The organism is Mesorhizobium sp. M0001 (assembly GCF_040324255.1).
Lineage (GTDB): Bacteria > Pseudomonadota > Alphaproteobacteria > Rhizobiales > Rhizobiaceae > Mesorhizobium.
Genome location: NZ_JAMYVS010000002.1, coordinates 761,104 through 979,812 on the forward strand (window position 1 = coordinate 761,104; position 218,709 = coordinate 979,812).

Below are 218,709 nucleotides of genomic sequence, written 5' to 3' on the forward strand. Positions count from 1 at the left end.
AGTGCGGCGTATTCCAGCGCGCCGGCGAACAGCAGCGAGACGATCAGCAGCACCACCCACTGCCGAACCGGACGCATGCGCGCCATGCGTTCGACGGCCGGTTGGTCTGGCGAAGAGTCCATGTTTGGGTCTTAGACCTGGAAGAGAAAAATGCGAACGCTGTCTCGGACGAAATTCACGACCCCGACCCCGCGTTGGGATGTCACTCGTTCTTGATGGCGGGCAGGCCGAAACCGCCGGCCGGATGGGTCTCGACCTGGAATTCGAAGCCGGCGATGATCGGCCGGGCCTTGGCGATCGCTGCCTGGACCTCCGGCAGCTGCAGCGAAGCCTTGTGGCTTGCGGCGTCGGTCCACACTTCGGTCACCCAGATCGCGTCGGCATCGGCCGGGTCGCGGGCGATGACATAACTCAGGCAACCCGGCATGGCGCCGGTCGAGGCGAGCAGCACATCCATGATCGCGTCGCGCTGGCCGCGCGACGCCCGCATCTTTCCGATCAATCCGTACATTGCCTCTCCCCTTCTTCCAACCTCAGCAAACGTGCGCACGACATGCATGGTTGCGAGACGCAGTATGCAATTGCCGGCTCACGGCATCAACTGGCCACCGTTCACCTCGATCACCTGGCCGGTGATGTAACCACTCAGGAGATCGGAGGATAGGAAGAGATAGGCGCCGACGCAGTCTTCGGCCGTGCCGGCACGCCCTTGAGGAATGGTGGCGACCATGCCCTTCATCTGCTCGTCGGTGGAATAGCGCTCATGGAAGGGTGTCGCGATGGTGCCCGGCGCCACCGCGTTGACGCGGATGCCGAAGCCGATCAGTTCCTTGGCCATGCCGCGCGTCACATTGGAGACAAAGGCCTTGGCCGAACCGTACAGCCCGGCGCCGCCGCCAGCGCCATTGCGCGCCGCGATCGACGAGGTGTTGACGATGAAGCCGCCCTGCTTCTTCAGCCATGGCATCGCCTTGCGCGAGGCCGTCAGCACCGAGCGGGCGTTGAGGTCCATCACCGCGTCGTAGTGCGCCTCGGTCTGCTCCGCATAAGGTACGCGGCCGAGCATGCCGCCGGCATTGTTGATCAGCCCGTCGAGCCGCCCGAATGTTTCGGCGCTCTCCTCGACTACCCGCTCGACATCGGCTGCCTGTGAGAAGTCGCCCTGTGTCAGGAACACCTCACCGCCGCTGTCGCGGATGTTTTTGGCCAGCGTTTCTGCGGCCTCCCGGCTCGAATTGTAGTGCAGGGCGACCCGGCATTTCTGGGCGGCGTAGGCCAGTGCAAGGGCGGCACCGATGCCGGTCGAAGCGCCGGTGACCAGCACCGCCTTGCCGGCAAGATCGGGGATGACGAGGGTGGTCGCGGTCATGAGCACTTTCCTTCGGGCTGTTTGGCCACCCTTCGTAGGCTCTCATGGCCTTCACGTTCAAGCCCGTGGCGGCTCAGGGCCGGAGATAGGCGTAGCCCTGGCGCTGCAGTTCGGCGAGCTTGACGACGCCGCCCTTGTCGGCGGCGTGGAAGCCCTCGAGCAGGTCGGCAAGCGTGATCTCCATGCCTTGCATGGTGTTGCCGCAGGCATGCGGCTCAAGGCCCTGCTGGACAAGGCCGGCAAAGCGTCCCGAGATCGCCGCCGATATGCCTTTCGACTTGAAGCCGGCGAGGGCCGGACCATGCACGACCAACACGATGTCGACATTGCCGCCGGTGCCTTCATAGTGGTTCTTGATGTTGCCGAGCACGAAGTTGACCTTATCGAGGTCGCTGAGGTGATAGGCGACCTTCGGTCTGTCTTCAGCGGCGGCGGCCCGGCTCAGCCCGAACAGGCCGGCGGCACCGGCAAGGCTGGCCCGGAACATGTCGCGTCGACGCATGGCATCCTCTCGGCTTGGCGCTCCCCGCAAATTGCGTGGCTGCGGCCATGATACTAGCATAAATTCACGTTACGTCCTGTCGATGCGAGGAGGGGGTCACATGGCGTTCAGGAAGTGGAAGGTTGTTGCCAGCGCTGGATTTGGCGCCGTGCTGCTCGGCGCGTTTGAGGGTTTTGCCGGCGATGCGCTTAAATTACCCGAACTCAGCCCGAATGGCGTCGATGCGTGTTTCGGCCGCGTCTATGATGCGGCGCACCTCAAGGCGCATCCAAAGCAGAAGGTGGCGCGGATCTTCTTCCTCTATGGCCATGATCCGGTGAGCCATCCGAACGAGGAGCCGATGGCAAACGCCGACACCTCCTACAACGGTTTTCTCACCACCATGGTGCGCGGCGCCAAGGCGCCGCAATGGGCCGGCGGCTGGTGCAATCACGAGTCCGAGGACGGCAAGTCAGGTCCGATCCGCTGCGGCATGGACTGCGACCGCACCATGGCGTCGCTGAAGCTCGACGACAAAGGCCGCCTGATCCTCACCGATGTCTCGTCCGATCTCTATCTCGACGCCGGATCGGAGGACGAACTGGGCGAAGCCGAATATGACCGGCAGGCGCTGGGCTCGGAGGACGATAATTTCCGTCTCGACCCGATGCCGGCCGCAACCTGCCAGGCTGAATTCGCCAAGATCGACCCGATCGATCCGGCGCTTGGGGCTCCCTTGCGCGAGCGACTGAAACCGGACCAACCCTTCTGCTTCGGGCGAGACTACGATGCCGCGCATCTCTCCTCGCATCCCGACCAGGTGACGCAGTCGATCCGGGTCTTCCGCGGGCCGGTCGAACTCGCCTCCTTTGCCTCAGGCGATGTCGCCAACTGGCCCGACGGCTCCGATGTCGCCGTCTCGGTGACCACCAGGAAGAACGGGACGAAGGTCACGCAGACCTATTCCTGCCAGGGTGAAGCGGATCAATGGCGCTGCGCGGCCAGTTCGAAGATGAGCAACTTTTCCTGCGATATCGCGCAAAAGGAAATCTTCCTCAAGCGCGGCGCCAACGGCACCCTGATGCTGGCCAACCCCAATAGCAGCCTGGCGATTGTCGATCTGTGCTCGGCGGATGGCAAGACCAAGTCCGATGACAAGGTCTACCGTTTGGAGGCTATGCCGCAGACGGCCTGCACTCGTTGAGTTCGATCTTGTCTATGACGCTACCATGGTATATATCTTTGCTATATCTCATTTGAGGATAGCACATGGACAAGGCAAAGGTGTTCTGGTCAGGCCGGTCACAAGCTGTGCGCTTGCCTAAGGAGTTTCGGTTCGAGGCAGACGAGGTTTCGATCCGTCGTCATGGGCAAACTGTCATCTTGGAGCCGCTTGCGCAGGATTGGGCATGGCTCGACCAGGTCATCGGACCGGTTGACGACGATTTCGTCCAGGGAGCGCTGGAGCGTCAGGATGGTCAGGATCGACCTGCTTTGGATGACCTCTTTAAGTGACCTACCTGCTCGACACCAATGCCGTCATAGCGATCATCGCGGGCGACGAGGGTCTGCTGGCTTTGCTCAAACGGCATGCACCACAAGACTTTGCTCTCTCGGCGGTCGTTTTGCATGAGCTGTACTACGGCGCTGAAAAGAGCCAGCGAAAGGTCCAAAATCTGGCGCGCATCGAAGCTTTGCAGTTCCCGGTACTTGAATTCGACCGAGACGACGCGAGACATGCCGGCGAGATTCGTGCTGGGCTTGCGGCACTGGGAACCCCGATTGGTCCCTACGATGCGCTGATTGGCGGGCAGGCACGTGCTCGGGACCTCACGCTGATAACCCGCAATATCCGGGAATTCGAGCGGATCAAAGATCTCACTATCGAAACGTGGTAACTCGCCTCACGCGAACGGCACCGCCGTCGTGCCTTTCGGCAGCTTCGCCTCGTCGTCCGGCTCGACATGGATGGTGACGCGCACCGAGGGGATTTCGGCCTTCAGCGCGTCCTCGATGCGGTCGCAAATGACGTGGCTGGCGCCGACCGTCATGTCGGCGTCGACGACCAGGTGGAACTCGATGAAGGTGGCGCGGCCGGCGATGCGGGTCTTGAGGTCATGAACCTCCAGCGCGCCCTTGCAATTGGCCGAGATGATGTCGCGAATGTGGATGTGTTCGGTCGTGTCCACTGCGCGGTCCATCAGCCCGTTCATCGACGAGCCGATGACGTGCCAGCCCTGCCACAGGATGTTGAGCGCGACGATGACGGCAAGCGCCGGATCAAGGATCTGCCAACCGGTCAGGATAGCGCCGACGAGGCCGCCGAAGACGCCGACCGAGGTCACGACGTCGGTCATGATGTGCCGGCCGTCGGCGACCAGCGCCGGTGATTTTGCGCTGCGCCCGGCGCGGATCAGCGTCCAGGCCCAGAAGGCGTTGATGACGGTGGCGACGCCGTTGATCGCCAAGCCCTCCCAGGGTTGTTCGAGCGGGGTCGGCGTCTGCCAGGAGCGCCAGACCTCGTTGAGGATCAAAAGCGCGGCGAGCACGATCAGCACGCCTTCCAGCACCGCCGAAAAATACTCGGCCTTGTGGTGGCCGAACGGATGGTCCTGGTCGGCCGGCTTGTAGCTGACCAGGACCGCCCAATAGGCGGCGGCCGAGGCTATGACGTTGACGATCGATTCCAATGCGTCCGAATAGAGCGCAACGGAGCCGGTGACGTACCAGGCGGCAAGCTTGAGCGCGAGCACCACGCAGGCGATGACAATCGACCAGAAGGCAAGGCTGGCGATCCTTTGCCTGGCCGCTGCCTTCGCTGCGATCGCCGCCATGTTGTCCGTTGCCGCCATCTTTTCTAAGCGGCCTTTTCCTTGGCCTTGCGCGGCAGATGCGCAACGATGTTTTCGATGATGCGCATGCCGGCATTGTGGCCGAGCGTCATGATCGATTCCGGATGGAACTGGACGGCGGCGATCGGCTCCTTGCGGTGTTCGAAGGCCATGATGATGCCATCCTCGGTCTCGGCGGTGACGATGAAATCGTCGGGCAGCCGCACCGGATCGGCAAAGATCGAGTGGTAGCGGCCGACGGTCACTTCCTTGGGCAGGCCGGAGAAGATGATTCCGGGCTTGGAGACGCGGATGCGCGACGGCTTGCCGTGCATCGGCACGTGCAACTGCCTGAGTTCGCCGCCATAGGCCTCGGCCAGCGCCTGCAGGCCAAGGCAGACGCCGAAGATCGGCAGGTCGCGGGCGCGGGCGTTCTTGATGGTCGCGGCGCAGTCGAAATCCTTCGGCGTGCCCGGTCCGGGCGACAGCACGACGAGATCGGGCTTCAGCCGTTCGAAGACTTCTTCCGGCACCGGCGAACGCACGGTCGAGACATTGGCACCGGTCTGGCGGAAATAGTTGGCCAGTGTGTGGACAAAGGAGTCTTCGTGGTCGACGAGCAGGATGTTGACGCCGTCGCCGACGCGCGCGGTGGTGCGTTCGGCGCCTGCGGCATTGCCCAATTTGGCGTCGCGAATGGCGGAGAGCATGGCGGATGCCTTCAGTTCGGTTTCGGCTTCTTCTTCCTCGGGGATGCTGTCGAAGAGCAACGTGGCGCCTGCTCGCACCTCGGCAATGCCGTCCTTGATGCGGATGGTGCGGAGCGTCAGGCCGGTGTTCATGTCGCCGTTGAAATTGACCATGCCGATGGCGCCGCCATACCAGGCACGCGGGCTCTTTTCGTTCTGCTCGATGAAGCGCATCGCCCACAGTTTCGGCGCACCGGTGACGGTGACCGCCCAGGCATGCGACAGGAAGGCGTCGAAGGCATCCATGCCTTCGCGCAGGCGCCCTTCGATGTGATCGACGGTGTGGATCAGGCGTGAATACATCTCGATCTGGCGGCGGCCGATGACGCGCACCGAGCCCGGATCGCAGACCCTGGACTTGTCGTTGCGGTCGACGTCCGAGCACATGGTCAGCTCGGATTCATCCTTCTTGGAATTGAGCAGCTTCAGGATCTGCTCGCTGTCGGAAATGGCGTCATCGCCGCGCTTGATGGTGCCGGAGATCGGGCAGGTCTCGACGCGGCGGCCGTTGACGCGCACGAACATTTCGGGCGAGGCGCCGATCAGATACTCGTTTTCGCCGAGATTGATGAAGAAGGAATAGGGCGACGGGTTGATCGACTTCAGCTTGCGCGAGATTTCGGAAGGCTGCGTCTCGCAGCGTTCGTAGAACATCTGCCCGGGCACGACCTCGAACAGGTCGCCGCGCTTGAAACTGTCCATCGCCTTGCGCACCAGATTGGCGTATTCGCCAGGCTCATGGTCGCCGCGCGGCGGGATGCGGTCGGCGGTCTTGAACGGTTCGGCGATTTCGTCGCGCGGCAGCCCCCCGGTTGAAAAACCGTCGCCGGAATAGTCGTAGCGGTCGGTCCAGGCCTTGGTCGAATAATGGTCGACGACCAGGATCTCGTCAGGCAGGAACAGCACGAGATCGCGCTGGCTCTGTTTGCGCTCGAGCTTGTAGTCGACCGGATCGAACTGGAAGGCGAGGTCGTAACCGAAGGCGCCGTAAAGGCCGAGATTGGCGTCTTCATCGGTCTTGAACAGAGCGGTGATGGCGCGCAGCACAGTAAACACAGAGGGGACGCGGCTGCGCTCTTCCTCGGTGAAGACGCGGCCGGGCTTGGCGACATCGAGGCGGATCAGCTTTTTCGAGGTTTCAGCAATCGTCACCTCGGCAACGCCGGCCAGCGTCTTGCCGATCACCGGCAGCAGCACTTCGCCACGGCCATTCAGCGCCTCGATGCGCATGGCGCGGCCACGCGCGGAAATCACCAGCGGCGGATCGATGATGGCCGTATCCCAGCGTGTGTAGCGGCCCGGATATTCGTAATTCGAGGAAAACACCGCACCACGGCGCGAGTTCAAGCCATCGACATAGGCATCGATCGCACCGGCGTAAGGCTTGTCGTGGCGTTCGCGGGTGATGGTGACACCACCTGCGGTCACGAAGCTTTCCGCGCCGTTTTCCAGAGCCTTCATCGTCATTGCCGTCTCCATATGGCTTGTTGGGGCAACGGACCCGGGAATGGCTTTGAAAAAACAAATGGCCGCCCGGACATTCCGTTGCGGCCACCCTCTATTTTCACGCGCACGCGTTCGAACAGGCCGCTGTCAGCGAGCCCACCACCAAATGGTCTTGATCGAGCGCATGTTCATGGGCGAAATCCATAGCGGCGAAAAGCCGGATGCGCAACAGGTTTGAAAGGCCTGTTTGTGGCCGCCGCTTCTGCAGCCCATGGCACATCGCCAAGGCTTGGGGTCCTGCCTAGACTGTTCGTCCAACATCGGAAAGACGGGAAGACAGCAATGACCGAGCAGATCGAGCGCGCACGCACGTTCCATGCCCTTCATGTCAAGGGCAACCCGATCGTTCTCTACAATGCCTGGGATCCGGGCTCGGCCAAGATCGTCGAGAGGGCGGGCGCCAAGGCGATCGCCACCGGAAGCTGGCCGGTCGCGGCTGCTTTTGGTTATGCCGATGGCGAGAAAATTCCGCTGGAGCTAGCGCTGGACAACATCAGGCGCATCGTGGCGGCAGTCGACCTGCCGGTGACCATGGACCTCGAAGGCGGCTACGGCGTCGAGCCGGAGACTGTCGCCCAGACGGTGACACGTGCCCTGCAGGCCGGCGCCATCGGTTTCAATTTCGAGGACCAGATCGTCGGCGGCGCTGGTCTGCACGACATCGCGGTACAGGTGAAGCGGATCGAGGCGGCAGCGGCGGCGGTGAAGGCTTCCGGCATTCCCGCCTACATCAACGCCCGTACCGACATTTTCCTCAAGGCCAAGCCGGATGCGCATGACAGCGTGCTGCTCGACCAGGCCATCGAGCGGGCGCACGCTTATGAAAAGGCAGGAGCTAGCGGCTTCTTTGCGCCGGGGCTCGGCGACGAGGGTCTGATCGAGGCGCTGTGCAAGGCCACCGTGCTGCCGGTCAACATCATCGCGCTGGCGCATGTGCCGCCGCGCCAGCGCCTGGCCGAGCTTGGTGTCGCCCGTGTCAGCCACGGCCCGGTGCCGTACCGGCAGATGGCCGAATGGCTCGAGGCCAAAGCGCGGCTGGCGATTTCGGGTTAGCTCAGTCCTCCAGCGTGCCTGACCTCGCGTCGGCGCTCTTCTTGTCGCCGACCAGCTTCAAGAGATCCTCGCCGGCGCGGATGATGCGGCGCGAGCGGCGGGTCAGGATGACGCCGTCCTGCGGTGCCAGCACCTCGGTGCGGCCGCCGGCCTCGCCCGGTGTGTGGACGATGGTGGCGAGGCGCGCGCCCTTCGCGACGCGGTCACCGGGCCTGACGTCGTAGAGGATGGCGCCGGCCCGGGGCGCCGGCATCATGTCGATATTTTCGAGCGGCGCGACGAGGCCCTTGAACGGGCCGGGTTCGGGAAGGGCGGCGTCGGCGATCACGCCGCGCGCCGCCAGCAGCCGGTAGAGGCCTTCGGCATCGGAACTTGCCAGCGCGCCGTCGACATCCAGCATGCCACGGTATTCAACCGTGGTGGCAACGCGGCGGTCGAGCTTCGCCACGTTGGCGGGGACGTTCTGGTAGGGCATGATCGTGGCGCCCTCGAAGGTGCCGTCGGTGTCCTCGCTCCACAACACCACGGCGTCGATACCCATTGCGGCGGCGCAATCGGCCATCGCCGGCCACAGGCTGGCGTGGACGTAGAGATAGGCAAGGCCCTCGTCGTCGCAATGCAGGTCGAGCACGATGTCGTGGCCGAGCGACAGCTGCACCAGACGGGTCTTCAATCGCTGGTCGGGGGTGCCAAGCGTGGTGTCGGGCAAAAGCTTGGCGTCCGGTGCTGCGAGCAACGGAAAGCCGCGGTTGAAATTGTTGCGGGTGCCGAGATGAAAGCGGCCCTGGTGCTCGCCGAAATGATATTGCGCGCGGCCGATCGGATTGGCCCAGGGCACGACCGTGATGCTGCCCTTGATGCGGCCTTCGGCTTCGGCCTTGTTCAGCGCCGGCATCAGCGCGTCGATGGCGACGACACCAGGCAGTTCACCGGCGTGGAGTGCTGCCTGGAGATAGGCCGAAGGTGCTGCCTTGTCGGCGCCGGCGAAGCGGAACACCGGGAATTCGTAGGAAACGCCTTCGGTATCGCCGGCGATGCGTTCGATCGATTTCTGCATGGGATGCCTCCAGGATAAGAGGCAGAACACATGCACTTTTGCCGAAGGGCTGTCGATTGGTCCAGTTCGCGCCGCCATGGGCGCAATGGAATTATTCGGCGGCGGCCGGAACCGTCGTTATCGGCGCCGATCCTTCGAGCGCCTGCGAGACAACGGCTACGCTGACCGCCAGCAGGGCCAGCACCGCGCCGGCCAGCGGCAAATGAGCATAGGAAACGCCGGCCGACAGAGCCACGCCGCCGATCCAGGCGCCGCTGGCATTGCCGATATTGAATGCGCCCTGGTTGAGCGTGGCGGCGAGGTTCGGCCCTTCCGAAGCCGCTTCGACGACGCGGATCTGCAGCGGCGGCACGACGACGAAGATCAGCAGTCCCCACAAGAAGACGACGCCGATGGCGACGCTGGCGATAGCGCCGAACTGCGTGAAGCCGACAAACAGAACTGCCATCAAAAGCAGCGTGCCGATGACCGTCGGCATCAATTTCCAGTCGGCCAGCCGGCCGCCGATGATGTTGCCTATGGTCATGCCGGCGCCGAACAGTAGCAGGACCCAGGTGACCGCGGAGGTCGACAGGCCGGAGACATCGGTAAGGTAGGGCTTGATGTAGGTGAAGACGGCAAACAGGCTGGCCGAGGCCAGCGAGGCGATCAGCATGGCGAGCCAGACTTGCAGCTTGCCCAGCACGCGCAGTTCACTGCGCAGGCCGCCGCCGCTCGGTTCGGCGACATTGGATGGCACCAGCCAGGCGATGGCCGCAACAGAGATCAGGCCGATGCCAACGACGGCAAAGAAGGTGGAGCGCCAGCCGAAGGCTTCGCCAAGCGCCGTGCCGGCGGGAACGCCGAGAATATTGGAGAGCGTCAATCCCGCGAACATCATCGCCATGGCGCTGGCGCGCTTGTTGCGCGGCACCAGGCTGGCGGCAACGACCGAGCCGATGCCGAAGAAGGCGCCATGGCCGAAGGCGGTGAAAACGCGAGCGGCCATCAGGAGCCAGTAATTGGGCGCGATGGCGCAGAGCAGATTGCCGACGACGAACATCGCCGTCAGCGCGACCAGGACCGGCTTGCGCGGCAAATGCGCGGTGGCCATGGCGACGATGGGTGCGCCGAAGACGACGCCCAGCGCATAGCCGGTGACCAGCAGGCCGGCCGAGGGGATCGACACGCCGAGATCGGCCGCAACCTCCGGCAACAGGCCCATGATGACGAATTCGGTGGTGCCGATGCAGAAGGACGCAATGGCAAGCGCAAGGATCGGCAAAGGCATGGAAAATCCAGACTGAATCGGTTCAATTCAGACTGAACGAGAAGCCTTGCCGCGCGCAATGCACATTGCTGCAACGCACCAATGCAGAAAGCGCTGAGCTTGACGCGGGGCTATGTCAGGCGAGCGGCTTCAGCTCCTGGGCGATGGTTGGCAACAGCTCCGAGACGTTGGGGTGGATATGCACGGCGCGCGCCAGCGTATCGACCGGCGCCTTGGCGTACATCAGGTCGAGCACGCAGTGCACCGCCTCGTCGCCGCCGGGGCCGAGCACGGAGCAGCCGAGGATTTGCCTGGTGTCGGCATCGACCAGGATTTTCATGAAACCTTGCGTCTCGCCCTTTTCGATGGCGCGGCCGACGCGGGTCATTGGCCGCTGGCCGACCAGCGCCTTGCGCCCGGATTTCTTCACCGCCGCCTCGGTCATGCCGCAGCGGCCGAGCGGCGGATCGATGTAGAGCGCATAGGCCTCGATGCGGTCGCTGACCTTGCGCGGATCGTCGTCGAGCAGATTGGCGGCGACGATCTCATAATCGTTGTAGGAGGTGTGGGTGAAGGCGCCCTTGCCGTTGCAGTCGCCCATTGCCCAGATGCCGGGCACGCTGGTGCGCAGCTGGTCGTCGACGGTGACGAAGCCGCGCAGATCGACCGCGACGCCGGCCTTATCGAGGCCGAGATCGTCGGTGTTGGGGGTGCGGCCGAGTGCCAGAAGCACATGCGAGCCGACCGCCGGCGGCTTGCCGGATGAGAAGGTCACGGCGATCTCCTTGCCCTGTCTGGCAAAGCGGATGTCGTCGGCGCCGACATGGACTTCTATGGCTTCGTTTTCGAAGATCGACAGGATGGCCGCCGACACGTCCTCGTCCTCGCGGCCGGTCAGGCGCGAACTCTTCTCGATGACGGTGACTTCAGAGCCGAAGCGGCGAAACATCTGCGCGAATTCAAGAGAGATGTAGCTGCCGCCGACGACGATGAGATGGCGAGGCAAAACGTCGAGGTCCATCATCGAGGAGTTGGTGAGGTAGTCGACGTCGTTGACGCCGGGCAGGTCGGGCACCGAGGCGCGGCCGCCGGTGTTGAGGAAGATCTTTTCGGCGGTCAGAAGGTCGCCGCCGACACGCACGGTGTTGGCGGATTCGAAGCGGGCATGGCCGCGATAAAGCGTGCAGCCCTTCATGCCGGCGATCCACGTCTCCAGATTGCTGCGGGAGTCGTTTGTGACCTTGTCCTTGCGCGCCTTGATCCTCTTGTAGTCCACGCCGACAGGGCCTGAGAACGTCACGCCGTAGTCCGCGGCACGCCGCGCCAGATGCGCGGCATAGGCGCTGGCGACCATGGTCTTGGTCGGCATGCAGCCGGTGTTGACGCAGGTGCCGCCGACCAGCTTGCGCTCGATCAACGCAACGCTCATGCCGGCTGACGTGAGCCGGCCGGCGAGAGGAGGGCCGGCCTGTCCGGCGCCGATGATGATGGCGTCGTATGTCTTGGCGTCTGAGGCTTGGGCAGTCATACCACCGCCGCCACGATCAGCAGGCCGCCGATGATCGCCACCGCGTCCTCGATGAGGGCGGCAGGCAAATCCTTGCCGAAGGCGGCGGCCAACCGGCCGCGCGCTTCGGCGCCGCCATAGGTGCCGATGACAGCACCGATGGCGCCGGCAATCAGGCCGCCAATGGTGGAACCGGCAGTGGCGCCGATCACCGCGCCGCTGAAGGCGCCAAGCAGGATGCGGGCGCCGAATTGCTGCGGCACCTTGCGGCTCGGCGTCGAGGGCAGCTGGTCGGTGACCAGTTCGACGATGGCGAGGATGGTGAAGATACCGACGGCGGCCCAATGGCCCATGAAACTTGCCCAGGTGCCGGCCACCGGCAGCCATCCGAGATAGGCGCCCCAGGCGATCGCGCCCGGCGCGGTCATGGCGCGAAGACCGGCAATGACGCCGATCAGAAGTGCAAGCAAATAGAGCATGTCGATCCCCTCGAAAGCAGGCCCGGGACTGGCCCACGAGGCAAGCTAGCATAGGTCCTGCGTTTGACGAGAGTAGGCGATGGTGCTTCTTCCATCAGTGAGCATTGTACTTTGGTAACCAGTCGAACACGACGAAGGGACGGAGTCGCTGTGATGGCCGGAAGCGAACGCACAAGGATGATTGCAGGCGAATGGTACACCTGCATCGACGACGAACTGGAGGCGCTCCGCGTGATCGCGCGAGATGCGGTGTTCGAGCACAACGCGCTGCCGCCCCAGCAACGCGGCAATATCGGCCCGACGCTATTGGCGCTGCTCGGCAGCGCGGGCGCAGGCTCCCGGATCGAGGCGCCGTTCCACTGCGCCTACGGTTTCAACATCCATCTCGGCGACGGCGCCTTCCTCAATGCCGGCTGCACCATCCTCGACCCCGCGCCGGTGCGTATCGGCAGGCGGACGCTTCTCGGCCCCAATGTGCAGATCTACTGCGCCGAGCACCACAAGGAGGCCGCGGGCCGTCAGGCGGGACTGGAGATTGCCCGGCCGGTCACCATCGGCAATGACGCCTGGATCGGCGGCAGCGCCATCATCCTCGGCGGCATCAGCATCGGCGATGGCGCCATAGTCGGCGCCGGCGCGGTGGTGACGCGCGACGTCCCTGACAACACCACGGTGGTCGGCAATCCGGCGCGGGCGGTCAAGCGGGGCTGAACTCGTCGTGGGCGGTCAGTATGAAGCCGTGCGTGCCATGCGCTCGTCCGGACCGGCTCGCCGCGAGAATTCACGCCGGTATTGGGCCGGTGACGTCTTGAGCCGTGCGGCGAAATGCTGGCGCAGCGAGGTGGCGCTGCCGAAGCCGGCTTCGAAGGCCACCATGTCCATCGATTTTTCCGTCGCCTCCAGCAGCCGTTGCGCCAGTTCGGTGCGTTGGCCGGCCAACCATTCGCCAAAGCTGGTGCCGATCGATTTCTGGAAACGGCGGGTGAAAGTGCGCCGGGTCAGGCCCGCGGCCTCCGCGACGCGGTCGAGGTTGTGCGTTTGTCCGAGCGTTGCCCGCACCGTGTCCAGCGCCAGGGTGAAGCGGTCGGTGGCCGGGGTTTTCGCCAGCGGGCGCTCGATGAACTGCGCCTGCCCACCCTGCCGGTGCGGCGACAGCACGATGTGCCTTGCCAGCCGCAGCGCTACCTCTGCGCCATAGCGCGCGCGCACAATGTGCAGGCAGCAGTCGAGCCCGGCGGCGACGCCGGCCGAGGTGACGATGTCGCCGTCGTCGACATAGAGCACGTCGGCGTCGACTTCGATGTCCGGGTACAATGCCTGCAACCGGTCGGTGGAGGCCCAATGTGTCGTCGCACGCCGGCCCGCAAGCAGCCCGGCGGCGGCAATGGCGAAGGTGCCGAGACAGAGGCCGACGATCAGCGCACCGCGCCGGTGCGCGTGGGTGAGCGCTGCCAGGAGCGGCGGCGGAAGTGGGGCCTCGAGATCCTTCCAGCTCGGAACGATGACGATGTCGGCATCGTCGAATGCGGAAAGGCCATACGGCACCGCGATGGTCAGCCCGGCATCGGTGTGGATCGCTCCATCGTCGAGCGCGCAGACGCGAAAGTCGAAACGCGGCAGGCCAAGCTTGGTGCGGTCGGTGCCGAACACCACGCACGGCACGGAGAGGTGGAACGGGCTGATGCCGTCAAAGGCGAGAACGGCAATGATCGGGTCGGCCATGCGTGTTTCCAGCAAGCGAAAAGCGGATTGTCCCAATTCTTTCGACTGATGTCAATCGGGCCACTTTTGGCAGTCGGGCGATTCGCCTATTTCCTGTCCCATTCAAGCTCGAAGGAGAACACCATGTCCGCCAATATCACGCCGCGCCGCGCACTCATCGTTATCGATGTCCAGAATGATTATGATGGCGGCAACCTCGCCATCCAGTGTCCGCCGTTCCGCGACAGCGTCGTCAATGTCGCGCGCGCTATGGATGCCGCCGCTGCGGCCGGCGTGAAGGTGGTGGTCGTCAAGCAGATGGCGCCCGAGACCTCGCCAGTCTTCGCCAAGGGCAGCCATGGCGGCGAACTGCATCCCGAGATCGCCCGGCGAAGCCGCGACCACTATGTCGAGAAGTCACTGCCTAGCGCCTTTGCCGGCACCGACCTCGAGGCGTGGCTGCGCGCCAATACCATCGATACGATAACGGTGATCGGCTACATGACGCATAATTGCGACCTGTCGAGCATCATCCACGCCGCGCATGTCGGCTTTGCGGTCGAGTTCCTGTCCGACGCCACCGGTTCGCTGCCTTACGCCAACAGCGCCGGCTACGCCTCGGCCGAGGAGATCCACCGCGTGGTGTCCATCATCCTGCAGTCGCGCTTTGCGGCCGTGCTCAAGACCGCCGAATGGATCGATTGCCTGAAGACCGGTGCTTTGCCCGAACGCGACACGCCCTATGCGTCCAACCAGCGCGCGCTGGCGCGCAACGCTGCATAGGCAAATTGCCGCGAAGGAACAGGGGCGCCGCAGTCTGCGGCGCCCCTTGGCGTTCCTGATCACGAACACCGGGGCGTGGCCTCGTTTGGAAGTCTTTTCGGCTGGGCCCATTCACTTTCGGGATGATGAGCCGGCTAAACGCAAGAAACTCAGATCGGGCTCTATCTCAGGATGGGGAACTGGAGAACAGAGTGAAGTCTTTCACAGACGAAGGCCTCTCTCCGAGGAACGGTATATCTGGATCAAGGGGTGGGACGGGGTAGACTTCCCCGGGAGAAACAAGTGAAAGCGCGAATTGCACGAACTACAGTCGTTCTCGCCTTGGCTGGTGCCGCGGCACTCTTGCCATGGCCCGCTTTCGCCCAGGTCCCTTCGCACGCGCCGGGGACGATCTGCTTCACTCAATCCTTCTGGTGCTGGGCGCAGCCGCCCGGCCCGCCCGGATATCCGTGCGGGTGCCCGTCGCAATACGGCTATGTGCCGGGCTATCTAGGGTAGTCGTCAGGCGGGGGGATTTCACGATGACGACGACACCGGCCGACCCTCTCGTTTCTGGACTCATCGCGGACGCCAAGCTGGTCGCCAACTACGGCCGCTACGGTGTGTTCAAGGACAGTTCCCTGTTTGCGGCCATCGGCAATGCCGAAAAGCTCGACGATGCGACGGCCAGCCAGCCTGAGGTCGTCAATCTTCAGACGGTTTTCAACGATTGTTCCGGCACCGTGCCATTTGCCACCCTGGCGGCACTGCGATCGGGCTGGTCGCCCGGTGACATGTCGCGCAAGACCGCGCTGGCGACGTACTTTCTCGTGGCTCTTTCCGTGCTTTTCATGGTTGTAACCGGAAGATTGACGTACATTTACAACAAGGGAGTCGCGATAAACTCCGAACTCATAGAAATCGACAACAATGATTTCAGCGCACGGTTCGGACAGGCGATACGCCAGGTTTGGGCGACGAAGAAACAACTGAGCTCGGCATCGTCCGAGCAGGCTTCGACCACGGATCTGACGCTTCTGAAGGACGCCTATTACAATTCGGAAGATAGCCTTCACGCTCTCGACCAGCGCTTTTCCTCCCTGGTGAGAAGAGCGCAAGGGTTCATGACTGAGGACGCGCAATTCCCGATCTGGGGAATGCAATGGATGTACTGCAAATTTTATTCAACCTCCACGGCAGATGGCGTAGCGGCGGGCCAGGCTCAGTATTCCCAGCAAGGTGCCATAGACCAGTTCTGTGACCAGCCGCTGGGGGTGAGTAAATCCACGCCTCCAGACAAGCTCAAGGAGCTCCCCAATCAGCCGGATGCCTATTGCGCGCAGATAAACACCGAAAAGAAAAACCCGAACAATCTTGAAGGTACGTCTTCGGAAAAAGTGACGGACGTGAATGCCGATTTCGACGAGGCAACGCGCAGCCTGCAGTGCGACGGAGTGATCACGATCGCGCCGAACTCGATCTACACGCTGACCGCGCAGATAAAGACGCTGGACGAGGTTCTCAGCCCATATGCCTTGTGGATACTCCCGGCCTTCTACGGCGCGCTCGGAGCCATCATGTTTCACATGCGGATGATCCTCAATCCGCTGCTGCCCAATCCACCGCTGTCGCGGCTGATCCACAGGATCGCACTGGGGGCGCTGGCCGGCATGGTGCTTGCCTGGTTTGTAGCACCGGGCACCAAGCTTGGAGAGGAGGCTTCGGGAATAGGCTTCAGCCTCTTCACCTTCTCCTTCCTGTTTGGGTTCAGTCTGGATATCTTCTTCACCATTCTCGACCAGTTCGTCAGCATGTCGGTCGCCGGGATCAAGAAGTTCGGGTCCTCGACAGTGGCGTGAGAAGCCCGGCAAGCAAAAGGGCGCCGCATGGCTGCGGCGCCCTTGGTTGTCGAGACAAATCTCAGAACAGGCCTTCGATCTGGCCGGCCTCGTTGAGGAAGATTTTTTCCGAGGACGGCGCCTTGGGCAGGCCGGGCATGGTCATGACCTCGCCGCAGATGACGACGACGAAGCCGGCGCCCGCCGAAAGCCTGACCTCGCGCACCGGCACGGTGTGCCCGGTCGGCGCGCCGCGCAGGTTCGGGTCGGTCGAGAAGGAATATTGGGTCTTGGCCATGCAGACCGGCAGGTGCCCGTAGCCGGCCTGCTCCCAGGCATGCAGCTGGTCGCGCACCGACTTGTCGGCGATCGCCTCGTCGCCGCGATAGATGCGCTGGACGATGGTGTTGATCTTCTCGAACAGCGGCATTGCGTCGGGATAGAGCGGCGCGAACTGCGAGGCGCCGGATTCGGCGATCTCGACGACCTTGCGCGCCAACTCCTCAATGCCGGCAGAGCCATTGGCCCAATGCTTGCACAGGATCGCCTCGGCGCCGAGCGAGGCGACGAAATCCTTCATCGCCTGGATTTCCACCTCGGTATCGGTGGTGAAATGATTGATCGCCACGATCGCAGGCACGCCGAACTGTTTCACATTCTCGATGTGGCGGCCCAGATTGAGGCAGCCCTTCTTGACTGCCTCGATGTTTTCCTTGCCGAGGTCTTCCTTCTTGACGCCGCCATTCATCTTCATGGCGCGCACGGTGGCGACGATGACGGCAGCCGCCGGCTTCAAACCCGCCTTGCGGCACTTGATGTCGAAGAATTTTTCGGCTCCGAGGTCGGCGCCGAAGCCGGCTTCGGTGACGACGTAGTCGGCGAGCTTCAGCGCCGTGGTGGTGGCGACCACCGAGTTGCAGCCATGCGCGATGTTGGCGAACGGGCCGCCATGCACGAAGGCAGGGTTGTTCTCCAGCGTCTGCACCAGGTTTGGCTGCATGGCGTCCTTCAGCAGCACCGCCATGGCGCCGTCGGCCTTGAGGTCGCGGGCATAGACCGGCGTCTTGTCGCGGCGGTAGGCGACGATGATGTCGCCGAGGCGCTTTTCCAGATCCTTGAGGTCGGTGGACAGGCACAGGATAGCCATCACTTCAGAGGCGACGGTGATGTCGAAGCCTGCCTCGCGCGGATAACCGTTGGCGACGCCGCCGAGCGAGCAGATGATTTCGCGCAGCGCCCGGTCGTTCATGTCCATGACGCGGCGCCAGGCGACGCGGCGGGTGTCGATGCCGAGCTCATTGCCCCAGTAGATGTGGTTGTCGATCAGCGCCGACAGAAGATTGTGCGCCGTGGTGATGGCGTGGAAGTCGCCGGTGAAGTGGAGGTTCATGTCCTCCATCGGCACGACCTGCGCGTAGCCGCCGCCGGCGGCACCGCCCTTGACGCCGAAATTCGGGCCGAGCGAAGCCTCGCGGATGCAGACGATCGCCTTCTTGCCGATGCGGTTGAGGCCATCACCGAGGCCGACGGTGGTGGTCGTCTTGCCTTCGCCGGCCGGCGTCGGGTTGATGGCGGTGACGAGGATCAGCTTGCCGTCCTTGTTGCCCTTCACCGATTTGATGAATTCGGCCGAAATCTTCGCCTTGTCGTGGCCGTAGGGCAAAAGGTGCTCGGTCGGGATGCCGATCTTGGCGCCGATCTCCTGGATCTGCTTTTTCTTGGCGCCGCGCGCGATCTCGATGTCGGACTTCACTTCGGCCATGACGGCTTTCCTTCGGATTGGACGGTGGAGGGGACGGGTTTGATCTCACTCGCAGGCATGTTGAACCAGGGCGCGGGCATGTTCTAACCCTGTCGCTCCCGCGGCGTCAACTTGCATGCAACTATGTTTCCTATGAAGAAAGTGTCTCCGCGGCCGGCCGACCTGTCGCCGGTTCTTCCTGGCTCCGTTGCCGCGCCGTATAGAAGCCAGAGGACGCGACGTTCCGCCGTCTCAAAACAGCCGCCCAATGCACGGAATGCGACAGAGGCGACGGCGCAAATTCGCCATCGCTCGCCGGGAAAGCTGTGGACGCTACTGAGTCAGGACGTTGCTGATCTCGACCATGTTGGAGCGCACGCGAAGCACGTAGAAACCCATCGTCGTCAGGTGCGTCGGCATGATCCAGCCATCCTCGCGGCCATTGGCGATGATGAAGGGCTGGATGCGCAGGGCCGAGACGAATTGCGCATCCATCGTGTCCCACAGATTGCCGAGATGCTTTTCCTTGATGACGTCCTCGAAGTCGGCCTGGGCGCCCTTCATCAGGCCGTAATAGGCATAGAGCTGGCCATAGGCGAACCAGAAGCGGTCGTCGGCGCGGAAGTCGAACCAGCCATTGTTATGGTTTTCGGCGCGCTCCTTGAGGATCGCGGAGGTGGAACCGATGTCGGAGGAGATGCGGTCGATATACTGCTTCAGATTGTCGGCGCGGGCATCGAACGTCGCCTGGCAGCTGCCGAGGCGGGCGTTGAAGGAGCGTAGCTTGGTGACGGCATCGCGATAATAGCTCGGCGTCGGCGTCTTGGGGCCGAACGGGTTGAGGCCGAAATACCAGGTCTCCTCGTCGAACTGCAGATTGCCGCGCGCATCCTGCAGGTCGCCGTCGATCTGCGATGTGGTGCGAACACGGCCGAGATTGTCGGCAAGCTCGGTGGCGGTACGCCGCACCGCCTGGTTGATGCCGCGCTGGAACGAGGCCTTGTTGTCCATGAACGGCGTGTTGTCCCAGTCGATGCCGAACAGGCCGAGTTTGTAGAGGATCATCGACGAGATCCAGGCATTCTGGTTGACGTTGAAGTCCGTCAGGTCGGCCGCCACCTGGGCGATGCCCGAATTGCCGCAGGTCTTGGCGGTGTCGGTGCCGGCGCCGGCGGCGACCTGTTCGCCGGCGGAAATGTTGCGGTTCTCGAAGGTGTATTTGTCGACGTAGTTGGGATCGAACTTGTTCCACCACTGGGTGGCGTAGAAGAAATTGGCGTAGAGGCCGATCAATACCAGAAGCGCGAGGCCGACCACAGCCTTCAGGATCCAGCCGCGCTGCGTATACCAGCGCCCAGCCCAGAGGAACGGCCACAGGATCGCGCCGATGACGAGGCCGATGCCGCGGCCGATCCATTGGAAGATGCGGGTGAAGAAATTCACGATCGGATCAAGCATGGCTCTCGTTCACCCCTCAGTCAGTCAGGCCGTAAAGGCGCGTGCGAAACGCCACTTTGTCTTTCAAATATGTGGTTTTCAGAACGTCCACAACATGCGACCGCCAGGCGTCGCTGTAGCCGTCATAGTCCTTGTAGAAGCCCGGCTTGTTGAAGACGTAACGCGAGACAAAGTCCTGCGGCACGAAATCCGAGATCAGCTGGTTGGTCAGCCAGGCGTCGGGATGGTCGGGCTTGCCACGCACGACCAGGAAGCGCTGTTGCGGAAACACATCCTCGATCTTGAGATGGCCGAGCTGGGCGATCTCACGCTTGGCGGCGTTGAGAAAGGGGAAATTGCCGTCCTTGGTGATCAGATCGGCATGGCCATGGATCCAGGTCTGCAGCCAGACCTTGTCGACCTCGGTCAAATTGCGGTTCGGCTCTGTGTCGCGGATGAGAGAGCGCACCACCATCTCGGCGCGATGCTCGAGATAGCCCGAGCTTTCGACCCATGACGCGCGCGGCAATTCGATGCGGCCGGTGCTGGCCAGGAACTTGAACACCTTGTCGGCATCGTTGATCGAGAGATAGCTGACCTGCCAGGGCCGCGAACGGCGAAAGCCGGGGGCGGCCGGGTCGCCGATGACGGTGGTCATATCAGGATCGACGAAGACGTAGACGCCGCCGAAATGGCTGGTCCAGTAGGCGTTGTGGCGGAAGATCACCTGGTCGGGCACCAGCGCATTCTCACGGATATCGCCGCAGACCTTCGCCAGCTCCACCATACGGCTCAGCATGGTGTTGTCGCGCCAGGCATCGGGCTCCTGCTTCAGCCGGTCGACCAGCTTGCCGAGTTCGGCGGCCTTGCCCAGCACGTCCTCGGCCGAAAGCACCCGGAACTCGACCTGGCTGATCGACAGCAGATCCTCGATGTCGTTGACCAGGGGAACGGAATCCTCGATCTCGCCGTAGATGACATCCTTGATGGTCAGCGCATCGATGGCGCGCTGGTTCTTGGACATGAACTCGAACATCAGCTGCGAGGTGTTGGAAAAGGCGGTGTGCACCACCGGCAGATCGATCTGCGAAGGCGTCAGGATGATGAAGCGGCGGTTGACCTCATTGGGGTCGAGATAATCGTAATCGCCGCATTCCTCGGCCACTTCGGGCGAGAAGCCGGTGCGGTCGATCTGGAAGCTCTTCAGCTTGGTGGGCTTGAGGCCGAAGGCAACAAGCGCCCTGTTGTAGCGCTGGATGAGGTGCGACTCGTCGACGGTGAGCAAGCGGCCGTAGATCAGCTCATTGTCGCGGAGAAGGTCGGGTTTTTTGGCGTGGCTCATGCAGAACGTTCCGAGCGGCGTTGCCTGTTGTGGCGAAGCGCCAACGCTGACGCCTCCCTCTCCCCGTTCTTCACGGGGAGAGGGTAAGGGTGAGGGGCAGCGCTAGCATTCAAGGACATGTCTCCCCATGGCCTTTGGCGGCAATAAATCGAAGATCATTGGTCCGGATGTCCCGATCGAGGCGCTGTTCGATAGCTGCCAGTATGGTCGGAGCGATCTCTGGTCCACGCATGCGCCGCCCCTCACCCTTGCCCTCGCCGCGTGAAGGACGGGGAGAGGGGGGCGTCAGCGTTAGCGCCAAGCCTTTCAGCACCCGCGGGCAGCGAAGGAAGTTCACGCATTCCAGAGCCCCTTCTTCTTCATCTCCTCCATCTCGCGCCCCGCCCGTTCGCGCAGGCGTGCGTCGCGCAGCAGCTTCTCCACCGCGGCGTCGTCGGATTTGTCGGAATAGCGGAACTCCGAGTCGGCGTAGCGGTTGATCTCCTGCATGACCATGTCCATCGAGAACGGCCCCCGCAGTTCCTCGATCATGGCCTTCTTTTCGTCGTAGCCCTTGTGCATGAAGACTTCCGGCTTCTCGAACCAGTCGTCGGGCAGCTCGATGTCCATGGCGCGCATCTTGATGGCGTCGGTGACGTTCTTGATGGCTCGGCCGGTGAAGCGCGGCTCGGCATCCTTGATCAGGTGCAGATAAGTGCCGATGTCGGCCATCGATTTCGGCGCGCCATTCTCCTTCATGTAGCGCTCATAGACCTTCATCAGCCCGTCTTCCTGAGGCTTCTCGTGCTCCTCATAGGCTTCGGTCACCGCGCGCTGGATCTCCTGCGCGGCGTAGAGCTTGTGGTCGCCGAGTGGGATCTTGTGGTTCTTGCCGGCAAGCAGGACGAAGATGTCGATATAGTCGTCGCGGCTCTGTGGGCCGTCGACCAGCCAGCGGGCCCCGGCGCGCTGGCGCAGCGCATCGTCGACATTTTCGGGATAGTTGGAAAACATGCCGAACGAGCAATTGCCGCGCACCACCGTGCCGGCGCCGGCAAAGGCGTCCATCAAGACGCCGGTGATTTCCTGTTGGCCGGCCGAGGCGCGGTCGTCGGAGCGGCGGGCCGCCACCTGGTCGATGTCGTCGACGGTGCCGAAACCGATGACGCGTGGGTTCAAGACATTGTTGATGAACTGGCGGCAATTCTGGCCGGATTTGCCCTGGTAGGACGAGATCTGGTCGACGCCGAAATTCTCATAGGCGAAGGGATAGCCGGCAACCTGACAATAATTGTTGACGAGGCCGGCGATCATCTGGATCAGCGTCGTCTTGCCGGTGCCCGGCGCGCCGTCGCCGATGAAGGTGAAGAGGAAGCCCCCGAGTTCGACGAACGGGTTCAGCTCGCGCTCGAAATCGTAGGCCATCAGCATCTTGGCGAGCTTGACCGACTGGTATTTGGCAATGTGGTTGCCGACGACCTCTTCCGGCTTCTTGAAGGTCATCACCAGCGGCTTGGAGCGCTTGCCGGGCGCGACGTCGAAGCCGTCGAGGGTGAAATCGTCGGCGTCGATGCGGATATGGGCGTTCTCGAACGGGCCGATGCCGTCGAAGCGGCCTTTACGGGCCAAGAGCCCGTCAATGGCAACACGGGCGAAAGCACGCGCCCGGGTCGTCAGGTCGCCATCGTCCTTCGACCCGGTGATCGCCTTGTCCAACCCAGCCACGATCGACTTCACCGCGTCCTGCGGCGTGTCGAACAGGAAGTCGGGTTCGGGGATATCGTTGGGCGCCTCGCCATCGCTGTCGATCAGCTGGAACAGATAGGAGGCAAGGCTGAAGGCCGAAACGTAAGCAGAGGCTGACAGAAGCTTCTTGAAGGTCGCGGCTTCATCGCCTTCGAGCGGTGCGCGGGTGTTCTTGGCCTGCAGGCTTTCAAGGTCGGAGCCTTCGGCGAAGACATCGGAAATGGCGAGCGCAATCGCCAGGCCGCGGCGGGCGCGAAACAAAAGCGTGTGCTGCGGGATGCTCATCAACTGGTCGTCGGGATGGATCGCGGCGACGGTCTTGGTAAGCTCGACCTCGCGGGTACGGCGCACCGAGCCGACCGAGACTGTCGAGACGAAGCGGCGATTGGTGCCGGCAAGCGCGGTGCCGGATTCGCGTGAAGGATCCTCCAGCACGACGACGCGAGTGATGAAGCTTTGCGCGGTTGCGCGGTGCTTTTCGATAGCCGCTTCCGGAATGGTGGTCAGGCCGGTGTCCATGAAGGATGCTCCGCGATGTGACGGTCAGACATCTGAAATCACCTGCCCATTTGACAGGATGTGAACCTTGTAGCCGGAAAAGATCTTTTGAGCTTCGCCGGCGGCGTAGAGTGCTTGATAGGCTTCGTGCGAGATCAGGGCGTGGTTCTCGTAGCTCGACACACCCTGGCGCGCGGCTTCGAGATCGTCGGTGTTGATAAAGAATTCCTGCGTGGTCTTCTCGCTCGAAAACAGGCCCTTGCGGCCGGGTTTCTCGCCCTTGGAGTAGACCTCCTGGATGGTCCAGGTGAGCAGCCAGGCATTTTCCGGTTTGCGCACCTTGGCCAGCACCTCGGTCACGGTCGAATTGTTGTCCGTAATGCCTGCGGAATAAAAGGGGCCGAGCACGACGCGGCGCAGCTGCTTAGGGTGCAGCGGCTCGAAATCCTTGTCGAGATTGACCGCAATCGTTGCGGGCGAAAGCGTGTAGGCGGAATTCTTCTCGGTGAAATCGTCGAAGCGATGGGCGAGTTCGGGGTTGAGCAGGCCGTCCACCGGCAGCGGGATGTCGACCCGTTCATTGAGCTTGCCGCTGCTGTCAACGAGCTGCCGGATCATGCTTTCGGAGGAATCCTCCACCGTCACCATGTAGACCAGCGGCAGGTTGGCGCTGCCGTCGAAGCTCGCCCAGTGCACGAGGTAATAGGGGCGCCCGGTCTTTGGATTGACCGAGACCTTGGCCGTCTGCGCCAGCGAGAACGGGCCAAAAGTCTGTTCGCTCTTGACGTCCTCGAGATAGAGCCGCTCGGCCATCGACTTCTGCAGCGCTTCGGGGAATTCCTTGTGGCGCAGGATGAAGTCGGCCATTTCCTCGCGCAATTCGCCGGCCAGCGGAATGTTGGCCAGCCGCGCCTCGGCCTGGCGGCGGTCGTTTTCCAGTTCGAGCAGGTTCTGGAAGACGGGATAGCCGCTGTCGGCGCGCGAAATGCGGAACGTGTCCATGAAGCCGAGCCGGTTGCGCCAGCAGGAAAACGATTTGTCCAGCCGGGCAATGTATTCGGCGACAATCTTGGCGACGATGCCGTGCCGGTAAAGCGGCGAGCGGTCGTCGCGCATGAACACTTCGAGGCCGCTGAGTGCCGCCGTGATGGCGGAAAAATAGCGCGCCGCCGCTTCGTTTTCGGGAGTCATGCCGGTGTGCCCGCGTGCAGCCGCTCCTTACGACTGCACGTAGTTGGCCGAATTGTGCTTCTTCATCACGTCGTCGAAACGGCGGGCGAAGGCGTCGTCGGCGAGCTTCTTGCGGCGCTGGATGTCGGAGCTGGCGACCATGTTCTTCTCGTGCATTTCGAGAAGATCGCCGATGTGCTTTTGCGAGGCGGCGCCAATGCCGGCCATGGTCTCTTCGGCGGTGTTGTCAACCTGGCTGCCCAGCGTGTTGATCTTGTGGGCGACATCCTGCTGGGCGGCGGTCTTCAAGGAATCTTCCAGTGCCTTGTAGAGCACGATGCGCTGCTCGGTATCGATGGTCAGCTTGTTGATAAGCGTCGACTGGGCTGCGATCTGATTGTTAAGCGAATCGACGAAGGTCTGGAACATCGAGGTGTAGCGTTCCAGCGTCTGGCTCTCGGCCAGAAGCTCCTGCTCCTTGGCTTGCTTTTCATTGTATTCGGTCGCCAGTTTCGAGCGCTCGCCCTCAAGCTGCGTGCGCTCCTTCTGACTGGTAGAAGCGGCGATCTTGTTTTCGATGTCGAGCAGCAGCGGATTGACCTCCTCGATGCGCTTCTGCACCGCCTCGAGGTTGGTCATGGTGACCTTGCGGCGCTCGATCACCTGCGACAGGCTGTTTTCCGAGGTCTTGTAGCGCTGGTCGAGGACCTCTTTCTGCGCTTTCAGGATGCCGACGATGGTGTCGGACTTGACCAGAAGCTCCTGCAGATTGCCGGCCAGCGACATGTTGCGGACGCGGTCGGTGCGCATGCGCTGCTTGCGTTGCGCCGAGAAGACACCGACGAAGCTTTCCCAGCCGGTGTAGTTCTTCATGCTCTCGAATTCAGTGCCGAAGACGTTGGTGGCGTCTTCCAGCCCGATGATCAGGTCGGCGATGTTGCCTTCCATCACCTTCTGCTGCTTCAGCACGTCCTCGATGCGGGCATTCTCGATGTCGAAATTGGCGTCTCCGATCTTCTTGTCGGCGGTGGCCAGCGTATCAAGCACGGTGCCGGACTGCTCGATCTTGGAGCGCATGTCCTGCACGACCTGCCTGGTCTTGGCAATTTCGGCATCGAAATTCTGCAATGTCGCCATAGGGGCCTCCCGCTTCGGCTTCCGGTCGCTGGCTGCGAACAGCGGCGAATATATGTGGGGTATCAGGGGATTGAAAGACGCAAGACAAGACCCGCCCCGAAAACAAAAACATACGCGGGCGTCTTGAAAGGCAATGAAGGCGGGGTCATGGCGTGATTAACCAGCCGGCCAAGTGTCGTTCAACCGTCATTGAACTTTGGCGTCTGCGAAGCAGTCGATCTCGGACAGTGTAGGTGTCCCGAATTCGATAGAGGGCCCAATGAGTTGCAAGCGCGAGATCACGCTACGCATCGCGCCGTTCAAGGCTTCGGATCGGCCTTCAGATAGGCGATGACGTTGGCGATGTCCTCGTCGCTGCTCAGGCCGGAGAAGCCCATCCTGTTGCCGGGTACTTTCAGCTTGGGAGCGCCAAGATAGGCTTTGAGGTTGGCTTCGTCCCAGACCAGGCCGGCCGCGCCGGCGTCCTTCATGGCCTGCGAATAGTTGAAATTCTGGGCGGTGCCGGCGGTGCGGCCGACGATACCGAGGAGATGCGGGCCGACCTTGTCGCGGTCGCTTGCCGCCTCGTGACAGGCCATGCAGCGGTAGAACACTTTCTTGCCAAGTGCTGCATCGCCGTCGGCCAGCGCGGCGAGGATACCGGCCAAGTAAATGACAAGGGCTGATGAAATGGCTCGAAGCATGGCGGTTCCCGGCTGGCTCTGGCTGAGGGCAAAATAGGCTGCAGGCCTTAACAAACGCCGTATGCCGGTGGATAGCAGCCGGGCTCAATCCGTGCGCGGGATCGCCGCGACCGCCTGCTTGACCTGCTTTTCAATCGCCGCCGACGAATGATTGTCGCGCACGAAAGCGCGGCCGATCTCCGCCATCTCGGCGGCCGCTTGCGGGCGTGTCGCGAGATCGATGATTTTCAATGCCAACTTGCCGGCATCGTCGCTGGACAGGAAATGCCTGCCCGCCTGCAGGCCAAGCCCTTCGACGGCCTTTTCGGTAGCGGCGACGACAAGGCCCGCCGCCATCGCCTCCAGCACCTTGATGCGGGTTCCGCCGCCGAAGTGCAGCGGGATCGGCGCATAGCCGGCGCGGCCAAGCAATTCCGGCAGATGCGGCGGGTTCTCGATCAACCGCAGACCATGCCTGGTGCATAGACCGCGCACGACATCGCGCGGGTTTCTGCCGGCGACGGTGATCGACCAGGGCCGGCCGGAGGCGGCGAGGCGCGGCGCCATCGCGCGGCCGATCTGCTTGACGGCATCGATGTTGGGGAAATAGCCGAGATGGCCTATGAAACACAGGCTGAGTTCACTGAAGCGCTCGGCAGCAATCGGCAGGGAAAGCACGCTCTCGTCTGGAATGGGGTTGGCGACGAACCTGACGTCGTTGACGGGGCCGAGAGCGGACAGAAGCGCTTCGTCGGCCCGCGAACAAACCCAGACCTGGTCGGCCAGGGCAGCCGCACACCTGTCGGCTTCGCGCGCCTCTGCCTTCCTTCGCCTGTTTTGGCGCCAGTCTCGAATTTGCTGCCACAGCGTCAGGCCGGCGATCCGGTCGGACACCGTCCGGGAATCAATGTTGTGCTGGTCAAGGACGGTGCGCGCGCGATGCTTCGGCGCCAGCGTCAGCAGCTGCGAAAGCACGATCTCCTCGATTACCACGAGATCGGGCGCGAATTCCCTCCAGATGGCGTCGGCTTCGGCCAGCTCGTCGTCCGGCATCATATGCACGGTCGGGTGCGGGCCGCGCCTGCCCCACGGCGCCCTGCCGCGCGCTGCCTCGATGATCCGGTGACGGATGTTCGGCGGTGTGGAGGGTGCCGGGGCGCCAGTCAGGCTTACCGTCAGGACCTCGCCCATCGATGCCAGGGCGCGTGCATTGGCGGCGTTCCGGATCTCTCCGCCGGAGACCGGCGGAAACGGGCAATCGACTGTGAACTGCAGAATTTTCATGTTGTCCCGGCCGTTCAGCCTCTGGTGAAGCCAATGAAATCGTCGGGCGCGGCGCGGCCCATTTCCTCTTCCCAGTGGCGGCGGCACAGCGAGATATAGACGTCCTTGCCGATCGCCACCTGTTCGCCTTGTCTGGCCACCTTGCCGTCAGCGCCGAGACGCACGACCATCGTCGCCTTGCGGCCGCAGCGGCAGATGGTGCGCACTTCGCGCAGATCGTCTGCGATGGCGAGAAGCGCTCGCGAACCGGAAAACAGATTGCCCTGGAAATCGGTGCGCAGGCCGTAGCACATCACCGGGATGTTCAGGCGGTCGGCGATACGGGCGAGCTGCCAGACCTGCTCTTCCTCGAGAAATTGCGCCTCGTCGACAAAGATGCAATGCACCGTCGTATGTTCGTGATGCTCGGCGACGCGAGCGTAGAGATCGTCGCCGTCGCGGAACATCTCGGCCTCCGTCTCCAGGCCGATGCGCGACGAGATCAGCCCGGTGTCGCCCTTTCTGTAGTGGCCGGCGACGAACAGCATCGTCGTCATACCACGTTCGCGATAATTGTAGGACGCCTGCAGCAGCATTGTCGTTTTGCCGGCATTCATCGTCGCATAGTGGAAGTAGAGCTTGGCCATGCCGTCCTTTTAAGCCGAGTTGGCGCGGCGCGGGGAGAGGGCACCGCTGCATTTGATGGGAAAAGCCGTCTGCAATCGAAAAAGCGGCGGGCGTGTCGCTGTTTGGCCAGTCCGCGCCGTTGATCGTGATTGTCTTAGCGCTTGAAACCACACCAGAATGGTGTTTGGCTGACGAAACAAGGCGGGCAGAGAAACCGTAACTACGCTTCGCCAAAGAATCACAATGGGAGACTGCCAATGTCGCGTATGAACACCTTCGTCGCCGGCCTCGGCCTGGCGACTTTTCTGTCCACGAGCGCTGCACTTGCCGGCGATCCGGAGAGCTGCAAGGCGGTGCGCCTTTCCGATGTCGGCTGGACCGACATCCAGGCAACCACCGGCGTCGCTTCGGTGCTGCTCACCGCGCTCGGCTACGAGCCGCAGACGATCCAGCTATCGGTACCGGTGACCATGGCGTCGCTGAAAAACAAGGATCTCGACGTCTTCCTCGGCAACTGGATGCCGTCGATGACCAACGACATCAAGGACTACACCGCCGATGGTTCGGTCGAGACGATCGGCACCAACCTGACCGGCGCCGGCTACGGCATCGTCGTACCGACCTATGTCGCGGAGGCCGGCGTCAAGTCGCTGACCGACATCGGCAAGTTCAAGGACAAGTTCAACGGCAAGATTTACGGCATCGAGGCGGGCAATGACGGCAACCGCATCATCCTCGACATGATCAAGAACCCGAAGGACAATCTCGAAGGCTTCGAGCTGGTCGAGTCCTCGGAAGCCGGCATGCTGACGCAGGCCGAGCAGTCGATCAAGAACAATGAGTGGATCGCGTTCCTCGGCTGGACGCCGCATCCGGTGATGGGCGCCATGAAGCTCACCTATCTCGACGGCATGGGCGACAGCGGCTTCGGCGCCGCCACCGTCTACACCAATGTGCGCAAGGGCTACACCACCGAATGCCCGAATGCCGGCAAGTTCATCGCCAACCTGAAATTCAACCTGGACATGGAAGGCGAGATGATGGACGCGATCCTGAAGGGCGGCGACGCCAACACGGTCGCAGCCGACTGGCTGAAGAAGCACCCTGACGCGGTTGCGCCGTGGATTGCCGGCGTCACCACCTTCGATGGCGGCGATGCGGCAGCGGCGGTCAAGACCGCGCTCGGAAGCTGAGCCGACTGAATTCGGCAAAGCCGAACCAGGAAGGGCAGCCAATCTAGAAAAGGCTGCCCTTCTTCATATCCTGTGAGAAGATGACCTAACGACAGCGGAGGCCGGAAGCAGGCGGTCTCTCGCATGAGAGGGGCGATATGGATCCGATTTCGAAATTCATGGTCGATCACAAGATACCGATCGGCGCCTGGGGAAAGGCGTTCTTCGGTTTCCTCACCGACAATTTCGACACCGTGTTCAGGGCCTTCTCGAATGGCCTCAATTTCCTGCTCGACGGGCTGGTCGGCATCCTTTTGATGGTGCCGCCGGTGCTGCTGGCGCTGATCATCGCCATCATCGCCTGGCTGCTGCAGCGCTCTCGGCCGCTGGCCATAGGCGTCTTTCTCGGCCTGATCTTCATCATCAACCAGAATCTCTGGAAGCAGACGGTGCAGACGCTGGTGCTGGTCGTGGCCGCCGCCGCCATGGCGATGGCCATCGGCGTGCCGCTCGGTATCTGGGCCGCGCACAAGCCGAAGGTCTACCGCATCATGCTGCCGGTGCTCGACCTGATGCAGACGCTGCCGACCTTCGTCTACCTGATCCCGGTCCTGACCCTGTTCGGTCTCGGCAACGCGCCCGGCCTCATCGTCACCATCATCTTCGTCATCCCGACCGCGGTCCGGCTCACCCATCTCGGCGTCGTCTCGGTGCCGAAGTCGATCATCGAGGCCGGCGAGGCGTTCGGCGCCACCAAGCAGCAGCTGCTGTGGAAGGTCGAATTGCCCTCAGCGCTGCCGACCATCATGGCCGGGCTGACGCAATCGATCATGCTGTCGCTGTCGATGGTGGTGTTTGCAGCACTGATCGGCGCCGGCGGCCTCGGCACTGAAATCAACCGCGCGCTCGGCTCGCGCCGCATCGATCTCGGGCTGGAGGCGGGCCTGGCGATTGTCGTACTCGCCATCGTGCTCGACCGGATGACGCGTATCGGCGTTGGAGGCAAGAAATGACCGTCGCCGTCGATTTCAAAAATGTCGATATCGTCTTCGGGTCCGACCAGGCCGGTTCGCTGGCGCTGATCGACGGCGGCGCCACGCGCGCCGAAATCCTCGAAAAGACCGGCAATGTGCTGGGTTGCGCCGGCGCCAGCCTGACCGTGCATGAGGGCGAAATCTCGGTGCTGATGGGCCTGTCCGGCTCCGGCAAGTCGACGCTGCTGCGGGCGGTCAACCGGCTCAACGTGGTGTCGCGCGGCCAGGTGCTGGTCAAGGACGGCGACAATATCGTCGATGTCGTGACCTGCGATCAGGCGACGCTGCGGCGGCTGCGGCAGAAGCAGGTGGCGATGGTGTTCCAGCAGTTCGGCCTGCTGCCTTGGCGTACGGTGGAGGAGAATGTCGGCCTCGGCCTCGAACTCGCCGGCGTGCCGGAGCAAGAGCGCAAGGAGCGCGTGCAACGCCAGCTGAAACTGGTCAATCTCGACCAGTGGTCGAAGAAATACGCGCATGAGCTGTCCGGCGGCATGCAGCAGCGCGTCGGCCTGGCCCGTGCCTTCGCCACCGAGGCGCCGATCCTGCTGATGGACGAGCCGTTCTCGGCGCTCGATCCGCTGATCCGCACCAAGCTGCAGGACGAATTGCTGCAGCTGCAGGCGGAGCTGAAGAAGACCATCATCTTCGTCAGCCATGATCTGGAAGAGGCGCTGAAGATCGGCACCCACATCACCATCATGGAGGGCGGTCGCATCGTGCAGACCGGGGCGCCGGAAGACATCGTGCTCAAGCCCGCCAATGACTATGTCCGCGACTTCATCGCCAATGTGAATCCGTTGTCGGTGCTGACCGCCTGGAACGTCATGCGCGACAGCCGCGACCTCGAGCACGGCGATAATGGCTGGGTGTGGCTCGACCGGCGCAAGACGACGCGCTTTAAGATCGACGAGCACGGGCTGGTGGCGGCGGCGGAACGCGACGGCAAACCGGCGGTATGGGTTTCATGCGCCGATGTCGAGGCGCAGCCGGAGGAGACGGCGCAGGTGTTCTGGGCCAACCCCGGCACGTCGCTGAAGACGGTGATGCTGGCCATGCACCGCTCGCAGACGGCACCCGTGGCGCTGTTCGACGACCAGTCGCGCTTTGTCGGCGCGATCGGGATACGCGATGTGCTGAGCGCGGTGTTGCGGCGTTAAGCCAGACCGATGCGCGTGGCGCCGAGCTTGAACAGGGCTGTGGCATCCCGGTCGAAGCGGAAGGTGTCGATTAAGTCGTCGGCTCGGTAATCCGGAAGCGTCTTGCGGATGGCGGCGGCGAAGTTTTTCGCCTCGTCCAGCCGCCCAGCCAACGCCAGGCAGTGGGCGGCGATCGACAGGATGATGACATGTGCGTTGGGGCGGGCGGCCGCCTTCAGCGCCCATTCGGCCGCCTCGTCGAACTGGCCGAGGCGGACATGCGCCATGGCGCGTGCGCCCAGCATGCCGAACAGCATCGGGTCGAACGGCGACAGATGGCGCGAATGATCCGACGATCCGATCGCCGCGTGCGGGTCGCCCGACTGCGAATGCACGAAGGACAGCGCATAGTGGCCAAGCGCGAAGTTCGGGCTGAGGTCGACGGCTCTTTGCAGTTCGAGCACGGACGCGTCACCCTCGCCGCGCAGCCACAGCGCCCGGCCCATCGCCCAGTGCGCGGCGGGATTATGATCGTCGACCAAAAGGCTCTGGCCGGCCGCCTCAAAGGCAAGCACGCTGTCCTGGTCGCGGTCGCCCCAGCGCTGGAAGGCGCTCTGCCAATGGGTGAAGGAGAGGCCGGCATAGGCGCGGGTGAAGGTCGGATCCTGCCTGACAGCAATGTCGAAGAAATGCCGTGCGAGGTCGTTCTCGCTGCGGGTGAAGCGATACATGTGCCAGAGTCCTCGATGGTAGGCCTCCCAGGCATTGAGCGAATTGGGCGCCTTCAGCATGGCGCGGTTGCGCTCGACCATCTCTATCTCGGATGAGATAGAGGCCACGATGCTGTTGCCGATATCGTCGAGGACAATGAAGATGTCCTCGGCCTTGCGCTCGAAGGTCTCGGCCCAGACGATCCTGGCCGTGCGAACCTCGACAAGCTCGACAGTGACGATCAGGCGACCCGTCGCGCTGCGCACCGTGCCGGTGGCGACATAGTCGACATTCAGCCTTCGGCCGGCATCTTCCGGCGCGATGTTCCTTTCCGCCAGGGCAAAGACCGAGCCCCGGGCGATGACAAAGAAGTCCCTGAGCTTGGCGAGGCGGGTAATGATGTCGTGGGTCAAGCCATCGGCCAGCCCGCCACGGACGCCGCTACCGGCGTCTTCGGCAAATGGCGTTACGGCCAGCGAAGCCTTGTGCGGCGTCGCGGCTTCTGAACCGGCAGGCATGACTGACGCCTGGTTCGGCCCGGGCGGAGCTGCCGGTTGTGCCGGCAAAATCGCGCAGGGCCGTTCGCTGCGGATGGACAGCCACGCCTCGCGCACCGGGCCGAAATCCAGCTCTTCCGACTGGAACAACTGCGCCGCAGCGGCAAGATGGTCTTCGCAGGCGCCGAACTGGCCGCGCCGCGCCAGCCTCACCAGGAGTGCGACATGGGCGCTGCTGTCGAACGGGGTCAATTCCAGCCATTTTTCGAGATGGGCGGAGACGTCTTCGGAATCGGCCGGCAGCGTCTTGACCAGATGTTCCAGTATAGCAGCTTGGCAGGAACCGAAACGGCGGCGCTGCGCGGTCAGCCAGCTGTTGAAGAGAGGGCTGCGGTCGATCTCCAGCCCTTCGAGGAAGTCGCCGACGAACAGGTCGGAGAGCAACTGCAGTCGCGTCGGCTCGAGCGTTTCGATGCCTGCGGCAGCCGCCGCCGCGACATCCAGAACGTCGACTGAGATGCCGTCGAGATCGAGCGCGATCGTATCGCCCGATGTTTCGATCCTGCGGCGGCCCGGTTCGTCGAGCGCGGCCCGCAGCTTGCTCAGGCACCAGCGCAGCTCACCCCTGGGATCATTTGGAACATCCCACAGCAACTCGCAGAGCTTGCCACGTCCGACCGGATGGGGCGCCAGCGCCAGATAGCCCAGCAGCGCGCGCAGCTTGCGCGATGCCGGCAAGACCACCGGGACGCCGTCGCGCGCAATTGTCGGCGGCCCAAACAGGCGCACGACAACACCTTGATGGCTGCTCGCCAGGCTCGATTCCACGCCAGATACCACGCCTGCTCCCACGCTGACCTGCCGGCCCCTGCTTTACCACCGAGCACGACAAAGTGCACCCGGCTCGCAAAATTTGTGCGCCGAATGTGGTGTTTACCACACTGCCGCACGTCAAGGACCTGTAGTGCGGCAAGGTGTCGAAATCTCGCCGCCCAAACCGCCGGTGTGTAACCGGCCCGTGAGCAAGAACCAGGAGTCTACCATGTTGCATCAGCAGAAAATCAGAACCACGGCCGGCCGCGGCCGCCTGTTCGACAGCATTCTCGACACCATCGGCGACACGCCGGTCATCCGCGTCAATAATCTCGGACCGGCGCACGCCACCATCTACGTCAAGGCCGAGTTCTTCAATCCGGCGGCGTCGGTGAAGGACCGGCTGGCGCTCAACATCATCGAGGAAGGTGAACGCACCGGCGCGCTCAAGCCTGGACAGACCATTGTCGAGGCGACCAGCGGCAACACCGGCATCGGTCTTGCCATGGTCTGTGCGCAGAAGGGCTACAAGCTGGTGGTGACGATGGCCGACAGTTTCTCGGTCGAGCGCCGCAAGCTGATGCGGATGCTGGGCGCCAAGGTGGTGCTGACGCCGCGCGCCGAGAAAGGCTTCGGCATGTACAAGAAGGCGGCGGAACTGGCCGAAGCCAATGGCTGGTTCCTGGCCCGCCAGTTCGAGACCAAGGCCAACGCCGACATTCATGAAGCTACCACGGGACGCGAGATCGTCAACGATTTCGCCGGCTCGCGGCTCGACTATTTCGTCACCGGCTACGGCACCGGCGGCACCGTCGCCGGCGTGGCGCGGGTGCTGCGCCGCGAGCGGCCTGAGACCCGGATCATGCTCACCGAACCGGCCAACGCGCAGCTTGTCGGCAGCGGCAAGCCGCAGATGCGTGGCGCCGGCGGAGCGCCGGCCGCCAGCCATCCGGCTTTCGAACCGCACCCGATCCAGGGCTGGACGCCGGATTTCATCCCGCACGTCCTGCAGGAGGCCATCGATGGCAACTTCTATGACGAGGTGATGCCGATCGCCGGGCCGGAGGGCATGAAATGGGCCAAGGCGCTGGCGCAGCAGGAAGGCATCTTCACCGGCATTTCCGGCGGTTCGGCTTTTGCCGTGGCGCGCCAGATCGCCGGCACGGCGCCGGCCGGATCGGTGATCCTGTGCATGCTTCCCGATACCGGTGAACGCTACATGACCACGCCTTTGTTCGACGGCATCGAGGCCGAGATGAATGCGGAAGAGCTTGCTCTCTCGCGCTCGACGCCCGGTTGTCAGTTCCCGGCATGATGACGCGGGAGCAAATTGCATGGACGCGATGCCTGGACACTCGGCTACCAGTACCGAGGAAACGCTTGACCCCTCGGACTGGGCCGATGTGCAAAGCCTGTCGCATCGGATCGTTGACGATGCCGTCGCTTACCTGCGCGATGTCAGGCAACGGCCGGTGTGGCAGGAGATGCCTGGAGATGTGAGGGATTTCTTCACCGCCTCGCTGCCGCAATCGCCGACCCCGCTTGCCGACATCTATGGCGATGTCGTGGACAAGGTGATGCCCTATCCGATGGGCAACATCCATCCGCGCTTCTGGTCCTGGTATATGGGGTCGAGCAATTTTACCGGCGCGATCGGCGATTTCCTGGCGGCAATCCAGGGCTCCAATCTCGGCGGCGGCAACCATGCCGCCGCCCTGATGGACGGCCAGGTGGTCGACTGGTGCAAGCAGATGATGGGCATGCCGGCTTCGGCCAGCGGCACGCTGGTCAGCGGCGGCTCGATGGCCAACATCATCGGGCTCACCGTGGCGCGCAACACCAAGGCCGGCATCGGCGTGCGCGAGCACGGCGTTGCCGCCATCGAAAAGCCGTTGCGTTTCTATGGCTCGGACCAGGTCCATTCCTGTCACCGCAAGGGGATGGAAGCGCTCGGTCTCGGCAACAAGGCGCTGCGCCGCATTGCCAGCGACGCCGGCCTGCGCATCGACATTGAAGGTTTGAGGACTGCGATATCGGAAGATCGCGCGGCCGGGTTCAAGCCGGCCTGCATCATCGGCAACGCCGGCACTGTCAACACCGGCGCCATCGACGATCTGCAGGCGCTGGCCAAGCTGGCGCATGAGGAGGACCTCTGGTTCCATGTCGACGGCTGCATCGGCGCGCTGATCGCGATCGCGCCTGAGAATGCACATCGCGTCGCCGGCATCGAATGGGCCGATTCCATCGCGCTCGATCCGCACAAATGGCTGCATGCGCCTTTCGAGGCAGGCTGCGCGCTGGTGCGGGATGCCTCGGCGCATCGCAAGACCTTCGCGGTGACGCCGGAATATCTGGAGTCGACACCGCGCGGCCTCGCCTCCGGCCAATGGCTGCACGATTACGGCCTGCAGACGTCACGCGGCTTCAAGGCACTCAAAGTGTGGATGGCATTGCGAGAACACGGCGTCGAAAAATTCGGCCGCCTGATCGACCAGAACATTGCGCAGGGGCAGTATCTCTCAGGGCTGATCGCGGCCGAACCAGCGCTCGAACTGACGGCGCCGACCAGCATCAACATCGTCTGCTTCCGCTATCGCGCGGATGGTCTCGATGGCGAGCGCGCGAAAGCGCTCAACACCGAGATCATGCTGAGGCTTCAGGAAGACGGAACCGCCGCCATTTCCGATACCACGGTGCAAGGCCGGCATTGCCTCAGGGTGGCGATCAACAACCACCGGACCCGGCGCGAGGATCTCGACCTTCTCGTCGCCGAAACGGTCCGCCTGGGCAACGAGATCGCTTCTGCCTGACCGGCCATGGGGTAGAGCAAGCGGCTCTCAGCCGCTGGCGGCCTCCTGGAAATCGCCCTTCGTCACGGGGAACGCCAGGCCGGGAAGGTAAAATGTGATCGGCCGGATTTCGTAGACTGCCGAGGGATTCACGCGGCGCAAGTCGCGCGCGGCTGCAATCGCCGCCTCCTGCGTGGCGCAGTCGAGGACATAAAGACCCAGCAATTGTTCCTTGGTCTCGGCAAACGGCCCGTCGATGACGATGCCTTCGCCCGGACCGCGCAGCGTCACGGCGTCGGCGGTCGCGCCCAGTCTTGCCGCCGGCCCGAGCTTGCCTTCGCGGGTCAGCCTGGCGTTGACTTCGAGCAGGTCGTGCATCAGCGCCGCATCCTGCTGCGGCGTCAGGGACTGGATGGTCTGTTCGACGTGATAGGCCAGGATGGCGTAAAACATGCGGCGATCTCCTCCTGTTCGAGCGGCTGCACTATTGCAAGGTTGGGTTGGCTGATCCACCCCCGGTGCCCATCGAGACGCTAGTCTGCTGCCTCATGCCGCCAGCGGCAGGCTGAGCTCCGTCAGCAGGCCGCCGCAGGGACGGTTGGACAGGTTGACATCGCCGCCGGCGGCACGCGCAATGTTGCGGGCAATGGTCAGGCCGAGGCCGAGACCGCCGGTCTGGCGGTTGCGCGATTGCTCCAGCCGCACGAAGGAACCGAACACCTGGTCGAGCTGCGCCTGCGGTATGCCCGGCCCCTCGTCGCGGATGACCAGCGTGACCGTGCCGTCCGACTGCCGCAGGCTGACATGGGCTTTCTTGCCGTAGGTCACGGCATTCTGGACCAGATTGTTGACGCAGCGCTTCAGCGCCACCGGTCGCGCGATGCAGATCATGCCACGCGGCCTGGCGCCGTCATGGTCGAACGTGACGTCCTCGAAACTGTCGGCGATCGATTCCACCAGCGACCAGAAATCGATCCGCTCGCTCTTCTCCTCGGTGACTTCGAAGGTGGCGAAGTCGATGACGGAGCTGGCGATGCTCTCGATGTCGGCGAGGTCGTGGGCCAGCGCCTCGCGCGCGGTCGATCTGCGCAACAGTTCGAGGCGCAGCCGCATGCGGGTCAGCGGCGTGCGCAGATCGTGGGCGAGCGCGGCGGCCAGATGTTCGCGGTCCTCGACATAGTCGCGCAGCCGGACCTGCATGGCGTTGACGGCTTTGGCCGCGGCGCGGATTTCGCGGCTGCCGGTCTCGGCGATCGGCGGGCTCTTCAGATCCGTGCCGATCCGGTTGACCGCGGTTTCCATCATCCGATAGGGCGCCGTCAGCCGGCGCAGCGACCAGATCGACATGATCACCACCAGGGCCGCGATCAGCGAATAGAGCGGCAGGCTGTCGAAGCTCAATATCGGTCCGACCGGCGTGTTGGGCTCGGTGAAATTCAGCCATTGGCCGTCGGCGAAGCGGACAGAGGCCGTCAGCTTGTCGCTTTGGGCGAAGCTGGCCGCCAGCGATAACAGGTCACGCTCCACCGCGCCCACATCCTTGGTCACGGCCACACCGCCAGGCGCGTTGGCTGCCTGGGTTGCCGGATCGCGCCGGACGCGGGCGTCGGTGATGCCGAATTTCGACAGCCGCCCGACCAGGATGTCCTCGAGTTCGGCCAGTTCGTCGTCGCCGGCGATCGACGAGGTGACCGCGGGCGTGTCCGAAACGGTGAGCGCATAGGTGGCGTTGAACAGACCGGAGGCCGTCAGCTTGCGCTGCTCCGGCGTGTCGTCATGCATCAGCTGCACCAGCGAATAGGCGCGGTCGTTAAGCCGGTAGAGATCGACCTCGTCATTGGCGACGGCACGATCGCGCGAGACGATGTAGAGCGTGGCGACCTGGCTGATCAGCAGGCCGGCAATGACGATGAGCAAAACCCAGACCGGCAGGGTTTGCGGCAGGAAACGTCTCATTCGGAGGTGGTCTCGGGCAGGAACTGGTAGCCGCCGCTGCGCACAGTCAGGATCAGTTTCGGCGTCTTGGGGTCGTCTTCCATCTTGCGCCTGAGACGGCTGACCAGGATGTCGATGCTGCGGTCGAAGGAATAGTCGCTGTCACCGCCGGAAAGCTCGATGAGCTGGTCACGGGTGAGGACGCGCTGCGCGCTTTTGACGAAGGTCTGCAACAGGTTGAACTCCGCCATCGTCAGTTCGACCCTGACGTCGCCCGGCGCCATCAGCCGGCGGCGCGAGCAGTCCATCGTCCAGCCGGCAAAATGATAGATCTGCTTGGTGGTGGCCCGCTTCGGCTCGGCAGCACCATTGCGCCTCAAAACGGCGCGGATACGGGCCAGCAGCTCGCGCGGATCGAAGGGTTTGGGCACATAATCGTCGGCGCCCATTTCCAGGCCGACGACGCGGTCGGTGGTCTCGGTGACCGCCGTCAGCATGATGATCGGCGTCGAGTAGCTGGCGCGCAGGTCGCGGCAGAGCTCCAGCCCGCTCTTTCCCGGCAGCATCACATCAAGCACGATCAGGTCTACCTGCGTGCGGCGCAGTATGTCTTCCATCTCGACGCCGTCGGCGGCAACCGTGGTGCGCAGGCCGCGCTTCTGGAAGAATTCCTGAAGCAGGTCGCGAATGCCCTTGTCGTCGTCGACGATCAGTATGTGCGCATCGGATTTCACGGCGATCCTGTCATTGCTGGCGGCCGGTCGGCGGCTGCCTTCTGAGTCTGCTTCTGTGGCGTCACCCACACGATAGAATTCTGGCCACATGTTGGCCAGCGGCGATGATCGCCCGCAAAGCCGATTTGCCAGAAACAATTCAGAAACAAAATTCTATAGTCCGGAAAAACTCCCGAAAAAAATCAAGGGCATAAAGGGTGCCGTGGCGGTCAGGACATCGGCTGCGACGCGAAGTCTCCGGAGTAACGGACATCACCAATGCACAGGTTCACGATCAGCTTGATGGGTGCGCTGCTCAGCATTCCGCTCGTCACAGCCGCGGTCGGAGCCACAACCGCAAAGGTGACGCCGATCACAAGGAGCGAGCGCTGCATCGATCTCAATCGCCAGGTAGACGAAGCCCTTGAAACCCATGCCGCGGCAACGCAGGTCACCGCGGCGAAAGCACTGCAAAGAAAGGGAAACCGGTTCTGCGCCAACAAGAAACAGGCACAGGGTATCCGGATGCTCGCGAACGCTTTGAAGCTGCTTGGAGTGACACCGATCGACCCGGTTCAGTGACACTCGAAACACGACCCGCACAAAGAAGGAAATGAAGCCATGAAAAAGTCCATCCTCTCCGCCACCGGTCTCGCCGTCGCTCTCGCTTTCGCAATGCCGGCTCTGGGCAATGCCGCTGCCACCACGACCGCTGCTCCGGCTGCTTCCACGACCACCGCTCCGGCGACCACGACCGCCAAGCCCCCGGTGAAGAAGGTCGTCGCCAAGAAGCCCGTCAAGAAGCACAAGAAGGCGAAGAAGGTCGTCAAGACGGACGCCCCGAAGGCCTGATCCAGACAGCCAACAGGCTTGTCTGTAACAAGGCCGCTCCAGCACCCCCCCGGCTGGAGCGGCCTTGTCGTGTGAGCATGATTACCCGTTGATGGGTGCCGGCCACCCAGGACTTTAACCCGTTTGCAATGCCGGTCCGGTAGGATAGCCCGCATGAAGAAGCGGCTTTCATCCATTCTGCGCTCGATGGCCATCGGCGGCCTTGTGGCCTCGGCAATGGTCAGGGTGCTGATCCAGTTCACCGCCAGCCCGGTGCCCGATCCGGTGAGCGGGCGCACAGAGCCGTCGCTGTTTGCACCGGCAATCTCCAGCAGCTGGCAATACATCACACCATGGCAAAGCCTGCTGCTTACCGTGATCACCGGCGCGGCGCTGGCCTGCTTCTTCGGCTGGCTCGCGGTCGCCTGGGTCGAATACAAGGCGGCCGGATCAAGGCCGGATGCGGCATCCAGCGCACGGCAATTCCAGGCTCGTCGCGTCGCCAATCGCCAGGGCCGTTGAACCGCAGCATACACTTCCTAAATTTGTGAACGGCAGCACTTCCGGGAAGCCGGTTTGGCGCGCCGATCAAAATGGACGACGGCTTTCCCCCATGACAAAGTGAGAGCGACCCCTCGCGCGATACCGGTTCCCGATGCCTGAAATCAGTTCCAAACCCCGCACCAAGACCAAGCCGCGGACCGAGCGGCCGAAGCTCTACAAGGTCATCCTCATCAATGACGATTTTACGCCGCGCGAATTCGTGGTGACGGTGCTGAAGGGCGAGTTCAAGCTCAGCGAAGACCAGGCTAACCGGGTGATGATCACCGCGCACCGGCTCGGCGTTTGCGTCGTTGCCGTCTTCACCAGGGATGTCGCCGAGACCAAGGCGACACGGGCCGTCGACGCGGCCAAGGCCAAGGGGTACCCGCTGCTGTTTACGACGGAGCCGGAGGAGTAGGTTGAGCGTCTTTCTCCCCGTATAGTGACGGGGAGAAGGGATCCTTACCTTCCCTCTCTGTACCACATCGCGCCCATGGCCAGCAGCAGCAGGCAAAGGCCGAGGAAGCCGCCGAACAGGGGTACGCGCGAGACGGCTTTGAGCACGCTGTCGTCGGTGCTGCGCAGGCCGATCCAGTCTGCGCCCGAGGCCGCACCGGAGGCGCGGACCGGGACGATGGAGGGCAGGGTGACGCTGCCGGTGAGCTGGCCAAGGGTGGAGGAGGCCGCCAGCCGGCGCACGCTGCCGCCGGTGGCCTCAGTCGGAGCCTTCAACCGGTCCTCGGTAGAGACGACGTCGGAGAATTCCGGCGCGTTGACCGGGCCGACATGGGCGAGTGCGGTCAGGTCACCATTGCCGATCTGGTAGAGGCCGATCTCCTTGGTCTCGATGCTGCCCAGGAAAACGCCGGGTTCGGACTTCTCCAGCTTGATGATCAGCGCCTTGCCCGAAGGGGTGATCACCTGCGCCGGGCCGGGATCGTCGCTCATCGTCTGGCGGCGGATTTCCAGCATCATGCCGCGGCCGTCGGCGGTCAGCCGCTCTTCCTCGAGTTCAGGTTCCTTCATCAGCCAGTGGGCGATGCGGCGGTAAAGCTGGACATGCGGCCCGCCACCCTCGAAGCCGCGCGCCCATAGCCAGCCCTGATCGGACAGAAGCATGCCGACGCGGCCTTCGCCCTTATGATCGAGCAGAAGCAGCGGGCGGTTGTCGGCGCCCTTCATCACCACTTCGCCTTCGGGGTTCTGCACGCCGATGGTGCGGAACCAGCGGCTCCAGCGCGGCGGCTCGGTCGCCGAGCCGTCGAGGCCGCGCGTCACCGGATGGCGCTGGCCGAGATCGGTGAGGCGCGGATAGAAGGCCTTGTCGATGACTTCGCCGGTCGGCATTGCCGGCAGCGACGACATTAGCGGGGTGCGGGCGATCGAGGAGTCGCCGGCATATTCCGGCCCGGCGGCGATCAGCAGCGCGCCGCCCTTTTCGACGTATTCGGAGATGTAGTCGTAATAGAGGATCGGCAGCACGTCGCGGTGCTGGTAGCGGTCGAAGATGATGAGATCGAAATCCTTGATCTTCTCGACGAACAACTCGCGGGTCGGGAAGGCGATCAGCGACAGTTCGTTGATCGGCGTGCCGTCCTGCTTTTCCGGCGGCCGCAGAATGGTGAAATGGACGAGATCGACCGAGGCGTCGGATTTCAGCAGATTGCGCCACGTGCGCTCGCCGGCATGCGGTTCGCCGGAAACCAAAAGCACGCGCAAGTTCTCGCGGATGCCGTCGATCAGCGCGATGGCGCGGTTGTTGGCGTCGGTCAGTTCGCCCGGCTCGCGGTCAATAGAGAGTTCGACGATGTTGCGGCCGGCGCCGGGGATGGTCACCTGCAGCGGCATCGCCTGGCCGATGGTCGCTTCTTCGACCGCGACCTGCTCTCCATTGACCGAGACGCGGACATCGACCGGGCCGGTTTCGCCGTCGGTGGCGATGACGCGGTAGGTCATGTCGAGCGGCTTGCCGACGAGGCCGAAGCGTGGCGCGTTCTCGAAGCGGATGCGGCGGTCCTTCTCGTGCTCGTTGCCGGTGATCAGCGCGTGCAGCGGCGCATTGAAGTCGGGGGCGGCCGGTGCGTCATGCACCTCGCCATCGGTGATCATGATGGCGCCACCGATGCGCGAGGGCGGCACGTCGCGGAAAGCGCCTTCAAGCGCTGCAAAAAGCTTGGTCTCGGTGCGCTCGTCGGCGGCTTCCGACTTGCCGGCCTCGACGACGCGGACGTCGAACTGCTTGAAGCGGCCAAGGCGCTGCTGCAAACCGGCAAGCGCTTCGTCGGTCTGTTTGGTCCGGTCGCCGATATCCTGGCTCTGGCTGCGGTCGACGATGACGGCAACGACGCTCTTCAGCGCCTCGCGCTCCTCATCGAGGAAGACCGGATTGAGGAGTGCTGCGCCCAGCGCAATCAGCGCCGCGAAGCGGAAGATCGCGCCGCGCTGGCGAAACCACAAGCCGACAGCCGCCAGCACCAGCAGCGGTGCGAGCACCAAAGCCAGCAAGGGCCAGGACAGCAGCGGTTCGAAGGAAATCGACCAGTTCATAGGCTTACTGCCCCAGCCGTTCGAGCAGGATCGGCACGTGCACCTGGTCGGATTTGTAGTTGCCGGTCAGCATGTACATCATGATGTTGACGCCGGCGCGCAGCGCATAGATGCGCTGCATCGGATCCGATGGCACGGTCGGCAAAAGCGGGTCACCATTCTCGTCGACGGCCCAGGCGCCGGCAAAATCATTGGCGGTGATCAGGATCGGCGAGACGCCGTCGCCGACGCGTACCGGCCGATTCTCGGCATTGCTGGCCTCGAGCGAGGCTTCCACCCAGAGCGGGCTGCCGGAGAAGCGGCCGGGAAATTCGGGCAGGATGAAGAAGGATTTGGTCAGCACATGGTCGGCGGGCACCGGCTCCAGCGGCGGCACGTTGAGATTGCCGAGAATGTCGCGCAACCGTTCCGTCGCCGGGCTCGCCGAATCCGCACCGATGCCGTTGGCGAACTGGTCGCGCGTGTCGAACAGCACCGTGCCGCCCTGCTGCATATAGGCGTCGATGCGGGCGATCGCGGCTTGACTCGGCATCGGCGCGGAGGGATCGATCGGCCAGTAGATCAGCGGATAGAAGGAAAGCTCGTCCTTCGAGATATCGACGCCCGCCGGCGCGCCCGGCTCGAGCGCGGTCTTCTCGATCAGGAAGCGGGTCAAGCCTTCGAGCCCTGCGCGGCTGATCGAATCGTCACCGGGCACACCGGTCAGCACATAGGCGATGCGGGTCTTGGCAATGTCCTCGATAGCGGCGGCATCGCCGGGCTTGGCGTCGTCGGCGCGGGCGAGGTCGGCATGGCCAAACAGCATGCCGAGGCCAAGCAGCAGCGCAGCCGTCGTTGCCGCGGCCGATCGGGCGCGGCGCGGTCGGCGCGACATCAGCCCGCCCATCCAGAACACCGCCAGCGTGTCGAGCAGCATAAGCACAAGTGCCGCTGTGACCAGCGATCCCTTGAGGTCGCGCGATTCATCGAAAGCGTACTGGATATTGGTCACCGGCACTGTGAATTGCGGGCGCACCAGCGGCGCGAAGGCGGTGGCCGGGTCGAGCAGATTGTGGGCGAAAACGCCGGTTTCCGAGCCATAGAGGCCGGGCGGGTTCTCGAACGTCACCGGCAGCGAGCCGGCGCCAGGGACCAGCGGTCGTGCGTCCGGCGTCGGCGGCACCAAAGTGCCGTCGGCGGCTATCATGCGATAAGGCGCCAGCGACGTAGCAGCGGCTTCGGCGTTGGCAACCGCCGCACCCTGGTTGCGCGACAGCTGCACGATGCGCCGCAGCATCTCGACGAAGCTGCCGGAGATCGGCAGCGTCGACCATGTCGCTTCCGGGGTGATATGGAACAGCACCAGCGTGCCCTTGCCCTTCTTCAACCCGGTCACCAGCGGGGTGCCATCGGCAAGGGTTGCCCAGGTGCGCTCGACGATGTCCGGCGTCGGTTCGGCCAACACCTGCCGGCTCACCGTGACCTCGGCCGGCGGTGCGAGGTCGGCGAACGGGCCGTTCTTCGGGAATTCGGTCACCGCTTGTGGCGTCGTCCATGACAGCGCGCCGCCAAGCGAGCGCTCGCCGGTGCGCAGCCTGACCGGCAACAGATCATCGTCATTGCCGGCGGCGGCCAGCCGCGAACCGGCAAAGCGCACCAGCGTGCCGCCATTGTCGACCCAGTCGACCAGCCGCTGATGGACCTGTGGCGGAATGGTACCGATATCGGCCATGACGATCATCGCCGGCTTCTGGTCGAGAAGCTGCGGGATGGCGTCGGCGAGATCGACGCTCGACGGTTCGACCAGATCGGCGAAAGGCTGCAGCGCGCGCCTGATGTAATAGAGCGGCGACAGAAGCGGCTGCGCCTGGTCGGCCTCGGCCTGCGATAAAAGTCCGACGCGGCGGCGCTTGGAGCTTTCGTCGAGCACGCGCACAGCACCTGCCTGGCGTTCGCCGTCGAGCGCGATCGAGGCGAAGTCGTTGCGCAGTTCGAACGGCACCGCCATCGTGCCGGTGGCGGTAGTCTCACCCGGCGCGAAGGTCAGCGTCGCGTCGGCGATGCGGCGGCCCTTGTCGTCGAAGGCGCCGGCGGTGACTTGTGCCGGCGCCGGATCGCCGGGCGCGCGGATGGCGGTCAGGGCGAAGCCGTCGACCTGATTTTGGGCGCCAGTGAGCCCAGTCAGCGCCAGCCGGTCGGAATAGGCCCAGACGACACGGGCGGCGTTTTTCGACAGCAGTGTGTTGAAGGCGGCCTCGTCGCCCTTTGCCGCAAGGCCGTCGGCGAGAACGGCAACGCTGGCGCCGGGCAAGGTTTCCAGCACGCCGGCGACGCGGGCATAGACAGCGGGTCGGTCGGTCGGGATCGGCCTCGGCTTGGCGGCGCGCAGCCGGTCGAGGGCAGCCGCCGCATCGAAGGGGCCGATCTCGGCGTTCGGCTTTTCGGCGGTGAAGGCGATGACGACCGGTACGCCGTTCGAACCGGCATCGGCGATCAGCCGCTGGGCGGTGGCGACGCGCTTGCCCCAGTCGGCAGCACTCGCCCAGTCATTGTCGATGACGAGCGCCAGGGCGGCGCCCTCGGCCGGCAATTTTTCGCGCGGATTGAAAACGGGTTCGGCTAATGCCGCGACGACAAGGGCTGCCATCAACAGCCGCAGCAGCGTCAGCCACCACGGGCTCTGCTGCGGCGTTTCCTCGCGCTTCAGCACGCGAGCGAGGATCTTCAGCGGCGGAAACATTTCGGACTGCGGCTTGGGCGGTGTGAGCCTGAGCAGCCACCAGATCACCGGCAGCGCGAGCAGGCCCCACAACACCATGGGAGCGCCAAAGGAGAGCGGCAGCCAGCTCATGCGCCGGCCCTTCCCACGAATGCGCCATCGGCGGTCATCGCCATGTGGATGCGCACCAGCGCCTCGGAAGCGAGGCGATCGGTGTGGTTGACGGTGTAGCTCCAGCCGAGGCGCTTGCACCAGCTGGCCATCTCCTGGCGGCGGGCGGTGTAGAGCAGGCGGTATTCGTCGCCGAGCATTTCGGCGCGGCCGGCGGTCAACTTGTCGCCGGTCTCGGGATCGGTGAATTCGGTGCGGCCGGCATAAGGAAAGGTCTCCTCCGCCGGATCGGCAACCTCGATCAGATGCGCACGCACGCCATGCCGCGCCAGCACATCGAGCCATTCCATGGTCTCCTCGACCGGGTCGAGGAAATCGCTCACGACGACGATGTCGCAGAAGCGGCGGATGGCGGACAGGTCAGGCTTTGCTGGCAGGTCCGCGGCGTGCATCAACTGCGCTGCGATGCGCTCGGCGCCGTTGCGGGCGGTGAACGGATCTGTCAGGCCGGGCCATGCGATGCGCTCGCCGCTGCGCGACAAAAGTTCGGCCATGGCCAGTGCCAGCACCAGCGCGCGCGATTCCTTGGAAACGCTGGCGCCAGTCGATTTGTAGAGCATGGAGGGCGATGGGTCGGCCCAAAGCCACACCGTGTGGGCTGCTTCCCATTCGCGGTCGCGCACATAGGTGTGGTCGTCGCGGGCCGAACGGCGCCAGTCGATGCGCGAGGAATCGCCTTCGACATAGGGGCGGAACTGCCAGAAATTCTCGCCGATGCCGCGCTTGCGGCGGCCATGCCAGCCGGCAATTACCGTATTGACGATACGGCGTGCCTCGACCAGCAGGTCCGGCACCAGCGAAGCCCGCAACCGGCCCCTGGCGAGCGCGTCGCGCGTCGCTGCCGGTGCCTGGACTTCGCCGATACGCGCCATCAGATTCCTTTGGCCAGTTTCGCTACCACGTCGCGCACGGTCGTGCCCTCGGCGCGGGCGGCAAAGGTCAGCGCCATGCGGTGCTGCAGCACCGGTTCGGCCAGCGCGCGGATATCGTCCACCGACGGCGCCAGCCGCCCGTCATAAAGCGCGCGCGCACGGGCGCACAGCGTCAGCGCCTGGCTGGCGCGCGGGCCGGGACCCCAGGCGACATGCTTGTCGGTCTCGGCATTGCCCTGGCCGGGACGCGCCGAACGCACCAGTTTGAGGATGGCGTCGACGACGCTTTCGGGCACCGGCATACGGCGGATCAGCGTCTGGATTTCCCTCAGCCGCGCCGGCTGCAGGACGTTTTGCGCCTTGGCGTCCTCGATGCCGGTGGTTTCGAGCAGGATGCGCCGCTCGGCCTCGATTTCAGGATAAAGGATATCGACCTGCATCAGGAAGCGGTCGAGTTGCGCTTCGGGCAGGGGGTAGGTGCCTTCCTGCTCCAGCGGGTTTTGCGTCGCCAGCACATGGAAGGGCGCGGGCAGGTCGTGGCGAATGCCGGCGATGGTGACGTGATATTCCTGCATCGCCTGCAGCAGCGCCGACTGGGTGCGCGGCGAGGCGCGGTTGATCTCGTCGGCCATCAGCAATTGCGCGAAGATCGGGCCGGAGATGAAGCGGAAGGAGCGCCTGCCGGCCTCGTCCTGCTCCATCACCTCTGAGCCGAGAATGTCCGACGGCATCAGGTCGGGTGTGAACTGGATGCGGCGCGAATCGAGGCCGAGCACGACACCGAGCGTTTCGACCAGCTTGGTCTTGGCAAGGCCGGGCACGCCGACCAGCAGCGCATGGCCGCCGGCAAGCAGCGCCACCAGCGTGCGCTCGACCACCACTTCCTGGCCGAAAATGACGCGGCCGACGCCGTCGCGCACCCTGGAAATATCGGCCAGCGCCGTCTCGGCCTGGGCGATCATGTCCTTTTCGCTGATTGGGCTTTCCTTGACCATTACGCTCATGCCGCATCGATCCTTGTGCTGGAAGTACCGGCTTGCACTGTAGTGCCTTAGAATGCCGCGATTCGGCTTCGCCTGGCGCCTACGAATGAATTTAAATCACAGCCTTAGGCTGACAAGCGGAACAACAGTGACTATTTCGTGACCATGACGGAACGCTCCGAACATCGCGAGCACAGCCTTACTGCCGCAACCGAGGCGCGCGGTCTCGAAGCGTTGATCTCGCGTGCGGCTCGCGCCGGCAAGGGCGCGGCGCCGGTGGAGCGCTGGAATCCCGACTTTTGCGGCGATCTAGACATGGAGATCAAACAAGACGGAACGTGGTTCTATCTCGGCACGCCGATCGGCCGCATGCCGCTGGTGCAGCTGTTTTCCAGCGTGCTGCGCAAGGACGAGGATGGCAGGACCTATCTGGTGACGCCGGTCGAACGGGTCGGCATCCGCGTCGTGGACGCGCCTTTCATCGCGGTTGAAATGGATGTTTCCGGCGCGGGCGCCGAGCAGACCATCACTTTCCGCACCAATGTCGGCGATGTCGTCGAGGCCGGACCTGGCCATCCGCTGCGCTTCGTCGACGAGAACGAGACCGGCGGGCTAAAACCCTATGTGCTTGTGCGCGGGCGGCTGGAAGCGCTGGTGGCGCGGCCGGTGATGTACGAACTGGTCGAGCATGGCGAGGAGATCGATATCGGCGGCAAGACGATGTTTGCCGTGCGCTCGAAAGGCGAAATCTATCCGATCATGCCGGCGGAAAAACTGAAGCGGCTGAGCGCATGATGGATCAGGTGAGGCCGCCGCCGTTTTCCACAGCGGATTTTCGCGCGCGGGTCGCGGCGCAAGCTGAAGTCCATGCCGGCGACGATTATGGCGATCATCGCTTCAACCCCGGCCATCCACGGTTGACGCAGCTCAAAGCGCTGCGCGACGCCGCGGTGCTGATCCCGGTCGTCGATCATGGACGCGATGCGACCGTGCTTTTGACCAAGCGGGCGGAAAAACTGCGCAGCCATTCCGGGCAGGTGGCTTTTCCTGGCGGCACCATTGATCCCACCGATGCGACCCCGGAAGCAGCGGCCTTGCGCGAGACCTTCGAGGAGATCGGCCTCGGCCATGACCGCATCGAGATCATCGGCCGCATGCCCGATTATGTCGCCGGCAGCGGCTATCGCATCGCGCCGGTGCTGGCGATCGTCGAGCCCGGTTTTACGCTGTCGCTCAATTCCGACGAGGTCGACGCCGCCTTCGAAGTACCGCTTTCGTTCCTGATGGATCCGGCCAACCACACCAGGGACAGCCGCATGTGGAACGACCTGGAATGGTTCTTCTACGATATGCCCTATGGCGGCCAGCGCATCTGGGGCGTCACCGCCGGCATCATCCGCACGCTCTATGAAAGGCTCTATGCTTGAGTGATCCGGTATCGCTGGCGGGCAGAGCCGACTGGCTGGGTGAAAAGCATCTGCAGCGGCTGCTTGCCGTGCTGGCGCAAGGCGGCGAGGAAGCCCGCATCGCGGGCGGTGCGGTGCGCAATGCACTGATTGGGCAGCCGGTCGCCGATATCGACGTTGCTACCACTTGCCTGCCCGAGGAAACCGTTCGCCGCGCCGAGGCGGCGGGCTTCAAGGCGGTGCCGACCGGCATCGAGCACGGCACGATCACGGTGATTGCCGGCGGCGCGCCCTATGAGGTCACCACGCTGCGCGCCGACATCGAGACCGATGGCCGCCGCGCCAAAGTGTCGTTCGGCCGCGACTGGAAGGCCGACGCCGAACGGCGCGATTTCACCATCAACGCGCTCTATGCGGAGGCTGACGGGACGGTCGTCGACCTGGTCGGCGGCGTCGGCGATATCGAGGCACGAAGGCTGCGCTTCATTGGCGATGCCGAGCAGCGGATCCGCGAAGACTATCTGCGCATCCTGCGTTTCTTCCGCTTTTTCGCCTGGTACGGCGAGGGTCGGCCCGATGCCGAGGGATTGAAGGCCTGCGCCCGGCTCAAGGACGGTCTCGCCCATCTCTCGGCCGAACGCATCTGGTCCGAGCTGAAGAAGTTGTTATCGGCCCCAGATCCGTCGCGCGCCTTGCTGTGGATGCGCCAGGCCGGCGGGCTCACCAGCGCCCTGCCGGAAAGCGAGAAATGGGGCATCGATGCCATTCATGGGCTGATCAAGACAGAAAAGGATCTGGGCTGGGCGCCGGACCCGCTGCTCAGGCTGGAGGCGATCGTGCCGCCCGATGCGGCGAGGATGAAGACACTGGCCGAGCGGCTGAAACTTTCGACCACTGAGGCGGAGCGCCTGCGCCACTGGGCGCTGACGGCTGCCGTCGAGCCCAAGACAAGCGAAGCGGAACTGGCCAAGAAACTCTATTCCGGCGAGCGCCAGGGTTTTCTCGATCGCCTGCGGCTGTCGCTGGCGTCGGCGCGAGCGCGGGCTCTCGAGGACAATGACGCGCTGGTTCAGGCCGGCGGGTTTTCGCGCCTGCTCGCTTTTGCGCTGAAATGGGAAAAACCGGTGTTCCCAGTCAAGGGCGGCGATCTGACGGCGCTTGGCGCGTCGCCGGGGCCAATGCTCGGTGCGATTCTGAAAAACCTGGAAAAGGAATGGATCGGGTCCGGCTTTGCGCTCGATCGCGACGCGCTGCTGGAGCGCGCCGCGGAAGCCTTGAAGGCCAGATAGGACTGCTCAGGCCGCGTCGCGAACTTTCTCGATGCGCGAGCGGATCGCCTCGATCATCGTCTCGCGAATGACCGTTTCGCCATGTGTCTCGCGCATATGGTCGACGGCGCGGCGCATGACCTCGGCTTCCTCACCGGCACGCGTGTGCCACTCACAGCCGGGAACCAGCGAGCCGCAATGGAATTCCTTCATGGGATTTTCTCCTTTTCCTCCTTGGAGCCTGTGCCTCTCATGGGCACACGAAGCTCCGCCATCTCTGTTCCGCGCCCTGTCACAGCAGTCGGTTTCGGGGGCGCGCACGGGGGAGTTAGCATAACACGGTTCCACGAGTTTGGTTGCCGTGGGGGCGAAAAAGGCGGAGCAGCGCTGCTCCGCCCCCTCTTGCCAGGCTAAGCCAAGGCGAGAACGTTCGGTCTTGTCCCGATCACTTCTCGATCTTGACGGACTCGGCAACCTTGTTCTTGCCGCTCATGTCCCAGGAAACGCGGACCTTTTCGCCTGCCTTCAGGCCAGGATCCTTGAAGGTCTTGGGCAGCGTAAAGGTCGATCCATCGTCCAGAACGAGGCTCATGGCCGTGCCATCATAGGTCTTGACCGTGCCCGTGGTGTGCTTGACCGCGGCAAAGGCAATCGAGCCGGAAGCGAGAAGGGCAGCGGCGGCTGCCGAAACAATGAGCTTTCGCATGTAATACTCCTGGAAATGCGGGCATCCGTTTGGAAAATGCTCCGCCTTGTTCAGGGCCGTCCGGTAGCGTCGTGTCGCGGTTCGGGACTGAACCGCCGGCGCTTCCCGGCCCGAAACGACAAATAGTCGTTTTATTTCAATTGCCTATTAGACGAAAAAGATAATGGCGATGCCACATTGGCTGCCCAGATTCGGCGAATGGGACGTCAATGCGGCTCACGTTTCGCTCACCGATTTTTTACGGCCACCTGACCTCCGGCGGCAGGCTGGACAGGATCGAAGCGACATTGCCGCCGGTCTTCAGGCCGAAGATGGTGCCGCGATCGTGAAGAAGGTTGAATTCGACGTAACGGCCGCGGCGAATGAGCTGCTCGTCGCGGTCGTCGTCGGTCCAGTTCTCGTTGAAATGGGCGCGAACCAGGTGTCCGTAGACGACAAGGAAAGAACGCCCGACATCCTGGACGAAGTTCAAATCGGCATTCCAGCCGCCTTTCTCCTCCCCCGAATGCAGCCAGTCGAAAAAGATCCCGCCGACGCCGCGCGGCTCGTGGCGGTGCGGCAGATAGAAATACTCGTCGCACCAGGCCTTGAATTTGGGGTGGTCGGCGATCGCAGCGTTCTTCTCGCAGGCGAACTGCATGGCTCGATGGAAGGCGACCGTGTCGGGGTGATCTTCCGTGCGGTTGCGGTCGAGCACCGGCGTCAGATCGGCGCCGCCGCCAAACCAGTGGCGCGACGTCACGACCATGCGGGTGTTCATGTGCACGGCCGGCACGTTGGGGTTCCAGGGATGCGCGATCAACGAAATGCCTGATGCCCAGAAGCTCGGGTCTTCCTCGGCGCCGGGCATCTGCTTCCTGAATTCGGGCGAGAATTCGCCATAGACGGTCGAAGTATGGACGCCGACCTTCTCGAAGACGCGGCCGCGCATCATCGACATGGCGCCGCCGCCGCCCTTTCCATTGTCGCGTTCCCACGGCGTCTTCTCGAAGCTGCCGGGCGACCATTCGGCCAGTGGTCCCTGCAGTTCCTGTTCGATCTGCTCGAAGGTTGTGCAAATGCGCTCGCGCAGCGTCTCGAACCAGAGCCTAGCCTTCATTTTCTTCTGTTCGATGTCGGGTGGCAGGCCTGCCGGTATTTCTGGTCGTTCCAAAATGCTGTCTCCGGTCGCGGCCGACAAAGGACCTAGTGGAGTGAATTTGACATTTGCACACAGCGTGGCGCAGGGCACGATGCAAATGTCAAATTCGAAAACTCCACCAGAAACATAAACTTGCTAGCGGTCCTTGTGATTCCAACATTCGCAACGGCGCCTGGGGATTAGGGAGGCGAATGTTGGAATCGGACCACTAGCCTTTTCCGGGCGCGATCCCTAATCTCTTAGGGGCAAGGGTCAAGTGTCATCTGGTTCGGCCCAGGAGTTCTTTCATGCGCACGCCGGCAAGACCGCCGCTGCATGGCCTGAAGAAAAGGCTCGATCGTTCACGCGCCGAGCGCGAGCGCATGCCGCGTGACGGGTTTTTGCGCGAGACCTTCGTCCTGCCGCGCCCGGATGCGCGGCTCAAGGCCAAGGAATGGTTCGAGCGTTTTCCCAAGCAGGCCTACTGGACCGAGATCGAAAGCTGGTTCGAGCGGCCGGGCGACGTAATCGAATTCACCATACGGCGGCTGCCCGCGGCGGATTAGGATTCCACAAGCAGTCGCCTTGCGCCCGGCCCTTGCGCACTCAAGCGATCTTCCCTGTTTCGCAGCGGGCATTTGTCGATCGACATGCAGCCGCAGCCGATGCAGTCGGTAAGGCCGTCGCGCAGCTTCTTTAGCTGAGTGATCTTGCGATCGAGGTCGTCGCGCCAGCCGGTCGACAACAGGTTCCAGTCCTCGCGCGTCGGGGTACGGCCTTCTGGCAGCGATTCAAGTGCGGCGCCGATCTCGGCCAGCGAGATGCCGACCTCCTGGGCGATCCGGATGATCGCCACCCGCCGCAGCACGTCGCGGCCATAGCGCCGCTGGTTGCCCGACGTGCGGTGGCTGCGGATCAGCCCGCGCGCCTCGTAGAAATGCAGCGCCGACACCGCCACGCCGCTGCGCATGGCCAACTGGCCGACCGTCAATTCCTTTACCGGAGCCATCTCGATTTTCCGCTTGACCTCAACTTAAGTTGAGCTTGTAGCCAGGAAATGTCGATAGGGTAATTGAGGAGAAGGCGATGTGCGCCTGGGTGAGAATGATGCAAGACGCAACGGCCGTTGGCGATGACGAGAACGCGTTGAAGGGTCTAGCCGAGCTGCCGGATGGCTTCACCGGCGACCATGGCGACCGACAGCGCGACGTTGATGCTGCGCGTGCCCGGCTGCATCCGGATCGTCAGCCGCGCATCCGCCGCCTGATGGACAGGATCCGGCACCCCAGCGGATTCGCGGCCGAACAGCAGGATGTCGCCTTGGGCGAAGCTGAAGCCAGTATAGGGGGTCGCGGCTTTGGTGGTGAGCAGCACCAGCCGGCAGGCTTGGCCCTTGCGCCAATCTTCGAAGGCGTTCCAGTCGACATGCCGGGTCAGGGCAGCCATTTCGAGGTAGTCCATCCCGGCGCGCTTGAGCGCTTTGTCGGAGAGCGGAAAGCCGGCTGGTTCGATGATGTCGGCGCCAAGGCCGAGGCAGGCGGCGAAGCGCAGGATTGTTCCGGTGTTGCCGGCGATGTCAGGCTGGTAGAGGGCGATGCGGAGACGGTGGTTCATTTCCGCGTCTTTCTAATAAGTGGCAGATCGGCCACAGCGGGTGGCTGGTTTTGGAAATTGCTGGACCTGCGGGTGGCCATTTTCTGCGAAGTCGATTATACCGCACGCATTGTCAACCCGAACCGATGGAGGGGTATTTCATGATGACCATGCACATCCAGCGCCCCTCCCGTGGGCTTACCTGCCTTCCGGCGGTTTCGGTACGACGATTTACCTGATTTTTTAGATCTGATCGCATCGATTCCCGCCGAACCCAATTTTCGGCTCTCGAAGGAATCCTGCGATGTTTTTCAACCGGTTAAAGGGGCCAAGCGCCCCAGCTGAGCATGTCGCGACCGAGGCCTATCCTCGTGTCTCGACGGATGCAATCCGTGCCTCCGGCCGAATGCCGGCGCATGACATTGCTTCGCCTTTTTATGTCTATTTTCACACGGAGGACGGACCGATGTTCGATCCCTATAAGATACCTGGTTCAAGAAGCCTGCACGAACGCAAGACAGCGACCTGGGCGTTGCTGGTCGGCGAGACCTATTCGTCGGCGGTTCATGCCGAGACGCGCCGGCGTCCGCATCGCGGCATGTTGCCTGATGTCGATTTCTCGCGTGCGGTTCCCGACCACAGCCGGCCGTCGCTGGTGCGCCGGATCATCCGGCTGATCCGGCCGGGCGCGAAAAACCGGACTGCTGGCGGCGTGCCGTCAGCTCAGTCGAAGGCTTCTGTCGGTGAAAAGCCCGCAAGTCCCTATATTGCGCGAAGCAGGACCGATGGCCCGGGTGATTCCGGGCCGTCGGTCCCCGCCGACGTACGGTCTGGGGACGCGGAGCGCCCCGGGGATTTTTCCCGCGCCGCATGAGCGGACAAAAGTTTTGTGAGCATCACTATGTTCAGCTGGTTTGAAAGAAGGCTCGATCCGTTCCCCGCAGCGGAACCGGTCGAGCCGCCGAAGACGCTGGTTGCCTTCTGCGTGCACTATACGCGCGGCGCCTGGCCATACATCATCGTCGACGCGGTGCTGGTGACGGCGATTGCCATCGCGGAAGTGTGGATGTTCGGCTTCATGGGCCACATCGTCGACTGGCTGTCCGGGCAGAACCGCGAAACCTTCCTGCAGACCGAGAGCTGGAAGCTTGCCGGCATGGCCTTCGTCGTGCTGTTCGCGCTGCCGGGTACGGTATGGCTGCATTCTTTGCTCAACCAGCAGACGCTGATGGGCAACTACCCCATGCGCATCCGATGGCAGGTGCATCGTTATCTCTTGAAGCAGTCGATGAGCTTCTACCAGGACGAATTTGCCGGCCGCATCGCCACCAAGCTGATGCAGACGGCACTCGCCGTGCGCGAATGCGTCATCAAGGTGATCGAGGTGCTCAATTACGTCATCGTCTATTTCCTCGGCATGCTGTTCATCGTCGGCTCGGCCGACTTGCGGCTGGCGGCACCTCTCGGCGTCTGGCTGCTCGGCTATATCGGGTTGTTGCGCTATATCATCCCGAAGCTGGGCAAGGTCGGCGAGGCGCAGGCCAATGCGCGCTCGACGATGACCGGCCGCGTCGTCGACAGCTACACCAACATCCAGACGGTCAAGTTGTTTTCCCATGCACGGCGCGAAGCAACGTTCGCGAGAGAAGGCATGGCAGGCTTCCTCGACACGGTCTACCGGTCGATGCGGCTGGTGACGGTGCTTTACGGGCTGCTCTATATCCTCAACGCGCTGCTCCTGTTTTCGGTGACGGCGCTGGCGCTGTGGCTGTGGCTCGGCCAAGCGGTGACGATCGGTGCCGTCGCCGTGGTCATCGGCCTCGTGCTCCGTATGTGGGGCATGTCGCAGTGGATCATGTGGGAAATGTCGAGCCTGTTCGAGAACATCGGCACGGTGCAAGACGGCATCGCCTCGATCTCGCTGCCGCGCCTGGTCGAAGACCGGCCGGGGGCGAAGGACATTGCCGTCACCAAGGGCGAGATCCGCTTCGACGACATTCGTTTCCACTATGGCAAGCAGAAGGGCGTCATCGAGAACCTGTCGCTGACGGTGAAGCCCGGCGAGAAAGTCGGCATTGTCGGGCGCTCGGGTGCGGGCAAGTCGACGCTGGTCAATCTCCTGTTGCGGTTCTACGACCTCGAGAACGGCCGGATCCTGATCGACGGCCAGGAGATCGCTTCGGTGACGCAGGATTCGCTGCGCGCGCAGATCGGCATGGTGACGCAGGACACTTCGCTGCTGCATCGTTCGGTGCGCGACAACATTCTTTACGGGCGGCCCGATGCGACGGAGGAAATGCTTGTCGAGGCAGCCGGGCGGGCCGAGGCGCTGGAGTTTATCGGCAGGCTTTCGGATCACACCGGACGTAAAGGGCTCGACGCTCATGTCGGCGACCGCGGCGTCAAATTGTCCGGCGGCCAGCGGCAACGCATCGCCATTGCTCGCGTTATGTTGAAGGACGCACCGATACTTATCCTTGACGAAGCGACGTCGGCGCTGGATTCCGAAGCCGAGGCCGCCATCCAGGAGAATCTCTACAAGCTCATGCAAGGCAAGACCGTCATCGCCATTGCGCACCGGCTGTCGACCATCGCGGCGATGGACAGGCTCGTCGTCCTCGACAAGGGCCGTGTCATCGAGGAGGGGTCGCACGAGGAACTCGTCGCCAGCGGCGGGCTCTACGCGCAGCTCTGGCAGCGCCAGTCGGGCGGGTTCCTGCTCGATGACGGTCCGGTCGATGCCGCCAATGACGCTGTTGCCAACGACATCGGCGTGAAGGGTGAAGCCGCAGAGTGATGACGTCAGCATGATGACAGCCGTCTATCGCTGGTTCGAGGACTGGGTCTATCCGTTCAGGGAGCCGGCGGACCTTCGGCCACCGCCAAGCGTCGGCGGCTTCCTCTGGCACTATGTCGGCCAGGCGAAGTTCGCCTTCTTCGCCATGCTGGTCATCGGCGGCATCGCGCCGCTGATCGAGGCCGGGCTTTTCTACTTCGTCGGGCGGCTGGTCGATATTCTCGATCAGCTTCCCGGCGAGCGCAGCTGGGACGCGCTGTGGACCGCCGCCGGGCCTGAGCTTGTCTTCATGATCGCAGTGGTGCTGGTCATCCGCACCATCGTCGTCGGCCTGTCGGCGCTGGTCAACGAACAGACGATCACGCCGGGGTTCTACAATCTGGTGCGCTGGCAGGCGCACCGGCACGTATCGCGCCAGTCCTACACCTTCTTCCAGAACGATTTCGCCGGCCGTATCGCGACAAAAGTCTGGCAGGCGGGGCAGGCGACCGGCGACCTGATGGAGAGCTTCATCGAGGTCATCTGGTTCATGCTCATCTATACGGTGACGACCTTGGCGCTGGTCGCCGGGCTGGATCTGCGCCTGGCCGTGCTGGTGGTGATCTGGATCCTCGCGTTCGCCTGGCTGGCCAAGCTCTATCTGCCCTCGATCCGCAGGCATGCCGAGGCCACGGCTGAAGCTGGCTCGATGATCAATGGGCGCATCATCGATTCCTATTCCAACGTGCAGACGCTGAAGCTATTCTCGGCCGACGGCGACGACCGCTACATCAAGAACGGCTTCGACATCTATCTCGATGCACTACGGCCCTTCACCCGCCGGCTGACCGGCGTGCGCATGGCGCTGACGACGCTGTCGGGCATCATGATCACCGCGATTGGCTGCTTTGCCGTCTATCTCTGGGTCGAAGGGTCGATCACCGTCGGCGCCGTCGCGTTCACGCTGTCGCTGGTCTTGCGGCTCAACATGCTGCTCGGGCGCGTGATGATGCAGCTCAACGGCATATTGCGAAATCTCGGCGTCCTGGAAAACTCCAAGGCGCTGATCTCGCAGCCGCTTGGCCTTGTCGATGCGCCGGATGCGAAAGAGCTTGTCGTCGCCGGCGGCCGCATCGAGGTGAAGAATGTCGAGTTCCACTACGGCAAGGGTTTTGGCGTGCTGAATGGCATCGACCTTGTGGTCAAGCCTGGCGAGAAGGTCGGGCTGGTCGGGCCGTCCGGTGCGGGCAAGACGACCTTAGCCAATCTCATCCTGCGCCTCTACGACCTCGAGAGCGGGAAAATCCTGATCGACGGGCAAGACGTCGCCGAGGTGACGCAGAACTCGCTGCGCGCCAATATCGGCGTGGTCAGCCAGGACACGGCGCTGTTCCACCGCTCGCTACGCGACAACATCAAGCTCGGCATGCCGGATGCAACTGACGCCGAGGTGATCGCGGCGGCGAAGAAGGCCGAGGCGCACGAGTTCATATTGGGCCTGCGCGACAACCGGGACCGTACCGGCTACGAGGCTTTTGTCGGCGAGCGCGGCGTGAAACTGTCGGGCGGCCAGCGCCAGCGCGTCGCGATCGCCCGCGTCTTCCTCAAGGATGCGCCGATCCTGATCCTCGACGAGGCGACCTCGGCGCTCGATTCCGACATCGAGGCGGCGATCCAGGAGAATTTGGCCAGGCTGATGGAGAACAAGACGGTCATCGCCATAGCGCACCGGCTGTCGACCATCGCCGCGCTCGACCGTCTTGTGGTGCTGGACGGAGGCCGCATCGTCGAACAGGGCACGCATGACGAGCTGGTGGCGCTCGACGGGCTCTATGCGCGGCTGTGGAAGCGGCAGTCCGGCGGCTTCCTCTACCACGAGGAAAGCGTGCTGGAAGAGACACAGCCGGCGGAGTAGGGCATGGCAGGGTCGCCTGATGTCGGCTGCGTCCTCAAGCGGCTGCGGCCAACCGCGCCGGCCTTCGATGCGCTGAAGGAGGAGAGCCGGCTGGAGGGCTACTGGATGCTGGTGCGGCTGGCGGATGGCTGGGCAGGCGGCTGCAATAAGTTCCTGAAACGAGGCGAGGCGCTGTTTGGCGCATGGCATGGCCGAGAACTCGCTGGTGTGTGCGGGTTGAACATCGATCCTTATTTCGAAGGCAGGGACCACGGCCGGGTCAGGCACCTGTTCGTCAGCGCGCGTCATCGCCGCAGCGGCGTTGGCCGCATGCTGGTCGAGACCGTCATTGACAGGGCACGTCAGCATTTTGCCGTGCTGAACACCCGCGCGCCACAAGGAGCCTTTGGGTTCTATGAACGGCTTGGCTTCCAGCCGGTGGTGGGCGAAGAATTCGTCACGCACCGCATGATGCTCTCTCAAGACAGAAAAGGAGGCTGAGATGTCACTGCGTCCGCCATCCCTAGGCGCCTCGGCTGCCGAAGCCGCGTTCGACGCCCACGGCCATGAGATACTGGCTGAAAAGGCCGCAGCGCTCGGCCGTGCCGGCCAACGGGTCGAGGAAACGCTGGCCAAGCTCCGTCAGAACAACGACGACGAGGAGCAGCGACCGCGGCTGCTCAAGGAGGCTGCCGCAGCGGTGCACGCCTATTTCATCCAGCGTGAACTCTGCGGCCTGCGCCGGCATGAGTCGGTCATCCGCGAATACGATATCCCAAGGGCCGTGCTGGTCAGGCTCGGTGCAAGCTAGAGGTCACCAGCCGGCAACAATCATTCCAGCCATTCGGTGATGAAGCTGCCGTTTTCGTGGATGTCGGTCGTTTCGAGCGGGCCTGGGCCAAGATTGGTGAATTTGTGCGGCGTATCGGGCGGCACGATCAGGATCTGGCCGGCCGTGGCCTCGATCTGCTGGTCGCCGATCGTGAACAGGCCGGTGCCTTGCCGGATGATGAAGATTTCACAATAGGGATGCGTGTGCAGGCGCGGGCCGCCGCCAATCTCTTCCTGATAGTTGAAAATCAGGCAGGAGTTGGAGTCGTAGGCGCCGCATTGCAGTTCGCCCTGCCAGCGGCCGGGCGTCCTGGTCCAGGTCTCGCGGTCGATAATATGTGCCATGCCGGCGAGACTAGATCACGGCAACCTGTCCTGTCGAGACAGGCGGGGAGCCTCGGATTTGCTTATATTTCCCTGTTGTTTAGCCGCCTTTGCCGACCTTTGGGCATCTGGCCAACTGACGCGCTGTTCTGTCCCCGCGACAATCTGCCCTTGTGGCTTCAGCCCGCTGGACAAAAACGGGCTTCACGCATAAACCGAAATCCAAATGCCGGAGGAATTCGCTAGCTTGTTCGCCATGCGCTGTCGGGCCGGCGCGATGGAGCGGGGACAAAGCTCGGCCGCCGGCTCGGAAGAGGCGAAAGGATCAGGCACCCGTGAGCGCAACCGACACCCAGGATCCCAACCGTCGTGATTTTCTCTACGTCGCCACCGGCATGGCCGCAGTGGTTGGCGCAGGCGCCGTTGCCTGGCCCTTCATCGACCAGATGCGCCCCGATGCCTCGACGCTGGCGCTGGCCTCGGTCGAGGTCGACGTCGCCTCGCTGACGCCTGGCATGTCGCTGATCGTCAAATGGCGCGGCAAGCCGGTCGTGGTGCGCAACCGCACCGAGCAGGAGATGAAGGACGGCGAGGCCGTGAACCTTGCCGACCTCAAGGATCCTATTGCCCGCAACGCCAATCTGCCCGCCGATGCGCCGGCGACCGACGCCAACCGCACCACGCCCGGCAAGGAAGCCTGGATGGTGATGGTGCAGGTCTGCACGCATCTGGGCTGCATTCCGCTTGGCCAGGAAGGCGATTTCGGCGGCTGGTTCTGCCCGTGCCACGGTTCGGTGTACGATACCGCCGGCCGCATCCGCAAAGGCCCGGCGCCGGAAAACATGGCCGTGCCGGTATTCAAGTTCATTTCCGATACCAAAATCCTTATCGGTTGAGGCAGGGGATATTTCGATGAGCGAGGGACACTCGACCTATACGCCCAAGACCGGTATCGAACGCTGGTTCGACGCCCGCATGCCGCTGCCGCGCATGGTCTATGACAGCTTCATCGCTTATCCGGTGCCGCGCAACCTCAACTATGCGTGGACCTTCGGCGGCATCCTCACGATCATGCTGGTGGCGCAGATCCTGACCGGTATCGTGCTGGCCATGCACTATACCGCCGACACCAATCTCGCCTTCAATTCGGTCGAGAAGATCATGCGCGACGTCAATTCGGGCTGGCTGTTGCGCTACATGCATTCCAACGGCGCCTCGTTCTTCTTCGTCGCCGTCTACATCCACATCTTCCGCGGGCTTTATTACGGCTCCTACAAGGCGCCGCGCGAGCTGCTGTGGATCCTCGGCTGCATCATCTATCTGCTGATGATGGCGACCGGCTTCATGGGCTATGTGCTGCCCTGGGGTCAGATGAGCTTCTGGGGCGCCACCGTCATCACCGGCTTCTTCAGCGCCATTCCGCTGGTCGGAAACTGGATCCAGGAACTGCTGCTCGGCGGTTTTGCCGTCGACAACCCGACGCTCAACCGCTTCTTTGCGCTGCACTATTTGCTGCCGTTCATGATTGCCGGCGTCGTCGTGCTGCACGTCTGGGCGCTGCACGTGGTCGGCCAGTCGAACCCGACCGGCATCGAGGTGAAATCGAAGACCGACACCGTTGCCTTTACGCCCTATGCGACCATCAAGGATGCATTCGGCATGATCGTGTTCCTGTTCTTCTTCGCCTATTTCGTCTTCTACCTGCCGAACTTTCTCGGCCATCCGGACAATTACACGATCGCCAACCCGCTGAAGACGCCGGCCCACATCGTGCCGGAATGGTACTTCCTGCCGTTCTACGCGATCCTGCGCGCGATCACCTTCAACATCGGGCCGATCAACTCCAAGCTCGGCGGCGTGCTGTGCATGTTCGGCGCCATCGTCATGCTGTTCCTGGTGCCGTGGCTCGACACCTCCAAGGTGCGCTCGGCGGTCTACCGGCCCTGGTACAAGCTGTTCTTCTGGCTGTTCGTCGCCGACGCTGTCCTGCTTGGCTGGCTTGGCTCGCAGCCGGCGGAAGGCGGCGGTCTGTTGACCCTCCTGATAGGTGAGGTCTCGGGCAACTATGTTGGCTACGCTCAAGCGGCGACACTGTTCTACTTCGCCTTCTTCCTCGTCATCCTGCCGGTGCTTGGCCTGATCGAGACGCCACGCAGACTGCCGAATTCGATCACCGAGGCGGTGCTGGAGAAGAACAAGGGTGCCGGAGGGGGACATCCGGCCGGTGCGACCGCCGCGCCGGAAACCAAAGGCTGAGTGAGAATCTAAGGGGATTTGGCATGAAAAAGATTCTCACCTCGCTCGCCCTGCTAGGCGTGTTTGCCGCTGGCATCGGAGCCGTCGGCAGTGTGGCGATCGCCGCTGAAGAGGCGCACAACGCGGCGGCACCGACGCATTTCCCGATCCACGAGCCGAAGGAGATGGACTGGACTTTTGCCGGTCCGTTCGGCACCTACGACAAGGCGCAGCTGCAGCGTGGCCTGAAGGTCTACAAGGAAGTCTGCTCGGCCTGCCACTCGATGAATTTGGTGGCGTTCCGCACGCTGGAGGACCTCGGCTATTCGGAAGCGCAGATCAAGTCGCTGTCGGCCGAGTACACCATCCATGATGGACCCAACGATGCCGGCGACATGTTCGACCGGCCGGGCAAGCCGTCCGACCATTTCCCGGCGCCGTTCGCCAATGAGGAGGCGGCTGCCGCTTCCAACGGCGGCGCTGCCCCACCGGATATGTCGCTGCTGGCCAAGGCGCGCGGCGTCGAGCGCGGCTTCCCGCGCTTCGTCTTCGACATCTTCACGCAATATGCGCAGGGCGGCCCGGACTACATCCATTCGCTGCTGACCGGCTACGACGAGACGCCACCTGCCGGCATGGTGATCCCCGAAGGCACCCACTATAATCCATACTTCATGTCCGGCGTGTCGCTGAAGATGCCCAAGCCGCTCTCCGATGGCCAGGTCACCTACGATGACGGTTCGCCGCAGACGATCGACCAGTATTCGCGCGACGTCTCGGCGTTCCTGATGTGGGCGGCCGAGCCGCATATGGAAGACCGCAAGAAGACCGGCTTCCGCGTGCTGGTGTTTCTGCTTCTGTTCGGGGCGCTGATGTATCTGACCAAGCGCAAGGTGTGGGAAGGCGTGGCGCACTAAGCCGCATCTTATTCCTCGGAAATGGAAAGGGCGTCTTCGGACGCCCTTTTTGCTTGCCAAACCGGACATGGTTCGCATCTTGGCGCAGCAGCCGTCCAGTAAGAAGTCCGTTGGCACGGCGCCATGCGATTGGTATTGCACGCGCGCCCGGCGGATCGCCGGCTAGAGGGGCATTTGGATCGATGATGCGGCTACGCGACTGTCACAACTTTTCCGATTTCCGGCGCATGGCCCAGCAGCGGTTACCGGGGCCAATCTTCAACTACATCGATGGCGCGGCCGACGACGAGGTCACCTATCGCCGCAACACCGAGAGTTTCGAGCGCTGCGACCTCGTTCCCAGCGTGCTGCGCGGGGTAAGTGAGATCGACATGTCTGTGACGGTGATGGGCCAGAAGCTGGCCATGCCCGTCTATTGCTCGCCGACCGCCTTGCAGCGGCTGTTCCATCATCAAGGCGAGCGCGCGGTGGCTAAGGCTTCGGCCAAATTCGGCACTATGTTTGGCGTGTCCTCGCTCGGCACCGTCAGTCTTGAGGAAGCGCGCAAGATCAGCAGCAGCCCGCAGGTCTACCAGTTCTATTTCCACCGGGATCGCGGCCTCAACCGGGCGATGATGCAGCGGGCGAAAGCGGTTGGCGTCGAAGTGATGATGCTGACCGTCGACAGCATCACCGGAGGCAACCGCGAGCGCGACAAGCGCACCGGCTTTGCCATCCCCTTCAAGCTCAACCTTGCCGGCATGCTGCAGTTCGCGCTGAAGCCGGGCTGGGCGATCAACTATTTCACCCATGAGGGGTTCAAGCTGCCGCAGCTCGACGAGCATGTCGACATGGGCGGCGGCACGATGTCGATCAGCCGCTACTTCACCGAGATGCTCGATCCGTCGATGACTTGGGACGATGTTGCCGAGATGGTCAGACTGTGGGGAGGTCCGTTCTGTCTCAAGGGCGTCATGTCGGTGGAGGATGCCAAGCGCGCCGTCGAGATCGGCTGCAGCGGCATTGTGCTGTCCAACCATGGCGGCCGGCAGCTGGACGGCTCGCGGGCGGCGTTCGACCAACTGGCCGAGATCGTCGATGCCGTCGGCGACAGAATAGACGTCATCATGGATGGCGGCGTGCAGCGCGGCACCCATGTGCTGAAGGCGCTGTCGCTCGGCGCCAAGGCTGTTGGCGTCGGCCGCTATTATCTGTTCCCCCTGGCGGCGGCCGGCCAGCCGGGCGTAGAGCGGGCGCTGGAGCAGATGCGGGTCGAGATCGAGCGCGGCATGAAGCTGATGGGCTGCAGTTCGATCGAACAATTGTCGCGCAACAACCTCCGTTTCAGGTAATCTCGACCCATGAAATCCTCGCTCGAAGACACGCTGCTCGCCGCGATCCGCACCATTCCGGACTACCCCAAGCCCGGCATCCTGTTTCGCGACATCACCACTTTGCTCGGCAATGCGCGCGCCTTCCGCCGCGCCATCGACGAGCTGGTGCATCCCTATGCCGGCCAGAAGATCGACAAGATCGCCGGCATCGAGGCACGCGGCTTCATCCTCGGCGGTGCGGTCGCGCACCAGCTTTCGGCCGGTTTCGTGCCGATCCGGAAGAAGGGCAAGCTGCCTTACGAGACGGTACGCGTCGCCTACAGCCTGGAATACGGGCTGGACGAGATGGAGATGCACAAGGACGGCGTTGCGCCGGGCGAGAAGGTGATCCTGGTTGACGACCTGATCGCGACCGGCGGCACGGCGGAGGCGGCGGTCAAGCTGCTAAGGCAGATCGGTGCCGATATTCTTGCCGCGTGCTTCGTCATCGACCTGCCGGATCTCGGCGGACGGGCGAAGCTCGAAGCGCTGGGCGTGCCGGTGCGGACGTTGATCGGGTTTGAGGGGCATTAGGGAGTAGTTAATAGTTAATAGTGAATAGTGAATAGTGAATAGTGAATAGTGAATAGTGAATAGTGAATAGTGAATAGTGAATGTCAGCGTTCAATGACAGGCGCTAGGCTTACTCACACACTCTGATATTGAATACTCACTACTCACCATTCACTACCCAGCCTTCACCAGCACCGCGCTGTCGAACTCCAGCACCTTGTCGCCCGTAGAATCGAATCCTTCCGAGCGCAGCGCGAGCAGCCGCCAGCCGGGGCGATTGGCGAGCGGGCGGTGGGACAGGGCCGTGCGCATGAAGGTGACGGTTTCTCCGGCATAGACCGGCTTTGGCCATTTCAGGTTCCTGAAGCCGGGGGAGGGGCCGAATTCTGGTACCGGGCCGGGTCCGGTCCATTGAGAAGCGTCCATAGGATTTTTGAGATTGAGCTTCATCCAGGTGGCCGCGGTGTGCCAGCCTGAGGCGCAGAGGCGGCCGAACACGCTTTTCTTCGCCGCCTCCTCGTCGACATGAAAGACCTGTGGATCGTATTTGCAGGCGAACGCCTTGATCGCCTCGGCTTCGAATGTGTGCGAACCGAGGTTGATGGTATCGCCGATGCGGAAGAACGCGTCGAGGCTCATGCGCCGGCCTCGCGGGTCAAGAACATGACAGTGTTCTCAAGTTCGAAGACGCTTTCACCGCGCTGGTTGAACAGTTCGCTGCGCAAGGTGACGAGGCCGAGCTGAGGCCTGGATTTCGACAGGCGCCTGGCAAGCACGCTGGTGCTGCCGGCCAGTGTGTCGCCGGCCAGCACCGGCTTCTTCCATTTGACCTGGTCGATGCCGGGCGCGCCTTGCGCGGTCGAGTCGAGCAGGAAGGCGTCGCACAGCATGCGCATGAAGATCGCGCAGGTGTGCCAGCCGGAGGCGGCCAAGCCGCCAAGGATGCTGGCCTTGCCGGCGGCTTCGTCGAGATGCATCGGCTGCGGGTCGAATTCGGTGGCGAATTCGATGATTTCGGCCGCACTCACCTGCTTGGCGCCGAGGTCGATCGATGCGCCGTCGGTGAAATCCTCGTAGGCCCAGCTTTTTGCGGTCATGATCCCAATCCGGTTGTACGATCACCGGGCATCCGGATGCCGTCCGGGCGGCGTTTGGTCAAGCGAATTCTATTGGGCCTACAACCAGCCGCGGCGGCGGAAATACCAGAACGGCAGGATCGCCGACAGGATCATCAGGCCGATGGCGAAGGGATAGCCGAGCTCCCATTTCAGCTCCGGGATGACGTCGAAATTCATGCCGTAGATCGAAGCTACCAGCGTCGGCGGCAGGAAGATGACGGCGGCGACCGAGAAGATCTTGATGATGGCGTTCTGCTCGATCGAGATCATGCCGAGCGTCGCGTCGAGCAGGAACGAGATCTTCTGCGACAGGAAGGTGGCATGGTCGGCGAGCGACAGCACGTCGCGCGATACTGTCTTGATGCGGGCGCGGACGTCCTTGCTCATCTTGATCTGGGTCGCGACGTGGGCAAGGAAGCCGGTGAGGCGCTGCAGCGAGATCAGGCTGTCGCGGATCGAGGAGGCAATGTCTTCCTTGCGGCCTATGGCCTTGAGCAGTTCCTGGAAATCGCGATTGCGCTTGTTCACCTTGGTCGACCGCGCTTCGAAGATATCGCGCGAGATCGTCTCGATGTCACGGCCGGCGCGTTCGAGAATATCGGCTAGGCGATCGACGATCGCCTCCAGCAGGCCGATCAGGATGGTGTTGCCGGTGGTGCAGCCTGTCGCCACCTTCTCGGCGCGCAGGGGAAAGGTCTTGAACGCCTTCGGCTCATGATAGCGGATGGTGACCAGTCTCGGGCCGGCAAGCACAAAGGTAACCGGTGACATCAAGGGATCATCGATTTCGGTCTGCGCCGGCAAGGTGGCGGTCATGAAGTAGGCGCCGTCCTCGATGTAGAGGCGGCTCGAAATCTCGATCTCCTCCATCTCCTCGCGCGTCGGGATGGCAACACCGAGCCAAGTCTCGATCGTCGTTTCTTCTTCCTTGGTCGGGTTGAGAAGGTCGGCCCAGACGACCTGATCGCCATTGGCCACGAGATCGTCGGCGAGGCGCAGGCGATCATTGTCGACGACGAAGGCCTTGATCATCGCCGGTCTCCGTTGGTTGAGCCCAAGGTTTCGTTTAATAGCGATGGGTCTTGCACGCGCCGCCGTTCCCACGGGGACGGCCAAGTCGCATGCAAACGGCCATAGACCCGGTGCCAAGGGCAGTCAAGCGAAGCGGCATGCCGGCTCCTCCACTTGACGCAGCCGTGATCGGTCGCCGTCAGCGCGCCAGCCGCGGCGCCTCAGGTGTTGAACTTGAACAGCAGGACATCGCCATCCTGGACGACATATTCCTTGCCTTCGTCGCGCGCCTTGCCGGCTTCCTTGGCCGCCACTTCGCCGCCCAGTGTGACGTAGTCGTTGTAGGCGATGGTCTGGGCGCGGATGAAGCCGCGCTCGAAATCGGTGTGGATGACGCCGGCCGCCTGCGGGGCCTTGTCGCCCTTGTGGATCGTCCAGGCGCGCGTCTCCTTCGGCCCGGCGGTGAAATAGGTGATGAGATGCAACAGATCGTAGCCGGCGCGGATGACCTTGTTGAGGCCAGGTTCGTCGAGGCCGAGCGAGGACAGGAACTCCATCTCTTCCTCGTCGGAGAGCTGGGCGACTTCGGCTTCGATCGCGGCCGAGATCACCACGGTGCCGGCGCCCTGCGCGGTCGCCATCCTTTCCACGGCCCTGGTGTGCTCGTTGCCGGTGGCGGCGTCGGCTTCGGCGACGTTGCACACATAGAGCACGGGGTGCGAGGTCAAGAGGTTCAGTCCCTGCAGGATGCGCAGGTCTTCCGCTGAAATGCCGTTGAGCAGGATGCGGGTCGGCTTGCCGGCCTGGAGGAGCTCGAGTGCGGCCTCCATCATCGGCAGCACGGTGGTTGCTTCCTTGTCCTTGCTGCCGGCGCGCTTGCGGATCTGCACGATGCGGCGCTCGAGGCTGTCGAGGTCGGCGAGCATCAGCTCGGTCTCGACCGTATCGGCGTCGGCGACAGGGTCGATCTTGCCCTCGACATGGGTGATGTCGTCATCCTCGAAACAGCGCAGCACATGCACGATGGCGTCGACCTCACGGATGTTGGCGAGGAACTGGTTGCCCAGCCCTTCGCCCTTGGAGGCGCCGCGCACCAGGCCGGCGATGTCGACGAAGGAGATGCGGGTCGGGATGATCTCCTTAGACTTGGCGATTGCGGCGATCTTCTGCAGCCGCGGATCAGGCACCGCCACCTCGCCGGTGTTCGGTTCGATGGTGCAGAACGGATAGTTGGCGGCCTGCGCCGCCGCCGTCCTGGTCAATGCGTTGAAAAGCGTCGACTTGCCGACGTTGGGCAAGCCAACGATGCCGCATTTGAAACCCATGTGTCCGGTCCTATCGGGAAACTAGAAATTTGATGAGGGCTATGGGCGATAGGGGTGAGCAACGTCAAGCCCCGCGGTCCCGATCCTATCGACGCTCAGTCCTTCTTGCCGAACAGTTTCTTCAGCATGGCGGCCATCGGGCCGCTTTCCGGCAGCTTGGCCGGCGCCTGCTGTGGCCGTGCCTGGCGGATGTGGCTTTGAGCTTTCGGGCCCTCAGCCTTCGGCGCCTTTGGCGGCGGACGGTCGTCGTCGCCGGTTGGCGTTAGTTTGTCGCGCAAGGCCAGCGTCACCCGGTTCATGAAAGAACTGTCGTCGCCCTTGGCCAGCAGCCCGGCATCGTCGGCGATGGTGTTGAGCAGCACGTCCAGCCATTCGCGGTCGGCCTTGGCGAAGTCGCCGAGCACATGGCCATGCACCATTTCCCGGACGCCGGGATGGCCGACGCCGATGCGCACGCGGCGAAAGTTCTTGCCGACATGCTGGTCGAGCGAGCGGATGCCGTTGTGGCCGCCGGCGCCACCGCCGACCTTGACCCGCAATTTGCCGGCCGGCAGGTCAATCTCGTCGTAGAAGACGGTCAGCGCCTCGGGGCCGAGCTTGTAGAAGCGCAGGGCTTCGCCGACCGGCTGTCCCGACAGGTTCATGAAGGTCTGCGGCTTGATCAGGAGAATCTTTTCGCCGGCAATCGTGCCTTCGGCGATCAGGCCCTGGAACTTCTTCGACCAGGGCGAAAACGAATGGCGGCGGGCAATTGCGTCCGCCGCCATGAAGCCGACATTGTGCCGGTTATCAGCGTATTTCGCGCCCGGATTGCCGAGGCCTGCAAAGACAAGCATCGTGAACTCCAGGCCCGAAAATTACTTCTCTTCGGCAGCAGGAGCCGCCGCTTCGGGGGCTGCCGCTTCCGCCGTCTCTTCCGTCTCCGGCTTCATCGCCGAGGAGCCGGCAATGGTCGCGATGGTGAAGTCGCGATCGGAGATCACCGGCTTGACGCCGGCCGGCAAGGTAACCGCCGAGATGTGGATCGAATCGCCAATGTCGGCGCCGGTGAGATCGACGGTGATGAATTCCGGGATCGCATTGGCCGGGCAGTGGAACTCGACTTCGTGACGCACGATGTTGAGCACGCCGCCGCGCTTGATGCCGGGCGACTTGTCTTCATTGATGAAGTGGACAGGCACGTCGACGTTGACCTCGGTGTCCTTGCCGATGCGCAGGAAGTCGACATGGACCGGGAAATCCTTGACGGGGTCGAGCTGGAAATCCTTGGGCAGAACCTGGATTTTCTTGCCGTCGACATCGATCGTGGCGATCGTGGTCAAAAACCCGCCGCCATGGATTTTGTAGAAGACGTCCTTATAGTTCAGCGCAATCGCCAGGGGAGGCTGTCTGTCGCCGTAGATAACTGCAGGCACTTTACCGTTGCGGCGAACTGCACGGGCGGACCCCTTACCGACCTGTTCGCGCGCTTCGGCCTTGAGCTCGTAAGTATCGTGGCTCATGGCATTTCCTTTCGCGTTTTATGGAGCGTTTGCGGTGGCAGTGTGCCTGGACCGTAAACGTCGAAAGCCGCCAGGCCTGGATGTCCGAATGCCAGAAACCGCATACGCGGAGCTTTGTTCGGGATCACAAGGGAAGGCAGCCTTCCGCCGCGTTGCCTCCAAGGGTGTCTACGCGGGTGGCGGCTCTATAGCGGAAGGCGGGCAGGCGTGCAAGCCATGGCGGGCAAGGGCGGCCGATGCCTGCGTTGGGCGCGCCGCATTGCGCTCAGGCCGGCAGGTCGGTGGGCGGATTTGATCCGTTTCCCTTGGCGCCACCGAGCGTGGACAGAGCGCTCAGCAGTTTCGTCCGGTCCTTGCCGATCATGAGCACGCCGCTGTCGGGCGCCAGCAGCGCCGAGAACGGAAGCATGGCAGCGCCGATCGAGGAGGCCTCAGGGCCGAATTGCCCCGACACGATCTCCGGCGCGACGATGCCGATTGCGCTGGCCTGGTTGAACTGGGCCTGCACCCTTGCCAGCAGTTCGAGATGGATCGGCCTGGGCAGGATCGAGTCGAGAACGATGGCCTCGATGTCGATGATGGAGGTGATGGCGATGATCGCCTCGACCAGCGCGCTCGCACAATCGTCGATCCATTCGAACAGCGGCACGCGCGCTTCGGCTGGCAACGGATCGAGTTCCCGCACACGATTGATCACCACGCCGCGCGACCTCAGGTGATTGACCAGCACATAGATCGAGGCGCGATGCAGTAGGCTCTGGTAGCGCGCAGGCTTCGCCGCCACCGAATCGAGGCTTGAGGGCGAGACGGGCAAGGGTCCGAGGGCAGCGCTGTTGCCATGCGGCCCGGTGTGGACCCTGCCGCCTTGCACCAGGCCGCCGCCGACAAAAGTGTCGATCGAGATGTGCATGAAATCGCGGAAGCGGGCGCCGGCGCCCTGGACAAGTTCGGCCAGCGCCGCCGACGTGGCGTCGTTTTCCACGAACACCGGCGTCTTCGCCGGCGTGGCAAAGCAAGTCGTCAGGTCGATCGCTTCCCAGCGGCTGCCGAGATCGTCGGGAAAGCCGAGTTCCTCGCTCCAGCCGCCGAGGAAATAGGGTGAGGCAATGCCGACGCCGACGATGCTGGCATCGCCAAGCCCATCCACCAGCTTTTCGAAGGTGGCCAGCGCCATGTTGCCGGCCTTCAGCACCAGATCAGGATCGGGGAAGCGGTATTCGTGCGACTCTCTTGCTCGGATTTCACCGGCGAAGTCGACCAGAACGGCTTCCAGCGCACGCCGGCCGATCTTGATGCCGACGCTGTAGATGCGTTCCGGTGTCAGCCGGTACAGCGTGGAGGGCGATCCGCGTTGTCCGAACCTTTTTCCCACTTGCTTTACGAAACCGGAGGATTCCAGGCCGTCGACGATCGCAGCGACCGCCGCCGGCGTCAGGCTTGCTGCGCGCGCCAGATCGGACTTGGAGGCTTCCTTGAGGCGACGGATGGCGTCGAGCACGAAACGCTCGTTGTAGTGGCGAACTTTGACAGAATTGCTGCCTTTCCCTGACAAAACCCACGTCTCCTCAAATGTCGCCGTCTTACCGCAAGAGGCCGAAACCACCTTCGGCCGAAGCATCCTGCGATGCCTGTGCGAGAGGCGACAGTGCGCGTCGGAACCATGGAAGTCAATTTTGCCGTTGCGCCTTTGCGCTATTTAATATAGCAAATTGAAAAAATAACTAGTCAGGGAGGAGACGTGCTGCACTCGGGCACACAAAGCGAAGCCGACGCTGCGGTGGTGCGGGCTGTTCCTGTTGCCCTGGTTCAGGCGACGAAGGCTTTCGGCGGCACGATTGCGCTCAAGGACGCCTCCTTCGAATTGCGCTCCGGCGAGGTGCTGGCGCTGCTTGGCGAAAACGGCGCCGGCAAGAGCACCTGCGTGAAGCTTCTGGCCGGTGTGCATTCTCCCACCAGCGGTCATGTCGAGGTTGACGGCAAATCAGCCGTCTTCCATTCGCCGCATGACGCGCAGGCGGCCGGCATTGCGGTCATGCACCAGCATCCTGGCCTGTTTCCCGATCTGTCGGTGGCGGAGAACATCTATCTCGGCCACATGCCGCGCGACCGCTTTGGCGGCATCGACAATGCCGCCATGCTGGCCGGCGCCCGCAAGGTGCTGGCCACCGTCGGGCTCGATGTGCCGGCGGCAACGCGGCTGGGAACACTGCGTACCTCTGAACAACAACTGGTCGAGATCGCCCGCGCGCTGTCGCTGGATGCCCGCGTGCTGATCATGGACGAACCCACGGCCGCATTGTCGCAACGCGAGGTCGAGCGGCTGTTTTCCGTCGTTGCCGATCTCAGGCTGCACGGCGTGGCGATGATGTTCGTCGGCCACCGCATGGATGAAATCTTCCGCATCGCCGACCGCATCGCGGTGCTGCGTGACGGGCGCCTGATCGGCGTCAAGCCGAAAGCCGAGCTTGGCCGCGCTGCCGCCATCAGCATGATGGTCGGCCGCGAAGTCACCGACCTCTATCCCGAACGGCGCCATGCCTCAGGCGCGCTGGTGCTGGAGGGGAAGGGACTTTCGCGCGCCGGCGGCTTTACCGGCATCGACCTCAAGCTTCACGCAGGTGAGGTGCTCGGCCTTGGCGGTCTGGTCGGCAGCGGACGCACCGAGATTGCGCGCGTGCTGTTCGGTATCGACCGGCCCGAGGCCGGCGAAATCCTGATCGACCGCAAGCCCGTGCAGTTCGCCTCGGCGCGCGACGCCATGGATGCGCGCATCGCCTATGTGTCGGAAGATCGCATGGGCCAGAGCCTGGTGATGGATTTCTCCATCCTCGACAATGCGGTGCTACCTGTTCTCGACAAGGCCGCACAACGCGGTCTCTACGGCACCGACCGCGCCATCGGTCTGGTGGCGGACTGGCTGAAGCGCATGAAGCTGCGCTTTTCCGGCTACGGGCAGCCGGTGAAAGAGTTATCCGGCGGCAACCAGCAGAAGGTGGTGCTGGCCAAATGGCTGCGCACCGAGCCGCGCGTGCTCATCCTCGACGAGCCGACGCAAGGCATCGATGTCGGCACCAAGGCGGAAGTGCATGCAATGATCGCTGACCTTGCCGCGCAAGGCATGGCGATCGTGCTGATCTCGTCAGAGATGCCCGAGCTGATCGGCATGTGCGACCGCATTATCGTGCTGCGCGAAGGCCGCCAGACTGCTGAGTTTTCGCGCGGACAAGCCACGCAGGAAAAGGTACTGGAAGCGGCGACCAGGACCGATGAACGCGCCGGCCAGGCAGCGCAGATAGAACGCGCCGCCGAGGAGGAAAAGGCAAAAGGACCGTTCGATTTTCTGAAGCGGCGGGAATTCGGCCTGCTTGCGGCGATGCTCGCCGTCGCCATTCCGGTCACCATCATCAACCCGCGCATGGTGAGCGCGGCGAACCTCACCGCTGTGTCGATGGACGCGGCCTTGCTGATTGTCGCCGCACTGGCGCAGATGCTGGTGCTGATCACCCGCAACATCGACCTGTCGATCGCAGCTGTGATCGGCCTCTCCGCCTATATGGCGGCCAGCATGGTTCAGGCCTATCCCGGATTGGACATCGGCATCGGCCTGATCACCGCCTGCGCGGTCGGCGGCTTTGCCGGACTGCTCAACGGCCTTGTCGTTACCAGGGGAAAGATCCCGGCCATCGTCGTTACGCTGGCTTCGATGTCGATCTTCCGCGGTTTCAACTCGATCTGGGCGGCGGGCGACCAGGTCAGCGCCGACGAAGTCACGCAAGCCTGGCTCGACATGACCGGGCTGAAGATCGCAGGCGTGCCGCTGATCGTCATCATCGCTATTGTCATCCTGTGCGCCGGCTATGTGCTGCTCTATCGCACCGCAACCGGGCGCGAGCTGTTTGCCACCGGTTCCAACCCGGACGGCGCAAGGCTGATCGGCATTCCGGTCGACCGGCGCATCCTGCTGGCCTTCGGCATGGCCGGCCTGCTAGGCGGCCTGTGCGGCGCCCTGTGGGCTTCGCGCTACGCCACCATCGATGCCCGCGTCGCGCTCGGCTTCGAACTCACGGTGATCGCCTCTGCGGTGGTCGGCGGCGTCGCCATCCGCGGCGGCTCGGGCACGCTGCTCGGCATCATCCTTGGCGCGCTCACGCTCTTGGTCATCAAGAACGGGCTGACGCTGGTGCGCGTCGATCCGCTCTGGCTGCAGGGCGTCTATGGCCTGGTGATCCTGGTTGCCATCGGCATCGACACCTTCATCGTGCGGCGCGCCGAACAGGCGAGACAGGCGAGGGCGAGATGAGAAAGTTTATCCGCTCGATCGACTTCTGGGATCTGCTGCTGGCGACCGCCTGCCTCGCCGTCTTTATCTATGCGGCGGTCTTCGTGCCGAATTTCGTCTCCGGCTTCAACCTCTCGCAATTGGCCGCAAGCGCCTCGGAAAAGGCGTTGCTGATCCTGCCGATGACGCTGCTCATCATCACCCGCGAGATCGACCTGTCGATCGCCTCGGTGCTGGCGCTGACATCCGTGGTGTTTGGCCTGCTCGTCCAGGGCGGCGTGCCGACGCTGGCGGCCATTCCGCTGACGCTGGTCTTCGGCGGCCTGCTCGGCGCCTTCAATGGCTATCTGGTTTCAGGGCTGGGGCTGCAGTCGCTGGTGGTGACGCTCGGCACCATGGCGCTCTATCGGGGCATTGGCTACATCCTGCTCGGCACCGGTTCGGTCAACATATTGCCGCCGGCGGTCGTCGATTTCGGCATCAGCAATCTGCCGGGCACACAAATCCCGTGGACCATCGTGCCGTTCCTGCTGCTGGCGCCGATCTTCGCGGTGGTGCTGCAGAAGACGCCGACCGGCAAGCGCATCTATGCGCTCGGCGGCAGCCCCGAAGTGGCGCGTTATTCCGGCATCGATACGCGCAAAATGGTGCTGAAGCTGTTCGTCGTTTCGGGCATGGTCGCAGCCATCGCCGGCATCGTCTATACCGCGCGCCTCTCCAACGCCCGCGCCAACAATGCGCTCGGCATGGAGCTCGATGTCATCACCATCGTGCTGCTCGGCGGCGTCAGCGTCTTCGGTGGTAAGGGGCGGCTCACGGGGGTCATGCTGGCGCTGCTGTTGATCGCCATCATCCGAAATGTGCTGGCGCTCAACCAGATCGGCGGCGACGCTCAAGGCATGATCATCGGCCTGCTTCTGATCGGCTCGCTGCTGGTCGGCAATTACTGGCGCTCCCTGGAGGAGCGGCTGTCAAGATCGCGCGTCCTGCGCGAAACCAAGGGGTGATCTCGGGCCCCTTTCTTCAAGCCCGAATTCTGACGGAGGAGACACAATGAAAGCGTTTAGAATAGCCCTGCTCGCATCCGCGGTTCTGCTTGCGCCGGCCTCGCTGGCCTACAGCCAGGAATGCGCCAAGGAACCGGTGACCGTCGGCTTCCTGCCCAAGCTCGACACCGATCCCTACTTCAAGGTGGCTTTCGGCGGCGCCGAGGAGGCTGCGAAGGAAATTGGCGGCACCGCCACCCAGGTTGCCCCGTCGCAAGCGACGGCCGAGGCACAGATCGAATTCATCAACAGCCTTGTGTCGCAGAAGGTCGGGGTCATCGCTATCGCCGGCAACGACGCCAATGCGGTTGCGCCTGCGCTGAAGCGCGCCGTTCAGCAAGGCGTCCGGGTGATCTCGTACGATTCCGACGTCGCGGCCGATGCGCGCGCGGTGTTCGTGAACCAGGTGAAGGGCGACAGTCTGGCCGAAATGATGCTGGAAAGCGCATTCAACCTCAGCGGCGGCGAAGGCGAGTTCGCCATCCTGTCGTCGACGCCGACGGCGACCAACCAGAACGCCTGGATCGACTTCATGAAGGCGAAGATGGCGGCAGAGCCGAAATACGCCAAGATGAAACTGGTGCAGGTCGCCTATGGCGAGGAGAGCGAGCAGGTCAACCAGCAGCAGGCCTTGGCGCTGGTGCAGGCGTTTCCGGATCTCAAGGTGATCATCGTGCCGGCAGGCATTGGCCTTCCGGCGGCCGCGCGCGCACTCGAGGAAGCCGGCATGATCGGCAAGGTCAAGCTGACCGGCCTTGCGCCGGCCACTTTGATTTCGAAATACATCAAGGATGGCTCTGCCCAGGATATCTGGTGGAATGTCACCGATCTCGGCTACCTGACCTATCAGGCGGCCCAGGCGCTGGCGCAGTGCAAGATCACCGGCAAGGAAGGTGAGAAGTTCACGGCGGGCAGGCTCGGCGAATACACGATCGGGGCCAGCGGCGAACTGATCCTTGGCCCGGCCAAGATCGTGACGCCGGAAAACCTGGCCGAGTTTAAGTTCTAAGCCTCCCAAGGCCCGGCGGGCGCCGGTTCAAGCCGGCGCCCGCTCGTTCAATTGTCAGTCGAAAAGCGTGAGGGCGACGATGAAACTCTTGCTGGCAGGCGAGACCTTCGCGGCGACGACCTCGGTTGCCGCCGGCGGCGATGTGCTGACGAGTGCGACGTGGGTAAACGGCGCGACGGCCTTCAATGCCGCACTTGCCGCAGAGGGCATAGCGGTGACGCAGATCGGTGGCGATCGCTGCGCGGCCGAATTTCCGTATGACCTCGACGCGCTGGCCGAATACCAGGCGGTGGTGATCTCCGATGTCGGCGCGCTGACCTTGCTGGTCACGCCGGAGGCCCGCGCCGGGCGCATCGGCGCCAACCGCCTCGACGTCCTCAAGGCCTATGTCGAAGGCGGTGGCGGGCTGATGCTGGCCGGCGGCTATATGGGGTTCCAGGGCATGTTCGGCACGGCGCGTTTCCACGACACCCCGGTCGAGGACATCCTGCCCGTGCGCTGCCTGCCATTCTCGGACGGGCTGGAAGTGCCGCAAGGCCTGCAGCCGTCGATCCTTCAGGCGTCGCATCCAATCCTTGCCGGTGTCGCGGGCCCGTTGCCGCCGATCCTCGGCATGAACAAACTCGATTTCAGGCGCGATGGCTCGTCCCAGCTGCTGGCGACCTGCCATTATCGTGGCACGGACTGGCCGCTGCTTGCTGCTCGCAGCGTTGGCCACGGCCGCACCGTCGCGTGGGCGACCGACATCGGCCCACACTGGCTGTCGCAGGACTTTTTGGGATGGCCGCTCTACGGCAAGCTGATGGGCAACGTCGTGCGCTGGCTGGCCGGCAAGGATTAAGTCTGGCGTGTTTGTAGGGCAGCTAGTCCGGCTTGCTGCTCAACGCTTCGCGCAGCGCCTGGATCCGCCGATTCAAGGCATCGAGATCAGCCATCGTCATGCCCGAGCGTTCGATCAGGGTTTCGTTGAGGCAGTTGCACTGGACGAGCAGCGCGCGGCCGGCAGGCGTCAGGTCGACCTGCACTTGGCGCTCGTCCGTCTGGCTGCGCTGGCGGGTGACGAGACCGGCCTGTTCCATGCGCTTCACCAGCGGCGTGATGGTGCTCGATTCCAAAGCGAGTCTGTGCGCAATCGAGCCGACCGACATCCCGCCGGCTTCGGCAAGTGCGTTCAGCACGAGATATTGCGGATAGGTGATGCCCATCTCGTCCAGCATGGGCTTGTAGGTGCGGTTGATTGCCATGCTGGTGGCGTAAAGCGAAAAACAGATCTGGTTGTCCAACGGGAGAGGCACGAGGCATTCCTTTGCCGACTGAGCACATCAATATGTACCACGAAAAATGATATCGCGATATATATTTTCTGTAGACAAGGATTTGGACCTGCGCTAGTCATATAGTTATCGCGATATTGATTATCGCGGAAGCAATCAATGGAGAGCGAGATGACCAAGGCCGGCAGCAGCACGATCACCACCAAGGACGGCACCGAAATTTTCTACAAGGATTGGGGAACGGGACAACCCATCGTCTTCCATCACGGCTGGCCGCTGAGCAGCGACGACTGGGACGCCCAGATGCTGTTCTTCCTGTCCAAGGGGTACCGCGTCATTGCCCATGACCGGCGCGGCCATGGCCGCTCGACCCAGACCGATACCGGCAACGAGATGGATACTTATGCCGCCGATGTCGCGGAAATTGCGGCGCATCTCGACCTCAAGGACGCTATCCATGTCGGTCATTCTACCGGTGGCGGCGAAGTGGCCCGCTATGTCGCGAAGTACGGCTCCGGCGGCCGTGTCGCCAAGGCCGCATTGCTCGGCGCGGTGCCGCCGATCATGCTGAAGACGGCGGCCAATCCCGGCGGCCTGCCGATCGAGGTTTTCGACGGTTTGCGCTCCGCCCAGGCAGCCAACCGCGCCCAGTTTTTCCACGATGTCGCGGCCGGCCCGTTCTACGGCTTCAACCGCCCCGGCGCCCAGGTGTCGCAGGCTGTCGTCGAGAATTGGTGGCGCCAGGGCATGATGGGCGGCACCAAGGCGCATTACGATTGCATCAAGGCGTTCTCGGAAACCGACTTCACCGACGATCTGAAGGCCATCGACGTGCCGGTGCTGGTGATGCATGGCGACGACGACCAGATCGTTCCGATCGCCGACTCCGCGCTGCTGGCTGTCAAGCTGCTCAAAAAGGGCGAGCTCAAGGTCTACAAGGGCTTCCCGCACGGCATGGCGACGACCCATGCCGATGTCATCAATGCCGACCTCCTGGCCTTCTTCAAGGCGTAGAACCGTTCAGTTGAATAGACATCGTCCAGTCGGATAAGCAAGGCACCCGCCGCCGGGCGGGTGCCTTTGCTTTCATCGAAATGTCAGCGAGACGGTGCCTATTTATCGAGAAAACCAGTGATCAGTTTGACGGTGTCGTCGGGGTTTTCCTCCATGATCCAGTGTCCGGAAGCGGGCACGATGCCGCCCGTGACATCGGTCGCAACAACCCGCAGGACATCGGCCTGCGTAGTGCCAGCGGATTTTTCACCGCCGACAGCCAGCACCGGCATGGTCAGTTTGCCGCCGGCGGCAAGCATCGCCTGGTTGTCGATCGCGTCCTGGTCAAACGCCTTGAACTGCTCGAAAGCGTCATGCATCGCATGCGGGCGGGCATAGAGTTTGGCGTAGTGCCTGCGCGTCGCCTCGTCGATCTTCTTGGGGTCAGCCGACAGCTCGTTGTAGAAGCGGTCGAGATAGATGCGCTCGCGCCCCGCGACCAGCCGCTCCATATCAGGGCCGCGGAAGTTGAAGTGCCAAAGCAGCGGGCTTTGCTTGATCTTTTCCCAGTCGCCTATGCCGGGCAGCGGCGCGTCGATGATAACCCATTTGGTGATGCGCTTGGGATACTGAGCGGCGAGCGCATAGCCGACCATGTTGCCGATGTCGTGGGTGACGAGATCTGCCTTGTCGATCTTCAGGGCATCCAACACGCCGGCGATGTCGACGGCCTGGTTCTTCTTGGCGTAGCCCGCTTCCGGGTGGGCCGACAGACCCATGCCGCGCAGGTCCGGCACGATGACGGTGTGGTCCTTTGCGAGGGCGATGGCCGCGGCGCCCCACATGTCTCCGGTATCGGCAAAGCCGTGCAGCAGCACGACGGCGGGACCCTTGCCGCCAACGCGCACATAGAGTTTGGTGCCGTTGGTTTCGACGGACTGCGTCTTGAAACCCGGCGGAAAGGGAACGATGCGTGCCGTCGCCGGCAAGGTAACAAGAAGCACACCCAATACGGCTAATACGATCTTGCGCATGTCATCCCCCAGAGACGTCGAAGGCCCCAAGCCTTCGTTGATGACTATCTCTAGCAGGCTTTTCAACCAGCGCATGGTGAAAGAATCACAGAGGGCGCAGCAATGCCGCGCCCTGCGTCAAATCCGCAAAATCGACCGGTTTTATCTGGCCGCCGCTTGCGCCTTCCTGGCTTCCTTCATGTTGGGCAGGAACACCGTCAGCAGGCCGAGCAGCGGCAGATACGAGCAGATCTGGAAGACGAAATCGATGCCCTTCATGTCGGCGACGACGCCGAGCACGGCGGCTGCAATGCCGCCCATGCCGAAGGCGAAGCCGAAGAAGATCCCGGCGATGGTGCCGACACGTCCCGGCACCAACTCCTGCGCAAACACGACGATGTTGGAGAAGGCCGAGGACAGGATCAGGCCGATCAGCACCGTCAGCACCATCGTCCATTCGAAATTGGCGTAGGGCAGCGCCAGCGTGAACGGCAGCACGCCGACGATCGAGAACCAGATCATCGCCTTCTGGCCGTAGCGGTCGCCGAACGGTCCGCCGAGCAGGATGCCCAGCGCCGAGGCGCCGAGGAACAGGAACAGCATGACCTGGCTCATCTGCACCGACACGCCGAACTTATGGATGGAATAAAAGGTGTAGTAGCTGGAGAGAGAGGCGATGTAGGCGTTCTTGGTCAGCACCAGCAGCGTCAGCACCGCCAGCGCTCCCATCACCTTCTTGCGCGGGAAGGGGGAGACGAAGCTTGCCGCCTTGCGATTGCCCTGCGCGGCGCGCATCCGGCTGTACCAGCCGCCGACCCGCGACAAAACGATGATGCCGATCAGAGACCCGACGGCGAACCATGAAATGCTGGTCTGGCCGAAGGGCACAACGATGAAGGCAGCGAGCAGCGGCCCCATCGACTGGCCGAAATTGCCGCCGACCTGGAACAAAGATTGCGCCAGGCCAAAGCGGCCGCCGGAGGCAAAGCGGGCAATGCGCGAGGATTCCGGATGGAAGATCGCCGAGCCGATGCCGATCAGCGAGGCGCCGACCAGAAGCAGCGCATAGTGGCCGGCATAGGCCAGAACGATCAGGCCAAGCAGCGAGGACGCCATGCCGTAGGGCAGTGAATAGGGCATTGGCCGCTTGTCGGTGATCATGCCGATGACCGGCTGCAGCAGCGACGCCGTGACCTGGAAGGTGAAGGTCAAAAGACCGATCTGCCAGAAATCGAGACCGTAATTCTCTTTCAGTAGCGGATAGATCGCCGGCAGCAGCGATTGCATGATGTCGTTGATGCCGTGGCAAAAGCTCACCGCCAGAATGACGGTGAAGGCGGTCGCCTGGGCTGAAGGGAGGCTGGCGCTTGGCTGCGGTGCAATGCTGGTGGCTGTCGTATCGGTCAAGGCAGGCTCCGAGGTCTTTTTGGCGGGTGTTTGCCCGCGGGCAGGCTTGGCGGCCGCTCCCGCGGACCGCCTTAAGGACGCTCGTCTGAAGCGCTTGGGCGACGCCCCTGCGGAGCGCCTTGGGGATGGCTGCCTTATAAGCCGCTTGCGAGGCGACTTCTTTCGTGGTTTGGTCCAATAGTTTCGCAAGTGGGCCATAGCCGATGCCACATGGCAGGGACATCTTCCGCGCCGGCAATGCCGATCTCGGCCGATTGCACGAAAGCCGCTGGCAGTGGCTGGAGGAGGTTTCCGGGCCAGCGGTGGCTTTGCCGACCGAATATCCGGACGGTTACCTCGTGCCGCAACACCGCCACAGCCGCAGCCAGCTGCTGCATGCGCTGGTCGGTGTCGTGCTGGTGACGACCAGGTACGGGCGCTGGATGGTGCCGCCCGACCACGCAATGTGGATACCGGCCGGCACCGAGCATTCTGTCGAAATGCTGGGCGACGTCTCGATGCGCTCGGTCTATGTCATGCCGGGCGCTATCCCCGGCCTGCCGGAAGGCTTGCGTGTCGTCGGCGTCACCGAGCTGATGCACAGCCTGATCGTAGAATCGGAAAAGCTGCCGCAAGGTGGCGAACTGGAAGGCCGCGGCGGGCTGATCATGAACCTGTTGCTGCACGAGATCCCGACCTTGCCGGAACGGCCGCTCGGGCTGCCGTTCCCGTCCGACCCGAAGCTGGCGGCGCTCTGCCGACGCTTTGTCGCGGCACCTTCGCCGCACGCCACGATCGACGAGTGGGCGGATGCCGCAGGCATGAGCCGCCGTTCGTTCACCCGCGCCTTCCAGCGCCAGACCGGATTGTCCTTGTCGACTTGGCGCCAGCAGGCCTGCCTGTTTGCGGCACTTCCCAGGCTCGCCGATGGCGAGCCGATCACCAGGGTGGCGCTCGACCTCGGTTATGACAGCGTGCCGGCATTCATAACCATGTTCAAGCGCATGCTCGGGGCCTCGCCGCGCGGCTATATGCGCGGCGCCCGCGACGAAGGCATGCGGCGGGCTCAGCCTCGACTTGAGGCCCCGGCGCCGTAGCGCCAGGAAAAGCCCGCAGCACTTTGTCGTAGGCCCTAGTCCAGCTGAACGCCGCTGGCCTTGACGATCGGTTCCCATTTGGCGAGTTCGGCCTTCACATGCGCTCCAAGCTCTTCCGGGGTGGAGGCCACGATCGAGGCGCTGAACTGGGCCATGCGGGCGATCACATCAGGGTCTTTCAGGGCTTCAACTGCCGCCTTCTCAAGAACGGCGACGACCTCCGGCGGCGTGCCTGCGGGCGCGAACAGAGCGTTCCAGCTGTAGGTTTCATAGCGGGGAATGGTTTCGGCAATGGCCGGTATGTCGGGGAAGGAGGGAACGCGCTCCTTGGTGGTGACGCCAAGCGCTCTCAGCGTCCCGCTCTTGATATGGCCCGATGAAGAGGGGAGGTTGTCGAACATCATCGGCACCTGATTGCCGATAACGTCGTTCAAGGCCGGTCCGGCGCCCTTGTAGGGAATGTGCTGCATACTGACGCCGGCCATCGTCTTGAAAAGCTCGCCGGAGAGATGCAGCGGGGTGCCATTGCCTGATGAGGCGTAGGCATATTTGTCCGGATCCTTCTTCAGCATCTCGATCAGTTCCTTGACGTTCTTGGCAGGGAATTCAGGGTTCACAACCAGGACGTTTGGCACCAGCACGAGCAACGATATCGGCGCAAAATCCTTCTCCGCATCGTAGGGCTTTGTCTTCAGGATCAGCGGGTTGAGCGCGTGGGTTGCGACCGTGCCCATCAGGATCGTGTAGCCGTCCGGTTCGGCTCGGGCGACCTGGGCAGCGCCGATGCTGCCCCCGGCGCCGCCGACATTTTCGACGACAATCTGCTGGCCCAGCTTTTCGGACATCTTGTTGGCGACCAGGCGCGCGACCAGATCCGTCGAGCCACCGGCAGAAAAGGGGACAACCATGGTGATGGTCCGGTCCGGAAAATCGGCGGCCCAGGCCGCCGGTGCTGAAAGGGTGGCTGCGATGGAAACCGCGAGCCCGAGCAAAGTCCTACGCCGCATCTGCTACTCCTCCGTTGATTGGAGGGGCAGTATGGCCATGGTGAACTCCTCGCACAATGCAACCATGGACTGACTGCCCGCCTCAGGAGATCGGGCTTGACACCGATGCTTCGGTTGGCGTGCGCGAGAACGCCTCACCCCTCAGTTCAATCAGCCTTGGTCCAGCTGAAAACAAGCCATTTGTATCGTGACGTCTCTTCAGGCTCGGCCGTGTAGGTCATCTGCATGTCGCCGCCCTCGGCGTAGATGTCGAGCCTGGGCGCCGTGTCCAGTTCGAGCCACAGGGAATCGTTCTTGAACGACCATGTCCCGCACCAGACGCAAGGCCCCGATGCCGGGTCACCCGGTTGGTGAAAATTGTAGCGGCCGTCCGCCGTGATCTCCAGATAGTCGAAGGCGCCATAAAAGGCGGTCACAGTCTGCTGAAATTCGGTCGCAGCCGCTTCCTGGTCGGGCTTCGCCGGCTCTTTCAGATCACGCGGTGGCCGGATTGCGGACCCTGCGATGCTCCATTTGCCGATGAAATCCTTTTCGGTGGGAAGATATTCCGTTTGCGCCTGCGCGGTCGAAACCGGAGCGATTGTCGGCGCATAGGCCGCGCTGGCGATGCCGATTGCGAGAAGCATTCCTGCGATGCCTGCAGCCTTGATTTGATTGCGCATCAGCTGGCTCCTTTCACGACGGTTTGGGGCAGATTCCAAAAACGAGATTACCCCCGAGCCAGGCCCGTGGGCACGCTTTTGGGCAACATGGATTAATCGAACAGGCTCGACACGGACTCTTCGGTCGCTGTGCGCGAAATCGCCTCGCCCATCAGGTCGGCGATGGAGATGACGCGGATATTCGGGGCGTCGAGCACGCCTTGCGTCGGCTGGATGGAATCGGTGATCACCAGTTCCTGCAGCTTCGAGCCGCTGATCCGGGCGACCGCACCGCCCGACAGCACGCCGTGGGTGATATAGGCGGTGACGCTGGTAGCGCCGTTGGCGAGCAGCGCATCGGCGGCGTTGCACAGCGTGCCGCCGGAATCGACGATGTCGTCGATCAGCAGGCAATCCTTGCCGGCGACCGCGCCGATGATGTTCATCACTTCGGATTCACCGGGACGTTCGCGGCGCTTGTCGACGATGGCCAGTTGTGCGTCGAAGCGTTTGGCGAGCGCGCGGGCGCGCACCACGCCGCCAATATCGGGCGAGACGACGACGACATTGGCAAGCTGTTTGTATTTTGCCTTCACGTCGCGGGCCATCACCGGCACCGAGAACAGATTGTCGGTCGGAATGTCGAAAAAACCCTGGATCTGGCCGGCATGGAGGTCGAGCGTCAAAACGCGGTCGACGCCAGCGCGGGTGATCATGTTGGCGACCAGCTTGGCCGAGATCGGTGTGCGGCCCGAGGCCCGGCGATCCTGCCTGGCGTAACCGAAATAGGGGATGACCGCGGTGATGCGCTTGGCCGAGGAGCGCATGAAGGCATCGATCATGATGAGCAGTTCCATCAGATGATCGTTGGTCGGGAACGAGGTCGACTGCAGGATGAAGACATCCTCGCCGCGCACGTTTTCCTGGATTTCGACGAAGATTTCCTGATCGGCGAAGCGTCTGACGCTGGCCTTGCCCAGCGGGACATTGAGATAGCGGGCGACCGCTTCGGCCAGCACCCGGTTGGAATTGCCCGCGAAAAGCTTCATGCACCGTTCCTGGCGAAGGATGGGGAGGTCCTCTTAATCGGGCTTGTAGCGAGCCGTGCCGGTATTGCAAGCCTCGTTGACGGGAATCCGCCGGCTAATCTCAAAAACGTCAACAGTGAACGGAAGCCGGTAACAGGCGGATCAGCCGGCGCTGCCGCCGAGCCAGGCCGCGAACTGGTCGATCGTCTGGTCGGCGATCGCCTGCATGGTAGCGGGTGCAACCGCGGGCCAGCCTTCGGCGGCATTGACCGAGGGCGCCTTCTGCTGGCCATTGATGCGGTGTAGCCGGTTGCCGGCGGGGTCATAGACGTCCCAGACATAGATAACGGTGGTGTCCTTGCCTTCCGTCATCGTCGAGAAGTAGCCCTTCAGCACATGGGTGGCGGCTTGGTCGGCGCTGCCGGCAAGGGTGATGCCGCGCTGCTTGGCGCGTGTCTGCAGTTCGGCCGTCAGCGGCGTTGCCGCTTCCACCGAGGCGCCGACGATCGGCGCGATCTGCAGCCGGGTCTTCGACAAAGCGGCGGCGCTCTGCGCGGGGTTGGCGGGTGTCGTGGCGCCGACGGCCGGCGCTGGTGTGGCGGCGGGCGCAATGCCCGGGGCAGCCAAGGGCTGAGCCGAGGCTGCCGGCGGCGTGATGGCGGACGGCTCAAGGACGTCCTTGGCGTTGGTGCAAGCGGCCAGCACAAGCGCTGCGAGCAATGACACGGTCGTCACATGCGATCGTCTCATCTGCCCGAAAACTCCTTAGTCGCGAACGCCCCCGCGTGGACCAACCATTATGGATTCACTGTACGATCAAGTCGAGATCATGGCGTGAAAGCGGCTTCGGCTGGGATTCGGTGGTCAGGTAGGTGCGGCCAAGCGTCATCGCCGTCTCGGTTTCGGAGTCCATGATGATCATGTGCGCGAACAATGTCATGTTGGGCGCGATCGGCTCGGGATTGCCCTGGTAGAACATCGGCATATCCATCCAGGACGGGGTGAAGCGGGCGCCGACGGAATAGCCGCAGGCGTTCAACCGATGCTTGGTCAGGCTGTGCGCCTCCAGCGTGCGGGCATGCGCGTCGAAGACGTCGCCGAAGGTGTTGCCGGGCGTCATCGCCTTCTCGACCGCCAGAAGAGCCGCGCGGGCGGCGTCGAACAGCTCCTGATGGCGCTTCGACGCCTTGCCGGTCAGCACGGTGCGCATCATCGGCGCGTGATAGTGATGGAACACGCCGGCCCATTCGAGCGTCAGCTGATCGTTCTTGGTCAGCTTGCGGCGCCCGGCCTTGTAGCGGCAGAGCAGCGCGTCGATGCCCGAGCCGATGATGAATTCATTGGCCGGATAGTCGCCGCCGCCGGCAAACACCGCGCCCTGCATGGCGGCAAGGATCAGCGCTTCGTCGCCGCCCTGCTTGATCAGCGGCAGGGCCGCGTCGAGCGCGTCGTCGGAAAGGTTGGCGGCCTTTTCGGCCTTGGCGATTTCAGCCGGGCTCTTGAACAGGCGCAGACGGCCGACAATACCGGAGGCGTCGGCGATCTGGCCGAAGGTCTGCAGCTGCTCGTCGACGCGGCGGCCGTTGAAGGCGGTCAGGCCATGGGTGTCGTATTCGACGCCGATGCGGGCGCCGAGGAGATTGAGGTCGTTGAGCAGGTTGCGCAGGTCGATCGCCGGGTTGGCGCCGTCGCGGTCGGTCCACAGCACGATGTTGCCGATGATCGAGGTGTGGCGCGCCTGGCGCAAATCGGCCGAGCGGGTGAGCAGCACCATCGAGCCGTCAGCCTTCACAACCAGGCACTGGAAGAAACAGAAGCCGAACGTGTCGTAGCCGGTTAGCCAGTACATGCTCTCCTGGGCGAAAAGCAGTACAGCATCGAGCTTCTTTTCCGTCATCTCGATCATCAACCGGTCACGCCGGGCGTCAAATTCCGACCGTTCGAAATGCAGCGCCATTATCCGTTCTCCAAAACAATTGCCGAAACCTGCCGACCGTAGTCCGGTTCCTTGCGATGCGTCGCGCGCCGGTAGGAAAAGAAGAGATCCTCCTCGGCATAGGTGCAGCGGCCAAGCCCCTCGGCGGTCACGCCAGCTTTCTTCAGCCGGTCGACCGTATAGAGGTTGAGATCGAACATTGCATGCGCCGGATTGGCCGAAGGCGCGAAATAGCCGATGTTTTCGGCATCGGCTTCGACGAAACGGGCGACGAATTCCGGCCCGACCTCGTAATTGTCGGGGCCGATCGAAGGACCGAGAACCGCAATGATGCGCTCACGGCGGGCGCCGAGGCTTTCCATCGCGGCAATGGTGTTTTCAAGCACACCGGTGAAAGCACCCTTCCAGCCGGCGTGTGCAGCGCCAATGATGCGCGCTTGCGCATCGGCGAACAGCACCGGGCCGCAATCGGCCGTCGAGGCGCCGATGGCGATGCCCGGCCGGTCGGTGACGATGGCGTCGGCCTTGGGCCGCGGGCCGGGAAAGGGTTCCCTGGCAATAACGACATCGGGCGAGTGGACCTGATGCGCGGTCAGGAGATGGCTGGCCGGCACACCCATCCAGGCAGCGACGCGGCGGCGGTTCTCGGCGACCAGCATCTGATCGTCATCCGAGCCGGTGCCGATGTTAAGTCCCTGATAGATGCCGCCGGAGACGCCGCCGATACGGGTGAAATAGCCATGGCGGATACCTCGCGGCTTGGCCGCTTCCAGCAGCGGCGAGCGAACAGGATCCGGTTTGGTCTGATTCAGCATGGATGGGTTTGTTGTCCGCGCCGGCGTTTTCGTCAAGGCGAAGTTCGGCCGAGTGATTGCGACAGTGCTGCCGCGTCGACTTTGCATTGGCCAAAAGCAGGCATGCGACCACAAGCGACATGGCGAGACGGCTTGTAACGATCTCTGAGGGTCAGACTGGCTGATGCGGCAGGATTTTCAGGATTTTGAACAGCGTGCCCATGCCGTCGGGGCCGGCCAGGCGCTCGACGGCATCGGCAATGGTTTGTCGTGCCTCTTGGCTTGCCTGGCTGCCCAACTGGCCAGCTCGCTCAAGCAATCCCGTGCCAAGCAGAAAGTCGCCCTGCGTCGCCAATTCCACATCGAGGCCATGCGCCCGCACGACGGCGGCCAGTGCAGCGAAGTCGACATGGGCGGTGAGATCGGCTTCGCCGGGATTGGCCAGCACATCTTCGGGGGCGTGCCTGCGCACGGCCTGCAATGTGTCGCCGAAACCGGGCTGGAGATGGCCGTAATCGGGGAACAGCCCGGCGCCGCCGTGGTCGGCTATGCGTTCGGCAATGGTCGCCATCAGTGCCGCGCGGGCCGGTGCTATTTCGAAAATAGAGCCTTGTGGCGCCTCGGCGGCGTCTTCCGGCAGCAGCGTCGCCTCGACCGAGCCGGCGCCGGCGAAGAAGCTCAACTCGTCTGAGACATCGAGGCCGATCACCCGTTCGCGCCAGCCGGCGCCGGCGCGGATGAACTGGCGGATCGGCACAGCGTCGAACAATTCGTTGCCGACAATCAGCAACGGCGCCTGCGGTAGTGTGGCGATGGTTTCGTGCCAGCCGAGCTCAACCGAAGTTTCGGCAAGCGTCTGCTTCTGGATTTCAGTCAGCCGCGGACTGGTCTCGACCAGAGCGAAGGATGCTCCGGCGGCGATAGCCGGATCGAGCCGCGTCAGGGTGCGAAGCATGTCCTTCATCAGCGTGCCGCGGCCAGGCCCGATCTCCGCGATGGTGACCGGCAGGGGTCGGCCGATCGCCAGCCAGGCCTGATAGAGCCAGACGGCGACGAGTTCGCCGAACATCTGGCTGATCTCGGGTGCGGTGACGAAGTCGCCGGCGGCGCCGAACGGCTCGCGCGTGGTGTAGTAGCCGTCGCTGGGATCGAACAGGCAGAGCGCCATGTACTCGTTGACGGGGAGGGGGCCGAGCGCGCCGATCAGGTCGACGATGCGGGTCTTCAGCCGTGTCATGCCGGCTGTGGTTGCGGCGCCGGTTTGGCTGTGGCCATCGCCCAGATGCCGGCCAGCACCATCGGCAGCGACAGCACCATGCCCATGGTGAGCCAGCCGCCGAGGAGGTAGCCGAGCTGCTGGTCGGGCTCGCGGAAGAACTCGACGAAGATGCGTGACAGGCCGTAGCCGCAAATGAAGGCGCCGCCGACAAAGCGCGGCGTCTTCAGCTTCAGCCGCGAATGGGTGAGGAAGCGCAGGACCAGGAACAGCACCGCGCCCTCGAGCAGCGCTTCGTAGAGCTGGCTCGGATGGCGAGGCTCCAGGCCCGCGACACAACCCGCCACGGTCTGCTGGAGACGCTCGTTGCAGAAGACGACGCCCCACGACACGTCGGTCACGCGACCCCAGAGTTCGGCATTGACGAAGTTCGCGATGCGGACGAGGCCGAGCCCGACCGGCACGCCGGCTGCCACCACGTCGAACAGCGTCCAGGTGCGGATGCCGCGCTTGAGGGAAAACAGCGTCATGGCGAGGATGACGCCAAGCAGGCCGCCATGGAACGACATGCCGCCCTGCCAGACGGCGAAGATGTCGAGCGGGTGGTCGATATAGCGCTTTAAATCGTAGAAAAGCACATAGCCGGTGCGTCCGCCGAGCACGACGCCGACGGCGGCCCAGACGATGAAATCGTCGAGGTCGATCGGCTTCATCGGCAAGACGCCATCAGGCCACAGCCTTGTGTTGGTGACGAGCCGCTTGGCGTACCACCAGGCGAACAGGATGCCGACGATATAGCCGATGCCGTACCAGTGCACAGCCAGCGGGCCGATCTGAACCAGGATCGGGTCGATGTTGGGGAAGGACAGCGACGCCATCGGCAGCGGGAAATAGTCGTTCAACAGGATCTCCTGGGAGGGCTCGCGTTAGGGCGCGGACCATGCGGCAGGGTTTTGGCGGGGTCAAGGCAAGGTGACGACAGCCTGATCGTCAGAGATAATGGGCTCAACCCTGCGGCTTGCCGGCGACCAATTGCCTGAGCGCATCGTTGATCCTGTCTTGCCAGCCGGGGCCATCTTCCTGGAAATGGTCGAGCACGGCGCGATCGATCCTGATCGAGACAAGCTCGCGAACGTTTGGTGCGGCGGAGGGTTCGCGAATGGGAGGCGCGGGTTTCTTGACCGGCTTGAAGGCCGCTTCAGCGGCTTCCATCGGATTGGTCGGTCGGCGCGGGGGCGTTGCCATTGGTTGATCCTGAATGAGAGTGACTCTTGCCTGGAGCAAGTCGTGAGGAAAACTAGGCCGCTGGTCTGTGAAGACCAGTAACTTCACTTGGTTCTCTCTGCCATTGCCCTGTATTTGGCTTCAAGCCTGTCCAGCACCTCGTCGCCAGGCTAGACCCGGCCCGCACTGGCATCCGAAATGCCCTTTGCGAGTGCTGCATCGAGTGCTGCAAAGCGCTTCTCCAAGTCCGCACTGTCCGTCACGGCAACCGTCGTTCCAAGAATCCATTTGCGATAATAGCAATCTGTCGGCCGGACCGTGAGCCAAATCGCGTCCGACATGAAGCCGCACCAGCTTCAACGTTCTTGCATTCCGCAGGCAGTGCCACTACGTCAATTCCAGCAAGCGAGGATTTGCCATGTCGACCGGACCGAACCGCATTCTCGATGAATTCGCCAAGCTGATGACCGATGCCGCGGGTGCCGCACAAGGCGTGCGCCGCGAGGTGGAGACTGCCTTCAAGGGGCAGGCCGAGCGCATCCTCAACACCATGGATGTGGTGCAGCGCGAGGAGTTCGAGGCTGCCCGCGACATGGCTGCCAAGGCCCGCGAAGAAAACACCAGGCTGGCCGCCCGCATCGACGCGCTCGAGGCCAGGCTTGCCGAATTGACCGGACAGGCCGCACCTGCGGCTGCGGCAAAGCCCAAAGCAAAAAAATAAAATTTGAACTTTTCCACAAAGCACAATCCGAAAAAATGCTTTGCCGTGAATCGTTTACCGGCAATGCATGAATCTTTGTGACAGCGCCTTTCCACATGCTGATGACGCAGTGCGAAAAATTAGGCTGTTCACGCGACTCCCGATCAATAGACTGAATTTGTTGCATGATTCGGAGCAGGGTCATGCGGCCGGGCGGTGGGGTCCGGTCCGGGGTCTTTGTGTCGTGAAGTCCTGGCCGTCCGAGTTCAAGACAAGATTGTTCGTCGTGTGTGCCCCGCGGAGCGTGTGGCGCTCCCCCTGAACACAGGAAGCATTCCATGGAACTTCTCGAACTCGAATTCTCCCGCGAAATCCATCCGGTGGATGTCATCGAGCAGGTCGCCCATAACAATGACTGGTCCTTCGAACGGGCCGGCGATGACGAAATCTCGATCTCGGTTGCCGGCAGCTGGACCGATTATCACGTCTCCTTCTCGTGGATGGAGGACTTCGAGGCGCTGCATCTGGCCTGTGCTTTCGACATCAAGGTGCCGGAAGCCCGCGCGCTGGAAGTGATGCGGCTTTTGTCGCTGATCAACGAGCAGATGCTGTTTGGCCATTTCGATCTCTGGGAGCAGGAGGGCGCGATCATGTTTCGCCAGTCGCTGCTGCTTGCCGGCGGGGTCGAACCGTCGAGCCAGCAGGTCGAGGTGCTTTTGTCGTCGGCGCTTGAAGCCTGCGAGTGCTATTTCCAGGCCTTCCAGTTCGTTGTCTGGTCGGGAACCTCGGCCAAGGATGCGCTGGCCGGCGTCCTGTTCGAGACCTATGGCAACGCTTGAGCTTCCATGAGTTCGAGCAGCGCGCGCAAGCCCGAGATCAGCTTTGCCGATTTTGATCGTGTCGACATCCGTGCCGGCACGATCGTTGAGGCCGAGCCTTTCCCCGAGGCGCGCAAACCCGCCTTCAAGCTGAAGATCGATTTCGGCCCTGAGATCGGCGTGAAGAAATCCTCGGCACAGATCACGAAATACTATGCGCCGGAAACGCTGGTGGGACGGCAGGTGTTTGCGGTGGTGAATTTCCCGCCGCGCCAGATCGGTCCGTTCATGTCGGAAGTGCTCACGCTCGGCTTCCCTGATGAGGAAGGCGCCGTGGTCCTTGGCGCCATCGAGCGCAAGGTGCCGGACGGCGGCAGGTTGTTTTAGGAAGATTGCGTCAGGCGGCCAGCTTGCGCCTTGTGCTCAGCGCCTCTTCGACCGTGTCCATGAACATTTCGGCGCAGGCTTTCCAGCTGTAGCGCATGGCGCGTTCGCGCGCCTCGGCGCGGTCGACATTGAGCGCGGCGAGCGAGGCCTCGCGCAGATCGGTCGACACCGCGCCGCCGATGCCGTCGCCGACAATGTCGATCGGTCCGGTGACCGGATAGGCGGCCACCGGCGTGCCGCTGGCCAGCGCCTCGATGATGACGTTGCCGAACGTGTCGGTGCGGCTGGGGAAAACGAAAACATCAGCCGAGGCGTAGATCTCGGCCAGCTCATCGTTCGGGCGATGGCCGAGGAAATGCGCCTGCGGGTACTTCGCCCTGAGCCTGGCCAGTTCCGGTCCTTCGCCGACGATCACCTTGCTGCCGGGCAGGCCGAGATCGAGGAAGGCGCTCAGGTTCTTCTCGATGGCGACGCGGCCGACGCACAGGAATACCGGGCCGGGAAAGCCGAGGTCCTTCTTCTTGTCCGGGCGGAAGTGATCGGTGTCGACGCCCCGCGTCCACGGCCTGAGCTTGGTGAAGCCTCGCGACGCAAGGTCCTCCGCCAGCGACTGGGTGGCGACCAGCGTGCCTTGTCCGGAATTGTGGAAATCACGCAGCCAGCGATAGGCCCAGCTCTCCGGCACCGGCAGGCGGGCGCTGAGATATTCGGGAAAGCGGGTGTGATAGCTGGTGGTAAAGGGACGGCCAGCATTGCGGCAATAGCGCCGCGCCATGATGCCGAGCGGGCCTTCGGTGACGATATGGATATGGTCCGCCTTGCGAGCCTCGATCAGCCGCGCGACATGACCGGGCGTGGTCAGCGCCAGCCTGATGTCGGGGTAGGTCGGCAACGGCAAGGTGCGAAAGATGTTCGGGGTCAGGAAGTCGACCGCAACGTCGAAGGTTTTCAGCGTTTCGGTGAGCCGCTCCAGCGTGTGGACGACGCCGTTGACTTGCGGCCGCCAGGCGTCGGTGACCATCAGGATGCGCATGGCGGTCCTTTGCTCGGGTCGACGGTTGCCTTGATGCGATAGCGGTACGGCCCGGCTGCCCTCGCTTCGCTCCACCGCACCCGGGCAGGCACGAGGTCGAAGTAAGGCGGCTGAGCCGAATCAACTGATGTCGCGCGCTTCATGCGCGCTCTTGACCATGGTTTCATGACGGGCGGATGAAGGTGGTTTTTGGCCGAGCCCGCCTTCCAGATCATGCTTTGGTCAGGCGGGCACCTTGATCACCGCCCGCAGGCCGCCGAGCGGGCTGTCTTCCAGCATGATGTCGCCGCCATGGCTGCGGGCAATATCGCGGGCGATAGAGAGACCAAGGCCGGTGCCGCTGGCGTCGAGGTTGCGCGCCTCGTCGAGCCGCACGAATGGTTTGAACACGTCCTCGCGCTTTTCCGGCGGGATGCCCGGACCGTCATCGTCGATGGTGACGACGAGTGAGCCGCGGCCGTGATCGGCGCTGATCTCCACCGTCTTGGCATAGCGCAAGGCATTGCCGGCGACATTGGACAACAGCCGGGCGAAAGCGTGCGGGCGCACATGCACGTCCGGATCACCGGCAAGCACGGTCGATAGCTTGCGCTTGTGCAGCGACGCCTCGTCGCCGAGCTTTTGGAAATAGGCCTCGAGATCGAAATGGCCGGCATCTTCCGACGCTTCGCCGCGGGCAAAGGCGATATAGCCTTCCAGCATCGACTGCATGTCGTCGATGTCCTGGTTGAGCGCGGCCTTGGTCTCGGGCTTGCCGCCGGCCAGCGCCAGCTGCAGCTTGAAGCGGGTGAGGATGGTTCTGAGATCGTGGCTGACGCCGGTCAGCATGGCGGTGCGCTGTTCCAGCTGGCGTTCGATGCGCTCGCGCATCTGGATGAAGGCAAAGCCGGCCCGGCGAACCTCCTCGGCGCCGCGTGGGCGGAAATCGCGCGGCATCGGCCGGCCCTTGCCGAAGCTTTCGGCGGCCTCGGCCAGAGACAGGATCGGCCGGATCTGGTTGCGAAGGAAGGGGATGGCGATCGTCAGCAGCACCAGCGACGTCCCGACCATCCAGATCAGGAAGATGTGGGTGTTGGAGGCATAGGCCTGGCTGCGGCGCACGAAGACGCGCAGCACCTTGCCCTCGAGCTGGATGCGAACCTCGACGATGTTGGAATTGCCGACCGTGTCGATCCAGAACGGGCGGTTGATCTGGCGGGTGATCTCGGTGGAAAGGACGTCGTCAAGGATCGAGAAGAAGGGCTTGGGTCCAGGCGCCGGCAACGGGTCGGGCGGCAAGAGGTCGACCTTCAACTGCATGCGGTCCTGGGCGATGCGGATGATGTTCGCGTAGTCGCCATCGTGCGGATAGGTCTCGATCATGTCGATGATCGCGGCGATGTCGCGCACGGTGGCCTGCGACAGGCGCTGCGTCACGGTTGCCCAGTGGCGTTCCATGAAGTCGAAGGCGACGACCGACTGCAGAAGGATCATCGGCGCGATGACGATGATCAGCGAGCGGGCATAAAGCCGCTTGGGCATATAGAACGCAACCAGCCGCCAGAACCGCTTCCAGGCACGCGGCATTGCTTTCAGCGCCCGTGATACGCGCGCGCCAAAGCCGCCCTGTTCCGGCCGTTCCAGTTGCGTGGTCGCCATTTGTCCTTCCGCTGGGCCAATCGCCGCTGGTCGATGGCCGCACATCTATGGCCAAGGGCGGCCGTCAGCGGCATTCTATTCCACGCTGAGCCGATACCCAATACCGCGCACCGTCTGCAGCCAGACCGGATTGGACGGATCGCGCTCGATCTTGCGGCGCAGCCGGTTGATCTGAACGTCGATGGTGCGCTCGCCGACTTCCGAATCGTCGCCGACAAGTTCATGGCGCGGGATCGTTTCGCCGGCCCGCGCGGCAAAGATCGCCAGGATCTCCTGCTCGCGGTCGGTCAGCTTCAGCGCCTCGCCGCCCCGCTTCAGCTCGCGCCTGGCGATCTGGAAAGTATAAGGGCCGAAGACCAGCTGCTCGACCTTGGGCGTCGTCGCGGGGCCGCCACGGCGCAGGATGTTGTTTATGCGCAGGATCAGCTCGCGCGGGTCGAAGGGCTTGGGCAGATAGTCGTCGGCGCCGGCCTCGAGCCCGGTGATGCGGCTGTCGGTTTCCGATAGCGCGGTGAGCATCAGGATCGGCACGTTCTTCTCCGCCCGCAGCGCCTTGGTGAGGTCGACGCCGGTCTCTCCGGGCATCATGACGTCGAGGACAAGGAGGTCGAAGTCGAGCCCGGCGAGCTTTCGCCTGGCCTCGCCGGCATTTCCGGCGACTGTGACGCGAAAACCGTTTTCGGTCAGATACTGCTTGAGCAAATTGCGAATGCGGGTGTCGTCGTCGACCACAAGCAGATGCGGCGCGTCATCGTCCGGCGCCGTCGGCTGGTCCACCCTCTCAATGGTCTCCATGGCTTTTCCCTGACATGTTTGCAGGCACAATGTCGATCTGCGCCCTTAGTTCCGGATTGACCATGGCTTCCAGGAATCGTTCGATCAAGGGACGCTCGCTGGCTCCGGAATCTTCCAATGCAGCACGGATGCGGCGTGACTGTGGCCGCGCCAGGGCCAGCGCCAGGGCGCGGCCCTTGGCTGTCGGATAGAGCTCCCGCTGGCGGCGGTCGCGCGGACCCTGCAATTGGACGACATGGTCGGTGTCGATCAGCTGCTTGAGCACCCGCGCCAGGCTCTGCTTGGTGATCTTGAGCACGTCGAGCAGTTCGGCGACCGTCAGTCCCGGCCGGCGGTTGACGAAATGCAGCACACGGTGATGGGCGCGGCCAAAGCCGTAATCGGCCAGGATTTGGTCCGGATCGGAAGTGAAATCGCGATACGCAAAGAAGAACAGTTCGATGATGGCGAAGTCGATGCCGTCCTCGTCGGTGATCGGCGTCTTGATCGGTTTTCCGGCAGCTGGGCTTCGATCCGTCATCATTTCTCCGTCCATAGAGGGAAATTATGTCAGTACTATTGACGTAATTTCCCCGCAATGGTAATTTTTGACAAGCTTTTCGGGTGAATGCGAACGAAAAGGCAAGGGAGTGCGGTTTTTCCGGAACTTCCTGAGTTTGCCAGAGTTCGATTCTCCGCTTACGCTTCAAGGGCCGCCCGACGCGGCTGTCGCGCAACAAAAAACAACACTAATGATGTGCGGGTCGCCGCCCGCGGGAGGTTTCCATGGCATCCGTTCCCTTCGACCAACTGGACGGCTTCATCTGGATCAACGGCGAGTTCGTCAAATGGGCCGACGCCAAGATCCACGTGCTGACCCACGGCCTGCACTATGCCAGCGCCGTCTTCGAGGGCGAGCGCGCCTATGGCGGCGCCATCTTCAAGCTCAATGAGCACACCGAGCGTCTGCATGAATCGGCGCGCCTGCTCGGCTTCAATATTCCCTATTCCGTGGCCGAGCTCAATGACGCCTCGACCACGCTTCTGAAGAAGCAGGGTTTCCAGGACGCCTATGTCAGGCCGATCGCCTGGCGCGGCAGCGAACAGATGGGGGTGTCGGCGCAGAACAGCCGCATCAACTGCGCCATCGCCATCTGGCAATGGCCGAGCTATTTCGACCCGGCGCAGAAGCTCAAGGGCATCCGTCTCGATCTGGCGGAATGGCGCCGGCCCGATCCGCGCACCGCGCCGTCGAAGTCGAAGGCCGCCGGCCTCTACATGATCTGCACCATGTCCAAGCATGCCGCCGAGGCCAAGGGCTATGCCGATGCCATGATGCTCGACTGGCGCGGCCAGGTCGCCGAAGCAACGGGCGCCAACATCTTCTTCGTCAAGGATGGCAAGATCCACACGCCGAAGCCCGATTGCTTCCTCGACGGCATCACCCGCCGCACCGTCATCGGCCTCGCCAAGGACCGCGGCCTTGAAGTCGTCGAGCGCGCCATCATGCCTGAGGAACTCGAAGGCTTCGAACAGTGCTTCCTCACCGGAACGGCAGCGGAAGTGACGCCGGTCTCCGAGATCGGTCCGTACCGATTCGAGGTCGGCGAGATCGCCAAGACTTTGATGAACGACTATTCTGCTGCGGTGCAACCTAAGCATGCGATAGCCGCAGAATAACGAAAGTCACAGCTTTTTTCGCAAGCAGGGGCGGTTTTGAGGCCGGCCCCTTTATTTCAGCATCTGTGCATTTGACTTTCGTACAATTCAGCGTCTCATGATGGTGTCGGCCCGGGAGGCTGGCAGCTATGGAGGGACTAGGTACATGGATACGAATACGCTCATTGCGCTCGTTGTACAGGTAATTGCAGGTGTTGTCGGTGGTCAGGCGGTCGGCGTTGCGCTGAAGAATGCGGCGATGGGCCAGTTGACCAAAATCCTCGGCGGCGCGGTTGGCGGCGTTGGCGGGGCGGCGATCCTCGGCAGCCTGCTCGGCGGCACGGCCGACCCGGCAGCGGCTGCAACGGCAGCGGGCGGATTGGGCGATACGCTGAACCTCAAAAACCTGCTCGGCGGCGCCGGCGGCGGCGCCATCCTGACCGGCATCATCGGTGCGGTCATGGGCGCGATGAAGAAGTAAGCCTCTAGATCATTCGCCGTTTCACGGCGAATGATCTAGTTTGTTGTTTCACGCAATTCCGGACGGAAGACCGCTTTACACTTTTCCTGGAATTGCCCGAGACTCAGGCTTCGTCAAATGGGCGGCCGTTGGGCCGCCCATTTCTGTTTTGGGACGGACTGTTTGCCTTTCAGCAGTGGACGGCCTTCGCCCACGCCTCTACATCACGCTGGAACAGCGAAAGGACAATCATGGGTCAGCTCAATGCCGGCATCGTGCCGGTCACGCCTTTCCAGCAGAACTGCACCATCCTGTTCGACATGGATGACAAGCATGGCGTCGTCGTCGATCCGGGCGGCGACATCGACAAGGTGCTGGCGGTGCTGAAGGACAATGCGATCACCGCCGCTGCGATCTGGATCACCCATGGCCACATCGATCACGCCGGTGGCGCCATGGAGCTGAAGGAAGCACTCGGCATCGAGATCGTCGGCCCGCACGAAGCCGACAAGCTATTGCTCGACAATCTCGAGAACCAGGGCCAGCGCTACGGCATTACCGGGGTGCGCAACTGCGTCCCCGACCGGTTTCTCGCAGAGGGCGAGACGGTTTCGTTCGGCTCACATATGTTCGAGGTGCTGCACTGCCCCGGCCATGCGCCCGGCCATGTCGTATACTACAATCGCGCGGCGAAGTTCGCTCATGTCGGCGACGTGCTGTTTCGCGGCTCGGTCGGGCGCACCGACCTGCCGGGCGGCGACCATGCGGCGCTGATCGCCTCGATTAAGAACAAGCTTTTGCCGCTCGGTGACGAGATCGGCTTCATCTGCGGCCACGGCCCGGGTGGCCGCTTTGGCGAGGAGAGGCGGACCAATCCCTTCCTGACTTAGCGATGTCTTTCTGCCAAAAAAAAGCGCTGGCCTTGCGGTCAGCGCTTTTTGTGGGACAGGGAAGCTCAATTCGCGACGCAGAAATGCTGCTCACCGTCATTGCCGGTGAACGTGCCGCTGCGGGCATTGAAGCTCCGGTAGCGGTCCGAGCAGTATTCGTACCAGTCGCGGGTCCACGGCTCGGCATAGCGGTCGGCATAGACGACCCGCGGTTCGGCATAGTAACGGCGCACCGGCGCCGGCCGCACTTCGCGGTAGTCGTAATCGTCGTCATAGCTGCTGTAGCGCGGCTGCGGGTTGCTCAGCGCACCGGCGATCAGAGCGCCGGCCGCAAGGCCGACGACACCGGCCGCAAGCGCGTCGCCATTATGATGACGACCATGGCCATGATGCCAGCGGTTCCAGTCCTTGGCATTGGCGGCAGGCAAGGTGGCGAGGGTGGTCGCGGCGAGAGCGGCGCCCAGGATGGCGGTCTTGAAAATGCGATTCATTTTGGTCTCCTTCGTGCCGGCCCGGATAGTTTTCGGGGATGCGGTCCAGCCTAGGGGACGATTAATAGAAGACCGTGGCTGAACGGGGGCTGAACGGAATTGGCTGATACGATCCAGTTCTTGCGGCAAAACCAAGCGCGTACGCAAGGCGCTCCGCCTCGTCAATCTCCGTCCGGACTGTCTTGAGCCGGCTTAGCCGACCGACAGGTTGACGGCCTTCGGACCCTTGCCGCGCTTGTCCGGCTCGGTGTCGAATGTCACTTTCTGTCCATCCTCAAGACCGGAAAGACCCGAAGCCTGCACGGCCGAAATATGAACGAAGACATCCTTCTGCCCGTCGTCGGGCGTAATGAAGCCGAAGCCTTTGGCATGATTGAAGAATTTGACAGTGCCGGTCTGCGGCATGGGAAGCTCCCTTTGATCCCATAAAGTCCAGTTTCGGGCCGGCAAATGCCCGAAGGGAAATTTGTCCTTTATTTTAGCGCTATCGGCAAGAGAAAGTTTTGGCCAGGGCGGCAACGCTGAAGGCTGGTCAAATAGATTGTGGCACGGAAGGCAATTCGCGCCAGACGATTGCTCCGGCGATCAGCCACGCCATGGACCGGTAGAGCGTCCTTTGCCTGCGGCGACGGCGGACATGAAAAAGGCGCGACCAGAAACGTCGCGCCTTCGAAACTCTGGACGGCTGACAAAGCCGGTTCAAACACGCTTGAGGTGCTTTTTCGAGCGCCCTGACGGGCGCGCGGGCACCGCCGGTTCAGGCCGCGCGGAGGTTGACCGCCTTCGGACCCTTGCCCATGCGGTCGGGTTCAACGTCGAAGGTGACCTTCTGGCCGTCGACGAGGGTACGCAGGCCCGAGGCCTCGATCGCGGAAATGTGGACGAACACATCCTTGGCGCCGCCGTCGGGCGTGATGAAGCCGAAGCCTTTGGTCGCGTTGAAGAATTTAACGGTGCCGGTCTGGGCCATTGGGGAAACTCCTTCACCCGTGTCAGTCTTATGGTTTGCCCGCCGCCTGGCATCGTGGGCAAGTCCCGGTGGTTGCTTCGGCAGTCCTGCATTTGCGCATGGTAAAACCCCCCGCCGAAAATGGGGCCGTCAGAGATTCACAGTATCGGGGAAAGGTCGTCCAAAACGTTCCGCTCTCCGGGTCGCAAATGCCCGAACACAAAATTTATCGCACGGAAACGTGATCGTTGCAAGATAGCGCCGCGGGCCGCGTCCATCGACGCATCCCAACGAAGGCGCTTCGATAAACCTGGGTTCTTAAGAGTTCATCAGCCAGAGCCCGGCCACGCATGGTCCAGCGGTCTGGTCCAGGGCCAAACCAATGCGCGGGCCGGGCATCGCATGGCTCCCGCGCCGCAAACGGGGGTTGCATTTGGCAAGGGAATGGCGAGGATCGACAGGCGCGTTTTGCGCCGGGGACGGGGGTCTCGAGGGAGGCATATTCATGAGATTTCTTGCGACGACCTTCTCGCGCCAGGGTTTTACTATTCTCTTCCTGTCGGGTCTTCTTGCGGCCTGCACCGTCGTCGTCGATGACGGGCCGGGACCACGTCCGCGCCCGCCACGGCCGGAACCGGAATTCTGCACCAGGCAATACGAGCCGGTCTGCGCGCGGCGCGGCGGTGACCGCCAGACCTTCGCCAATGCCTGCCTTGCCGAACGGGAAGGCTACCGCATCGTTCGCGACGGCCCTTGCCGCGACGGCGGCGGTGGTGGCGGTGGTGGCGGCGAAGAGCCGACATTCTGCACGCGCGAATACGCCCCGGTCTGCGCCCGCCGCCATGGCGAGCTGCGCACCTTTCCCAACGCCTGCGAGGCCCGTGCCGCCGACTACCGCGTCGTCGAGGACGGCCCCTGCTGATTTTTCCTTCTCCCCTGTCGGGTGAGTCCGCCGGAGGCGAATTCACCGTCCCACTGGCACGATAAAAAAGGCGGCGAATGCCGGGACCCTGCGAAGCAGCGGGGACCGGGCGGGTGGACCGGACCACCCTTGGTCCTTCGCAGGCTCAGGGCGTTCGAAACTCGAAAAGCCAACAATTGGCTTTTCGTCTGCTGCGCGGACCGCTTCTCACCCCCAAGGGAGAAGGCAAGGTCGCGGATCGGAGTGGTTGCCTACGCCGAATACGCCCCGTCGGCCGGGCCGGCATAAAGCTCTGCGCCGTCCTCGTCGCAAATGCGCAGACGGTCGGGGATCTGCGGCATGGCGAGGCTGTGGAACAGCGCGGTGGCGCCCTGCAGGGCGGCGCGCAGGTTCGGCGCGTCCAGCGATACCTTGTCGAGCGTGGCTTCGTCGACGTCGCGCGAGCGGCTCGACGAAGAACGTCAAGCAAGCCTCCGTTGCAGAGTTTTGCGCGAGATCGTCAGTCCGAGATCGTCAGTCCATTGCCGGCAGGTGCGCCAGGCGCGCCCTGCCTGGTCAGCCCTTCGACTTCGGCTTCAGGCTGCTCTCTGCCTGCTTGACCGAGGAACCGAACGGGGAGGCGGCCTTGGCCACCACCTTGTCTTTCTTGGGCTTGCGAGTTTCGCGATTGCTGCGCTGCTGACCCTTGGCCATCCGTCTGCTCCTTCGTACGTGCTGGGTGGGTGCGGTGTCAGACGGCCGGGCTGTCGGGGACAGCCGGGGCGTCCGCCACTTCGAGGTTGTCTTCCGTGGTGACCCGCTCATAGGTCTCCTGCTCGCTGCGGATGCGATATTGCGGCGAGCCATCCTTGACCGGCAATCTGCTCTTGATCTGAAACAGCTCGGCGGTCTTCTGGGCGAGCCCGCTGCGGCTCTTCATGCGCACGGTCTGGCCGACGGCGAAGAGGTGCGAGGGCGTGTCGGTGCGCGGACGCGCATTCTGCTGGAAGCGGATCATGCTGCGTTCTCCTGGTCGCGCCTCAGCGCTGTTTCGAGTTCGAGGTAGTCGATGGCGACAAGCTGGCTGGTGGCCGGGTTCTTCACCGCCCTTGCCGGCAAATGGATGAAGGTGGCGACGCGACGCCAGGCAAGCCGCGACATGCCCTCGATCAGCTCTTCGTCGTGATCGATGTCATAGTCGCCGGCCGGCAGTTGCCCTTCCAGCCCGCCAAGCACGAAGGGTGCCGCGAAATGGGCGATGGAACGGGTGGTGCGATCCGGCATTGGCTTGGCTCTGGTTCGTCGATGCTTTCCGGCATCAACAGGGAACTCAACCATCGGCGATTGGAATGAGTTTGGCGGGTCGAGTATCTCCGACGCCGCTATATGCCAAGCTTGGCCCAAAAAACGATCTCAGATCAATAATCCGAAATTGTTGGTTATTCAAGCTGATTTCCGCCACGGCTCGACCGGTATAAAAAATTTCTCGTATAAACCCTAATAAATCTGCTATCGTGGAACAATATCAGCCAATTTCTTATTTAGAGAGCATCGGAATAGTTATTCCGGTGCCCCTAAGATTATTTTTTACGAAAGGCAAAAATATATGAGATTCATGAAAACGCCGGATCGTCCGACCGCAACAATCGAGCCAATCGTCCTCTTCCCCAAGGCAATATCAGTGCGCCTGACGATAAGAAGCGACGAAGCGGCACGGCGCAAGATTGCCGACACCGACGGCACGCAACGGCGGGAGCGCCGGCTCGCCGAGAGCCACCGGCTGATTTGAACGCTACATTTTGCTGTAATTCCTCTAGAGTTTCGAAGAGGTCCGCGCCCTTGGCGAGCCCACTCTTCCCTTGAACCTGCAGCGCCGATGGCCTAGATCGCGGCAAGCGGACAAAACACGGCAGGTTTCCCATCAACAGAGATCAGAGAAGAGCGGCGGGTGCTGGAGCTGGCGGACAGGCGCCGCTGGGCCTCGACCAATATGTGCAGCAGGCGCTGCAGCTGCATCAGGCCGGGCGCCGGCAGGAGGCCGAGACGCTGTACCGGCAGGTGCTGGCGCGCAAGGCCAATCACCCGGCAGCGGCGCATTTCCTGGGCCTGTTGCTGCACCAGACCGGGCGCAGCCCCGAAGGGCTGGAGCTGATCGAGCAGTCTGTGCGTCTGCAGCCGAAGAATCCCGATTTCCTCAACAATCTCGGCACGGTGATGCGCGATCTCGGCCGCGTTGCCGCGTCCGCCGATTTCTTCCGCGGCGCGGTCGATCTCAAGCCCGACCAGCTCGCGGCACGCGACAATCTGGGTTCGGCGTTGAAACAGCTCGGCCAGTTCGAGGCTGCGGAGGACATCTATCGCGGCACAATCGGGCGCAATCCCTTCCATGTCCGCGCCCGCATCGGGCTTGCCGAAACGTTGCAGGAAGCCGGTCGTCTGGATGAGGCGCTGGCGACCTTTCGCGAGGCGCTGACGATCCGGCCCAAGGATGCCGACCTGTTGCATGGGCTCGGCGTCGGGCTGATGGAAAAAGGCAAGCTCGATGAAGCGGCAGACCTGTTTCGGCAGGCGTTGGCGATCACGCCAGGCATGGCAAAGGCCTGGCTGATGCTGACGCAGGTCAAGCGCCAGAAGGAGCGCGACGCCGAACTCGCCGGCATGGAGGCCCAGCATGCCAAGGCGCCGGCCGACAGCCTGGCACGCATGCAGCTGTCCTTCGGTCTCGGCAAGGCCAATGACGATTTGAAGGACTACAACAGGGCCTTCGACTATTTCGCTGAAGGCAATGCGATCCGCCGCAAGGGCATCGATTATGATCCGGTCAGGACGCGGGCCGAATTCGAGGCGATGAAGACGGTGTTCAACGCCGGCTTTTTCGAAAAGCACAAGCCAAGTGCAATCTCCGACGACACGCCGATTTTCGTCGTCGGCATGCCGCGCTCCGGCACCACGCTGGTCGAACAGATCATCGCCAGCCATCCACAAGTCTATGGCGCGGGCGAGCTCAGCATGTTGAAAACCGCGGTCGGCAAGCAATTTCCGCTGACCATGCCGGGAGGTTTCCCCTGGGGACTGGTCGATGTATCCGACGCGGAGTTTGCGGAGGCGGGCCAAGCCTATCTCGACATGCTGCATGAGCGCTATCCCAACTTCAGGCATGTCACCGACAAGATGCCCGGCAACTTCCTACTCATCGGCTTCATCCATATGATGCTGCCGAAAGCCAAGATCATCCATTGCGCGCGCGATGCGGCGGCGACCTGCCTTTCGATCTACAAGGTGCATTTCCGCGGCGACAACCACCGCTACGGCTATGATCTGGGCGAGCTCGCCGATTTCCACAACATCTACACCGACATCATGGCGCATTGGCACGATGTTCTGCCGGGCGTCGTCCATGACGTGCGTTACGAGGATTTCGTGGCCGACCAGGAGGGACAGACGCGGGCGCTGATCGGGCATCTCGGCCTGTCCTGGGACGACAAGGCGCTGTCGTTCCACGAGACCGACCGCCCGGTGCGCACGGCCTCGGCCGCGCAGGTGCGCCAGCCGATGTATCAGGGCTCGGTCGATCTCTGGAAGCGCTATGGCGACAGGTTGAAGCCGCTGCTGGACAAGCTGGACTGAGCAGCGGCTAAAGCTCGATGAAGGGCTGGAAGCCGCCGAAGATCATGCGCTTCATATCGAAGGGCATGGGCCCCAAATCGGGTGTCAAACGGGGATCGGCCATCACCTTGGCCATTACCACGTCGCGGCTTTGCCTGGACGAATAGACGGCCCAAGCAAAGACGACGATCTCGTCGTCTTTTGCCTGAACGGCACGCGGAAACGAGGTCAACTCACCATAGGGCACGTCGTCGGCGATACATTCGACATAGGCGAGCGCTCCGTGTTCCTTCCATATCGGGCCTGCGAGGTTGGCCAGCTTCTTGTAGTCATCGATATTTGCCTTCGGCACGGCGAGCACGAAACCATCGACATAGGACATCAGGTTCTCCTTGGAGTATCTCACAAAGCTCCTTACCGGCGTCAGCCGGTGAGGAGCTTTGTCAGCAGTGGTCAGTCTTTCTTCGCCGGCGCGTTCATCGCCCATTCGACCCCGAAGGGATCGCGCATGTTGCCCCACTGGTCGCCCCAGAACATCAGCTGCAGCGGCACTGCGACTTCGCAGCCGGCATCGACCGCGCGCTTCCACCAGTCATCGATCTCGTCGGCGCCGAGATGGAGCTGCATGGTATAGCCCTGCGGCTTGACGGCAGGCATGCCGTTTTCGGGGTAGAAATCGGAAATCATCAGCGTCGAGCCGTTGATGTGGAGATGGATGTGCATGGTGCGGCCCTGGTCATCGGGCGGATAGAAGAACACCTGCTCGGCGCCGAAGGCCTTCTTGTAGAACTCGGCGGCCTTGAAGGCGCCGTCCAGTTGCAGATAGGGGGTCAATCCACCGAGAACTTTCGCGGCCGGCTGAATGGGGGTCTGGTCGGTCATGTCTTGTTCCTCTTTGGGTTTGGTCTGGGCGCTTGGTTGGCCTTGCGAAGCCTAGGACGAACGAGGCGGCGGCGATCCTACATGTCTGATGCGATTTTCTGGGCCGATGCGATTTTTGGGGTGAAATGAACTTGCGTCGGCGGCGCCCAATCAGAGCGCAATCCTCGGTATGAGCAGGCTAGAAAAGGGGACTGCTTCTCCAACCCGCTGAGACGACAATGATCCTCTATTACCAGACCCATTCGCCCTTTGCGCGCAAGGCGCTCGTCTTCGCCCATGAGGTCGGGCTTGCCGACCGGCTCGAGGTCATTCATCACGAGACCAGCCCGACCTTGCGCAATGCCCGTGTCTACGCCGAAAACCCGCTCGGCAAGGTGCCGGTGCTGCTGCGGCCGGATGCGTCGCCGCTCTTCGATTCCGATGTCATCTGCGCCTATCTCGATACGCTGCATGATGGCCGCAAATTGCTGCCGCAGGACGGCGAAGCGCGCTGGCAGGCGTTGCGGCTGCAGGCGGTCGCCCAAGGCCTGGCGCAGACGGGCATAGGCCTGCGCTGGGACACGGAAAGGCGGCCCGAACAGTTGCGCTATGCAGCGCTTGCCGAAGGCTACCGGGAAAAAATCGAGGCCAGCTATGACTGGATCGAAAGCGCGCTGAACGCCGAGACATCGCTCCATGTCGGCCATATAGCGCTTGCCACCACGCTGTCCTGGATGGCGTTCCGCCAGCTGCCGTCCTTTCGCGCGCGGGCGCGGCTGACGCGCTGGTTCGAGGCGTTCGAAAAGCGTCGATCGATGCAGGCGACGCCGCTGTCTGGCGATACGCATGACTGAGCAACGGTCGCCCCGTGGCGGCCTGCATCGATCTTTCCCGACCGCATGGTCAGGGCGCCCTGCAGATCCGCGGGCCGTTTTGCGCGTCGATGAGGATTTCCGGCCAGCCGATATCCTTGCGCAGTTCGATCGGCAGGGCCAGAAGCTCGCGCTCGCTGCGATAGCGGGCGCGGTTCTGTGCGTAACGGGCGGCGACGCGGCCTATGGATGACAGGATGGACATGATGCGTTCTCCTCAGATGAAGCCGGCATCATCGTGTCGGCATCCCAAGGACGCAGCAGGTTCAGGCGATCCGACAGAGCGCTGAAAATATTCTGGGAGATGTGAAACCATGGGCCGCAACACAGTGCGGCCCATGGTGGTAGTTCCTCAGCCCACCGTTTCAGCCACCGAGCGGAAGAAATCCTCGGGGTCTTCGACTTCGGTCAGCTTCCGCTTGTCGACCAGCCAGAAGCGGTTGCCGACGGCGCGGATGAAGGAGCGGTCATGCGAGGCGAGCACACAGCTCGCCTGGTGCTTGAGCAGTTCCTCCTCCAGCGCTTCCTGGCCGTCAATGTCGAGATGGTTGGTCGGCTCGTCCAGCAGGTAGAAGTTGGGGTGGGTGAGCCTGAGCGCCAGCATCATCAGCCGCGCCTTCTGGCCGCCGGACAGCACACCGATCTTTTTCTCCTGCATCTCAATGACCACGCCGGCGCCGGCAAGCAGCGAGCGGGCGCGTTGCTCGCCGACATCGTAGCGGTGCGAGACCAGGGCCAGCGGCGTGTCGTCGCCACTGATGCCGGCCAGCGCCTGGTCGCTGTAGCCAAGCACCGTCGACGGCGTCACCTTGACGTTCGGCACCGTGTCCGGCTCGGCGATGGCGTTGCGGATCAGATCGACGAAACGCGACTTGCCGACGCCGTTGCGGCCGAGCAGCACGATGCGGTCGCCCTGGCAGATGTGGCGCTTGCCGGTCTTGAACAGCAGCGTGCCGTCCGGCGTTTCCACTGCGGCGTCATCCAGCGTAATCAGCACCTTGGCATGGGTGCCGCGGTTGGCCAGCCGGATCGCGCCGGCCGATTTCTCGCGATGCGCCGATACCGCGGCGTCTTCCAGCTTCTCCGCCCGTTCCCTGAGTTGCTTGGTCTTCACCGTCAAAAGGTCGCTGCCGGAATTGATGCCGATGTTGTTGAGCTTGGCGGCCTGCTTGCGCAGTTGCTGCGCCACCTTCATGTCTCGCTCGAACCGGCGCGCCGTCGAGGCGTCCAATTCGTCCAGGGCCTGCCGCGCCCTGGAATAGTGCAGTGCAAACACCGGCGAGTCCTCCGGGCGCAAGAACAGCGTGCGGTTGGTGACGGCATCGAGAAAGGCGCGGTCGTGACTGGCGATGACCACCGGCACTTCGCGCGGCAGGGCGTTCAGCCAGCTTTCCAGCTGGCTGATCTTAGCGAGGTCGAGATGATTGGTCGGCTCGTCGAGCAAAAGCACATCCGGATCGGTGACCCAGACGCGGGCGATCAGCGCCAGCCGCTGCCATCCGCCGCTCAGCGCCTGCATCGGCCGTTCGCGCATCGGCTCGGGCACGTCGAGCGAATCCAGCACCACGTCGACGCGCCACATCTCGCTGTCGGCCTGCTCGGCCGGCAAGGCATCGGCCACCACCTGATGGAAGCTGCGGCTGAGAAGGGCTGGCGGAACCGACTGCTCGACATGGCCGACACGCAGGCCGCGCGTGCGAGAAATGTCGCCCGAGGTCGGCTCCAGCGCGCCGGTCAGGCATTTAAGCAAGGTCGACTTGCCGCGGCCATTGGCGGCGACGATGCCGAGCCGGTCGCCGGCGCCGATGGTGAGGTCGAGATTGGAAAACAGCGGCGCACTCATGGTGACGCCGAGGGATTTGAGGCTGATCAGGGCCATTGCGATTTCTCTGGTCTTGCCGGAGACAACTCCGGATGCACTTTGACGGTGTGCTTGCCGGCCGTCAGGCTCAGCTTTGCGCACCACGAAGGGCAGACCAAAAAATCGAAACGGGAAAAAACCCGTGATGTCCCTGGTCAGCCCTGCAAGCGAACTCGCAGGGCCGAAATCGGGCCACGCTGACGATGGTGATCGATAGACACGCAGCCCTCCTTTCAAGACAAAACTTTGAGTGTGTGGAGCGATTACACCAAAGGCGGGGGTGGAGGCAAGTGGCGACGGATGCGGCGGTGGTGGAGCGCTCTTCCCTTCTCCCACAAGGGGAGAAGGAAAGAGGTGCTATTTCCCCGGCCGCCCCGTCTTGCCCGGCCGGCGCTTTTCGCGGCGGGCGTCGCCTGGGTCTTCGTAGGAGCCGATGCCGGCGCGCTGGCGAACGAATGGTTTTGGGGAATCGTCGCGTTCCTTCGCGCCCCCCTCTGCCCTGCCGGGCATCTCCCCCACTCGGGGGGAGATTGGCTGGGGCTTGGCCGGCACTTTCCCTTCGACCGGCTTTTCCGTGCGCCGCACGGTCATCTCGTCGAGCGAATTCTTCTTGAACAGTGGCTTGGTGGCGCCGCCCGGAATGCCGAAGTCGGAGCCGTGCGCTTCCTGCGCCGACTGTTTCTTGAACAGCGAGCGCGACACCGCGCCTGACGGTGTCGGCATGTCGGTACCAGGCCCCATATCGTCGATCGACGGCTTGGCAAACAGCGGTTTCTTCACCGGCACGGCGCCGTCGGCGCCCATTTCGTCGAGCGCCGGCTTGCGGAAGAGGTTGGACCGGGCAGCCCTGGCCGCCTCTTCGGCGGCACGTGCCTCATCGAACTTGCGGAACCGCTCCTGTTCCTCAGCCGTACGGTGCTTGGCCACGCCCTTGTTGTGCTTGCCCTTCTCGCGGCCCGAAACCGGGCTTTCCATGTCGGCATATTTGGCCAGCGGGTCTTCCGCGATCGACAGTTCCATTTCGCGCAGCCGCTTGATCTCGTCACGGATGCGGGCGGCCTTCTCGAAGTCGAGATTGGCGGCGGCGTCGCGCATCTGCTTTTCCATGGCGTCGAGATGAGCCTTGAGATTGTTGCCCATCATCGCACCGGCGCCGTCGGTGAACTGCGAGATATCGGCGCGGACATGGTCCTTCTCGTAGACCGAGTCCAGAATGTCGGAGATGCGCGACTTCACCGATTCCGGGGTGATGCCGTTGGCCGCGTTCCATTCCATCTGCTTTTCGCGGCGGCGGTTGGTCTCGGCCATCGCCCGCTCCATCGAGCCGGTGACCTGGTCGGCATAGAGGATGACCTTGCCGTCGACGTTGCGGGCGGCGCGACCGATGGTCTGGATCAGCGACGTCTCGGAGCGCAGGAAGCCCTCCTTGTCGGCGTCGAGGATGGCGACGAAACCGCATTCAGGAATGTCGAGGCCTTCGCGCAGCAGGTTGATGCCGACCAGCACGTCGAAAGCGCCGAGGCGGAGATCGCGCAGAATTTCGATGCGCTCCAGCGTGTCGATGTCGGAGTGCATGTAGCGAACGCGCACGCCTTGCTCATGCAAATATTCGGTCAGGTCTTCGGCCATGCGCTTGGTCAAAACGGTGACCAGCGTGCGGTAGCCGGCGGCCGTGGTGTCGCGGATTTCGCCGACGACATCGTCGACCTGGCTTTTCGCCGGGCGGACTTCGACCGGCGGATCGATCAGGCCGGTCGGGCGGATGACCTGCTCGGCGAACACGCCGCCGGCCTGTTCCATCTCCCAGGCGCCGGGTGTCGCAGAAACCGCGACGGAGAGCGGTCGCATGGCGTCCCATTCCTCGAAGCGCAGCGGACGGTTGTCCATGCAGGAGGGCAGGCGAAAACCATACTCCGCCAGCGTCGCCTTGCGCCGAAAGTCGCCACGATACATGCCGCCGATCTGCGGCACGGTGACGTGGCTTTCGTCGATGAAGACCAGCGCATTGTCGGGGATATATTCGAACAAAGTCGGCGGCGGATCGCCCGGCTGGCGTCCCGTGAGATAGCGCGAATAGTTCTCGATGCCGGCGCAGGAGCCGGTGGCTTCCAGCATCTCAAGATCGAAGCGGCAGCGCTGTTCGAGCCGCTGTGCCTCCAGCAGGCGGCCGGCGCGCTCGAGCTCGACCAGCCGGTGCTTGAGCTCCTCCTTGATCGACTTGATCGCCTGGTTGAGCGTTGGACGCGGCGTCACATAGTGCGAGTTGGCGTAGATCTTGACGCTCTTCAGCTCGCCGGTCTTCTGGCCTGTGAGCGGATCGAATTCGGTGATCGCCTCGATCTCGTCGCCGAACATCGAGATGCGCCAGGCGCGGTCTTCAAGGTGAGCCGGGAAGATTTCGATCGTGTCGCCGCGCACGCGGAACGAGCCGCGCACGAAATTGATGTCCTGGCGCTTGTACTGCTGGGCGACGAGATCCGCGAGCAGAGCCCGCTGGTCGAGCCGGTCGCCGATCTGCATCTGGAAGGTCATCGCCGTGTAGGTCTCGACCGAGCCGATACCGTAGATGCAGGACACCGAGGCGACGATGATGACGTCGTCGCGCTCGAGCAGCGAACGCGTCGCCGAATGGCGCATGCGGTCGATCTGCTCGTTGATCGAGGATTCCTTCTCGATGAAAGTGTCGGTGCGCGGAACGTAGGCTTCCGGTTGGTAGTAGTCGTAATAGGAGACGAAATACTCCACCGCATTGTCTGGGAAGAATTTCTTGAACTCGGAATAGAGCTGCGCGGCCAGCGTTTTGTTGGGCGCCAGGATCAAGGCAGGGCGCTGCGTCTGCTCGATCACCTTGGCCATGGTGAAGGTTTTGCCGGAGCCGGTGACGCCGAGCAGTACCTGGGTGCGGTCATTGTTATCGACGCCCTCGACAAGATCCTTGATGGCGGTCGGCTGGTCGCCGGCCGGCTCGAAATCCGACACCATCTTGATAGCGATGCCGCCTTCGGATTTTTCCGGGCGGGCAGGGCGGTGCGGCGTCCACAGCACGCCGTCCTTGTGCAGCGGGTTGCCGGATTCGATCAGCGCCGACAGCGCCGCGACCGTCGCGGTGACGCTGCCCGAGGCCATCGTCTCGGCGTCTTCCAGCGAGATGTCGAGACCGGCGACCGGGTTGAGGCCGGCGGCGGTGCGCTCGCGCGCCGTTGCCGCGCCACCCATCGAGGTCCCGCGCGAACTGCGGCCGGGCGCAGCGGACCGCTCCGGGATCTTCTTCGCGGACCTTGGTGATTTGCCATCGCCCTTACCGGTGAGACGGCCTTCCTTCTCGGCCTCCTGCTCGATCTGCTCGGCCCAGTCGGCAATCGAGCCGCTCAGCGGCGTGCCGGTGAAGTCAGCCTGCGGCGCCTCGGCGAAGCCACCCTTGTGCAAGGGCTCCGAAGCATCGAGGAAATCGGTCAACGGGCTGCGCCGCTTGGGCAGCGAAGCGCTGTTGTCACCCGCCGGAGACGGTGTCTTTTTCTCGGGAAGTTTGGCCATGCCCCAAATATGGGCAGAGTCCGCCAAAATGGAAAGAGTGCAGTGGCAAGGGACACTAAGCGGGTCGAAGCTCCTGACACAAGGGTGTCAGGAGCTGTGTCACGCAAAGCCGGGCCACCTGCTCAATTGAACCACAGCGCGAAGGTCAAAAACCCACCGCCACCGAACTGACGCTGGATCTGGTCGAACTCGCCGCTGGTCACGATCTCACCGCTCTCGAGGTAGGGCGCGATGGCCGGGCCGGTAATCGACAGCACGAGGTCGAAAGGCTTCGGTTCCTCGAAGAAACGCTTCATGTTGATGCCCTGGCCGGTGCTGGCCGTGATGCGGAAATGCGGCAGCAGCTTGCGGCCTTCCAAAAGGTCTTCGGCCATGGTCAGAGTGGCGAGCCAGGCCTCGACCTGCTCCTCGCCGACTTCGAGCCCGGTGAGCGGGTTCTCGCCCTTCTGCTGCGGTCCCGGCAGCCATTCGCGGTCATTGTCGGTCTCGGCGCGGATCGCCTTCCAGTCCTGGCGCGACAGCCGGATCATTTCGAGCAGATGGCGGCGCGCCGCTTGACGTCGCTCGGGCTCGACCACCGGCCAGTTGACGAGGTGAACCATGGAGATGAAATCCGCGATGCGCCATTCCGATGAGAAGATGCTGCTGCCCATGTCCCCGGCGGGAGGCACCAGAACGTCCTGCAGCGGCAGTTTGGCGTGCGGGAACAGCATGTGGAACGAGCCGTCGAACATGGTCCTGAAATCATGCGCCAGCCAGAAATCGGCCTGCGCCATCAGGAATTCGGCATAGCCCTGCAGCCAGAAACCGTCGGCCCGGTCGAAGCGGAATGTGAGCGAGGGAGCGGCGCCGTCCGACGAGATACCGCCGCGCGACAGCGAGGCCATGATCGCGGCCATGCTTTCATCCGGCGCGATGGCACCGTCTTCGTTGAGATCGATGCCGGCATGGGTGAGGTCGACGACCATGCCGATATCGGCATCGGCGGGTACCGAGCCCAGAGTGGCCGCGGATGTCTCCAGCCGGTCGCGGAAGGCGACCAGAATGGCGCGGAACTGCTCATAGGTCAGCGGTTCGGGATTGGGATTGTCCGGAATCGGCAGCCGCATCAGCGGCAGCATGAAGGATTGCGGGCTTTCGAACCCGTGGCGGTGCAGACCGCCGGCGAGGATTTCCAGCGCGGTGAAGAATTCGCCGGCGCCGGCGGCATAGGCTGACGCCGGATCGCCTTTCGCTGCAGACTCAAGCGTTGTGAGCGCACGGTTGCGCTCGGTCACCGTTTTGGCCTCGAACAAAGCGGTCGCTGCTTCGGGCGCGGCGGCGCGGGCCGAAGATAGCGGCATCAACAGGAGGAAGGCGGACGCCAGCAGGCCTGCAAAACGTGTCATCTCATCCCTCCACTATGCGATGCGCAGACATTACACGCATTTGGCGCCGTGTCTGCCGGCGGCAGTGTTTCAAGGACTGACGGTCGACACTCCCCGGGCAGACCGTCTACACAAGCTAACCGATTGGGCAAACGATTGGGCGTCGCGTGTCGAACTATCCGCTTTCCTACAAACTGTCATGGCTGCCGCGCTTCCTGAAGCCGTCGCTTGGCGGCGATGTCAGGGATTTTGCGCCGATCGCGGCGACGACACTCATCGATCCACCGCCAGGGCGGAAGGTGCGGCTGGCCTTTGTCGGCGATATTTCGGCGGTGGCCAACCATCGTGCGCCGGAGTGCGATCCGGCGATCGCAAAGCTCTTGGGCTCAGCCGATCTGGTGATCGGCAATTGCGAAAGTCCGGTCGTCGAGCGGCCGAGCGTGGCGTTTGGCACGCGGCTTGGCACTCACCATGCGATGAGCGAGCGGTTTCTTGCCGCGGCGCTTGCCGCCGTAGGCATCGCGCGCGAAAGGCTCGTGCTGTCGCTGGCCAACAACCATGTGCTCGACCAGGGCGTCGCCGGTTTCGACGAGACGGCTGCGGCGCTGAAGCGGCTTGGCATCCGCACCATCGGCACCGCGAAAGAAGGACCGGTCGAGCAGGTCAAGGCCGGGCCGCTGACGATCGGCTTTGCCGCCTTCACACTGTGGCGCAATGGCGACGCCGGGCCATTCACCGAGCTCGTCTCGATGCAGAGCGATCCGGCGGCATGGCCGAGAGGCGCGGCCGACAAGAACATCGATCTCACCTGTGCGGTGCCGCACTGGGACTGGGAGTTCCGGCATTTTCCGCAGCCGCAAACGCAAACGCTGGCGAGGTTGCTGGCCGGTCACGGCGTGGGGCTGATTGCCGGGCACCACGCCCATGTCGTGCAGCCGGTGCAATGGGTCGGCAAGACGCTCGTGGCTTACGGGCTTGGCGACTTCCTCGGCACGGCGCTGGCGCGGCAGCCCTGGCCCGGCCGCATCGCCGGCATTTTCGTCGTCGATGTCAGCGCCGATCTCGGCAAGCGCGGTGCGATCGCCGGCTACCGGATGCATCCCTTCATGCGGCTGCGCGCAGGCGGGCATGAGCGGCTGGTTCCGGTCGAGGCGCTGACTGGCCGGATGAAGGGCAAGGTCGAGGCCAGGCTGAAGGCGATCTTTGGCGACTGACAACTTTCCCGTTATCATAGGTATAATAGGACTTTGCGAGGGGGCGATGGAAGCAGCTGAGTTCATGCCTGATGAAGCGGTGGTCGCCGGCATCAGGAAGAATATCGAGATCTATGAGGCTGGACGGGCTTCGGCCTGCCGCCAGGTGCGCTGGCGGGTGCCGGTGTTTCTGGGGCTGCTGCTGGTTTTTGTCGTGCTGGTGGCCTGGCTGTTCAACAAGGTCGCCGACGTGAACGAGCAATGGTTCTCGACGCCGCATGTGTTCCTCTATGCCGGCGGTTTCTTCGCGGCGCTGCTGCTGTACTTCCTGGCGATCAGGCCGGCGACGCGGCTGCAGCAATCGTTCCGTGACACGCTGCTGCCGATCATCTTCGGCTTCATCAGGGATGTGCGCTATCAGCACAGCGTGACGCCAAATTCCTTCGACCGGCTGCCGCGCGCCGTGGTCGGCGCCTTCAACCGGCAGAGCTTCGACGACATCGTGTCAGGCCGCTACGAGGATTTTCCGTTCGAGCTCTACGAGGCGGAGTTGCGCCAAGGTTCGGGCAAGGGCTCGTCTACGGTCTTCAAGGGCGTCATCGTTGCGTTCGAGACGATCGCGCCGTTCCCCGGCATATTGGTTGCGACGCGCCGCAGCAACGCGGTGGTCGGTTTCTTCCGCGGCATCTTCGCCGGCAAGATGCAGGAACTGTCCAGCGGCGATCCGCTGCTCGACGGCGACTACGAATTTCGCACCGACAATGTCGCCGCCGCGCAGCCGCTGGTGAGCGGCCGGTTGGCGCAGGCGCTGAAATGGCTGCACGAGACATGGCGCGATGATCCGGCGCGGGTGGCACTTAATGGCAGCGATGGCTTCCTGCTCTTGCCGCAGCCGAAGAATTTCTTCGAACTGCCCGCCATTTCCGTGCCGCTCGATTACACCAAGCACATCGCGCCGATGATCGCCGATATGGGCGCGATCTTGGCGACGGCGGCGCTGGTGCGCAAGATCGGCGCGACGGATGGCGAGGCCTAAAGCGCCGCGCGTCGAAACGAATTCATGCGACGCGCTTCAGGTCTTGTTTTCATGCATATCGTTGCCCCAAAACGGCGGTCCTGTTTGGGCGCATGCATTAGCCAGGCTGCCGCGCGTCAGCAGGCGAAGCCGTAGTTCTGGCGATAATATTCGACGTCTTCTTGCGCCATCGTCTTGAACATCACGCAGACGGTGAAGCTGCCGACCTGGCGACCGTTTTTGGTGTAGCCCCAGTCGGAAATATCGTCCCGGTTAAATTCGAGTTCCTGGCCGGCCACGACATTGTGCACCGCTTGCGGCTCATTGGCCAATGTTCCTGCAAATCCGGTCGAGGTCTTGTGGAAGGGGATGATCCAGAAATGCTCCGAGGCGTCTCCGTCCCTGACCTCGACTTTCAATTTGTAGCTGGTTGTCCCGGCTGGCGGCGCATCCGACAAGGACAGGAATTCATCGAGGCTGGCGCGCGCCTGCGCAATGGCCGCCGCCATGTCCTGCGCATCGGCCGGAATCGGCGCCAACGCCAGCATCAGGGACAGCATGGTTCGAACTGCATGCTTCATGAAATGGCGCTCCTTCGTGTCGATGCCTGACACCATCATGCATCTATCTGGAGTTTTCAACGGCAGTGCGACAGCGTGGTATGGTCCGAACGGCAGGCCGCTCACAACCCGCTCGGCACCAGCCCTGCCAGCCAGTTCGCGGACCGCTTGGCAATGCCGACCGTTGCCGACGCGACGCGGCCGAGATCTGTCTTGACCACGGCGTAGCCGTTCCTGGTGCGGTAGAGCACGCCTGTTCCGCCATCGACCACTTGCTCGTAGGCGACGGGCCGTACCGCTGCTGCCTCCATGGCCGTCGTCAGGGAGCCGACGGGAACGCTCGGCCGATGGCTCAGTTCCGGCGGCAACAGGGTTTGGACATTCCGGCTGGCCGGCTTCAGTTCCGGGCGGGATGCGGCCGCCGCCAGTTGCGAAGAAGACGCCGACCCCTTGCTGCGGCAGATGCCAGAGACCAGCGGATAGTCGAAGTTCTTCTGGTGCAGCATCTGGCTTTTCATCGCCGCTTCGCAGTCGGCGATGGTCGCCCACTTCGCCGGCGTCTCGCCGATATATTCGCAAAGCTTGGCGTCGCAGTCGCAGCCGACAATGGTCATGGCGACAAGGGCGGTCTTGATCACGGTCTTGTCCTTCGGATTGCCCCCCGGCAGCCAGTCCTTCCATCGCGCGCGAACAAGGCGGGATTTTGGCCGCGATCACGCGATGAGCCGGGGGATGCGTTTTTCGGGTACGGCTCACTATAGGTGGATTTCGAGACACCCGGTAGCAGATAGGGCGGGGGCGTGATGCATTTGCAGGAAGAAGCCTGAATAAATCTTGTCGGCTATGGCCGCGACAACTGTTTCTTGGCCCGGTTTTCTACTACGATACTCACGGGGCGATACAACAATATAGGAGGGGGTTGTCATGGGAAGAATTGTCCGGTCCGCTGAGCCTGTGCCGAAAAGGGATTCAACGCTCGAGGGCGTTCCAGGCGATGCTCCGCTCGGCGTCGACGATGACAAGAAAGAAGATCAAGGATCGAAAGGCGGCGACGGCTATCTCGACCGGGTTGCGAAGTACGTGCCTGCCGAAGTCGTGGCATTTTTCATCTTCGTCAACTCCATCCTGGTCAATGCCACTGAGCAGCCGGTTGCCAAGGCGTTGACCGATGCGGTGGCGGAAGAGACCAAAGGCAATCCGGGGGACATTCCGGGTAAGGTGCAGGCAGCCATCTATAAGATTGAAATGGCCGGTATCAGCGTCTGGACCATTTCATGGATCATGTTGATCGTCGCGCTGGCGATGACGCCGGTGTATCTGAAATCGGTCAGCGATTCAGCCGACAATGCGGAGGCTCCGGGAGCCAACATCGTCATGTCGATGCTCGCCTTCCCATTCTGGGCCTATGCCGTCAACGCGCTGGCCCTCAGGCCATGGCATGACGGTGCGCTGGCCAGCATCATGCTCGCCACCTTCACGCTTATCAGCGGCGCCATACGGCCGGAATATATAAGCGCCGGCCTCAATTTGATCCCGGGCATCGGCCCGAAGAAGTAGCTTGGCCCACCGGGCAGGCCGCGGTGCAGGGCGCGTCTTCAGTCGGAGAGGTGTTCCAGCCTGGCGCCTGCTTCGAACAGCGCCGACAGCACGATGTGCAGTCTTGCGCACGGCGACGATCAGCCGGTGCGACGGGTGGCCGGATCGATCGGAACCGGTTGGCTGAACGGCGTGCGGGAGCCTTTGGGCGGAGCGAAGTCCGCCGCCGAAACACGGTGAGCATGATCGCGTCGTTGCCACCGATCTCGACGAAGGACACGCCTCTGTCGATCAGGCGCGGGATCATGTCGGTGAATTGCTGACCGCGCCTGGTGATGAAGTGGTGCCGTCAGCGCCGAAATCGCGTTCCAGCAAAGTATCGGCTTCTTCACGCGTCGCTTCGCCGACCGGACCTTGGCCCAAAAGACAGTCGGCGCCGGGATTTCTCCCAGCGCCTCCCTGTCAGATCAGGACACGGTCGCGGCAGCAACTTCCGCAAAGTCGTCGCGCCATGCCGGCCTTGATTTTGACGGTCCTGCCAGTCACCGCCCGAGGGCAGTGCCCGTTCCAGACCACGCCGTTCTCCACCCTTGCGAGCTTCGTTCGGCGCGCCATCGAAGGTTTTCGCCGTCCTTCATGGCAGCATCGGTCCGCCGTTGGCGTTCGCACGCTTTCCGCGGCCCCGTAGGTCTCGGCATCCGTCCCTCGAACAAGCAAGCCTGCTCTCGCTTCGGGCCGTACGGGCCTCAGGAAATCCGCCTTTTCGCTTTGCCTTTCGGCGTGGCGATCGGTAGCCGCCTGAGATGGTTAAACTTACGCGGGGTAAGGGTTTTGGGGAATGGGCGTGAGCCTGTGGATAACGGGATTATCGGGGATCGTTTGCCACAAAGCTCGGAATTTCGACTCCAGCTGCATTAGACAGCCCGCCCGCTTTTTGGCGCCTGATCGGCTGTGCCCCTTGCTCCGCCGGCTGGCGCGGGCTTCAATGCCGGCAAAGCATCGAGCCTATCGGCTCGGTGCGGGGAGGGTGCGCATTGAAAGTCGGGGTGGTGCTCAATCCTATTGCCGGCGGCGGCCGGCTGAAACGGCATTGGCCGGATGTCGCCGCATCGCTGAAAAAGCATTTCGGCGAATTCGAGCTGCGCGAGACGCAGGCCGAGGGCGACGCCGAAAGGCTGGCGCTCGACCTCGCGGCAAGCGGCTTCGAGCTGGTGATCGCGGCCGGCGGCGACGGCACCGCCAGCGAGGTGGCCGACGGATTGCTGCAGGCATTCGATGAGAGCGGCCGGACAACCGAACTTGCCTTGCTGCCTTGCGGCACCGGCATCGATTTCGCGCGCGGACTTGGCCTGCCGAAAGAGGTGGATGCGGCGTTGAAGCGGATCGCCGAAGCCAAGGCACGCAAGGTCGATGCCGGGCGCATCTGCTACATCGACGACCATGGCGCGCTGGCCAGCCGGCACTTCATCAATATCGCCAGCCTCGGCCTGTCCGGCGCCACGGACCGTGCGGTCAATGCCGACAAGCGCAAGGGCAGGATGTCGGCCAAGGCGCTGTTTTTCTGGCGCACCGTGGTCGAGTTCATCCGCTACCGCTTCCAGGACGTCAGGATCACCGTCGACGATGGCACCCCGGTCGAGGCGCGCATGGCGCTGGTGGCGGTCGCCAACGGAAAGTTCTTCGGCGGCGGCATGATGATCGCCCCGGACGCCGAACTCGCCGACGGCCAGTTCGACATCGTCATCCTGCGCGCGGCCGGCAAGCTGAAGCTGATCTGGGATATTCGGCTGCTCTATGGCGGCCGGCACCGCAACCATCCGGCCATCACCATATTGCGTGGCCGGAAAGTGGTGGTCGAACCTATCGGCGATGTCGAGAAGAACGGCGCGCTGGTCGACATAGATGGCGAGTCGCCGGGGCGTATACCCGCGACGTTTGAGATCCTGCCCGGAGCGCTGACACTGAGATATTGAATCAAGGCGTTGAGGGATTGATTCAGGTGGTTTGAGCGGCGATTCCGGCGAACCGGCCAAGGGCCTGAAATCGCAGGACATATTTACCCGGCTTAGCTTTCCAGCTTGGCTGGGAAACCGGGCGCGCGCAGATCCATGTCGACGGCATCCTCGAGCAGTTTGACGATCTGGGTCGACCAGGCGCCGCCGCCATATTCCTGTTTGCCCATCAGGAAAATCTCACTCACAAGCGGCGCCAGTTGGAGTGGCAGTCTGAACTCCCTGCCCATCGCAAGCGCAAAGCCGAGGTCCTTCAGTGCCAGGTCCATGGTGAAGCCAATGTCGTAGGAGCCGTTGAGGATGAGCTGGCTTTCGGTCTCATGGACGAAGCTGTTGCCGGAGGAGGCGACGATGGCGTGGTAGGATTGCGCGAGGTCGAGGCCGCCTTGCTTGGCCAACATCAGCGCCTCGCCGGCGGCGACGAGATGGATGAAGGCCAGCATGTTGGTGATGACCTTGATCACCGCCGCCGAGCCGACCGGACCCATCAGGAACGACTTTGCGCACATCGCTTCGATGGCGGGACGATGGCGCTCGTAAAGCGCAGCATCGCCGCCGACAAGCGCGGTGATCTTTCCGACCGCGGCCAGATGCACGCCGCCGGTGACCGGGCACTCCAGCGTCTCGATGCCTTTGGCCGCGGCGAGGGCGGCGAGGCGCAGGATCTCGTCGCGGCCGTTGGTCGACATCTCGATCCAGGAGCCGCCCCTGGGCAGACCCTCGAGCAGGCCGCCGGCATTCGCCAGCACCGCTTCGCTGACCTTGGGCGAGGGCAGGCAAGTAATGGCATTGCCGGCCTGTGCCGCCGCTTCGGCCGGGCTGGTCGCGGCCGTGGCGCCGAGCGCCACGAGGCGCTCGACGGCGGCGGGGTCGCGGTCGAAGACGATGACGACAAAGCCATTGCGGAGCAGGCTGGCGGCAAGGTTGGCGCCAAGGTGGCCAAGGCCGACGAAGGCGTAGTTTTCGCGCGTGCTCACGGCATCAACGGCGTCTGCATCATCTGCAGATGCAAATCCTTGCCGGTGTAGGGATGGGCATCGCAGACCGCCTCGTTCAGCTCGACACCAAGGCCGGGCTCTCTCGAAGGGATGACATTGCCGTCCTGCCACTCGATCTTCTTTTTCAACAGCGTGGCATGGAAACCATCCCACTGCTTCAACGATTCCAGGATGAGGAAGTTGGGCAAGGTCACCGCCAGCTGGATGTTGGCGGCGCCAACGATCGGCCCACAATAGCAGTGCGGCGCGATCTGGATGTGGTAGGCCTCGGCCATGGCGGCGATCTTCTTGGTTTCGAGAATGCCGCCGGAACGGCCAAGGTCCGGTTGCAGGATGGTGGCGGCGCGGTTCTCGATGATTCGGGCGAATTCGAACTTGGTCGTTAGCCGCTCGCCGGTGGCGATCGGGATCGACGTGCCTCGCGCCACCTGAGCCATCACTTCGGGCATGTCGGGCGGCACCGGCTCTTCGAACCACAAGGGATCGTAGGGCTCGATGGCGCGTGCCATGCGCAGCGCACCCGACGCGGTGAACTGGCCATGCGTGCCGAACAGAATATCGGCGCGGGTGCCGACCGCTTCGCGGATCGCCTTGACCATGCGGGTGGAGACATCGATGTCGATCAGGCGCGGCTGGTGGCCGTCGAAGGCGGTGTAGGGGCCTGCCGGGTCGAGCTTGACGGCGTTGAACCCCTGCTCGACATATTCGAGCGCGCAGGCCGCCGCCAGTTCAGGGTCGTTATAGACGTTCCTGCCGTCCGGCGCATCCTCCGAATGGACGCTGCCGGTGTGCGGATAGAGATAGGTGTAGGAGCGCAGCGTCTCGTGCACCTGGCCGCCGAGCAGTTTGTAGACCGGCTTGTCGGCTTCCTTGCCGACAATGTCCCAGCAGGCCATTTCCAGCGCCGAGAAACAGCCCATGCCGGTAACGTCGGGGCGCTGGGTAAATCCTGAGGAATAGGCGCGGCGGAAGAAGGTCTCGATGTCATGCGGATCGTGGCCGATCAGGTAACGCTCGGCCATGTCCTCGACCAGCTTCGCTGTTATGTGAGCCGAGAAGGTGGCGTTGTAGGCCTCGCCGTAACCGACGACGCCGCCATCGGTGGTCAGCTTGACGAAGATGAAATACTTGCCGCCGATGCCGGGCGGCGGGTTGCCGACTACCCAGGTCTTGACGTCGGTGATGTTCATTTTTGGTCCTCCAGAACCAGTTCGGCGCCCTTCCATCCGGTCATGACCGAGGCGGCGTTGGTGTTGCCGGTGATGTTGGCGGGAAAGATCGAGGCGTCGATGACACGCAGACCTTCGAGCCCGTGCACTTTCAGGCGCGGGTCGACGACGGCGGCCCCGGCGTCCGGCCCCATGCGGCAGGTCGAGACCGGGTGATAGACGGTGCCTGAGCGCTTCCTGAAATCCTGGATCAGGTCGGCATCCGATTGGATCGATGGGCCCGGCAAAACCTCCTCAGTGATGATCTCGGCCATGGCGGGCATCGAGGCGATCTTGCGCACGAATTTCACCGCCGCCAGCATCTCGTCGACATCGGCGTTGGTGGAATAGGCGTTGGCGACGATCCTGGGATAGTCCAGCGGATTGCTGGAGCGGATCATGATCTCGCCGCGGCTGGACGGGCGGCAGTTGGAGAGGCCGATGGAAAAGCCCGGCCACGGATCTGGCGTCAGGATCGGCCGCTCGCCGCTCTTCGGAATGACGGTCGAGAAAGCCTGGAAATAAAGCTGCATGTTGGGGCGCGAAAACGCCGGGTCGGTTCGGAAGAAGCCGCCGCCATGGTTCATCGACAGCGACAGCGGGCCGGAGCGGGTGAGGATGTACTGCATGCCGACCAGCAGCTTGCCCCACCAGGGCCGCAGGATTTGATTGAGCGTCGGCACGTTTCCCTTGAAGGTATAGTTGATGCCGACATGGTCCTGCAGATGCGCGCCGACATTTTCGTTGGCGTGGACGACCGGGATGCCAAGCCCCTTGAGCAGTGACGAGGGGCCGACGCCGGAAAGTTGCAAGAGCTGCGGCGAGTTGATCGAGCCGGCGGACAGGATGACTTCGCGGCCGGCCCGCGCCGTCTTGGTCTCGCCGTTCTGCAGATATTCGATGCCGACGGCTCGCTTGCCCTCGAACAGGATCCTGCTCGCCAGCGCATTCGTCTCGACGCGGACGTTTTTGCGCTTCATCGCGGGGCGCAGGAAGGCGCGCACGGCCGACATGCGGCGGCCGTTTTTGGTGGAGATCTGGTAGGTGCCGACGCCTTCCTGGGCGGCACCGTTGAAGTCGGGGTTGAGCGGCAGCCCGGCTTGCTGGCCGGCGGCGAGGTAGCGCCTGGTCAGCGGATGGACGGCGTTCGTCGTGTCGGTGATATGCAGCGGCCCGCCGGTGCCGCGCCATCTATCGGCGCCGGCCTCATTGTCCTCAAGCGCCTTGAAGCCCGGCAACAGATCGTCATAACCCCAACCGGGATTGCCGGCATCGCGCCAGTCATCAAAATCCTCGCGCGCGCCTCGGATCCAGACCATGGCGTTGATCGAGCTTGAGCCGCCAAGCAGCTTGCCGCGCGGCCAATGGTCGACATTGCCGGCAAGGCCGGGGTCCGGCTCGGGCTTGTAGTTCCAGTTGACCGCGGGGTCGAAGAAAGTCTTGCCGTAGCCAAGCGGCATCTGGACATAGAAGCGGCGGTCGCTGCCGCCGGCTTCCAGCACTAGCACGGAGTAACGGCCGGAAGCCGACAGCCTGTCGGCGAGAACCGAGCCGGCTGAGCCGGAGCCGACGATGATGAAGTCATAGGTCTGCATGATTGGTGTTGGCGGCTCCGCAAAACTGGCTGCAGCCTATCCGCGGCAGGCTTCCGAAGTCGCGGTGCCTTCCGGCATGCGTTGTGAAAAATGCGACCGTGAGACGCCTGGCCGGAAAAGCTGCCATGGAACCGACATTGCGCCGGGAGCCTCGCCCGTCGCGTTGACCTCTTGGGTCCATGACGCTAGGGGATCGAGGGCAATCGTTTCAGGGGATCCGGCAGATGGTGCATTACGCGGACGGACGGCCGATCGGCGATCTGACCTTGCGTACGCTCGCCATGCCGGCCGATGCAAATGCGGCCGGCGACATCTTTGGCGGTTGGGTGATGGCGCAGATGGATCTTGCCTGCGGCATCCGTGCGGCCGAGCGGGCCAAGGGCCGCGTGGTGACGGCGGCGGTCAAGGAAATGTCCTTCGCCAAGGCGATGAAGATCGGCGACACGCTGTGCATCTACACCCATGTCGAGCGCGTCGGCCGCACCTCCATGACGCTCAAGGTCGAGGCCTGGGCGCAACGCTACCTCTCCGACCTGATGGAGAAGGTCACCCACGCCGATTTCGTCATGGTGGCGCTGGATAGCGACGGCAAGCCGAAGCCGATTCCAACCGAAAGTTGACATCGTCGATTCTGCCAAGCTTGCGCTTATGTAACATCCCCCGCGCGGGCGATGCGCTGCGCGACATCCAATGGTTGCCTTCACATCCGATTCTGCGGGCGGCGGAGGGAAGACAATGCGTCAACACATGCTGAACGGCTGGCTCGTGGCGGCCCTCGTCGCGGTGATCTGCCTGCTTGGCACGACCGCTTATACCGAGATCAGGAAAGAGCTTCCAAGCGTTGCCTGCACGCACGACCGGACCGTTGGCAACGAGCGGACCGCCCAGCGGTCTGCAAGGGTAGAGACGTGCGGCGCAGTGTGTTGCAGCAACCCTGCGTCAAAGGCCTGAGGGCCCGTCAGCGGAAGACCTCGTCAGCCTCAAAATGATGATGCGCCGGCGAACGAAACGCTGCAGCTATGTCGCCATGGCGTGACCAACGATGCAAGGGCGGATCCAGTTAAACCCGGCTACGAGTCGTCGACGGCAAAATCCGTAAACCTTTGCTGGGCAACGGTTTTCAGGCGTGCACGCCATCGAATCTTTCGCGCGCCGCCTGGACCCGAACGGTGTTCTTGCGTGCCCATTCGCCGAGCGCGCCAACCGGGACCAGCAGCTCATGGCCGAGCTCCGTCAGCTCATAGTCAACGCGTGGCGGGATGGTCGGGAACACGGTTCGGGTGACGAAGCCGTCGCGCTCAAGACCGCGCAAGGTGGTGGTCAGCATCTTCTGTGAAATGCCGCCGACAGCGGCGCGTAACTCATTGAAACGCAGCGGTCCGGCGCCGAGTTTGCCGACAACCAGAACGGTCCATTTGTCGCCGACGCGCTGCAGTATTTCCGAGACCGCTCGGCAGTCTTCGGTGTTGTGCGGGTGCCTCAGTAACATAACGGTGCCTCCTTGCGCTGCCATTTGTCAGTATCTCATATAGCGCCGGTATCCAGACGATACCAGCTTCTGCATATATGGAGAGCCCCATGTCCAAGCCCAAAATTGCCATTGTCGTCGGTTCGACACGCGCCGCGCGTTTCGCCGATGTGCCCGCCCAGTGGATCGCCAAGATCGCGAAATCTCATGCCGACATCGACGTCGAGACCGTCGACCTGCGCGACTGGCCGCTGCCCTTCTTCGACGAGGTCGCCTCGTCCGCCTGGGCGCCATCGCAGAACGAAGTTGCCCAGCGCTGGCAGAAGAAGGTCGCCGAATTCGACGGCTTCATCTTCACCGCCGCCGAATACAACCATGGCCCGACGGCCGTGCTGAAGAACGCCATCGATTACGCCGCCAATGAATGGAACAAGAAGCCGGCCGGTTTCGTCGGCTATGGCAGCGTCGGCGGCTCGCGCGCTGTCGAACATTTGCGCCTTGCCGCGGTCGAATTGCAGATGGCGCCGGTCAAATCCGCCGTTCACATTGCCTGGAGCGATTTCCTGGCGGTGCGCCAGGGCGAGAAGAAGCTCGAGGAGATCGAGCATCTGAACCAGGCTGCCACGGCGCTGGTCAACGACGTTGCCTGGTGGGCCCGCGTGCTCAAGGCAGCGCGTCAGGCCGACGCGATTGCCGGCGAAGCCCAGGCGGCCTGAGCCTTATCCTCCCAAGGACCGATGATTTTTCCAAAGGGCGGCGTTTGCGCTGCCCTTTTTCATTTACGTGAAGAGGCGCTCTCGGCCTTCCCAGGCCGGATGGTGGAGTCGGACCGGCAAACTCGCGCTGATGCCTTGACGATCCCGCGCGAAGGATCGCCGCCTGTCACAGCCAACCGCCGGAAAACCCGGCCCGGCGCAGTCCTGTGGTGATGGCCGGCACGCGGCGCATCAATCGCCACAGGAAGTCCGACCGGTAGTTCTCGATCATCAGGGCGATCGGCCCCTGATTGATGCCGACATGGTCCGGCGATACCCAACCGCAGGCGCGACCGTCATCGGCAGCGATCGTCGGGTTGAAGCTCGCGGTGAAGCCGTAAGGGTTGCCGTCGCGCAGGTCCATCTCGTGGAAATGGCGCAGCGCCGGCAGCACGATTTCCGGCGCAAAAGGCAAGGAGGCGATTGCCGCCCATGGCGACAGCGTGCCGTCATCGGGGCCAAACGGTGCGCCGCGGGCGAGATAACCGAAGAAGCGGCGTCCATCGGCTCGCCGCGCGATCGGACCTGGGCCGTCGCTGGCGGTGACCCCCCAGCAATTCTCGCCATAGCCCGCGAATCCTCTCGGATTGCGGATTGCGTAATCGCGCTGCAGATACGTCGCCTGGCGGCTGTTTTCGAAATAGTCGATGTCGTGACCCTGCATGAAGGTATCGCGGATGGCGCGAAAATCGATCCAGATATGCGAGAATTGGTGGATGAAAAGCGGGCCGGCATAGACCATCTCGCGGCCGTAGATTGTCTTCCACTTGTAGGTGGACAGCCAGGCCGCGTAGCTCTCGGGCGGCAGCGAGTGGGTCGGCGAACCGAGACCCAGAACGTACAGGATCAGCGCCTCGTCAAATCCTTCCCAGCGATAGCGGAGAAAGCTTTTTCCAGGCCGCCAGCCATGGGTGACGGTGGCGCCGCCGTTCTGCGCCCAGCGCCAGTCGGCACGGCGGTAGAGCGCATCGGCAAGCTGGCGGATTTCCAGTTCGAGCTCATCGTCCTCGTCGAAATAAGCGCCGGCGGCCAGAACACCGGCAAGCAAAAGGGCGGTATCGATCGTGGACAGTTCGCAATTCCAGACGCGGCGGCCGGTCTTCATGTCGAGGAAATGATAGTAGAAACCCCTGTAGCCGGTGGCATCGGGCTCCGGCCCGTGCGGGGCGTTCCAGAAGAAGCGAAGCGTGGCGAGCGTCCGCTCGATTGCGGCATCGCGCGTCATGAAACCGCGCTCGACACCGACGGGATAGGACGACAAAGCGAGCCCGACGGCGGCTATGCTGGCAGGCGACGCCTGCGTGTTGCGGTCGGCGACCAGGCCGTTGGCAGGGTTGGCCTCGTTGAGAAAATACTCGAAGGACAGGCGCTGGATATCTTGGAGAAGCTCGTCGTTTAGCGCGTGTTCGTTCGATGCATCCATGACAATCGATATAGAGGCTTTGGCTGCTTTTGCCATTCGCCCAGCGGATCAATCATGGGTGAGGGCAGGCTGGGGCCGATAGCGAAAGGCGCTGCCGACGCACCGAATTCAAATCGAGGGGCTGCGAAGATCGGTTGGACCGCCATATGCACGGCCCTGCCATCTGGCCTGGCCGTCCTCCCCTGATATATCCGGCTGCGATCCATCACATGAGCATGCCCCGTGAAGTCACCCAGCCTGTCAGGCGTCGTTTCCCCCATGACCCCGGTGCTGGTCTGTGCACTTGCGATCTTCCTTCTGTCCGCCATGGATGCGGCGATGAAAATCCTGGTCATCGCCGTCGGTGTCTACAACACGGTGCTGTGGCGAAGCATGCTTGCGAGCGTGGTCGCGGGCACGGCCTGGGCGGCGGGGCCGCGTTCCCTTCCCACGCCTTCCGTGCTGCGGCTACACGCGCTGCGCGCCGTGATCGTGGGCATCGTTCTGCTGTCGTTCTTCTGGGGCCTTGCCAGATTGCCGCTAGCGGATGGGATCGGGCTTAGTTTCGTCGCGCCGCTGTTCGCTCTCCTGCTGGCGGCGCTGCTTTTGGGCGAACGCATACAGCGCCAGGCGATCTGGGCGTCGCTGGCGGGCATTGCCGGCGTCGTCATCATCATGGCCGGACAGTTCGGGCAAGGGAACTATACCGGGGATGCCCTGCTTGGCACGGTGGCGGTGCTCGCATCGACGGTGTTCTACGCCTACAATCTGATCCTCTCGCGGCGGCAGGCGCTGGTGGCCAAACCAGTCGAGATCATGCTGTTCCAGAACCTTTGCGTTGCCGCCGTCCTTCTCCCCGCCGCTCCCTGGCTCGCGGTTGCCCTGCCGGGCAATCTCTGGCTTCCATTGGCCGGGGTGACGGCGCTGTCGCTCTCCGGCCAGTTCCTGATGAGCTGGTCCTACGCGCGGGCCGAAGCGCAATATTTGATCCCGACGGAGTATTCTGCCTTCATCTGGGCGATCGTGTTTGGCTGGCTGTTCTTCGACGAGGCGGCGACCTGGACCACGCTGGCTGGAGCGGCCCTGATCGTGGCCAGTTGCCTGATCGCCTCGCGCTCCAATCCGAAGCTTGCCGAACCGATCGAAGCCGCGGTCTGAGGGCGCTATTCGCTTTGACGGCAGAGCGTCAACGCACCACTTCGCGATGGCCGCTGGGCAGCCGGGTGGCGATCAGCTTGTCGATGCGGCGGCCATCGAGGTCGACGACCTCGAAACGCCAGCCTTGCGCGTCGACGCATTCGCCGGTCGCCGGCAGATGGTGCATGTGCGACAGCACATAACCGGCGACGGTCTCGTAGTCGCGGTTTTCCGGCAGGTCGATACCGAGAACGTCAGCCATCTCGTCGGCTTGCATGTATCCCGCGAGCAGCCATGAGCCGTCCTCGCGCTTGACGGCGTTTTCCTCGTCGCCGGCATCAAGGTCGGCGCGGAAGACGCCGGTGATGGCCTCGAGGATGTCGGCAGGTGTGACGATCCCTTCGAAATGGCCGTATTCGTCATGCACCAGCGCCATCGGCACGTCGGATTCCTTCAGCTTCTGCAGCACATCCAGCGCGTCGGCCTGGTCGTAGACGATGGGGGCGGCGCGCACATGCTTGCGCGGATCGAGTGCGCGGCCGGCGAGCAGGGCGGCCAGCACGTCGCGCGTCTGAACAACGCCAACCATGACGTCGACGCCGCCGTCGCCGGCCGGCAGGCGCGAATGCTGGGTCTCCATCAAGAGCTTGCGGATGGCACCCTCATCGGACTGCAAATTGATCCAGTCGACCTCGGTGCGCGGCGTCATCACGGCGCGCACGGCGCGATCGCCGAGCCGCATGACGCCGGCGATCATGCGCCGCTCGTCAGATTCGATGGTGCCGTGGTGCTCGGCCTCGGCGACCAGCATCTTGATCTCTTCGTCGGTGACTTTTTCCTCGCTCTCGCCGCGCTGGCCGAGCAACCACAATATGGCGCGGCCGGAAATGTCGAGCAGGAACACCAGCGGCGCCGAGACGGTGGCGAGGATGGTCATCGCAGGCGCTGCGCGGGCCGCAACACGCTCGGGATCGCGCAGCGCGATCTGCTTGGGCACCAGTTCGCCGACGATCAGCGAGAAATAGGTGATGATCGCAACGACAATGCCGACGCCGAGCGGGTCGGCGATGTTTTCGCGCATGCCGGTCGTGGCCAGGTACACCGAAAGCCTGTCGCCCAGCGTGGCGCCGGAGAAGGCGCCCGACAGCACGCCGACCAGAGTGATGCCGATCTGCACCGACGACAGGAATTTGCCGGGATTGGAGCCGAGCGTCAGCGCACGCCCGGCGCCATTGACGCCGCGGTCGATCATCGCCTTGAGCCGCGCCGGGCGCGACGACACGATGGCGAGCTCGGACATCGACAGAAGGCCGTTCACACAGATGAGGACGACCACGGTGGCGATTTCGACGTATAGCATCAGGGCTCAATAGCATTGCGGCGGGCCGCAGGAAAATAGTCCGCGATGATTTTTGGGAAATGACGGTGGTTCAGGGCAATTGCCTGAGCACCCCGACAACAGCCTTGCCGTCGGTGAAATAGGGATCGCCGCCGCCGTTGCGTCCGGTCCTGGTGGCGCCGATGCCCGGGATGTCGCTCGCCGAGGTCACCATGCCGGCCGCCGACAGGTCGTGGATCACGAGATCGCGCTCGGCGTCGATGTCAGGGGCGATATGGTGGGTGATGGCGCCGGTATCGTGGCTGAGACCAACGCCGCGGTCGAAGCTGGCCGAGCCCATCCAGAGCGTTCGGCCGTCGTCGCCGGTCGCATCGCTGCGCCAGAAGCGGACATGATGGCGCCGGTCGGCGCTGCCGCCGACCGGCTTTTCGAAGGCGAGATCCTGGGCGCGGCCTTCGAACAGCAGCCGGCTGACCGGGGCGTCAGGATAGGGATGGTCGAACAGCACGCTCTCACCGATTTCGATCGCGGTCTTTAGCGTCACGCCATCGGCCGTATCCCATCCGGCCATGGCGAAGGCATGGACCATCTCTTTTTCGGTACCGACAAGGCCGATATTGATCGGGTCGCCCGGAATGCCTTGCGGCGTGTGTGTCACCATCTCGAAAGTCTGCGTGCGAAAGCCGCGGTCGCGAACCGTCCAGAATTCCGGCGCAGCGACATAGGCGAGGGCCAGCCAGACCGCCAGAAGAGCGGCGAGCCAGGTCAATGCGCGTCGTTGCAGGCTTCGTCGGCTCATGAAAGCGGCTCGATCCGTGCGGTATCTGTGCCTGACGGACCCTGGAAATCAATGGCCAGCGGCGAGCAGCCGTTCTATCGTCGGCCATCGTTTTTGCGGGGGGTGAGCAGCAATGGATAAGAAGCCGGTGGGTCGCAGCTCGATGGCATTGACCGCGGACCTTGTCGCAAGGGTCGAGCGTGTCGAACCGGATCCGGGTCCCGAGCCCGGAACAACCGAGCATACAGACGCGGAGTTCGATAGTCTTGTCGAGCAACTTCTGTCGGAGCATCGGCCTGAAGCGCTATGGGTCTTTGCCTACGGGTCGCTGATCTGGAACCCCGAATTTGCCCATGTCGAGCAGCGCCCGGCCACGGCGCCAGGATGGCACCGCTCGTTCTGCCTGACGCTGACCCGTTGGCGCGGAACCCGTGATTTGCCGGCGCTGATGCTGGCGCTCGATCGAGGCGGCAGCTGCAACGGCATCGTCTATCGGCTGCCCGCGGAAGACCATGTCGGGCAACTTGGCCAGTTGATGCGCCGCGAGATCGATGCCAATCCGCCGACCAACGTGCCATGCTGGATCAAGGTCAAGACCAAGGATGGGCCGTTGCGGGCCTTGGCTTTCGTCGCCGCGCCAGACGGCAGGGCCTATGCCGGCCGGCTGCCATTGGAGCAGGTTGCCGACACGCTGGCACGGGCTGCCGGGCATTGGGGCTCGTCGGCTCAATACCTGTTCCGAACCGTCAGCAAGTTGGAAGAGAGCGGTATCCGCGACAGGAACCTTTGGCGCATCCAGGATCTGGTGGCCCAGCAAATCATCGCTTCCATAGGGAACGCCAATCCCGACTGATTTCTGAACGGTGAAACGCCTTAGCGGCAGGCGCGGTAGCCGCTTTTGCGGTTCTTGATGTCGAAATGGAAATGGTTGCGGTGATCGTAATTGTAGCCGGGACCGAGCACGGTGGTGAAATACTGGCAGCCGTCGGCACGCACATTGTTGAGGAAGCCGCGGGTGCGGAAGGCAAACAGGCCGGGCTTGCGCACGTCGATGTCGTCGCCGTTGTTGAGCTCGATGCTCATGACGTCGAGGGCGTTGCCCTTGCCGTGCTCGGACAGGACACCTTCGCCGGCGATGTTGCGGCAGGAATAGCTCGAGCCCTGGTGGATGGTCTTGACGCCCGAGAAATAGCGCCAGCGGGCGGAGGGAACCAGTTCGTTGCTGGTCCAGGCGGCGAAACTTGCGGCCATGTCGCAGGTCAATGTTGCGGCGGGCTTCATCTGGATGCCGCCGATGGCGGAGACCTTGACCGGCCAGTCTATGCCGCACTGTCCCTCGTGGATCGGCTGGACATCGGTGTAGACGACGCGAAGGCGCTTCAGCTCGCCACGGCAATCGGTTTCGCTGGCCGGCATCTGCTGCGGCTCCGACTCCGACATCGGCTCGTCGATGCGCGGATAGGCGGCAGTCATATAGGGATTGGACGGGACGAGCTTCTGCATGCCTTCATATTGCGGCACGGCCGCGGTCTGCGAGCCAACATCGACGGCCGGCTGCAGCGACAGCACGCTGCCCGTGTTGCAAGCTGAAACGGCGGCCAGCGCAAGACCGGCGGCCAGTATCGCTGTGCTTTTTGCCTTCGCGGCGGCGCGAAATATTGCGGCCATGGGCGGAATCCTGTCCTTGATCGGTGGGATTTTAACGATCAAGGGTAAAGGAAAACTCAGCGTCCGCGTTCATGCCTGCGGCCGAAATGCGGCAGCCAGACCATCACCGGCATGACGATCACTGGAGGGCCATCACTGGCAGAAAGTGCCACCATTCCGGCGCGGTTCGAGATCGAGATGGAAATGCAGGGAATGGTCCGGGTCCGCGCCCGGTCCAAGCACGGTCTTGAACGGTCCGCAGGCGGCCTTGCGCACCGCATTGAGGAATTTGCCGTCCTTCTCGGGCGGCGTTGGACCGACTTCGACCTTTCTGCCATCCGACAACGTGAAGCTGGCAATATCGAGCGCGTTGCCGAAGGCATGTTCCGACAGATGGCGCGTGCCGTTGCGCGGCCGGCAGACAAAGGCCGATGCCTGGTTGATCGATTTCAGGTCGGCGCCGAATTCGGCTTTCGCCGCAGGCTGGATGATTTCGGCGGCAAAGCGGGCTGCCGCCTCGGCCATCGGGCAGTTGAGTTCGGTCGCGGGGCCGATGGCGATGGATTTTCCGAGCGACTTCAGCACCAGGGGATAGGGGATCGAGCAGCCGATGTCGGGATTGCTTTCCGCCTTATGCTCCTCGAATTCGACACCAAGGGCCGTCAGCCGCTCGCGACAGGCGACTTCCGGCGCCGGCATTTTTGCATCGGGCACATCGGCCGAGCGCGCATCGGGCAGCATCTTCTTGTCGCCGGCATCGGGTTTTTCAGGTGGTTGCGGAGCAACGGCCAGCGGCTGAGCTTCAGGTTCCGAAGTGTCTGGCTTTTGTGTCGGAATCGGCACCGCGGCCGGCGGCTCGGGCTCGCTTTGCTTATCGGTCGACGGCTTCGGGGCTGACGGTCCGGGCCGCGCCTGCTTTTTAAAACGGGACTTTTCTTCGTTGAATCGATCGTCATTGGACCGGTTGGGCGCGCCAAGGGGGTTCGGACCTTCGGCCTTTTGCTTTTCGATCGGTGCCGCGCCGGTCTTCGGCGCCTCTGAAGGACGCGCCTCGGGCAGCGGGACAACGCGCGAGGGCTGCACCGGAACATCGGCGGGCGAGGGCTCTTTATCCGGGGTCTTTTGTTCCACCTGCTTTGGCGTGATGTGCCGCTGTGGCCTGGGCTTCTGGCGGTGTTTGCTGCGCGGCTTAGGATGCGAGTCGACCCGCGGTGAAAACAACTGCTCCAACCGCTGTGACAGCGGCGTGTAATGCTTCTTGCGCTGTTTGGCGTCGGCTTGCGTCAGCAGCAGAGCCGTGACGACCATGACTAGTGCAACCCTGCATGTTCGGGAAAGTACAACAGACCCCATCGTCCTCAACGGCGCGAACGCCCGGAGGTTGCCTGCGGCCCATCACGAACGGTAACGACGTCGTTACGCGCCAATCGCTTCCAGCCCTTCTTCCAGCCAGTCGGCCAAAAGCGGCATGCCGAGCAGGTATTTCGCCGTGCGCTTGTTGGCGCGGTCGCGCGCGGCGGCAACCGCATCGGACCATTCCGCTGCGTCATAGTCGCCGCGGCCGACCCAGGCCAGCGCGATCAACTCGGCCGCTTCGTCGACGTTGAGGTCGTTGATCAGCTCGCGCAGCTCTTCCTCGGTGAGGTCTTCCGCGCTTTCCTCCGCCAGACCGTCATGGTGGTGATTGGCATGTGATTCACCATCGAGCTCGACCTCATGCTCGGCACCGTCGGCATAGTCTTCGTTGACGGCAGCACTCAGTCCCTTTGCCTTGAGAATGAACAGGCGCACGGTGTCCGGGCCGATAGATAGCTCCCATTCCCGCTCACGGCGCTGTTGCACTCTCGGGGTACCCCCGCTGATCTTCCCGAATGATAGCTGATTTGCAGCGCGCGTCACGTCATGTTCTGATCCCTGGCTCCCGCCTTGACGGAATTCAGGTTAGGCACGGCCGCACAAATAGTTTCGGCGGCTGCGGGTTTCCGGGATGAAAAGTCTGCATCCCGGCGTTAGCTTTTCATTATCGTCATTTTCCCTCAAGATCGTCATTATCCCTCAAGGAGGCTTCGATGCATAAAAGAGTGTTGATCCAGGCGGCTGCGGCGGTTGTCGCGCTGCAGTTCTTTGCGGTTCCGGTGTTTGCGGCCGGCGGCGGTGGCGGTGGTACCGAGACCACCACCCAGTGCAAGAAGGGGCAGGTCTGGGACAAGAAAAAGCAGAAATGCGTCGCGCCGAAGTACGGCATGCTGGACGACGACAACATCTATGATGCTGGTCACGACCTGGCCATGGCCGGGCGTTATGATGAGGCAATCGCCGTACTCAGCCTTGCCGCCAACAAGCAGGATCCGCGCATCCTCAACTATCTCGGCTATTCGCATCGCCATTCCGGCCGTGTCACCGTCGGCCTCGGCTATTACGAGGAAGCGCTGCGCATCAACCCGGATTACACGCTGGTGCGCGAATATCTCGGCGAGGCCCATCTGCAGATCGGCGATCTGGCCGGCGCTCAGGCGCAACTGGCCGAGATCGAGAAGCGGACGGGCAAGGATTCGCGCGAATACGGCATGCTGGCCGAACAGATCTACCATTTCATGAGAAGCTGACCCCACCCCAACGGCTTCTCTGGGCCGGCTGCGAGCAATCGCAGCCGGTTTTTGTTGTCGCAACTGCAACACGCTGCACATGCCGTGACGGCAATTGCGCAAGTCGGCTCATGATTTTTCAAAAAGCCTGCTTTTTGAGCGTGAAAAACGCGCGAGGATCGCTATATTGGGGAAAATTGCGGTGAAACGGTTCCGTTAGCCCGAGGCTGCCGGACCCGTTTTCTTTTTATACCCATCGACAAGGCTTTCCCCGAAATGCGGGGGTGGCGGCAGGAAAGGTCAGGCATCATGAACAAGGTCCCGATGACAGGCGAGGGGTTCGCGTCATTGAAGGAAGAGCTGCGTTGGCGCCAGCAGGAGGAGCGGCCGCGCATCATCGAGGCGATCTCCGAAGCGCGCTCGCATGGCGACCTGTCCGAAAATGCCGAATATCATGCCGCCAAAGAGGCGCAGAGCCTCAATGAGGGCCGTGTCAACGAACTGGAAGACTATATTGCTCGGGCCGAGGTGATCGACGTCACCAAGCTTAGCGGCGACAAGGTCAAGTTCGGCGCCACGGTGGTGCTGGTCGACGAGGACACCGAGGAAAAGAAGACCTACCAGATTGTCGGCGACCAGGAAGCGGACGTGAAATCGGGCCGTATCTCGATCTCATCGCCGATCGCGCGCGCGCTGATCGGCAAGGAAGTCGGCGACGCCATCGAGGTCAACGCGCCTGGCGGCGCCAGGGGTTATGAGATCGTCCAGGTGCAATTTATCTAGCACCTCAGATACTTCTGAAAGGCTCTAGGCTGGTGCTCGTGATTTGAGCGCCAGTTGCTTCTTAGCTTCCGCCACCACCTTCGCCGGCGTTAGGCGCTCCCCCGATGCGGCCAGCAGCGTTGAGGCATATTGCCCGCGCGGGCCGGTCAAACCCGGCTCGGTCGCCAGGAACACCGCGACCGTCGGCAGGCCGAAGGCGCTGGCGAGGTGGGTCAGACCGGTGTCGGCGCCGATAACCAGCGTCGAGCGGCCAAGGATCGCGGCAATGTCTGCCAGCGGCGATCTCGGCACCACGATCGTTGACGGCACGGCTTTCGCGATTGCCTCGGCGACCGCCTTCTCACGCTCGTTCGACCAGGTGGTGACCGGCGTCATTCCGGTACCAACCAGCAGGCGAGCGGTTTCGATCCAGTCTTCGGCGGGCCATTTCTTGTCTTCGCGGCTGGTGCCGTGCAGCAGGAAGGCCGTCTTGCCGTCGATGCCGGCCAGGTGGCCCGGAGGCGGCACAATCCCGGATGCCAGGGTCGAAAGGTCGGGCTCGTAGCCGAGCGCCAGCCCGAACAGCCGGCGCGTGCGTTCGATGGCGTGCAGGTTGCGCGGCACGGCGTATTTGCGCTGGTAAAACAACGTTGCCGAGGGCTCCCGCGCGCTCGCGCGGTCGAAACCTGCGATTGGTGCCGCTGCCTGTTTCGCCACCAGGGCCGATTTCAGCAGCCCCTGCGCATCGATGACGAGGTCGTACTCGCCTGCTTGCAGAGCGCGGCGCAAGCTTGTCGCCTCCCGCCATGTGCGGGCGTTGAACAGATGCTTGCGCCAGCGCCGGATGGCGACGGTATGGATCTTTGCTATCGCCGGATGCAGCGCGACGATGGCGGCAAAGGCTTCTTCGACGCACCAGTCGAAGGCGATATCGGGGCGCTTGCGGCGTGCATCTTCGACGGCGGGGAAGGTGTGGGTGACGTCGCCCATCGAGGAGGACTTGACGATCAAAACCTTCATGCGGCGGCCGGGAGTTCCAGCAACCTGTCCGCCGCCGCTGCCACTTGGGCAACGTCCAGCGTCTTCAGGCAGTTGAGGTGGCCGAGCGGGCAGATCTTCCGGTGGCAGGGCGAACAGGACAGATGCAACCAGATCAGTTCGCGCTGTTCAGCCAACGGCGGCGTGTTTTCCGGCGAGGTCGAACCGTAGACGGCAACGACCGGTGTGCCGACGGCGGCCGCGACATGCATCAGCCCGCTGTCGTTGGACACCGCCAGCCTGGCCGCGGCGATCAGGTCGATGGCGTCCTCCAGCCGCGTCTTTCCTGCCAGATCGACGACACCGGGCGCGAGTGCTGCGATCTCGGCGGTGACGTCGCGATCGTTCTTCGAGCCGAACAACGCGACCTCGAATCCTTTCGCCATCATCTCTCCGGCGAGGCCGGCATAGCTTTCGCTAGGCCAGCGTTTGGCCGGACCGAATTCGGCGCCGGGCATCATGGCGACGAATTTTCCCGGCTGCAGGTCGAAGCGGGCGAGCAACTCTTTCTGATTGCCGCCATCGACGGTCAGGTGCGGCGCCCGGAAATGGCCACCCTGGGCAAGACCGAAATAGGCCTGCGCGGTGCGCCGTTTGACGGCATCGGGCAGCGGCACGATGTCGGTCAGCAGGCCGTAGCGCATTTCCCGGAGATTGCCGAAGCGGCGGGGGATGCGGGCAAAGAACGGGATCAGCGCCGATTTCCAGCTGCCCGGCAGGACGTAGGCCATGTCGTAGCGGCCGCGCAGCAGGCGGCCGAAGCGGCGGCGAATGGTGAATTCGAGCGCGCCCGGTTGCAGCGGGAAATCGATCTGCTGGCGAATCTCGGGCATGCGCTTGACCAGCGGGGCCGCCCAGGCCGGGGCCAGCACGTCGATGGCGGCGTTGGGATGGACGTCCTTCAGCGCTGAAAACAGGCACTGCGCCATGACCATATCGCCCACCCAGCGTGGGCCGATCACGAGGATCGTTGGGCTTTCAGCCATTCGACATAGTCTCTGACGCCGGTTTCCACGCTGCGGAATTGCCCATTATAGCCGGCTGCGCGCAAGCGGGACATATCAGCTTGGGTAAAACTCTGGTAGCTGCCCTTGAGGTGATCGGGGAATTCGATGAACTCGATCTCGCCCTGGCCCAGCGTATCGATCACGGTCTCGGCAATGGCGCGGAACGGCTGGGCGCGGCCGGTGCCGCAGTTGAAGATGCCGCTCGAGCCGCGCTTCCACAGCCACAGATTGACGTCGGCGACATCGCCGACATGAATGAAGTCGCGGCTCTGTTCGCCAGGCCCGAAGCCGTCATGGGCGCCGAACAGCTTTGGGTTTTCGCCGCGCCCGACCTGATTGAACAGATGAAAGGCGACCGAGGCCATGGCGCCCTTGTGCGCCTCGCGCGGGCCATAGACGTTGAAGTAGCGCAAGCCGGCGACCTGCGAATGATCGGTGTCGAACACAGTGCGCCTGACATAGTCGTCGAATAGTTTCTTCGAATAGGCGTAGACGTTGAGCGGCCGCTCAAGTGCGGGGTCCTCGCGAAACTCCGAACCGCCGCCGTAGACGGAAGCCGAGGAGGCATAGAGGAACGGTATGCGCAGCGAAAGACAGCCATGCAGCAAGCGCTTTGAGAAGGCGTAGTTCACGTCCATCATGAACTTGCCGTTCCATTCCGTGGTGGTCGAGCAGGCGCCCTGGTGGAAGACGGCCTCGACGCGGCCTAGGTCGCCGGCTTCCAAGGTGGCCAAGAATTCGTCCTTGTCGAGATAGTCGGCTATCTGCAAATCGGCCAGGTTGGCGATCTTGTGGCCGTCGGTGAGGTCGTCGACGACGAGGATGTCATCATGGCCTTCGGCATTGAGTGCGGCGACGATGTTGGAGCCGATCATGCCGGCCCCGCCCGTGACGATGATCATGAATGCCTCTGGTTGCTTGCGATTCCGGTCCTTATAAGGGAGGCCAAGCGTACTGTCGATGAAGCACCACGACGCCACAGTGAGACCGCGAAGCGGCCGCTTTATTCGAGGCCCGCAAGCTAGGGGACAAAAAATGCCGTCGACCGAACTGCTCATTGCGTTTTTCGCCACCACGGCGATCTTTGCCTATATTCCAGGACCGGCGATGCTCTATGCCGCCGCGCAGACCATGGCGCGCGGGCGCTGGTCGGGGCTGACGGCGGCACTTGGCATCCATCTTGGCGGTTATTTCCATGTCTTTGCGGCTGCCGCCGGGCTGTCGGTGCTCTTCCATGCGGTGCCGCCGCTCTACATGGCGGTCAAGCTCATCGGCGCGCTCTATCTGATCTGGCTTGGCGTGTCCTTGTTCCGCAAGCGCGGGGACGGTGACACGGCGCTGCCGGCGATCGAGCGCAAATCGGCGCGCCGGGCATTTTTCGAGAGCATCACCGTCGAAGTGCTCAATCCGAAGACGGCGATCTTCTTCATGGCGTTCCTGCCACAGTTCATCGATGCCTCGGCGGGTTTCCCGGTGTGGCTGCAATTCGTCGTGCTGGGCACCATCGTCAATTTAATGTTCTCTTCGGCAGATATTGTCTGCGTGTTGCTGGCAGGCATGGTGATCGCCCGGCTGAAGCGCTCCAGCCGTGCGCAGCGCATCATGCAGAGGGCGGGCGGGGCGGTGCTGGTCGGACTGGGCGTCCACGTCGCGTTGCAGAAGAGCTGACGGCCGCCCTGACGTTGCGCTGCGCGGATTTGCGGTATATCGGCTTCGCCATGAACGATCCGGCCCGTAAATTGACAATTTTCAGCGTGATTGAGGTCGGCCTTTCCCTCGCATTGCCAGTGACATGATCAAGCACAATCCGCCTTCGCCCGAACCTTTGCACCGCGCCATTGCCCGCTTTGGCGACGTTGCCGTGCTGGTGGTCGGCGACTTCATCCTCGACCGTTTCGTCAACGGCGTCATCGAGCGCATCTCGCCGGAAGCGCCGATCCCGGTGCTGCACGGGCGCGGCGAGACCTCGACGATGGGCGGCGCAGGCAACGTTGTCGCCAACATCGTCTCGCTGGGTGCCAGCGCTATTCCCATATCGGTGATCGGCACCGATGTGGCCGGCGACAATCTGGTGCGCATGCTGCGCGAACTCGGCGCCGATACGGCTGATATGGCGCAGGAGCGCGGTCGCATGACGTCGTCGAAGAGCCGCTTCAGCGCGCTCAATCAGCAGGTGCTGCGCTTCGATGAGGAAGAGATCAAGCCGCTCGACGACAAGGAACGGGCGGACCTGGTCCGGCATTTTCGCGCCGCACTCACGCGCGCCGACATCGTCATTCTGTCCGACTATGGCAAGGGCATCTTGCTCGACGGCGTCGCCGCCGACCTGATCGCCATCTGCCGCGAGGCGGGAAAACCGGTGCTGGTCGATCCCAAGGGCCGCGACTATGCGCGCTATGCCGGCGCGACCGCCATCACGCCCAACCGCAAGGAGCTTGGCGAAGCTGTCGGTCGCCCGGTTTTCGCCGACGACGAGATCGTCGCGGCGGCACGCCAGCTGATTTCGGCACATGGCTTCGACTTCGTCGTCGCCACCCGCAGCGAAAAGGGCATGAGCGTCGTCGGCGCGGATGAGGCGCGCCACATCGCCACCCAGGCGCGCGAAGTGTTCGACGTTTCGGGCGCCGGCGATACGGTAATCGCGAGCTTCGCGCTGGCTCTGGCCGCGGGCGCCGATCGCGTCATGGCCGCCTCCATCGCCAATGCCGCCGGCGGTGTGGTGGTGGGCAAACGCGGCACCGCGCGGCTGACCGTGGAGGAACTCACCGGCGCGCTGTTCCGCTCGCACGGCCCCACCGCCCATAAGGACGCCATCCTCGATGCCGCATCGGCCGCGCGCATGGTGGCGGCGTGGAAGGACGAGGGCCTGAGCGTCGGCTTCACCAATGGCTGCTTCGATATATTGCATGCCGGCCATGTCAGTCTTCTCCACGCGGCGCGCAGCCAGTGCGACCGGCTGGTGCTCGGCCTCAACAGCGATGCCTCGGTGCGTCGGTTGAAAGGCGCCGGGCGCCCCGTCAACGATCAGCATGATCGTGCCTGCGTGCTCGCCGCCCTGGCCTCGGTCGATGCGGTCGTGGTGTTCGAAGAGGATACGCCGCTGGCGCTGATCGAGGCGCTTCTGCCCGACATTCTGGTCAAGGGCGCCGACTACACGGTCGAAACCGTTGTCGGCGCCGATGTGGTGCAGAAGGCGGGCGGGCGCGTCGTCCTGGTCGACCTTGTCGCCGGCAAGAGCACCACCGGCACGATCGGCAAATTGCGCGCCGGCGGCGGTACCAACTGAGGGATTTCATGTCCGGACTGAATGACTATCTGGTCCGCTCGGCGGCCGCGATCACCGCGACAGTCGAGCGTGACCTGACCGCCGAGATGGAACGTGCTGTGAGTGCGGTCGTCGCCGCGCTTTCCTCGGGCAAGGCGCTGCTGGTCTGCGGCAATGGCGGCTCGGCCAGCGACGCCATCCACATTGCCACCGAACTGGTCGGCCGCTTCCTTAAGGAGCGCAAGGCCTACAATGTGATTGCGCTGCCGGCCAACGCGGGCATGCTGACCGCCTGGGGCAATGACTATGGCTTCGACACCGTGTTTTCGCGCCAGGTCGAGGCGCATGGCGCGCCCGGCGGCGTGCTGCTTGCCATCTCGACCAGCGGCAATTCGCCGAGCATTCTGGCTGCCGCCGAACAGGCTCGGATGATGGGCATGACGGTGGTCAGCCTCACCGGCGACAGCGGTGGCAAACTCAAGCCGCTCACCGACATACTGCTCAACGTGCCCTCGACCTCGACGCCGATCATCCAGCAGGGACATCTCTGCCTCTACCACTATCTCTGCGAGGTGGTGGAAGACCGTCTGTCGAATGGCTGACACCGGGGCCTACGGTCCATACCCGCTGGCTGAGCCCGGCCTGTGGGTTGAGCGGGTAGGTTCGCGGGTGTTTCCAGCCAACGCGCCGGCGCTGTTCCTCGACCGCGACGGCACCATCAATGTCGACACCGGCTATCCCGACGATCCAGCCAAAATGGCGCTGCGCGACAGCATCGTGCCGGTCATCGCCGCCGCCAACCGGGGCAATATCCCGGTGGTCATCGTCACCAACCAGTCAGGCGTCGCGCGCGGCTATTTCGGCTGGAAGGAATTTGCCGCGGTCAACGGCCGGGTTCTCAAGCTGCTTGCCGCCGGCGATGCCTTCGTCGACATGGTTCTGGCCTGCGCGTACCACGAGGCGGGCAGCGGTCCGCTGGCGGTCGCCGACCATCCAATGCGCAAGCCCAATCCGGGCATGCTGCTACAGGCCCGGCAGCGTCTCGGCCTCGATCTCAAGCGCTCGCTGATAGTCGGCGACAAGGCCGCGGATATGCAGGCCGGACAACGTGCCGGCCTGCCGCGCGGCTGGCTGGTGGATGGCGAGGGAAGTAATGAGCCGGGCTTCGAGGTTCTGCCGCTGCGCAACCCCGATGATCTGGAACGGCTTTTGAGAGCTGTCGAGTCGCTCGGATCGAGACTGATTTAGCTTTCCGGATCTGTTGCGACGCAATCTCAATGGGTTAGCTTGAGCGTTTCACCGTTTCGCAGAAACGGCGAGCCGATCCATTTCTTTGCTTTGACGCTATTCCCCAGGAAAGCACCACGCTCTTTTGCGGAAAAACTGCAGAGATCAGACATCATTCAAGCAAGAAATTTGCAGATGTCATTCCATCGAAGAACGAGGGGAATTCATTGAAGAAAGCAATCTCTGTTGCCGTTGTCTTGTTGATATTGGCTGTGCTTTCAGCCGTGGGGTATGTCTGGCAAAAACACGGCGTGTATGGGCTCAATGCACTTCTTCGCCGCGGCGGAAGCTACTGGATCGCCGTTGCACCCGACGATGCGCGTCTCTCGCCTGCCATGCAGCTTGCGTTGAAATCGGAAATTCCTGATGTGACCGGTGGAGCCAGCTCATGGAATGAAACCGAGCCTGGATTCCAGGTCAGAGAAATCCCCGTCATGGCGGGCGACCGTGAAATTGACCGGCTCTATCTCAACCGTTTCGATCCAGCCAAATTCCGTTTCGTTGCCCGTAACGAGCCCAGTGGTGCCAAGGACATCGACCAGTGGGAAGCGGCACTCAATCCACAAGGCACAGGCGGCACCGTTCTGATCGTCAATGGCAGTTATTTCGGGCTGAAGGGCGAAGCCGACACGCCCTTTGTCAGCATGGGTGCGAGGCTCGGGCCGGATGAATACGATGCGAAGGCCGGCGCCTGGTTCGTGAATGCCTCCGGCACGCATGTGGTCGATCTCAATTCACGTGACTGGCGCGCAGTCACGGAGAATGCCGAAAACGCTATGGTTTCCTATCCATTGCTTGTCGGTGAGGACGGCCGCAACAATGTACGCGCCAAGAGCAACTGGTTGGCCAACCGCACCTTTATCGCGGAAGATCGTCAGGGCTGGATCATCGTCGGTTCGACCAAGGACGCTTTCTTCTCGCTGGACCGGCTAGCAAACTTCCTGTTGCAGACCGACCTCGATCTCAAGACGGCGCTAAACCTCGATGGCGGGCCTGTTGCCTGCCTCAGCGTCCGCTCCGGGAACTACCGGTTGAAACACTATGCCAAGTGGGAAGCCCAGGTCGCGGATGGCGACGTCTCACTGCTTCAAGCACCGCTAGATGTGCCCTGGGGATTGCCTGTTGTTCTCACGGTGGAGCGCAGGTAGCAGATCCTGCCCTTGGCAGGGTGGGTCAAAGTACTCCCGATTCCGTAGCTGAAACCGGATGGCATATTCAACCTTGGCCGCTCATGTTCACGCAATCTGACCCGGAATACCCTACGATTTCGGCGCCAGAATTCGCTTTCTGGCTCATATTCGTCGTCAACATGATTGTGATCGGCGCGGCGTTCTCACGTCAAAAAACATTTTCCGTCTCAAATGGTTGCCGCATGTCATCACATTCGTCTGGCTTGCTTGCTCACCTATTTTGCTGGCCTTTTTAGCTTTGCCGGAGATGTCCCCTGGTGAGAGCCCCGGCCCTGGGGACGGCTTCATTCTTTTGCCAGTTGTCGGAGAGGTAGCAGTGTGTCTGTTGGGGTATGTCTTGGTCGGCGTCGCACATGCTTTTTCGAAGTTAATCTCGCTTATCAGGCGCTGAACGCCACCAGCCCTTCGTCCTTGACGCGGCGGATGGTCAGCGCGGTGCGCACCGTGTCGACATTCGGCGCCGAAGCCAGTTCTTCGATGACGAAGGTCTGGAAGGTGCCGAGATCACTCGCCACGCAATGCAGCAGGAAGTCGGATTCGCCCGAGACCATCCAGGCGTCGCGCACGATCGGCCAGCCGCGAGTGCGCTCGGCGAAGGTTTTGAGTTCCGCGTCGGCCTGGTGATGCAGGCCGATCAGGCAGAAGGCGACGACATCCATGCCGAGCGCCGGCGCGTTGAGCAAAGCGCGATAGCCTTTGATGATGCCGGTTTCCTCCAGCCGCCGGACACGGCGCAGGCAGGGCGGCGCGGAAATGCCGACGCGGCTCGACAGTTCGACATTGGTCATGCGCCCGTCGGCCTGAAGCTCGCGCAGAATCTTCCAGTCGATGGCGTCGAGGTCGGCTTTCAGGGGCATGGCGGTCTCTGCTTAGCGCAAGAATCTTTCGCGATCTCGTCATTAAACGACTTTTGTGGCGATGCCAGCCCTTGGTCGGGCGATTTTGCGACCGTAACGGAAGCGGCCATTGCGCGAATAAGCCTGTGGGCCGAAGCTTTCCGGGGACGACGGCCTGATCGTCTTGCTGGTGTGGTTGGCAACCCTTACATTACCAGCACCGTTTCACGTCTTTTTCCAAGGCACACTCGATTGTCCGCCCCGCAGAGGCTTTAGATGACCACCAAGCACGCGCCTGTCCTTATCATCGGTTCCGGCCCGGCCGGCTATACGGCGGCGGTCTACGCCGCGCGCGCCATGCTGAAGCCGATGCTCGTCGCCGGCCTGCAGCAGGGCGGCCAGCTGATGATCACCACCGATGTCGAAAACTATCCGGGCTTCGCCGATCCGATCCAGGGCCCGTGGCTGATGGAGCAGATGCTGAAGCAGGCCGAGCATGTCGGCACTGACATCGTCAACGACATCATCACCGAGGTCGACCTCAATGTGCGGCCGTTCCGCGCCACGGGCGATTCCGGCACCACCTACACGGCCGATGCGCTGATCATCGCCACCGGTGCGCAGGCGAAGTGGCTGGGCATCCCCACCGAACAAACCTTCATGGGCTTCGGCGTGTCGGCCTGCGCCACCTGCGATGGTTTTTTCTATCGCGGCAAGGATGTCGCTGTCATCGGCGGCGGCAATTCGGCGGTGGAGGAGGCGCTCTATCTCTCCAATCTGGCGAAGAGCGTGACCGTCATCCACCGGCGCAACGATTTCCGCGCCGAGCGCATCCTGCGTGAGCGGCTGTTGAAAAAGGACAATGTCCGAGTCATCTGGGACACGATCGTCGACGAGATCACCGGCCGGCCCGGCAAGACGCCGCTGCCGCCTTCGGTCGAAGGGCTGAAGCTCAGAAATGCGATGACCGGCGAGGTCAGCCATCTCCAGGTGGACGGCGTGTTCGTGGCGATCGGCCATGCGCCGGCGGTGGAATTGTTTGTCGGCAAGCTGAAGCAGAAGCCGAACGGCTATCTGTGGACGGCGCCGAATTCGACCCGCACCGATGTGCCCGGCGTGTTCGCCGCCGGTGACGTGACCGACGATATCTACCGTCAGGCGGTGACCGCCGCCGGGCTCGGCTGCATGGCCGCGCTCGAGGCGGAAAAATACCTGGCCGGCATCGAGGTGCACCGCGAAGCGGCGGAATAAAATCTATCAAGACGGCGTCGCAAGCCGTTCAAAAGCCTGATTTTTCATTCAGACGCCAAAAACAGAACGAGGGGAACTCAATGGCGTTGGACTGGGACAAGCTTCGCGTGTTTCACGCAGCGGCGGAGGCTGGGTCGTTTACCCATGCCGCCGAGACTTTGCACCTGTCGCAATCGGCGATTTCACGCCAGGTCAGCGCGCTCGAACATGATGTCGGGGTGCCGCTGTTCAATCGCCATGCCCGCGGCCTGGTGCTGACCGAGCAGGGCGAAATGCTGTTCCGCACGGCGCATGACGTGCTGATGAAGCTGGAGACCATCAAGTCGAAGCTGACCGAGGCCAAGGACCGTCCCTCAGGCGTGCTGAGGGTAACGACCACGGTCGGGCTCGGCGCCGGCTGGCTGACCGAGCGGGTGCAGGAATTCATCGAGCTCTATCCGGAAATCAGCCTGCAGCTGATCCTGGCCAATGAGGAACTCGACCTCACCATGCGCCAGGCCGACTGCGCGATACGGCTGCGCCAGCCGCAGCAGCCCGACCTTATCCAGCGCCGCCTGTTCACCGTGCATTTCCACCTCTATGCCTCGCCGTCCTATGTCGGCAAGCACGGCAAGCCGACCTCGGTCGCCGATCTGAAGAACCATCGCATCGTCACTTTCGGTGTGCCGGTGCCGTCGCATCTGTCGGAGCTGAACTGGCTGGAAACGATCGGCGATTTCGACGGTGGGCAAAGGGTGCCGACGCTGCAGATCAACGACATCTTGTCGATCAAGCGCGCCGTGCAGGGCGGCGCCGGCATCGCCATGCTGCCCGACTACGTGATCTCCAAGGAATCGGATCTGGTGCAGCTTTTGCCGGAGACCGAGGTGCCGTCCTTCGACACCTATTTCGCCTATCCCGATGCAATGAAGAACCAGGCCAAGCTGCACGTCTTCCGCGACTTCATCATCGCCAAAGCGCGCAGCTGGTCATTTTAAACATGCCCTTGGGAGGTGCTGGTCACCCCCGCCAAGGCGTCAGCCGTGGCAGCCAGCCGGGAACATTGCGGCGGTAGGTCTCGTATTCGCCACCGTAGCGGCGGGCGAGAGTCGGCTCCTCATAGAACCTGACGAAAGAGCCCATGACGATCGCGCCGATGGCGGCATAGGCAGCGACGCTCCAGCTTGAAAACAGCAACGCCTGGCCGAGGATGATCGACAGCACGGCGACGTACATCGGGTTGCGGACATGGCGGTAGACGCCGCCGATCACCAGTCTCTCGGTGGGTGCTACAGGCGCCGGCGTGCCCATGCCTTCGAGCGCGAAGCGGGCAAAGGAATGGACGAGCAGGGCGATGGCCGCGACGATTAGGATGGAGCCAGCCGGCACGAAGCCGGGCACCGTCGACAGCGGCAGACGGTAGCGGTCCGTCAGCAGCCAGGGCACCAGCCCGGCCACGACACAAGGTGCGGCGATGAAGAAGACCGCGCTGCCGGCGATCGCCTGGGGTGTCCGCATGTCAGGTCTCCCTTCTTCCGGCCGACCCTTCCCATCCCGCTGCCGCAAAAATAAACGCCTGCTGCCCGATTCAACGTCATTCGGCTTTTTGCCCGCGAGCGCGAGAATCAGCCCGACTTGCGGTTCTGCGAAGGCAACCGCACGGTCGCGCCATTCATTTGGCAACTTTTCGTGGTCCTATGGCCCCTAGACATGGGTTAGACCACAGCCTGTACCTTTTTGCATGCGTGTGTTGCAAAATAGATGCTTGTTTCTTGGGCATGAACAGCACATATATAGATCATCTCCTGGGCGCGTTCTCCTCCCATTAGCGCCCTCGAGTGTTCCCCTCTGGAGGTTAGCCTTAACAGGCACTTCCAATCAAACTCAGCCGGATCTTCATTGATCCGGCTTTTTTGTTTCCGGGCCTGCCGTAGCCAGCGAAAAATCGAGCAAAATCGCCGCGTAACAGTGACATGTAACCTCAGGTAACATGCCGCAGGCGCGATTCATCGTTTAAGCAGATCATAGGACGCGGTGTGGTTCGACCGGGAGATGGGGGCATCACTCGGAAGATCCGGGCTCAGGCGGCTACCGCGTCCGAACCTATTCGTCTGTCAGTGCCGCATGGCGCGGCGGATACGTGCGGCGGACCTGCCGTTTTCCTCCCAAGAAGACGGTCCGCAATAAGAGCGGCGTCCGGGTCATCCGGGCGCCGTTTTTTGTGCGGATCATCCTTCGGCCTGTCAGGCAGCCTTGCCGTTGGCGTTCATCGCCTCGTCGGCCAACCGACCGGTCAGCTCGGCCATGTGATCGAAGGCGCAACGATAGCTGGCGACGCCGGAGGTCGCCGAGCGCAGTTCGATGATCAGGTCGCCGATCTCGGCCTGCGGCATGGTCGCCTCCACGACATCCCATCCCGGCCAGTCAGGCCGCGCGTCGTAGCCAAGGATCTGGCCGCGCCGTTGCGGGATCAGCGCGATGATCTTCGAAGTGGCTTCGGACGGCGTGACGATCTCGACCTTCATGACCGGCTCGAGCAGCACCGGCGAGCAGGCCGCCATGCCTTCCTTCATGGCCAGCTTGGCCGCCATCTGGAAAGCCATGTCGGAGGAATCGACGGCGTGGTAGGAGCCGTCGGAGAGGTTGACGGCGACATCGACGACAGGGAAGCCGAGCGGGCCGGATTTCAGATAATCGCGCACGCCGGTTTCGACCGACTGGATGTAGGTCTTGGGCACGACGCCGCCGGTGATGGTGTCCGAGAACTGAAAGCCGGAGCCGCGCGGCAGCGGCTTGATCTCGATCACCACATCGCCGAACTGGCCATGGCCGCCGGACTGCTTCTTGTGGCGGCCGCGCTGCTGCACCGTCTTTCGGATCGTCTCGCGATAGGGGACGGCAGGCGCATGGCCTTCGACCGGAATCTGATTCTTGCCTTCCAGCCGCTCGCGCACGACCCGCAGATGCATCTCGCCATGGCCGGACAGCACGGTCTCGGCCGAGTCCTGGTTGTGGCGCAAGGTGAGCGAGGGATCTTCCTCGGCCAGGCGCTGGATGGCCGCCGACATTTTGACCTCGTCCTTGCGCTCCTTCGGCCGTAGCGCAAAGGCAAAGACCGGCTGCGGCGGCGTCAGCGTGACCAGCGGCTTGATACCGCCCTTCGTGGAACTCAACGTCTGGCCGGTCTTGACCTCGTCCAGCTTGCCCAACGCCACCGTGTCGCCGGCCTTGGCAGCGGTGAGCTTGGACTGGTCCTTGCCGAGCATCTTGTAGATGCCGGAGACCTTCGCCGTCTCGCCATTCGACAAATAGAGTTCGGCTGCATCGGCGATCTGGCCGGAGAGTACGCGCGACACGGACAGCTTGCCGCCATGCGCGGTGTGGATGGTCTTCATCACCTGGACCACGGTGTGATTGCCGTCGGGGACGCCGAGCCGTTTGCGCGTCGCCTCGACATCCGGTGCGTCATGGCGGATCGCCTTCAAAAGGCGCAGCACGCCGTTGCCTTTTTCGGCGGTGCCGATAAGCACCGGCGTTATGGCGCCGGCGCGCAGGTCGGCGGACAGATCGTCGAAGACCGCGTCTTTCGGCGGCTCGATCTCCTCCAGCAACTGCTCCATCAACTGGTCGTCATGGTCGGCAAGCGTCTCCAGCATGGAGAAGCGAGCCTCCAGTTCGCGCGCCTTGTCGTCAGTTGGAATTTCGGCAACCTGGCTTTCGGCATATTCGCGGTAGATGTAGGCGCGCTCTAGCGCCAGGTCGATGGAACCGATCACCACATTGTCCTTGCGCAGCGGAATCTGGCGCAGCAACAGCGGCGCCGCGCTCGTCGGCTGCAGCATCTTCAGCGTATCGCGTACGCCGGCGATTGCCTTGTCGACCTTGTTGAGGAACAGGATGCGCGGCACGCCGAGATCGTCGAGCTTGCGCATGATGAGCTGCAAGGCTGGGATCTTCTTCTCGTCGGCCTCGGCGACGACCACCGCGAGATCGCAGGCTGCCAGCACCGGCTCGGCCTCGAAGGAGAATTCGATCGATCCGGGACAGTCGACGAAGGTGATCTGCTCGCCCATGAATTCGGTGGTGGCAAAGGTCGCCTCGACGCTCATGGCGTGCGCCCGCGCCTCGGGCGAATGATCGGAAACGGTGCTTCCCGATGAAACGGGATTTTGGCGGGGGATGGCGCCCGTACGGGCGAGGATGGCTTCGAGAAGTGTCGTCTTACCGCTTGCAAAGGGACCGACTATGGCAATGCATTTCGGTCCCGTGCGTCGTCCTCCGGCGCGAGTACCCATGGCTGACCTCCACTCAGGCTTGGCCCTTGGAGTGCGATCAGCAAAAGTGGAAACGGTTTTGCGCCGATCGCACCCTGTCGTGAGCGGCGGCCGGCCTGTTCGACCGTCGCGGGGCGGGGTTGTTTCTCTTAGCCACCTGCCCAAGCCCATCGTCCCACGGGTTAGCCGGCAGGGCAAGGAAAATAGGAATCCGGTGCGCCGTCAGGCGGCCGAGGCAAGACCCCGGGATCAGAACCGTCCGGCGATTTCAGCTTGCCTGGGTGCGGCGCGTGGGCGTGGCGGCTGCACTCTGCTTCACCACCATCTCGGCGTAGCGCGACAGCAACGGGTTGAACAGGTCTGGGCGTTCCCAGAACGGTGCATGGCCGGCGCCTGATATGACATGGCATTGTTCCCACAGCAAGCCATAGGCCACCGTCTCGAAGTAACTCAGCCGCACCAGCGGATCATGCTCTCCATTGATCACCGCAACCGGGAACGGGGCGTGCTCGACCACCTGTTTCTGGTCGGCGCCCTTGCCGGCAAACATGCTGCGCGCCACGCCGGCGCGAAGCCTGCCGTCGGTGCGCCTTATGGCTTCGCGGAAAGACGGACTGGCGGTATCGCCGAAGCAAAGCGCCTCGAAGCGCTCGATGTCGCGTTCGGAGTAGACCTTCTTGGAGGCCAGCAGCATGTCCCAGTTGGCGTGAAAGCCGCGCAGCATGCCAAGCGGCCCCCGCGACACCGGCGGCGCTCCGGTCAGCACCAGGCCGCTGACCGCATGGTGAAAGCTGGCCAGTTCGACCGCCACATGGCCGCCGAGCGACCAGCCGAAGATGATGGCGTGGCCGATGCCCAAAGCGTCGAGAAGCCGGGCTGTGGTCTGGGCAAGGCCGGTAATCGTATAGGCGGTCGCCGGGTCGCGGGCATCGGAGGACTCGCCGTGGCCGGGAAGGTCGAAGGCGATCAGCCGATGGCCGTCGGCAAGCGGGCTATCGAACTGACGGGCAAACACGGCGCGCGAACTGCCCGACCCATGGATCATGACGATGGGCATGCCGGACCCAGACGACTGGCTGAGGCGCAAGTCGGCCTGCGGCGTGCGGATGGTGCGGTGAGTGATGCTCATGCTGGATTAGACCTTGAGATTTGCCTGACCGCCAACATCGCATCGCTGGCTCTATATGTTCTTTAAACATGTGGTTAAGAAAGGATTTCTAAAGAGATAGCCGGCACGATCGCTGGCTCCATGGCAATCACGCGCGGAATCCCGACAATGGAACCAGTCCTTGATCTTCTTGTCTCGATCTGCAGCATCGCGACGCTTGGCCAATATGTCTGGTCGATGCGGGCGCATTTCCAATCGCAGGCGATGTCTCCAGGCGCCATGGTGATTTCGGCGGCGGTCATCGCCACGGCGCTGTTCCTTCTCGCCATCCTTTGGATCCAATCGCAGCCGGGTTCGGCAAAGCTCACCGGACTTGCCGTCGAACTGGCGAGCTCTGCCCTGTTCTGGTGGGCGATTGTCACGTCGCGCAAGGCGCGATTGCGCTTCGCCTTCGCACCCGACGATCCACACAGCCTGCTGACCGACGGCCCCTACGGCCATGTCCGCCACCCCTTCTATACGTCCTACATCGTCTTCTGGATCGGGTGGGGGATCGCGACCTGGTCGATCTGGGCGGTGGTGCCGATCGCCGGAATCGCTATCCTCTATGTGTTTGCGGCGCTGGACGAAGAGAAGAAATTTTCGCGCACGCCGCTGGCCGGAGCCTACGCGGACTATCGCGTACGTGCCGGCCTGTTCTGGCCCCGGCTGGGGTGGTAGCCGGCACCGGGGCAGGGTAGGTTCTGCCAAACTTAGGGATCACCAGAGATGAAGATCATTGCCTGCGGCAGCGTGCCGACCATCATCGCGCCGGACCAGTATTTCACCGGCCGCGTGCTGCAGACGCCCATCATCGAGAAGGAAGCGCCGGCCCGGCTCAGAGCCACGCTGGTCAGCTTCGAGCCCGGTGCGCGTACCCACTGGCACACGCATCCGCTCGGCCAGACGCTTTATGTCACTGCGGGGGCCGGCCTTGCGCAGACATGGGGCGGGCCGATCCAGCAGATCAAGGCGGGCGACGTGATCTCGTTCGAGCCCGGCGAGAAGCACTGGCACGGCGCGGGTCCAAAGACGACAATGACCCACGTCGCCATGCAGGAAGCGCTGGACGGCGTCCATGCCGATTGGATGGAAGCGGTCACCAGCGAGCAGTGTGGCGGCTGAGGTCTGCTCCTGACAAAAAACCCGGCTCGAAGCCGGGTTTCACGTCTCGGTGCCGCCAGTTCAGGTCAGCGATGCCGTGAACCGCTGGATGCGGGCGCAGGCTTCCTCCAGCAGCGTCTCCGACGTGGCGTAGGAGATGCGGAAGTTGGGGCCGAGGCCGAAGGCCGAGCCGAACACCACTGCGACACCCTCGCCTTCGAGCAATTCGGAGCAGAAAGTCTCGTCGGTGTCGATTATCTTGCCGGCTTTGGTCTTCTTGCCAATCAGCTGGGCGCAGGACGGGTAGACATAGAAGGCGCCTTCCGGCGACGGGCAGGTTATGCCGCGCGCCTGGTTGAGCATCGACACGACGAGGTCGCGACGGCCCTGAAAGATCGCCTTGTTCCTGGCGACGAAATCCTGCGGGCCGTTGAGCGCCTCGACCGAGGCCCATTGCGCGATGGTGCAGGCGCCCGAGGTCTGCTGGCCCTGGATCATGTCCATCGCCTTGATCAGCTGGACGGGACCCGCGGCATAGCCGATGCGCCAGCCGGTCATGGCGTAGGCTTTCGAGACGCCGTTCATGGTCAGCGTGCGCTCGTAGAGTTTCGGCTCGACCTCGGCGATCGTCCTGAAGACGAAGTCGCCATAGGTCAGGTGTTCGTACATGTCGTCGGTCAGTGTCCAGACATGCGGATGCTTCAAGAGCACGTCGGCCAGCGCGCGCAGCTCGGCTTCCGTGTATGCGGCGCCGGACGGGTTCGACGGCGAGTTCATCAGCAGCCATTTTGTCTTCGGCGTGATCGCCTTTTCCAGCGCGGCGGGAGTGAGCTTGAAACCATTGTCGATCGAGGTGTCGGCGAACACCGAGGTGCCGCCGCAGATCGCCACCATTTCGGGATAGCTCACCCAATAGGGGCGGGGGATGATGACCTCATCGCCTGGGTTCAGCGTCGCCATGAAGGCGTTGAACAGGATCTGCTTGCCGCCGGTGCCGACAATGGTCTGCTCGGGCTTGTAGTCGAGATTGTTCTCGCGCTTGAATTTTTTCGCGATCGCCTCGCGCAGCGGCGCGATGCCCGAAACCGGCGGGTATTTGGTCTCGCCGCGGCGGATCGCCTCGATCGCCGCATTCTTGATGTTGTCGGGCGTGTCGAAATCCGGTTCGCCAGCGCCGAGGCCGATAATGTCGCGGCCGGCATTTTTCAGCTCGCGGGCTTTCTGCGTCACCGCGATGGTGGCGGAAGGCTTTACGCGGGCAAGGGCGTCGGCAAGAAAGGCCATGACCAGATATCTCCAGAGGGGTCGGCGCAACCGCAAACAGCTGCGGCGCTTCTCATGTCGCATCGACCCGGCAAGTGCAAGCATTGTCGGATGAGCCAGGGCTCAAGGACCTGTGAAGATGCCTTTTTGGAGCGCGTGCATGACGGTTTCACTCTGCGTTGCGGCTCTGCAATCGACGCCTATCCCCAGCAAGACTAAATTCATCAACGGCCGCTAAAACCTTTGACGGCAGGATCGCCAGCCATTTCGCCTGTCTCGCGGAGCGAGGGACCCTTGTCGCGCAGCACCGGGCTTGCCCACATCATCCGTCACGATGACGGCACCGTTTCAGGTGTCTGGGGTCCCTACACGCTGCAGAGCGCCTTTCAGCCGATCTTCGCCTTCAAGGAGAGCAAGCTCTCGATCGCAGCGTTCGAGGGGCTGATCCGGCCGTTTCGTGACGGCGAGCCGCAATCGCCAATGAACTTCTTCCGCACCTGTCCGGCCGGCGACCGCCTGCACATCGAGGCGCTGACGCGCACGCTGCATTTGCTCAACGCCGGCGCCTGCCTGCCGCAAGAAGCTTCGATCTTCGTCAATTTCGATCCGTCGGTGTTTACCGAGCGCTCCATCGCCGATAACGCGCTGCGCGACATGCGGCTGGTGCTGCACGAAGCCGGGATCGATCCGCGCCGCATCGTGTGCGAGGTGACCGAGCAGAAGTCGGCGTCGCAGGAAACGCTCTACAGCTTTGTCGAGGCGCTGCGGGCCAATGGCTTTCGCATCGCTGTCGACGATTACGGCGCCGATGAATCCGACATCAACCGCATCAAGGAGCTCAAGCCCGACATCGTCAAATTCGATGCGCACTGGATCACGCAACTCATGGAATCGGGGGCCGGCTTTGCCCTGCTGACTGCCATGGTGACGAACTTCGAACTACAGGGCATCCGCACCGTGTTCGAAGGCATCGAGGAAGGCTGGCAGCTTGAATTGGCCGAGAAATCCGGCGCATCGATGGTGCAGGGCTTCGTGCTGGCGAAGCCGGAACTGGCGCCGACCAGCTTTCGCGCTTTCGGCAAGGATACGCAGCCGTCTGTCGCGGCGGCCGAGCCTGGCAAGACGCCTGCCGGCCCGACTGCAGCGCCTCCGGCGCGGCCGGGCAGGGTGTTCGGGCGCAGGACCGGGCCATGACCGGGCAGCGCGAGAGGCGTCGCGATATCGGCGAAGCGATCTTTGCCGACGAGGTCGGCATCGAATATGGCGTCTATGGCGCGTTCCGGCTGAAGAGCGCCTACCAGCCGATCTTTGCGCCACGCGGTGGCGCGTTGGCCGCGGTTGCCGTCGAGGCGCTGATCGAACCGCAGCGCGCTTCCATGCCGGTTGCACCGGCCATGTTCTTCGACAGTGTTGCGCCGGGCGACCGCCTGTTTGTCGAGACGATGTGCCGGATGCTGCATCTGAAAAACTTCCGCAACATCGGCGTCGACGGGCTCGACCTGTTCTTCAATTACAATCCGATGATCAACGATCATCTCGGGCGGGCGCTGGCCGAGATCCGGCTGATGACGCGGCATCTCGGCGATCTCGACCTGCATGCCGCCATGCTGGTCTGCGAGATCACCGAACAGGCGGCCGACGATAATGTGCTGGCCCCGCTGGTGCGCGAGATGCGGCGCCACGGCATCCGCATCGCCATCGACGATTTCGGCACCGGCCACTCGACCGCGGAGCGGATGAGCCTGCTTCAACCGGATATTGTGAAGATCGACGGCGGCTGGTTCGCCGAATTCTGCCGCCACGCTGCCGCCGAGCGCTTCTTCCGGCCGCTCGTCTCGTCGCTGCACGATCGCGGCGCCAGGGTGCTGGTCGAAGGCATCGAGCAATCCGTGCATCTGCGCGTCGCGCTGGATGGCGGCGTCGACCTGCTACAGGGGTTCCATCTCGGCCGCCCGGCGCTGGCCGGCACGATCTTCAACCGGGAGCCGCTGTCGATCGAGGCGCTGCTTGGCGCCGACAACAAGGTGGTGCCGCTGCATCTGCGGCGCTGATTTGTACTCGCGCTTGCCGCCGCTTCGCGGCTCGTTCCGGACGGGACGCCAACGGGCGCGATGCCCGGTTGGGCTTGCGGCCTTCGGCCGTAGCGCGCATTCAAAGAGGGCGAACTCGGCCCGCGTGAAGTTCAGCCAAAGCCTGCTCGGCAAACTTATCCAGCCGGCCAGCCTTGGCGTCCGCCTCGATCTGCATATCCCACACCTCTGCCTGATACGCTGCGAACCATTTGGTAAAGGCCTTTAGTTCTTTGGTCTTCAGGGCTGCGATGGATCTTTCAATCTGTTCGAGCTTGGTCATGGGGCGAAACTAGCATGGCCATCGTCCAATTCCAGACAAACAAAAAGGCGGGATAAATCCCGCCTTCCCATTTTCGGTAGCCTGATCGGAGCTTTAAGTCCGGGCCGGCAGCTATCTGCTGATCCAGCTTGTCGGGTCTTTCTGCTCCAGCGCGCTTCTCGCGCGACCGTCAGTACATCCGTGACTCGCCGCGCGCCCCGAACTCTCGTCCGGCGCGCGCTATCGCAAAATCAGGCTGCCTTGCTCAGAGAACCAGCGGACGACTTGCCTGTGCGGCGGTCCTGCTCGATCTCGAAGTTGATTTTCTGGCCTTCGACCAGGGTCGACAGTCCAGCGCGCTCGACAGCGGAGATGTGAACGAAAACGTCCGCACCGCCCGAATCAGGCTGAATGAAGCCGAAGCCCTTGGTGGCATTGAACCACTTGACCGTACCAGTTGCCATATGAATAGTCCTCGCATTTGCTTTGGTTTGACCGAACCGAGGTTCAGCCGGTTTGTATCGAGATTTTGGAGATAGACGTCAGCAAACGCGAAGATCGCGAGGCCCGGATCGATCGGCCGAAATATCAATGGAGCTGATATAGGCGGGTTTCGCACCAAAAACAAGATGGCTCGAAAAATGGCGTTGCGGTGGCGCCGCCCAAAGGCCGCCCCAATCGCATGAAAGCGTCGAGCAATCGGGAAGATCGGGACGCCCGACGGCGTTAGTCCGGTTTTGGGAGACTGTCATGAAAACGGTTGTGAAAACCATTCTGCTTGCCGCCTGCCTGACGCTGGCGGCCGCCGAGGCGCAGGCGATCTCGCGCTACGACCCCACTCGTATGAGCTGCGACAGGGTGCAAGGCACGATCGCCCGCCAGGGCGCGGTCATCCTGCGCTATCAGTCCAGGCGCGTGCCGGGGCTGCCGCTCTTCGACCGCTATGTGCAGAGCCAGCAATTCTGCAATATCGGCGAGGTCAGGAAGCGCGCCTATGTACCGAGCGCCGATACCGAGTCCTGCCCGGTCTATCTCTGCAAGCGGGTCGAGAACGACCATTTTCACCGCCGCTTCCTGCGCCGTCATTAGGCATATTGATATTCAGGTGAGGCCGGCCTGCGAACGATGGTCTTCTGCGCGTCCGGTGCCCACGTACATTAAGTACGCTCCGCTCCGGTTCTCGAAGACCATAGTTCTCGGTGCGGCCTGACCTGAATCTCAACATACCCAGCCGGCATACCATTCAAGCTCTTAGAACCCGAACGAGACCTGCGCCGCCGGCGGCGGGCCGACGCGCACGCCTTCCATGGCCAGCATCTTTTCCTTGGTGGCCGAGCCGCCGGGCGCCGAGAAGCCGCCGATCTTGCCGCCCGCGGCTAGTATCCGATGGCAGGGGATGACCAGCGGCACCGGGTTGGCGCCCAGCGCTGCCCCGGTTTCGCGCGGCAGGCCGGCTTGGCCGGCGCGCTTGGCCAGTTCGCCATAGGTGGTGGTTTCGCCGTAATGCAGTTTCCGCGCCGCGTCGTAGATGGCGAGACGGAAGTCGTCGACGCCGTCGAGATCGACCGGCACACCGGAGAAATCGACGTCCTCGCCTGACGCATACGCCTTGATCGAGGCGATCAGCTCGACCACCCATTGCGGCTGCCCAATGTTCGCAGTCGTATTGGCGGCAACACCGGCATGCCGCATCAGCCGGCGTTCCACCGCTTCGCGGCTCCTTTCGGGCAGGCAGAGCCGGATCAGGCCCTTTTCGCTCCAGGCGATGCCCATGAAGCCGATCACTGTTTCTAACACTGCGTGGCCGGCTGTGATCGAAGATGCCGTTTCCATGATGCGCTCCTTTCCGCAAAGTGGCGAAAACCGGGATGCCGACCGGTACATATGCAGACAATATGGCATCTGAGCCCGGCTCTCGCCACCCGAAAACCACCAGATGGTCCCGATTGCCCACCAGGAATCGCTGGTGTAAGGACTTCTTAACAACCGACAAATCGGACCCGCGCGGCTTGCCAGCAAAATTCAACCTTTTCGCGATCTCTGTGATCGTCGGCGCAGCTGCCCTCAGCGGCTGCCAATCGACCTCGCAGATGAAGGCTACGCCTGCGCTAACCGAAACCGCGACCGCCGCCGGCAGCGATGCCGGCTTCACCTTGCCGCTGCCCGATACGGTTTCGGTGCTACCGCAATCCTCGGGCATAACACCCGTCCAGGCGGCCGAAGCGACGCCGGCCACGCCAGCGCTCGATGCCGCTGCGCAGCCGGTTGCCGCGACGGCGGCCTTTGCCGGCGCGACGCCCACGGCCCCGGCCGTGCCTGCGGTGATGGCCGCCAATGCCTGGCAGGCGCCTGCGCCCGCCAACGCCGGACAGCCGGTCGCGGCGCAATATACGACCGCCAGCCTTGTCATGCCGGCGACCGCCAAGGGCGGCCAGAACGCCATGCCCGGCGTGCAGCAGGTAGCCTATGTCGTGCCGCAGAACCCGGCTTCCCTGGGCCAGTTCCCCGCCGCGCCGCTCGGTCTCCCGGAAGAAGAGCATGCGACCGGCATGCGCGGCGACGTCGACCGGCTGATCCAGAAATACGCTGCTCTCTACGAGGTGCCGGTCGATCTGGTGCGCCACGTCGTCAACCGCGAAAGCACCTACAATCCGAAGGCTTACAATAACGGCCATTGGGGCCTGATGCAGATCAAGCACGCGACGGCGCGCGGCATGGGCTATGACGGGCCGGCCAAGGGCTTGTTCGACGCCGAAACCAATCTGAAATACGCGGTCAAATATCTGCGTGGCGCCTGGCTGGTGGCGGGTGGCAACGCCAAGAAGGCCGATTGGCTCTACCAGACCGGCTATTATTTCGACGCCAAGCGCAAAGGCCTGCTCGAGGCCACCGGCCTCGGTGTCGACCGCAAGCGCCGCCGGCTGCAGCCCGACGCCTGAGCGCGATGCCTGAACCGCGCCCGCCGGCCCAAAACGACATCCGGCTGCGCAAGATCCTCGACGAGACGCTCGTTGCACCGCACTGGCCGGCCGGCTTTACCATGCGCTGCTTCGAACATGGTGACGCGCAGCCCTTGCACGCGCTTTTGACCGAGGTGTTCGACGACGGCACCGACGGCCCGTTCGACGAATGGTGGCCGCGCATATCCAGCGATTCCGAATTCGACCCGGCGCTGTGTTTCCTCGTCATCGACGCCAAAGGACGGCTGGCGGCGGCAGCGCTGTGCTGGACGAGGGCCTTCGTCAAGGACCTCGCGGTCCATCCCGAAGCGCGCGGCAAAGGCATTGGCGAAGCGCTGATGTGGCAGGCTTTCAGCGCCTTTCGGGATCGGGGCGCGGCCTATGTCGACCTCAAGACCAACACGGTCGAGAACGCCGCGGCGCTCAGGCTCTACGAGCGGCTGGGAATGATGCCTGTCGCCTGGGAAGGGTAGGGGCTTTTTTCTTGCCGCAGTCCCCTGGGAAAACGCTACGCGCTTTTCCCGGGAAAAGCGGTTCCCACCTTTCCTGGAATTGCTCGAGCGCTGTTGAAAACCTCCGGATTGTGAACTGCTTCACATTGGCCGCCGCAACCGGATGCTAACTCACCATCCATGCCTTTCGACCGATGGCGGATCGACGACTGGCAGATGTGGAGGGGCTGCACCGGCATGTGTTCAGCCACTCCTTGGCGGGTCCCAGGCGGGGGTTTGGGGCCCGCCAGTCGTTTTACGGTCGCCCTCAGATATCGGGCGCATTGCCGATCTTCTTTTTGAGCTCAATCGCCCAGGCGCGGCCCTCGTCGCCGCCCCACAACAGCCAGGCGATATGGCCGGCCGAAGGATTGTCTTCATTGCCGTAATTCTTGCCGCGCTTGTCGACCTCGTGGCGGGCGAAGTAGCTGACCATGCGGCGGATAGTGGATGGCGCCAGCTTTTCGCGGTTCTTGAGTTCCGTCGCCCGCGCCACGCCGATCTCGGTGCCGCCCCGGCCGAATTCTCTTCGCAGCCTCAACCCCTTGGCGGCATTGTCGGCCACCACTTGCGGGCAGCGCAGATCGATCTCTTCATCCTCTTGCATGTGTCTCCCCAGCTCCGGAAGCACTAGCCTGCGGACCCAATGCGGGAAAAGCAACCGGTTCCCAATGCCGCGCCGTCCATCAGGACCAGGATCCGCGCGCCATCGGCGCGTGCGAGATCCTGTGGAACCTTATGGATGTCACGCCTGAGGGTCGGCCGAACTGGACCGAACAGCTGCAATATGGCGAGGCGTGCTGTCCTGAGGTTTGTCCGCCAGGGGCTCGGGACGGCTCTTCGGCAGATGGTCGCTGACGAATAGTTCTCCGGACGCAACCCTGCCGCCAATGCCGCGTTTGATTAGCCGAGGGAAATTTTCAAATCGGAGAACTCAGATGAAAACGCTTCTCACCATTGCCGCCGTCGCCTTGTTCGCCGGTGCCCCTGCCGCCCTTGCGGCCAACTCGACTGCGGTCGCGCCTGCCATGGCCGCCAGCAAGGTCGATACCCCAACCTTCGTCAAGACGGTGCCTAGCTCCAACGAATTCGAAATCCAGTCGAGCAAGCTCGCCGAGGAAAAATCCAAGGCGGCTGACGTCAAGAAATTCGCCAAGCAGATGGTCAAGGACCACACCAAAGCCGGCAAGGAGTTCAAGGCGGCGCTGAGCCAGGGCCAGACCACCGGTTCGACCAAAGCCGCGGGACCGGCCCTGCAGCCGAAGGAGCAGGCAATGCTCGACGAGTTGAAGAGCGCAAGCGGCAAGGATTTTGACGCCAAGTACATCCAGATGCAGACGGACGCGCACAAGGAGGCCGTAGCCCTTTTCAGCAGCTATGCCAACTCGGGCGACGACCCGGCGATGAGGGAATTCGCCAAGAAGACGCTGCCGACGCTGCAGATGCACGAGAAGCACGTGAAGGAACTCGCGGCCGCGCATCAGGGTTGAGGGTTGGTGTCTGGCCAGCAATAGCATTCTACGGCGCCCCCTCTGTCCTGCCGGACATCTCGCCCACGAGTGGGGAGATCAGCAGCGTCGGCGCCGTGCTTTTCTTGCGACGGTGAAAATTGGCGAAGGCTGAGGCGACAGCCAATCTCCCTTCTTGTGGGGGAGATGTCCGGCAGGACAGAGGGGGGCGCCGTAGAGTGCGACGGCCGATGCCTGCCGTTGGCAAGGCATTGCGGCAAAGTGGCTCTGTGGCTGCGCCGGCAGTGACATACATTGCCGCCACCAATTCAATGGAGCTCCCATGCCCAAGATCGACCTGTCCACCGTGCCTGTCCGCAAGGGCTCCGGCTACCCCGCACCCTTCGACGCCCCTTGCGCCGAGCGCACACGCCACCGCCTCGGCGATGCCGGCGGCCTCACCGATTTCGGCGTCAACCTGATGACATTGCCATCAGGCGGCTGGTCGAGCCAGCGGCACTGGCACAGCCATGAGGACGAGCTTGTCTATGTGCTGGACGGCGAACTGGTGCTGGTCGAGGATGGCGGCGAGACGCTGCTCAAGGCCGGCGACTGCGCGACCTTTGCCAAGAACAGCGGCAACGGCCACCACATGATCAACCGCTCGTCCACAACGGCGCGCTATCTCGAGGTCGGCTCGCGCAATCCGGATGATCTCATCACTTGCTCGGACATCGACATGATGAGCCCGAGTTCCGATGGCAGGTTTCTGCACAAGGATGGCATGCCCTATCCGGGGCAGGGGTGACGGCTGGACTATGGTCCGGTGCTGGCGTTCGCTGGGCGGGGGGATAAGCTCCTCACAATCAAAGGTGGCGCAGGCCCCCTCATCCGACCGCTTCGCGGCCACCTTCTCCCCACTGGGGAGAAGGTGGAAGCGCTGGCGCTGACCGGCTCCTCTCCCCTCGGGGAGAGGTCAGCCGAGCGAAGCGGAGGCTGGGTGAGGGGGCCTTGGCGCCAGCTTGGCAAACAAAGGGAGCATCACCATGAAAAAAGAAATCATCGAAGTGCCCGTCATGTCGGCCAAGGTCCGGGCGCTCGGGCTGCCCTGCTCGACGGCGGTGAGGGCCAATGGCTTCGTGTTCATCTCGGCGACGCCGCCGGTGGACATGGTGACCGGCGAGATGGTGCGCGGCGACATCGACACCCAGACCGAGGCGTCGCTGAAGGCGCTGAAGCACTGCCTGGAAGCGGCGGGAACCTCGCTCGACAACGTGGTGATGGTGCGCATCTACGCCGTCAATTCCGGCTTCTACAACGCCATCAACCGGGTCTATGCCCGGTATTTCAGCGTCAACCCGCCGGCGCGCAGTTTTGTGCCGGTGGCGTCCTGGCCGATGGAGTTTGATATAGAGATTGAGTGCGTGGCGGTGGGTTGAAAGGAATTAATGAGAGCAACTGAGGCGGCCTTCATTTGCAATGTAAATGTCAATCGAAATTTCCCCAAGAGATGCTCACAACAACACCTTTGGCTTGCATATTCGTGCAGGATCAAACACATTAGTAGAGAGTAGGGAGGAAACGATGAATGACGTGAACGTAAATCAAATCGCTGCGACTGCTGCTGCCTCGTTGGTGAAAGACTTTTTTAAAGCGCTTTCGTCATCTGTCACAAAGACTGTTAGCAAGAAGTACTCGCAATATTTTGAGAATTTTTCCCGATACCTTGAGAGGATGTATGCTACATGCAGTCTTGTTAAAACGATCATAAATAAAGAAAGTCCGGTAAAAATCGAGGAGATTTATGTTAAATCAAAATTTAAATGCGGAAAAGACGTATTAGATGATGATAACCTTTGTCAGCATGTAAGGGATGGCAAGAGACTAATTGTAACCGGATTTGGTGGCATCGGGAAAACGATATTCTGTAAGTATCTATTTATTAGTGTTTTTCAAAACCCCGGCGGGAAAATCCCCGTATTTTTTGAGCTTCGACGAATTAACGATATAAGTCAAAAAGACCTATCAACTTACCTTAGGGTGTCGGCTTCTGCCGAGGATGAAGTGGTAACCGATGAAGTTTTCAAGGCCATGATGGCAGATGGTCGATTCATATTTATACTAGATGGCTTTGACGAGATACCTGACGAGTACCGAAACGATATACAGCGTCAGATACTTGAGCTAGCTCATTTATATCCCGACTGTGGTGTGGCGGTATCAAGCCGCTTTGATGATCGGTTTGCCTCGTGGCAGGAGTTCTACGTTTACCAAGCACTTCCGTTCAGTAAAGAGCAGACTCGACTTGTCATTGAGAAGGCGAAATTTGATCCTGAGACAAAAAAAGAGTTTATGTCTAACATATTTGAAAAAAGGTATGATGATTATAAGGGGTTTTTCTCCACCCCGCTACTTACCTTGATGATGCTTATGACTTACCTGCAGATCAGGCATATCCCTGACAACGTGCATATATTTTATAGATACGCCTTTCAGACACTATTCACGCTGCACGATGCGAGCAAGCAGGGCTTCCAAAGGCAGCGTAAGTTAAAGTTAAGTGAACAGGAATTTTTAGAAGTCTTTTCTATATTTTGTCTCTCATCTTACGCGGATATGGAACATACCTTCAACGAAGGAGAGTGTATTACATATATCGATAGAGCTAAGAAGAGAACTGGCAAGATATTTGAATCAAGAGATTTTCTATTCGACGCCGTGGAGTCTGTGAATTTGTTATTCAAAGACGGAGATCAGTATTCATTTATACATAGGTCTTTTCAGGAGTATTTCTCGGCCTATGCGATTACTCATTTCTTCGTTAAGCCGATACGGCAAGTCTTGAAAAAGATTCCCTTGAGAGAATCTGACTCCGTCTTTTCCATGGTGTATTCCATGAACCCTGCCTTGGTGGAGGAAGTGTACATAATCCCTGAATTCGACGGTGCATCTGTCAAAATGAGGGGTGTTCTCAAAGAGACCGGTCCTATACAGATTCTTGGCCTATCTGATTATAGACTGAGTTTTAGCTTCTTCACGCGCGAAAGGGGAGCTGTCCCATTTGTTTATAGATACTATAACTCGTCCGATTTCGAAAATTTTGTTAGTTCGATATATTTGATGTTTAAAGGAATTGCTCCAAAGGATCTCAGCAGGCCACCGCGGTCGGCAAGTTTAATAAAATCAGTTTCTTTTATTTCTCGGTTCCTTAAGAACAAGAGCCTTATACCTATTTCGGACCATATAATCGTAGACGTGTCGTTTAATTTTGAGCAAGAAAGATTGGATGTCTTGTATCGTCACGAAGACGATCCGCCTACTACTAGCAAATCATTCGTTGTCCCACTTGGCGACATTAAGTGGGAGGCAGGTCTTCCGATTGTAGGCGAGACTGCTAAGCGACTTAAAGACAGATGTGCTTTTGTCAAGAGAAGAGTTGATGAATTGAAGAGGAATTTTAAGAAATCAAGAGACACATCGGACGACATACTTTCTTTGTGAAAACTACTGTTCAGGAGTGTTTCACATCAACTGGTATATGGCCGTTGAAGGGAGGCACAGGCGGCATTACGCAAAATACTCCTGCAGCGGCCTGACCTCCAGGCTCCCTGCCTTCAGCGCCGTAATCGCCTCGGCCACCGCCGCGGCGCCCGACAGCGTCGTATAATACGGCACCTTCTGCATCAGCGTGGCGCGGCGCAGGGACTTCGAGTCCGATACCGCCTTCTGGCCATCCGTCGTGTTGAAGACGATCTGGACCTGGCGGTTGCGGATGGCGTCTTCGATGTGGGGCCGGCCCTCCAGCACCTTGTTGATCTTCTGGGCGTCGACGCCATTTTCGGCGAGGAAGCGGGCCGTGCCGGATGTCGCCAGCACCTTGAAGCCCTGGCCGGCGAGGCGCTTGACCGCCGGCAGGATGCCGGCCTTGTCCTCGTCGCGCACCGAGACGAACAGCGTGCCGGAGCGGGGGAGATCGACGCCGGCGCCGAGCTGGCTCTTGGCGAAGGCCAGCGCAAAATCGCGGTCGAGGCCCATGACCTCGCCGGTCGAGCGCATTTCGGGGCCGAGCAATATGTCGACGCCGGGGAAGCGGGCGAAGGGGAAGACGGCTTCCTTGACCGCGATGTGGCCGGGGTTTCTCGGGTCGGGCATCGCGCCGTAATGGGCGAAGGCGTCTTCCAGCTTTTCGCCGGCCATGATGCGTGCGGCAATCTTGGCGATGGGCCGGCCGATGGTCTTGGCGACGAAGGGCACGGTGCGCGATGCGCGCGGGTTGACCTCCAGCACATAGACCGTGCCGTCCTTGATCGCATACTGCACGTTCATCAGGCCGCCGACGTTGAGCGCGCGGGCAAGCGCCGCCGTCTGGCGCTCCAGCTCGTCGACCAGCTCGGAAGGCAGCGAGTGAACAGGGAGCGAGCAGGCGCTATCGCCGGAGTGGATGCCGGCCTCCTCGATGTGCTCCAGAATGCCTGAGACGAATGTCGACTTGCCGTCGCACAGGCAGTCGACATCGACCTCGATGGCGCCCGAGAGATAGGTGTCGAACAAAAGCGGGTTCTTGCCCAAGAGCGTGTTGATCTGGCCGGTCTTGTCGTTGGGGTATTTCTGCTTGATGTCCTCCGGCACCAGGCCGGGCACGGTGTCGAGCAGGTAGCTCTGCAGCATGCCTTCGTCATGGATGATCTGCATGGCGCGGCCGCCGAGCACATAAGAGGGGCGCACCACCAAGGGAAAGCCGAGTTCGCCCGCGACGAGGCGGGCCTGCTCGACAGAATAGGCGATGCCGTTCTTCGGCTGGCTGAGGTTGAGCTTGTGCAGCAGCTTCTGGAAACGGTCGCGGTCCTCGGCGAGATCGATCATGTCGGGTGACGTGCCCAGGATCGGGATGCCGGCCTTCTCCAGCGCGTCGGCAAGCTTCAGCGGCGTCTGGCCGCCGAACTGGACGATGACGCCGACCAGTTCGCCCGAGGCCTGTTCGGCGCGCAGGATCTCCAGCACGTCTTCCGCCGTCAGCGGCTCGAAATAGAGCCGGTCGGAGGTGTCGTAGTCGGTCGACACCGTTTCGGGATTGCAGTTGATCATGATCGCTTCATAGCCGGCGTCGCGCAGCGCGAAGGCGGCATGGCAGCAACAATAGTCGAACTCGATGCCCTGGCCGATGCGGTTCGGACCGCCGCCGAGGATGACGACTTTTTTTCGCGATGACACCTGCGCCTCGTTGGCGAGCGCGCCGGCGAACGGGACTTCATAGGTCGAGTACATGTAGGCGGTCGGCGAGGCGAACTCGGCAGCGCAGGTGTCGATGCGCTTATAAACCGGATGAACGTCGAGCTTTTCACGAATCTTCGCAATCACTTCGGCGTCGGTCTTCGTCAGCGAGGCGAGGCGAGCATCGGAGAAGCCCATCGCCTTCAGCATGCGCAGATTGACGGCGTCCTGTGGGATGCCGTGCTCGCGGATGCGGGCTTCCATGGAAACGATGCCGGCGATCTGTTCGAGGAACCACGGGTCGATCTTGCACATGGCGTGCACGTCTTCGAGCGAGGTGCCCATGCGGATCGCCTGCGCCACCATGCGCAACCGGTCGGGCGTCGGCGTGCCCAATGCGGCGCGAATGGCGTTGCGGTCGTCGGCGTGGTTGGCAGCCACGGCGCCGTGGCCGAGGCCGGGGATCTCGATCTCGTCTAGGCCGGTGAGGCCGGTTTCCAGTCCACGCAAAGCCTTCTGCAGGGACTCCTGGAAGGTGCGGCCGATGGCCATGACTTCGCCGACCGACTTCATGGCGGTGGTAAGCACCGGCTCGGCGCCGGGAAATTTCTCGAAGGCAAAGCGCGGGATTTTTGTGACGACGTAATCGATGCTCGGCTCGAAGGAGGCGGGCGTGGCGCCGCCGGTGATGTCGTTCTCCAGCTCGTCCAGCGTGTAGCCGACAGCGAGCTTGGCCGCGATCTTGGCGATCGGAAAACCGGTCGCCTTCGAAGCCAAGGCGGAACTGCGCGAGACGCGCGGGTTCATCTCGATGACGACCAGCCGGCCATCGGCCGGATTGACGGCGAACTGCACATTGGAGCCGCCGGTCTCGACGCCGATCTCGCGCAGCACCGCTATCGAGGCGTTGCGCATCATCTGGTATTCCTTGTCGGTCAGCGTCAGCGCGGGGGCAACGGTGATCGAGTCACCGGTGTGTACGCCCATCGGGTCGATGTTCTCGATCGAGCAGACGATGATGCAATTGTCCGCCTTGTCGCGGACGACCTCCATCTCGTACTCCTTCCAGCCGAGCACGCTTTCCTCGATCAGCACTTCGGTAGTCGGCGAGGCGTCGAGGCCGGACTGGACAATGTCGTAGAATTCGGCGCGGTTGTAGGCGATGCCGCCGCCGGTGCCGCCCATGGTGAAGGACGGGCGGATGATGGCGGGCAGGCCGACATGGTCGAGCGCCTGGGCGGCAATCGCCATGCCATGGCTGATGTAGCGCTGCTTGCGGTCGCCTTCGCCGAGGTTCCAGCGGGTTTCCAGCGCGTCGAGCGCGGCATCGAGGTCGGCAGGCGCCTCGGCCTTGACGGCGGCGCGCTCGGCCTCATGGGTCTTGCGGTCGGCGTTCTTGACGTCGGTGGCATTGGCCAGCATCGACTTCGGCGTTTCCAGGCCGATCTTCTTCATCGCCTCGCGAAACAGCGCCCGGTCCTCAGCCTTGTCGATCGCCGTGGCGTCGGCGCCGATCATCTCGACATTGTAGCGCTCGAGCACGCCCATGCGGCGCAGCGACAGAGCGGTATTGAGCGCGGTCTGGCCGCCCATGGTCGGCAGCAGCGCGTCGGGCCGCTCCTTGGCGATGATCTTGGCGACGACTTCAGGCGTGATCGGCTCGATATAGGTGGCGTCGGCCAGTTCCGGGTCGGTCATTATGGTGGCCGGGTTGGAATTGACCAGGATGACGCGAAAGCCCTCTTCCTTCAGCGCCTTGCAGGCCTGTGTGCCGGAATAATCGAACTCACAGGCCTGGCCGATGACGATGGGGCCGGCCCCGATGATCAGGATCGACTTGATGTCGGTGCGTCTTGGCATCGTTGTGAGTTCCGTTCGGCGAGCGGCTTGCACGAAAAACCGGGACGGGAAGACCCGGCCGGTTGTGCTTGCGATTCTGGTATCAGGCTAGGAGGGCCTTATAGGGAAGAGTTTTGGGAGATGTAACCCCGAAAATGAGGCTAGGCAGTAGGGATTAGGCAGTAGGGATCAGGCAGTGGGGATTAGGCAGGAGCGAGGTTAAGGCGCCTATGCCCATTCCCTACTGCCTGACACCTAATCCCCCAGCGCGAGCTGATCCGTAATCTCAAACCGCTCGGATACCCCGACGCGGATCATGTTGAGGCTGCCTTCCCTTGTGAAGCGGAAGTCCTTGCCCAAATCCGAGCCGGCCGGCATGCCGGCAGAGAAGGAAATAACGCGCGTGCCGCCGTCGGGCCAGGTGACGGTTATATCGGCCTTGTCGGTGCCCTTGTGCGCGATGTTGACGGCGCAGCGGGTCATCGGCTGGCCGACATAGCGGGCGCAGGGGATCTCGGCGGTGGCGCCGAGGGCGGGCGGGGGTTCCAGCCGTGCAACGGTTTGCGTAGCGGTCGCAGCTTTGGCCTGGTCTGGCCGTGGCGTCGGGGATAGTACCCCCGGCGCCGACGCTGTATCCGGCGCTGCTCCCGCAGACGCGGCGGCGGCGAGTTCCGGCGTCCCTGTGGCCTCCGTTGCCGGAGCCTCTGTGGCAGGGATTTCATCCGTCGGCGGACTTTCATTCGCTGCGAAGGCAAGGCCGTAAGCATCCTGCATGGCGGTCCTGCCGATCTCGGCGGCGGACTTCGGCGCGCCCGGATCCGTGCCGCCAAGGCGCTCCGTCAGGTCGAGTGGGGCCGGCGCGGGTGCAGCCGGGGTGGGTGGAGCCTGAGTGGGTGCAGCCGGAGCGGCAGAGGCGGCAGGTGCAGTTGCTGGGGGTGTTGCGGCCACGTCGGCCGGCTGCGTCGACATGTCGGGCGCGAGCGTCGGGCCGCCCGCTTCAGCGCTGGCGGTCACCTGGGGCGGCGCGGCGTCAACTTCGACCACGGTCGGGTTGTCGGGGATAAGATAGCGCGCGGGCGCCCAGCCTTTGACCAGTGGATTGTCGATCTCCTCGACCTTGCACCAGCGGTGGCCGTCCACTTCGCTGCAGCCGAAATTCCTGACGCTCGAGCCGATCGGCAGGCGCGCCTGGGTTCTGCCGACCGGCGACGGCGTGGCGCGGATGTTGAGGAGATCGCCTGGGCCGAGCTCGGTCACTATGGAAACGATGTCGGCAGGCGCGTCCTCGGCATTCGCCGGCATGCTCACCAGCAACGGGCCTATGAGCAACAGCCCCATGAGCAACGGGGCCCGCAGGAGCGGAGCGCCAGTCAGTCGATGCAAAATGGTTCGGATTGTGCGCCTCATCATTGGCCGTGCGCCGATTACCCTTGCGGCAGCAGTCCTGCCGTATGCCAAGGCGGTTTTATAAGGGACGATACGCGGCCATGTAAGTCTGAAAATGCGTCCGATGTTTGGTGCCGCGAGGCGGAAGCAGGGCGCAGCCATGCGGTCAAGCGGAGCCTTGCCAAGAGGGTTTGGGCATGAAGCCGGTCCTCAGCGCATGCGCCCATTCCGGTCGGCCCGCCTGTGCGGCCTGTCTCGCCGCCGCTTCGTGGTCGTAGTCGACGGCGATGGTCTCAAAACGGTCGGGTTCTTCGCCATCCAAGGTGAGGATGCCGTAGCGCGCATGCGGGCTGCCTTGCTCCGAAACGTGCGCCGGGGGCGTGTCGTCGTCATAGGCGGGGGCGCCGACGCTGCCGGGATTGAAGAGGATGGGGCCGCCGGGGATACGGACCAGTTCCGCGCGGTGGCTGTGGCCGCACAGCACGATGCGGCAGGCCGGGTCCAGCGCCTGCAACCGCCGCTGAATAGCGGCAAGCGGCGCGCGCACCAGTTGGCCATCGACGATCGCGTCGAGCAGGTATTTCTCGTCATGGTCGGGCCGCGCATGGAAAGCGACCACGCCGGGAACAATCTCCAGCGTGAAGGGCAGGGCGAGCAGGGCTTCGCGCTGCGTCTCCGTCAGCCGCTCCTGGGCGTAGCGGTCTGAAGCCCACATCGTATCGTCGGCCGGATCGACCGCGACGCGGCGGTCATGGTTGCCGCGCACCGTCGGCAGGTCGAGCGCTTCGAGCCGCTCGAACGTCTCGCGCGGCCACAGTGGGCCGGAGACGCAATCGCCCAGGTTGACGGTGAGATCGGCGCCGCCGCGCCGCGCCAGATCGGCGAGGACGGCATCCAGCGCCAGCACATTGCCATGGATATCGGCGAGAACGGCAATGCGCATGCGAGGGCTCCCTTGATGCAGCCCGTTGAGGCTTGCGGCCCGGCTTCCTATCAAGCCGCTGCCTTCATTATCAAGCCCTTGAGGCCGTTCGAGACAGCCGGGAGCTGGCTATCGCGGAAGCACTCCATCTGCTAGCGTCCATGACGTTCCAGAGTTCATCCGGGGGAGGACAGGCGATGACCCGCGACCAGATGGTTGCCCACCTCCGCGCCGCCAATGACGTCGCGCGCGAGACTGCCGCGCATGGGCACCATCCTTTCGGCTGCGTGCTCGTCGGCCCCGACGATCGCATCCTGATGCGGCAAGGAAACATCAACACCGTGCGCCACGCCGAAACCGAGCTCTCCCGGCGTGCCGCCGACGCCTATCCGCCGGAATTCCTCTGGTCCTGCACGCTGGTCACAACCGGCGAGCCCTGTGCGATGTGCACGGGAACGCTGTACTGGGCCAATATCGGCCGGCTGGTCTACGGCTTCGAGGAGACCAAGCTTCTCGCGCTGACTGGCAACCACGCCGAGAATCCGACGATGAACCTCTCGTCGCGCACGGTCCTCGGCTCCGGGCAGAAGCCGGTCGAGGTCCACGGACCCTTCCCCGAGATGGACGAAGAGCTCCTCGCCCCGCATATCGGTTTTTGGCAGCGCTAGGACCTTGACTTCTAAACCGGTTAGGCCGGCATTTCGATGTCGTGGCCGCCGACGATGGGCAGAGCCGGATCATCTCCGGCCGCCGCAATCACGCTGTCGAGCAGGCCGGGGAAGCGGGCGTCGAGGTCGGCGCGGCGCAGCGTGATCATCCGGTTGGTGCCGGCCACTTCGGCGCGGGTGACGCCGGCCTCGCGCAGTTTGGCCAGGTGATAGCTGAGATTGGTCTTGGAGCCGAGGTCGAGGAACCGGCTGCAGTTCAGCGGCACGCCTTCCTTGCTGGCGAGATAGCGCACGATGGCGAGCCGGGTCGGGTCGCCAAGCACGCCGAGCACAACCGGCAGGCTGATCTGGTCTGTATTGGGGTGCGGCAAAGTCATGGCCCGAAACTAAGCACAGTCGGTGGCGATTTCAACGCGTCCATGTTTCGCGGGCATGCACAGTCCGCTTCGCGATTGGCCCAATGGCTGTCCTGACACAGGGCTGTCAGCAGGCTTCAGCTATTTTCGTCTGGCTTCATTGACATCACGCCCTGTTATGTCCAATTGTTCAATAACTTTTGAACTAAGGACACGCCCTATGGACAAGCGCCTCTTTTGGCTTGCGCTCGGATCGTTCACGATCTCGACCGAAGGCTTCGTCATCTCCAGCCTGCTGCCTGACATCGCCACCGACGCCCGCATTTCCATTCCGCTCGCCGGCACGCTGATCACCGCCTTCGCGCTGGCTTACGCCATCGGCACGCCGATCCTGGCAACGCTGACCGGCGAATGGGACCGGCGCCGCGTCATCTTGTGGACGCTGGCGTTCTTCGTCATCGGCAATGTGGTGGCGGCGCTGAGCTCGTCCTTCGAGCTGCTGCTCATTGCCCGCATCATCATGGCGCTGTCGTCAGGCCTGTTTGCCGCTACCGCTCAAGGCACGGCGGTGGCGCTGGTCGATGACCACCACCGGGCGCGGGCCATTGCCGTCGTCGTCGGCGGAACCACGGTGGCGGTTGCGCTCGGTGCACCGCTCGGCGCGCTGGTTGCCACGATAGCCGGCTGGCGCGGGACCTTCTTTGCCATTGCCGGGCTCGGCGCGCTGGTCGGCGCCATCCTGTGGTACCGGCTGCCGCGCGGCATTGTCGGTACCAAGCTGCCGCTCAGGTGGCGGCTGGCTGCGGCGCTGCGCCCCGGCGTCATGCCGATCCTGCTGACCACCGCTCTTGCCCTGATCGGCGCCTTCTCGGTGTTTTCCTATATCGCGCCACTGGCCATCCAGAGCGGCGGCCTCAGCCCGATTGCGCTGCCCGGCATGCTGCTCGCCTTCGGTGTCGGCGCCGTCATCGGCAACATAGCCGGCGGCCAGGCGGCCGACCGTTTTGGTGCGACGCGCACCGTCGGCTGGTCTCTGGCGCTGAGCGCCGTCATGCTGGTGATGCTCTCGGTCATCCCGACCTTCCTGCCGCAGCATCTCGCCGGGCCGGCATTGATGGCCATGATGGTGCCGTGGGGCATGGTCGGCTGGGCATTTCCGCCGGCGCAGGCCAGCCGCATCATCAAGCTGGCGCCCGACGCCGCCCCGATCGTGCTGTCGCTCAACGCTTCGGCCCTCTATCTCGGCGTGGCGCTGGGTGCTGTGGTCGGCGGCGCCGTGCTGCGCTACGGCGTGCCGGCCGATCTCGGCCTGGTCGCCGCCATCTTCCCGCTGATCGGGCTTGGCGTGGTGCTGGCCGGCCGCTGGGCGGCCCGGCCGGTCGCCATGCCGGCCGAATAGATCTTTGCAAAGGACCGGCGGCCGCTCTTTCAGCTTGAAGGGGCGGCCGCCGGCACGTCGTACTCCAGCGCCGCGACTTCATCCAGCATAGCGCGCAGATCTGCCGCTCGCTGCTGGCCGACCAGCGCCTCGAAGCGCTGCTGGGCAATGGTCCACAATTTCGTCGTCTCCTCGAGCTTGGCCTGGCCTTGCGGCGTCAGCCGCACCCGCTTGACGCGGCGGTCGTCCTTGTCGGCGAAGGTGTCGACATAGCCGTCGCGGATCAGCGGCTTCAGCGTATGGCCGAGCGCCGACAGGTCCATGACCATCGCTTCGGCTATCGTGCCCATCGCCGGCTCGTTGCTGACATGGATCTGGTAGAGCAGGCCGTACTGTGTGCCCTTCAGACCCGAAGGCGAGATTACATCGTCATAGAAGCGGCCGAGCTTGCGCGCGGCGCGCCGCAGCGTGGCGTTGTTGCAAAGGCTGAATCCCGGCAGCGCGGTCTTGCTCATCACGACTCCTTGCCGGCAAAACCGCTGCCGGCCTGTCGCAGAAATAGTTTCTGCCGCCTCCGTTGACAAGATGGTGGTATATGCCTACTTCCCGGAAAGTGGTATATGCCACTAATTGGAGATCAGGGCGGGACGAGGGTTCATCGACCTGTCTCGCCGGGCAGAAAAAAGGAACAGGACAATGAGTGGACAGGACAACAAGGGTACCGCAGTCGTCACCGGCGCATCGGCCGGCATCGGCGCGGTCTATGCCGACCGGCTGGCCGGGCAAGGCTACGATCTGGTGCTGGTGGCGCGGCGCGCCGACCGGCTGGAGGAACTGGCTGAAAAGCTGCGATATGCTTACAAGCGCAAGGTCAGCGTGATATCAGCCGATCTTGCCGACGACAATGATGTGCGCCGCGTCGAGCAGGCGATCGCAGCCGACGACAGCGTCACGCTGCTGGTCAACAATGCCGGCATTGGCGGCCAGGCCGTGGTGGCAACGGCCGACGCCGACGAGGCCGAGCGCATGATCAAGGTCAACGTCATCGCCTTGACCCGCCTGACCCGCGCCGTTCTGCCGGGGCTTCTTGCGCGCAACCGCGGCGCCATCGTCAACATCGCCTCCGTGCTCGCCTATGATACCTCGTTCGGCGGCATCTACAGCGGCACCAAGGCCTATGTCGTCAACTTCACCGAGGCCCTGCACCGCGAAGTCGCCGGCACCAATGTGAAGGTGCAGGCGGTGCTGCCGGGCGCGACCCGCACCGATTTCTGGGAGCTCGCCGGTGGCGATATCGACAATCTGCCGAAGGAGATCATCATGTCCGCCGATGATATGGTCGATGCCGCGCTTGTGGGCCTATCCAGGGGCGAAGCCGTCACCGTGCCGGCACTTGCCGACACAGCCAAGCTGGACACGTTCCTCGGCGCAAGGCAAGTCTTCTACGGCAGCCTGCACGCCGACAAGCCGGCTGCCCGCTACGCGGCCTGAGAGTAGCTGGTTCGCTTCGCGAACCAGGACCCCCACCCCGCTCACTTCGTTCGCGACCCTCCCCACAAGGGGGAGGGTAAAGTGCGCGCTCCCTACCTCTCCCTTGTGGGGAGGTCGGACCGCAGGTCCGGGTGAGGTACTGGCGCCGACCTCTGCGTTTACGCTCCCCGCCACATCGGAATGATCGACGCAGCCAGCACCAGCGCCAGCACGATGTTGAGCGCGCGCCATTGCCATTCGGTCTTGAGCAGCCGTGCCAGCACCATGCCCGCGACGCACCAGATCGACAGCGAGATGGCTGCGGTAAAGCCGAAGGTCGAGCCGAGCAGCAGCGCGAGTTGTCCCGGACCGTCGGCAAGGGCTGCGAACGAGGCCGCCGCACCCAGTCCCATCGCCCAGCCCTTCGGGTTCATCCATTGAATGCCGGCGCCGCCCAAGAAGCTGTTGGGTTTTGCCATCGCCACATCGAGATCAGGCGGCCCGGCGCGGCCGATCTTGATTGCCAGCCAGATGAGATAGAGCGAGCCGATGATTTTCATCGCCAGTTGCAGCGACGGCATGGCCAGCAGCAGACCGGCGAGCCCGGCGGCGGCAACACCGGTCACGGTGGCGAGGCCGGCGGCGCTGCCGACCAATAGGGGAACGGAACGGCGAAAACCGAACTGCGCACCTGAAGCAGTCGACAGGGTGGTGGCGATGCCGGGCGTGACGGTGGCCACGAAGGCAAACAGGATGAGCGGAAAGATGGGCTGCAACATGAGGCGTCCTCCATCGAAGGCCCTACGGTAGACTTCTGCATACTTCAGTAAATGCAATGTTTGCGATGGTTGGCATTAGCAGATATAATGCCAACCATGATCCGTAACCTCGACACAGCGCTGATCCGCACCTTCGTCACTGTCGCCGACAAGGCCAGCATGACGGCGGCGGCGAACGCGCTGCATCTGACGCAAGGCGCCGTCAGCCAGCAGATCAAAAGGCTGGAGGAGGCGCTGGGCTGCAGCCTGTTCGAGCGCGACCGGCGTGGCTTGCGGCTGACGCGGCCCGGCGAGCGGCTGTTCGGCAAGGGCAAACGGTTGCTTGGCCTCAATGACGAGATCTGGGCCGAGATGGCGGGCACCGAGGTCGCCGGCCAGGTGCGGCTCGGTGTTCCCTATGACCTTGTCGGCACCTTGCTGGCGCCGGTGCTGAAAGCCTATGCCGAGACCTATCCGAAGATCGAGATATCCCTACTCTGCGCCGCCTCGCCGGATCTTGCCGCGGCCCTTGCGGCCGGCACCATCGATCTTGCCGTCATCGAGGAACGGGTTGGCCCGTCGGCCGGCGAATGCCTGGCCATTGACCGGCTGGTCTGGGTCGGGGCCAAGGGCGGAGTCGCCCGTGCCAAGCGGCCGCTGCCGGTGTCGATCGTCGCCGACACCTGCGCCTTCCGCCCGGTGGTGCTGTCGGCGCTGAACGAGCACGGGCTGGAATGGCGCACCGTGTTCGAGAACGGCAACATCGACGCCACGACCGCGACGGTGCGCTCCGACCTTGCCGTCACCGCCTGGCTGGCCTCCACCGTTCCCGCCGACCTCGACATCCTGCCTTTCGATGCCGGGCTGCCGCCGCTGCCGAATTTTTCCATCAATCTGCATTTGCCGAGGTTTGGCGCGGCGCCTGCCGCGCAGGAGTTCGCGCGGTATATCAGGGATGGGCTGGAACGGCGGGCTGTGGCGGCTTAACAGAACTTGGATTTGCTCCCCCCCGTCGATCGGGGGAGAGGTGTCGAGCGAAGCTCGACGGAGTGGGGGTCGCCCTTTAACTCGGTGCGGGAAGATTCTTGCGCCGTGGTGGTTCCCCCACTCCGTCGCTGCTTCGCAGCGCCACTTCTCCCCCCTCCGGAGGGAGAGGAAAGGTGCCAAGCCTGTCCCTGTCACTTCCAGTTCTTACGCCGCTCGAGCTCGGCCTCTGACGGCTCTTGCGTGGCGAACGACCCGACCTTGACCTCACCCCCGCGTTCGTAGGTCGCCATCATGACGCCGGTGGTGGTAGCCTGCGACTTGACCAGCTTGAAAGCGGCGGGCATCGCACCACCATCGAACAGCCGCTTGCCCTTGCCCAGCAGCAGCGGGAAGATCATCAACCGGATCTCGTCGATCAGACCGTTGGCGAGCAAAGTCTGGATCAGCTCGCTCGAACCCTGGATGAGCAGGTCAGCTCCATCTTCCTTCTTGAGGTTGCGCAACGTGGCGACGATATCGTCCCCAAGCCATTGCGTGTTCTCCCAGGTCAGGCTGTCCGGCCGATGCGTGGCCACATATTTGGTCGCAGGGTTGAAGACGTCTCCGATCGGATCTTTCTGGTAAGGCCAGTACGCGGCGAAGATGTCGTAGGTTCTGCGGCCGAGCAGCAGGGCGAAGGGTTTGGAGAACAATTCCTCCATGGCCACCCCCGCCACCTCGTCGAAGTAGTGGAACGTCCAGCCGCCGAATTCGAAGCCGCCAACCGGGTCTTCTTCCGGGCCGCCTGGCGCCTGCATGACGCCGTCGAGGCTGACGAAGGTGGAAGCGATGATCTTTCGCATTGGATTTTCCTTTTCCAGGATCCGCGCCGTCAGGGCCGGATTTCGATCTAAGGACGGACAGGCCGGCGGCCGCCCGACAGGCGTTGGCAGAAAAACGCTGCCGGCCGACAAGGGTACCTACCGCCGTCGCCCGCCGCCAAGCGCCTGCGACGAAAACCAGACGTCGCCGATGATGGCGGTGGCGGTCCGGTCCGGCGCCCTGTCTGATCTCAGCCAGATCGAACGGCTGCGCGCGGCCTTCTGGAGGTCGGGGATTTTGGCCGCCGAACCGGCGACCGAGGCGCCGACGCAGGGGATGAACCACGAGCGCATGAAGGGGTCGCAGGCAAAACCTTGTTTGGTGCGGGTCACCATCACGGCCAGGCCGACGCCCTGGGACGGGCGCCAGGGAAAGATCATGCGGCCACCGGGTTTCAGCGCCCTCAGCCAGGCAGCCGGCGGTGCGACGACACCGGCATTGACATAGATGATGTCGGACGGCGGCAGATCGCCGGTGACGGCATCGTCGTGGACGACGCTTACATTGCCGTAGGTCTCGAGATTCTTTGTCGCTCTGGCAGCAAGATCGGCCTCTATTTCGAAGGCGGTCACCGGGCCGGGCGCAACCAGCCGGGCCAGCAAGGCGGTGTAGTAGCCGGTGCCGGCGCCGACATGGGTGACGGCCTCGTCCGGTCTGGGGGCGATCCTGCCGATCCACATGGCGTGCAGGGAGGGTTCGCCATTGTTGATGCCCTTGTCGGCATCGAGCGCCACCAGTACGTCCTGATAGATGTGAACAGGATCGGCGCTCGGCGTCATGATCTTGCCGTTGCCGGTGGTGAGCGCCCTGCCGGCGACGACCGCCCAGGGTCCAGGACCGAGAAAGGCCTCGCGCGGCACGGTGGCGAACGCCTCTTCGAGGCGCGGATCGGCCGAGCCGGCATTGGCCGCCATCAGCTGCGCGTAAAATTTCCTGGCGTCTTCGACACTTGTCATGATGGCCGGTAAGATAGCCGGTTTGTCGCCGTCTTGAGCAATTCCAGGAAAAGTGTGAGGCGGCTTTCCGCCCGGAATTGCGTCAAAACAAGAGATAGAGCAGTTCGCCGTTTCGGCGAAACGGCGAACTGCTCAAGAAGAAACTCAGCCGACGCCGAAGACGGTGTCGTAGAGCAGCTTGAAGTTGAGCACCAGGATGACCGCCGCGACGACCCAGGCGAGGACCGCCACGCCGCGGGGAATGGCAAGGTTGCCCATCTTCTTCTTGTCGGAGACGAACTGCACCAGCGGGATGACTGCGAAGGGCAGCTGCATCGACAGTACCACCTGGCTGAAGACCAGCAACTGGCCGGTGCCCTTTTCGCCATAGAGCGCGGTGACGACCACCACCGGGACGATGGCGATGCCGCGCGTCAGCAGCCGGCGCGCCCATTGCGGAATGCGCAGGCGCAAAAAGCCTTCCATGACGATCTGGCCGGCAAGCGTTGCCGTAACCGTCGAGTTGAGGCCGGAGGCCAGCAGCGCCACCGCAAACAGGATGGAGGCGATGCCGAGGCCAAGCAGTGGCGACAAGAGCTCGAAGGCCTGGCCGATCTCGGCGACATCCTGATGGCCGGTGCCATGGAAGGCCACCGCCGAGACGATCAGGATCGAGGCGTTGACGAACAGCGCCAGGACGAGCGCGATGGTCGAGTCCGTCGTCGCCCATTTAATGGCGTCGCGCTTGCCTTTTTCGGTCCGTTCATAGGCGCGTGTCTGTACGATCGAGGAGTGCAGGTAGAGATTGTGCGGCATCACCGTGGCGCCGATGATGCCGATGGCGATGTAGAGCATCGCCGGATTGGTGACGATCTCCGTCGACGGCACGAACATCGAATGCAGGATCGAGCCGACCGGAGGGGCAGCGGCAAAGATCTGGATGGCGAAACAGCCGAAGATGATGATCAAAAGCGCGATGACGAAGGCTTCGAGATAGCGGAAACCCTTGTTCATCAAGAGCAGCACGATGAAGGCGTCGAGCGCCGTCAGCAACGCGCCGCCGATCAGCGGAATGCCGAACAGAAGCTGCAGCGCGATCGCCGTGCCGATCACCTCGGCGAGGTCGCAGGCGATGATGGCGAGTTCGCAGGCGATCCACAGCACGAAACTGACGGGACGCGGATAATAGGCGCGGCAGGCCTGGGCGAGGTCGCGGCCGGTGGCGATGCCAAGCCGGGCGGCAAGCGCCTGCAGCAGGATCGCCATCAGGTTGGACAGCATGATGATGAACAATAGCGTGTAGCCGAACTGGGCGCCGCCGGCGAGGTCGGTGGCCCAGTTGCCCGGATCCATATAGCCGACCGAGACCATGTAGCCCGGTCCCATGAAGGCGAACAGGCGACGGAACCAGACGCCGGACTGCGGCACCGCGATCGTGGAGTTCACCTCGCGCAGGCTGGGAGGATTGTCCTCCGGTCTGTCAAATCGCCAGGATGATCCCAAGGTAGCGTCAGCTTCGGACATGGAGGGCTTTCCACTGGATGGATCGGTTGACGTCATCCTATCTATGCCAGGGCTCAACATTATGCAATAGGCTATATTTCATTGTATGTGCTTCCTGTTCGCCGACCGGCAGGCCGGCAGGGGATCGCAAACGCCGGTTGCGCCTACCATGGAACGGAAATAAACGGCTGGAACAGTTAAGCCCGTGCTATGAATGGCAAAGGGCGATTGCTTTGCCCAAAGCCGATTCTTGTCAAAGATAGGAAGGAGCGCGTGTTGGCGCTGAAGCACAGACCGGTTGGACGCGAGGAGCCGCTGCCTGACGCCGAGATTCATTCGAAAGGGTTCCGGCAGCAGCGCGAAGCGCGCCGCGGCGCGCTGGTCGAGGATTATGTCGAGCTGATCGCCGACCTGATCGAGGACGGCAATGAGGCGCGTCAGGTCGATATTGCTGCGCGGCTGGGTGTCGCCCAGCCGACGGTGGCCAAGATGCTGACCAGGCTGTGCGCCGACGGGCTCGTTTCCAGAAAACCCTATCGCGGTGTGTTCCTGACCGACGCCGGGCGCAAGGTGGCGGAAGAGAGCCGCATCCGCCACCAGACGGTAGAAGCGTTTTTGCGTTCGCTCGGTGTCAGCGCCGAGACGGCGCGCATCGATGCCGAGGGCATCGAGCATCATGTCAGCGCCGAGACGCTGGAAGCCTTTCGCAAGGCGATGATCGCGCCGCGCTGAGGGGTGCCGGGGCCGCACCACTGGAACCTCCGCACGTCAGGCTCGTTGCTCCTGACGTTGCGCGTGATTGTCGCGCGCCAAGGAGGAAAACATGGGCGTCGAACAGGCACCGACCGCGAAGGGCAAGCAGGCGGCCGAGGGTTTGAGGCAGGCAGCGGCAAAGGACGAACGCAAGACCGAGGTCGAAACCGGCCATGCGCTGAAAAAGGGCGCCGCGCGTTTCGAGGAACGCTCCAAAAGCTCGGACGGCAAAAGCGCCGGCACCAAGCAGAAGATCTGAGTTCTGTTCGCAAGCGGCAACCTGCCGCTCATTCCTCGGTGTCCTGCACCCAACTGCGCGGATGGCCGTCGACGCGGAACTGGAATATGAAATAGGGCGGAATGCAGGAGCCCTTGCCAGGCTTGGCTGCGGCCAGATCGTCGTAGCCGGCGGTGCAGATATAGTCCTCGCGGCAGGGATGCGCCTTGTCGCAGGCGCGCAGGCCGGCGGTCTTGGTGAATTCCTTGGTGCAGAATTTGTGGTCCTTGCCCGACGCGATGCAGTCGTTGAAACCGGTCTTGGCGAGGCGGCCGCAAGTCGCCTCGTCGGGAAGCTTGTCGCAGCTTGCCTTGCGCAGCATGCCCCCGGGAAAGCCACCGGTCTTCTGCTCGGGGTTGTCGTAGCGTTGGCGCGCCGCGCCATAGCCGGCGAGCTTGATTACCGGTTTCTTGTCGCGCGCCGGATCGATGGCGCAGGCTTTTGCGGTGGCCGGCGACAGGCGGCAATATTTGTCGCTGCCCCAGCTCGACATCTTAATCTCGCCGAACTCGACGGGGTCGCCGACTGCGGTGGCCGCCTCGCTGACGCAGGTGCCGAAGCCCGGATGGATGTCGCTTTCATGGACGCCGGCGCAGCGCAGGCTTTCGCCGCAGCTCCAGTCCTTGAAGCTGGCATCCTTGCCGCTGTAGCAGATCGAGCCCCAGCCATTGTAGAGATCAGTGCCTTTCAGCGCTTCGGCGAGTTTGGCGTCCGGACGGGCGGCGAAGCCGCGTGAGAAATCCGGATGGCCGCCGGCGGCGAAGTCCTCGACGATGGCGCGGCGGCGAGGCAGGTCGGCGAAGAACACCGCCGAGCCGGGGACGAAGACGGCGTTGCGGCGCGGCTCGCTGGCCGGATCGGCGCCGGTGTAATGGAAGCCGGCAATGCCGTGCGTCTGGTGGCAGCCGGTGCAGGTCATTTCGTTGAGACGCAGATTGAAGCCGGCCACCGATTTCACGCTGCGCAGCTCGTTGCCCTTGGCGACATAGTCCTGCAGTGCCTTGTCGATGTCGGCATCGTCGAGCAGCCCATAGGCGATGTTGTTTTGCGATCTGGCCATGCCGCCGGGTGCGACCGAGACGGCGCTGGTCGCCAGGAATTTGTCGTCGATGACCAGCCGGCCGCGGTCGAGATCGTAGATGTTGCGGTCGGTGAGCAGCCATTTGGCGAAGGCCGGCCGGTCGGCCAGAACCACTTTCCGGTCGATCTGGTTCTCCATCTTCGATTCCTGGAAGGTGGACGTCGTTGGGTCCCATTTGAAAATCTTGAGGAGATATTCGGCGTGGCCACCGAAGTCGCGGCGGCTCGAGGCCGACAGCCGGAGAACCTGCATGTTCAGCTCAAGCCGCATGATCTGCGACGAATTCAGCATGGCGTTGGAGAGCGGCCCTTCGTCGGAGCGCAGCCAGGCTGCCAGTTGCTCGGGCGCAAGGTTCTTCTGGCCGGCGGCGAGCCAGCGCTTGGCGATTTCGGCACAGGAAACGGCGGTGGCGCTTGGACGGTCTCTCGAAGCGCGGGGGCGAGCCTCGCCGGGCCTGGCGTTGAAGACCAGACTCATGGTCAGCGGCAGCCGCGACGAGATGCGTTGCGCTGTCTTTCCCTTCGTGGGCTTCTCCGCCACCGAATAGTGGAAGCGGTAGATCAGCCTGATCTCGCCGCATTCGGTGTGGCCGAGATAGCCGCGGTCCATGCGGTTGACGACGCCGGTCAGGTCGAGCGTCGAGCCGTCATCGTCGATGTATTTCGGGTTGAATTTCTGGCTGGGGTCCTTCGACTTCGCCAGCGCAGCGACATAGGGATCGGGGCTATTGGCAGGCTCGTCGGCGATCTGCTGCTTGACGGCGTTGCGGACAGGGGTCAGCGCGCGCACCGAAAACAGGCCGCGATTGTCGACCTCGCGCGTGAGACCCAGCGCCGGGCCGAGCAGGCGGCTGATCGAGAGGCCGCCACGCTCAAGCGCCTGCAATGTCTCGGGATCGGTCACGGCGACGCTGGAATCGAGCGTCACGGCGCGCGCCGGCAACGGGCCGAGGCATAGCACCACCGCCAGCAGCAGAAATCGACCGATCGTCCGCAAGTCCCGACACCCCCGTTCGAACCGGATGCTACAGCGCGCATGCCGCCTCGACCAGAGTGCGAACGCGATGCCGCTGCCACGAAAAATACTGTGACTTGGCGCAACCATTGCGATAATTGTCTGTTGGGTCGGACTGGGCCACGACATCGGCCAGGCCAGCCGAAAATTTGCATACGGGGAGTTGCCATGCTCTGGAAGGGCCGCCGTCAGAGTGACAATGTCGAGGACGAGCGCAGCGACAGCGGCGGCGGTGGTGGTTTGGGCGGCGGCAGCCCTGGCCAGTTCCGCATCCCGATCGGCGGCCGCACCGGCGGCGGCGGCAGCATATTGCTGGTCGTCCTCGTGGTGCTGGCCGGATGGTATTTCGGCTTCGACCCGTCGCAGATCCTGGGCAGCGGCGACGGCGGCGGCGTGCTGCCGGGTGGCGGTGGCCAGATTACCGACAACAGCGGCGGCCAGGACGACGGCGCCGGCACGCCTGCTTCCGACGAGATGAAGCAGTTCGTGGCGACCGTGCTGGCCGAGACCGAAGAGACCTGGACCGGCATCTTCCAGTCGCAGGGCCTGAAATACGAGGACCCGAAGCTTGTGCTGTTCAGCGGCCAGATCCGCTCGGCCTGCGGCTCCGCCTCGACGGCAGCCGGACCGTTCTATTGTCCCGGCGACCACAAGGTCTACCTCGACACCACCTTCTTCCAGCAGCTCGACCAGCAGTTCGGCGCCTCGGGGGATTTCGCCCAGGCATATGTGATCGCCCATGAAGTCGGTCACCATGTGCAGAACCTCACCGGCATCCTGCCCAAGTTCAACCAGATGCGGCAGTCGATGGGTGAGGCGGAAGCCAACCAGATGTCGGTGCGCATCGAGCTGCAGGCCGACTGCTTCGCCGGCGTTTGGGCGCATTTCACCGCGCAGAAGGGCATTCTGGAACAGGGCGACATCGAAGAGGCGCTCAACGCCGCCAAGCAGATCGGCGACGATACGCTGCAGAAGAAGATGCAGGGCTATGTCGTTCCGGAAAGCTTCAACCACGGGACGTCGCAGCAAAGGCAGAGCTGGCTGGCGCGCGGCTACAAGAGCGGCAAGCTGTCGGATTGCAACACGCTGACCGGTCCGGTTTGAGGCGCTCGCAAGTTCCAGCCGACCGCGGTCCAAAGCGCATCCGTCGGCGGGCCGATTCACCACCGGCAACAGATGTCAGGAGGAGAACGCCTGAGGCGTTCTCCTATTGTTCCAAAGTGGCGCCTCGCCTATAACGGGCGCCCGCCCAAGGGCGGTCCCAGGGAGCAGACGCCATCATGATCGACCCCAAAACCGCCAGGCGGGGCCTTGCGCTCGTCTTCACCACGCTGCTGCTCGACATTATCGGCTTCGGCATGATCATGCCGGTGTTGCCGGCCTTTCTCAGGGAGCTTTCCGGCGTCGGCATCAGCGAAGCGGCGATCGAAGGCGGCTGGCTGTTCTTCGTCTATGCGGCGATGCAGTTCTTCTTCGCGCCAATCATGGGTGGATTGAGCGACCGCTTCGGGCGGCGGCCGATCCTGCTTGCCTCGGTGCTTACATTCTCGATCGACAATCTGATCTGCGCCATCGCCTGGTCCTATCCGATGCTGTTCATCGGCCGCGTGCTGGCCGGCGTTTCGGGCGCCAGCTATTCGACGACGTCGGCCTTCATTGCCGACATCTCGAACGACGCCAACCGGGCGAAGAATTTCGGTCTGCTCGGCATCGCCTTCGGCGTCGGCTTCGTCATTGGGCCGGTGCTGGGCGGGCTGCTCGGCACGTTCGGGCCGCGAGTGCCGTTTTACTTTGCCGCCGGGCTTGCCTTCGTGAACTTCCTCATCGCCATGTTCTTCCTGCCTGAAACGCTCGATGAAAAGCACCGCCGCCGCTTCGAGTGGAAACGCGCCAACCCGGTCGGCACGCTGCTGCAGATGCGCCAATATCAGGGCATTGGCTGGATCGGGCTCGCCTTCTTCCTGATGACGCTCGGCCACATGATGTATCCTGCGGTGTGGTCGTTCGTGTCCAATTATCGTTATGGCTGGAGCGAGCAGCAGATCGGCTTCTCGCTCGGCGCCTTCGGCCTGTGTGGGGCGATCGTCATGGCGACGGTGCTGCCGCGCGTGATCCCCAAACTTGGCGAGTGGAAGACGGCGGTCATCGGCCTGACATTTACGGCGGCCAGCGCCTTCGGCTACGCCTTCGCCTCGCAAGGCTGGATGATCTATGCGGTGATCGTCGTCGGCTGCCTCGAAGCACTGGCCGATCCGCCGCTGAGAAGCCTTGCCGCCGCCAAAGTGCCGCCATCGGCGCAAGGCGAATTGCAGGGTGCGATGACATCGATCTTCTCGATCACCTCGATCATCACGCCGCTGCTCTACACCGCGATCTTTTCCTGGTTCACCGGACCGAATGCGCCCGTAGTGTTCGGCGGCGCCCCCTATCTGGTTGGCGCGTGCTTCCTGACGCTTGCGGTCATTGTCTTTGTGACGAAAGTTGCGAGGCCGACGGCGGTGAGAAGCGTTGCCACCGGCGCTGCGGAAGATGGAGCCCAGATATGAGCCATGACAGCCGCATAGAGCTAACCAAGGACGGTTTGTCGCTGTCGCGGCTGGTGTTCGGCGCCTGGCGCCTGCTCGACAGCGCCGCGCGCCCGGACGCCGACCAGATCGCGCGGCTGATCGGCACTGCGGTCGATCTCGGCCTGACCAGCTTCGACCATGCCGATATTTACGGGCATTACCAGGTGGAAGCTGCCTTTGGCGCCGGCTTGTCGCGCTGGAAGGGCAAGCGCGACAGCATCGAGCTGATCTCGAAATGCGACATCATTCTGGCATCGGCCAACCGGCCTCAGAACCGGCTGAAGCATTACGACACCAGTGCGGCCCACATTGCCGCCTCGGTCGACCGTTCGCTCGCCAATCTCGGCACCGACTATCTCGACCTGTTGCTGCTGCACCGGCCGGATCCGCTGATGGATGCCGACGAGACGGCGGCGGCTCTTGCCGGGCTGGTCAAGTCGGGCAAGGTGAGAGCGGTCGGGGTCTCCAATTTCACGCCGTCGCAGTTCGACCTTCTGGCTTCGCGGCTGCCGTTTGCCTTGGCCACCAACCAGATCGAGATGTCGGTGCTGAAGACCAATGCGCTGATGGATGGCAGCCTCGATCACGCGCAACGCCTCGGCTATGCGCCGATGATCTGGTCGCCGCTCGGCGGCGGCTTGCTGTTCACCGGCAAGGAAGGGCGCGAGGCGCGGGTCAGGGCGGCAATCGCGGCGGTGGCTGCCGAGATCGGCGCCGGCGATCTCGCCGCCGTCGCCATCGCCTGGCTGCTGCGTCATCCGGCGCGGCTGGCGCCGGTGCTGGGCACGATGAAGCCCGAGCGGCTGGCCGCCATGGTCAAGGCGCTGGAGATCGACCTCGACCGCCAGCAATGGTTCGCCATACTGGAGGCCAGCGAAGGCCGGCCGGTGGCGTAAGGTCAGATACTAGGCTTCGATCCATTCGCTGGGCACGTCCAATGCCTTCGACAGCATGGTGCTGGTTTGGGCCGATGGCTTGCGGCGATTGGATTCAAGGTCCGACAGGAAGCCCTGGCTGACACCGATGGCATCAGCGAACTCGCCCTGCGTCAGCTTGCGCCAGTTGCGCAGCGCCTTGAGCCCAGCTGGAACCTCGCAAAATATCCATGGTCACCTCGGCGGGCAGAGGCTTTTCCGTTTTGAACTCGGCCTTCCGCTCATCGTAGATCGCCACATCCGCAGCGTCTTCTCTGGCTTCTTCGGCGGCATGCAGCAATGCCTCGTAGTCAGCCTTCGGGATGACGACCAGTTCTTCCCCGGTTGAAGTCCTTATGATTTGCGGAGCGTTCATGATGTGCTGTCCTATGGCCGGCTGTAGGTCGTCGTTTCGCGCTTGCCGATGTAGATCGCGAGGATTGTCGTGCGATCTTCATCAATATAACGCGGTAGCAACCGATCCGAAGTCTGTAACCGTCTCGGCCGGCAAGACGTTCTACATCCCCACGCCCGCTGATGGCATAAGTGTTCAAACCCTCAGAGACCTGCTCGCGGACATCGGCCGGCAGGTTGTCGAGATCGCGAGCTGCCGACACCGAGAGGATGATCGTCTTGACTCGCGCAATATCGCAGATTTATCGCTCGAGGCTAAGCGATATTATCGCTGCTACAGGGCTCAGGCCCGTTCGGCCAGCAGTTCCTCGCCGCGCTTTTCGCGGATCAGGTTGACGAAGCGGCGGAACAGATAGTGCGAGTCCTGCGGGCCGGGCGAGGCCTCGGGGTGGTGCTGGACCGAGAACACCGGACGTCCGGTCAGCGCGATGCCGCAGTTCGAGCCATCGAACAGCGAGACATGGGTTTCCTCGACGCCCTCGGGCAAGGAGTCGGCATCGACGGCAAAGCCGTGGTTCATCGAGACGATCTCGACCTTGCCGGTGGTATGATCCTTGACGGGGTGGTTGGCGCCGTGATGGCCCTGGTGCATCTTGGCGGTCTTGCCGCCCAGCGCCAGGGCCAGCATCTGGTGGCCGAGGCAGATGCCGAACACCGGAATATCGGTCTTGAGCAGGTCCTGGATGACCGGCACCGCGTATTCGCCGGTGGCTTCCGGGTCGCCGGGGCCGTTGGAGAGGAAGATGCCGTCGGGCTGCATGGCCAGGATTTCTTCCGAACCGGTACCGGCCGGAACCACGGTGACCTTGGCGCCGAGGCCGGAAAGCAGGCGAAGGATGTTACGCTTGACGCCGTAGTCGATGGCGACGACGTGCATCGACGGCTCGGCCTGTTCGCCAAAGCCTTCGTTCCACACCCAGGGCGTTCCACGCCAGACCGAGGACTGGCCGGAGGTGACTTCCTTGGCGAGGTCAAGCCCGATCAGGCCCGACCAGGCGGCGGCCCGCCGCTTCAAATCGTCGAGGTCGAAGATGCCGTCGGGCGCGTGCGCAATGACGGCATTGGGCATGCCCTTTTCGCGGATCAGCGCGGTCAGCGCCCGGGTGTCGATGCCCGACAGCGCGACGATGCCGCGCTTCTTCAGCCACTGGTCCAGCCCGGTGTCGGCGCGGTAGTTGGACGGGTTGGTGACATCGGCCTTGAACACCGCGCCAACGGCGCCGGCACGGGCGACCGGGTTCAAGTCCTCGATGTCCTCGTCATTGGTGCCGATGTTGCCGATATGCGGGAAGGTGAAGGTGACGATCTGGCCGGCATAGGACGGGTCGGTGAGAATTTCCTGGTAGCCGGTGAGCGCGGTGTTGAAGCAGACTTCGGCAACGGCGGAACCGGTGGCGCCGAGGCCGCGACCCTCGATGACGGTGCCGTCGGCCAGCACCAGGACGGCGGTCGGCTTTTCGGTTGCCCAAGGCGGGGTCAGTTCGGGGGTCATCTCGGCCATGGCGACGCTCCTGTCACGCTGCGCGCTTCGATGGCGGGCCATCTGCGCAGCAAACGGCGCGGCCGATCTCTCGAGCCTGCGCGCATCAATTCTTTGTCTTGTGCAAGGCCGAGTACATAGGGGAAGGCGCCAGAGCGGTCAATGATACCCGTGCCAAAAACGGCGAGCATTTGTTTCGTCGAACGATATCAGGGCTTTGGCGCGTTTGCTTTGCGGATGGGCCGCGGTTATTGTCCGCGCCGTTCGAAGGAGAAAGCATCATGCGCGCAAAAATCGCCGAATCCCTGAAAAGCGCGATGAAGGCGCAGGACAAGCACCGGCTGCCGACGCTCAGGCTGATCCAGGCCGCCATCCACGACCGCGACATCGCCAATCGCGGCTCGACCAAGGACCCCGCCAGCGACGAGGAGATCCTGCAGATCCTGGCCAAGATGGTGAAGCAGCGCGAGGAATCGGCCAAGGCGTTCGAGGACGGCAAGCGCCCGGATCTGGCCGCGCAGGAGCGTGGCGAGATGGAGATCATCCGCGGCTTCCTGCCGACGCAGCTGGATGAGGCCGCCGTAACAGCTGCGGCGCGCGAGGCGATCGCTGCGACCGGTGCCGCCAGCCAAAAGGACATGGGCAAGGTGATCGCCGCGCTGAAGCAGAAATATGCCGGCCAGATGGATTTCGGCAAGGCCAGCGGCATCGTCAAAGGCCTGCTGCAGTAGGAGCCGACACCGCTTCAATGGCGAAGGAGAGCAGGGGCATTACCTCTGGGCAAGAAACGGTCCGCACCGGCTTAAGCGAGCAAGCGTTGACCTGCCGGAGAGACCCACCATGATCGAAATCGTCAAACCCACGCTCGAACATCTGCCCTCCTACAAGGCGGCGCTCGAGCGTGGCTGGTCGCCGGACAATGTCCGGCTGATGGAAGCGACGCGCGAGCAACTTGCGGCGATCGACGAGGATCCCGCGGCGTTCCTTGCCAGCCTCGACGATCCCGAGGCCAAAGGAGGCTCGATTACCTTGCCGGACGGCACGACCGTGCCGCGGCTGCCGGGCTTCCGGCGCTGGATCTGGGACGGCGAGGCCGCCGGCTCGATCGGCTTTCGCTGGCAGCCGGGTACGGCCGCACTGCCGTCGCATGTGCTCGGCCATATCGGCTATGCCGTGGTGCCGTGGAAGCGCGGACGAGGCTATGCGACCGAGGCGCTGCGGCTGATGCTGGACGAGGCGAGGGCTGTTGGTTTGCCATATGTCGAGCTCACCACCGACCTCGACAATCCGGCCTCGCAGAAGGTGGTGCTGGCCAATGGCGGCCGTGTGGTCGGTCCGTTCATCAAGGACGCCGCGTATGGCGGCGCCGAGAGTTTGTTGTTCCGGATCGATTTGTAGTCCGATGCTATTCGGCCGCTGCTGGCAGCGGCGGCGCTGCCCGGCTGCGCCCCTCCCAGATGTAGGAGGCAAGTGCCACCACCACCGCCACCAGCATGGCGGCAGCGCCCACAACCGGCAGGCTGCGATAGCCGTAGCCGGCATTGAGCATGGCAGCGCCCAGCGACGCGGCGAGCGCGATGCCGACATTGAAGCCGGAGGGGATGAGCGAGGAGGCGAGGTTGGAGGCGTCCGCCGTCCAGGCCAGGATGCGGGTCTGGATCGGCGTGCCTATGGCGAAGTTGAGGCCACCCCAGATAACGATGGCGATGACCATCGGCACGGGGTAGGGGCTGACGGCATAGATCACGCCCAACATCACCGCTTGCAGCGCAAGCATTGTGATCAGCGACGGCATCAGCTTCCAGTCGGAAAGCTTGCCGCCGAGAAACACACCGACGGTGGCGCCGACGCCGTTGAGCAGCAGCACCCAGGGGATCAGGCCCTCGTCGAGATGGGTCACCTCAAGCAGGGTCGGGGTGATGTAGGTGAACAGGCCGAACTGGCCGATCATCAACATCAGCATCAGGATCAGCGAGGTCCAGACTTGCTGGCGCGCCAGCACGCGAACCTCGCTGCCAAGACTGGCGGATGGCCTTGATGCGCCTGTCGCGCGCGGCAAAAGCGCAGTCATGGCGGCAAAGGCTACCACGCCAAGCGCGCACATCACCCAGAAGGTGGCGCGCCAGCCCCAGAGATTGCCGATTGCGGTGCCGGCCGGGACGCCGATGACATTGGATACGGTGAGGCCGGAGAGGATCACAGCCACGGCCATGCCGCGCTTGTCCTCGGGCACGAGGCCGACAGCCACCACCATGGCGACGCCGAAATAGGCGCCGTGTGCGACGGCGACCGCAATGCGCAAGAGCAGCATCGAGGCAAAATCGGGCGCCAGCGCGCAAGCGGCCTGGCCGATGGTGAAGGCGACGGTCAGGCAAAGCAGCAGCGTCTTGCGGGGAATGCCCTTGGTGGCGAGCGCCAGCAATGGCCCGCCAACCGCGATGCCGCCGGCATAGCCTGAGACGAGATAGCCGGAGGTCGGGATCGAAACGCCAAGGCCGTCGGCCACTTGCGGCAGCACGCCGGCAATGACGAATTCGGTGGTGCCGAAAGCGAAGGCGGCGATGAACAGGGCAATGAGCGGAAGCATGGCGCGGAAGCGATCCTTGAACGAGTTGGCCTCAAATCATGGATGGCGCTTGCCGGCAATGCAGAAATTTTTGCGGCCGGTTTAGGTTTTCTTGATCAGCTCGCCTTCAACCTGGAGCCGCCGAGCAGGCCGCGCTCTTCCAGCACCGGGTAGGCCATCGACGCCAGCAGCGAGTTGATCTGCTTCAGGTCGCGGATGGTGTCGAGGTGGATGGAGCTGGTCTCGACGCTCTTGGCGGTGCCGTCGCGCAGGCGCACGAAATGGCTGGCGCTGGTTTCCTTTTCGCGGTCGCGCAGCCGGTCCTTTTCCAGCACCAGCTGGCGGGCAGTCTCAGGGTCGCGCGACACCAGCACGTTGAAGGCAAGCCTGGCATTGGCCAGCACCGAGGTGTGAAAGGCGAGCAGCTCGCTCCAGCCCTCGGGCGTGAACTCCAGCCCGCGCTCGAACTTCTTCTTCACATGCACCAGCATGTTGCGCACGATGATGTCGCCGACCTGCTCAAGCTTGACGCAGGCGCCTATCAGCTCCTGGCAGCGCAGCGCCTCGTCCTCTGTGAGCGAGTTCCTGGTCAATTTGGCCAGATAGAGCTTGATCGCCGCGTGCTTCCTGTCGACGCGGTCGTCAAGGGCGGCCAGCGCCTTGATCTTGTCGCCGTCGGCGCTTTCATACAGCTCGATGATACGCTTGAGCATGATCTCGACCGTCTCGCAGACGCGGACCACCTCGCGGGTGGCGTTGGCCAGCGCCTGGCTCGGAACGTCGAGCGCGCCGTCGTTGAGGGCGGAGAGTTCGACCACATCGAGCTCTGTAGCCGGCGCCGGCTTGGTGCCCATTGCGACGATCTTCTCGGAAGCACGATAGATCAGGCTGGCAAGCGGCAGGCCGGCGAGCAGGATCAGCACATTGAACAGTATGTGGGCGTTGACGATCTGGTCGGGCACGGTGGCGCCGAGGAAGGCGACCGGTGGCTTCAGCGTCATGAACAGGATCAGCATCACCAGCGAGCCCATGCCGCGCATCAACAGATTGCCGATCGGCACGACGCGCACGCCAGGTTCGGCACTTCGGGTGAGCAGCGGCGCGATGATCGACGAGCCGAGATTGACGCCGAGCACCAGCACGATGCCGAGTTCGGGCGGGATGAAGCCGCGCCCGGCCAGCGTGACCATCAAAAGCACGGCGGCGATTGAGGAGTGGAAGAGCCAGGTAACGAGCGCGGCGAGCAGATAGGCGGTGACGTAGTCGCTGGAGAAATATTCGATGATGAGCGGCATCAGCGTGCTCTGGCGCAGCGGCTCCGAGGCCTGGCCGATCATCTCCAGCGACAGTACCAAAAGGCCGATGCCGACCAGGATGCGGCCGAACTGGCGCCAGTCGCGCCGCTCGGTGGCCATGAACATGACCGTGCCGGCGACGAGGCAGATCGGCACCAGCAGCGTCAGATCGAAGGTCAAGAGCTTGACCACCAGCGCCGAGCCGATCTCGGCGCCGCGCACAGCCAATTGGCCCGACATGCCCGAGACGATGCCGGCGCCGGCGAAGGAGCCGACGAGAAGCGTGACGGCGGTCGAGCTCTGCAGCGCGATGGACAGGCCGCAGCCGGCCAGCACCGCCATGATCGGATTGCGCATGGTGGAGCGCAGCCGGTGACGCAGCACGTCGCCATAGGCGCGCTCGACGCCTGTCTTGACCATGCGGGTGGCAAACAGCATCAGCGCCACCGAGCCCGCCAGATGCAGCAGAACGACGGAGCCGCTCATTTCGAAACCCGCACGCAGACAGCTATCGCGACGCGGAGGGCGCGCAGTGCAGGGATGAAAACGGGGCTGCGAATCATGGTCATGACAGTCTTGAACAATATCCGGAATATTTTAGCCGGGTAATAAAATCTTGTCGATTTCAAGAGCCGTCGCGGCGCGACAGGGCGTGTCGGAAAATGGACGGATGCGCAAATGGTTGCATGGCGGATCCCTGGTGATGGCAGCGGATCGTCCCGGTTTGCCGGACTCCCGGCAATCGCCTTTGCGATGATGTTCAAATATCCAGGATAAGCGCCGGATTTCATTGCGTAAATGTAATGCTAGTGTTCAGTTTCGGTTCATCCTTCGGGCGCTATTCCCTAGGCATCGACAACCAAGGAGCCCCGCTATGAAACGTATTGTTCTTTCCGCCCTCGCTTTCTCGATGCTGGCCGCCACTTCGCTTACCGGCCGGGCCGCACCGGTGAACGCACCGGTCGCACCGCAGTCGAATTACACGCAGGTCGACTGGCAGAGGCCCGGCAAGCATGTCGATATCAGGAAGCGCGTCGTGAAGAAGACGGTGGTCGTCAAGCGCAGCCATTGGCGCAATGGCCAGAAATATTCCAGCTGGAAGCGGCACCAGCCGATCCGCGATTATGGCCGCTATGGCCTGCATCGCCCCGGCCCCGGCCAGGAATGGATCCGCGTCGGCAACGACTATGTGCTGGTCAGCGTCCTGTCCGGCATCATCTTCGGCGCCATTGCCGCGCATTAAGCCCGGCCTCGCCGGCGCAATGCAGAGACTTGAAAGGAGGCGGCCCGAAACGGCCGCCTTTCTTTTGGCTGTAGAAACCGGGCTTTTTGGCTGTGGAAACCGGGTATGGTCCGCAATAAGGGTCGTCGGATTCCGCGAGCATGATTATATGAGGGACAAACGAGTTCCCCAATGCGCTTTCCGCCCGCCTTTCTCGATGAGATACGCGACCGTGTGCCGATTTCATCGGTCATCGGCCAGCGCGTCGCATGGGACAGGAAGAAGACCAACGCCTCGCGCGGCGACTATTGGGCCTGTTGTCCGTTCCATGGCGAAAAGAGCCCCTCCTTCCACTGCGAGGACAAGAAGGGCCGCTATCACTGTTTCGGCTGTTCGGTGTCGGGCGATCATTTCAAGTTCCTGACCGAGCTCGACGGATTAAGCTTTCCCGAAGCGGTCGAGAAGATCGCCGACATGGCCGGCGTGCCGATGCCGGTGCGCGACGAGCGGGAAGAACAGCGTGAGAAGGAACGCGCCAGTCTGACCGATGTCATGGAGATGGCGACTGCCTTCTTCCAGGAGCGGCTGCAAGGACCGGAGGGTGCAAAAGCCCGCGCCTATCTCAGGGATCGCGGGCTGACGCCGGCGACGCAGCAATCGTTCCGGCTGGGCTTTGCGCCCGACAGCCGCAATGCGCTGAAGGAACATCTTGCCGCCAAGGGTGTGCCCAAGGCCGACATCGAGGCCTGCGGGCTGGTGCGTCATGGCGACGACATCCCGGTCTCCTATGACTGGTTCCGCGATCGCATCATGTTCCCGATCCCGGATTCTCGCGGCAAGATCATCGCCTTTGGCGGCCGCGCACTGGCGCCCGATGCGCTGGCCAAATACATGAATTCGCCCGACACCGAGCTCTTCCACAAGGGCAACGTGCTCTACAATTTCGCCCGCGCCCGCAAAGCGCTGGCGAAAGGCGGCACGGTGATTGCCGTCGAAGGCTATATGGACGTGATTGCGCTGGCGCAGGCCGGCTTCGAGAATGCCGTGGCGCCGCTCGGCACCGCGCTCACCGAAAACCAACTCGAACTTCTGTGGCGCATGGCGCCTGAGCCGATGCTGTGCTTCGACGGCGACCAGGCCGGGCTGAAGGCGGCGTGGCGCGCCGCGGATCTCGCGCTGCCGTCGGTGCAGGCCGGGCGGTCGGTGCGCTTTGCGCTGTTGCCGGAGGGCAAGGATCCCGACGATCTGGTCAAGGCAGAAGGGCCGGACGCGTTTCGTGCCGTGCTGGCGGAAGCGCGGCCTCTCGCTGATTTGTTGTGGATGCGTGAGACATCCGGTGGCGTCTTCGACACGCCGGAGCGGCGGGCGGGGCTGACAAAGACGCTGCGCGAACTGACCAGCCGCATCCGCGATGAGAGCCAGCGCTACCACTACCAGCAGTGGATGCGCGAGCGGGAGCTGACCTTCTTCAGCGCCCAGCGCGAAGTGCGGCAAGGTCGCCAGGACTGGAAACCGGGGCAGGGCAAAACGCCCGCACCCGGCGGACAGTTCGCCAAAGGCAGCGGGGCAGGCGCGCGCGCCGCGATCACCGAAAGCCTCGGCCGCTCCGCCATGGTCAAACGCGGTGGCGAGATGATGTCGGTGCGCGAGGCGACGATCATCGTAGCCCTCGTCAACCATCCGGCGCTGATCGACGAGAACTTCGCCCATGTCGAGTTCCTCGATCTCGCCAACACCGATCTGCAGCGGCTGCACGCCGCCATCCTCGATGCGATGGCGCACGACATGGCCAATGACCGTAGCGCGGTGATCGCCACCATCGAACGTGCCGGCTGCAGCGATATCTGGGGGCGCGCCGTGGCGCTCATCCAACGGGCCAGGCAATGGCCCGCGCTGGAAACCGCAGCGCTTGACGATGCCCGCGACGCCTTCAACCAGGCGCTGCACTTGCAGCGCAGCGCGCGCACCTTACATAAGGAGCTGAAACAGGCGGAAGCAGCGCTCGCCAGCGATCCCACTGACGAAAACTACCGGCACCTCATCGAGATTCAGGCGCAATTCCGTGATGTACAAGCAACGGAAGCGCTGATCGAAGGGTTCGGTGTATCCTCGGGCAGGGGTGGGCGCGTCTAGATCGAAACCTGCGCAAGAATGAATGTTGTACGTGCTGCGCGTCGAATCGACGCCTCTAAGTCGGGTAATTGATTCGCTTTTTTGATGCGAATCATGCGAGAGGCGCTTGACCTTCTGGCAGAATGACGGAATCAGGACGATTCGAAACCTTAACCCGCGCCGGCGTCGATGGAAATGCACTGACGCGAGGTGCTGATCACTGGACAGGCTGTCAGCCTGCCACAGATATCAGGGTTAATCTGGACTTAATGCATATCGCCCAAAAGTGAAAACCGGTTTTGGGGGCACGATATGAACAAACAAAAGAGTTGATTCGGTTACCGGCCCGGTTAAGCGCCACCAGCGCATGTAGTTTGACCGGTGCGGCAGCTACGCGGCTTCGATGCTCGGCCGCTAGGAGAAGATAAAGACTATGGCGACAAAGGAAAAGGAAGAGGTCGAGACCGAACGTGAAGGCGCCACCGATGGGCCTCTGCTCGACCTTTCCGATGATGCTGTCAAGAAGATGATCAAGGCCGCCAAGAAGCGCGGCTATGTGACTCTCGACGAACTGAACGCGGTGCTGCCGTCGGAAGAGACCGATCCGGATCGCATCGAAGACATCAATGCGATGCTGTCCGACATGGGCATCAACGTGGTCGAGGACGACGATCAGAGCGAGGAGCCCGAGGCCGCCGACAGCAATGCCGACGCCGAGGAAGACGCCAACGAGCTGGCCGAGCAGACCGGCACCGCCGTCGCCGCCACGACCACCAAGAAAGAGCCGACCGACCGCACCGATGACCCGGTGCGCATGTATCTGCGCGAGATGGGCTCGGTCGAGCTCCTGTCGCGCGAGGGCGAAATCGCGATCGCCAAGCGCATCGAGGCCGGCCGCGAGACGATGATTGCGGGCCTCTGCGAAAGCCCGCTGACCTTCCAGGCCATCATCATCTGGCGTGACGAGCTCAACGAATCCAAGATCCTGCTGCGCGAGATCATCGACCTCGAAGCCACCTATGCCGGCCCCGAAGCCAAGCAGGCGCCGGTGGTCGAGCGCATCGAGGAGGCGCCCAAGGCCGAGGACAAGCCGAGGCGTGGACGCGACGAGGAAGACGACATCACCAATGTCGGCGCCGACACGCGCGGCCTGGTCGATGACGACGAGGAAGACGAGGACGAGGCGAGCCTGTCGCTGGCGGCGATGGAAGCGGAACTGCGCCCGCAGGTGATGGAGACGCTCGACGTCATCGCCGACACCTACAAGAAGCTGCGCAAGCTGCAGGACCAGCAGGTCGAGAACCGTCTGGCCGCGACCGGCACGCTGTCGCCAAGCCAGGACCGCCGCCTGAAGGAGCTGAAGGACCAGCTGATCAAGGCGGTGAAGTCGCTGTCGCTCAACACGGCGCGCATCGAGGCGCTGGTCGAGCAGCTCTACGACATCAACAAGCGGCTGGTGCAGAACGAAGGCAAGCTGCTGCGCCTGGCCGAAAGCTATGGCGTGCGCCGCGAGGAGTTCCTCAAGGAATATCAGGGCTCCGAGCTCGACCCGAACTGGACGCGCTCGATCGGCAATCTGACCTCGCGCGGCTGGAAGGAATTCACCAAGAACGAGAAGGACGCGATCAAGGATCTGCGTTCGGAAATCCAGAATCTCGCCACCGAGACGGCGATCTCGATCCTGGAATTCCGCAAGATCGTCAACCAGGTGCAGAAGGGCGAGCGCGAAGCCGCTATCGCCAAGAAGGAAATGGTCGAGGCCAACCTGCGCCTCGTCATTTCCATCGCCAAGAAATACACCAATCGCGGCCTGCAGTTCCTCGACCTGATCCAGGAAGGCAATATCGGCTTGATGAAGGCGGTCGACAAATTCGAATACCGCCGCGGCTACAAGTTCTCTACCTATGCGACATGGTGGATCCGGCAGGCGATCACGCGTTCGATTGCCGACCAGGCGCGCACCATCCGCATCCCGGTGCACATGATCGAAACGATCAACAAGATCGTGCGCACGTCGCGCCAGATGCTGCATGAAATCGGCCGCGAGCCGACGCCGGAGGAACTGGCAGAAAAGCTCGCAATGCCGCTCGAAAAAGTGCGCAAGGTCTTGAAGATCGCCAAGGAGCCGATCTCGCTCGAAACCCCTGTGGGTGACGAAGAGGATTCGCATCTGGGCGATTTCATCGAGGACAAGATGGCGATCCTGCCGATCGATGCGGCGATCCAAGCCAATCTGCGCGAGACCACAACGCGGGTGCTCGCATCGCTGACGCCGCGCGAGGAGCGGGTGCTGCGCATGCGCTTCGGCATCGGCATGAACACCGACCACACGCTGGAAGAAGTCGGCCAGCAGTTCTCGGTGACGCGCGAGCGTATCCGCCAGATCGAAGCCAAGGCGCTGCGCAAGCTCAAGCACCCGAGCCGGAGCCGCAAGCTGAGGAGCTTCCTCGACAGCTGATACCGGCAACAGACCAGCATTCGAAAAGGGCGCCGATGGCGCCCTTTTTGTTGCCCGGGTGAAGGCTCTTGTCGCCCATCTCCGTCGGGAGGATACTTGCCTGGTCGGATGTATGTTCTGGGCGAAAAACCGGATGTCCGCCCCGGCTGATGTCCTCAGCCGTGCTCCGTGGCGCCGGAGGGAGGTGTGTGATGACAACCTACATCCTGCTGATGAACTGGACGGAACAGGGCGCCAGAAATATCCGAGAGTCGCCGAAGCGGCTCGATGCCGCCAAGAAGCAACTGGCCGACATGGGCGGCTCGTTCAAGGCGTTTTACCTGACTATGGGCGAATATGACATGGTGGCGATTATCGAGGCGCCCGACGATGCTGTGCTTGCTCGTTTCGCGCTGATGCTGGCAACGGGTGGCAGCGTCAAGACGCGAACGCTCAAGGCTTTCCCGGAATTTGCCTATCGCGAGATCGTCACTTCGCTTGGATAGCGCTGGGCGCGGGTCCGTGCGGCTCGGCGTCATATTGCGGGGCCGTGCCGTCAGGGTGATAGTCGCGCCATGTCCAAGCCTGCGCTGACCGTCTGGTACAACACACGCTGCCCCGTCTGCGATGGCGGCATCACCCGGCAGAAACGGCGGCTGATCGAGGCGATCAAGGCCGGGCGGATCGAATTCCGCGACATCAACCTCGAACCGGCGGCGCTCTCTGGCTACAGCGCCTCGCTGGAGGACATACGCCGCCGGCTGCATGCCACCGATGCCGAAGGCAGGCTGCTGGTCGGCGCCGATGTCGCGGTTGCCGTCTGGCGGGCGACGCCGGGCGAGGGCTGGCTGGCGACGCTCTTCGGCAATCCGGTCGCGCTGCCGCTGACGCGCTTGGCCTATGATCGTTTCGCCGATCTTCTCTATGCCTGGAACCGGCGCAAGGGCCGCTGGTAGCGAGGCAAGGCCCGCAGATATCTGCGGGCCTTACCGTCATGGGCGTTACCGGGACGCCGGCTCGCAAAGCCAGCCGACGATGCGGCGCACCGCCGGCAGCACCATGAGCAACGTTGGGAACGCTACCAGCCAGGACAGGCCCCAGGCAGTGAGCCAGACAGCCGGCAAATCAGGTTGCAGTCCAAGGCTTTTCAGCGTCGATATGAACGAGACGATGAAGGTCATCAGCAGCGACAGCACCAGCGGGCTGACGATCGCGGCATAGCGCGCCGGCAGCTTGCCGCGCTTACGGGTCGTGGTCATTTTTGGATTTTCCTGAAACATCCGGTCCGTCGCATTTGGCATCCATTGCGCCGGGTTTCCGGCGGAACTGCCCGGAAAGACCGGGGTGGCAGACGCTTACGGAGAGGTTTTGGCCCTCATGCGCTTTCTAGCTGCCGGCGGCGGCGAAATCAACCTTCTGGCGCCGCCTTTAGATACATCGTAAGATATATCTTGACTCGTCGGCGGGGCAAGCCTAATTAAGATGTATCGTAAGATATAACTCAAGGAGCAATTCATGCACAGACATCATCCCTTTGGCGAGCGCGCCGAGCGCGCATTCCTGCACATGGCAGGCAAATTTGGTGGAAGAGGGGGCGGCGGCTTTGGTCCGTTCGGCCACGGCGGACGTGGCGGTGGACGCGGCGGCCCGGGCGACATGTTTCGTGCCGGGCGCATGCTGGCCGACGGCGATCTCAAGCTGATCACGCTGTCGCTGCTGGCCGAGGCGCCGCGCCACGGCTACGACATCATCAAGGCGCTGGAAGAGCGCACCAGCGGCATCTACAGCCCGAGCCCGGGCGTCGTCTATCCGACGCTGACCTTCCTGGAAGAGGCCGGCTATGCGGCTTCAGCCGCCGACGGCAACAAGAAGGTGTTTTCGATCACCGAGGCGGGGCAGGCGCATCTCGCCGAGAACCGCGAGATGATCGACGGCGTGCTCGAGCATCTGGAGCGCTTCGGCCGCAAGATGGCGAAAGCGCGGGACTGGTTCGGCTGGAACGACGACGGCGAGGAAGGCGGACGGCGTGGTGGACGGGGTCGCTCGGAAGCCCGCGACGAGTTCCGCGCCGTGCGCCACCGGCTGCGTGCCGCGCTCGACGATCTCGTCGACGCGCCGGCTGAAAAGCAGGCCGAGGCGATTGCAGTCCTGGAAGCCGCCGCTGAAGCCCTAGAAGCGCTATCGCGCGGTTGACCCCGGGCGAGAACCCTTGCCCGTTCGACTGAGGAACGGTACTGAAAATCATCCTGCACCGCGAGACATGGTGCAGGATGATTGCCGTTGGAGGAAGCCCCATGTCTTTTCTGAAACGTCTTTTCGGTGGTGGCGGCGGTGAGGCGGGCGAGCCCAAGAGCGCAGCACCGGCAAAGCAGGTTGAGCACAAGGGATTTTTGATCAGCGCCACGCCCTACAAGGCGGAGGGGGGCCAATACCAGACCTGCGGCGTGGTTTCGAAGGAAGTCGACGGCGTGATGAAGGAACACAAATTCATCCGCGCCGATCGCTTTGCCGGACTGGACGACGCCGTCGACATCTCGATCAAGAAGGGCATGCAGTTGGTCGACGAGCAAGGCGAGAGGATGTTCGGGTAGCCTACAGCCTCGGATCGATTGGCTCGCTCTCCAGCGCCAGGACGCCGAAAACACACTCGTGAACACGTCGCAGCGGTTCCTTGGCGACAAACCGCTTCAGTGCCTCGTGACCGAGCGCGAACTCTCTGAGCGCCAGGCTGCGCTTGCCACCCAAGCCTCGTTCGCGCAGGCGCACGAGATTGTCCGGCGCATCGTATTCGGGGCCATATATAATGCGAAGATACTCCTGGCCGCGCACTTTCAGCGCCGGTTGCATGAGCCCCTTCTTGTTTCGGCTGACGACGTCGTGCGGCTTCACTACCATCCCTTCGCCGCCTGAGTCGGTCAGCGTCTCCCACCAGGCGACGGCCTCCGCACAAGAACCGGCATCGGCCAGGTCAACCATCCGCCATTGCGTTCGCGTTACCACGCCGCCCCCGGCAGCCAGACGGTCCGCAAGCGTCATGTGCCAAACGTGGTTCTGGTCGTACCAGACGCATCCCTCACTTGCCAGCAGGTGGAACGGCGCGACCTTCAGGTCGTCGACGCCCGAGACCGGCCACACGTAAGGCGCCCAGGCAGTGGCGTATCTGGCGGCACGCGCGGCGCGGTCCTCAATGCGAGCCTTGAGCGCGGCCGTATCCACGCCGCGTGCCATCGCACGGGCCAGCGCTTCGCGGCTGGCCTGGAGCCCAGCGGCCGCAGACGTTGCCACTGGGGCGTACTGGCTTTCAATCAGGCTGCTTGCCTTGGCCGACCATGGCATGATCTCGGTGTCCAGCAGCAACCAGTCGCTGTTCAATTCCTGCCATAGATCCGCAGCGTCGACGCTGGCGCGCAGGCGATTGAGCAGGCGCTCCGTCATGCCGCTGTCGCTGAAAAAGGAGCGTCCGGTCCGGGTCCAGATCGCGCCTGTCTCGTCGCCAGATACCCCGAACCGGTCGCGCGCCGTCTGCGCGTTTCGGCACAGAGCGATGACTGCCCGCGAACCCATGTGCTTCTCTTCGCACAGGATTTGGGTGACGCCACGCTCGCGGAAATGACTGAAAGCTTCCTCGGGGCGTTCCAGCCAGCCGGCTTGGCTGCTGGTCTCGGATGGCGACATTGTCGGCGGCAGATATACCAGCCACTGCGGCGACAGCGCGAAGCGGCTCATCACCTCAAGTGCCGCCGACGCGTTCTCCTCGGCCACGACAACCCTGCCTTTCAGTTCGGTCTCGATCCAGCGTCGCCCAGAGACATCCTGATAGTCGAGCACGCCGTCGGCATCGGCCTGTGCCGATTTGCCAAGGCCCGGTCCACCGAGGGGACGCACGGGTTCGGACCAGGTCTCGACTGCCGGCACGTCGACCAGTTCGCGTTCCGGCCAGCGCAAGGCAGTCAGCTTGCCGCCGAACACGCAGCCGGTGTCGATGCAAAGCGTGTTGTTGACCCACTCCGCCGACAGCACCGGCGTGTGCCCGTATACTACGCTGGTTTTGCCCCGATAGGCGGCTGCCCAGTCGGCACGGACGGGCAGGCCAAATTCGTCGATTTCGCCCGTGGTTTCGCCATAGAGGGCGAACTCGCGCACCGCGCCGGAACCGCGCCCGATCATCTCTTCCTTGAGTCCGGCATGTGCCACGGCGAGGCGTCCGCCGTCCAGCCAGACGTGGCTGCGCAGGCTGTCGAGGAAGGCCGGCAAAGCCTCTCGCAGGCCGCGATCCTGAGCGTCCAACTGGTCGATGGTTTGCTGCAGGCCGTGGGCGATCGTGACCTTGCGGCCTTCCAGCCAGCGGCTGAGTTTGCGTTCGTGATTGCCCTGGACACAGTAGGCGGTTCCCGCCGCGACCATGCTCATGGCGATGCGCAAGACGTCGGGCACGTTGGGACCACGATCGACGAGGTCGCCGACAAAGACGATCTTGCGGCCTTCTGGCGGCGTTACAGTGACGGTCCGATCACCATGGCCGTCGGACCAGGCGATGCTGTAACCGAGCTGACAGAACAAGGTCTGAAGTTCGTCGGCGCAACCATGGACATCACCTATGACGTCGAAAGGACCGCAATCGTCGCGCTTGTCGGTCCATAATGGCTGACGCGAGACCTTGGCCGCGTCGATACTGGCCTCGCCGGTGAGCTTCCAGACCTGACGGAAACCTTCGCGTTGCAGGCCGCCGAGGCCCTTGCGAATTTCGTTCGTCATGCGCTGGGCAACGCCGGCGCCGAAGGGACGATCGGCTCGTAGCGCGTTGCGGGCGACGCAAACATCAACACCCGGATCGATGACCACGGCGACCGGCAAAGCGTGCCATTTGCGCGCCAGCTCGACCCACGCCTTGCGATCAGCGGGTCGCACATTGGTCGCGTCGATGACGGCCAGCTTTCGATGCTTGAGCCGTTTGCCGGCGATTTCGCGCACCAAATCAAAAGCGTCGGCCGAGACATCCTGATCAGTCTCGTTGTCGCTGACGAGCGCGCGGCAGCGATCCGACGAGATGATTTCGGTCGGCAGGAAGTGCCTGGCGGCGAAGGTCGACTTGCCCGATCCCGTCGAGCCGATCAGCACGACGAGGGCGAAGTCAGGGATGGTGAGGTCGGTCTTGTCTGGCTCTCTCATCGGGTGAACACCGCCATCTGCGTCGGCGCGCCGAGCACGGGGTCCACGGCTCCGATGCCACTTAAGGCGGCGCTATAGCCATAGATCTCGCCGATCCTGACCGCCCAGGCTTCAAACCGAACCCGGCCCCATTCGAAACGGTGATCCGGATGGCGAAAAGCGCCAGCGGCCAGACTGGGGAACAAGGGGTTGTAGTCAGCGTTCGGCGTAGTCACGATCACGAATTTTGGCGCTGTCTCGCCGAAGATAATACGCTCGATCATTGGCAGCCGGTCTTCGTCGAGATGTTCGATGACCTCGACCAGCACAGCGACGTCGGCTTCCGCCCATCGGCTGTCGCGATATGTCAGCGATCCGTGCAGCAACGTGACCCGGTCTTCAGGCGGCCCCCCGAACTCGTTCAGTTTGAGACGCTTGGCGGCCCATTCCAGTTCACGAATAGCGGGGTCGAGCCCGAACAGCTTGTGGACCCATTTTTCGCGCACGAGCCGATAGAGCAGCTTGCCTTCGCCACACCCCAAATCTGCAACACTGGCCCCTCCGGTCGCCCGAATGGCTTGCACCACGGCGTCCATGCGCAGGTCGTTCAGCCGGATGGGCGCCTCCAGCGCTTGCTCAGGTGCAGCCCGGGCTTCGGGGGGTAGGACCTCATTGGCCGTCTCCGGAGCCAGCCGCTCCAGGGCGATGCGGGCCAACGCACCTCGGTTGCGCAGATAACGGCGCACGATCAGGTCTTTGGCTGGGTGGTTTTCCAGCCAGCCCTCGCCCTTGGACAGCAGCTTGTCAATCTCGGCCTCGCCAACCCAGTAGTGCTTGGTGTCGTCCATCACCGGGATCAGGACATAAAGGTGGTTGAGCAGGCTGCTTAGGCGGCCGGTGCCAGTCAGCCTCAGATGACCGTATCGTGGTCCACCCGCGCCAGATCCGACAGTTTCGACCGGCGCCAGGTTGACGGTCCATCCCAGCGGTTCGAATAGATCTCGAACCAGGGCCTCGCCGCCAGGCATCGGCAGCGGGGTCACCACAGCTTCGAGCGGGAGGTCGCTATCGGCCAGTTGCTGGCGCTCTTTCGAGATGCCGGTCATCGCTGTCCGCAGTACCTTGTTCAAAGCCACAGACAGAAAAGACGATGCCGTATAAGGTCGGTCGTTTACATATTGATCCAGCAAGCCCTCTGCTTGGCCTTTGCCCCGAACGAGCCCTATCGGATCGACATCGAGCAGAAGCACAGCCTCACAACGCTCATCGGTCGCCTCCGGATAGAACAGCCAGGCCTTGCCGAAGGATAGGTCAGTCTCGTGCAGACGTTCGGGATGCTTGTGCAGCAAGAAGCCGAGATCTGTGGCTGGATGATGGGTTGTCGCGACGGAAAGGAACATCAGCGACCGATAACGCAGACAGGCCGAATAACCAATGGCGTTGCGCGGCAATCTAGTAACGCGATAGATCCGTTTTCGACACGCAACCTATCGCGCCGCCTGACAAGGAAAAAGGCAGGCGCCGAAGCGCCTGCCTTTCAATGCGAATGACGGGGTGTGCTTACGCGGCGATTTGCGCGCTCGCGGTCTTGGCCACCACGGCGTCGACCTTGGCCGTCGCATTGGCGAGCGCGGCGGTGACGGCATCAGGGCCCATGCCGACGCCTTCGATGCGGATGACGTCGACATCGGTCATGCCGAGAAAGCCGAGCACGCCGCGCAGATAGGGGATGGCGTGATCGAACTGCACGGCCGCACCTTCGGAATAGATGCCGCCCGAGGCGAGTACGATATAGACCTTCTTGCCGGTGACGAGGCCCTTGGGACCACCCTCGCCATAAGAGAAGCTCTTGCCGGAGCGGGAGATGTGATCGACCCAGGACTTCAGGGTCGAGGAGATGTTGAAGTTGATGAAGCCGGTGGCCAGGATCACGGTGTCGGCTGCGAACAGTTCGTCAAGCACGATGTCGGAGACGCCGACGACTTCGGCCTGGCGCGGCGTGCGGGCTTCAACGGGGGTGTAGATGCCGGTCGCATAATCGGTGTCGATATGCGGCAGCGGGTTGGCCACGAGGTCGCGTACGACGAGCGTATTCGACGGGTCGGCGGCGACGAGCTTTTCAGCGAATTCGGTAGCGATACGGGTCGAGTGCGAGGCAGCGCCGCGCGGGCTCGAGGTTACAAGCAGGATAGACATAGCGGTTCTCTCCAGTGGGAATTGATTTCTCCCGCCTGATATGGGCCTACCGACCCATCCAAAAAACTGGTATATTATCTATATGATCCATCCATAAAGTAGGTATGCCGTGCAGCCCAATCCGACGCTCGACCAATTGCAGATCCTGGTTGCGGTCGCCGACACCGGCAGCTTCTCAGCCGCCGGCCGCAAGCTTAACCGCGCGCAGTCCGTCATCAGCTACGGCATCGCCAATCTTGAAGCGCAGCTTGGCCTGAAACTGTTCGAGCGCGAGGGCACGCGCGAGCCGCAGTTGACCGAAATCGGCCGGGCGATGCTGGAGGACGCCCGGCGAATGGTCGGCGTGCTGCAGCGCATCCGTTCGCGTGCCGACGGTCACCATCAGGGGCTGGAGGCTGAAGTTTCGCTATCGGTTGACGCGGCGCTGCCCTCGCCGGTGCTGGTGCGGGTGCTGAAGGCGTTCGAGGCGCAGTTCCCGACCGTGATGATGCGACTGCATATCGGCACGCTCGGTCTGATCCCCGACCATGTCGTCAGCGGACAGTCGGATCTTGGCATCGGTGGCCTGCTGGGCGAGGTCGACGTGCATCTCGTGCGCATCGGCTTCATGTCGATCGTGCTGGCTGCCGCCCCCACCCATCCTCTGGCACTGCTGCCGAAACCGGTGGCGCTCGAGGATGCGCGCGAGCACACCCAGCTGGTTGTCACCGACCAGTCGGAACGCACCAAGGGACGAGACTTCGGCGTCTTTGCCTATCGTACATGGCGGCTGACAGACGTGCGTATCAAGCATACGTTGATGCGCGAGGGGCTGGGCTGGGGCGGGTTGCCGCGCTGGCTGATCGCGGACGATTTGGCCAGCGGCAGGCTGGTCGAACTCGACCTTGAACCCTTTAGCGAGGTGCGCTCATCGCTCTATGCCATGCACCGCGCCGACCGCAGCCCGAAACCGGCGGCGGCCTGGCTGATCGACCAGTTCAAACGCCAGCTCGGCTGCTTCAACGAGTTCGAACCGGACGACCTGCCTGAGGGCGAGCCGGAGACAGCCCATCGATCAGAGCCATGAGCACGGCGCGATAGTCTTCGGCCGAGGCGCCGGCCTCGACGGCAAGTGCTGCGCGGTCGAAGGCAGCGGCGAGCAAAGCGGTCAGCGCATCGGCAGGCAGTCTGGTCATCGACTGTTCGCGCATCGCCGCAACCAGGCCTTCGCGCAGCGACCGGTTGCCGTGGCGATTGTCGATCGCATCCATGGCGGCGCGGCCAAGCACGGCCGGTCCGTCAAGCAGCAAGAGCCGCGTGCGGCCGGGCGCGCGCATGGCGGCGAGATAGGCGTCCGAGCCGGCAATCAGCGCATTGCGGGCAAACAAAGAAGGCGGCGAGGCGCGCTCGATCTCTTGCGCCACCGCCGCCGCCTCCTGCTCGACCACGGCGGCAAACAGCGCCTGCTTGTCGGCAAAGTGGTGATAGAGCGCGCCGCGGGTGACGCCGGCGGCCGCAACGATCTCCGGCGTGCCGGTCTCGGCATAGGACTTTTCGATGAACAGTTTGCGCGCCGCGGCGATCAGGTCGGCGCGCGTCGCTTCGGTGCGGTCGCGGTTGGAGCGGCGCGGGGTTTCTCGTTGCATACATGCAGCCTGTATGTTATTTCGAATTACATGCAAACTGTATGTTGGCTGATGGGAGAAAGAAAGATGAAGACGACGAGCTATTATCCGGTGCTGATGACGGGCGACGTAGCCGGAACAAAAGCCTTCTATATCAATCACTTCCGCTTCAAGCCGCTGTTTGCGAGCGACTGGTATGTGCATCTGCAGTCTGCCGAGGATCGCCGGGTCAATCTCGGTATCGTCCAGGGCGACCACGAGACGATCCCCGAGGGGGGGCGCGGCCGCACATCGGGGCTGCTGATCAATTTCGAGGTGAGGGATCCTGATGCTGTCTATGAATGGATCGTTGCGGCCGGCCTGCCGATCCTGTGCCCGCTGCGCGACGAACTCTTCGGCCAGCGCCATTTCATCACCAGGGATCCCAATGGCGTGCTGATCGACGTCATCAAGCCGATCCCGCTCAGCCCGGAATTTCAGGCGCAATTCGCGGCGGGCGCGGCGGGCGCCTGAACAATGGCAGCAAATGTCGGCAGCGGCTCCGGCCGCTGTGGCCGGACCCGCACCATGCGGTCTATGTTGGTGATGTTGAAGCTGGGCCTGCCGCATGCGTGACATCTGCCTTGTTCGTGCGCCATCCAATCTCGGCCTTCGGCCCTTGGAGCCGGGCCATGTGCCCGGCACCTGGCGTGCGCCGCAGGCGCTGAGCGAAGCTGGTTTGATCGAGTCGCTGGCGCCGGGGCGGGTGGTCGATCTCGACAGACCCGCCTACAGTACCGAACCGCAACCGGGCACTAGGCTGCGTAATGGTCCGGCGATCCGCTGCTTCAACCTCGATCTTGCCGAGATCGTCACCGGTGCGCTTGGGCAAGGCGAGTTCCCGCTGATCATCGGCGGCGACTGCTCGATCCTGCTTGGCGCACTGGTCGCCGCGCGGCGCTCGGGCGCGGTCGCCCTGGTCCATGTCGATGGCCACAGCGATTTCCGCCATCCCGGCAACTACGATGTCAATGCCTCACTCGGCTCGGTTGCCGGCATGGATCTGGCACTTGCCACCGGACGCGGCGAGGCTTTGCTGGCGCAATGGCCAGGTGTTGTCGGTCCGCTCGTCGCCGACGAGGCGGTGGTTCAGATCGGCGAACGCGAGAGCCGCGATGCCGATTTTCCCTGGCCCGACATCAATGCGACCGCCGTGACGCGCATCGACGTCTTTGCCGCGCAGGAACTCGGCGCGGCTGGAGTGTTGCAAAAGACAAGAGCGACGCTGGCGCGCGCCGGCTGTCCCTACTGGCTGCATCTCGATGTCGATGTGCTCGACCAGACGGTGATGCCGGCGGTGGATTCGCCCGGCAGCCCCGGCATCGACCCCGATGAACTCGTTGCCATTCTGTCGGCGCTGACAGCGGACCAGCGCTGCACCGGCTTGGACATGACGATCTACGATCCCGACCTCGACCCGACCGGTGACCTTGCGCGACTGCTGGTGTCGCTGCTCGGGCGGGTGCTCAAGCCTCGATAAGGGCTCAACTCGCCCTTGCTACCGGCGTCACCGTCACCTGGCTGACGCCGGTGCGGCGCACCACGGTGCACAGCGTCTCGCGGCCGATGCGTTCGGCGTCGAGCATGCGCACGAGGTCGTCGACGCCGGTGACCGGGCGACCGTCTATTGACGCGATGATGTCGCCTTCCCTGAGGCCGGCCTTCGCCGCGGGTCCGTCTTTCTCGACGCTGCGCAGCCGTACCGCCGTACTGGTGGTCACCTGCGACAGAAGGGCGGCGCGGCGCGGCAAACTGGTGGTGTCGGCCGAGATGCCGATGAAGGCACGGCGCACGCGCCCGAAGCGGATGATCTCCGAAATGACGAAATTGGCGGTGTTGGAAGCGACCGCGAAGGCGATGCCTTGCGCGCCGTGGATCATGGCGGTGTTGACGCCGATGACCTCGCCTGCCGACGACACCAGCGGTCCGCCGGAATTGCCGGGATTGAGCGCGGCATCGGTCTGGATGACATCGTCGATCAGCCGCCCGGTCGAGGCGCGCATCGAACGGCCAAGTGCGGAGACCACGCCCGACGTTACGGTCCATTCGAAGCCGAGCGGATTGCCGATGGCAATGGCGATCTGGCCGCGCCGCAGCCGCTTGGAATCGCCGAGCGGCGCGACTTCGGTGAAGCTGCCATCGGCGCGCACCAGCGCGATGTCGGTGTCGGGGTCGCGGCCTAGCACGCGGCCTTCGCTGGAGGCGCCGTCGGGCATAGAGACGCGCACCGTTTTGGCATCGCCAACGACATGGAAATTGGTGACGACCAGCCCGTCCGGGGTGATGACGAAGCCGGAGCCATGGCCACCTTGGCCACCGACGCGCTCGATGCGGCAGACGGCTGGGCCGATGCGGTCGACGGCGTCGGCGACTGTCATCGAATAGGCGTCGAGCAGTGTGTCGTCGGTTTCGAACTTGTGGGCGGCGAGGGCCATTGGCGGGGCTCCGTGTTTTCAGGCGCGATGATGACTATATGTGCGGAGCGGCTCGAACTGCCGCGACCTGACCAGATGGCCAGTCAAACCAGTAACTAGCCGTCAGACGAGTACCTCCGGGCGCACTGCCGAGCGATATCTGGGGCATGAGAAAACCCAGGAGATCATCATGAGTGACTTCAACCTTAATGCATTTTCCGAGGCCATCGCCGATCTCGCCGCCAAGGCTGCGCCGGCAACGGCAAGTTTCACCACCCATCACCATCGCACCGCCAGCGCCTTCCACTGGCGTGACGGCTATTTCGTCACCGCCGAGGAAGCTGTCGAGGCCGGTGAGGAGATCGAATTGACATTGGCTTCGGGCGAAGCGGTGAAGGCCGAACTGGTCGGTCGCGATCCGTCGACCGGCGTAGCGCTTCTGAAGCCGGCCGGCGCGGCCGCGGCGCCTGCGCTCGCCAAGGCGGATGGGGTGCGGCCGGGCAACGTCGCCATCGCTGTCGGCAGCAGTCAGGGCTCGGCGCTGGCTGTCTCGGGCTCGGTCGGCGAGGTCGGCCCCGCCTGGCGCTCGATGCGCGGCGGCACCATCGATCGGCGCATCAATCTCGCCGTCAATGCCGGCGGCCGTTTCGAGGGCGGGCCGGTGCTTGACGCCAAGGGCGCGCTGATCGGCATGCTGCTGTTTGGGCCACGTGGTCGTGCGCTGGTCATGCCTTATGAGACGATCGAGCGGGCCGTGGCGACGCTGCGGGAAAAGGGCCATGTCGCGCGCGGCTATCTCGGCGCCGGCCTGCACCCGATCCGTGACGGCGCGGCGCGCGGCGCCATGGTCATGAGCCTCGACGACAATGGTCCGGCCAAGGCCGCCGGCCTTGCGCTGGGCGACATCATCGTGGCGTGGAATGGCGAGGCCGTGCACGGCCCGCGCGAACTGATCCGAAAGCTCGGGCCGGATAGCGCGGGTGCCGCGGTGACGCTCGGCGTGGTGCGCGGCGGCGAGCAGCGCGATGTCGCGCTGACCGTCGGTGAAAAGCCGCTGAGCTGAGAGGGCCGATGGAAAGCGACACGCTGACAAGGCCGGAGGCGGGTGGGCCGGAGGTGGGTGGGCCGGAGGTGGCGGGCGGCGGACGCCAGCTCGTGGTGCTGATCGCGCTGCACGATGCCGCGCGTGCCGAGCGCCTGTCAGCTTCGCTTGCCATGGCGGACGATCTGCTTCCGGTCGTAGCCGGCAGCGGGATTGCCGACGTCGCTGTCTTCGATGACGCTGTTGCGAACAGTGCGGCCTGGCTCGATCGAGCCGATGGTGGCAACAGCGCAATCCCACGGGTGCTGCTATCCGCGAGCGCTGGCCGGCCGGAAATCCGGGTGCTTGCCGTGCTGCCTTTGGCGTCGGATGCGAATCTGATCGCGGCTGCCGTCAGACTGGCGGCGGCCGGCTACCGGGTGTCCAGGGATGGGCGTTCGACGCCCGCTCGCCACGACGATTTCGATGCCGCCGCCAACGGCGGAAGCCATAGCGGGCTGTTCGGCGAGGAGCCGTTGGACGATGGCGCTACCGCCCGTCCGGCGCTGTCGCCGCGCGAGGCCGAAGTGCTGGCGCTGCTGGCCGAAGGCGCACCCAACAAGGTGATCGCGCGGCGGCTGAACATCTCCGTGCACACGGCAAAGTTCCACGTCGCCGCGATCCTGATCAAGCTGGGTGCTGCGAACCGCACGGATGCCATCGCGATCGCGATGCGGCAGGGCCTGGTGCTGGTCTAACCCCCTTTTCCGTTTGAGCCTACGTTGCGTAACCCGTTGCAGGCTGCCGAGGCCTTGCGCAGTGCATTGCCGCCGCGCAATGGTTCGCGTCAGTGATGTAGCAAGGGAGGTGCCAAGACATGTCGCTCAAGGGAAAGACGCTGTTCATCTCCGGCGGGTCGCGCGGCATCGGTCTTTCGATCGCGCTGCGAGCTGCGCGCGACGGCGCCAATGTGACGATCGCGGCCAAGACCGCCGAGCCGCATCCGAAGCTGCCGGGCACGATCTACTCGGCAGCTGAGGAGATCGAGCAGGCCGGCGGCAAGGCGCTGCCTGTTTTGTGCGACATCCGCGAGGAGGCGCAGGTGGCTGAGGCGGTTGCCAAGACCGTCGAAAAGTTCGGCGGCATCGATATCTGCGTCAACAATGCCAGCGCCATCCAGCTCACCGGCACGCTGCAGACGGACATGAAGCGCTACGATCTGATGCACCAGATCAACACGCGCGGCACCTTCCTGGTGTCGAAAATGTGCATTCCGCACCTGAAGTTGGCAAGCAATCCTCACATCTTGAATCTGGCGCCGCCGCTCGACATGAAGGCCAAATGGTTCAAGAACCATGTCGCCTACACCATGGCCAAGTTCGGCATGTCGATGTGCACGCTGGGGATGAGCGCCGAGTTTGCCAAGGACGGCATCGCGGTCAATTCGCTGTGGCCGATCTCGACCATCGACACGGCTGCGGTGCGCAATCTGCTCGGCGGCGCGACGGTGGCGGCGATGAGCCGCTTACCCGACATCATGGCCGATGCCGCACACGCCATCTTCCTGCGCTCATCGCGCGAGACATCAGGCAATTTCTACATCGATGAAGAGGTGCTGCGGGCCGAGGGCGTGACCGATTTCGCGGTCTATGCGCCGGGCGCGACCGGGCCGCTGGCCGGCGACTTTTTCGTGCCGGACGCGGTATTTGCCAATTCGCCGACGAACGTCAAAAGCATCTACTGACGGAAATCACGGGCCGACGGCGCTGCTTCCTCATCCACCTGCCGGCGTTTTTCGAAAAACCAAGCAATTGGCTTTTCGCCCGCTGTGCGGACCAGCCTCACCTCCCCATAAACGGGGAGAAAGGGGCTCATCACTCCTCGCCCTTCTTGCCTTTGCTCAGTCCCATCAGCCGGTCGATATAGGCCAGCATCAGCGCCGAGACGACGAAAGCGAGGTGGATGATGGTCAGCCACATCAGCTGGTCGATCGTATAGGAAGACGAATTCAGGAACACCTGCAACAGGTGGATCGAGGAAATAGCGACGATGGTCGAGGCGACCTTGACCTTCAGCGAACCGACATCGATCGTACCCAGCCAGTGCACACCGCCATCCTGGTCGTCGAAGCGGCTGACGAAATTCTCGTAACCGGAGATGATCACCATCACCACCAGCGAGGCGACAAGTGCGGCGTCGATGAGGCCGAGCATCTTCAGGATGGTGTCGGTGTCGTCGAGTGTGAAGGCGACCATGACGAACTCGTAGAGTTTTTTGCCGAAGGACAGCGCATAGACGGCGAGCGCCAGGGCCAGCCCGATGTAGAAAACCACCAGCAGCCAGCGTGAGGCGAGGATGATCGATTCGATGGCGAGTTCGAGACGTTTCATGCAGCGGTTCCGGTCAGCTTTCTGAGGTCGACTGGGGTATTTCGATCAGCTTGCCGCAGTTTGCAAGGCAAATTGCGACGCAAAAAAACCCCGCCGGGAGGGCCGGCGGGGTTCAATGCATCCCGCTGGAGTCGGGACGGGGCAGGGAACGCCCAGGCTTGAATCTGGGGAGGGCGGCCGCTCTATTCAATGAGCCGGTTCTAATACCAGTACAATTCTTGCTGAACCGGGATTGCTGTCCGCAGCTCGACCCATCCCGATCTGCCGGGATGGGTCCTTGTTGTCGATCTGATTCCAGAAAGCTGCTCAAGCCATTGGAAAGCAGATCAATTGTTACTCGCCACCGGTGCCACCAGCGAGGTGATGCGACGGATGCCGACACGGCGGTTCTCGCGGTTGGGCGCCGTGGTGTTGACCTTCAGGTATTCCTCGCCATAGCCCTGAGTAGTCAGGTTTTCCGGCGGGATCCCGAAGGCATTGGTCAGCGCTTCGGCGACAGACTCAGCGCGCCGGTCGGACAGAGCAAGGTTTGCTTCCGGCGTGCCAACCGCATCGGTGTGGCCTTCGATCAGGAAGGTTTCGGCCGGGTTCTTCTTCAACAGTTTCTCCATGGCCGTGGCGACGCCTTCCAGTTTCTGCACTTCGGTGTCGGATATCGAGGCCGAGCCGAACTCGAAGTTCAATGTATCGAGGTCGACGCGACGGGCAATGTCGCGCACGCGCGCCGAACGCTTCACTTCGTCGATGGAATAGAGGCGCTGGACCTTCTCCACCGGCGGTTGTTCGAGGAACTCGTAATAATCGTCCGGGCTTTCGACATCTTCCGAATCGAGGATGTACTCGCGGCGCGGGATGGTGAGCCGCATCGGCGGCAGGTCGTCACCGGGATCGCGCCAGTCATTGTCGTCGTCATAGCTGCGCTCGTCGACATAGCTCAGCACATATTCGTGCCCATCCGGCGTGATGCGCGATCGCCTGATGACGTCGCCATTGCGGTTGCGGATGGTGACGATCTGGATGCCATTGTCGCGCTCGACGATTTCCCGAGAGCGATCGCCCGACAGTTCCTCATAGTAAACATTCCTGGCGCCGCGGTGCATGCGCGGAGCGTCATTGCTTTCCACGATCGTCTGGTTGTTGAACTGCAGGATGACGCGGTCGCCGAGTTCCTTGACGACGTCGACGCCTTTCGGACGCCGGCGGTCGCGGACGTTCTCATCGGGTGCACGCTCGACGCGTTTGCCTTTTTCCTCCGTCACCGGGGCGATCTTTTCTGGCTGAATTGCCTGCTGAGCTGACTTGTCGTCGGTGGGCGGCGGTCCCTGGTCGACCGGAGCCGGCTTCGGGGCTTGCGCCTCGGTGCCGCCCTGCGCGGGCTGCTCGCCCGTCTGGCCGCCAGCATTCTGGCCGTTCCCATTTTGGCCGTCGCCATTCTGGCTGTTGCCGCCCTGGTCCTTGCGGTGCTTGCGCCTGGCATCCTTCTGGCTGTCCAGGATGGGTGCTTCGTCGGGGTTGGCCGTGGCTTCGCCTTGCGCCGGCGTCTCACGTTGCGCGGGCTGCTCGGCATTGGCCGGTTGCTCCGCAGGCTGTGGTTCACCGGTCGCAGGCTGCTGTTCGCCCGTCACCGGCTGTTCGCCGACAGTTTTTTTGCCGTGCTTTTTCGCCTGATCCTTCGGCTGTTCACCTTCGGCGGGAGCCGCTTGCTGATCGGCCGGGGGCTGAATCGGCTCGGCCTGCGGCGCGGGCTCTCCGGCAGGCGCAACTTTGACGTCTGGCGCTTTGTCGGCAGGCGCGGCCTCGATCTGCTGATCCTGCTTGCGCTTTTTCTTGCCCGACTTGTTGTCGTTTGCCGGCGCCACCTGTTCGGTGGGCGCTGCCTGCTCGGCAGGCTGCTGGGCCGGCTGTTCAGCGGGCGCCGCTTCGATCTGCTGTTGGTCGCGCTTCTTCTTGCGTGGCTTTAGCGGCTGTTCTTCATTTGCCGGAGCTACCTGTTCGGCCGGTTGTTCAGCCGGTGCTGCCTCGATCTGCTGCTGGTCACGCTTCTTCTTGCGTGGCTTGAGCGGCTGCTCATCGGTCGCCGGCGCTGCCTGGGCGCCGCCCTCATCCGCAGGCGCCGCCTCGATCTGCTGCTGTTGATTGCGCTTCTTTTTGCGCGGCTGCTGTTCCTCGGCGGCAGGTGCGGCCTGTTCGGCCGGGGCCTGCTCGGTCTGCTGCTGATCCCGCTTCTTCCTGCGCGGCTGTTGTTCCTCGGCGGCAGGGGCGGGTTGCTCTGCAGCCGGTGCAGGCTGCTCGGCGGCCGGCGCTGCCTGTTCGGCCTGCTGGCGTTTCTTTTTGCGCGGCAGTTCCTGGTCGGTCTGCTGACCATCTGCAGCAGGGTCGTCCTGGACCAGGATCAGTGGCGCGGCCGTGTGCTGCAAGGGGCCGAAAACGGCGTTGCCCTGCAACGGGGATGCGCCCAACGGCGCGGATGCCATAAGCAGGCCAAGTGCCGTACCTGCCAGTACCCGTGGTTGGCGTTTCATCTTAAATTCTCCTTGTGGGGTCCCATCCCTGCCCAAACTGTCCTTGACCGGATTGGTTCCGGTTTGCAGGCATTACCCGCACCCAAGGACGATTGACCGGCGTTTTGAAGGCAACTTCATGTTTTTCCTATGGTGCGGCCGGAACTTGAAGTCACACAACAGCTTGACCTTGCCGCATGCGGAGGCCACATCTCGACCCATAATGGAAACGCCGTTCTGGAAGACCAAGACGCTGGAAGCGATGACGCCCACCGAGTGGGAATCGCTGTGCGACGGCTGCGGAAAATGCTGCCTGTCTAAACTCGAGGACGAGGATACCGGCGAGATCTACTGGACATCAGTCGGCTGCCGGCTGTTCGATGGGCAAAGCTGCCGCTGTTCGGACTATGCCAACCGGCTGGCGCGCGTGCCGGACTGTGTCGGGCTGACGCCGCAGAATGTGCGCACCATCACGTGGCTGCCGAAAACCTGTGCCTACCGGCTGGTTGCCGAGGGGCACGACCTCTATTGGTGGCACAGGCTGGTGTCGGGAAGTGCCGAGACCGTTCATGATGCCGGCATCTCCATGCGCGGCCGCGTCCGCGCCAGTGAGACCGATCTGGCCGAGCCGGACGACTATTTCGACTATATGCTCGATGACGAGCCCTGAGCATTCTGGAACGGACGCTGCCATAGGGCGTTCTGCGCCATTGGACGTTTTTGACGGTCAGGATCGTTTGCAGCGGTGGAAGGGGCGGTTGCTTTCAACCTGTCGGGCAGATTAACCGAAAATGAACGGCCGGTTCGCGAAGAGTTCAGATTGCAAGGAGCATTCTCCCCCCATCGGTTCGACCAAGACGGGCGCAAGCCCTCAACAAGGAGAGAAGACAATGTTCAACTCATTCAAGACGGCAGCCCTTTCGGGTCTCGTAGCTCTCGGCACCCTTGCCGCAGTGCCCGCTCAGGCGGACTCGATCTATCTCGGCTTCGGCAACAACCATGACCGCCGCGTCGGCGTCTACACCGGCGACGATGAGGACGGCTTTCGCCGTGACCGCAATTGGCGCCGCTGCTCGCCGGACCGCGCCCTCGACAAGGCCGAGCGCATGGGCCTGCACCGCGTCCGCATCGTCGATGTCAATCGCCGCGTGGTGAAGGTCGCCGGCCGCCAGTATGGCGATCGCGTAGTGGTCGTGTTCGCCAATGAGCGCGGCTGCCCGGTTATCTATCGCTAGAGAACCAGACTGATCTTCTGCGAAGATCAGTCTGAGATACGACCTTCTGCGAAGGTCGATCCGGAGGCATGTTCCTCTGCGAGGATCAGCCTGGAGTAGCGGCATGACCCTTCTAGGGTCAGCCAGGAGCCCCTTTCCCTCCGCGGAAAGGTGCGGCTCGAAAAAACCCCGGAGGCCAGTCCTCCGGGGCTTTTCATGTCGGAAATCTGCGGTTCCGGCCGACGGGTTCAGCAGAACCGCGCCCGGCCCGGCGGCCTGCTACTTAAGCTCGAATGTAACTGTTACCTGCACGGCGTAGGCATTCTCGCCGGCCTGCACGGGAACCGCGGCGCCTGCCGCATCGAAGGCCTTGGCATTGATCGGCATCGGCGCCGGCGCAACGTTCTGGTCGGTGATTTCCAGCACCCGGCCGATGCTGACGCCGGCGGCTTCGGCCAGCGTCTTGGCCTTGGCCATGGCATCGGCGACCGCCTTCTTGCGGGCTTCGGTGACGGCAGCTTTCGGGTCTTCGTTGGAGAACGAAATGCCTCCGCCCTGATTGACGCCGAGCGACACAGCCTTGTCGAGAATCTCACCTGTTTTGTCGATGTCGCGGATGCGCACCGAGAGTGTGTTGGTCACCTGGTAGGCGACAAGCTCGGCTTCCTGGCTGCCGTCCGGTTTGTTGGTGTAGTTGTAACGCGGGTTGATCTGGATGCCGGCGGTCTGCAGGTCGCGGTCCTTGATCCCTGCCGACTTCATTGCCGCGATCACGGCGGCCATGGCGTCGTTGTTGGCGTCGAGTGCCGCGCGTGCGGTCTTGGCCTCGCGCATGACGCTGAGCGTCAGCAGCGCCAGGTCAGGCGCCACGGTCGACTGGCCTTCACCCGACACGATGATGCGGGGCGGGGGCAGCGAATCGGCAGCGCTTGCCATCGCCGGAAAAGCGATCGCGGCGGCAAGTGCGAGCGGCAAAATATGTCTGGTCATGAAAATCTCCTCGGTGTGCGATCCAGTCGCGCCTGTCGACTAGGGCGCGAATATGGGCTGATTTGGGCGATCTCGGCCAGCCCGTCCGGAAAGCCTTGTGCCGCGCAAGGAAAAACACTAATCCAGCGCGCGTGGGGCCTGTAGCTCAATGGTTAGAGCCGGCGGCTCATAACCGCTTGGTTGGGGGTTCGAGTCCCTCCGGGCCCACCATGACCTTTGATTTTGTTATTAAAAATATGCCTCGGCCCAAAACGTTTTGGGCCCATTATGGGCCCGAAGAAAAGGGCACCCGATATGGGACCCTGCTCATGGTCGGTTGATTTCACTTACTTGACGACGCGCAGCCGCTCGCTGCTTCATCGCATCGCGTTTGGTCTCGCGCTCGTTGATGGCGCGGGCTATGTCGACGGCCATTCGCTTCTTGTTAGCCTCCCGGACATATTCGTCCGTCACCGTCATGGAAGAATGCCCCATCGCCTCCATGATGGCACGCGATTGGATGTTGCATTCGGCGAGATACGTGCCGAAGGTGCGGCGTAGCCCGTGGAGAGTGTAGCCCTCCGGAATGCCGGCCTGCTTGTTCCAATGTGCCATCATGCCGGTGAGGCTCTTTTCCGCGAATGGACGCCCATAGGCATTCTTCAGTACCGTTCCGCCTTTCGAACGTCGAGCGGCGCCAAGGCTTGCGCCAGCTTGTCGAGGATGGGGATAAACATCTCGCGACCGCCGTGACGGTTGCGGTTCTTCTTCTGCCGGAAATCGAAGGCTTCGATCACCTCTAGGGAGCCATCGAACAGTTCGATCTCCTCGAAAACCAAATCGTCCCATTGCAACGAGGCGATATCGCCTCGTCGGTTGCCCAGCCAAAAGGCGAGCGCGTAACAGGTGCGCGGCGGGGAGCCGATCGGATGGCGCGCCTCGAACTTTTCACAAATGGGGACCGGCCACGCGGGATTGGTGGTGGATTTAGGAATGCGGACGCGGATCGACAGTGAGGGATTGTTCTGCGGTTTGATCCATTTCTCAACTTCGATCCCCACCCACAGGAGCTTCTTGATTGCGACCAGCAGGTGCTTGGCAACCGTCCGGTTGGCGGCAAAGGCGCTTTCGACAATCGCACGCAGATGGTCGGCGTCGAGATGTTCTACTGGCGTATCGCGCCAAGTCAGCGGGTAGGCAGGTTCGACCTGCATCCCAAGGAAGCGTTCAATCAGCCTGACATTCTTCCGCTGCGTTGCTTCGTCAAAGTCCAGCCATTCCATAGTCCCTTCAAGTCGCCGCGCTGCATGACCGAACGTCTTTGGCAACGCCCGACCGGGTAGGTCGATGATAATTGCCTTCAGGCCCTGGCTCTGGGTCGCCCTCCGTCATCAACAAGCGATTCGTGTGTCATCGCAGTGTAGAATCACACCCGATTCCGCAGGGCAATACCTATCTTAGCGCCTATGCCGGCCAGGCCGGGATGGTCGTTGGGCAACGTGTTGACGGCACTTGTCTTCACCTCACGCCCAACCCGGTTGAACTGCAGCTGACCGTCGATGTCGTGGCTGAGAATGTCCTTGAGGCTGACCTTGGGCGTCGCCGGTCCAGCTAGGCGTCATTGCATGCCTGGTCGAGAATGAGAGGCTGTCGATCATGCAACTGCTTCATCGGGTCTGCGGCAGGCTCTGTAATGATGGTGCAGCTGGTTATGTCGAGATTGGACTTGTAAGCCCATATGCCTGCAAACGAGAAAGGCGCGTGGCCAGGCTGGTAGATGTGCCAAGGGTCTTTCTTCCCGTCGGCTGGCGATATCGTCCATTCATAGAAGCCACCTGCCGCGATCAGACATCGCTTTGACTTGAAGTCGTCGCGGAACGCTGACGCCGTGTCGGCCCCCTCAATCCACGCATTGAAAGGGACCGGCCACCAATTCCCCATGGGGATATTCGGTGTGCGTCGCAGTCCTAAGAGTGAGAGGGGTGCGCCCGTCTTAGGCCGGAAGGCGTAGTTGCATGCAATTTGAGCCTCAGCTAATGTTGTCCTGTGACGAGAATTCAAACCCCTCGTCAGCTTTTAATGAGATTTTACGCCCGCTGGCTCGCGCCGGCGGGTTTTTTCATCCTACGCGGGAATTTGATAAACGTCGCTTCGGTCTCTGGCTGAACCGGTTCACGCTAATCGACGGCTGTCCGCAGATCGGGCAGGCATAGACATGGTCGCGACGTGGGCTGGCTCGGCGTTGCATCGCTCGCCGGCAATCGGGCCGAGATCGGACAGTTGGTCGTTCAGTTAGGCCTTGTCGACAAGCGGCGTTTTCGCTTGGGTGCAACGTGGCTCTCCACCAAGCGAACGTGCTCGATTTCGACAGTCACCAGCGGCCGATCGGAGGCGCAAGTTTCTACATATCAGGCTCGTTTTGATCGCGCTTGTCGGCGCCCCAGCACGACCCTTATTTCGTTCGCATTTCCGCCTAATGGGCGCTGCAAGCCGGCGCCCTAGTTGCAAGGCTGCCAGCCGCGACCGCCGGCCTTGTTCTTGATGTTCATTCCAGGCCACGAAGGTCGGCCGCGCAACCGCAACCGGAGGCCTACCTATGGGTGAGGTTGTTGGCTAACGCTTGTTCAGCCGCGGGGTCTGGCTTTCGGCCCGGGAAAGGTAGCCGATGGGTTTGCAGCCAATCTGGCTGACCGCTTATCTCTGAGCCAGAGCGACATCGTTTTCCTTGCTAGCAACTCATCGCGGTCGCTATCCGCGCTGCTCTTGCCAGCAATTGCATAGTCGGCCCTGTTGGTTCGAAAGTCCTGTTTCTGCACGGGCATGGTTGCTACTCCCGTCGGCCTCCCCCTCGGCCCGACGGAGCCAGTAGCTGCCGATGCATCGCGAGAGTCTACCAATCGGGGATTGCGTTAAAAATGAAAACACTCAGCGGATGTTAAACGCCGGATTGACCGGCGCGCACCGCACCTGGCTCGCACGGGACAGCGCCGGCAAGGCACCCGTCGACACGCCGCGTCGGGCAATGGGTGACCTTCTGAGTCACGCGTCCGCTTCGGCGTACCCGACAGCGTCATGGCGGCAGGCGAAGGTCGAGACGACGCTGTCGCTCAGATGCGCCTTGCCTGACATGGCGATGGCTGCAGCACTCTCGGCAGCCCATCTTGCCGCCATCCTGTTCCCTCCGAACCTGCGGCGGCTCTACGTCATCCGCGACAACGATCCGGCCGGTGACGGTGCCAGAGACAGCCTGATGGAGCGCGCGACCGACGCCGGAATCGAGGCAATCGTGCTGTCGCCGGCTATGGAGGACTTCAACTAAGACCTCGGCCGTTTCGGACTTGCCGCCTTCCGTGCCCCGATTGCGGACCAACTGATGCGCAAGGACTGCCTCCGCTATCTGAAGCGGTTTACTTGAGCCGGCAGGGAAGCGTGCGGCGGCGCACGGTGCCGGCGGCGTTGCCTGGATGCGGTAGAGAACCGCGATCCGGCCTTCGAGAGGGCGATCAGCCCACAAGCTCGCCGGCCAGGCAATGGCGGCGGCCGACTATTCTCCGGCGGCGCGCGATTGCTGGCGAAAGCCAGCGATAGGGTGCGACGCCTTTCCATCGCGATGCAAAATAGCCGGCCGCCGCCATCCTTCGCTACGCTCCGGCCCTCCGCTTCGCTTCGGGTGTCCGGCCAA

221 protein-coding genes, 1 tRNA gene and 2 pseudogenes (1 of these 224 only partly in view) are annotated in these 218,709 nt (G+C 63.0%); 104 read left to right on the forward strand and 120 right to left on the reverse strand.

The window, feature by feature from the left end; all coding sequences use genetic code 11:
• The 4 genes from NKK50_RS08605 to NKK50_RS08620 form a co-directional block, all read right to left on the reverse strand.
• On the reverse strand, positions 1 to 122 hold the beginning of the coding sequence (locus NKK50_RS08605; protein WP_023751272.1) for an AbrB family transcriptional regulator. It extends 967 nt beyond the left edge of the window; 122 of the gene's 1,089 nt are visible here — the first part of the coding sequence; its start codon is at positions 120 to 122; the stop codon falls past the left edge of the window.
• 80 nt (positions 123 to 202) lie between these two features.
• Positions 203 to 511 carry a putative quinol monooxygenase gene (locus tag NKK50_RS08610; RefSeq protein ID WP_023686181.1) on the reverse strand — a complete coding sequence of 103 codons (309 nt, stop codon included), beginning with the start codon at positions 509 to 511 and terminating at the stop codon, positions 203 to 205.
• Between the two features lie 78 nt (positions 512 to 589).
• Positions 590 to 1,369, reverse strand: coding sequence for an SDR family NAD(P)-dependent oxidoreductase (locus tag NKK50_RS08615; protein ID WP_023686180.1), 780 nt, complete (start codon positions 1,367 to 1,369; stop codon positions 590 to 592).
• A 73-nt stretch (positions 1,370 to 1,442) separates the two neighbouring features.
• Positions 1,443 to 1,871 (reverse strand): DsrE family protein, encoded by a 429-nt coding sequence (locus NKK50_RS08620; RefSeq protein ID WP_023686179.1) that lies wholly within the window; start codon positions 1,869 to 1,871, stop codon positions 1,443 to 1,445.
• A gap of 100 nt (positions 1,872 to 1,971) precedes the next feature.
• On the opposite strand from NKK50_RS08620, the gene NKK50_RS08625 reads away from it, so the two are divergent.
• The 3 genes from NKK50_RS08625 (at position 1,972) to NKK50_RS08635 (ending at position 3,748) form a co-directional block, all read left to right on the forward strand.
• The gene (locus NKK50_RS08625; protein ID WP_023814969.1) at positions 1,972 to 3,054 is read left to right on the forward strand and encodes a hypothetical protein; all 1,083 of its coding nucleotides are present in this window, start codon (positions 1,972 to 1,974) and stop codon (positions 3,052 to 3,054) included.
• A gap of 65 nt (positions 3,055 to 3,119) precedes the next feature.
• Positions 3,120 to 3,365 carry an antitoxin gene (locus tag NKK50_RS08630; protein ID WP_023724992.1) on the forward strand — a complete coding sequence of 82 codons (246 nt, stop codon included), beginning with the start codon at positions 3,120 to 3,122 and terminating at the stop codon, positions 3,363 to 3,365.
• Entirely contained in the window at positions 3,362 to 3,748 is a 387-nt protein-coding gene (locus NKK50_RS08635) for a type II toxin-antitoxin system VapC family toxin (protein ID WP_023724991.1), read from the forward strand. The genes NKK50_RS08630 and NKK50_RS08635 overlap by 4 nt, the downstream gene beginning before the upstream one ends.
• Before the next feature lie 6 nt (positions 3,749 to 3,754).
• On the opposite strand, the gene NKK50_RS08640 is transcribed toward NKK50_RS08635, so the two are convergent.
• Both NKK50_RS08640 and NKK50_RS08645 read right to left on the reverse strand, forming a co-directional pair.
• On the reverse strand, positions 3,755 to 4,684 hold the full coding sequence (locus NKK50_RS08640) for a cation diffusion facilitator family transporter (protein WP_196813813.1): 930 nt from the start codon (positions 4,682 to 4,684) through the stop codon (positions 3,755 to 3,757).
• A 23-nt stretch (positions 4,685 to 4,707) separates the two neighbouring features.
• Complete coding sequence (locus NKK50_RS08645) at positions 4,708 to 6,897, reverse strand: anthranilate synthase (protein ID WP_023814971.1); 2,190 nt, start codon at positions 6,895 to 6,897, stop codon at positions 4,708 to 4,710.
• 321 nt (positions 6,898 to 7,218) lie between these two features.
• Between NKK50_RS08645 and NKK50_RS08650 the strand changes: the two genes are divergently transcribed.
• Positions 7,219 to 7,989 (forward strand): isocitrate lyase/PEP mutase family protein, encoded by a 771-nt coding sequence (locus NKK50_RS08650; RefSeq protein ID WP_023686174.1) that lies wholly within the window; start codon positions 7,219 to 7,221, stop codon positions 7,987 to 7,989.
• Position 7,990: 1 nt separating this feature from the next.
• Here the strand turns inward: NKK50_RS08650 and NKK50_RS08655 are convergent, their stop codons facing one another.
• The 4 genes from NKK50_RS08655 to NKK50_RS08670 all read right to left on the reverse strand — a co-directional run bounded on the left by NKK50_RS08655 (position 7,991) and on the right by NKK50_RS08670 (position 12,281).
• On the reverse strand, positions 7,991 to 9,046 hold the full coding sequence (locus NKK50_RS08655) for a M14 family metallopeptidase (RefSeq protein WP_352543263.1): 1,056 nt from the start codon (positions 9,044 to 9,046) through the stop codon (positions 7,991 to 7,993).
• 91 nt (positions 9,047 to 9,137) lie between these two features.
• Positions 9,138 to 10,316 (reverse strand): MFS transporter, encoded by a 1,179-nt coding sequence (locus NKK50_RS08660; protein WP_023833534.1) that lies wholly within the window; start codon positions 10,314 to 10,316, stop codon positions 9,138 to 9,140.
• A gap of 115 nt (positions 10,317 to 10,431) precedes the next feature.
• Entirely contained in the window at positions 10,432 to 11,823 is a 1,392-nt protein-coding gene (locus NKK50_RS08665) for an FAD-containing oxidoreductase (RefSeq protein ID WP_023744271.1), read from the reverse strand.
• On the reverse strand, positions 11,820 to 12,281 hold the full coding sequence (locus NKK50_RS08670; RefSeq protein WP_023669981.1) for a membrane protein: 462 nt from the start codon (positions 12,279 to 12,281) through the stop codon (positions 11,820 to 11,822). The genes NKK50_RS08665 and NKK50_RS08670 overlap by 4 nt, the downstream gene beginning before the upstream one ends.
• Positions 12,282 to 12,434: 153 nt before the next feature.
• Here NKK50_RS08670 and NKK50_RS08675 point away from each other — a divergent pair, with 153 nt between their 5' ends.
• Entirely contained in the window at positions 12,435 to 12,992 is a 558-nt protein-coding gene (locus tag NKK50_RS08675; protein ID WP_023744272.1) for a sugar O-acetyltransferase, read from the forward strand.
• A gap of 15 nt (positions 12,993 to 13,007) precedes the next feature.
• On the opposite strand, the gene NKK50_RS08680 is transcribed toward NKK50_RS08675, so the two are convergent.
• A complete protein-coding gene (locus NKK50_RS08680) occupies positions 13,008 to 14,003 on the reverse strand; it encodes a helix-turn-helix domain-containing protein (protein ID WP_023695825.1) in 996 nt (331 codons plus the stop codon).
• 123 nt (positions 14,004 to 14,126) lie between these two features.
• On the opposite strand from NKK50_RS08680, the gene NKK50_RS08685 reads away from it, so the two are divergent.
• Both NKK50_RS08685 and NKK50_RS08690 read left to right on the forward strand, forming a co-directional pair.
• Positions 14,127 to 14,765: an isochorismatase family protein gene (locus tag NKK50_RS08685; RefSeq protein ID WP_023686167.1), complete on the forward strand. Its 639-nt coding sequence runs from the start codon at positions 14,127 to 14,129 to the stop codon at positions 14,763 to 14,765.
• 521 nt (positions 14,766 to 15,286) lie between these two features.
• Positions 15,287 to 16,603: a hypothetical protein gene (locus NKK50_RS08690; RefSeq protein ID WP_023691612.1), complete on the forward strand. Its 1,317-nt coding sequence runs from the start codon at positions 15,287 to 15,289 to the stop codon at positions 16,601 to 16,603.
• 61 nt (positions 16,604 to 16,664) lie between these two features.
• Here the strand turns inward: NKK50_RS08690 and NKK50_RS08695 are convergent, their stop codons facing one another.
• The 3 genes from NKK50_RS08695 to NKK50_RS08705 all read right to left on the reverse strand — a co-directional run bounded on the left by NKK50_RS08695 (position 16,665) and on the right by NKK50_RS08705 (position 21,102).
• Positions 16,665 to 18,344, reverse strand: coding sequence for a formate--tetrahydrofolate ligase (locus tag NKK50_RS08695; protein ID WP_023683662.1), 1,680 nt, complete (start codon positions 18,342 to 18,344; stop codon positions 16,665 to 16,667).
• A 312-nt stretch (positions 18,345 to 18,656) separates the two neighbouring features.
• A complete protein-coding gene (locus NKK50_RS08700) occupies positions 18,657 to 19,781 on the reverse strand; it encodes a DUF2333 family protein (RefSeq protein ID WP_023686165.1) in 1,125 nt (374 codons plus the stop codon).
• A 16-nt stretch (positions 19,782 to 19,797) separates the two neighbouring features.
• Entirely contained in the window at positions 19,798 to 21,102 is a 1,305-nt protein-coding gene (locus tag NKK50_RS08705) for a DUF6638 family protein (protein WP_352543264.1), read from the reverse strand.
• A gap of 127 nt (positions 21,103 to 21,229) precedes the next feature.
• On the opposite strand from NKK50_RS08705, the gene NKK50_RS08710 reads away from it, so the two are divergent.
• Complete coding sequence (locus NKK50_RS08710; protein ID WP_352543265.1) at positions 21,230 to 21,367, forward strand: hypothetical protein; 138 nt, start codon at positions 21,230 to 21,232, stop codon at positions 21,365 to 21,367.
• A gap of 68 nt (positions 21,368 to 21,435) precedes the next feature.
• On the opposite strand, the gene NKK50_RS08715 is transcribed toward NKK50_RS08710, so the two are convergent.
• From NKK50_RS08715 to NKK50_RS08740, 6 genes are all read right to left on the reverse strand, one after another.
• On the reverse strand, positions 21,436 to 23,346 hold the full coding sequence (locus NKK50_RS08715) for an ATP-binding protein (RefSeq protein WP_023695821.1): 1,911 nt from the start codon (positions 23,344 to 23,346) through the stop codon (positions 21,436 to 21,438).
• A gap of 24 nt (positions 23,347 to 23,370) precedes the next feature.
• Positions 23,371 to 24,516 (reverse strand): hypothetical protein, encoded by a 1,146-nt coding sequence (locus NKK50_RS08720; RefSeq protein ID WP_023751264.1) that lies wholly within the window; start codon positions 24,514 to 24,516, stop codon positions 23,371 to 23,373.
• Positions 24,517 to 24,543: 27 nt separating this feature from the next.
• A complete protein-coding gene (locus NKK50_RS08725; RefSeq protein WP_023669990.1) occupies positions 24,544 to 25,632 on the reverse strand; it encodes a hypothetical protein in 1,089 nt (362 codons plus the stop codon).
• A gap of 299 nt (positions 25,633 to 25,931) precedes the next feature.
• Positions 25,932 to 26,315: a c-type cytochrome gene (locus NKK50_RS08730; RefSeq protein WP_023686160.1), complete on the reverse strand. Its 384-nt coding sequence runs from the start codon at positions 26,313 to 26,315 to the stop codon at positions 25,932 to 25,934.
• Between the two features lie 84 nt (positions 26,316 to 26,399).
• Positions 26,400 to 27,578, reverse strand: coding sequence for a glycosyltransferase (locus NKK50_RS08735; RefSeq protein ID WP_023695820.1), 1,179 nt, complete (start codon positions 27,576 to 27,578; stop codon positions 26,400 to 26,402).
• A gap of 14 nt (positions 27,579 to 27,592) precedes the next feature.
• Complete coding sequence (locus NKK50_RS08740) at positions 27,593 to 28,204, reverse strand: thymidine kinase (protein ID WP_023683669.1); 612 nt, start codon at positions 28,202 to 28,204, stop codon at positions 27,593 to 27,595.
• A gap of 237 nt (positions 28,205 to 28,441) precedes the next feature.
• Here NKK50_RS08740 and NKK50_RS08745 point away from each other — a divergent pair, with 237 nt between their 5' ends.
• The 3 genes from NKK50_RS08745 to choV all read left to right on the forward strand — a co-directional run bounded on the left by NKK50_RS08745 (position 28,442) and on the right by choV (position 31,547).
• Complete coding sequence (locus NKK50_RS08745) at positions 28,442 to 29,377, forward strand: choline ABC transporter substrate-binding protein (protein WP_023686157.1); 936 nt, start codon at positions 28,442 to 28,444, stop codon at positions 29,375 to 29,377.
• A gap of 137 nt (positions 29,378 to 29,514) precedes the next feature.
• Positions 29,515 to 30,369, forward strand: a complete 855-nt coding sequence (gene choW / locus NKK50_RS08750) for a choline ABC transporter permease subunit (protein WP_023669995.1) — start codon at positions 29,515 to 29,517, stop codon at positions 30,367 to 30,369.
• Entirely contained in the window at positions 30,366 to 31,547 is a 1,182-nt protein-coding gene (choV, locus tag NKK50_RS08755; RefSeq protein WP_023669996.1) for a choline ABC transporter ATP-binding protein, read from the forward strand. The genes choW and choV overlap by 4 nt, the downstream gene beginning before the upstream one ends.
• Here choV and NKK50_RS08760 read toward each other — a convergent pair.
• Positions 31,544 to 33,574 (reverse strand): transcriptional regulator, encoded by a 2,031-nt coding sequence (locus NKK50_RS08760; RefSeq protein WP_352543266.1) that lies wholly within the window; start codon positions 33,572 to 33,574, stop codon positions 31,544 to 31,546. The two genes, choV and NKK50_RS08760, sit on opposite strands and share 4 nt — an antisense overlap.
• A gap of 202 nt (positions 33,575 to 33,776) precedes the next feature.
• Between NKK50_RS08760 and NKK50_RS08765 the strand changes: the two genes are divergently transcribed.
• Both NKK50_RS08765 and NKK50_RS08770 read left to right on the forward strand, forming a co-directional pair.
• A complete protein-coding gene (locus NKK50_RS08765; protein WP_352543267.1) occupies positions 33,777 to 34,862 on the forward strand; it encodes a PLP-dependent cysteine synthase family protein in 1,086 nt (361 codons plus the stop codon).
• Positions 34,863 to 34,881: 19 nt separating this feature from the next.
• Positions 34,882 to 36,357: a pyridoxal phosphate-dependent decarboxylase family protein gene (locus NKK50_RS08770; RefSeq protein ID WP_352543268.1), complete on the forward strand. Its 1,476-nt coding sequence runs from the start codon at positions 34,882 to 34,884 to the stop codon at positions 36,355 to 36,357.
• Positions 36,358 to 36,384: 27 nt separating this feature from the next.
• Here the strand turns inward: NKK50_RS08770 and NKK50_RS08775 are convergent, their stop codons facing one another.
• The 3 genes from NKK50_RS08775 to NKK50_RS08785 form a co-directional block, all read right to left on the reverse strand.
• Positions 36,385 to 36,789, reverse strand: coding sequence for a YciI family protein (locus NKK50_RS08775; protein WP_023686152.1), 405 nt, complete (start codon positions 36,787 to 36,789; stop codon positions 36,385 to 36,387).
• A 93-nt stretch (positions 36,790 to 36,882) separates the two neighbouring features.
• On the reverse strand, positions 36,883 to 38,292 hold the full coding sequence (locus tag NKK50_RS08780; RefSeq protein ID WP_023686151.1) for an ATP-binding protein: 1,410 nt from the start codon (positions 38,290 to 38,292) through the stop codon (positions 36,883 to 36,885).
• Entirely contained in the window at positions 38,289 to 39,005 is a 717-nt protein-coding gene (locus NKK50_RS08785) for a response regulator (protein WP_023670002.1), read from the reverse strand. Before NKK50_RS08785 ends, NKK50_RS08780 begins: the two co-directional genes overlap by 4 nt.
• 258 nt (positions 39,006 to 39,263) lie before the next feature.
• Here NKK50_RS08785 and NKK50_RS08790 point away from each other — a divergent pair, with 258 nt between their 5' ends.
• From NKK50_RS08790 to clpS, 4 genes are all read left to right on the forward strand, one after another.
• On the forward strand, positions 39,264 to 39,566 hold the full coding sequence (locus NKK50_RS08790) for a hypothetical protein (protein ID WP_023683677.1): 303 nt from the start codon (positions 39,264 to 39,266) through the stop codon (positions 39,564 to 39,566).
• Positions 39,567 to 39,605: 39 nt separating this feature from the next.
• Positions 39,606 to 39,836 carry a hypothetical protein gene (locus tag NKK50_RS08795; RefSeq protein WP_023670004.1) on the forward strand — a complete coding sequence of 77 codons (231 nt, stop codon included), beginning with the start codon at positions 39,606 to 39,608 and terminating at the stop codon, positions 39,834 to 39,836.
• A gap of 153 nt (positions 39,837 to 39,989) precedes the next feature.
• Positions 39,990 to 40,337, forward strand: coding sequence for a hypothetical protein (locus NKK50_RS08800; protein ID WP_023713954.1), 348 nt, complete (start codon positions 39,990 to 39,992; stop codon positions 40,335 to 40,337).
• Between the two features lie 133 nt (positions 40,338 to 40,470).
• Positions 40,471 to 40,776, forward strand: a complete 306-nt coding sequence (gene clpS, locus NKK50_RS08805) for an ATP-dependent Clp protease adapter ClpS (protein WP_023670006.1) — start codon at positions 40,471 to 40,473, stop codon at positions 40,774 to 40,776.
• Between the two features lie 44 nt (positions 40,777 to 40,820).
• On the opposite strand, the gene NKK50_RS08810 is transcribed toward clpS, so the two are convergent.
• From NKK50_RS08810 to NKK50_RS08825, 4 genes are read right to left on the reverse strand one after another with little or no spacing between them, the layout of a single operon-like run.
• Positions 40,821 to 42,905 (reverse strand): membrane protein, encoded by a 2,085-nt coding sequence (locus NKK50_RS08810; protein ID WP_023741056.1) that lies wholly within the window; start codon positions 42,903 to 42,905, stop codon positions 40,821 to 40,823.
• Positions 42,906 to 42,909: 4 nt separating this feature from the next.
• Positions 42,910 to 45,735, reverse strand: a complete 2,826-nt coding sequence (locus tag NKK50_RS08815; RefSeq protein WP_352543269.1) for a DUF4159 domain-containing protein — start codon at positions 45,733 to 45,735, stop codon at positions 42,910 to 42,912.
• Entirely contained in the window at positions 45,732 to 46,646 is a 915-nt protein-coding gene (locus tag NKK50_RS08820; RefSeq protein ID WP_023683683.1) for a DUF58 domain-containing protein, read from the reverse strand. Before NKK50_RS08820 ends, NKK50_RS08815 begins: the two co-directional genes overlap by 4 nt.
• On the reverse strand, positions 46,646 to 47,650 hold the full coding sequence (locus tag NKK50_RS08825) for an AAA family ATPase (RefSeq protein WP_023705921.1): 1,005 nt from the start codon (positions 47,648 to 47,650) through the stop codon (positions 46,646 to 46,648). The genes NKK50_RS08820 and NKK50_RS08825 overlap by 1 nt, the downstream gene beginning before the upstream one ends.
• 144 nt (positions 47,651 to 47,794) lie before the next feature.
• Here NKK50_RS08825 and NKK50_RS08830 point away from each other — a divergent pair, with 144 nt between their 5' ends.
• The 3 genes from NKK50_RS08830 to NKK50_RS08840 are packed head-to-tail and all read left to right on the forward strand — an operon-like array spanning position 47,795 to position 50,324.
• Positions 47,795 to 48,424, forward strand: coding sequence for a DUF1285 domain-containing protein (locus tag NKK50_RS08830; protein WP_023686147.1), 630 nt, complete (start codon positions 47,795 to 47,797; stop codon positions 48,422 to 48,424).
• Positions 48,424 to 49,056: a CoA pyrophosphatase gene (locus NKK50_RS08835; RefSeq protein WP_023686146.1), complete on the forward strand. Its 633-nt coding sequence runs from the start codon at positions 48,424 to 48,426 to the stop codon at positions 49,054 to 49,056. Before NKK50_RS08830 ends, NKK50_RS08835 begins: the two co-directional genes overlap by 1 nt.
• A complete protein-coding gene (locus NKK50_RS08840) occupies positions 49,053 to 50,324 on the forward strand; it encodes a CCA tRNA nucleotidyltransferase (RefSeq protein ID WP_023686145.1) in 1,272 nt (423 codons plus the stop codon). Before NKK50_RS08835 ends, NKK50_RS08840 begins: the two co-directional genes overlap by 4 nt.
• Positions 50,325 to 50,330: 6 nt before the next feature.
• Here NKK50_RS08840 and NKK50_RS08845 read toward each other — a convergent pair whose 3' ends face one another.
• The 3 genes from NKK50_RS08845 to hemF all read right to left on the reverse strand — a co-directional run bounded on the left by NKK50_RS08845 (position 50,331) and on the right by hemF (position 52,162).
• Positions 50,331 to 50,516, reverse strand: coding sequence for a DUF1059 domain-containing protein (locus NKK50_RS08845; RefSeq protein WP_023670013.1), 186 nt, complete (start codon positions 50,514 to 50,516; stop codon positions 50,331 to 50,333).
• Positions 50,517 to 50,748: 232 nt separating this feature from the next.
• A complete protein-coding gene (locus tag NKK50_RS08850; protein ID WP_023686144.1) occupies positions 50,749 to 51,009 on the reverse strand; it encodes a DUF1344 domain-containing protein in 261 nt (86 codons plus the stop codon).
• Between the two features lie 238 nt (positions 51,010 to 51,247).
• Positions 51,248 to 52,162, reverse strand: a complete 915-nt coding sequence (gene hemF, locus NKK50_RS08855) for an oxygen-dependent coproporphyrinogen oxidase (RefSeq protein ID WP_023821609.1) — start codon at positions 52,160 to 52,162, stop codon at positions 51,248 to 51,250.
• A 275-nt stretch (positions 52,163 to 52,437) separates the two neighbouring features.
• Between hemF and NKK50_RS08860 the strand changes: the two genes are divergently transcribed.
• The gene (locus tag NKK50_RS08860) at positions 52,438 to 52,695 is read left to right on the forward strand and encodes a hypothetical protein (protein ID WP_023683688.1); all 258 of its coding nucleotides are present in this window, start codon (positions 52,438 to 52,440) and stop codon (positions 52,693 to 52,695) included.
• Here NKK50_RS08860 and soxR read toward each other — a convergent pair.
• The gene (gene soxR, locus NKK50_RS08865) at positions 52,692 to 53,138 is read right to left on the reverse strand and encodes a redox-sensitive transcriptional activator SoxR (RefSeq protein ID WP_023691595.1); all 447 of its coding nucleotides are present in this window, start codon (positions 53,136 to 53,138) and stop codon (positions 52,692 to 52,694) included. The two genes, NKK50_RS08860 and soxR, sit on opposite strands and share 4 nt — an antisense overlap.
• A gap of 146 nt (positions 53,139 to 53,284) precedes the next feature.
• Positions 53,285 to 53,743 (reverse strand): tRNA (cytidine(34)-2'-O)-methyltransferase, encoded by a 459-nt coding sequence (locus tag NKK50_RS08870; RefSeq protein ID WP_352543270.1) that lies wholly within the window; start codon positions 53,741 to 53,743, stop codon positions 53,285 to 53,287.
• Between the two features lie 445 nt (positions 53,744 to 54,188).
• On the opposite strand from NKK50_RS08870, the gene NKK50_RS08875 reads away from it, so the two are divergent.
• Genes NKK50_RS08875 through NKK50_RS08895 form a run of 5 tightly spaced genes read left to right on the forward strand, consistent with a single transcriptional unit; the run spans position 54,189 to position 59,203 of the window.
• The gene (locus tag NKK50_RS08875; protein ID WP_023744285.1) at positions 54,189 to 54,596 is read left to right on the forward strand and encodes a hypothetical protein; all 408 of its coding nucleotides are present in this window, start codon (positions 54,189 to 54,191) and stop codon (positions 54,594 to 54,596) included.
• A gap of 27 nt (positions 54,597 to 54,623) precedes the next feature.
• Positions 54,624 to 56,519, forward strand: coding sequence for an ABC transporter ATP-binding protein (locus NKK50_RS08880; RefSeq protein WP_023713950.1), 1,896 nt, complete (start codon positions 54,624 to 54,626; stop codon positions 56,517 to 56,519).
• A 10-nt stretch (positions 56,520 to 56,529) separates the two neighbouring features.
• Entirely contained in the window at positions 56,530 to 58,413 is a 1,884-nt protein-coding gene (locus NKK50_RS08885) for an ABC transporter ATP-binding protein (RefSeq protein ID WP_023744286.1), read from the forward strand.
• 3 nt (positions 58,414 to 58,416) lie between these two features.
• Complete coding sequence (locus NKK50_RS08890) at positions 58,417 to 58,893, forward strand: GNAT family N-acetyltransferase (protein WP_023744287.1); 477 nt, start codon at positions 58,417 to 58,419, stop codon at positions 58,891 to 58,893.
• 1 nt (position 58,894) lies between these two features.
• Positions 58,895 to 59,203 (forward strand): DUF6665 family protein, encoded by a 309-nt coding sequence (locus NKK50_RS08895; RefSeq protein ID WP_023744288.1) that lies wholly within the window; start codon positions 58,895 to 58,897, stop codon positions 59,201 to 59,203.
• Between the two features lie 20 nt (positions 59,204 to 59,223).
• Here NKK50_RS08895 and NKK50_RS08900 read toward each other — a convergent pair whose 3' ends face one another.
• The gene (locus NKK50_RS08900; protein WP_023683696.1) at positions 59,224 to 59,568 is read right to left on the reverse strand and encodes a cupin domain-containing protein; all 345 of its coding nucleotides are present in this window, start codon (positions 59,566 to 59,568) and stop codon (positions 59,224 to 59,226) included.
• Positions 59,569 to 59,882: 314 nt separating this feature from the next.
• Between NKK50_RS08900 and petA the strand changes: the two genes are divergently transcribed.
• From petA to NKK50_RS08925, 5 genes are all read left to right on the forward strand, one after another.
• Positions 59,883 to 60,443 (forward strand): ubiquinol-cytochrome c reductase iron-sulfur subunit, encoded by a 561-nt coding sequence (gene petA, locus NKK50_RS08905; RefSeq protein ID WP_023670027.1) that lies wholly within the window; start codon positions 59,883 to 59,885, stop codon positions 60,441 to 60,443.
• Positions 60,444 to 60,459: 16 nt separating this feature from the next.
• Complete coding sequence (locus NKK50_RS08910) at positions 60,460 to 61,803, forward strand: cytochrome b (RefSeq protein WP_023670028.1); 1,344 nt, start codon at positions 60,460 to 60,462, stop codon at positions 61,801 to 61,803.
• 23 nt (positions 61,804 to 61,826) lie between these two features.
• Positions 61,827 to 62,699: a cytochrome c1 gene (locus tag NKK50_RS08915; RefSeq protein ID WP_023670029.1), complete on the forward strand. Its 873-nt coding sequence runs from the start codon at positions 61,827 to 61,829 to the stop codon at positions 62,697 to 62,699.
• Positions 62,700 to 62,884: 185 nt separating this feature from the next.
• Positions 62,885 to 64,030: an alpha-hydroxy acid oxidase gene (locus NKK50_RS08920; RefSeq protein WP_023744289.1), complete on the forward strand. Its 1,146-nt coding sequence runs from the start codon at positions 62,885 to 62,887 to the stop codon at positions 64,028 to 64,030.
• A gap of 9 nt (positions 64,031 to 64,039) precedes the next feature.
• Positions 64,040 to 64,585, forward strand: coding sequence for an adenine phosphoribosyltransferase (locus tag NKK50_RS08925; RefSeq protein WP_013529989.1), 546 nt, complete (start codon positions 64,040 to 64,042; stop codon positions 64,583 to 64,585).
• A gap of 153 nt (positions 64,586 to 64,738) precedes the next feature.
• Here NKK50_RS08925 and NKK50_RS08930 read toward each other — a convergent pair whose 3' ends face one another.
• The 7 genes from NKK50_RS08930 to NKK50_RS08960 all read right to left on the reverse strand — a co-directional run bounded on the left by NKK50_RS08930 (position 64,739) and on the right by NKK50_RS08960 (position 71,072).
• Positions 64,739 to 65,203 (reverse strand): MaoC family dehydratase, encoded by a 465-nt coding sequence (locus NKK50_RS08930; protein ID WP_023744290.1) that lies wholly within the window; start codon positions 65,201 to 65,203, stop codon positions 64,739 to 64,741.
• Complete coding sequence (locus NKK50_RS08935; RefSeq protein ID WP_023744291.1) at positions 65,200 to 65,661, reverse strand: MaoC family dehydratase; 462 nt, start codon at positions 65,659 to 65,661, stop codon at positions 65,200 to 65,202. The genes NKK50_RS08930 and NKK50_RS08935 overlap by 4 nt, the downstream gene beginning before the upstream one ends.
• 78 nt (positions 65,662 to 65,739) lie before the next feature.
• Positions 65,740 to 66,714, reverse strand: coding sequence for a magnesium/cobalt transporter CorA (gene corA / locus NKK50_RS08940; RefSeq protein WP_023701569.1), 975 nt, complete (start codon positions 66,712 to 66,714; stop codon positions 65,740 to 65,742).
• 200 nt (positions 66,715 to 66,914) lie between these two features.
• Positions 66,915 to 68,018, reverse strand: a complete 1,104-nt coding sequence (gene ychF, locus NKK50_RS08945) for a redox-regulated ATPase YchF (protein ID WP_352499789.1) — start codon at positions 68,016 to 68,018, stop codon at positions 66,915 to 66,917.
• Positions 68,019 to 68,113: 95 nt separating this feature from the next.
• Entirely contained in the window at positions 68,114 to 68,854 is a 741-nt protein-coding gene (pth, locus tag NKK50_RS08950) for an aminoacyl-tRNA hydrolase (RefSeq protein ID WP_023744293.1), read from the reverse strand.
• A gap of 21 nt (positions 68,855 to 68,875) precedes the next feature.
• Positions 68,876 to 69,520 (reverse strand): 50S ribosomal protein L25/general stress protein Ctc, encoded by a 645-nt coding sequence (locus NKK50_RS08955; RefSeq protein WP_023686131.1) that lies wholly within the window; start codon positions 69,518 to 69,520, stop codon positions 68,876 to 68,878.
• 265 nt (positions 69,521 to 69,785) lie between these two features.
• A complete protein-coding gene (locus tag NKK50_RS08960; protein WP_023744294.1) occupies positions 69,786 to 71,072 on the reverse strand; it encodes an ROK family transcriptional regulator in 1,287 nt (428 codons plus the stop codon).
• A gap of 186 nt (positions 71,073 to 71,258) precedes the next feature.
• Here NKK50_RS08960 and NKK50_RS08965 point away from each other — a divergent pair, with 186 nt between their 5' ends.
• The 4 genes from NKK50_RS08965 to NKK50_RS08980 all read left to right on the forward strand — a co-directional run bounded on the left by NKK50_RS08965 (position 71,259) and on the right by NKK50_RS08980 (position 76,695).
• A complete protein-coding gene (locus tag NKK50_RS08965; protein WP_352499790.1) occupies positions 71,259 to 73,820 on the forward strand; it encodes an ATP-binding cassette domain-containing protein in 2,562 nt (853 codons plus the stop codon).
• A complete protein-coding gene (locus NKK50_RS08970; protein ID WP_023670040.1) occupies positions 73,817 to 74,806 on the forward strand; it encodes an ABC transporter permease in 990 nt (329 codons plus the stop codon). The genes NKK50_RS08965 and NKK50_RS08970 overlap by 4 nt, the downstream gene beginning before the upstream one ends.
• A gap of 46 nt (positions 74,807 to 74,852) precedes the next feature.
• Positions 74,853 to 75,854 carry a rhamnose ABC transporter substrate-binding protein gene (locus NKK50_RS08975; protein WP_031203833.1) on the forward strand — a complete coding sequence of 334 codons (1,002 nt, stop codon included), beginning with the start codon at positions 74,853 to 74,855 and terminating at the stop codon, positions 75,852 to 75,854.
• A 79-nt stretch (positions 75,855 to 75,933) separates the two neighbouring features.
• A complete protein-coding gene (locus tag NKK50_RS08980; protein WP_023744297.1) occupies positions 75,934 to 76,695 on the forward strand; it encodes a glutamine amidotransferase in 762 nt (253 codons plus the stop codon).
• 22 nt (positions 76,696 to 76,717) lie between these two features.
• On the opposite strand, the gene NKK50_RS08985 is transcribed toward NKK50_RS08980, so the two are convergent.
• Positions 76,718 to 77,149: a MarR family winged helix-turn-helix transcriptional regulator gene (locus NKK50_RS08985; RefSeq protein ID WP_023744298.1), complete on the reverse strand. Its 432-nt coding sequence runs from the start codon at positions 77,147 to 77,149 to the stop codon at positions 76,718 to 76,720.
• A gap of 150 nt (positions 77,150 to 77,299) precedes the next feature.
• Between NKK50_RS08985 and NKK50_RS08990 the strand changes: the two genes are divergently transcribed.
• On the forward strand, positions 77,300 to 78,142 hold the full coding sequence (locus NKK50_RS08990; protein ID WP_502896481.1) for an alpha/beta fold hydrolase: 843 nt from the start codon (positions 77,300 to 77,302) through the stop codon (positions 78,140 to 78,142).
• A 98-nt stretch (positions 78,143 to 78,240) separates the two neighbouring features.
• Here NKK50_RS08990 and NKK50_RS08995 read toward each other — a convergent pair whose 3' ends face one another.
• The gene (locus NKK50_RS08995; RefSeq protein ID WP_023744300.1) at positions 78,241 to 79,155 is read right to left on the reverse strand and encodes an alpha/beta fold hydrolase; all 915 of its coding nucleotides are present in this window, start codon (positions 79,153 to 79,155) and stop codon (positions 78,241 to 78,243) included.
• Between the two features lie 141 nt (positions 79,156 to 79,296).
• The gene (locus NKK50_RS09000) at positions 79,297 to 80,541 is read right to left on the reverse strand and encodes an MFS transporter (RefSeq protein ID WP_023833517.1); all 1,245 of its coding nucleotides are present in this window, start codon (positions 80,539 to 80,541) and stop codon (positions 79,297 to 79,299) included.
• A 203-nt stretch (positions 80,542 to 80,744) separates the two neighbouring features.
• On the opposite strand from NKK50_RS09000, the gene NKK50_RS09005 reads away from it, so the two are divergent.
• Positions 80,745 to 81,617: an AraC family transcriptional regulator gene (locus tag NKK50_RS09005; RefSeq protein WP_023686122.1), complete on the forward strand. Its 873-nt coding sequence runs from the start codon at positions 80,745 to 80,747 to the stop codon at positions 81,615 to 81,617.
• Positions 81,618 to 81,652: 35 nt separating this feature from the next.
• Here the strand turns inward: NKK50_RS09005 and NKK50_RS09010 are convergent, their stop codons facing one another.
• The 9 genes from NKK50_RS09010 to NKK50_RS09050 form a co-directional block, all read right to left on the reverse strand.
• Entirely contained in the window at positions 81,653 to 82,624 is a 972-nt protein-coding gene (locus NKK50_RS09010) for a Bug family tripartite tricarboxylate transporter substrate binding protein (protein ID WP_023833516.1), read from the reverse strand.
• A 146-nt stretch (positions 82,625 to 82,770) separates the two neighbouring features.
• Positions 82,771 to 83,286, reverse strand: coding sequence for a hypothetical protein (locus tag NKK50_RS09015; RefSeq protein WP_023833515.1), 516 nt, complete (start codon positions 83,284 to 83,286; stop codon positions 82,771 to 82,773).
• A 92-nt stretch (positions 83,287 to 83,378) separates the two neighbouring features.
• Positions 83,379 to 84,314, reverse strand: a complete 936-nt coding sequence (locus NKK50_RS09020; protein ID WP_023686119.1) for a ribose-phosphate pyrophosphokinase — start codon at positions 84,312 to 84,314, stop codon at positions 83,379 to 83,381.
• A gap of 141 nt (positions 84,315 to 84,455) precedes the next feature.
• Complete coding sequence (locus NKK50_RS09025) at positions 84,456 to 85,043, reverse strand: hypothetical protein (protein WP_023737819.1); 588 nt, start codon at positions 85,041 to 85,043, stop codon at positions 84,456 to 84,458.
• Between the two features lie 55 nt (positions 85,044 to 85,098).
• Entirely contained in the window at positions 85,099 to 86,250 is a 1,152-nt protein-coding gene (locus tag NKK50_RS09030) for a M24 family metallopeptidase (RefSeq protein ID WP_023833514.1), read from the reverse strand.
• On the reverse strand, positions 86,250 to 87,044 hold the full coding sequence (gene pgeF / locus NKK50_RS09035; RefSeq protein WP_023705898.1) for a peptidoglycan editing factor PgeF: 795 nt from the start codon (positions 87,042 to 87,044) through the stop codon (positions 86,250 to 86,252). Before pgeF ends, NKK50_RS09030 begins: the two co-directional genes overlap by 1 nt.
• A 151-nt stretch (positions 87,045 to 87,195) precedes the next feature.
• Positions 87,196 to 88,260 (reverse strand): class I SAM-dependent methyltransferase, encoded by a 1,065-nt coding sequence (locus NKK50_RS09040; protein WP_023683719.1) that lies wholly within the window; start codon positions 88,258 to 88,260, stop codon positions 87,196 to 87,198.
• Positions 88,257 to 89,141, reverse strand: a complete 885-nt coding sequence (gene lgt, locus NKK50_RS09045) for a prolipoprotein diacylglyceryl transferase (RefSeq protein WP_023672032.1) — start codon at positions 89,139 to 89,141, stop codon at positions 88,257 to 88,259. Before lgt ends, NKK50_RS09040 begins: the two co-directional genes overlap by 4 nt.
• Before the next feature lie 103 nt (positions 89,142 to 89,244).
• A complete protein-coding gene (locus NKK50_RS09050; RefSeq protein ID WP_023683720.1) occupies positions 89,245 to 89,484 on the reverse strand; it encodes a BrnA antitoxin family protein in 240 nt (79 codons plus the stop codon).
• 397 nt (positions 89,485 to 89,881) lie between these two features.
• On the opposite strand from NKK50_RS09050, the gene NKK50_RS09055 reads away from it, so the two are divergent.
• The 3 genes from NKK50_RS09055 (at position 89,882) to NKK50_RS09065 (ending at position 91,368) form a co-directional block, all read left to right on the forward strand.
• Complete coding sequence (locus NKK50_RS09055; protein ID WP_023711152.1) at positions 89,882 to 90,184, forward strand: accessory factor UbiK family protein; 303 nt, start codon at positions 89,882 to 89,884, stop codon at positions 90,182 to 90,184.
• Positions 90,185 to 90,501: 317 nt separating this feature from the next.
• On the forward strand, positions 90,502 to 91,002 hold the full coding sequence (locus tag NKK50_RS09060; protein WP_006202532.1) for a type III secretion system chaperone family protein: 501 nt from the start codon (positions 90,502 to 90,504) through the stop codon (positions 91,000 to 91,002).
• 6 nt (positions 91,003 to 91,008) lie between these two features.
• On the forward strand, positions 91,009 to 91,368 hold the full coding sequence (locus tag NKK50_RS09065; protein WP_023672028.1) for a tRNA-binding protein: 360 nt from the start codon (positions 91,009 to 91,011) through the stop codon (positions 91,366 to 91,368).
• Between the two features lie 10 nt (positions 91,369 to 91,378).
• Here NKK50_RS09065 and NKK50_RS09070 read toward each other — a convergent pair whose 3' ends face one another.
• From NKK50_RS09070 to NKK50_RS09085, 4 genes are all read right to left on the reverse strand, one after another.
• Positions 91,379 to 92,401 (reverse strand): glycosyltransferase family 4 protein, encoded by a 1,023-nt coding sequence (locus tag NKK50_RS09070; RefSeq protein WP_023833513.1) that lies wholly within the window; start codon positions 92,399 to 92,401, stop codon positions 91,379 to 91,381.
• A 222-nt stretch (positions 92,402 to 92,623) separates the two neighbouring features.
• Complete coding sequence (locus tag NKK50_RS09075) at positions 92,624 to 94,039, reverse strand: ATP-binding protein (protein ID WP_023817463.1); 1,416 nt, start codon at positions 94,037 to 94,039, stop codon at positions 92,624 to 92,626.
• Between the two features lie 75 nt (positions 94,040 to 94,114).
• Positions 94,115 to 94,834 carry a response regulator gene (locus NKK50_RS09080; RefSeq protein ID WP_023672025.1) on the reverse strand — a complete coding sequence of 240 codons (720 nt, stop codon included), beginning with the start codon at positions 94,832 to 94,834 and terminating at the stop codon, positions 94,115 to 94,117.
• Positions 94,821 to 95,354: a MarR family winged helix-turn-helix transcriptional regulator gene (locus NKK50_RS09085; RefSeq protein ID WP_023734975.1), complete on the reverse strand. Its 534-nt coding sequence runs from the start codon at positions 95,352 to 95,354 to the stop codon at positions 94,821 to 94,823. Before NKK50_RS09085 ends, NKK50_RS09080 begins: the two co-directional genes overlap by 14 nt.
• A gap of 245 nt (positions 95,355 to 95,599) precedes the next feature.
• Here NKK50_RS09085 and NKK50_RS09090 point away from each other — a divergent pair, with 245 nt between their 5' ends.
• The 3 genes from NKK50_RS09090 (at position 95,600) to NKK50_RS09100 (ending at position 97,822) form a co-directional block, all read left to right on the forward strand.
• Positions 95,600 to 96,493: a branched-chain amino acid aminotransferase gene (locus NKK50_RS09090; protein WP_023672023.1), complete on the forward strand. Its 894-nt coding sequence runs from the start codon at positions 95,600 to 95,602 to the stop codon at positions 96,491 to 96,493.
• Between the two features lie 145 nt (positions 96,494 to 96,638).
• Entirely contained in the window at positions 96,639 to 96,953 is a 315-nt protein-coding gene (locus NKK50_RS09095) for a hypothetical protein (protein ID WP_023672022.1), read from the forward strand.
• 230 nt (positions 96,954 to 97,183) lie between these two features.
• Complete coding sequence (locus NKK50_RS09100; protein ID WP_023711154.1) at positions 97,184 to 97,822, forward strand: MBL fold metallo-hydrolase; 639 nt, start codon at positions 97,184 to 97,186, stop codon at positions 97,820 to 97,822.
• 65 nt (positions 97,823 to 97,887) lie between these two features.
• Here the strand turns inward: NKK50_RS09100 and NKK50_RS09105 are convergent, their stop codons facing one another.
• The 3 genes from NKK50_RS09105 to NKK50_RS09115 all read right to left on the reverse strand — a co-directional run bounded on the left by NKK50_RS09105 (position 97,888) and on the right by NKK50_RS09115 (position 99,283).
• Positions 97,888 to 98,313, reverse strand: coding sequence for a BA14K family protein (locus tag NKK50_RS09105; protein ID WP_023672020.1), 426 nt, complete (start codon positions 98,311 to 98,313; stop codon positions 97,888 to 97,890).
• A 192-nt stretch (positions 98,314 to 98,505) separates the two neighbouring features.
• Entirely contained in the window at positions 98,506 to 98,718 is a 213-nt protein-coding gene (locus NKK50_RS09110) for a cold-shock protein (protein WP_023672019.1), read from the reverse strand.
• Positions 98,719 to 99,070: 352 nt separating this feature from the next.
• On the reverse strand, positions 99,071 to 99,283 hold the full coding sequence (locus NKK50_RS09115) for a cold-shock protein (RefSeq protein ID WP_006202520.1): 213 nt from the start codon (positions 99,281 to 99,283) through the stop codon (positions 99,071 to 99,073).
• Between the two features lie 484 nt (positions 99,284 to 99,767).
• On the opposite strand from NKK50_RS09115, the gene NKK50_RS09120 reads away from it, so the two are divergent.
• Positions 99,768 to 100,184: a Kazal-type serine protease inhibitor domain-containing protein gene (locus tag NKK50_RS09120; RefSeq protein WP_023833512.1), complete on the forward strand. Its 417-nt coding sequence runs from the start codon at positions 99,768 to 99,770 to the stop codon at positions 100,182 to 100,184.
• Positions 100,185 to 100,739: 555 nt separating this feature from the next.
• On the opposite strand, the gene NKK50_RS09125 is transcribed toward NKK50_RS09120, so the two are convergent.
• From NKK50_RS09125 to NKK50_RS09135, 3 genes are read right to left on the reverse strand one after another with little or no spacing between them, the layout of a single operon-like run.
• Positions 100,740 to 100,877 carry a hypothetical protein gene (locus NKK50_RS09125; RefSeq protein ID WP_023683725.1) on the reverse strand — a complete coding sequence of 46 codons (138 nt, stop codon included), beginning with the start codon at positions 100,875 to 100,877 and terminating at the stop codon, positions 100,740 to 100,742.
• A 37-nt stretch (positions 100,878 to 100,914) separates the two neighbouring features.
• Positions 100,915 to 101,181, reverse strand: a complete 267-nt coding sequence (locus NKK50_RS09130; protein ID WP_023683726.1) for a hypothetical protein — start codon at positions 101,179 to 101,181, stop codon at positions 100,915 to 100,917.
• Positions 101,178 to 101,447 carry a hypothetical protein gene (locus tag NKK50_RS09135; RefSeq protein ID WP_023672014.1) on the reverse strand — a complete coding sequence of 90 codons (270 nt, stop codon included), beginning with the start codon at positions 101,445 to 101,447 and terminating at the stop codon, positions 101,178 to 101,180. Before NKK50_RS09135 ends, NKK50_RS09130 begins: the two co-directional genes overlap by 4 nt.
• Before the next feature lie 322 nt (positions 101,448 to 101,769).
• Here NKK50_RS09135 and NKK50_RS09140 point away from each other — a divergent pair, with 322 nt between their 5' ends.
• Both NKK50_RS09140 and NKK50_RS09145 read left to right on the forward strand, forming a co-directional pair.
• Positions 101,770 to 101,952, forward strand: coding sequence for a hypothetical protein (locus NKK50_RS09140; RefSeq protein WP_023805992.1), 183 nt, complete (start codon positions 101,770 to 101,772; stop codon positions 101,950 to 101,952).
• 203 nt (positions 101,953 to 102,155) lie between these two features.
• Positions 102,156 to 103,790, forward strand: coding sequence for a tetratricopeptide repeat-containing sulfotransferase family protein (locus tag NKK50_RS09145; protein WP_023724948.1), 1,635 nt, complete (start codon positions 102,156 to 102,158; stop codon positions 103,788 to 103,790).
• Between the two features lie 7 nt (positions 103,791 to 103,797).
• On the opposite strand, the gene NKK50_RS09150 is transcribed toward NKK50_RS09145, so the two are convergent.
• Positions 103,798 to 104,151 carry a DUF1428 domain-containing protein gene (locus NKK50_RS09150; RefSeq protein WP_023833511.1) on the reverse strand — a complete coding sequence of 118 codons (354 nt, stop codon included), beginning with the start codon at positions 104,149 to 104,151 and terminating at the stop codon, positions 103,798 to 103,800.
• On the opposite strand from NKK50_RS09150, the gene NKK50_RS09155 reads away from it, so the two are divergent.
• The gene (locus NKK50_RS09155) at positions 104,038 to 104,403 is read left to right on the forward strand and encodes a hypothetical protein (RefSeq protein WP_352460608.1); all 366 of its coding nucleotides are present in this window, start codon (positions 104,038 to 104,040) and stop codon (positions 104,401 to 104,403) included. The genes NKK50_RS09150 and NKK50_RS09155 overlap by 114 nt on opposite strands.
• Here NKK50_RS09155 and NKK50_RS09160 read toward each other — a convergent pair.
• A pseudogene (locus NKK50_RS09160) lies at positions 104,310 to 104,651 on the reverse strand (VOC family protein); the annotation flags it as partial. The gene NKK50_RS09155 and the pseudogene NKK50_RS09160 sit on opposite strands and share 94 nt — an antisense overlap.
• Positions 104,652 to 104,869: 218 nt before the next feature.
• On the opposite strand from NKK50_RS09160, the gene NKK50_RS09165 reads away from it, so the two are divergent.
• Entirely contained in the window at positions 104,870 to 105,484 is a 615-nt protein-coding gene (locus NKK50_RS09165) for a glutathione S-transferase family protein (RefSeq protein ID WP_023833510.1), read from the forward strand.
• Positions 105,485 to 105,533: 49 nt separating this feature from the next.
• Here the strand turns inward: NKK50_RS09165 and NKK50_RS09170 are convergent, their stop codons facing one another.
• From NKK50_RS09170 to NKK50_RS09185, 4 genes are all read right to left on the reverse strand, one after another.
• The gene (locus NKK50_RS09170) at positions 105,534 to 105,707 is read right to left on the reverse strand and encodes a hypothetical protein (RefSeq protein WP_023672009.1); all 174 of its coding nucleotides are present in this window, start codon (positions 105,705 to 105,707) and stop codon (positions 105,534 to 105,536) included.
• Positions 105,708 to 105,854: 147 nt separating this feature from the next.
• Positions 105,855 to 107,381, reverse strand: a complete 1,527-nt coding sequence (locus NKK50_RS09175) for an ABC-F family ATP-binding cassette domain-containing protein (protein ID WP_023833509.1) — start codon at positions 107,379 to 107,381, stop codon at positions 105,855 to 105,857.
• A gap of 339 nt (positions 107,382 to 107,720) precedes the next feature.
• The gene (gene uvrB / locus NKK50_RS09180; protein ID WP_023744307.1) at positions 107,721 to 110,897 is read right to left on the reverse strand and encodes an excinuclease ABC subunit UvrB; all 3,177 of its coding nucleotides are present in this window, start codon (positions 110,895 to 110,897) and stop codon (positions 107,721 to 107,723) included.
• 122 nt (positions 110,898 to 111,019) lie between these two features.
• A complete protein-coding gene (locus NKK50_RS09185; RefSeq protein WP_023744308.1) occupies positions 111,020 to 112,285 on the reverse strand; it encodes a hypothetical protein in 1,266 nt (421 codons plus the stop codon).
• Positions 112,286 to 112,431: 146 nt separating this feature from the next.
• Here NKK50_RS09185 and NKK50_RS09190 point away from each other — a divergent pair, with 146 nt between their 5' ends.
• A complete protein-coding gene (locus NKK50_RS09190) occupies positions 112,432 to 113,478 on the forward strand; it encodes a CapA family protein (protein ID WP_023744309.1) in 1,047 nt (348 codons plus the stop codon).
• A gap of 46 nt (positions 113,479 to 113,524) precedes the next feature.
• Positions 113,525 to 114,493 carry a hypothetical protein gene (locus tag NKK50_RS09195; RefSeq protein WP_352543272.1) on the forward strand — a complete coding sequence of 323 codons (969 nt, stop codon included), beginning with the start codon at positions 113,525 to 113,527 and terminating at the stop codon, positions 114,491 to 114,493.
• 116 nt (positions 114,494 to 114,609) lie between these two features.
• On the opposite strand, the gene NKK50_RS09200 is transcribed toward NKK50_RS09195, so the two are convergent.
• Complete coding sequence (locus NKK50_RS09200; RefSeq protein ID WP_352543273.1) at positions 114,610 to 115,053, reverse strand: DUF2314 domain-containing protein; 444 nt, start codon at positions 115,051 to 115,053, stop codon at positions 114,610 to 114,612.
• Positions 115,054 to 115,154: 101 nt separating this feature from the next.
• Positions 115,155 to 115,670, reverse strand: coding sequence for a hypothetical protein (locus NKK50_RS09205; RefSeq protein ID WP_352543274.1), 516 nt, complete (start codon positions 115,668 to 115,670; stop codon positions 115,155 to 115,157).
• Positions 115,671 to 115,956: 286 nt separating this feature from the next.
• On the opposite strand from NKK50_RS09205, the gene NKK50_RS09210 reads away from it, so the two are divergent.
• A complete protein-coding gene (locus tag NKK50_RS09210; RefSeq protein ID WP_352543275.1) occupies positions 115,957 to 116,589 on the forward strand; it encodes a hypothetical protein in 633 nt (210 codons plus the stop codon).
• Between the two features lie 1,013 nt (positions 116,590 to 117,602).
• Positions 117,603 to 118,541 (forward strand): diacylglycerol/lipid kinase family protein, encoded by a 939-nt coding sequence (locus NKK50_RS09215; protein ID WP_352543276.1) that lies wholly within the window; start codon positions 117,603 to 117,605, stop codon positions 118,539 to 118,541.
• Between the two features lie 92 nt (positions 118,542 to 118,633).
• On the opposite strand, the gene NKK50_RS09220 is transcribed toward NKK50_RS09215, so the two are convergent.
• Genes NKK50_RS09220 through NKK50_RS09230 form a run of 3 tightly spaced genes read right to left on the reverse strand, consistent with a single transcriptional unit; the run spans position 118,634 to position 122,381 of the window.
• Positions 118,634 to 119,557, reverse strand: coding sequence for an NAD(P)-dependent oxidoreductase (locus tag NKK50_RS09220; RefSeq protein WP_352543277.1), 924 nt, complete (start codon positions 119,555 to 119,557; stop codon positions 118,634 to 118,636).
• Positions 119,554 to 120,768 (reverse strand): mandelate racemase/muconate lactonizing enzyme family protein, encoded by a 1,215-nt coding sequence (locus NKK50_RS09225; protein ID WP_352543278.1) that lies wholly within the window; start codon positions 120,766 to 120,768, stop codon positions 119,554 to 119,556. The genes NKK50_RS09220 and NKK50_RS09225 overlap by 4 nt, the downstream gene beginning before the upstream one ends.
• The gene (locus tag NKK50_RS09230; protein WP_023724935.1) at positions 120,765 to 122,381 is read right to left on the reverse strand and encodes a GMC family oxidoreductase; all 1,617 of its coding nucleotides are present in this window, start codon (positions 122,379 to 122,381) and stop codon (positions 120,765 to 120,767) included. Before NKK50_RS09230 ends, NKK50_RS09225 begins: the two co-directional genes overlap by 4 nt.
• A gap of 224 nt (positions 122,382 to 122,605) precedes the next feature.
• Here NKK50_RS09230 and NKK50_RS09235 point away from each other — a divergent pair, with 224 nt between their 5' ends.
• Positions 122,606 to 123,001 (forward strand): acyl-CoA thioesterase, encoded by a 396-nt coding sequence (locus NKK50_RS09235; RefSeq protein ID WP_023671995.1) that lies wholly within the window; start codon positions 122,606 to 122,608, stop codon positions 122,999 to 123,001.
• Between the two features lie 500 nt (positions 123,002 to 123,501).
• On the opposite strand, the gene NKK50_RS09240 is transcribed toward NKK50_RS09235, so the two are convergent.
• Positions 123,502 to 123,870: a winged helix-turn-helix transcriptional regulator gene (locus NKK50_RS09240; protein ID WP_352543279.1), complete on the reverse strand. Its 369-nt coding sequence runs from the start codon at positions 123,868 to 123,870 to the stop codon at positions 123,502 to 123,504.
• Between the two features lie 89 nt (positions 123,871 to 123,959).
• On the opposite strand from NKK50_RS09240, the gene NKK50_RS09245 reads away from it, so the two are divergent.
• The gene (locus tag NKK50_RS09245) at positions 123,960 to 124,565 is read left to right on the forward strand and encodes an NADPH-dependent FMN reductase (protein ID WP_023671992.1); all 606 of its coding nucleotides are present in this window, start codon (positions 123,960 to 123,962) and stop codon (positions 124,563 to 124,565) included.
• Positions 124,566 to 124,731: 166 nt separating this feature from the next.
• On the opposite strand, the gene NKK50_RS09250 is transcribed toward NKK50_RS09245, so the two are convergent.
• Complete coding sequence (locus NKK50_RS09250; protein ID WP_352543280.1) at positions 124,732 to 126,027, reverse strand: glucoamylase family protein; 1,296 nt, start codon at positions 126,025 to 126,027, stop codon at positions 124,732 to 124,734.
• Positions 126,028 to 126,285: 258 nt separating this feature from the next.
• Between NKK50_RS09250 and NKK50_RS09255 the strand changes: the two genes are divergently transcribed.
• Entirely contained in the window at positions 126,286 to 127,164 is an 879-nt protein-coding gene (locus NKK50_RS09255) for a DMT family transporter (RefSeq protein ID WP_023701605.1), read from the forward strand.
• Between the two features lie 28 nt (positions 127,165 to 127,192).
• Here NKK50_RS09255 and NKK50_RS09260 read toward each other — a convergent pair whose 3' ends face one another.
• Together NKK50_RS09260 and NKK50_RS09265 are read right to left on the reverse strand one after the other, a co-directional pair.
• Complete coding sequence (locus NKK50_RS09260; RefSeq protein WP_023689708.1) at positions 127,193 to 128,503, reverse strand: hemolysin family protein; 1,311 nt, start codon at positions 128,501 to 128,503, stop codon at positions 127,193 to 127,195.
• A gap of 70 nt (positions 128,504 to 128,573) precedes the next feature.
• Complete coding sequence (locus NKK50_RS09265; RefSeq protein ID WP_352543281.1) at positions 128,574 to 129,281, reverse strand: LssY C-terminal domain-containing protein; 708 nt, start codon at positions 129,279 to 129,281, stop codon at positions 128,574 to 128,576.
• Positions 129,282 to 129,393: 112 nt separating this feature from the next.
• On the opposite strand from NKK50_RS09265, the gene NKK50_RS09270 reads away from it, so the two are divergent.
• Entirely contained in the window at positions 129,394 to 130,113 is a 720-nt protein-coding gene (locus tag NKK50_RS09270) for a gamma-glutamylcyclotransferase (RefSeq protein WP_023817614.1), read from the forward strand.
• A gap of 20 nt (positions 130,114 to 130,133) precedes the next feature.
• On the opposite strand, the gene NKK50_RS09275 is transcribed toward NKK50_RS09270, so the two are convergent.
• From NKK50_RS09275 to NKK50_RS09285, 3 genes are all read right to left on the reverse strand, one after another.
• Positions 130,134 to 130,928, reverse strand: a complete 795-nt coding sequence (locus NKK50_RS09275) for an extensin-like domain-containing protein (protein ID WP_023671985.1) — start codon at positions 130,926 to 130,928, stop codon at positions 130,134 to 130,136.
• A 132-nt stretch (positions 130,929 to 131,060) separates the two neighbouring features.
• Positions 131,061 to 132,137: an extensin-like domain-containing protein gene (locus NKK50_RS09280; RefSeq protein WP_352543310.1), complete on the reverse strand. Its 1,077-nt coding sequence runs from the start codon at positions 132,135 to 132,137 to the stop codon at positions 131,061 to 131,063.
• 186 nt (positions 132,138 to 132,323) lie between these two features.
• Complete coding sequence (locus NKK50_RS09285; protein WP_023683751.1) at positions 132,324 to 132,749, reverse strand: DUF3775 domain-containing protein; 426 nt, start codon at positions 132,747 to 132,749, stop codon at positions 132,324 to 132,326.
• A 227-nt stretch (positions 132,750 to 132,976) separates the two neighbouring features.
• Between NKK50_RS09285 and NKK50_RS09290 the strand changes: the two genes are divergently transcribed.
• Together NKK50_RS09290 and greA are read left to right on the forward strand one after the other, a co-directional pair.
• The gene (locus tag NKK50_RS09290; protein ID WP_023689712.1) at positions 132,977 to 133,513 is read left to right on the forward strand and encodes a tetratricopeptide repeat protein; all 537 of its coding nucleotides are present in this window, start codon (positions 132,977 to 132,979) and stop codon (positions 133,511 to 133,513) included.
• A gap of 288 nt (positions 133,514 to 133,801) precedes the next feature.
• Positions 133,802 to 134,275 carry a transcription elongation factor GreA gene (gene greA, locus NKK50_RS09295; protein ID WP_023671981.1) on the forward strand — a complete coding sequence of 158 codons (474 nt, stop codon included), beginning with the start codon at positions 133,802 to 133,804 and terminating at the stop codon, positions 134,273 to 134,275.
• Between the two features lie 24 nt (positions 134,276 to 134,299).
• Here greA and waaC read toward each other — a convergent pair whose 3' ends face one another.
• Genes waaC through rfaD form a run of 3 tightly spaced genes read right to left on the reverse strand, consistent with a single transcriptional unit; the run spans position 134,300 to position 137,201 of the window.
• On the reverse strand, positions 134,300 to 135,274 hold the full coding sequence (waaC, locus tag NKK50_RS09300; RefSeq protein WP_023744317.1) for a lipopolysaccharide heptosyltransferase I: 975 nt from the start codon (positions 135,272 to 135,274) through the stop codon (positions 134,300 to 134,302).
• Complete coding sequence (gene waaF, locus NKK50_RS09305) at positions 135,271 to 136,278, reverse strand: lipopolysaccharide heptosyltransferase II (RefSeq protein ID WP_023744318.1); 1,008 nt, start codon at positions 136,276 to 136,278, stop codon at positions 135,271 to 135,273. Before waaF ends, waaC begins: the two co-directional genes overlap by 4 nt.
• Positions 136,251 to 137,201 carry an ADP-glyceromanno-heptose 6-epimerase gene (rfaD, locus tag NKK50_RS09310; RefSeq protein ID WP_023683756.1) on the reverse strand — a complete coding sequence of 317 codons (951 nt, stop codon included), beginning with the start codon at positions 137,199 to 137,201 and terminating at the stop codon, positions 136,251 to 136,253. Before rfaD ends, waaF begins: the two co-directional genes overlap by 28 nt.
• A gap of 133 nt (positions 137,202 to 137,334) precedes the next feature.
• Between rfaD and NKK50_RS09315 the strand changes: the two genes are divergently transcribed.
• From NKK50_RS09315 to NKK50_RS09335, 5 genes are all read left to right on the forward strand, one after another.
• Complete coding sequence (locus NKK50_RS09315) at positions 137,335 to 137,967, forward strand: LysE family translocator (protein ID WP_023671977.1); 633 nt, start codon at positions 137,335 to 137,337, stop codon at positions 137,965 to 137,967.
• 124 nt (positions 137,968 to 138,091) lie between these two features.
• Positions 138,092 to 139,585: a D-glycero-beta-D-manno-heptose-7-phosphate kinase gene (gene rfaE1 / locus NKK50_RS09320; RefSeq protein ID WP_023671976.1), complete on the forward strand. Its 1,494-nt coding sequence runs from the start codon at positions 138,092 to 138,094 to the stop codon at positions 139,583 to 139,585.
• An 8-nt stretch (positions 139,586 to 139,593) separates the two neighbouring features.
• Positions 139,594 to 140,166: a D-sedoheptulose-7-phosphate isomerase gene (locus NKK50_RS09325; RefSeq protein ID WP_023671975.1), complete on the forward strand. Its 573-nt coding sequence runs from the start codon at positions 139,594 to 139,596 to the stop codon at positions 140,164 to 140,166.
• The gene (locus NKK50_RS09330) at positions 140,159 to 140,812 is read left to right on the forward strand and encodes a D-glycero-alpha-D-manno-heptose-1,7-bisphosphate 7-phosphatase (RefSeq protein ID WP_352543282.1); all 654 of its coding nucleotides are present in this window, start codon (positions 140,159 to 140,161) and stop codon (positions 140,810 to 140,812) included. Before NKK50_RS09325 ends, NKK50_RS09330 begins: the two co-directional genes overlap by 8 nt.
• Before the next feature lie 206 nt (positions 140,813 to 141,018).
• Entirely contained in the window at positions 141,019 to 141,999 is a 981-nt protein-coding gene (locus tag NKK50_RS09335; RefSeq protein WP_245263849.1) for a phosphodiester glycosidase family protein, read from the forward strand.
• A gap of 422 nt (positions 142,000 to 142,421) precedes the next feature.
• On the opposite strand, the gene NKK50_RS09340 is transcribed toward NKK50_RS09335, so the two are convergent.
• A complete protein-coding gene (locus NKK50_RS09340; RefSeq protein ID WP_023671972.1) occupies positions 142,422 to 142,898 on the reverse strand; it encodes an Lrp/AsnC family transcriptional regulator in 477 nt (158 codons plus the stop codon).
• Positions 142,899 to 143,153: 255 nt separating this feature from the next.
• Between NKK50_RS09340 and trxB the strand changes: the two genes are divergently transcribed.
• Positions 143,154 to 144,128, forward strand: a complete 975-nt coding sequence (gene trxB, locus NKK50_RS09345) for a thioredoxin-disulfide reductase (protein ID WP_023671971.1) — start codon at positions 143,154 to 143,156, stop codon at positions 144,126 to 144,128.
• Positions 144,129 to 144,208: 80 nt separating this feature from the next.
• Positions 144,209 to 145,105: a LysR family transcriptional regulator gene (locus NKK50_RS09350; RefSeq protein ID WP_023671970.1), complete on the forward strand. Its 897-nt coding sequence runs from the start codon at positions 144,209 to 144,211 to the stop codon at positions 145,103 to 145,105.
• Positions 145,106 to 145,127: 22 nt separating this feature from the next.
• Here NKK50_RS09350 and NKK50_RS09355 read toward each other — a convergent pair whose 3' ends face one another.
• The 3 genes from NKK50_RS09355 to NKK50_RS09365 all read right to left on the reverse strand — a co-directional run bounded on the left by NKK50_RS09355 (position 145,128) and on the right by NKK50_RS09365 (position 149,510).
• Entirely contained in the window at positions 145,128 to 145,625 is a 498-nt protein-coding gene (locus tag NKK50_RS09355) for a methyltransferase family protein (RefSeq protein WP_023671969.1), read from the reverse strand.
• Positions 145,626 to 146,350: 725 nt separating this feature from the next.
• Positions 146,351 to 148,402, reverse strand: a complete 2,052-nt coding sequence (locus NKK50_RS09360; protein ID WP_023683761.1) for an elongation factor G — start codon at positions 148,400 to 148,402, stop codon at positions 146,351 to 146,353.
• A gap of 247 nt (positions 148,403 to 148,649) precedes the next feature.
• Positions 148,650 to 149,510 (reverse strand): alpha/beta fold hydrolase, encoded by an 861-nt coding sequence (locus NKK50_RS09365; protein ID WP_023671967.1) that lies wholly within the window; start codon positions 149,508 to 149,510, stop codon positions 148,650 to 148,652.
• 147 nt (positions 149,511 to 149,657) lie between these two features.
• On the opposite strand from NKK50_RS09365, the gene NKK50_RS09370 reads away from it, so the two are divergent.
• The gene (locus NKK50_RS09370; protein WP_023833501.1) at positions 149,658 to 150,209 is read left to right on the forward strand and encodes a methyltransferase family protein; all 552 of its coding nucleotides are present in this window, start codon (positions 149,658 to 149,660) and stop codon (positions 150,207 to 150,209) included.
• A 48-nt stretch (positions 150,210 to 150,257) separates the two neighbouring features.
• A complete protein-coding gene (locus NKK50_RS09375; RefSeq protein WP_023833500.1) occupies positions 150,258 to 150,653 on the forward strand; it encodes a (R)-mandelonitrile lyase in 396 nt (131 codons plus the stop codon).
• A 60-nt stretch (positions 150,654 to 150,713) separates the two neighbouring features.
• Here the strand turns inward: NKK50_RS09375 and NKK50_RS09380 are convergent, their stop codons facing one another.
• Positions 150,714 to 151,916 (reverse strand): pyridoxal phosphate-dependent aminotransferase, encoded by a 1,203-nt coding sequence (locus NKK50_RS09380; RefSeq protein ID WP_023671964.1) that lies wholly within the window; start codon positions 151,914 to 151,916, stop codon positions 150,714 to 150,716.
• A 273-nt stretch (positions 151,917 to 152,189) separates the two neighbouring features.
• On the opposite strand from NKK50_RS09380, the gene NKK50_RS09385 reads away from it, so the two are divergent.
• Positions 152,190 to 153,089 (forward strand): EAL domain-containing protein, encoded by a 900-nt coding sequence (locus NKK50_RS09385; RefSeq protein WP_023689725.1) that lies wholly within the window; start codon positions 152,190 to 152,192, stop codon positions 153,087 to 153,089.
• Positions 153,086 to 153,946 carry an EAL domain-containing protein gene (locus NKK50_RS09390; RefSeq protein WP_352543283.1) on the forward strand — a complete coding sequence of 287 codons (861 nt, stop codon included), beginning with the start codon at positions 153,086 to 153,088 and terminating at the stop codon, positions 153,944 to 153,946. Before NKK50_RS09385 ends, NKK50_RS09390 begins: the two co-directional genes overlap by 4 nt.
• Before the next feature lie 100 nt (positions 153,947 to 154,046).
• On the opposite strand, the gene NKK50_RS09395 is transcribed toward NKK50_RS09390, so the two are convergent.
• Positions 154,047 to 154,247, reverse strand: a complete 201-nt coding sequence (locus NKK50_RS09395; RefSeq protein WP_023713920.1) for a hypothetical protein — start codon at positions 154,245 to 154,247, stop codon at positions 154,047 to 154,049.
• A gap of 230 nt (positions 154,248 to 154,477) precedes the next feature.
• Entirely contained in the window at positions 154,478 to 154,690 is a 213-nt protein-coding gene (locus NKK50_RS09400; protein ID WP_015316174.1) for a cold-shock protein, read from the reverse strand.
• Positions 154,691 to 154,988: 298 nt separating this feature from the next.
• Here NKK50_RS09400 and NKK50_RS09405 point away from each other — a divergent pair, with 298 nt between their 5' ends.
• Complete coding sequence (locus NKK50_RS09405; protein ID WP_023823440.1) at positions 154,989 to 155,315, forward strand: hypothetical protein; 327 nt, start codon at positions 154,989 to 154,991, stop codon at positions 155,313 to 155,315.
• Positions 155,316 to 155,477: 162 nt separating this feature from the next.
• On the opposite strand, the gene NKK50_RS09410 is transcribed toward NKK50_RS09405, so the two are convergent.
• Positions 155,478 to 156,059, reverse strand: coding sequence for a methylated-DNA--[protein]-cysteine S-methyltransferase (locus NKK50_RS09410; RefSeq protein ID WP_023671959.1), 582 nt, complete (start codon positions 156,057 to 156,059; stop codon positions 155,478 to 155,480).
• Between the two features lie 176 nt (positions 156,060 to 156,235).
• Between NKK50_RS09410 and NKK50_RS09415 the strand changes: the two genes are divergently transcribed.
• Positions 156,236 to 157,165, forward strand: coding sequence for a transglycosylase SLT domain-containing protein (locus NKK50_RS09415; protein ID WP_352543284.1), 930 nt, complete (start codon positions 156,236 to 156,238; stop codon positions 157,163 to 157,165).
• Positions 157,166 to 157,170: 5 nt separating this feature from the next.
• Positions 157,171 to 157,659 carry a GNAT family N-acetyltransferase gene (locus NKK50_RS09420; protein WP_352543285.1) on the forward strand — a complete coding sequence of 163 codons (489 nt, stop codon included), beginning with the start codon at positions 157,171 to 157,173 and terminating at the stop codon, positions 157,657 to 157,659.
• Between the two features lie 286 nt (positions 157,660 to 157,945).
• Here NKK50_RS09420 and NKK50_RS09425 read toward each other — a convergent pair whose 3' ends face one another.
• A complete protein-coding gene (locus tag NKK50_RS09425; protein WP_023691534.1) occupies positions 157,946 to 158,284 on the reverse strand; it encodes a hypothetical protein in 339 nt (112 codons plus the stop codon).
• A gap of 331 nt (positions 158,285 to 158,615) precedes the next feature.
• Between NKK50_RS09425 and NKK50_RS09430 the strand changes: the two genes are divergently transcribed.
• From NKK50_RS09430 to NKK50_RS09445, 4 genes are all read left to right on the forward strand, one after another.
• Entirely contained in the window at positions 158,616 to 159,167 is a 552-nt protein-coding gene (locus tag NKK50_RS09430; RefSeq protein WP_352543286.1) for a DUF4142 domain-containing protein, read from the forward strand.
• Between the two features lie 301 nt (positions 159,168 to 159,468).
• Positions 159,469 to 159,933: a cupin domain-containing protein gene (locus tag NKK50_RS09435; RefSeq protein ID WP_352543287.1), complete on the forward strand. Its 465-nt coding sequence runs from the start codon at positions 159,469 to 159,471 to the stop codon at positions 159,931 to 159,933.
• A gap of 238 nt (positions 159,934 to 160,171) precedes the next feature.
• Positions 160,172 to 160,564, forward strand: coding sequence for a RidA family protein (locus tag NKK50_RS09440; protein WP_352543288.1), 393 nt, complete (start codon positions 160,172 to 160,174; stop codon positions 160,562 to 160,564).
• A 145-nt stretch (positions 160,565 to 160,709) separates the two neighbouring features.
• Complete coding sequence (locus NKK50_RS09445) at positions 160,710 to 162,626, forward strand: NACHT domain-containing protein (protein WP_352543289.1); 1,917 nt, start codon at positions 160,710 to 160,712, stop codon at positions 162,624 to 162,626.
• 66 nt (positions 162,627 to 162,692) lie between these two features.
• Here NKK50_RS09445 and carB read toward each other — a convergent pair whose 3' ends face one another.
• The 3 genes from carB to NKK50_RS09460 form a co-directional block, all read right to left on the reverse strand.
• Entirely contained in the window at positions 162,693 to 166,196 is a 3,504-nt protein-coding gene (gene carB, locus NKK50_RS09450; RefSeq protein WP_352543290.1) for a carbamoyl-phosphate synthase large subunit, read from the reverse strand.
• A 234-nt stretch (positions 166,197 to 166,430) separates the two neighbouring features.
• On the reverse strand, positions 166,431 to 167,483 hold the full coding sequence (locus NKK50_RS09455; RefSeq protein ID WP_502896486.1) for an SH3 domain-containing protein: 1,053 nt from the start codon (positions 167,481 to 167,483) through the stop codon (positions 166,431 to 166,433).
• Positions 167,484 to 167,727: 244 nt separating this feature from the next.
• The gene (locus tag NKK50_RS09460; RefSeq protein WP_352543291.1) at positions 167,728 to 168,504 is read right to left on the reverse strand and encodes a metallophosphoesterase family protein; all 777 of its coding nucleotides are present in this window, start codon (positions 168,502 to 168,504) and stop codon (positions 167,728 to 167,730) included.
• 176 nt (positions 168,505 to 168,680) lie between these two features.
• On the opposite strand from NKK50_RS09460, the gene NKK50_RS09465 reads away from it, so the two are divergent.
• On the forward strand, positions 168,681 to 169,151 hold the full coding sequence (locus NKK50_RS09465) for a nucleoside deaminase (protein WP_023691527.1): 471 nt from the start codon (positions 168,681 to 168,683) through the stop codon (positions 169,149 to 169,151).
• A gap of 20 nt (positions 169,152 to 169,171) precedes the next feature.
• Here the strand turns inward: NKK50_RS09465 and NKK50_RS09470 are convergent, their stop codons facing one another.
• Positions 169,172 to 169,528 (reverse strand): ArsR/SmtB family transcription factor, encoded by a 357-nt coding sequence (locus tag NKK50_RS09470; protein ID WP_023683780.1) that lies wholly within the window; start codon positions 169,526 to 169,528, stop codon positions 169,172 to 169,174.
• 199 nt (positions 169,529 to 169,727) lie between these two features.
• Here NKK50_RS09470 and NKK50_RS09475 point away from each other — a divergent pair, with 199 nt between their 5' ends.
• Positions 169,728 to 170,906 carry an MFS transporter gene (locus NKK50_RS09475; RefSeq protein ID WP_352543292.1) on the forward strand — a complete coding sequence of 393 codons (1,179 nt, stop codon included), beginning with the start codon at positions 169,728 to 169,730 and terminating at the stop codon, positions 170,904 to 170,906.
• 29 nt (positions 170,907 to 170,935) lie between these two features.
• On the opposite strand, the gene NKK50_RS09480 is transcribed toward NKK50_RS09475, so the two are convergent.
• A complete protein-coding gene (locus tag NKK50_RS09480) occupies positions 170,936 to 171,400 on the reverse strand; it encodes a MarR family winged helix-turn-helix transcriptional regulator (protein ID WP_023689742.1) in 465 nt (154 codons plus the stop codon).
• 181 nt (positions 171,401 to 171,581) lie between these two features.
• Between NKK50_RS09480 and NKK50_RS09485 the strand changes: the two genes are divergently transcribed.
• Positions 171,582 to 172,376: an SDR family NAD(P)-dependent oxidoreductase gene (locus NKK50_RS09485; RefSeq protein ID WP_352518259.1), complete on the forward strand. Its 795-nt coding sequence runs from the start codon at positions 171,582 to 171,584 to the stop codon at positions 172,374 to 172,376.
• Between the two features lie 158 nt (positions 172,377 to 172,534).
• On the opposite strand, the gene NKK50_RS09490 is transcribed toward NKK50_RS09485, so the two are convergent.
• Complete coding sequence (locus tag NKK50_RS09490; protein WP_023705850.1) at positions 172,535 to 173,134, reverse strand: LysE family translocator; 600 nt, start codon at positions 173,132 to 173,134, stop codon at positions 172,535 to 172,537.
• A gap of 87 nt (positions 173,135 to 173,221) precedes the next feature.
• On the opposite strand from NKK50_RS09490, the gene NKK50_RS09495 reads away from it, so the two are divergent.
• Complete coding sequence (locus NKK50_RS09495) at positions 173,222 to 174,100, forward strand: LysR family transcriptional regulator (protein WP_502896487.1); 879 nt, start codon at positions 173,222 to 173,224, stop codon at positions 174,098 to 174,100.
• A 191-nt stretch (positions 174,101 to 174,291) separates the two neighbouring features.
• On the opposite strand, the gene NKK50_RS09500 is transcribed toward NKK50_RS09495, so the two are convergent.
• From NKK50_RS09500 to NKK50_RS09510, 3 genes are all read right to left on the reverse strand, one after another.
• A complete protein-coding gene (locus tag NKK50_RS09500) occupies positions 174,292 to 174,942 on the reverse strand; it encodes a dihydrofolate reductase family protein (RefSeq protein ID WP_023711197.1) in 651 nt (216 codons plus the stop codon).
• Between the two features lie 117 nt (positions 174,943 to 175,059).
• Positions 175,060 to 175,917, reverse strand: a complete 858-nt coding sequence (locus NKK50_RS09505; protein ID WP_352543293.1) for a protein-L-isoaspartate O-methyltransferase family protein — start codon at positions 175,915 to 175,917, stop codon at positions 175,060 to 175,062.
• 144 nt (positions 175,918 to 176,061) lie between these two features.
• A complete protein-coding gene (locus NKK50_RS09510) occupies positions 176,062 to 177,420 on the reverse strand; it encodes an Nramp family divalent metal transporter (protein WP_023672432.1) in 1,359 nt (452 codons plus the stop codon).
• Between the two features lie 255 nt (positions 177,421 to 177,675).
• On the opposite strand from NKK50_RS09510, the gene mntR reads away from it, so the two are divergent.
• Positions 177,676 to 178,131 carry a manganese-binding transcriptional regulator MntR gene (gene mntR, locus NKK50_RS09515; protein ID WP_023672433.1) on the forward strand — a complete coding sequence of 152 codons (456 nt, stop codon included), beginning with the start codon at positions 177,676 to 177,678 and terminating at the stop codon, positions 178,129 to 178,131.
• 91 nt (positions 178,132 to 178,222) lie between these two features.
• Positions 178,223 to 178,411 (forward strand): hypothetical protein, encoded by a 189-nt coding sequence (locus tag NKK50_RS09520; RefSeq protein WP_023672434.1) that lies wholly within the window; start codon positions 178,223 to 178,225, stop codon positions 178,409 to 178,411.
• A gap of 28 nt (positions 178,412 to 178,439) precedes the next feature.
• Here the strand turns inward: NKK50_RS09520 and NKK50_RS09525 are convergent, their stop codons facing one another.
• On the reverse strand, positions 178,440 to 180,506 hold the full coding sequence (locus NKK50_RS09525) for a hypothetical protein (RefSeq protein ID WP_031203825.1): 2,067 nt from the start codon (positions 180,504 to 180,506) through the stop codon (positions 178,440 to 178,442).
• 186 nt (positions 180,507 to 180,692) lie between these two features.
• Here NKK50_RS09525 and ypfJ point away from each other — a divergent pair, with 186 nt between their 5' ends.
• The 3 genes from ypfJ (at position 180,693) to NKK50_RS09540 (ending at position 183,987) form a co-directional block, all read left to right on the forward strand.
• Positions 180,693 to 181,628, forward strand: coding sequence for a KPN_02809 family neutral zinc metallopeptidase (gene ypfJ, locus NKK50_RS09530; protein ID WP_023828078.1), 936 nt, complete (start codon positions 180,693 to 180,695; stop codon positions 181,626 to 181,628).
• A gap of 176 nt (positions 181,629 to 181,804) precedes the next feature.
• A complete protein-coding gene (locus tag NKK50_RS09535; RefSeq protein ID WP_023701149.1) occupies positions 181,805 to 183,070 on the forward strand; it encodes a TCR/Tet family MFS transporter in 1,266 nt (421 codons plus the stop codon).
• A complete protein-coding gene (locus NKK50_RS09540) occupies positions 183,067 to 183,987 on the forward strand; it encodes an aldo/keto reductase (RefSeq protein WP_352499852.1) in 921 nt (306 codons plus the stop codon). Before NKK50_RS09535 ends, NKK50_RS09540 begins: the two co-directional genes overlap by 4 nt.
• Before the next feature lie 9 nt (positions 183,988 to 183,996).
• Here the strand turns inward: NKK50_RS09540 and NKK50_RS09545 are convergent, their stop codons facing one another.
• The 3 genes from NKK50_RS09545 to carA all read right to left on the reverse strand — a co-directional run bounded on the left by NKK50_RS09545 (position 183,997) and on the right by carA (position 185,920).
• Positions 183,997 to 184,194, reverse strand: a complete 198-nt coding sequence (locus tag NKK50_RS09545) for a helix-turn-helix domain-containing protein (protein ID WP_348524580.1) — start codon at positions 184,192 to 184,194, stop codon at positions 183,997 to 183,999.
• Entirely contained in the window at positions 184,121 to 184,381 is a 261-nt protein-coding gene (locus tag NKK50_RS09550) for a hypothetical protein (protein ID WP_245274106.1), read from the reverse strand. Before NKK50_RS09550 ends, NKK50_RS09545 begins: the two co-directional genes overlap by 74 nt.
• Before the next feature lie 321 nt (positions 184,382 to 184,702).
• Positions 184,703 to 185,920, reverse strand: a complete 1,218-nt coding sequence (carA, locus tag NKK50_RS09555) for a glutamine-hydrolyzing carbamoyl-phosphate synthase small subunit (RefSeq protein ID WP_081726027.1) — start codon at positions 185,918 to 185,920, stop codon at positions 184,703 to 184,705.
• A 260-nt stretch (positions 185,921 to 186,180) separates the two neighbouring features.
• Between carA and NKK50_RS09560 the strand changes: the two genes are divergently transcribed.
• The gene (locus NKK50_RS09560) at positions 186,181 to 186,630 is read left to right on the forward strand and encodes a GatB/YqeY domain-containing protein (RefSeq protein WP_032888139.1); all 450 of its coding nucleotides are present in this window, start codon (positions 186,181 to 186,183) and stop codon (positions 186,628 to 186,630) included.
• Between the two features lie 109 nt (positions 186,631 to 186,739).
• A complete protein-coding gene (locus NKK50_RS09565; RefSeq protein ID WP_352543294.1) occupies positions 186,740 to 187,297 on the forward strand; it encodes a GNAT family N-acetyltransferase in 558 nt (185 codons plus the stop codon).
• 7 nt (positions 187,298 to 187,304) lie between these two features.
• Here NKK50_RS09565 and NKK50_RS09570 read toward each other — a convergent pair whose 3' ends face one another.
• Positions 187,305 to 188,486: an MFS transporter gene (locus tag NKK50_RS09570; RefSeq protein WP_352499853.1), complete on the reverse strand. Its 1,182-nt coding sequence runs from the start codon at positions 188,484 to 188,486 to the stop codon at positions 187,305 to 187,307.
• Positions 188,487 to 188,581: 95 nt separating this feature from the next.
• Positions 188,582 to 190,246 carry a Na/Pi cotransporter family protein gene (locus NKK50_RS09575; protein ID WP_352497543.1) on the reverse strand — a complete coding sequence of 555 codons (1,665 nt, stop codon included), beginning with the start codon at positions 190,244 to 190,246 and terminating at the stop codon, positions 188,582 to 188,584.
• Between the two features lie 388 nt (positions 190,247 to 190,634).
• Between NKK50_RS09575 and NKK50_RS09580 the strand changes: the two genes are divergently transcribed.
• From NKK50_RS09580 to NKK50_RS09600, 5 genes are all read left to right on the forward strand, one after another.
• Positions 190,635 to 191,003, forward strand: coding sequence for an RcnB family protein (locus NKK50_RS09580; RefSeq protein WP_352543295.1), 369 nt, complete (start codon positions 190,635 to 190,637; stop codon positions 191,001 to 191,003).
• A 171-nt stretch (positions 191,004 to 191,174) separates the two neighbouring features.
• Entirely contained in the window at positions 191,175 to 193,115 is a 1,941-nt protein-coding gene (gene dnaG / locus NKK50_RS09585; RefSeq protein WP_023683795.1) for a DNA primase, read from the forward strand.
• Between the two features lie 412 nt (positions 193,116 to 193,527).
• Complete coding sequence (gene rpoD / locus NKK50_RS09590; protein WP_023672446.1) at positions 193,528 to 195,552, forward strand: RNA polymerase sigma factor RpoD; 2,025 nt, start codon at positions 193,528 to 193,530, stop codon at positions 195,550 to 195,552.
• Positions 195,553 to 195,743: 191 nt separating this feature from the next.
• The gene (locus NKK50_RS09595; protein ID WP_023672447.1) at positions 195,744 to 196,037 is read left to right on the forward strand and encodes a GYD domain-containing protein; all 294 of its coding nucleotides are present in this window, start codon (positions 195,744 to 195,746) and stop codon (positions 196,035 to 196,037) included.
• Positions 196,038 to 196,106: 69 nt separating this feature from the next.
• A complete protein-coding gene (locus tag NKK50_RS09600) occupies positions 196,107 to 196,487 on the forward strand; it encodes a thiol-disulfide oxidoreductase DCC family protein (RefSeq protein WP_023697082.1) in 381 nt (126 codons plus the stop codon).
• Between the two features lie 45 nt (positions 196,488 to 196,532).
• On the opposite strand, the gene NKK50_RS09605 is transcribed toward NKK50_RS09600, so the two are convergent.
• Complete coding sequence (locus NKK50_RS09605; RefSeq protein ID WP_023672449.1) at positions 196,533 to 196,790, reverse strand: DUF2798 domain-containing protein; 258 nt, start codon at positions 196,788 to 196,790, stop codon at positions 196,533 to 196,535.
• Between the two features lie 256 nt (positions 196,791 to 197,046).
• On the opposite strand from NKK50_RS09605, the gene NKK50_RS09610 reads away from it, so the two are divergent.
• Positions 197,047 to 197,724, forward strand: a complete 678-nt coding sequence (locus NKK50_RS09610) for a PadR family transcriptional regulator (RefSeq protein ID WP_352499855.1) — start codon at positions 197,047 to 197,049, stop codon at positions 197,722 to 197,724.
• A 101-nt stretch (positions 197,725 to 197,825) separates the two neighbouring features.
• On the forward strand, positions 197,826 to 198,122 hold the full coding sequence (locus tag NKK50_RS09615) for an HlyU family transcriptional regulator (RefSeq protein ID WP_023691516.1): 297 nt from the start codon (positions 197,826 to 197,828) through the stop codon (positions 198,120 to 198,122).
• A 1-nt stretch (position 198,123) separates the two neighbouring features.
• Here NKK50_RS09615 and NKK50_RS09620 read toward each other — a convergent pair whose 3' ends face one another.
• The 3 genes from NKK50_RS09620 to NKK50_RS09630 all read right to left on the reverse strand — a co-directional run bounded on the left by NKK50_RS09620 (position 198,124) and on the right by NKK50_RS09630 (position 202,875).
• Positions 198,124 to 200,700 (reverse strand): polynucleotide kinase-phosphatase, encoded by a 2,577-nt coding sequence (locus NKK50_RS09620; protein ID WP_352543296.1) that lies wholly within the window; start codon positions 200,698 to 200,700, stop codon positions 198,124 to 198,126.
• Positions 200,697 to 202,130: a 3' terminal RNA ribose 2'-O-methyltransferase Hen1 gene (locus NKK50_RS09625; RefSeq protein WP_245265744.1), complete on the reverse strand. Its 1,434-nt coding sequence runs from the start codon at positions 202,128 to 202,130 to the stop codon at positions 200,697 to 200,699. Before NKK50_RS09625 ends, NKK50_RS09620 begins: the two co-directional genes overlap by 4 nt.
• 109 nt (positions 202,131 to 202,239) lie before the next feature.
• Positions 202,240 to 202,875 carry an FMN-dependent NADH-azoreductase gene (locus NKK50_RS09630; RefSeq protein ID WP_023672454.1) on the reverse strand — a complete coding sequence of 212 codons (636 nt, stop codon included), beginning with the start codon at positions 202,873 to 202,875 and terminating at the stop codon, positions 202,240 to 202,242.
• A 109-nt stretch (positions 202,876 to 202,984) separates the two neighbouring features.
• Between NKK50_RS09630 and NKK50_RS09635 the strand changes: the two genes are divergently transcribed.
• Positions 202,985 to 203,941, forward strand: a complete 957-nt coding sequence (locus NKK50_RS09635) for a LysR family transcriptional regulator (protein WP_023744351.1) — start codon at positions 202,985 to 202,987, stop codon at positions 203,939 to 203,941.
• On the opposite strand, the gene NKK50_RS09640 is transcribed toward NKK50_RS09635, so the two are convergent.
• Complete coding sequence (locus NKK50_RS09640; RefSeq protein ID WP_023691512.1) at positions 203,874 to 204,500, reverse strand: TetR/AcrR family transcriptional regulator; 627 nt, start codon at positions 204,498 to 204,500, stop codon at positions 203,874 to 203,876. The genes NKK50_RS09635 and NKK50_RS09640 overlap by 68 nt on opposite strands.
• 66 nt (positions 204,501 to 204,566) lie before the next feature.
• Here NKK50_RS09640 and NKK50_RS09645 point away from each other — a divergent pair, with 66 nt between their 5' ends.
• Together NKK50_RS09645 and NKK50_RS09650 are read left to right on the forward strand one after the other, a co-directional pair.
• Positions 204,567 to 204,992 carry a VOC family protein gene (locus NKK50_RS09645; RefSeq protein ID WP_352543297.1) on the forward strand — a complete coding sequence of 142 codons (426 nt, stop codon included), beginning with the start codon at positions 204,567 to 204,569 and terminating at the stop codon, positions 204,990 to 204,992.
• Positions 204,993 to 205,086: 94 nt separating this feature from the next.
• Entirely contained in the window at positions 205,087 to 205,998 is a 912-nt protein-coding gene (locus tag NKK50_RS09650) for an arginase family protein (RefSeq protein ID WP_352499857.1), read from the forward strand.
• A gap of 4 nt (positions 205,999 to 206,002) precedes the next feature.
• Here NKK50_RS09650 and NKK50_RS09655 read toward each other — a convergent pair whose 3' ends face one another.
• On the reverse strand, positions 206,003 to 206,953 hold the full coding sequence (locus tag NKK50_RS09655) for a S1C family serine protease (RefSeq protein ID WP_023691509.1): 951 nt from the start codon (positions 206,951 to 206,953) through the stop codon (positions 206,003 to 206,005).
• A 169-nt stretch (positions 206,954 to 207,122) separates the two neighbouring features.
• On the opposite strand from NKK50_RS09655, the gene NKK50_RS09660 reads away from it, so the two are divergent.
• From NKK50_RS09660 to NKK50_RS09670, 3 genes are all read left to right on the forward strand, one after another.
• Complete coding sequence (locus tag NKK50_RS09660) at positions 207,123 to 207,995, forward strand: S1C family serine protease (protein ID WP_352499858.1); 873 nt, start codon at positions 207,123 to 207,125, stop codon at positions 207,993 to 207,995.
• A gap of 8 nt (positions 207,996 to 208,003) precedes the next feature.
• Positions 208,004 to 208,711 (forward strand): helix-turn-helix transcriptional regulator, encoded by a 708-nt coding sequence (locus NKK50_RS09665; protein ID WP_352499859.1) that lies wholly within the window; start codon positions 208,004 to 208,006, stop codon positions 208,709 to 208,711.
• A 119-nt stretch (positions 208,712 to 208,830) separates the two neighbouring features.
• Positions 208,831 to 209,697 carry an SDR family oxidoreductase gene (locus NKK50_RS09670; RefSeq protein WP_352499860.1) on the forward strand — a complete coding sequence of 289 codons (867 nt, stop codon included), beginning with the start codon at positions 208,831 to 208,833 and terminating at the stop codon, positions 209,695 to 209,697.
• 130 nt (positions 209,698 to 209,827) lie between these two features.
• On the opposite strand, the gene NKK50_RS09675 is transcribed toward NKK50_RS09670, so the two are convergent.
• Complete coding sequence (locus NKK50_RS09675; RefSeq protein ID WP_023672463.1) at positions 209,828 to 210,343, reverse strand: TIGR00645 family protein; 516 nt, start codon at positions 210,341 to 210,343, stop codon at positions 209,828 to 209,830.
• A 326-nt stretch (positions 210,344 to 210,669) separates the two neighbouring features.
• On the reverse strand, positions 210,670 to 212,865 hold the full coding sequence (locus NKK50_RS09680; protein ID WP_023691506.1) for an OmpA family protein: 2,196 nt from the start codon (positions 212,863 to 212,865) through the stop codon (positions 210,670 to 210,672).
• A gap of 202 nt (positions 212,866 to 213,067) precedes the next feature.
• On the opposite strand from NKK50_RS09680, the gene NKK50_RS09685 reads away from it, so the two are divergent.
• Both NKK50_RS09685 and NKK50_RS09690 read left to right on the forward strand, forming a co-directional pair.
• The gene (locus NKK50_RS09685; protein WP_023672465.1) at positions 213,068 to 213,514 is read left to right on the forward strand and encodes a YcgN family cysteine cluster protein; all 447 of its coding nucleotides are present in this window, start codon (positions 213,068 to 213,070) and stop codon (positions 213,512 to 213,514) included.
• Positions 213,515 to 213,734: 220 nt separating this feature from the next.
• Entirely contained in the window at positions 213,735 to 214,079 is a 345-nt protein-coding gene (locus tag NKK50_RS09690) for a hypothetical protein (protein ID WP_023672466.1), read from the forward strand.
• 258 nt (positions 214,080 to 214,337) lie between these two features.
• Here NKK50_RS09690 and NKK50_RS09695 read toward each other — a convergent pair whose 3' ends face one another.
• Positions 214,338 to 215,048, reverse strand: a complete 711-nt coding sequence (locus NKK50_RS09695; RefSeq protein ID WP_023672467.1) for an SIMPL domain-containing protein — start codon at positions 215,046 to 215,048, stop codon at positions 214,338 to 214,340.
• 134 nt (positions 215,049 to 215,182) lie between these two features.
• Between NKK50_RS09695 and NKK50_RS09700 the strand changes: the two genes are divergently transcribed.
• Positions 215,183 to 215,258 (forward strand) — tRNA-Ile (locus NKK50_RS09700).
• Between the two features lie 96 nt (positions 215,259 to 215,354).
• Here the strand turns inward: NKK50_RS09700 and NKK50_RS09705 are convergent.
• The 3 genes from NKK50_RS09705 to NKK50_RS09715 all read right to left on the reverse strand — a co-directional run bounded on the left by NKK50_RS09705 (position 215,355) and on the right by NKK50_RS09715 (position 216,968).
• The gene (locus NKK50_RS09705) at positions 215,355 to 215,693 is read right to left on the reverse strand and encodes a tyrosine-type recombinase/integrase (RefSeq protein ID WP_245265772.1); all 339 of its coding nucleotides are present in this window, start codon (positions 215,691 to 215,693) and stop codon (positions 215,355 to 215,357) included.
• Positions 215,690 to 216,310, reverse strand: a complete 621-nt coding sequence (locus NKK50_RS09710; protein ID WP_245265777.1) for a site-specific integrase — start codon at positions 216,308 to 216,310, stop codon at positions 215,690 to 215,692. Before NKK50_RS09710 ends, NKK50_RS09705 begins: the two co-directional genes overlap by 4 nt.
• Positions 216,311 to 216,638: 328 nt before the next feature.
• Positions 216,639 to 216,968: an SOS response-associated peptidase family protein gene (locus tag NKK50_RS09715; protein ID WP_023833479.1), complete on the reverse strand. Its 330-nt coding sequence runs from the start codon at positions 216,966 to 216,968 to the stop codon at positions 216,639 to 216,641.
• Between the two features lie 994 nt (positions 216,969 to 217,962).
• Between NKK50_RS09715 and NKK50_RS09720 the strand changes: the two are divergent.
• Positions 217,963 to 218,442: pseudogene (locus tag NKK50_RS09720) on the forward strand (toprim domain-containing protein); the annotation flags it as partial.
• Positions 218,443 to 218,709 lie beyond the last annotated feature (267 nt).

What these genes read in the sequence shown, in the direction of transcription:
- NKK50_RS08610 (WP_023686181.1), bottom strand. Translation starts at nt 511, where the DNA reads ATGTACGGATTGATCGGAAAGATGCGGGCGTCGCGCGGCCAGCGCGAC.
- NKK50_RS08615 (WP_023686180.1), bottom strand. Translation starts at nt 1,369, where the DNA reads ATGACCGCGACCACCCTCGTCATCCCCGATCTTGCCGGCAAGGCGGTG.
- NKK50_RS08620 (WP_023686179.1), bottom strand. Translation starts at nt 1,871, where the DNA reads ATGCGTCGACGCGACATGTTCCGGGCCAGCCTTGCCGGTGCCGCCGGC.
- NKK50_RS08625 (WP_023814969.1), top strand. Translation starts at nt 1,972, where the DNA reads ATGGCGTTCAGGAAGTGGAAGGTTGTTGCCAGCGCTGGATTTGGCGCC.
- NKK50_RS08630 (WP_023724992.1), top strand. Translation starts at nt 3,120, where the DNA reads ATGGACAAGGCAAAGGTGTTCTGGTCAGGCCGGTCACAAGCTGTGCGC.
- NKK50_RS08640 (WP_196813813.1), bottom strand. Translation starts at nt 4,684, where the DNA reads ATGGCGGCGATCGCAGCGAAGGCAGCGGCCAGGCAAAGGATCGCCAGC.
- NKK50_RS08645 (WP_023814971.1), bottom strand. Translation starts at nt 6,897, where the DNA reads ATGACGATGAAGGCTCTGGAAAACGGCGCGGAAAGCTTCGTGACCGCA.
- NKK50_RS08650 (WP_023686174.1), top strand. Translation starts at nt 7,219, where the DNA reads ATGACCGAGCAGATCGAGCGCGCACGCACGTTCCATGCCCTTCATGTC.
- NKK50_RS08655 (WP_352543263.1), bottom strand. Translation starts at nt 9,046, where the DNA reads ATGCAGAAATCGATCGAACGCATCGCCGGCGATACCGAAGGCGTTTCC.
- NKK50_RS08660 (WP_023833534.1), bottom strand. Translation starts at nt 10,316, where the DNA reads ATGCCTTTGCCGATCCTTGCGCTTGCCATTGCGTCCTTCTGCATCGGC.
- NKK50_RS08665 (WP_023744271.1), bottom strand. Translation starts at nt 11,823, where the DNA reads ATGACTGCCCAAGCCTCAGACGCCAAGACATACGACGCCATCATCATC.
- NKK50_RS08670 (WP_023669981.1), bottom strand. Translation starts at nt 12,281, where the DNA reads ATGCTCTATTTGCTTGCACTTCTGATCGGCGTCATTGCCGGTCTTCGC.
- NKK50_RS08675 (WP_023744272.1), top strand. Translation starts at nt 12,435, where the DNA reads ATGGCCGGAAGCGAACGCACAAGGATGATTGCAGGCGAATGGTACACC.
- NKK50_RS08680 (WP_023695825.1), bottom strand. Translation starts at nt 14,003, where the DNA reads ATGGCCGACCCGATCATTGCCGTTCTCGCCTTTGACGGCATCAGCCCG.
- NKK50_RS08685 (WP_023686167.1), top strand. Translation starts at nt 14,127, where the DNA reads ATGTCCGCCAATATCACGCCGCGCCGCGCACTCATCGTTATCGATGTC.
- NKK50_RS08690 (WP_023691612.1), top strand. Translation starts at nt 15,287, where the DNA reads ATGACGACGACACCGGCCGACCCTCTCGTTTCTGGACTCATCGCGGAC.
- NKK50_RS08695 (WP_023683662.1), bottom strand. Translation starts at nt 18,344, where the DNA reads ATGGCCGAAGTGAAGTCCGACATCGAGATCGCGCGCGGCGCCAAGAAA.
- NKK50_RS08700 (WP_023686165.1), bottom strand. Translation starts at nt 19,781, where the DNA reads ATGCTTGATCCGATCGTGAATTTCTTCACCCGCATCTTCCAATGGATC.
- NKK50_RS08705 (WP_352543264.1), bottom strand. Translation starts at nt 21,102, where the DNA reads ATGAGCCACGCCAAAAAACCCGACCTTCTCCGCGACAATGAGCTGATC.
- NKK50_RS08710 (WP_352543265.1), top strand. Translation starts at nt 21,230, where the DNA reads ATGGCCTTTGGCGGCAATAAATCGAAGATCATTGGTCCGGATGTCCCG.
- NKK50_RS08715 (WP_023695821.1), bottom strand. Translation starts at nt 23,346, where the DNA reads ATGGACACCGGCCTGACCACCATTCCGGAAGCGGCTATCGAAAAGCAC.
- NKK50_RS08720 (WP_023751264.1), bottom strand. Translation starts at nt 24,516, where the DNA reads ATGACTCCCGAAAACGAAGCGGCGGCGCGCTATTTTTCCGCCATCACG.
- NKK50_RS08725 (WP_023669990.1), bottom strand. Translation starts at nt 25,632, where the DNA reads ATGGCGACATTGCAGAATTTCGATGCCGAAATTGCCAAGACCAGGCAG.
- NKK50_RS08730 (WP_023686160.1), bottom strand. Translation starts at nt 26,315, where the DNA reads ATGCTTCGAGCCATTTCATCAGCCCTTGTCATTTACTTGGCCGGTATC.
- NKK50_RS08735 (WP_023695820.1), bottom strand. Translation starts at nt 27,578, where the DNA reads ATGAAAATTCTGCAGTTCACAGTCGATTGCCCGTTTCCGCCGGTCTCC.
- NKK50_RS08740 (WP_023683669.1), bottom strand. Translation starts at nt 28,204, where the DNA reads ATGGCCAAGCTCTACTTCCACTATGCGACGATGAATGCCGGCAAAACG.
- NKK50_RS08745 (WP_023686157.1), top strand. Translation starts at nt 28,442, where the DNA reads ATGTCGCGTATGAACACCTTCGTCGCCGGCCTCGGCCTGGCGACTTTT.
- choW (WP_023669995.1), top strand. Translation starts at nt 29,515, where the DNA reads ATGGATCCGATTTCGAAATTCATGGTCGATCACAAGATACCGATCGGC.
- choV (WP_023669996.1), top strand. Translation starts at nt 30,366, where the DNA reads ATGACCGTCGCCGTCGATTTCAAAAATGTCGATATCGTCTTCGGGTCC.
- NKK50_RS08765 (WP_352543267.1), top strand. Translation starts at nt 33,777, where the DNA reads ATGTTGCATCAGCAGAAAATCAGAACCACGGCCGGCCGCGGCCGCCTG.
- NKK50_RS08770 (WP_352543268.1), top strand. Translation starts at nt 34,882, where the DNA reads ATGGACGCGATGCCTGGACACTCGGCTACCAGTACCGAGGAAACGCTT.
- NKK50_RS08775 (WP_023686152.1), bottom strand. Translation starts at nt 36,789, where the DNA reads ATGTTTTACGCCATCCTGGCCTATCACGTCGAACAGACCATCCAGTCC.
- NKK50_RS08780 (WP_023686151.1), bottom strand. Translation starts at nt 38,292, where the DNA reads ATGAGACGTTTCCTGCCGCAAACCCTGCCGGTCTGGGTTTTGCTCATC.
- NKK50_RS08790 (WP_023683677.1), top strand. Translation starts at nt 39,264, where the DNA reads ATGCACAGGTTCACGATCAGCTTGATGGGTGCGCTGCTCAGCATTCCG.
- NKK50_RS08795 (WP_023670004.1), top strand. Translation starts at nt 39,606, where the DNA reads ATGAAAAAGTCCATCCTCTCCGCCACCGGTCTCGCCGTCGCTCTCGCT.
- NKK50_RS08800 (WP_023713954.1), top strand. Translation starts at nt 39,990, where the DNA reads ATGAAGAAGCGGCTTTCATCCATTCTGCGCTCGATGGCCATCGGCGGC.
- clpS (WP_023670006.1), top strand. Translation starts at nt 40,471, where the DNA reads ATGCCTGAAATCAGTTCCAAACCCCGCACCAAGACCAAGCCGCGGACC.
- NKK50_RS08810 (WP_023741056.1), bottom strand. Translation starts at nt 42,905, where the DNA reads ATGAACTGGTCGATTTCCTTCGAACCGCTGCTGTCCTGGCCCTTGCTG.
- NKK50_RS08815 (WP_352543269.1), bottom strand. Translation starts at nt 45,735, where the DNA reads ATGAGCTGGCTGCCGCTCTCCTTTGGCGCTCCCATGGTGTTGTGGGGC.
- NKK50_RS08820 (WP_023683683.1), bottom strand. Translation starts at nt 46,646, where the DNA reads ATGGCGCGTATCGGCGAAGTCCAGGCACCGGCAGCGACGCGCGACGCG.
- NKK50_RS08825 (WP_023705921.1), bottom strand. Translation starts at nt 47,650, where the DNA reads ATGAGCGTAATGGTCAAGGAAAGCCCAATCAGCGAAAAGGACATGATC.
- NKK50_RS08830 (WP_023686147.1), top strand. Translation starts at nt 47,795, where the DNA reads ATGACGGAACGCTCCGAACATCGCGAGCACAGCCTTACTGCCGCAACC.
- NKK50_RS08835 (WP_023686146.1), top strand. Translation starts at nt 48,424, where the DNA reads ATGGATCAGGTGAGGCCGCCGCCGTTTTCCACAGCGGATTTTCGCGCG.
- NKK50_RS08845 (WP_023670013.1), bottom strand. Translation starts at nt 50,516, where the DNA reads ATGAAGGAATTCCATTGCGGCTCGCTGGTTCCCGGCTGTGAGTGGCAC.
- NKK50_RS08850 (WP_023686144.1), bottom strand. Translation starts at nt 51,009, where the DNA reads ATGCGAAAGCTCATTGTTTCGGCAGCCGCCGCTGCCCTTCTCGCTTCC.
- NKK50_RS08860 (WP_023683688.1), top strand. Translation starts at nt 52,438, where the DNA reads ATGCGCACGCCGGCAAGACCGCCGCTGCATGGCCTGAAGAAAAGGCTC.
- soxR (WP_023691595.1), bottom strand. Translation starts at nt 53,138, where the DNA reads ATGGCTCCGGTAAAGGAATTGACGGTCGGCCAGTTGGCCATGCGCAGC.
- NKK50_RS08870 (WP_352543270.1), bottom strand. Translation starts at nt 53,743, where the DNA reads ATGAACCACCGTCTCCGCATCGCCCTCTACCAGCCTGACATCGCCGGC.
- NKK50_RS08875 (WP_023744285.1), top strand. Translation starts at nt 54,189, where the DNA reads ATGTTCGATCCCTATAAGATACCTGGTTCAAGAAGCCTGCACGAACGC.
- NKK50_RS08880 (WP_023713950.1), top strand. Translation starts at nt 54,624, where the DNA reads ATGTTCAGCTGGTTTGAAAGAAGGCTCGATCCGTTCCCCGCAGCGGAA.
- NKK50_RS08885 (WP_023744286.1), top strand. Translation starts at nt 56,530, where the DNA reads ATGATGACAGCCGTCTATCGCTGGTTCGAGGACTGGGTCTATCCGTTC.
- NKK50_RS08890 (WP_023744287.1), top strand. Translation starts at nt 58,417, where the DNA reads ATGGCAGGGTCGCCTGATGTCGGCTGCGTCCTCAAGCGGCTGCGGCCA.
- NKK50_RS08895 (WP_023744288.1), top strand. Translation starts at nt 58,895, where the DNA reads ATGTCACTGCGTCCGCCATCCCTAGGCGCCTCGGCTGCCGAAGCCGCG.
- NKK50_RS08900 (WP_023683696.1), bottom strand. Translation starts at nt 59,568, where the DNA reads ATGGCACATATTATCGACCGCGAGACCTGGACCAGGACGCCCGGCCGC.
- NKK50_RS08910 (WP_023670028.1), top strand. Translation starts at nt 60,460, where the DNA reads ATGAGCGAGGGACACTCGACCTATACGCCCAAGACCGGTATCGAACGC.
- NKK50_RS08915 (WP_023670029.1), top strand. Translation starts at nt 61,827, where the DNA reads ATGAAAAAGATTCTCACCTCGCTCGCCCTGCTAGGCGTGTTTGCCGCT.
- NKK50_RS08920 (WP_023744289.1), top strand. Translation starts at nt 62,885, where the DNA reads ATGCGGCTACGCGACTGTCACAACTTTTCCGATTTCCGGCGCATGGCC.
- NKK50_RS08925 (WP_013529989.1), top strand. Translation starts at nt 64,040, where the DNA reads ATGAAATCCTCGCTCGAAGACACGCTGCTCGCCGCGATCCGCACCATT.
- NKK50_RS08930 (WP_023744290.1), bottom strand. Translation starts at nt 65,203, where the DNA reads ATGAGCCTCGACGCGTTCTTCCGCATCGGCGATACCATCAACCTCGGT.
- NKK50_RS08935 (WP_023744291.1), bottom strand. Translation starts at nt 65,661, where the DNA reads ATGACCGCAAAAAGCTGGGCCTACGAGGATTTCACCGACGGCGCATCG.
- corA (WP_023701569.1), bottom strand. Translation starts at nt 66,714, where the DNA reads ATGATCAAGGCCTTCGTCGTCGACAATGATCGCCTGCGCCTCGCCGAC.
- ychF (WP_352499789.1), bottom strand. Translation starts at nt 68,018, where the DNA reads ATGGGTTTCAAATGCGGCATCGTTGGCTTGCCCAACGTCGGCAAGTCG.
- pth (WP_023744293.1), bottom strand. Translation starts at nt 68,854, where the DNA reads ATGCTTGTCTTTGCAGGCCTCGGCAATCCGGGCGCGAAATACGCTGAT.
- NKK50_RS08955 (WP_023686131.1), bottom strand. Translation starts at nt 69,520, where the DNA reads ATGAGCCACGATACTTACGAGCTCAAGGCCGAAGCGCGCGAACAGGTC.
- NKK50_RS08970 (WP_023670040.1), top strand. Translation starts at nt 73,817, where the DNA reads ATGAGAAAGTTTATCCGCTCGATCGACTTCTGGGATCTGCTGCTGGCG.
- NKK50_RS08975 (WP_031203833.1), top strand. Translation starts at nt 74,853, where the DNA reads ATGAAAGCGTTTAGAATAGCCCTGCTCGCATCCGCGGTTCTGCTTGCG.
- NKK50_RS08980 (WP_023744297.1), top strand. Translation starts at nt 75,934, where the DNA reads ATGAAACTCTTGCTGGCAGGCGAGACCTTCGCGGCGACGACCTCGGTT.
- NKK50_RS08990 (WP_502896481.1), top strand. Translation starts at nt 77,300, where the DNA reads ATGACCAAGGCCGGCAGCAGCACGATCACCACCAAGGACGGCACCGAA.
- NKK50_RS08995 (WP_023744300.1), bottom strand. Translation starts at nt 79,155, where the DNA reads ATGCGCAAGATCGTATTAGCCGTATTGGGTGTGCTTCTTGTTACCTTG.
- NKK50_RS09005 (WP_023686122.1), top strand. Translation starts at nt 80,745, where the DNA reads ATGCCACATGGCAGGGACATCTTCCGCGCCGGCAATGCCGATCTCGGC.
- NKK50_RS09010 (WP_023833516.1), bottom strand. Translation starts at nt 82,624, where the DNA reads ATGCGGCGTAGGACTTTGCTCGGGCTCGCGGTTTCCATCGCAGCCACC.
- NKK50_RS09015 (WP_023833515.1), bottom strand. Translation starts at nt 83,286, where the DNA reads ATGCGCAATCAAATCAAGGCTGCAGGCATCGCAGGAATGCTTCTCGCA.
- NKK50_RS09020 (WP_023686119.1), bottom strand. Translation starts at nt 84,314, where the DNA reads ATGAAGCTTTTCGCGGGCAATTCCAACCGGGTGCTGGCCGAAGCGGTC.
- NKK50_RS09025 (WP_023737819.1), bottom strand. Translation starts at nt 85,043, where the DNA reads ATGAGACGATCGCATGTGACGACCGTGTCATTGCTCGCAGCGCTTGTG.
- NKK50_RS09030 (WP_023833514.1), bottom strand. Translation starts at nt 86,250, where the DNA reads ATGGCGCTGCATTTCGAACGGTCGGAATTTGACGCCCGGCGTGACCGG.
- pgeF (WP_023705898.1), bottom strand. Translation starts at nt 87,044, where the DNA reads ATGCTGAATCAGACCAAACCGGATCCTGTTCGCTCGCCGCTGCTGGAA.
- NKK50_RS09040 (WP_023683719.1), bottom strand. Translation starts at nt 88,260, where the DNA reads ATGACACGGCTGAAGACCCGCATCGTCGACCTGATCGGCGCGCTCGGC.
- NKK50_RS09050 (WP_023683720.1), bottom strand. Translation starts at nt 89,484, where the DNA reads ATGGCAACGCCCCCGCGCCGACCGACCAATCCGATGGAAGCCGCTGAA.
- NKK50_RS09055 (WP_023711152.1), top strand. Translation starts at nt 89,882, where the DNA reads ATGTCGACCGGACCGAACCGCATTCTCGATGAATTCGCCAAGCTGATG.
- NKK50_RS09060 (WP_006202532.1), top strand. Translation starts at nt 90,502, where the DNA reads ATGGAACTTCTCGAACTCGAATTCTCCCGCGAAATCCATCCGGTGGAT.
- NKK50_RS09065 (WP_023672028.1), top strand. Translation starts at nt 91,009, where the DNA reads ATGAGTTCGAGCAGCGCGCGCAAGCCCGAGATCAGCTTTGCCGATTTT.
- NKK50_RS09070 (WP_023833513.1), bottom strand. Translation starts at nt 92,401, where the DNA reads ATGCGCATCCTGATGGTCACCGACGCCTGGCGGCCGCAAGTCAACGGC.
- NKK50_RS09075 (WP_023817463.1), bottom strand. Translation starts at nt 94,039, where the DNA reads ATGGCGACCACGCAACTGGAACGGCCGGAACAGGGCGGCTTTGGCGCG.
- NKK50_RS09080 (WP_023672025.1), bottom strand. Translation starts at nt 94,834, where the DNA reads ATGGAGACCATTGAGAGGGTGGACCAGCCGACGGCGCCGGACGATGAC.
- NKK50_RS09085 (WP_023734975.1), bottom strand. Translation starts at nt 95,354, where the DNA reads ATGACGGATCGAAGCCCAGCTGCCGGAAAACCGATCAAGACGCCGATC.
- NKK50_RS09090 (WP_023672023.1), top strand. Translation starts at nt 95,600, where the DNA reads ATGGCATCCGTTCCCTTCGACCAACTGGACGGCTTCATCTGGATCAAC.
- NKK50_RS09095 (WP_023672022.1), top strand. Translation starts at nt 96,639, where the DNA reads ATGGATACGAATACGCTCATTGCGCTCGTTGTACAGGTAATTGCAGGT.
- NKK50_RS09100 (WP_023711154.1), top strand. Translation starts at nt 97,184, where the DNA reads ATGGGTCAGCTCAATGCCGGCATCGTGCCGGTCACGCCTTTCCAGCAG.
- NKK50_RS09105 (WP_023672020.1), bottom strand. Translation starts at nt 98,313, where the DNA reads ATGAATCGCATTTTCAAGACCGCCATCCTGGGCGCCGCTCTCGCCGCG.
- NKK50_RS09110 (WP_023672019.1), bottom strand. Translation starts at nt 98,718, where the DNA reads ATGCCGCAGACCGGCACTGTCAAATTCTTCAATCATGCCAAAGGCTTC.
- NKK50_RS09115 (WP_006202520.1), bottom strand. Translation starts at nt 99,283, where the DNA reads ATGGCCCAGACCGGCACCGTTAAATTCTTCAACGCGACCAAAGGCTTC.
- NKK50_RS09120 (WP_023833512.1), top strand. Translation starts at nt 99,768, where the DNA reads ATGAGATTTCTTGCGACGACCTTCTCGCGCCAGGGTTTTACTATTCTC.
- NKK50_RS09125 (WP_023683725.1), bottom strand. Translation starts at nt 100,877, where the DNA reads ATGGCCAAGGGTCAGCAGCGCAGCAATCGCGAAACTCGCAAGCCCAAG.
- NKK50_RS09130 (WP_023683726.1), bottom strand. Translation starts at nt 101,181, where the DNA reads ATGATCCGCTTCCAGCAGAATGCGCGTCCGCGCACCGACACGCCCTCG.
- NKK50_RS09135 (WP_023672014.1), bottom strand. Translation starts at nt 101,447, where the DNA reads ATGCCGGATCGCACCACCCGTTCCATCGCCCATTTCGCGGCACCCTTC.
- NKK50_RS09140 (WP_023805992.1), top strand. Translation starts at nt 101,770, where the DNA reads ATGAGATTCATGAAAACGCCGGATCGTCCGACCGCAACAATCGAGCCA.
- NKK50_RS09150 (WP_023833511.1), bottom strand. Translation starts at nt 104,151, where the DNA reads ATGTCCTATGTCGATGGTTTCGTGCTCGCCGTGCCGAAGGCAAATATC.
- NKK50_RS09165 (WP_023833510.1), top strand. Translation starts at nt 104,870, where the DNA reads ATGATCCTCTATTACCAGACCCATTCGCCCTTTGCGCGCAAGGCGCTC.
- NKK50_RS09170 (WP_023672009.1), bottom strand. Translation starts at nt 105,707, where the DNA reads ATGTCCATCCTGTCATCCATAGGCCGCGTCGCCGCCCGTTACGCACAG.
- NKK50_RS09175 (WP_023833509.1), bottom strand. Translation starts at nt 107,381, where the DNA reads ATGGCCCTGATCAGCCTCAAATCCCTCGGCGTCACCATGAGTGCGCCG.
- uvrB (WP_023744307.1), bottom strand. Translation starts at nt 110,897, where the DNA reads ATGGCCAAACTTCCCGAGAAAAAGACACCGTCTCCGGCGGGTGACAAC.
- NKK50_RS09185 (WP_023744308.1), bottom strand. Translation starts at nt 112,285, where the DNA reads ATGACACGTTTTGCAGGCCTGCTGGCGTCCGCCTTCCTCCTGTTGATG.
- NKK50_RS09195 (WP_352543272.1), top strand. Translation starts at nt 113,525, where the DNA reads ATGGAAGCAGCTGAGTTCATGCCTGATGAAGCGGTGGTCGCCGGCATC.
- NKK50_RS09200 (WP_352543273.1), bottom strand. Translation starts at nt 115,053, where the DNA reads ATGAAGCATGCAGTTCGAACCATGCTGTCCCTGATGCTGGCGTTGGCG.
- NKK50_RS09210 (WP_352543275.1), top strand. Translation starts at nt 115,957, where the DNA reads ATGGGAAGAATTGTCCGGTCCGCTGAGCCTGTGCCGAAAAGGGATTCA.
- NKK50_RS09225 (WP_352543278.1), bottom strand. Translation starts at nt 120,768, where the DNA reads ATGAACATCACCGACGTCAAGACCTGGGTAGTCGGCAACCCGCCGCCC.
- NKK50_RS09230 (WP_023724935.1), bottom strand. Translation starts at nt 122,381, where the DNA reads ATGCAGACCTATGACTTCATCATCGTCGGCTCCGGCTCAGCCGGCTCG.
- NKK50_RS09235 (WP_023671995.1), top strand. Translation starts at nt 122,606, where the DNA reads ATGGTGCATTACGCGGACGGACGGCCGATCGGCGATCTGACCTTGCGT.
- NKK50_RS09240 (WP_352543279.1), bottom strand. Translation starts at nt 123,870, where the DNA reads ATGTTACTGAGGCACCCGCACAACACCGAAGACTGCCGAGCGGTCTCG.
- NKK50_RS09245 (WP_023671992.1), top strand. Translation starts at nt 123,960, where the DNA reads ATGTCCAAGCCCAAAATTGCCATTGTCGTCGGTTCGACACGCGCCGCG.
- NKK50_RS09250 (WP_352543280.1), bottom strand. Translation starts at nt 126,027, where the DNA reads ATGGATGCATCGAACGAACACGCGCTAAACGACGAGCTTCTCCAAGAT.
- NKK50_RS09255 (WP_023701605.1), top strand. Translation starts at nt 126,286, where the DNA reads ATGACCCCGGTGCTGGTCTGTGCACTTGCGATCTTCCTTCTGTCCGCC.
- NKK50_RS09260 (WP_023689708.1), bottom strand. Translation starts at nt 128,503, where the DNA reads ATGCTATACGTCGAAATCGCCACCGTGGTCGTCCTCATCTGTGTGAAC.
- NKK50_RS09265 (WP_352543281.1), bottom strand. Translation starts at nt 129,281, where the DNA reads ATGAGCCGACGAAGCCTGCAACGACGCGCATTGACCTGGCTCGCCGCT.
- NKK50_RS09270 (WP_023817614.1), top strand. Translation starts at nt 129,394, where the DNA reads ATGGATAAGAAGCCGGTGGGTCGCAGCTCGATGGCATTGACCGCGGAC.
- NKK50_RS09275 (WP_023671985.1), bottom strand. Translation starts at nt 130,928, where the DNA reads ATGGCCGCAATATTTCGCGCCGCCGCGAAGGCAAAAAGCACAGCGATA.
- NKK50_RS09290 (WP_023689712.1), top strand. Translation starts at nt 132,977, where the DNA reads ATGCATAAAAGAGTGTTGATCCAGGCGGCTGCGGCGGTTGTCGCGCTG.
- greA (WP_023671981.1), top strand. Translation starts at nt 133,802, where the DNA reads ATGAACAAGGTCCCGATGACAGGCGAGGGGTTCGCGTCATTGAAGGAA.
- waaC (WP_023744317.1), bottom strand. Translation starts at nt 135,274, where the DNA reads ATGAAGGTTTTGATCGTCAAGTCCTCCTCGATGGGCGACGTCACCCAC.
- waaF (WP_023744318.1), bottom strand. Translation starts at nt 136,278, where the DNA reads ATGGCTGAAAGCCCAACGATCCTCGTGATCGGCCCACGCTGGGTGGGC.
- rfaD (WP_023683756.1), bottom strand. Translation starts at nt 137,201, where the DNA reads ATGATCATCGTCACGGGCGGGGCCGGCATGATCGGCTCCAACATCGTC.
- NKK50_RS09315 (WP_023671977.1), top strand. Translation starts at nt 137,335, where the DNA reads ATGCCGTCGACCGAACTGCTCATTGCGTTTTTCGCCACCACGGCGATC.
- rfaE1 (WP_023671976.1), top strand. Translation starts at nt 138,092, where the DNA reads ATGATCAAGCACAATCCGCCTTCGCCCGAACCTTTGCACCGCGCCATT.
- NKK50_RS09325 (WP_023671975.1), top strand. Translation starts at nt 139,594, where the DNA reads ATGTCCGGACTGAATGACTATCTGGTCCGCTCGGCGGCCGCGATCACC.
- NKK50_RS09330 (WP_352543282.1), top strand. Translation starts at nt 140,159, where the DNA reads ATGGCTGACACCGGGGCCTACGGTCCATACCCGCTGGCTGAGCCCGGC.
- NKK50_RS09340 (WP_023671972.1), bottom strand. Translation starts at nt 142,898, where the DNA reads ATGCCCCTGAAAGCCGACCTCGACGCCATCGACTGGAAGATTCTGCGC.
- trxB (WP_023671971.1), top strand. Translation starts at nt 143,154, where the DNA reads ATGACCACCAAGCACGCGCCTGTCCTTATCATCGGTTCCGGCCCGGCC.
- NKK50_RS09350 (WP_023671970.1), top strand. Translation starts at nt 144,209, where the DNA reads ATGGCGTTGGACTGGGACAAGCTTCGCGTGTTTCACGCAGCGGCGGAG.
- NKK50_RS09355 (WP_023671969.1), bottom strand. Translation starts at nt 145,625, where the DNA reads ATGCGGACACCCCAGGCGATCGCCGGCAGCGCGGTCTTCTTCATCGCC.
- NKK50_RS09360 (WP_023683761.1), bottom strand. Translation starts at nt 148,402, where the DNA reads ATGGGTACTCGCGCCGGAGGACGACGCACGGGACCGAAATGCATTGCC.
- NKK50_RS09365 (WP_023671967.1), bottom strand. Translation starts at nt 149,510, where the DNA reads ATGAGCATCACTCACCGCACCATCCGCACGCCGCAGGCCGACTTGCGC.
- NKK50_RS09370 (WP_023833501.1), top strand. Translation starts at nt 149,658, where the DNA reads ATGGAACCAGTCCTTGATCTTCTTGTCTCGATCTGCAGCATCGCGACG.
- NKK50_RS09375 (WP_023833500.1), top strand. Translation starts at nt 150,258, where the DNA reads ATGAAGATCATTGCCTGCGGCAGCGTGCCGACCATCATCGCGCCGGAC.
- NKK50_RS09380 (WP_023671964.1), bottom strand. Translation starts at nt 151,916, where the DNA reads ATGGCCTTTCTTGCCGACGCCCTTGCCCGCGTAAAGCCTTCCGCCACC.
- NKK50_RS09390 (WP_352543283.1), top strand. Translation starts at nt 153,086, where the DNA reads ATGACCGGGCAGCGCGAGAGGCGTCGCGATATCGGCGAAGCGATCTTT.
- NKK50_RS09395 (WP_023713920.1), bottom strand. Translation starts at nt 154,247, where the DNA reads ATGACCAAGCTCGAACAGATTGAAAGATCCATCGCAGCCCTGAAGACC.
- NKK50_RS09400 (WP_015316174.1), bottom strand. Translation starts at nt 154,690, where the DNA reads ATGGCAACTGGTACGGTCAAGTGGTTCAATGCCACCAAGGGCTTCGGC.
- NKK50_RS09410 (WP_023671959.1), bottom strand. Translation starts at nt 156,059, where the DNA reads ATGGAAACGGCATCTTCGATCACAGCCGGCCACGCAGTGTTAGAAACA.
- NKK50_RS09420 (WP_352543285.1), top strand. Translation starts at nt 157,171, where the DNA reads ATGCCTGAACCGCGCCCGCCGGCCCAAAACGACATCCGGCTGCGCAAG.
- NKK50_RS09425 (WP_023691534.1), bottom strand. Translation starts at nt 158,284, where the DNA reads ATGCAAGAGGATGAAGAGATCGATCTGCGCTGCCCGCAAGTGGTGGCC.
- NKK50_RS09430 (WP_352543286.1), top strand. Translation starts at nt 158,616, where the DNA reads ATGAAAACGCTTCTCACCATTGCCGCCGTCGCCTTGTTCGCCGGTGCC.
- NKK50_RS09435 (WP_352543287.1), top strand. Translation starts at nt 159,469, where the DNA reads ATGCCCAAGATCGACCTGTCCACCGTGCCTGTCCGCAAGGGCTCCGGC.
- NKK50_RS09440 (WP_352543288.1), top strand. Translation starts at nt 160,172, where the DNA reads ATGAAAAAAGAAATCATCGAAGTGCCCGTCATGTCGGCCAAGGTCCGG.
- NKK50_RS09445 (WP_352543289.1), top strand. Translation starts at nt 160,710, where the DNA reads ATGAATGACGTGAACGTAAATCAAATCGCTGCGACTGCTGCTGCCTCG.
- carB (WP_352543290.1), bottom strand. Translation starts at nt 166,196, where the DNA reads ATGCCAAGACGCACCGACATCAAGTCGATCCTGATCATCGGGGCCGGC.
- NKK50_RS09460 (WP_352543291.1), bottom strand. Translation starts at nt 168,504, where the DNA reads ATGCGCATTGCCGTTCTCGCCGATATCCATGGCAATGTGCTGGCGCTG.
- NKK50_RS09465 (WP_023691527.1), top strand. Translation starts at nt 168,681, where the DNA reads ATGACCCGCGACCAGATGGTTGCCCACCTCCGCGCCGCCAATGACGTC.
- NKK50_RS09470 (WP_023683780.1), bottom strand. Translation starts at nt 169,528, where the DNA reads ATGACTTTGCCGCACCCCAATACAGACCAGATCAGCCTGCCGGTTGTG.
- NKK50_RS09475 (WP_352543292.1), top strand. Translation starts at nt 169,728, where the DNA reads ATGGACAAGCGCCTCTTTTGGCTTGCGCTCGGATCGTTCACGATCTCG.
- NKK50_RS09480 (WP_023689742.1), bottom strand. Translation starts at nt 171,400, where the DNA reads ATGAGCAAGACCGCGCTGCCGGGATTCAGCCTTTGCAACAACGCCACG.
- NKK50_RS09485 (WP_352518259.1), top strand. Translation starts at nt 171,582, where the DNA reads ATGAGTGGACAGGACAACAAGGGTACCGCAGTCGTCACCGGCGCATCG.
- NKK50_RS09490 (WP_023705850.1), bottom strand. Translation starts at nt 173,134, where the DNA reads ATGTTGCAGCCCATCTTTCCGCTCATCCTGTTTGCCTTCGTGGCCACC.
- NKK50_RS09495 (WP_502896487.1), top strand. Translation starts at nt 173,222, where the DNA reads ATGCCAACCATGATCCGTAACCTCGACACAGCGCTGATCCGCACCTTC.
- NKK50_RS09500 (WP_023711197.1), bottom strand. Translation starts at nt 174,942, where the DNA reads ATGCGAAAGATCATCGCTTCCACCTTCGTCAGCCTCGACGGCGTCATG.
- NKK50_RS09505 (WP_352543293.1), bottom strand. Translation starts at nt 175,917, where the DNA reads ATGACAAGTGTCGAAGACGCCAGGAAATTTTACGCGCAGCTGATGGCG.
- NKK50_RS09510 (WP_023672432.1), bottom strand. Translation starts at nt 177,420, where the DNA reads ATGTCCGAAGCTGACGCTACCTTGGGATCATCCTGGCGATTTGACAGA.
- NKK50_RS09520 (WP_023672434.1), top strand. Translation starts at nt 178,223, where the DNA reads ATGGGCGTCGAACAGGCACCGACCGCGAAGGGCAAGCAGGCGGCCGAG.
- ypfJ (WP_023828078.1), top strand. Translation starts at nt 180,693, where the DNA reads ATGCTCTGGAAGGGCCGCCGTCAGAGTGACAATGTCGAGGACGAGCGC.
- NKK50_RS09535 (WP_023701149.1), top strand. Translation starts at nt 181,805, where the DNA reads ATGATCGACCCCAAAACCGCCAGGCGGGGCCTTGCGCTCGTCTTCACC.
- NKK50_RS09540 (WP_352499852.1), top strand. Translation starts at nt 183,067, where the DNA reads ATGAGCCATGACAGCCGCATAGAGCTAACCAAGGACGGTTTGTCGCTG.
- NKK50_RS09550 (WP_245274106.1), bottom strand. Translation starts at nt 184,381, where the DNA reads ATGAACGCTCCGCAAATCATAAGGACTTCAACCGGGGAAGAACTGGTC.
- carA (WP_081726027.1), bottom strand. Translation starts at nt 185,920, where the DNA reads ATGGCCGAGATGACCCCCGAACTGACCCCGCCTTGGGCAACCGAAAAG.
- NKK50_RS09560 (WP_032888139.1), top strand. Translation starts at nt 186,181, where the DNA reads ATGCGCGCAAAAATCGCCGAATCCCTGAAAAGCGCGATGAAGGCGCAG.
- NKK50_RS09565 (WP_352543294.1), top strand. Translation starts at nt 186,740, where the DNA reads ATGATCGAAATCGTCAAACCCACGCTCGAACATCTGCCCTCCTACAAG.
- NKK50_RS09570 (WP_352499853.1), bottom strand. Translation starts at nt 188,486, where the DNA reads ATGCTTCCGCTCATTGCCCTGTTCATCGCCGCCTTCGCTTTCGGCACC.
- NKK50_RS09575 (WP_352497543.1), bottom strand. Translation starts at nt 190,246, where the DNA reads ATGAGCGGCTCCGTCGTTCTGCTGCATCTGGCGGGCTCGGTGGCGCTG.
- NKK50_RS09580 (WP_352543295.1), top strand. Translation starts at nt 190,635, where the DNA reads ATGAAACGTATTGTTCTTTCCGCCCTCGCTTTCTCGATGCTGGCCGCC.
- dnaG (WP_023683795.1), top strand. Translation starts at nt 191,175, where the DNA reads ATGCGCTTTCCGCCCGCCTTTCTCGATGAGATACGCGACCGTGTGCCG.
- rpoD (WP_023672446.1), top strand. Translation starts at nt 193,528, where the DNA reads ATGGCGACAAAGGAAAAGGAAGAGGTCGAGACCGAACGTGAAGGCGCC.
- NKK50_RS09595 (WP_023672447.1), top strand. Translation starts at nt 195,744, where the DNA reads ATGACAACCTACATCCTGCTGATGAACTGGACGGAACAGGGCGCCAGA.
- NKK50_RS09600 (WP_023697082.1), top strand. Translation starts at nt 196,107, where the DNA reads ATGTCCAAGCCTGCGCTGACCGTCTGGTACAACACACGCTGCCCCGTC.
- NKK50_RS09605 (WP_023672449.1), bottom strand. Translation starts at nt 196,790, where the DNA reads ATGACCACGACCCGTAAGCGCGGCAAGCTGCCGGCGCGCTATGCCGCG.
- NKK50_RS09610 (WP_352499855.1), top strand. Translation starts at nt 197,047, where the DNA reads ATGCACAGACATCATCCCTTTGGCGAGCGCGCCGAGCGCGCATTCCTG.
- NKK50_RS09615 (WP_023691516.1), top strand. Translation starts at nt 197,826, where the DNA reads ATGTCTTTTCTGAAACGTCTTTTCGGTGGTGGCGGCGGTGAGGCGGGC.
- NKK50_RS09620 (WP_352543296.1), bottom strand. Translation starts at nt 200,700, where the DNA reads ATGAGAGAGCCAGACAAGACCGACCTCACCATCCCTGACTTCGCCCTC.
- NKK50_RS09630 (WP_023672454.1), bottom strand. Translation starts at nt 202,875, where the DNA reads ATGTCTATCCTGCTTGTAACCTCGAGCCCGCGCGGCGCTGCCTCGCAC.
- NKK50_RS09640 (WP_023691512.1), bottom strand. Translation starts at nt 204,500, where the DNA reads ATGCAACGAGAAACCCCGCGCCGCTCCAACCGCGACCGCACCGAAGCG.
- NKK50_RS09645 (WP_352543297.1), top strand. Translation starts at nt 204,567, where the DNA reads ATGAAGACGACGAGCTATTATCCGGTGCTGATGACGGGCGACGTAGCC.
- NKK50_RS09650 (WP_352499857.1), top strand. Translation starts at nt 205,087, where the DNA reads ATGCGTGACATCTGCCTTGTTCGTGCGCCATCCAATCTCGGCCTTCGG.
- NKK50_RS09655 (WP_023691509.1), bottom strand. Translation starts at nt 206,953, where the DNA reads ATGGCCCTCGCCGCCCACAAGTTCGAAACCGACGACACACTGCTCGAC.
- NKK50_RS09660 (WP_352499858.1), top strand. Translation starts at nt 207,123, where the DNA reads ATGAGTGACTTCAACCTTAATGCATTTTCCGAGGCCATCGCCGATCTC.
- NKK50_RS09665 (WP_352499859.1), top strand. Translation starts at nt 208,004, where the DNA reads ATGGAAAGCGACACGCTGACAAGGCCGGAGGCGGGTGGGCCGGAGGTG.
- NKK50_RS09670 (WP_352499860.1), top strand. Translation starts at nt 208,831, where the DNA reads ATGTCGCTCAAGGGAAAGACGCTGTTCATCTCCGGCGGGTCGCGCGGC.
- NKK50_RS09675 (WP_023672463.1), bottom strand. Translation starts at nt 210,343, where the DNA reads ATGAAACGTCTCGAACTCGCCATCGAATCGATCATCCTCGCCTCACGC.
- NKK50_RS09680 (WP_023691506.1), bottom strand. Translation starts at nt 212,865, where the DNA reads ATGAAACGCCAACCACGGGTACTGGCAGGTACGGCACTTGGCCTGCTT.
- NKK50_RS09685 (WP_023672465.1), top strand. Translation starts at nt 213,068, where the DNA reads ATGGAAACGCCGTTCTGGAAGACCAAGACGCTGGAAGCGATGACGCCC.
- NKK50_RS09690 (WP_023672466.1), top strand. Translation starts at nt 213,735, where the DNA reads ATGTTCAACTCATTCAAGACGGCAGCCCTTTCGGGTCTCGTAGCTCTC.
- NKK50_RS09695 (WP_023672467.1), bottom strand. Translation starts at nt 215,048, where the DNA reads ATGACCAGACATATTTTGCCGCTCGCACTTGCCGCCGCGATCGCTTTT.
- NKK50_RS09710 (WP_245265777.1), bottom strand. Translation starts at nt 216,310, where the DNA reads ATGGAATGGCTGGACTTTGACGAAGCAACGCAGCGGAAGAATGTCAGG.
- NKK50_RS09715 (WP_023833479.1), bottom strand. Translation starts at nt 216,968, where the DNA reads ATGGGGAATTGGTGGCCGGTCCCTTTCAATGCGTGGATTGAGGGGGCC.